The organism is Rhizobium sp. WW22, assembly GCF_047041135.1.
Lineage (GTDB): Bacteria > Pseudomonadota > Alphaproteobacteria > Rhizobiales > Rhizobiaceae > Rhizobium.
This window is the reverse complement of the sequence record NZ_CP178199.1, coordinates 1,436,454-1,664,003: the sequence shown is the minus strand read 5'-3', so window position 1 is coordinate 1,664,003 and position 227,550 is coordinate 1,436,454. Positions and strand designations below refer to the sequence as shown.

212 protein-coding genes, 9 pseudogenes and 1 riboswitch (2 of these 222 running past the window's edge) are annotated in these 227,550 nt (G+C 59.7%); of the genes and pseudogenes, 129 read left to right on the top strand and 92 right to left on the bottom strand.

What is annotated here, in order from left to right:
* The 3 genes from ACK83U_RS26725 to ACK83U_RS26715 form a co-directional block, all read left to right on the top strand.
* Positions 1-72, top strand: partial view of a glycosyltransferase gene (locus ACK83U_RS26725; RefSeq protein ID WP_412474932.1) — the final stretch only. It extends 1,038 nt beyond the left edge of the window; only the last 72 of its 1,110 coding nucleotides appear in the window; its start codon lies beyond the left edge, outside the window; it ends in the stop codon at positions 70-72.
* A gap of 58 nt (positions 73-130) precedes the next feature.
* Positions 131-1,465 carry a polysaccharide biosynthesis/export family protein gene (locus ACK83U_RS26720; protein ID WP_412474931.1) on the top strand — a complete coding sequence of 445 codons (1,335 nt, stop codon included), beginning with the start codon at positions 131-133 and terminating at the stop codon, positions 1,463-1,465.
* A 271-nt stretch (positions 1,466-1,736) separates the two neighbouring features.
* The gene (locus ACK83U_RS26715; protein ID WP_112410785.1) at positions 1,737-2,117 is read left to right on the top strand and encodes a hypothetical protein; all 381 of its coding nucleotides are present in this window, start codon (positions 1,737-1,739) and stop codon (positions 2,115-2,117) included.
* Between the two features lie 56 nt (positions 2,118-2,173).
* On the opposite strand, the gene ACK83U_RS26710 is transcribed toward ACK83U_RS26715, so the two are convergent.
* Complete coding sequence (locus ACK83U_RS26710) at positions 2,174-3,007, bottom strand: FkbM family methyltransferase (RefSeq protein ID WP_112603504.1); 834 nt, start codon at positions 3,005-3,007, stop codon at positions 2,174-2,176.
* Between the two features lie 445 nt (positions 3,008-3,452).
* Positions 3,453-3,929: a ProQ/FINO family protein gene (locus ACK83U_RS26705; RefSeq protein WP_112337051.1), complete on the bottom strand. Its 477-nt coding sequence runs from the start codon at positions 3,927-3,929 to the stop codon at positions 3,453-3,455.
* A 510-nt stretch (positions 3,930-4,439) separates the two neighbouring features.
* Here ACK83U_RS26705 and ACK83U_RS26700 point away from each other — a divergent pair.
* The 3 genes from ACK83U_RS26700 to ACK83U_RS26690 all read left to right on the top strand — a co-directional run bounded on the left by ACK83U_RS26700 (position 4,440) and on the right by ACK83U_RS26690 (position 6,875).
* The gene (locus tag ACK83U_RS26700; RefSeq protein WP_412474930.1) at positions 4,440-4,880 is read left to right on the top strand and encodes a DoxX family protein; all 441 of its coding nucleotides are present in this window, start codon (positions 4,440-4,442) and stop codon (positions 4,878-4,880) included.
* Between the two features lie 205 nt (positions 4,881-5,085).
* Positions 5,086-5,787 carry a GntR family transcriptional regulator gene (locus ACK83U_RS26695; protein ID WP_112603157.1) on the top strand — a complete coding sequence of 234 codons (702 nt, stop codon included), beginning with the start codon at positions 5,086-5,088 and terminating at the stop codon, positions 5,785-5,787.
* 125 nt (positions 5,788-5,912) lie between these two features.
* Positions 5,913-6,875: a dihydrodipicolinate synthase family protein gene (locus ACK83U_RS26690; protein WP_112603159.1), complete on the top strand. Its 963-nt coding sequence runs from the start codon at positions 5,913-5,915 to the stop codon at positions 6,873-6,875.
* A gap of 76 nt (positions 6,876-6,951) precedes the next feature.
* Here the strand turns inward: ACK83U_RS26690 and ACK83U_RS26685 are convergent, their stop codons facing one another.
* A complete protein-coding gene (locus ACK83U_RS26685) occupies positions 6,952-7,989 on the bottom strand; it encodes an Ldh family oxidoreductase (protein ID WP_112603506.1) in 1,038 nt (345 codons plus the stop codon).
* A 252-nt stretch (positions 7,990-8,241) separates the two neighbouring features.
* On the opposite strand from ACK83U_RS26685, the gene ACK83U_RS26680 reads away from it, so the two are divergent.
* Positions 8,242-9,483, top strand: coding sequence for an NAD(P)/FAD-dependent oxidoreductase (locus ACK83U_RS26680; RefSeq protein ID WP_112603161.1), 1,242 nt, complete (start codon positions 8,242-8,244; stop codon positions 9,481-9,483).
* A gap of 107 nt (positions 9,484-9,590) precedes the next feature.
* Here the strand turns inward: ACK83U_RS26680 and ACK83U_RS26675 are convergent, their stop codons facing one another.
* Both ACK83U_RS26675 and ACK83U_RS26670 read right to left on the bottom strand, forming a co-directional pair.
* Complete coding sequence (locus ACK83U_RS26675) at positions 9,591-9,875, bottom strand: hypothetical protein (RefSeq protein ID WP_112603163.1); 285 nt, start codon at positions 9,873-9,875, stop codon at positions 9,591-9,593.
* Positions 9,875-10,672, bottom strand: coding sequence for a DUF899 domain-containing protein (locus ACK83U_RS26670; protein ID WP_112603165.1), 798 nt, complete (start codon positions 10,670-10,672; stop codon positions 9,875-9,877). Before ACK83U_RS26670 ends, ACK83U_RS26675 begins: the two co-directional genes overlap by 1 nt.
* A 120-nt stretch (positions 10,673-10,792) precedes the next feature.
* Between ACK83U_RS26670 and ACK83U_RS26665 the strand changes: the two genes are divergently transcribed.
* On the top strand, positions 10,793-12,013 hold the full coding sequence (locus ACK83U_RS26665) for a helix-turn-helix domain-containing protein (protein ID WP_112603167.1): 1,221 nt from the start codon (positions 10,793-10,795) through the stop codon (positions 12,011-12,013).
* 46 nt (positions 12,014-12,059) lie between these two features.
* Positions 12,060-12,692 (top strand): PQQ-binding-like beta-propeller repeat protein, encoded by a 633-nt coding sequence (locus tag ACK83U_RS26660; protein ID WP_112603169.1) that lies wholly within the window; start codon positions 12,060-12,062, stop codon positions 12,690-12,692.
* 128 nt (positions 12,693-12,820) lie between these two features.
* Here the strand turns inward: ACK83U_RS26660 and ACK83U_RS26655 are convergent, their stop codons facing one another.
* Entirely contained in the window at positions 12,821-13,063 is a 243-nt protein-coding gene (locus ACK83U_RS26655) for a hypothetical protein (protein ID WP_162707988.1), read from the bottom strand.
* Here ACK83U_RS26655 and ACK83U_RS26650 point away from each other — a divergent pair.
* Positions 13,062-13,343 (top strand): hypothetical protein, encoded by a 282-nt coding sequence (locus ACK83U_RS26650; protein WP_112603171.1) that lies wholly within the window; start codon positions 13,062-13,064, stop codon positions 13,341-13,343. The two genes, ACK83U_RS26655 and ACK83U_RS26650, sit on opposite strands and share 2 nt — an antisense overlap.
* Before the next feature lie 122 nt (positions 13,344-13,465).
* On the opposite strand, the gene ACK83U_RS26645 is transcribed toward ACK83U_RS26650, so the two are convergent.
* On the bottom strand, positions 13,466-14,788 hold the full coding sequence (locus ACK83U_RS26645; protein WP_162707989.1) for an MFS transporter: 1,323 nt from the start codon (positions 14,786-14,788) through the stop codon (positions 13,466-13,468).
* A 349-nt stretch (positions 14,789-15,137) separates the two neighbouring features.
* Here ACK83U_RS26645 and ACK83U_RS26640 point away from each other — a divergent pair, with 349 nt between their 5' ends.
* The gene (locus tag ACK83U_RS26640; protein ID WP_412474929.1) at positions 15,138-16,892 is read left to right on the top strand and encodes a sensor histidine kinase; all 1,755 of its coding nucleotides are present in this window, start codon (positions 15,138-15,140) and stop codon (positions 16,890-16,892) included.
* A complete protein-coding gene (locus ACK83U_RS26635; protein ID WP_112603175.1) occupies positions 16,889-18,193 on the top strand; it encodes a sigma-54-dependent transcriptional regulator in 1,305 nt (434 codons plus the stop codon). The genes ACK83U_RS26640 and ACK83U_RS26635 overlap by 4 nt, the downstream gene beginning before the upstream one ends.
* A 42-nt stretch (positions 18,194-18,235) precedes the next feature.
* Here the strand turns inward: ACK83U_RS26635 and copC are convergent, their stop codons facing one another.
* From copC to ACK83U_RS26610, 5 genes are all read right to left on the bottom strand, one after another.
* The gene (gene copC, locus ACK83U_RS26630; RefSeq protein ID WP_112603177.1) at positions 18,236-18,604 is read right to left on the bottom strand and encodes a copper homeostasis periplasmic binding protein CopC; all 369 of its coding nucleotides are present in this window, start codon (positions 18,602-18,604) and stop codon (positions 18,236-18,238) included.
* 133 nt (positions 18,605-18,737) lie between these two features.
* Entirely contained in the window at positions 18,738-19,334 is a 597-nt protein-coding gene (locus ACK83U_RS26625; protein WP_112603179.1) for an SCO family protein, read from the bottom strand.
* On the bottom strand, positions 19,324-19,803 hold the full coding sequence (locus tag ACK83U_RS26620; RefSeq protein ID WP_112603181.1) for a copper chaperone PCu(A)C: 480 nt from the start codon (positions 19,801-19,803) through the stop codon (positions 19,324-19,326). The genes ACK83U_RS26625 and ACK83U_RS26620 overlap by 11 nt, the downstream gene beginning before the upstream one ends.
* A 62-nt stretch (positions 19,804-19,865) precedes the next feature.
* On the bottom strand, positions 19,866-21,236 hold the full coding sequence (locus ACK83U_RS26615; protein ID WP_112603183.1) for a PepSY-associated TM helix domain-containing protein: 1,371 nt from the start codon (positions 21,234-21,236) through the stop codon (positions 19,866-19,868).
* A 227-nt stretch (positions 21,237-21,463) separates the two neighbouring features.
* Positions 21,464-21,868: a hypothetical protein gene (locus ACK83U_RS26610; protein WP_112399816.1), complete on the bottom strand. Its 405-nt coding sequence runs from the start codon at positions 21,866-21,868 to the stop codon at positions 21,464-21,466.
* A 164-nt stretch (positions 21,869-22,032) separates the two neighbouring features.
* On the opposite strand from ACK83U_RS26610, the gene ACK83U_RS26605 reads away from it, so the two are divergent.
* The 4 genes and pseudogenes from ACK83U_RS26605 (at position 22,033) to ACK83U_RS26590 (ending at position 26,498) form a co-directional block, all read left to right on the top strand.
* Positions 22,033-23,178: a GGDEF domain-containing protein gene (locus ACK83U_RS26605; RefSeq protein ID WP_246712112.1), complete on the top strand. Its 1,146-nt coding sequence runs from the start codon at positions 22,033-22,035 to the stop codon at positions 23,176-23,178.
* Between the two features lie 81 nt (positions 23,179-23,259).
* A riboswitch (cobalamin riboswitch) is annotated at positions 23,260-23,516 on the top strand.
* Between the two features lie 164 nt (positions 23,517-23,680).
* Entirely contained in the window at positions 23,681-24,697 is a 1,017-nt protein-coding gene (locus ACK83U_RS26600) for an ABC transporter substrate-binding protein (RefSeq protein ID WP_112603185.1), read from the top strand.
* Positions 24,698-24,700: 3 nt separating this feature from the next.
* Positions 24,701-25,738 carry an iron ABC transporter permease gene (locus ACK83U_RS26595; protein ID WP_112399814.1) on the top strand — a complete coding sequence of 346 codons (1,038 nt, stop codon included), beginning with the start codon at positions 24,701-24,703 and terminating at the stop codon, positions 25,736-25,738.
* A pseudogene (locus ACK83U_RS26590) lies at positions 25,735-26,498 on the top strand (ABC transporter ATP-binding protein). Before ACK83U_RS26595 ends, ACK83U_RS26590 begins: the two are co-directional and overlap by 4 nt.
* A gap of 95 nt (positions 26,499-26,593) precedes the next feature.
* On the opposite strand, the gene ACK83U_RS26585 reads toward ACK83U_RS26590, so the two are convergent.
* Positions 26,594-27,928 (bottom strand): DUF882 domain-containing protein, encoded by a 1,335-nt coding sequence (locus ACK83U_RS26585; protein ID WP_412474928.1) that lies wholly within the window; start codon positions 27,926-27,928, stop codon positions 26,594-26,596.
* A gap of 436 nt (positions 27,929-28,364) precedes the next feature.
* On the opposite strand from ACK83U_RS26585, the gene ACK83U_RS26580 reads away from it, so the two are divergent.
* From ACK83U_RS26580 to ACK83U_RS26535, 10 genes are all read left to right on the top strand, one after another.
* Positions 28,365-30,935 carry a LuxR C-terminal-related transcriptional regulator gene (locus tag ACK83U_RS26580; RefSeq protein WP_412474927.1) on the top strand — a complete coding sequence of 857 codons (2,571 nt, stop codon included), beginning with the start codon at positions 28,365-28,367 and terminating at the stop codon, positions 30,933-30,935.
* Positions 30,936-31,033: 98 nt separating this feature from the next.
* A complete protein-coding gene (locus ACK83U_RS26575; RefSeq protein WP_112603189.1) occupies positions 31,034-32,728 on the top strand; it encodes a hydantoinase B/oxoprolinase family protein in 1,695 nt (564 codons plus the stop codon).
* Positions 32,725-34,788, top strand: a complete 2,064-nt coding sequence (locus ACK83U_RS26570; protein WP_112603192.1) for a hydantoinase/oxoprolinase family protein — start codon at positions 32,725-32,727, stop codon at positions 34,786-34,788. Before ACK83U_RS26575 ends, ACK83U_RS26570 begins: the two co-directional genes overlap by 4 nt.
* Before the next feature lies 1 nt (position 34,789).
* The gene (locus ACK83U_RS26565) at positions 34,790-35,887 is read left to right on the top strand and encodes an ABC transporter ATP-binding protein (protein ID WP_112603194.1); all 1,098 of its coding nucleotides are present in this window, start codon (positions 34,790-34,792) and stop codon (positions 35,885-35,887) included.
* Between the two features lie 48 nt (positions 35,888-35,935).
* Positions 35,936-37,108: a substrate-binding domain-containing protein gene (locus ACK83U_RS26560; RefSeq protein ID WP_112603196.1), complete on the top strand. Its 1,173-nt coding sequence runs from the start codon at positions 35,936-35,938 to the stop codon at positions 37,106-37,108.
* Between the two features lie 92 nt (positions 37,109-37,200).
* On the top strand, positions 37,201-38,055 hold the full coding sequence (locus tag ACK83U_RS26555) for an ABC transporter permease (RefSeq protein WP_112603198.1): 855 nt from the start codon (positions 37,201-37,203) through the stop codon (positions 38,053-38,055).
* Positions 38,052-38,852, top strand: coding sequence for an ABC transporter permease (locus tag ACK83U_RS26550; RefSeq protein WP_112603200.1), 801 nt, complete (start codon positions 38,052-38,054; stop codon positions 38,850-38,852). The genes ACK83U_RS26555 and ACK83U_RS26550 overlap by 4 nt, the downstream gene beginning before the upstream one ends.
* 73 nt (positions 38,853-38,925) lie before the next feature.
* A complete protein-coding gene (locus ACK83U_RS26545; RefSeq protein WP_112603202.1) occupies positions 38,926-39,135 on the top strand; it encodes a hypothetical protein in 210 nt (69 codons plus the stop codon).
* 321 nt (positions 39,136-39,456) lie between these two features.
* Positions 39,457-39,879 carry a TadE/TadG family type IV pilus assembly protein gene (locus ACK83U_RS26540; RefSeq protein ID WP_112603204.1) on the top strand — a complete coding sequence of 141 codons (423 nt, stop codon included), beginning with the start codon at positions 39,457-39,459 and terminating at the stop codon, positions 39,877-39,879.
* A complete protein-coding gene (locus ACK83U_RS26535; RefSeq protein ID WP_112603206.1) occupies positions 39,879-41,615 on the top strand; it encodes a pilus assembly protein TadG-related protein in 1,737 nt (578 codons plus the stop codon). The genes ACK83U_RS26540 and ACK83U_RS26535 overlap by 1 nt, the downstream gene beginning before the upstream one ends.
* A gap of 109 nt (positions 41,616-41,724) precedes the next feature.
* Here ACK83U_RS26535 and ACK83U_RS26530 read toward each other — a convergent pair whose 3' ends face one another.
* From ACK83U_RS26530 to ACK83U_RS26520, 3 genes are read right to left on the bottom strand one after another with little or no spacing between them, the layout of a single operon-like run.
* Complete coding sequence (locus ACK83U_RS26530; protein ID WP_112603208.1) at positions 41,725-42,915, bottom strand: amino acid aminotransferase; 1,191 nt, start codon at positions 42,913-42,915, stop codon at positions 41,725-41,727.
* 16 nt (positions 42,916-42,931) lie between these two features.
* Entirely contained in the window at positions 42,932-44,149 is a 1,218-nt protein-coding gene (locus ACK83U_RS26525; RefSeq protein ID WP_112603210.1) for a 2-oxo acid dehydrogenase subunit E2, read from the bottom strand.
* A gap of 2 nt (positions 44,150-44,151) precedes the next feature.
* Positions 44,152-46,230: a transketolase C-terminal domain-containing protein gene (locus ACK83U_RS26520; RefSeq protein ID WP_112603212.1), complete on the bottom strand. Its 2,079-nt coding sequence runs from the start codon at positions 46,228-46,230 to the stop codon at positions 44,152-44,154.
* A 118-nt stretch (positions 46,231-46,348) separates the two neighbouring features.
* Between ACK83U_RS26520 and ACK83U_RS26515 the strand changes: the two genes are divergently transcribed.
* From ACK83U_RS26515 to ACK83U_RS26465, 11 genes are all read left to right on the top strand, one after another.
* Positions 46,349-46,828 (top strand): Lrp/AsnC family transcriptional regulator, encoded by a 480-nt coding sequence (locus ACK83U_RS26515; protein ID WP_015342504.1) that lies wholly within the window; start codon positions 46,349-46,351, stop codon positions 46,826-46,828.
* Positions 46,829-46,912: 84 nt separating this feature from the next.
* Positions 46,913-47,827, top strand: coding sequence for a phenylacetic acid degradation operon negative regulatory protein PaaX (gene paaX, locus ACK83U_RS26510; RefSeq protein ID WP_112603214.1), 915 nt, complete (start codon positions 46,913-46,915; stop codon positions 47,825-47,827).
* 272 nt (positions 47,828-48,099) lie between these two features.
* A complete protein-coding gene (paaA, locus tag ACK83U_RS26505; RefSeq protein ID WP_112603216.1) occupies positions 48,100-49,104 on the top strand; it encodes a 1,2-phenylacetyl-CoA epoxidase subunit PaaA in 1,005 nt (334 codons plus the stop codon).
* Positions 49,105-49,134: 30 nt separating this feature from the next.
* The gene (gene paaB / locus ACK83U_RS26500; RefSeq protein ID WP_112603218.1) at positions 49,135-49,419 is read left to right on the top strand and encodes a 1,2-phenylacetyl-CoA epoxidase subunit PaaB; all 285 of its coding nucleotides are present in this window, start codon (positions 49,135-49,137) and stop codon (positions 49,417-49,419) included.
* Positions 49,419-50,201, top strand: coding sequence for a 1,2-phenylacetyl-CoA epoxidase subunit PaaC (gene paaC, locus ACK83U_RS26495; protein WP_112603220.1), 783 nt, complete (start codon positions 49,419-49,421; stop codon positions 50,199-50,201). Before paaB ends, paaC begins: the two co-directional genes overlap by 1 nt.
* 9 nt (positions 50,202-50,210) lie before the next feature.
* Complete coding sequence (paaD, locus tag ACK83U_RS26490) at positions 50,211-50,735, top strand: 1,2-phenylacetyl-CoA epoxidase subunit PaaD (protein ID WP_112603222.1); 525 nt, start codon at positions 50,211-50,213, stop codon at positions 50,733-50,735.
* Positions 50,736-50,759: 24 nt separating this feature from the next.
* Positions 50,760-51,836: a 1,2-phenylacetyl-CoA epoxidase subunit PaaE gene (paaE, locus tag ACK83U_RS26485; RefSeq protein WP_112603224.1), complete on the top strand. Its 1,077-nt coding sequence runs from the start codon at positions 50,760-50,762 to the stop codon at positions 51,834-51,836.
* A 26-nt stretch (positions 51,837-51,862) separates the two neighbouring features.
* Complete coding sequence (locus tag ACK83U_RS26480) at positions 51,863-52,618, top strand: Phenylacetic acid catabolic protein (protein ID WP_112603226.1); 756 nt, start codon at positions 51,863-51,865, stop codon at positions 52,616-52,618.
* Positions 52,619-52,684: 66 nt separating this feature from the next.
* Positions 52,685-54,742 carry a phenylacetic acid degradation bifunctional protein PaaZ gene (paaZ, locus tag ACK83U_RS26475; RefSeq protein WP_112603228.1) on the top strand — a complete coding sequence of 686 codons (2,058 nt, stop codon included), beginning with the start codon at positions 52,685-52,687 and terminating at the stop codon, positions 54,740-54,742.
* A gap of 4 nt (positions 54,743-54,746) precedes the next feature.
* Complete coding sequence (locus tag ACK83U_RS26470; RefSeq protein ID WP_162700966.1) at positions 54,747-55,265, top strand: acyl-CoA thioesterase; 519 nt, start codon at positions 54,747-54,749, stop codon at positions 55,263-55,265.
* The gene (locus ACK83U_RS26465; RefSeq protein WP_112603230.1) at positions 55,266-55,880 is read left to right on the top strand and encodes a transferase hexapeptide repeat family protein; all 615 of its coding nucleotides are present in this window, start codon (positions 55,266-55,268) and stop codon (positions 55,878-55,880) included. It begins immediately after the preceding gene.
* 20 nt (positions 55,881-55,900) lie between these two features.
* Here the strand turns inward: ACK83U_RS26465 and ACK83U_RS26460 are convergent, their stop codons facing one another.
* The 4 genes and pseudogenes from ACK83U_RS26460 to paaG all read right to left on the bottom strand — a co-directional run bounded on the left by ACK83U_RS26460 (position 55,901) and on the right by paaG (position 59,181).
* The gene (locus ACK83U_RS26460; protein WP_112603232.1) at positions 55,901-56,497 is read right to left on the bottom strand and encodes a TetR/AcrR family transcriptional regulator; all 597 of its coding nucleotides are present in this window, start codon (positions 56,495-56,497) and stop codon (positions 55,901-55,903) included.
* Between the two features lie 102 nt (positions 56,498-56,599).
* Positions 56,600-57,910 carry a phenylacetate--CoA ligase PaaK gene (gene paaK / locus ACK83U_RS26455; protein WP_112603234.1) on the bottom strand — a complete coding sequence of 437 codons (1,311 nt, stop codon included), beginning with the start codon at positions 57,908-57,910 and terminating at the stop codon, positions 56,600-56,602.
* 43 nt (positions 57,911-57,953) lie between these two features.
* Entirely contained in the window at positions 57,954-58,397 is a 444-nt protein-coding gene (paaI, locus tag ACK83U_RS26450) for a hydroxyphenylacetyl-CoA thioesterase PaaI (RefSeq protein ID WP_112603236.1), read from the bottom strand.
* Positions 58,394-59,181 (bottom strand): annotated as a pseudogene (gene paaG / locus ACK83U_RS26445) (2-(1,2-epoxy-1,2-dihydrophenyl)acetyl-CoA isomerase PaaG). The gene paaI and the pseudogene paaG overlap by 4 nt, the downstream one beginning before the upstream one ends.
* Positions 59,182-59,507: 326 nt before the next feature.
* On the opposite strand from paaG, the gene ACK83U_RS26440 reads away from it, so the two are divergent.
* The 3 genes from ACK83U_RS26440 to ACK83U_RS26430 all read left to right on the top strand — a co-directional run bounded on the left by ACK83U_RS26440 (position 59,508) and on the right by ACK83U_RS26430 (position 61,793).
* Positions 59,508-59,978, top strand: coding sequence for an MEKHLA domain-containing protein (locus tag ACK83U_RS26440; RefSeq protein WP_112603240.1), 471 nt, complete (start codon positions 59,508-59,510; stop codon positions 59,976-59,978).
* A gap of 250 nt (positions 59,979-60,228) precedes the next feature.
* A complete protein-coding gene (locus ACK83U_RS26435; protein WP_112337003.1) occupies positions 60,229-60,375 on the top strand; it encodes a DUF1127 domain-containing protein in 147 nt (48 codons plus the stop codon).
* 953 nt (positions 60,376-61,328) lie between these two features.
* A complete protein-coding gene (locus ACK83U_RS26430) occupies positions 61,329-61,793 on the top strand; it encodes a hypothetical protein (protein ID WP_112603242.1) in 465 nt (154 codons plus the stop codon).
* Here ACK83U_RS26430 and ACK83U_RS26425 read toward each other — a convergent pair.
* Together ACK83U_RS26425 and ACK83U_RS26420 are read right to left on the bottom strand one after the other, a co-directional pair.
* Positions 61,787-62,431 (bottom strand): response regulator transcription factor, encoded by a 645-nt coding sequence (locus ACK83U_RS26425; protein ID WP_112603244.1) that lies wholly within the window; start codon positions 62,429-62,431, stop codon positions 61,787-61,789. The two genes, ACK83U_RS26430 and ACK83U_RS26425, sit on opposite strands and share 7 nt — an antisense overlap.
* Positions 62,428-63,861 carry a sensor histidine kinase gene (locus tag ACK83U_RS26420; RefSeq protein ID WP_112603246.1) on the bottom strand — a complete coding sequence of 478 codons (1,434 nt, stop codon included), beginning with the start codon at positions 63,859-63,861 and terminating at the stop codon, positions 62,428-62,430. Before ACK83U_RS26420 ends, ACK83U_RS26425 begins: the two co-directional genes overlap by 4 nt.
* Positions 63,862-64,142: 281 nt before the next feature.
* On the opposite strand from ACK83U_RS26420, the gene ACK83U_RS26415 reads away from it, so the two are divergent.
* The gene (locus ACK83U_RS26415; protein WP_412474926.1) at positions 64,143-64,802 is read left to right on the top strand and encodes a hypothetical protein; all 660 of its coding nucleotides are present in this window, start codon (positions 64,143-64,145) and stop codon (positions 64,800-64,802) included.
* Positions 64,803-65,188: 386 nt separating this feature from the next.
* Here ACK83U_RS26415 and ACK83U_RS26410 read toward each other — a convergent pair whose 3' ends face one another.
* Together ACK83U_RS26410 and ACK83U_RS26405 are read right to left on the bottom strand one after the other, a co-directional pair.
* Positions 65,189-65,587, bottom strand: a complete 399-nt coding sequence (locus ACK83U_RS26410; RefSeq protein ID WP_112603250.1) for a DUF1236 domain-containing protein — start codon at positions 65,585-65,587, stop codon at positions 65,189-65,191.
* Between the two features lie 821 nt (positions 65,588-66,408).
* Positions 66,409-67,293 (bottom strand): LysR substrate-binding domain-containing protein, encoded by an 885-nt coding sequence (locus ACK83U_RS26405; protein ID WP_112603252.1) that lies wholly within the window; start codon positions 67,291-67,293, stop codon positions 66,409-66,411.
* Between the two features lie 117 nt (positions 67,294-67,410).
* On the opposite strand from ACK83U_RS26405, the gene ACK83U_RS26400 reads away from it, so the two are divergent.
* The 5 genes from ACK83U_RS26400 (at position 67,411) to ACK83U_RS26380 (ending at position 69,168) form a co-directional block, all read left to right on the top strand.
* Entirely contained in the window at positions 67,411-67,869 is a 459-nt protein-coding gene (locus ACK83U_RS26400) for a DUF3237 domain-containing protein (protein ID WP_112603254.1), read from the top strand.
* Between the two features lie 282 nt (positions 67,870-68,151).
* Positions 68,152-68,361 carry a cold-shock protein gene (locus ACK83U_RS26395; protein WP_112336994.1) on the top strand — a complete coding sequence of 70 codons (210 nt, stop codon included), beginning with the start codon at positions 68,152-68,154 and terminating at the stop codon, positions 68,359-68,361.
* Positions 68,362-68,468: 107 nt separating this feature from the next.
* Complete coding sequence (locus ACK83U_RS26390) at positions 68,469-68,756, top strand: cold-shock protein (RefSeq protein WP_112603256.1); 288 nt, start codon at positions 68,469-68,471, stop codon at positions 68,754-68,756.
* A 14-nt stretch (positions 68,757-68,770) separates the two neighbouring features.
* Positions 68,771-68,926, top strand: coding sequence for a hypothetical protein (locus tag ACK83U_RS26385; RefSeq protein WP_412474925.1), 156 nt, complete (start codon positions 68,771-68,773; stop codon positions 68,924-68,926).
* Between the two features lie 32 nt (positions 68,927-68,958).
* Positions 68,959-69,168 (top strand): hypothetical protein, encoded by a 210-nt coding sequence (locus ACK83U_RS26380; protein WP_112336992.1) that lies wholly within the window; start codon positions 68,959-68,961, stop codon positions 69,166-69,168.
* A 75-nt stretch (positions 69,169-69,243) separates the two neighbouring features.
* Here ACK83U_RS26380 and ACK83U_RS26375 read toward each other — a convergent pair whose 3' ends face one another.
* The 8 genes and pseudogenes from ACK83U_RS26375 to ACK83U_RS26340 all read right to left on the bottom strand — a co-directional run.
* Entirely contained in the window at positions 69,244-69,564 is a 321-nt protein-coding gene (locus tag ACK83U_RS26375) for a chemotaxis protein CheW (RefSeq protein WP_412474924.1), read from the bottom strand.
* Between the two features lie 281 nt (positions 69,565-69,845).
* Complete coding sequence (locus ACK83U_RS26370; protein ID WP_112603514.1) at positions 69,846-70,667, bottom strand: sterol desaturase family protein; 822 nt, start codon at positions 70,665-70,667, stop codon at positions 69,846-69,848.
* A 151-nt stretch (positions 70,668-70,818) separates the two neighbouring features.
* A complete protein-coding gene (locus ACK83U_RS26365) occupies positions 70,819-72,021 on the bottom strand; it encodes an FtsX-like permease family protein (RefSeq protein WP_112603260.1) in 1,203 nt (400 codons plus the stop codon).
* Between the two features lie 5 nt (positions 72,022-72,026).
* Positions 72,027-73,169 carry an ABC transporter permease gene (locus tag ACK83U_RS26360; RefSeq protein ID WP_112603262.1) on the bottom strand — a complete coding sequence of 381 codons (1,143 nt, stop codon included), beginning with the start codon at positions 73,167-73,169 and terminating at the stop codon, positions 72,027-72,029.
* On the bottom strand, positions 73,169-73,864 hold the full coding sequence (locus ACK83U_RS26355; protein ID WP_112603264.1) for an ABC transporter ATP-binding protein: 696 nt from the start codon (positions 73,862-73,864) through the stop codon (positions 73,169-73,171). The genes ACK83U_RS26360 and ACK83U_RS26355 overlap by 1 nt, the downstream gene beginning before the upstream one ends.
* Positions 73,861-74,994 (bottom strand): efflux RND transporter periplasmic adaptor subunit, encoded by a 1,134-nt coding sequence (locus ACK83U_RS26350; RefSeq protein ID WP_412474923.1) that lies wholly within the window; start codon positions 74,992-74,994, stop codon positions 73,861-73,863. The genes ACK83U_RS26355 and ACK83U_RS26350 overlap by 4 nt, the downstream gene beginning before the upstream one ends.
* Positions 74,995-75,079: 85 nt before the next feature.
* A complete protein-coding gene (locus ACK83U_RS26345; protein ID WP_112603266.1) occupies positions 75,080-76,099 on the bottom strand; it encodes a helix-turn-helix domain-containing protein in 1,020 nt (339 codons plus the stop codon).
* 126 nt (positions 76,100-76,225) lie between these two features.
* Positions 76,226-76,363 (bottom strand): annotated as a pseudogene (locus tag ACK83U_RS26340) (bacterioferritin-associated ferredoxin); the annotation flags it as partial.
* 219 nt (positions 76,364-76,582) lie between these two features.
* Here ACK83U_RS26340 and ACK83U_RS26335 point away from each other — a divergent pair.
* Entirely contained in the window at positions 76,583-77,038 is a 456-nt protein-coding gene (locus ACK83U_RS26335; protein ID WP_112603268.1) for a hypothetical protein, read from the top strand.
* Between the two features lie 92 nt (positions 77,039-77,130).
* Here ACK83U_RS26335 and ACK83U_RS26330 read toward each other — a convergent pair whose 3' ends face one another.
* Positions 77,131-77,466, bottom strand: coding sequence for a hypothetical protein (locus ACK83U_RS26330; protein WP_412474922.1), 336 nt, complete (start codon positions 77,464-77,466; stop codon positions 77,131-77,133).
* A gap of 160 nt (positions 77,467-77,626) precedes the next feature.
* Between ACK83U_RS26330 and ACK83U_RS26325 the strand changes: the two genes are divergently transcribed.
* From ACK83U_RS26325 to ACK83U_RS26255, 15 genes are all read left to right on the top strand, one after another.
* Complete coding sequence (locus ACK83U_RS26325) at positions 77,627-77,932, top strand: hypothetical protein (protein WP_112603272.1); 306 nt, start codon at positions 77,627-77,629, stop codon at positions 77,930-77,932.
* A gap of 426 nt (positions 77,933-78,358) precedes the next feature.
* Positions 78,359-78,604, top strand: coding sequence for a hypothetical protein (locus ACK83U_RS26320; protein ID WP_112603274.1), 246 nt, complete (start codon positions 78,359-78,361; stop codon positions 78,602-78,604).
* Positions 78,605-78,640: 36 nt separating this feature from the next.
* Positions 78,641-79,213: a cysteine hydrolase gene (locus ACK83U_RS26315; protein ID WP_112603276.1), complete on the top strand. Its 573-nt coding sequence runs from the start codon at positions 78,641-78,643 to the stop codon at positions 79,211-79,213.
* 74 nt (positions 79,214-79,287) lie between these two features.
* Positions 79,288-79,530: a hypothetical protein gene (locus ACK83U_RS26310; RefSeq protein WP_210290344.1), complete on the top strand. Its 243-nt coding sequence runs from the start codon at positions 79,288-79,290 to the stop codon at positions 79,528-79,530.
* A 313-nt stretch (positions 79,531-79,843) separates the two neighbouring features.
* The gene (locus tag ACK83U_RS26305; protein ID WP_112603278.1) at positions 79,844-80,821 is read left to right on the top strand and encodes a sugar kinase; all 978 of its coding nucleotides are present in this window, start codon (positions 79,844-79,846) and stop codon (positions 80,819-80,821) included.
* Positions 80,821-82,098, top strand: coding sequence for a D-tagatose-bisphosphate aldolase, class II, non-catalytic subunit (locus ACK83U_RS26300; protein WP_112603280.1), 1,278 nt, complete (start codon positions 80,821-80,823; stop codon positions 82,096-82,098). Before ACK83U_RS26305 ends, ACK83U_RS26300 begins: the two co-directional genes overlap by 1 nt.
* A gap of 23 nt (positions 82,099-82,121) precedes the next feature.
* Positions 82,122-82,847: an SDR family oxidoreductase gene (locus ACK83U_RS26295; RefSeq protein ID WP_112603282.1), complete on the top strand. Its 726-nt coding sequence runs from the start codon at positions 82,122-82,124 to the stop codon at positions 82,845-82,847.
* 311 nt (positions 82,848-83,158) lie between these two features.
* Positions 83,159-84,499, top strand: a complete 1,341-nt coding sequence (locus ACK83U_RS26290) for an SAM-dependent methyltransferase (RefSeq protein ID WP_112603284.1) — start codon at positions 83,159-83,161, stop codon at positions 84,497-84,499.
* Positions 84,500-84,902: 403 nt separating this feature from the next.
* Positions 84,903-85,625, top strand: a complete 723-nt coding sequence (locus ACK83U_RS26285) for a L,D-transpeptidase (RefSeq protein ID WP_412474921.1) — start codon at positions 84,903-84,905, stop codon at positions 85,623-85,625.
* A gap of 112 nt (positions 85,626-85,737) precedes the next feature.
* Positions 85,738-86,013 carry a type II toxin-antitoxin system ParD family antitoxin gene (locus ACK83U_RS26280; RefSeq protein ID WP_112603288.1) on the top strand — a complete coding sequence of 92 codons (276 nt, stop codon included), beginning with the start codon at positions 85,738-85,740 and terminating at the stop codon, positions 86,011-86,013.
* Positions 86,000-86,344 carry a type II toxin-antitoxin system RelE/ParE family toxin gene (locus ACK83U_RS26275; protein WP_112603290.1) on the top strand — a complete coding sequence of 115 codons (345 nt, stop codon included), beginning with the start codon at positions 86,000-86,002 and terminating at the stop codon, positions 86,342-86,344. The genes ACK83U_RS26280 and ACK83U_RS26275 overlap by 14 nt, the downstream gene beginning before the upstream one ends.
* Before the next feature lie 176 nt (positions 86,345-86,520).
* On the top strand, positions 86,521-87,195 hold the full coding sequence (locus ACK83U_RS26270; protein WP_112603292.1) for a response regulator transcription factor: 675 nt from the start codon (positions 86,521-86,523) through the stop codon (positions 87,193-87,195).
* Positions 87,192-88,655 (top strand): sensor histidine kinase, encoded by a 1,464-nt coding sequence (locus ACK83U_RS26265; RefSeq protein ID WP_112603294.1) that lies wholly within the window; start codon positions 87,192-87,194, stop codon positions 88,653-88,655. The genes ACK83U_RS26270 and ACK83U_RS26265 overlap by 4 nt, the downstream gene beginning before the upstream one ends.
* 181 nt (positions 88,656-88,836) lie before the next feature.
* Positions 88,837-88,962, top strand: a complete 126-nt coding sequence (locus ACK83U_RS26260; RefSeq protein WP_210294679.1) for an ankyrin repeat domain-containing protein — start codon at positions 88,837-88,839, stop codon at positions 88,960-88,962.
* A gap of 89 nt (positions 88,963-89,051) precedes the next feature.
* On the top strand, positions 89,052-89,888 hold the full coding sequence (locus ACK83U_RS26255; RefSeq protein ID WP_015342569.1) for a bifunctional allantoicase/(S)-ureidoglycine aminohydrolase: 837 nt from the start codon (positions 89,052-89,054) through the stop codon (positions 89,886-89,888).
* 82 nt (positions 89,889-89,970) lie between these two features.
* On the opposite strand, the gene ACK83U_RS26250 is transcribed toward ACK83U_RS26255, so the two are convergent.
* Together ACK83U_RS26250 and ACK83U_RS26245 are read right to left on the bottom strand one after the other, a co-directional pair.
* Positions 89,971-91,455 (bottom strand): tetratricopeptide repeat protein, encoded by a 1,485-nt coding sequence (locus ACK83U_RS26250; RefSeq protein WP_412475037.1) that lies wholly within the window; start codon positions 91,453-91,455, stop codon positions 89,971-89,973.
* 24 nt (positions 91,456-91,479) lie between these two features.
* Positions 91,480-91,551: pseudogene (locus ACK83U_RS26245) on the bottom strand (hypothetical protein); the annotation flags it as partial.
* Between the two features lie 520 nt (positions 91,552-92,071).
* On the opposite strand from ACK83U_RS26245, the gene ACK83U_RS26240 reads away from it, so the two are divergent.
* Together ACK83U_RS26240 and ACK83U_RS26235 are read left to right on the top strand one after the other, a co-directional pair.
* Entirely contained in the window at positions 92,072-93,091 is a 1,020-nt protein-coding gene (locus ACK83U_RS26240) for a hypothetical protein (protein ID WP_246698971.1), read from the top strand.
* 183 nt (positions 93,092-93,274) lie between these two features.
* Complete coding sequence (locus ACK83U_RS26235) at positions 93,275-94,741, top strand: hypothetical protein (RefSeq protein ID WP_112603302.1); 1,467 nt, start codon at positions 93,275-93,277, stop codon at positions 94,739-94,741.
* Here ACK83U_RS26235 and ACK83U_RS26230 read toward each other — a convergent pair.
* Together ACK83U_RS26230 and ACK83U_RS26225 are read right to left on the bottom strand one after the other, a co-directional pair.
* Positions 94,694-95,836, bottom strand: a complete 1,143-nt coding sequence (locus ACK83U_RS26230) for a glycosyltransferase family 4 protein (protein ID WP_112603304.1) — start codon at positions 95,834-95,836, stop codon at positions 94,694-94,696. The two genes, ACK83U_RS26235 and ACK83U_RS26230, sit on opposite strands and share 48 nt — an antisense overlap.
* On the bottom strand, positions 95,833-97,245 hold the full coding sequence (locus tag ACK83U_RS26225) for a lipopolysaccharide biosynthesis protein (protein WP_412474920.1): 1,413 nt from the start codon (positions 97,243-97,245) through the stop codon (positions 95,833-95,835). The genes ACK83U_RS26230 and ACK83U_RS26225 overlap by 4 nt, the downstream gene beginning before the upstream one ends.
* 243 nt (positions 97,246-97,488) lie before the next feature.
* Here ACK83U_RS26225 and ACK83U_RS26220 point away from each other — a divergent pair, with 243 nt between their 5' ends.
* From ACK83U_RS26220 to ACK83U_RS26210, 3 genes are read left to right on the top strand one after another with little or no spacing between them, the layout of a single operon-like run.
* Positions 97,489-99,642 (top strand): GumC family protein, encoded by a 2,154-nt coding sequence (locus tag ACK83U_RS26220; RefSeq protein ID WP_112603308.1) that lies wholly within the window; start codon positions 97,489-97,491, stop codon positions 99,640-99,642.
* Positions 99,643-99,644: 2 nt separating this feature from the next.
* Entirely contained in the window at positions 99,645-100,772 is a 1,128-nt protein-coding gene (locus tag ACK83U_RS26215) for a cellulase family glycosylhydrolase (RefSeq protein WP_112603310.1), read from the top strand.
* A 59-nt stretch (positions 100,773-100,831) separates the two neighbouring features.
* A complete protein-coding gene (locus ACK83U_RS26210) occupies positions 100,832-102,385 on the top strand; it encodes a hypothetical protein (RefSeq protein WP_112603312.1) in 1,554 nt (517 codons plus the stop codon).
* A 123-nt stretch (positions 102,386-102,508) separates the two neighbouring features.
* Here ACK83U_RS26210 and ACK83U_RS26205 read toward each other — a convergent pair whose 3' ends face one another.
* The 3 genes from ACK83U_RS26205 to ACK83U_RS26195 all read right to left on the bottom strand — a co-directional run bounded on the left by ACK83U_RS26205 (position 102,509) and on the right by ACK83U_RS26195 (position 105,563).
* Entirely contained in the window at positions 102,509-103,255 is a 747-nt protein-coding gene (locus tag ACK83U_RS26205) for a hypothetical protein (protein ID WP_112603314.1), read from the bottom strand.
* Positions 103,256-103,506: 251 nt separating this feature from the next.
* The gene (locus ACK83U_RS26200) at positions 103,507-104,760 is read right to left on the bottom strand and encodes an FAD-dependent oxidoreductase (RefSeq protein ID WP_112603316.1); all 1,254 of its coding nucleotides are present in this window, start codon (positions 104,758-104,760) and stop codon (positions 103,507-103,509) included.
* Positions 104,757-105,563: a WecB/TagA/CpsF family glycosyltransferase gene (locus ACK83U_RS26195; protein WP_112603518.1), complete on the bottom strand. Its 807-nt coding sequence runs from the start codon at positions 105,561-105,563 to the stop codon at positions 104,757-104,759. The genes ACK83U_RS26200 and ACK83U_RS26195 overlap by 4 nt, the downstream gene beginning before the upstream one ends.
* A gap of 545 nt (positions 105,564-106,108) precedes the next feature.
* On the opposite strand from ACK83U_RS26195, the pseudogene ACK83U_RS26190 reads away from it, so the two are divergent.
* Positions 106,109-106,356: pseudogene (locus ACK83U_RS26190) on the top strand (GNAT family N-acetyltransferase); the annotation flags it as partial.
* Between the two features lie 27 nt (positions 106,357-106,383).
* Here ACK83U_RS26190 and ACK83U_RS26185 read toward each other — a convergent pair.
* The gene (locus ACK83U_RS26185) at positions 106,384-107,010 is read right to left on the bottom strand and encodes a LysE family translocator (RefSeq protein ID WP_112603318.1); all 627 of its coding nucleotides are present in this window, start codon (positions 107,008-107,010) and stop codon (positions 106,384-106,386) included.
* A gap of 235 nt (positions 107,011-107,245) precedes the next feature.
* On the opposite strand from ACK83U_RS26185, the gene greA reads away from it, so the two are divergent.
* Both greA and ACK83U_RS26175 read left to right on the top strand, forming a co-directional pair.
* A complete protein-coding gene (greA, locus tag ACK83U_RS26180) occupies positions 107,246-107,728 on the top strand; it encodes a transcription elongation factor GreA (protein ID WP_112603320.1) in 483 nt (160 codons plus the stop codon).
* A gap of 96 nt (positions 107,729-107,824) precedes the next feature.
* Entirely contained in the window at positions 107,825-108,667 is an 843-nt protein-coding gene (locus tag ACK83U_RS26175) for a class I SAM-dependent methyltransferase (protein ID WP_112603520.1), read from the top strand.
* A gap of 105 nt (positions 108,668-108,772) precedes the next feature.
* Here the strand turns inward: ACK83U_RS26175 and ACK83U_RS26170 are convergent, their stop codons facing one another.
* Positions 108,773-109,420, bottom strand: coding sequence for a DedA family protein (locus tag ACK83U_RS26170; RefSeq protein WP_348648137.1), 648 nt, complete (start codon positions 109,418-109,420; stop codon positions 108,773-108,775).
* Positions 109,417-110,034, bottom strand: a complete 618-nt coding sequence (locus ACK83U_RS26165) for a class I SAM-dependent methyltransferase (RefSeq protein WP_112603322.1) — start codon at positions 110,032-110,034, stop codon at positions 109,417-109,419. Before ACK83U_RS26165 ends, ACK83U_RS26170 begins: the two co-directional genes overlap by 4 nt.
* Positions 110,035-110,286: 252 nt before the next feature.
* On the opposite strand from ACK83U_RS26165, the gene ACK83U_RS26160 reads away from it, so the two are divergent.
* The 3 genes from ACK83U_RS26160 (at position 110,287) to ACK83U_RS26150 (ending at position 113,760) form a co-directional block, all read left to right on the top strand.
* A complete protein-coding gene (locus ACK83U_RS26160) occupies positions 110,287-110,961 on the top strand; it encodes a response regulator transcription factor (RefSeq protein WP_112603324.1) in 675 nt (224 codons plus the stop codon).
* Positions 110,961-112,337, top strand: coding sequence for a sensor histidine kinase (locus ACK83U_RS26155; RefSeq protein ID WP_112603524.1), 1,377 nt, complete (start codon positions 110,961-110,963; stop codon positions 112,335-112,337). Before ACK83U_RS26160 ends, ACK83U_RS26155 begins: the two co-directional genes overlap by 1 nt.
* A gap of 256 nt (positions 112,338-112,593) precedes the next feature.
* On the top strand, positions 112,594-113,760 hold the full coding sequence (locus ACK83U_RS26150; RefSeq protein WP_348648138.1) for an acyltransferase: 1,167 nt from the start codon (positions 112,594-112,596) through the stop codon (positions 113,758-113,760).
* 104 nt (positions 113,761-113,864) lie between these two features.
* On the opposite strand, the gene ACK83U_RS26145 is transcribed toward ACK83U_RS26150, so the two are convergent.
* Together ACK83U_RS26145 and ACK83U_RS26140 are read right to left on the bottom strand one after the other, a co-directional pair.
* Positions 113,865-114,791: a cation transporter gene (locus ACK83U_RS26145; protein WP_112603328.1), complete on the bottom strand. Its 927-nt coding sequence runs from the start codon at positions 114,789-114,791 to the stop codon at positions 113,865-113,867.
* A gap of 156 nt (positions 114,792-114,947) precedes the next feature.
* On the bottom strand, positions 114,948-115,820 hold the full coding sequence (locus ACK83U_RS26140) for a helix-turn-helix domain-containing protein (protein ID WP_412474919.1): 873 nt from the start codon (positions 115,818-115,820) through the stop codon (positions 114,948-114,950).
* A 123-nt stretch (positions 115,821-115,943) separates the two neighbouring features.
* Here ACK83U_RS26140 and ACK83U_RS26135 point away from each other — a divergent pair, with 123 nt between their 5' ends.
* Positions 115,944-117,176: a cytochrome P450 gene (locus tag ACK83U_RS26135; RefSeq protein WP_112603528.1), complete on the top strand. Its 1,233-nt coding sequence runs from the start codon at positions 115,944-115,946 to the stop codon at positions 117,174-117,176.
* Positions 117,177-117,205: 29 nt separating this feature from the next.
* Positions 117,206-117,526, top strand: a complete 321-nt coding sequence (locus tag ACK83U_RS26130; protein WP_112603530.1) for a 2Fe-2S iron-sulfur cluster-binding protein — start codon at positions 117,206-117,208, stop codon at positions 117,524-117,526.
* Positions 117,527-117,588: 62 nt separating this feature from the next.
* Here ACK83U_RS26130 and ACK83U_RS26125 read toward each other — a convergent pair whose 3' ends face one another.
* Both ACK83U_RS26125 and ACK83U_RS26120 read right to left on the bottom strand, forming a co-directional pair.
* Positions 117,589-118,635 carry an isopenicillin N synthase family dioxygenase gene (locus ACK83U_RS26125; RefSeq protein ID WP_112603330.1) on the bottom strand — a complete coding sequence of 349 codons (1,047 nt, stop codon included), beginning with the start codon at positions 118,633-118,635 and terminating at the stop codon, positions 117,589-117,591.
* Between the two features lie 122 nt (positions 118,636-118,757).
* Positions 118,758-119,030, bottom strand: coding sequence for a hypothetical protein (locus ACK83U_RS26120; protein WP_348648139.1), 273 nt, complete (start codon positions 119,028-119,030; stop codon positions 118,758-118,760).
* Between the two features lie 25 nt (positions 119,031-119,055).
* On the opposite strand from ACK83U_RS26120, the gene ACK83U_RS26115 reads away from it, so the two are divergent.
* The 3 genes from ACK83U_RS26115 (at position 119,056) to ACK83U_RS26105 (ending at position 121,399) form a co-directional block, all read left to right on the top strand.
* Positions 119,056-119,442, top strand: a complete 387-nt coding sequence (locus tag ACK83U_RS26115) for a VOC family protein (protein WP_112603332.1) — start codon at positions 119,056-119,058, stop codon at positions 119,440-119,442.
* A 94-nt stretch (positions 119,443-119,536) separates the two neighbouring features.
* Complete coding sequence (locus tag ACK83U_RS26110) at positions 119,537-120,301, top strand: phosphodiesterase (RefSeq protein ID WP_210290346.1); 765 nt, start codon at positions 119,537-119,539, stop codon at positions 120,299-120,301.
* Positions 120,302-120,445: 144 nt separating this feature from the next.
* Positions 120,446-121,399, top strand: coding sequence for an NAD-dependent epimerase/dehydratase family protein (locus tag ACK83U_RS26105; protein ID WP_112603334.1), 954 nt, complete (start codon positions 120,446-120,448; stop codon positions 121,397-121,399).
* Positions 121,400-121,417: 18 nt separating this feature from the next.
* Here ACK83U_RS26105 and ACK83U_RS26100 read toward each other — a convergent pair whose 3' ends face one another.
* A complete protein-coding gene (locus tag ACK83U_RS26100) occupies positions 121,418-122,629 on the bottom strand; it encodes a TIGR03862 family flavoprotein (protein WP_112603336.1) in 1,212 nt (403 codons plus the stop codon).
* Positions 122,630-122,918: 289 nt separating this feature from the next.
* On the opposite strand from ACK83U_RS26100, the gene ACK83U_RS26095 reads away from it, so the two are divergent.
* The 4 genes and pseudogenes from ACK83U_RS26095 (at position 122,919) to ACK83U_RS26080 (ending at position 126,954) form a co-directional block, all read left to right on the top strand.
* Complete coding sequence (locus ACK83U_RS26095) at positions 122,919-123,626, top strand: TetR/AcrR family transcriptional regulator (RefSeq protein WP_112337128.1); 708 nt, start codon at positions 122,919-122,921, stop codon at positions 123,624-123,626.
* Positions 123,627-123,755: 129 nt separating this feature from the next.
* Positions 123,756-124,912: pseudogene (locus ACK83U_RS26090) on the top strand (Gfo/Idh/MocA family protein).
* Positions 124,913-124,924: 12 nt separating this feature from the next.
* Entirely contained in the window at positions 124,925-126,100 is a 1,176-nt protein-coding gene (locus ACK83U_RS26085) for a dihydrodipicolinate synthase family protein (protein WP_112603340.1), read from the top strand.
* A 29-nt stretch (positions 126,101-126,129) separates the two neighbouring features.
* A complete protein-coding gene (locus tag ACK83U_RS26080) occupies positions 126,130-126,954 on the top strand; it encodes a sugar phosphate isomerase/epimerase family protein (protein WP_112603342.1) in 825 nt (274 codons plus the stop codon).
* A gap of 52 nt (positions 126,955-127,006) precedes the next feature.
* On the opposite strand, the gene ACK83U_RS26075 is transcribed toward ACK83U_RS26080, so the two are convergent.
* The gene (locus tag ACK83U_RS26075) at positions 127,007-128,113 is read right to left on the bottom strand and encodes a branched-chain amino acid ABC transporter substrate-binding protein (RefSeq protein WP_112603344.1); all 1,107 of its coding nucleotides are present in this window, start codon (positions 128,111-128,113) and stop codon (positions 127,007-127,009) included.
* A gap of 399 nt (positions 128,114-128,512) precedes the next feature.
* On the opposite strand from ACK83U_RS26075, the gene ACK83U_RS26070 reads away from it, so the two are divergent.
* Positions 128,513-129,337 (top strand): aminoglycoside phosphotransferase family protein, encoded by an 825-nt coding sequence (locus ACK83U_RS26070; RefSeq protein WP_112603348.1) that lies wholly within the window; start codon positions 128,513-128,515, stop codon positions 129,335-129,337.
* On the opposite strand, the gene ACK83U_RS26065 is transcribed toward ACK83U_RS26070, so the two are convergent.
* The 7 genes from ACK83U_RS26065 to ACK83U_RS26035 form a co-directional block, all read right to left on the bottom strand.
* The gene (locus tag ACK83U_RS26065) at positions 129,334-130,719 is read right to left on the bottom strand and encodes an FGGY-family carbohydrate kinase (protein WP_112603350.1); all 1,386 of its coding nucleotides are present in this window, start codon (positions 130,717-130,719) and stop codon (positions 129,334-129,336) included. The genes ACK83U_RS26070 and ACK83U_RS26065 overlap by 4 nt on opposite strands.
* Positions 130,716-131,042 carry an L-rhamnose mutarotase gene (rhaM, locus tag ACK83U_RS26060; protein ID WP_112603352.1) on the bottom strand — a complete coding sequence of 109 codons (327 nt, stop codon included), beginning with the start codon at positions 131,040-131,042 and terminating at the stop codon, positions 130,716-130,718. Before rhaM ends, ACK83U_RS26065 begins: the two co-directional genes overlap by 4 nt.
* A complete protein-coding gene (locus ACK83U_RS26055) occupies positions 131,039-132,055 on the bottom strand; it encodes an ABC transporter permease (protein WP_112603354.1) in 1,017 nt (338 codons plus the stop codon). Before ACK83U_RS26055 ends, rhaM begins: the two co-directional genes overlap by 4 nt.
* Positions 132,052-133,056: an ABC transporter permease gene (locus tag ACK83U_RS26050; RefSeq protein WP_112603356.1), complete on the bottom strand. Its 1,005-nt coding sequence runs from the start codon at positions 133,054-133,056 to the stop codon at positions 132,052-132,054. Before ACK83U_RS26050 ends, ACK83U_RS26055 begins: the two co-directional genes overlap by 4 nt.
* Before the next feature lie 11 nt (positions 133,057-133,067).
* Positions 133,068-134,603 (bottom strand): sugar ABC transporter ATP-binding protein, encoded by a 1,536-nt coding sequence (locus ACK83U_RS26045; RefSeq protein ID WP_112603534.1) that lies wholly within the window; start codon positions 134,601-134,603, stop codon positions 133,068-133,070.
* Positions 134,604-134,676: 73 nt separating this feature from the next.
* On the bottom strand, positions 134,677-135,672 hold the full coding sequence (rhaS, locus tag ACK83U_RS26040; protein WP_112603358.1) for a rhamnose ABC transporter substrate-binding protein: 996 nt from the start codon (positions 135,670-135,672) through the stop codon (positions 134,677-134,679).
* 53 nt (positions 135,673-135,725) lie between these two features.
* On the bottom strand, positions 135,726-136,538 hold the full coding sequence (locus ACK83U_RS26035; RefSeq protein WP_112603360.1) for a DeoR/GlpR family DNA-binding transcription regulator: 813 nt from the start codon (positions 136,536-136,538) through the stop codon (positions 135,726-135,728).
* 206 nt (positions 136,539-136,744) lie between these two features.
* Between ACK83U_RS26035 and ACK83U_RS26030 the strand changes: the two genes are divergently transcribed.
* Both ACK83U_RS26030 and rhaI read left to right on the top strand, forming a co-directional pair.
* Positions 136,745-138,841, top strand: coding sequence for a bifunctional rhamnulose-1-phosphate aldolase/short-chain dehydrogenase (locus ACK83U_RS26030; protein ID WP_112603362.1), 2,097 nt, complete (start codon positions 136,745-136,747; stop codon positions 138,839-138,841).
* A 223-nt stretch (positions 138,842-139,064) separates the two neighbouring features.
* Positions 139,065-140,357 carry an L-rhamnose catabolism isomerase gene (rhaI, locus tag ACK83U_RS26025; protein ID WP_112603364.1) on the top strand — a complete coding sequence of 431 codons (1,293 nt, stop codon included), beginning with the start codon at positions 139,065-139,067 and terminating at the stop codon, positions 140,355-140,357.
* A gap of 41 nt (positions 140,358-140,398) precedes the next feature.
* Here rhaI and ACK83U_RS26020 read toward each other — a convergent pair whose 3' ends face one another.
* Positions 140,399-141,109 (bottom strand): helix-turn-helix transcriptional regulator, encoded by a 711-nt coding sequence (locus ACK83U_RS26020; RefSeq protein ID WP_112603366.1) that lies wholly within the window; start codon positions 141,107-141,109, stop codon positions 140,399-140,401.
* A gap of 101 nt (positions 141,110-141,210) precedes the next feature.
* Here ACK83U_RS26020 and ACK83U_RS26015 point away from each other — a divergent pair, with 101 nt between their 5' ends.
* Positions 141,211-141,609: a VOC family protein gene (locus ACK83U_RS26015; protein WP_112410827.1), complete on the top strand. Its 399-nt coding sequence runs from the start codon at positions 141,211-141,213 to the stop codon at positions 141,607-141,609.
* Between the two features lie 338 nt (positions 141,610-141,947).
* Entirely contained in the window at positions 141,948-142,739 is a 792-nt protein-coding gene (locus tag ACK83U_RS26010) for an HpcH/HpaI aldolase family protein (RefSeq protein WP_112603368.1), read from the top strand.
* Positions 142,740-142,811: 72 nt separating this feature from the next.
* On the opposite strand, the gene ACK83U_RS26005 is transcribed toward ACK83U_RS26010, so the two are convergent.
* A complete protein-coding gene (locus ACK83U_RS26005) occupies positions 142,812-142,961 on the bottom strand; it encodes a hypothetical protein (RefSeq protein ID WP_183712312.1) in 150 nt (49 codons plus the stop codon).
* Positions 142,962-143,216: 255 nt separating this feature from the next.
* Here ACK83U_RS26005 and ACK83U_RS26000 point away from each other — a divergent pair, with 255 nt between their 5' ends.
* Both ACK83U_RS26000 and ACK83U_RS25995 read left to right on the top strand, forming a co-directional pair.
* Positions 143,217-143,411, top strand: coding sequence for a LacI family transcriptional regulator (locus tag ACK83U_RS26000; RefSeq protein ID WP_162707990.1), 195 nt, complete (start codon positions 143,217-143,219; stop codon positions 143,409-143,411).
* A 468-nt stretch (positions 143,412-143,879) separates the two neighbouring features.
* The gene (locus tag ACK83U_RS25995; RefSeq protein WP_112603372.1) at positions 143,880-144,776 is read left to right on the top strand and encodes a fructose bisphosphate aldolase; all 897 of its coding nucleotides are present in this window, start codon (positions 143,880-143,882) and stop codon (positions 144,774-144,776) included.
* Between the two features lie 48 nt (positions 144,777-144,824).
* On the opposite strand, the gene ACK83U_RS25990 is transcribed toward ACK83U_RS25995, so the two are convergent.
* The 10 genes from ACK83U_RS25990 to ACK83U_RS25945 form a co-directional block, all read right to left on the bottom strand.
* A complete protein-coding gene (locus ACK83U_RS25990) occupies positions 144,825-145,886 on the bottom strand; it encodes a class I SAM-dependent methyltransferase (RefSeq protein WP_112410831.1) in 1,062 nt (353 codons plus the stop codon).
* A 177-nt stretch (positions 145,887-146,063) separates the two neighbouring features.
* Positions 146,064-146,615: a glutathione peroxidase gene (locus tag ACK83U_RS25985; RefSeq protein WP_112603374.1), complete on the bottom strand. Its 552-nt coding sequence runs from the start codon at positions 146,613-146,615 to the stop codon at positions 146,064-146,066.
* A gap of 78 nt (positions 146,616-146,693) precedes the next feature.
* Entirely contained in the window at positions 146,694-148,544 is a 1,851-nt protein-coding gene (locus ACK83U_RS25980) for an ABC transporter ATP-binding protein (protein ID WP_112603376.1), read from the bottom strand.
* 50 nt (positions 148,545-148,594) lie between these two features.
* Positions 148,595-149,353 carry a DUF1028 domain-containing protein gene (locus tag ACK83U_RS25975; RefSeq protein WP_112603378.1) on the bottom strand — a complete coding sequence of 253 codons (759 nt, stop codon included), beginning with the start codon at positions 149,351-149,353 and terminating at the stop codon, positions 148,595-148,597.
* Positions 149,354-149,358: 5 nt separating this feature from the next.
* Entirely contained in the window at positions 149,359-151,146 is a 1,788-nt protein-coding gene (locus ACK83U_RS25970; protein WP_112603380.1) for a gamma-glutamyltransferase family protein, read from the bottom strand.
* 22 nt (positions 151,147-151,168) lie between these two features.
* On the bottom strand, positions 151,169-152,047 hold the full coding sequence (locus ACK83U_RS25965; protein WP_112603382.1) for an ABC transporter permease: 879 nt from the start codon (positions 152,045-152,047) through the stop codon (positions 151,169-151,171).
* Positions 152,044-152,991 carry an ABC transporter permease gene (locus tag ACK83U_RS25960; RefSeq protein WP_112603384.1) on the bottom strand — a complete coding sequence of 316 codons (948 nt, stop codon included), beginning with the start codon at positions 152,989-152,991 and terminating at the stop codon, positions 152,044-152,046. Before ACK83U_RS25960 ends, ACK83U_RS25965 begins: the two co-directional genes overlap by 4 nt.
* Before the next feature lie 70 nt (positions 152,992-153,061).
* Positions 153,062-154,570, bottom strand: coding sequence for an ABC transporter substrate-binding protein (locus ACK83U_RS25955; protein ID WP_112603386.1), 1,509 nt, complete (start codon positions 154,568-154,570; stop codon positions 153,062-153,064).
* A gap of 86 nt (positions 154,571-154,656) precedes the next feature.
* Positions 154,657-155,394 carry a FadR/GntR family transcriptional regulator gene (locus ACK83U_RS25950; RefSeq protein ID WP_112603388.1) on the bottom strand — a complete coding sequence of 246 codons (738 nt, stop codon included), beginning with the start codon at positions 155,392-155,394 and terminating at the stop codon, positions 154,657-154,659.
* Between the two features lie 191 nt (positions 155,395-155,585).
* The gene (locus ACK83U_RS25945; protein ID WP_112603390.1) at positions 155,586-157,028 is read right to left on the bottom strand and encodes a M81 family metallopeptidase; all 1,443 of its coding nucleotides are present in this window, start codon (positions 157,026-157,028) and stop codon (positions 155,586-155,588) included.
* A 296-nt stretch (positions 157,029-157,324) separates the two neighbouring features.
* On the opposite strand from ACK83U_RS25945, the pseudogene ACK83U_RS25940 reads away from it, so the two are divergent.
* Positions 157,325-157,431 (top strand): annotated as a pseudogene (locus tag ACK83U_RS25940) (IS6 family transposase); the annotation flags it as partial.
* 110 nt (positions 157,432-157,541) lie between these two features.
* Here the strand turns inward: ACK83U_RS25940 and ACK83U_RS25935 are convergent.
* Positions 157,542-158,315 carry a FadR/GntR family transcriptional regulator gene (locus ACK83U_RS25935; RefSeq protein WP_246712119.1) on the bottom strand — a complete coding sequence of 258 codons (774 nt, stop codon included), beginning with the start codon at positions 158,313-158,315 and terminating at the stop codon, positions 157,542-157,544.
* 439 nt (positions 158,316-158,754) lie between these two features.
* Here ACK83U_RS25935 and ACK83U_RS25930 point away from each other — a divergent pair, with 439 nt between their 5' ends.
* Positions 158,755-160,209: a DHA2 family efflux MFS transporter permease subunit gene (locus ACK83U_RS25930; protein ID WP_112603536.1), complete on the top strand. Its 1,455-nt coding sequence runs from the start codon at positions 158,755-158,757 to the stop codon at positions 160,207-160,209.
* Positions 160,210-160,230: 21 nt separating this feature from the next.
* On the opposite strand, the gene ACK83U_RS25925 is transcribed toward ACK83U_RS25930, so the two are convergent.
* Positions 160,231-160,371: a hypothetical protein gene (locus ACK83U_RS25925; protein WP_162700965.1), complete on the bottom strand. Its 141-nt coding sequence runs from the start codon at positions 160,369-160,371 to the stop codon at positions 160,231-160,233.
* 257 nt (positions 160,372-160,628) lie between these two features.
* Here ACK83U_RS25925 and ACK83U_RS25920 point away from each other — a divergent pair, with 257 nt between their 5' ends.
* Both ACK83U_RS25920 and ACK83U_RS25915 read left to right on the top strand, forming a co-directional pair.
* Positions 160,629-161,675 (top strand): NAD(P)-dependent alcohol dehydrogenase, encoded by a 1,047-nt coding sequence (locus ACK83U_RS25920; protein WP_112603394.1) that lies wholly within the window; start codon positions 160,629-160,631, stop codon positions 161,673-161,675.
* Between the two features lie 172 nt (positions 161,676-161,847).
* Positions 161,848-163,590, top strand: a complete 1,743-nt coding sequence (locus ACK83U_RS25915) for a cation:proton antiporter (RefSeq protein ID WP_112603396.1) — start codon at positions 161,848-161,850, stop codon at positions 163,588-163,590.
* 4 nt (positions 163,591-163,594) lie between these two features.
* On the opposite strand, the gene ACK83U_RS25910 is transcribed toward ACK83U_RS25915, so the two are convergent.
* Both ACK83U_RS25910 and ACK83U_RS25905 read right to left on the bottom strand, forming a co-directional pair.
* Entirely contained in the window at positions 163,595-164,506 is a 912-nt protein-coding gene (locus ACK83U_RS25910; protein ID WP_112603398.1) for an acetamidase/formamidase family protein, read from the bottom strand.
* Positions 164,507-164,648: 142 nt separating this feature from the next.
* Positions 164,649-165,599 (bottom strand): helix-turn-helix domain-containing protein, encoded by a 951-nt coding sequence (locus ACK83U_RS25905; protein WP_112603400.1) that lies wholly within the window; start codon positions 165,597-165,599, stop codon positions 164,649-164,651.
* Between the two features lie 85 nt (positions 165,600-165,684).
* On the opposite strand from ACK83U_RS25905, the gene ACK83U_RS25900 reads away from it, so the two are divergent.
* From ACK83U_RS25900 to ACK83U_RS25890, 3 genes are all read left to right on the top strand, one after another.
* Positions 165,685-166,374, top strand: a complete 690-nt coding sequence (locus ACK83U_RS25900; RefSeq protein WP_112603402.1) for a DJ-1/PfpI family protein — start codon at positions 165,685-165,687, stop codon at positions 166,372-166,374.
* A gap of 254 nt (positions 166,375-166,628) precedes the next feature.
* Positions 166,629-167,633 carry an alpha/beta hydrolase gene (locus tag ACK83U_RS25895; protein WP_412474918.1) on the top strand — a complete coding sequence of 335 codons (1,005 nt, stop codon included), beginning with the start codon at positions 166,629-166,631 and terminating at the stop codon, positions 167,631-167,633.
* Between the two features lie 222 nt (positions 167,634-167,855).
* The gene (locus ACK83U_RS25890) at positions 167,856-168,830 is read left to right on the top strand and encodes an alpha/beta fold hydrolase (protein ID WP_162707991.1); all 975 of its coding nucleotides are present in this window, start codon (positions 167,856-167,858) and stop codon (positions 168,828-168,830) included.
* 76 nt (positions 168,831-168,906) lie between these two features.
* Here ACK83U_RS25890 and ACK83U_RS25885 read toward each other — a convergent pair whose 3' ends face one another.
* On the bottom strand, positions 168,907-169,080 hold the full coding sequence (locus ACK83U_RS25885; protein WP_183712330.1) for a hypothetical protein: 174 nt from the start codon (positions 169,078-169,080) through the stop codon (positions 168,907-168,909).
* Between the two features lie 239 nt (positions 169,081-169,319).
* On the opposite strand from ACK83U_RS25885, the gene htpG reads away from it, so the two are divergent.
* The 4 genes from htpG (at position 169,320) to ACK83U_RS25865 (ending at position 175,642) form a co-directional block, all read left to right on the top strand.
* Positions 169,320-171,212, top strand: coding sequence for a molecular chaperone HtpG (gene htpG, locus ACK83U_RS25880; RefSeq protein WP_112603406.1), 1,893 nt, complete (start codon positions 169,320-169,322; stop codon positions 171,210-171,212).
* Between the two features lie 274 nt (positions 171,213-171,486).
* Entirely contained in the window at positions 171,487-172,260 is a 774-nt protein-coding gene (locus ACK83U_RS25875; protein ID WP_112603408.1) for a siderophore-interacting protein, read from the top strand.
* A gap of 335 nt (positions 172,261-172,595) precedes the next feature.
* Positions 172,596-174,335, top strand: a complete 1,740-nt coding sequence (locus ACK83U_RS25870) for a type I secretion system permease/ATPase (RefSeq protein WP_112603410.1) — start codon at positions 172,596-172,598, stop codon at positions 174,333-174,335.
* Positions 174,332-175,642 carry an HlyD family type I secretion periplasmic adaptor subunit gene (locus ACK83U_RS25865; protein WP_112603412.1) on the top strand — a complete coding sequence of 437 codons (1,311 nt, stop codon included), beginning with the start codon at positions 174,332-174,334 and terminating at the stop codon, positions 175,640-175,642. The genes ACK83U_RS25870 and ACK83U_RS25865 overlap by 4 nt, the downstream gene beginning before the upstream one ends.
* Positions 175,643-175,732: 90 nt before the next feature.
* On the opposite strand, the gene ACK83U_RS25860 is transcribed toward ACK83U_RS25865, so the two are convergent.
* The gene (locus ACK83U_RS25860) at positions 175,733-177,169 is read right to left on the bottom strand and encodes a family 16 glycosylhydrolase (protein ID WP_412474917.1); all 1,437 of its coding nucleotides are present in this window, start codon (positions 177,167-177,169) and stop codon (positions 175,733-175,735) included.
* 566 nt (positions 177,170-177,735) lie between these two features.
* On the opposite strand from ACK83U_RS25860, the gene ACK83U_RS25855 reads away from it, so the two are divergent.
* Positions 177,736-178,260, top strand: coding sequence for an invasion associated locus B family protein (locus ACK83U_RS25855; protein ID WP_112603415.1), 525 nt, complete (start codon positions 177,736-177,738; stop codon positions 178,258-178,260).
* Here the strand turns inward: ACK83U_RS25855 and ACK83U_RS25850 are convergent.
* Positions 178,254-179,177, bottom strand: coding sequence for a GntR family transcriptional regulator (locus ACK83U_RS25850; protein WP_112603417.1), 924 nt, complete (start codon positions 179,175-179,177; stop codon positions 178,254-178,256). The two genes, ACK83U_RS25855 and ACK83U_RS25850, sit on opposite strands and share 7 nt — an antisense overlap.
* Positions 179,178-179,262: 85 nt before the next feature.
* Between ACK83U_RS25850 and ACK83U_RS25845 the strand changes: the two genes are divergently transcribed.
* From ACK83U_RS25845 to ACK83U_RS25820, 6 genes are all read left to right on the top strand, one after another.
* Positions 179,263-179,412 carry a hypothetical protein gene (locus ACK83U_RS25845; RefSeq protein WP_162707992.1) on the top strand — a complete coding sequence of 50 codons (150 nt, stop codon included), beginning with the start codon at positions 179,263-179,265 and terminating at the stop codon, positions 179,410-179,412.
* A 54-nt stretch (positions 179,413-179,466) separates the two neighbouring features.
* Positions 179,467-180,480 (top strand): zinc-binding alcohol dehydrogenase family protein, encoded by a 1,014-nt coding sequence (locus tag ACK83U_RS25840; protein WP_112603419.1) that lies wholly within the window; start codon positions 179,467-179,469, stop codon positions 180,478-180,480.
* Between the two features lie 374 nt (positions 180,481-180,854).
* Positions 180,855-181,415, top strand: coding sequence for an FMN reductase (msuE, locus tag ACK83U_RS25835; RefSeq protein ID WP_112603421.1), 561 nt, complete (start codon positions 180,855-180,857; stop codon positions 181,413-181,415).
* Positions 181,416-181,472: 57 nt separating this feature from the next.
* Positions 181,473-181,643, top strand: a complete 171-nt coding sequence (locus ACK83U_RS25830) for a hypothetical protein (RefSeq protein WP_154660809.1) — start codon at positions 181,473-181,475, stop codon at positions 181,641-181,643.
* Positions 181,644-181,708: 65 nt separating this feature from the next.
* On the top strand, positions 181,709-182,293 hold the full coding sequence (locus ACK83U_RS25825; protein ID WP_112603540.1) for an alpha/beta hydrolase: 585 nt from the start codon (positions 181,709-181,711) through the stop codon (positions 182,291-182,293).
* Positions 182,294-182,399: 106 nt separating this feature from the next.
* The gene (locus ACK83U_RS25820; RefSeq protein WP_069614590.1) at positions 182,400-183,059 is read left to right on the top strand and encodes a peroxiredoxin; all 660 of its coding nucleotides are present in this window, start codon (positions 182,400-182,402) and stop codon (positions 183,057-183,059) included.
* Between the two features lie 59 nt (positions 183,060-183,118).
* On the opposite strand, the gene ACK83U_RS25815 is transcribed toward ACK83U_RS25820, so the two are convergent.
* Positions 183,119-184,021, bottom strand: a complete 903-nt coding sequence (locus tag ACK83U_RS25815) for a LysR substrate-binding domain-containing protein (RefSeq protein ID WP_112603423.1) — start codon at positions 184,019-184,021, stop codon at positions 183,119-183,121.
* Between the two features lie 94 nt (positions 184,022-184,115).
* Between ACK83U_RS25815 and ACK83U_RS25810 the strand changes: the two genes are divergently transcribed.
* Complete coding sequence (locus ACK83U_RS25810) at positions 184,116-185,150, top strand: aldo/keto reductase (RefSeq protein WP_112603425.1); 1,035 nt, start codon at positions 184,116-184,118, stop codon at positions 185,148-185,150.
* A gap of 61 nt (positions 185,151-185,211) precedes the next feature.
* Here ACK83U_RS25810 and ACK83U_RS25805 read toward each other — a convergent pair whose 3' ends face one another.
* On the bottom strand, positions 185,212-186,243 hold the full coding sequence (locus ACK83U_RS25805) for an aldo/keto reductase (RefSeq protein ID WP_112414504.1): 1,032 nt from the start codon (positions 186,241-186,243) through the stop codon (positions 185,212-185,214).
* A gap of 259 nt (positions 186,244-186,502) precedes the next feature.
* On the opposite strand from ACK83U_RS25805, the gene recX reads away from it, so the two are divergent.
* On the top strand, positions 186,503-187,039 hold the full coding sequence (gene recX, locus ACK83U_RS25800; RefSeq protein WP_112603427.1) for a recombination regulator RecX: 537 nt from the start codon (positions 186,503-186,505) through the stop codon (positions 187,037-187,039).
* Positions 187,040-187,142: 103 nt separating this feature from the next.
* On the top strand, positions 187,143-187,718 hold the full coding sequence (locus ACK83U_RS25795; protein ID WP_112603429.1) for a DUF922 domain-containing protein: 576 nt from the start codon (positions 187,143-187,145) through the stop codon (positions 187,716-187,718).
* A gap of 54 nt (positions 187,719-187,772) precedes the next feature.
* On the opposite strand, the gene ACK83U_RS25790 is transcribed toward ACK83U_RS25795, so the two are convergent.
* From ACK83U_RS25790 to ACK83U_RS25770, 5 genes and pseudogenes are all read right to left on the bottom strand, one after another.
* Positions 187,773-188,498, bottom strand: coding sequence for a ribonuclease activity regulator RraA (locus ACK83U_RS25790; protein ID WP_112603431.1), 726 nt, complete (start codon positions 188,496-188,498; stop codon positions 187,773-187,775).
* 18 nt (positions 188,499-188,516) lie between these two features.
* A pseudogene (gene araD, locus ACK83U_RS25785) lies at positions 188,517-190,252 on the bottom strand (L-arabinonate dehydratase).
* 54 nt (positions 190,253-190,306) lie between these two features.
* Positions 190,307-191,170, bottom strand: coding sequence for an ABC transporter permease (locus ACK83U_RS25780; RefSeq protein ID WP_112336902.1), 864 nt, complete (start codon positions 191,168-191,170; stop codon positions 190,307-190,309).
* A 3-nt stretch (positions 191,171-191,173) separates the two neighbouring features.
* Positions 191,174-191,989, bottom strand: a complete 816-nt coding sequence (locus tag ACK83U_RS25775) for an ABC transporter ATP-binding protein (RefSeq protein ID WP_112603435.1) — start codon at positions 191,987-191,989, stop codon at positions 191,174-191,176.
* A 52-nt stretch (positions 191,990-192,041) separates the two neighbouring features.
* Positions 192,042-193,046, bottom strand: a complete 1,005-nt coding sequence (locus ACK83U_RS25770) for an ABC transporter substrate-binding protein (protein WP_112603437.1) — start codon at positions 193,044-193,046, stop codon at positions 192,042-192,044.
* A gap of 130 nt (positions 193,047-193,176) precedes the next feature.
* Here ACK83U_RS25770 and ACK83U_RS25765 point away from each other — a divergent pair, with 130 nt between their 5' ends.
* The 5 genes from ACK83U_RS25765 (at position 193,177) to nadC (ending at position 198,318) form a co-directional block, all read left to right on the top strand.
* Positions 193,177-193,869: a GntR family transcriptional regulator gene (locus ACK83U_RS25765; protein ID WP_112603439.1), complete on the top strand. Its 693-nt coding sequence runs from the start codon at positions 193,177-193,179 to the stop codon at positions 193,867-193,869.
* A gap of 108 nt (positions 193,870-193,977) precedes the next feature.
* A complete protein-coding gene (locus tag ACK83U_RS25760; RefSeq protein ID WP_112603441.1) occupies positions 193,978-194,880 on the top strand; it encodes an NrtR DNA-binding winged helix domain-containing protein in 903 nt (300 codons plus the stop codon).
* 69 nt (positions 194,881-194,949) lie between these two features.
* Entirely contained in the window at positions 194,950-195,921 is a 972-nt protein-coding gene (gene nadA / locus ACK83U_RS25755) for a quinolinate synthase NadA (RefSeq protein WP_112603443.1), read from the top strand.
* The gene (locus ACK83U_RS25750; RefSeq protein ID WP_112603445.1) at positions 195,918-197,459 is read left to right on the top strand and encodes an L-aspartate oxidase; all 1,542 of its coding nucleotides are present in this window, start codon (positions 195,918-195,920) and stop codon (positions 197,457-197,459) included. The genes nadA and ACK83U_RS25750 overlap by 4 nt, the downstream gene beginning before the upstream one ends.
* 1 nt (position 197,460) lies before the next feature.
* Positions 197,461-198,318 (top strand): carboxylating nicotinate-nucleotide diphosphorylase, encoded by an 858-nt coding sequence (gene nadC / locus ACK83U_RS25745; protein WP_112603447.1) that lies wholly within the window; start codon positions 197,461-197,463, stop codon positions 198,316-198,318.
* Positions 198,319-198,334: 16 nt separating this feature from the next.
* On the opposite strand, the gene ACK83U_RS25740 is transcribed toward nadC, so the two are convergent.
* Entirely contained in the window at positions 198,335-199,111 is a 777-nt protein-coding gene (locus ACK83U_RS25740; protein WP_112603449.1) for an SDR family oxidoreductase, read from the bottom strand.
* Positions 199,112-199,212: 101 nt separating this feature from the next.
* Positions 199,213-200,073, bottom strand: a complete 861-nt coding sequence (locus ACK83U_RS25735) for a MurR/RpiR family transcriptional regulator (protein ID WP_112400849.1) — start codon at positions 200,071-200,073, stop codon at positions 199,213-199,215.
* 227 nt (positions 200,074-200,300) lie between these two features.
* On the opposite strand from ACK83U_RS25735, the gene murA reads away from it, so the two are divergent.
* The 11 genes from murA (at position 200,301) to ACK83U_RS25680 (ending at position 214,543) form a co-directional block, all read left to right on the top strand.
* Positions 200,301-201,557 carry a UDP-N-acetylglucosamine 1-carboxyvinyltransferase gene (gene murA, locus ACK83U_RS25730; RefSeq protein ID WP_112336891.1) on the top strand — a complete coding sequence of 419 codons (1,257 nt, stop codon included), beginning with the start codon at positions 200,301-200,303 and terminating at the stop codon, positions 201,555-201,557.
* Positions 201,554-202,444 (top strand): N-acetylglucosamine kinase, encoded by an 891-nt coding sequence (locus tag ACK83U_RS25725; RefSeq protein WP_112603451.1) that lies wholly within the window; start codon positions 201,554-201,556, stop codon positions 202,442-202,444. Before murA ends, ACK83U_RS25725 begins: the two co-directional genes overlap by 4 nt.
* 271 nt (positions 202,445-202,715) lie before the next feature.
* A complete protein-coding gene (murQ, locus tag ACK83U_RS25720; RefSeq protein ID WP_112336889.1) occupies positions 202,716-203,639 on the top strand; it encodes an N-acetylmuramic acid 6-phosphate etherase in 924 nt (307 codons plus the stop codon).
* Between the two features lie 103 nt (positions 203,640-203,742).
* Positions 203,743-205,242, top strand: a complete 1,500-nt coding sequence (locus ACK83U_RS25715; RefSeq protein ID WP_112603542.1) for an ABC transporter substrate-binding protein — start codon at positions 203,743-203,745, stop codon at positions 205,240-205,242.
* A 129-nt stretch (positions 205,243-205,371) separates the two neighbouring features.
* Positions 205,372-206,331, top strand: a complete 960-nt coding sequence (locus ACK83U_RS25710; protein WP_112603453.1) for an ABC transporter permease — start codon at positions 205,372-205,374, stop codon at positions 206,329-206,331.
* Complete coding sequence (locus ACK83U_RS25705) at positions 206,331-207,170, top strand: ABC transporter permease (RefSeq protein WP_112603455.1); 840 nt, start codon at positions 206,331-206,333, stop codon at positions 207,168-207,170. Before ACK83U_RS25710 ends, ACK83U_RS25705 begins: the two co-directional genes overlap by 1 nt.
* The gene (locus ACK83U_RS25700) at positions 207,167-208,906 is read left to right on the top strand and encodes an ABC transporter ATP-binding protein (RefSeq protein WP_112603457.1); all 1,740 of its coding nucleotides are present in this window, start codon (positions 207,167-207,169) and stop codon (positions 208,904-208,906) included. The genes ACK83U_RS25705 and ACK83U_RS25700 overlap by 4 nt, the downstream gene beginning before the upstream one ends.
* A 21-nt stretch (positions 208,907-208,927) precedes the next feature.
* On the top strand, positions 208,928-209,947 hold the full coding sequence (locus ACK83U_RS25695) for a serine hydrolase domain-containing protein (RefSeq protein ID WP_112603458.1): 1,020 nt from the start codon (positions 208,928-208,930) through the stop codon (positions 209,945-209,947).
* A gap of 10 nt (positions 209,948-209,957) precedes the next feature.
* Positions 209,958-211,073: an anhydro-N-acetylmuramic acid kinase gene (locus ACK83U_RS25690; protein WP_112603460.1), complete on the top strand. Its 1,116-nt coding sequence runs from the start codon at positions 209,958-209,960 to the stop codon at positions 211,071-211,073.
* Positions 211,074-211,179: 106 nt separating this feature from the next.
* Complete coding sequence (locus ACK83U_RS25685; protein ID WP_112603462.1) at positions 211,180-212,130, top strand: lytic transglycosylase domain-containing protein; 951 nt, start codon at positions 211,180-211,182, stop codon at positions 212,128-212,130.
* A 142-nt stretch (positions 212,131-212,272) separates the two neighbouring features.
* A complete protein-coding gene (locus ACK83U_RS25680; protein ID WP_112603544.1) occupies positions 212,273-214,543 on the top strand; it encodes an FdhF/YdeP family oxidoreductase in 2,271 nt (756 codons plus the stop codon).
* Between the two features lie 54 nt (positions 214,544-214,597).
* Here ACK83U_RS25680 and ACK83U_RS25675 read toward each other — a convergent pair whose 3' ends face one another.
* From ACK83U_RS25675 to putA, 7 genes and pseudogenes are all read right to left on the bottom strand, one after another.
* Complete coding sequence (locus ACK83U_RS25675) at positions 214,598-215,671, bottom strand: sn-glycerol-3-phosphate ABC transporter ATP-binding protein UgpC (protein ID WP_112603464.1); 1,074 nt, start codon at positions 215,669-215,671, stop codon at positions 214,598-214,600.
* Position 215,672: 1 nt separating this feature from the next.
* Positions 215,673-217,604, bottom strand: coding sequence for a glycoside hydrolase family 127 protein (locus tag ACK83U_RS25670; RefSeq protein ID WP_412474916.1), 1,932 nt, complete (start codon positions 217,602-217,604; stop codon positions 215,673-215,675).
* Between the two features lie 22 nt (positions 217,605-217,626).
* The gene (locus tag ACK83U_RS25665; RefSeq protein ID WP_112603468.1) at positions 217,627-218,490 is read right to left on the bottom strand and encodes a carbohydrate ABC transporter permease; all 864 of its coding nucleotides are present in this window, start codon (positions 218,488-218,490) and stop codon (positions 217,627-217,629) included.
* Positions 218,487-219,404 carry a carbohydrate ABC transporter permease gene (locus tag ACK83U_RS25660; protein WP_112603470.1) on the bottom strand — a complete coding sequence of 306 codons (918 nt, stop codon included), beginning with the start codon at positions 219,402-219,404 and terminating at the stop codon, positions 218,487-218,489. Before ACK83U_RS25660 ends, ACK83U_RS25665 begins: the two co-directional genes overlap by 4 nt.
* A 67-nt stretch (positions 219,405-219,471) precedes the next feature.
* Positions 219,472-220,710 carry an ABC transporter substrate-binding protein gene (locus ACK83U_RS25655; protein ID WP_112603472.1) on the bottom strand — a complete coding sequence of 413 codons (1,239 nt, stop codon included), beginning with the start codon at positions 220,708-220,710 and terminating at the stop codon, positions 219,472-219,474.
* Between the two features lie 45 nt (positions 220,711-220,755).
* Positions 220,756-221,775 (bottom strand): LacI family DNA-binding transcriptional regulator, encoded by a 1,020-nt coding sequence (locus ACK83U_RS25650; protein ID WP_112603546.1) that lies wholly within the window; start codon positions 221,773-221,775, stop codon positions 220,756-220,758.
* A gap of 223 nt (positions 221,776-221,998) precedes the next feature.
* Positions 221,999-225,702 (bottom strand): annotated as a pseudogene (gene putA, locus ACK83U_RS25645) (trifunctional transcriptional regulator/proline dehydrogenase/L-glutamate gamma-semialdehyde dehydrogenase).
* A gap of 185 nt (positions 225,703-225,887) precedes the next feature.
* Between putA and ACK83U_RS25640 the strand changes: the two are divergent.
* Positions 225,888-226,349 carry an Lrp/AsnC family transcriptional regulator gene (locus ACK83U_RS25640; RefSeq protein WP_015342703.1) on the top strand — a complete coding sequence of 154 codons (462 nt, stop codon included), beginning with the start codon at positions 225,888-225,890 and terminating at the stop codon, positions 226,347-226,349.
* 143 nt (positions 226,350-226,492) lie between these two features.
* Positions 226,493-226,759: a hypothetical protein gene (locus tag ACK83U_RS25635; RefSeq protein ID WP_112603476.1), complete on the top strand. Its 267-nt coding sequence runs from the start codon at positions 226,493-226,495 to the stop codon at positions 226,757-226,759.
* 46 nt (positions 226,760-226,805) lie between these two features.
* Here ACK83U_RS25635 and ACK83U_RS25630 read toward each other — a convergent pair whose 3' ends face one another.
* A complete protein-coding gene (locus ACK83U_RS25630) occupies positions 226,806-226,991 on the bottom strand; it encodes a 4-oxalocrotonate tautomerase (RefSeq protein WP_112336872.1) in 186 nt (61 codons plus the stop codon).
* A gap of 116 nt (positions 226,992-227,107) precedes the next feature.
* Here ACK83U_RS25630 and ACK83U_RS25625 point away from each other — a divergent pair, with 116 nt between their 5' ends.
* Positions 227,108-227,550 carry the 5' portion of a LysR family transcriptional regulator gene (locus tag ACK83U_RS25625; RefSeq protein ID WP_112603478.1) on the top strand. The gene runs 442 nt beyond the window's last position, so only the first 443 of its 885 coding nucleotides appear in the window; the start codon lies at positions 227,108-227,110; the stop codon falls past the right edge of the window.

Genomic DNA, 227,550 nt, shown 5'->3' with positions numbered 1-227,550 from the left:
ATCTTCATGAGAAGATTTGCGTCCTTCGTCAACAGATCGACCGGCGGGCAGCCTAAGGTCGTTCATGGCTAAGTATTGTCGGAGGGCGGCACCAATGAGGCGCCTTCACCCTCGAATAGGAGTGGAAGCCATGGAGCTGAATAAGTCGGTGGCCGGGGAAATTAATCGGCGTTTTGTGTATCGGTTGCCTATTCTGGCAGCGGTCGGCATGGCTTTCGTGCTGGGGATGTCGAGCGCTCGTGCGGATGACTATATTCTCGGCCCGCAGGACAAGTTGCGCATACGCGTATATGAATGGCGCCCGATGGCCGGCTCCGCTGTCGAATGGGAGCCGCTGACCGGCGAATTTGTCATATCGGCATCGGGTAACCTGTCGCTGCCTATCATCGGGACCGTACCGGCAGCCGGCATGACTTCCGAGCAGGTCGCAGAGAGCATCGGCGAGCGGTTGAAGACGCAGGTCGGCATGCAAAAGCGTCCCAACGCCTCGGTGGAGGTGGCGCAATACCGGCCATTCTTCCTGACCGGTCTGGTGGCTAAGCCCGGGCGTTATGATTACAGTCCCGGCCTTACGGTCATTCAAGCCCTCAGCATGGCCGGAGGGACATTCGGTGTCACTGACCCGACGCTTGTCGGTCTGCAGCGAGACGCCGTGGTCGCCCGGGGTGATCTGCGCTCTTTGGATGTCGAGCGGCTCAGCCTTCTGGCGCGGCAGGCGCGTCTGGACGCCGTCATCGACAACAAGCCCTCGATCAGCTTTCCGCCGGAGTTGATGCAGCGTGCAGACGATCCGCTTATCGCCCGCATGATGGACGAAGAGCAGGATTTGTTCGATACGCGACAGCGCTCCTTGCGCACCGAGACCGATGCGCTGAACCAGGCAAAGCTTCTCGCCAGCAATCAGATCGAAGCTCTCACCTCGAAGGCCGCTTCGCTTGCAAAGCAGATAGAACTCGCCAACAAGGATGTCGGAACGGTCAACAAGCTGATCTCCCAGGGGTTGACCGTGTCATCGCGCGAGCTTAACGCCAATCAGAACCTGGCCCAGCTCGAAAGCCAGAATCTTGACGTGGCACTTGCCAATCTCAAGGCACGGCAGGACATCGCGAAGGCGGATGGCGATATTGCCGATGTCAGCAATCGCTATCGTACGCAGGCATTGACCGAGGCGGCAGATGTGCGCGATCGCCTCGCAGCCAACAGGGAGAAGTCAGCAACGACCCAAGCTCTTCTCGACAACATTCAAGCGCGTGCCCCCGCGGCTACGGCAAGTCTGGCAAGCGAGGATCCGCGACGCACGCTCAAGACCACGATAGATCGTATCGTCGACGGCAGCTTGCATAGCATGCCTGCGAGCGACAATGACCCGGTCGCGCCCGGCGATGTCATTCGCGTCGAAGATGAAAAGCCGCAGGCGCTGACTCAAACGACAGACAATGGGTTAGGCCCGGCATTGTCTCCGTGATGACAAGACGGTTCCGTAGATTCGGGCAAATCCAAAAGGCCTGCAAGCAGAGGATGCTTTTAGAGCGGCTTTCGCATTTTGCGCGTATCGATCGCAGCCAATAATCATCTCAGAGTAGTAATTTCACCCTCATCGTCAGTCTTTCTCTGAAAATTGGGCGTATAACCGCATAAGCTGGAAATATTCGACTTGTCCCAGAGGCACAGATCACGGATACTATGAACAGGTATTATTTTTGATCGAAGATGAACTACTCGGAGCTGGACGTTTGATGGCTTGGGGTCTCATTGTCTCTTTCGTAGTCGGGGCTTTATGTGCCCTAAGAGTACCAATTCTGCTTTTTACGATCATCGTGCTCATTGTGATGGTCGGCTACGCACTTTCCAATATCGGCTCTGGTAGCTCTGCACTCGACATCTTAGCATGGTCTTTCATTCTGGCCGCCGTGCTCGAGGCTGGGTATATTTTTCCGCGCATGTTGCTTTACGTCATCTATGTAAAAGTGCTCGGACGAGATATCGGCAGGTCGAACTCGAGGAACGGGTCGGACCTCTTCACCAACAATCTCTTTCAAGCCCATTCGGATGCAAGGCTTTCTGCGAAAGCTGAGCGCGGAGGTGTCGACAAAGCTCGCCCCGGGATGCCGGACTGAAAGAAAAGCCGTGCGATGGTCTGTGCCTTTGTTTTGCAAGGAAGGCCGTGCGTCGCTCAGGATTCAGGCGCTATAATTTGGGGCGTTTCTCCGCTTCTGAGTGTCCGCGAAACATACCAGCCGTCCCATTGCGAGAACTGCGGAAATACGCGCCTGTATCCCTTGCCCTCAAGGAGCGTCTGGATCGCCGTTTCGGTCTTGGGATTATTCTCCACGGAAATGAGCTGAAATTCACGGCTGAAACTATAGGCAGAAAGTATGTCCAGCTCACTGCCTTCCGTATCTATCGAAAAGTAGTCGATGACGGTTGGCGCATTGTAGGTATCAAGCAGGTCGTCCAGCGATATGGTCTCTACCTCGATCTGTCTCCCCTGACTGCGAACGCCGGAAAAATGATCTCCCTGAGAAAAATCTGCAATGGAGCTCAATTCCGGGTCAGTTTCATCCGTAACGATGAACTTGACTGTTGCGCCGGAACTCGATGATACGCATCGATGCTCGATGGAGGCGGATCTGTTGGCCGCCAGATCGGAATGCCAGATCGGGTTCGGCTCGGCGAGGATCCCATTCCAGCCGAACTTCTTCTCAAGGAGCCAGCTGTTGCTATTCTTCAAGCCATTGGTCGAGCCGAATTCCACGAAAAATCCGTTTCTTTTCTCTGCCAGCTCGAAACAGACCCAGAGATCCTGCATGATCTGCGCGTGCGACCAGCTTCGCCTGGCCAGGCAATAGCTGAGGAACCTGGCGTTATCGTCCAGTATGACGTCGGCTATTTCCGCTCTGTTCAGGCGAATGGCGTTGAAAATAGCTTTCTGCAGAGTTTTATTCTTATGAAACCTGCCAACAGCAGATGATAAACCAGACAATATGAATTTCTTGGCGTCAAACATCTTGGCAATCCAAATATTCTGCAAGGCTAAGTTAGCGCATTATCCGCTCTTAACCAATCGATATTCCTAGTCTTGGGTCCGGTTGTATCGTTTGCCAGGCGATCCGAAGCGGAAGGCGATCATGCATAGACATCATCGGGAGGCAATGCGCATGCTCATCGAGGCTTCGCGTCGAGCTCCGCGACGGTGCATTTCAGCTTCAGATGGCCGGGATCCGTCACGTCGAGTTTGTCCCATGGCACGATGTGACCGCTCTTCAAACCCAAAGGGGCGCGAATAGCCAGGGGAATCATTCGGCTCTGTCGAGCAGGCGAGATTTGGCAAATGTTATCTCGAATGGCGGCCGTGTAGCGAATACAGCGCACCACCCTCACGGAAGAACGAACGGCGCTTCCGTTGCGGTCTCTCGGCAATAAAATGAGAAAATATAGGAGGCGCGCCCCAGTCAGCGAGCGGCGCGGTCGGATCGTCTGCCCAGCAGGGAGGCTCGAATGAGTTCTGCTTTGTTGACTACCGGCGGCGGAGGCGGCTCTTCGCGCTGAGCTGCCGCCTTGGCGTGTGTTTGACGCAGCGCGATCAGGCGCTGCTGCGCGGCAAGCCTGTCCTCTGCCGAAAGCGGCTCGACGGGATTGCCGGCGAGATCGTGCCGCATGGAGTCCAATTGAGCGCAGGCATGATAGTATCGCTTGGAATGCAGAAACGCGCTGGTGGCGCGACGAAGCGACATGACTGGCACATCGGGCTTCAAAAGCGGACGGAATTCATTCCAGAGACCCAGCGCAAAGGGACGAATTGGATCACCGGCCTTGACGGGCAGAATGCCAATGGGGTGAAGCAGGAGCGTGTTGATCGCAGCCGCCTTCTTGATGTCGAGCTCCGTCGCCACGATCGGCTCGCGATTGGTCGTCCAGGGTTCTTCCATCAAATCGTTCCTCTGCGTGCAATTCCATTACGGTTTGATTGTGAAATGATTTTGACGGGACGGCAACGAAATCCGCCGCCGCTTGTTCGCCCTCACGCCAAGCCGACGTCCATATATGAGGTGCGTTGTTCTGCAGCAAGTTTGGTTAACGAGATTTTCATAGTTGGCTGGCTAGTTTTTGCGGCGCCGCGATAGGTAGCGCGTACGCGGCGCATCCTCTCTCAATCTCGAATTCGTAACAAGCGGTCCCGCGAAAATGTCGCAGACTCTGAGCCTGGGGTGACTCTTGCCGCATAGGCGGCGAAGAGGGTCAATCTTTGCAGGCTCGTCTCTGCAAGGTTCAATCCTGGCTTGCAGCGGAATGCAGGGCGCTAAGCTGACGAAAACGGCTTCGATCAGTTTCTTTATCCGCAGGCGGTTGCACCATCAAAATAATTTTCTTCCGCTTGTCGGAATCGCCTTCCGTCGGTCGTCCTTGGAGCATCAACAGCTTCTATCTGGAGGAATATCGTGGAAAATGCTCAATCAGTTTGGCAGATTGCCGCCATTCTCGCCGCTCGCCTGATCTTCGCTGCCGTCTTTTTGATGGCTGTCTCGTTCAAATTCATGGATATGGGCGCGACCGCCGGCTATATCGCCGCCGCCGGTTTCCCATTTCCATTATTCCTGGCGTGGTGTGCTGCGATCCTTGAAGTGCTGCTCATCATTGCCTTCTTGACCGGTGCCTTGTTTACCCCGGCGGCACTCGTTGCAGCCGTTTATGTCATCTTCCTCGGATTCTCGTTCCACGGTCCGGCACGCTGGGCCGGCAACCAAGCCGAATTCGGCTTCTTCGTGGACCATTTCGTTTTCCTGGCAGGGCTGCTCTTTGCGGCCGTGCACGGACCAGGGAGCGTTCTCACAATAAAGTGGGCACTCTGGCCGGCCAAATATGACGCAGCTTCATCATAATTTGAAGGCTGCAGGACTATTTGCCCTTTTGACCATAGATCGTGATGCGTCGGCGCCGGAAGAGGTGGTCCGTGAAGACCGCAGCTTGCGGTGCCACTGAATGCGTACGAAGCCGAGTCTCGATTTTTGTGAAGGCTCGCAAGCGCCGTTGATTTACCTGGCAGGCCCCTTTACTTCTCTCGCTGAAAGAAGAGGTCAGCCAGCCATGGATCATGAAACAAGCCTCCGAAACGAGCGCAAGCGCGGCTCCGGCGTAAAGGTGGTCTACGATATCTTGCGCGACGAGATTCTGGATCTGGAGCTGCCGCCGGGCAGCCCCATCGACGAGGTGCAGCTTTCCGAACGTTTCGGCATGTCGCGCACGCCGATCCGTGAAGCCTTGGTGCGGCTGGCGGGCGAGGGGCTGATCGATACGCTGCCCAATCGCTCGACCATGGTGTCGCAGATCGACTTCCTCAACATGCACAGCTATTTCGATGCGCTGGTGCTGATGTATCGGGTCACGACGCAGCTCGCGGCGAAATATCACCGTCCGGAGGATCTGGAAGCCGTGAGGGCTCTCCAGATTGAATTCGCCAATGCCGTCGAAGCGCAGGATGCGCTTGCCATGATCTCGACCAATGCCGCGCTGCATCTTGCGATCGCAGAGGCCGGCCGCAATCCCTATTTCACCAGCCTCTTCTTGCGTTTGCTGAACGAGGGTCGGCGCCTCCTGCGCCTCTATTATCAATCCTATAATGATCGGCTGCCGCGCCGTTTCGTCGAGGAGCACGATGAAATCATAGCCGCGATCGAAGCGCGGAATACCGAACTTGCCGAGCGTCTGGCGCGCGAACATGCCGAACAGATCGTCGGCCAGATCCAGAAACTGCTGATGCGCGAGGAGCGTCTGGACGTCAGTCTTTAGTCTGCATATTTCTTGTCGACAAATTAAATACAAGGCTGTATGAATGCTGCACAGACGGTGAGGCGTGGCGGCGAATGCGGCTGGTTGCCGATCCACTCGAGCCCAAGCCACAAGAGGATAGACAGATGACCGCAAGCATTTTCTCCGGCGTAATCCCTGCCTTGATGACCCCGTGCAAGGCCGATCGCAGCCCCGATTTCGATGCGCTCGTGCGCAAGGGTAAGCAGCTCATTGCCGAGGGCATGTCGGCTGTCGTCTATTGCGGCTCCATGGGCGATTGGCCGCTGCTGACCGATGCGCAGCGCATGGAAGGGGTAGAACGGCTGGCCCAGGCAGGCGTGCCCGTCGTCGTCGGCACCGGTGCCGTGAATACCGCTTCAGCCGTTGCCCATGCTGCGCACGCCCAGAAGGTCGGCGCCAAGGGCCTGATGGTGATCCCCCGCGTGCTGTCGCGCGGCTCGGTGATCGCCGCCCAGAAGGCACATTTCAAGGCGATCCTCTCGGCTGCTCCCGATCTTCCCGCCGTGATCTATAACAGCCCCTATTATGGCTTTGCCACGCGTGCCGATCTGTTCTTTGCACTACGTGCCGAGCATCCGAACCTCGTGGGCTTCAAGGAATTCGGCGGCCCGGCCGATATGCGCTATGCCGCCGAGAACATTACCAGCCGCGACGATGACGTATCGCTCATGATCGGCGTCGATACGGCGGTCTTCCATGGCTTCGTCAATTGCGGCGCGGCCGGCGCAATCACCGGCATCGGCAACGTGCTGCCCAAGGAAGTCATCCATCTCTGCAACCTTGCCCAGGCCGCCGCCAAGGGTGACGTCGACGCGCGCCAGCGGGCGCTCGAGCTGGAGCAGGCGCTTGCCGTCCTGTCTTCTTTCGACGAAGGTCCGGACCTGGTTCTCTTTTTCAAGCACATGATGGTGCTGAAGGGCGACAAGGAGTACGAGCTTCATTTCAATGAAAGCGATGTCTTGAATGATAGCCAGCGCGGCTATGTCGAGGCGCAGTTCAAGCTGTTCAACAGCTGGTACGCCGAGTGGAGCAGGCTTCCCGGCGCCGTGGAAAAGTACAAGGCTTAAGTTCTTACGGACATCAGGCTCAATATGTAAGAGGCCCCGCAGGGCCTCTTTTTTCTGCACATACATTCAACGTCGCTCAGGCCACGGCATCGAGGCCAAGCTCCTCCAGGCGATCGAGCTGGCGGATCTCCTCTGATGTCAGCGGGATACCATCCTTTTCCGCACGAGCGCGAGCGGCGAAACGACGCTGCGAGGGCAAGCGTGCGCCTTGGCCGACGATCGCTTCGAAGAGCGTTTCGGCACGGGCGAGCGGATTTCCTGGTCGGCCCGCCGCGAAGGCTTCTGGCGAGAAGGCGACGATGAGTTCGCCGTGACGTGGCGCAAACGCGGTCGAGCCGAGATAGTCGAGCGCCTCGCGGCTGGTGAAATCGCCGATCATGATGCCAGCCAGAAGTTCGATCATGGTGCCGATCGCCGAACCCTTGTGACCGCCAAACGACAGCATGGCGCCGGCGAGCGCCGCTTCCGGATCGGTCGTCGGCTGACCATCGGTATCTATCGCCCAACCCTCAGGCAAAGGCTTGCCGGCGCGCCGATGCAATTCGATCTCGCCACGCGCCGCAACCGAAGTCGCGAAGTCGAAGACGTAAGGCGGATTGTCGAGGCGCGGCCAGCCGAAGGCGAATGGGTTGGTTCCAAGCAGCGGCGCAGTACCGCCGGCGGGCGCGACGGTGGAATAGCTCGGGCACATGGCAAAGGCGGCAAGGCCGCGCTCCGTCAGCGCTTCCACCTCCGGCCAGAGTGCTGCGAAATGCGTGCAGTCGTTGATGGCAAGTGCAGCAATGCCGAAACGGCGAGCCTGTTCGGCAAGCGCAGGTACGCCGAGCTCGAAGGCGGCATTGGAAAAGCCGCTCCTGGCATCGACGCGAACGATGGCCGAGTCGGCCCGGTGCTCCAATTCGGGCACTGCATCCGGGCGAACCTTGCCCGCCTTGACCGTGCGCAGCACGCCTTCGATGCGATAGATGCCATGCGATTTACAGGCGTCCCGTTCGCCCGCGACGATCGTCCGTGCGATCGCAGCTCCCTGTGGTGCATTGAAGCCGGCTTTGGAAAGGATCAATTCGACGCGGCTTTGCAGTGCAGCGGATGTCAGGGTGGTCACATCGGTCAATTTCGGTTCTCCCTTATTATGCTTGCTTGCATCATAAACATGGAAATTATAAATACAAAAAGAATACAAGAAATCGACAGGTGGATTCGCTGCTTCGTCACGCATTTCGGTTTGCCATAAAACTTGACGATAATTGTTTAACCTATCGATATCCGCGCTTGATCCCATACCGGGAGGAGGGATGCCCATGATCAGCCTGAGACCTGGAACAGCGTTTGCCGGCGGAGCGACGCAGATTGCGGAAATACAGAGATGAGCAGACCGGACGTTATCGTCATCGGGGCCGGCGTGATTGGTCTTTCCGCTGCGATCGCGGCTCAGAAGCGCGGCTTGCAGGTTGTGGTCCTCGATCGCGAGGGACCGGCCGCAGGCGCATCGGCGGGGAATGCCGGCGCTTTCGCCTTCACCGATATCCTGCCGCTTGCCTCTCCGGGTATCTTGAAGAAGGCACCGAAATGGCTCCTCGATCCGCTGGGGCCACTCTCGGTGCCCCCCGCCTATGCGCTGCAGATCGCGCCCTGGATGTTCCGGTTCTGGCGCGCCTGCCAGCCATCCCGCGTCGCTCATTCCATCGCGGCCCAGACAAGCCTCATGGATCTGTCCAAGGCGGAACTGGAGCCTTTTCTGGCTGCCACCGATACGCTCTCGATGCTGCGCAAGGAGGGCAATCTCCAGGTCTATGAAAGCGAGGCGGAATTCCGTGCTTCGCTCCCCGGTTGGGATGCGCGCCGCAATCACGGCATTGAATTCCAGCACCTGAAAGCCGACGAGATGGCGGCGATTCAGCCCGGTTTGGCGTCGCGCTTCACGCTCGGCACCTTCACGCCTGGCTGGTATTCCATTGCCGACCCGAAGCTTTATACGCTGGCGCTGGCCGAGCATTTTCGCAGCCACGGCGGTGTCATCGAGGCGGCTGATATCTCCGCGCTCCGTGCGATCCCCGCGGGTGTCGAGGTGGCGGCGGCAGATGGAAAACTGCGCCAGAGCGGCAAGGTCGTTCTGGCTGCCGGTGCCTTCTCGCATCGCATCGCCAAAACGCTGGGCGAGCGCATCCCGCTTGAGACAGAGCGCGGCTATAACACGACGCTTCCATCCGAAGCCTTCGACCTGCGCACCCAGATAACGTTTGGCGGCCATGGCTTCGTCGTCAGCAAGCTTTCCACCGGCATCCGCGTCGGCGGTGCGGTGGAGCTGGGCGGACTGGAGTTGCCCGCGAATTTTCGCCGCTGCGATGCCATGCTGAAGAAGGCCCGCACTTTCCTGACCGGTCTCAAACCGGAGGGCGGCGTGCAGTGGATGGGCTTCCGGCCGTCGCTGCCGGACAGCCTGCCCGCTATCGGCCAGGCCAGGGGTACGCCGGATGTGATCTATGCCTTCGGCCACGGCCACCTCGGCCTGACCCAATCGGCCGGCACCGCACGCCTGGTCGCCGACCTTTTAACGGGGCAGAGGCCGGCGATCGATCTGGCACCCTTCTCGCCGCAACGTTTCTGACAGAGCCGCAGGCACATGCCTGCCGATCTATTGCGGCAGACGGCGATCGATCCCTCGTTTGCCGTCTGCCGTGGATTTTCTTTCAGACTGGTCAATGCCGCCGGGACTTAGCCCGGCGCGCGAGCGCCATGTTCCTGTCTTGCAAGCAGCCTCAGCCAGGGGCCGCAGTGAAAGAGGCTCATGAGCAGATACATCGGTACCATCCCGCCGAGCATCGAACCGCCTTGCGCCGAGCAGATCATATCGCCGCCCGCACCGTAGGCCGACAGCACGGTCATGAGGGCGAAGCTCGGCGCTGCCGTCACCGCCAGCCATCGGCTGGCGGTGACGGGCAGGTTGGGGGCGGCGAGATGCACGCCGGCCCCTTCATTGCTTTCGGATAGGCGCAACATCAGTTTGCTCCGTACCGATCGTGATGTTTCCACCACACGCCGGTCTCGTTGCGGCCGAGCGGAGCGCGGTCTAGCCACTGATACATGCCCCAGAGCCCGTCCAGCCCGCGGGCATAGGAGGAATAGGTATGATAGACATCTCCGTCCTGCATGGCGAAGGCGCTTACACCAGGCCGGTCACGCGTGTAAGTCGCGATATCCGTCCCCGTCATTGACGCCATCAGTTCAACCGGGCCTTCGCTGCCGCGCAGCTCCCATTGCTGTATCGTCTTGCCCGCCTGAGCATCGAGCATTGGCGGCTCGCGGCGATAATTATATTCGATTTTGCCGCCGCTCTGTTCTTCCGGTGTGAACCAGACATTGAAATCATGGTTGAAATCACTGTTTGCCGAAGAGGCCCAGTCGAAAGTCCAGCCCATGCGCCGCTTGAACTCCTGCAGCTTTTCGAGCGGTGCCCGGGAAATGGCCGAGAAGGCGACGTCGTGATTTTCAAGATGCACGGCGATGCCGTTGAAGCCGTCCGCGATCGACGAGCAGGACGGGCAACCGGCCGTATAATCCGGCCCGAACATGAAATGATAGACGAGAAGCTGCGAGCGCCCCTTGAAGAGGCCCGAGAGCGGGACGACACCCTGCTCGGTCTCGAGACGATAGTCCTTTTCCACCTTCACCCAGGGCAATTCCCGGCGGCGGGCGGCGATCTCGTCGCTGCGCCGCGTCAGCTCCTTTTCCTGCTCCAGCAGGGAAAGTCGTGCCGCAAGCCACTCTTTGCGTGTTCCAGTCGCATGCATCGTCATGGTTGATCTCCTCTTGTCAGCGACATATGTCCTCGTCGGCGCCGCGTCTTGCCTGCCGATGTGCGATACCTTACGGCTGGAGTGCGAAGGGGTGGGAGTTACAAGTGTGACGGGATTTCGATGGACTCACTGATCGTCGCGGCCGCCCAGGCGCTCGCTGCCGGAGATGTGCTGGGGGCGTTGAAGCGCGTTGCACTGCGCGACGATGCTCCGGCGCTGGCGCTTCGCGGCATCGCCATGGCCCAGCTCGGCGATCTCGCCCGCGCCAAGGCGCTCCTGAAGAGCGCGGCGCGCGCCTTCGGTCCGCGCGAGGCCATCGCCCGCGCCCGTTGCGTCGTTGCCGAGGCGGAGATCGCCCTTGTCTCACGCGACCTGGGCTGGCCGGAAAAGGCGCTGGAGACGGCGCGGGCCGCTCTCGAAAAACATGGCGACCGCATCAACGCCGCTCATGCCCGCAATCTGCAGATACGCCGCCTTCTGCTCATCGGTCATCTGGACGCGGCGGAGCGCTTGCTGGCGAAGCTCGACCCATCGCCGTTGCCTCCCGCCGCAAGGGCAAGCCACGAACTGGCGGTTGCCGGCATTGCCATCCGCCGCCTGCGTATCGAGCCGGCACGTGCCGCCCTGATACGCGCGGCGGAAGCGGCACAGAGGGCAGGAATCTCAGCACTCATCGTCGAGGTGCAGGATGCGGCGCGCATACTCGACGAGCCAGCCGCGCGCCTGGTGGCTAAAGAAGGCGAAAGACCCTTGTCGCTGGATGAGGTCGAGGCGCTTCTGGCGTCCGATGCCTTGGTCGTGGACGCCTGTCGCAACGTCGTGCGCCGCGCCGGAGACATCATATCGCTTGCGAGTCGGCCCGTGCTTTTTGCCCTTGCGCGCCTGCTCGCTGAAGCGGCTCCTGCTGACGCGCCGCGGGCGCTTTTGCTTTCCCGCGCATTCGGCGCCCGCCATGCCGACGAATCCCACAGGGCGCGGCTGCGTGTCGAGGTCGGCAGGCTACGCGCGGCCCTGGAGCCGCTCGCAGAGATCAGGGCGACGGCGGAAGGTTTCGTGCTGACGCCTCGGCTGCCAGGTGATGTCGTCGTGCTGGCACCACCGGTCGAGGTCGAGCATGCCTCCGTGCTTGCCCTGCTTTCGGATGGCGAGGCTTGGTCGAGTTCGGCACTGTCGATTGCCCTGTCGACAAGTCCGCGTACCGTGCAGCGTGCGCTCGACGCGCTTGCGGCGGCAGGGATGGTGCAAAGCGTTGGCAACGGACGGGCCTGTCGCTGGATGATGCCGCCCGTCGTCGGCTTCCCGACAACATTGTTACTCCCCGGACCGCTGCCGAGCGATTAGGCTTCTTATTATCGACACTCAACCGATCCCGACGGGAGGAGGAAGCATGAAAAAGTCCCAAGCGGAAATCATTCGCGAATACGGCCCCTTCGACAACGCGCCGCGCGTAAACGGCGTCACCTTCGACGGCCAGCACGTCTGGTTCGCCTCCGGCGAGAAGCTGCACGCGCTGAACCCCGAAAGCGGCGAGCAAGTGCGCACGATCGACGTTGCCTCGCACGCCGGCACCGCCTTCGATGGCCGCTACCTCTACCAGATCGCCGAAGACCAGATTCATAAGGTCGACCCGAAAACCGGCAAGATACTCTCCACGATACCGGCGCCCGGCCATGGCGGCGATTCAGGCCTTGCCTGGAGCGAGGGCAGCCTGTGGGTCGGGCAGCATCGCGGCCGCAAGATCTATGAAATCGATCCCGAAACGGGCGCCATCCGGCGCACCATCGAATCCAACCGCATCGTTACGGGCGTGACATGGGTGGATGGCGAGTTATGGCACGGCACCTGGGAGGGCGACGAAAGCGACGTCCGCCGTGTTGATCCGGTGACCGGCGAGGTTTTGGAGCGGCTGGAAATGCCCGAGGGTACCGGCGTTTCCGGCCTGGAATCCGATGGCAAGGGCCGCTTCTACGCCGGTGGTGGCGGCAGCGGCAAACTGCGGGCGATCCGCCGTCCGCGTTGAGCGGTTTGCAGTGGAGATATCTTGTGTCCGGGGCCGGACGATCGGCCCCGGACATGTCGTTTTAGGAAGAGCAGACTTACGCCTCTGGCTCAAACGATTGCATCCGGACCACGCTGGATAGCGCAGCTTTAAAACTCATTGAGCATAGGCAGGGCTTCAGGCTGGGTCCTGCGAGCGCCGATATCCCATCTCATGTATGGTGAACCAACAGCAATGCCATGCGTTTCCAACATGGAAGCCATGCCTTGCTGCTTCGCGCGCTCATCGCCATATTTCTCACTTACCAATCGCATTCCAATCATTTCCACGTTGTGAGCCGCGCCGATACCGACCGATGCCGTGGGCAATCGTGCGCGCCAAGGAGAAGCCATGAATGAGATCGCGAAAAGTCTTGGTGAAATGAACCTGCAGGAGCGGGCCGATCTTATGGCAGCCGTTGCGGATGTACTGCAAGCCACTGCCGAAGAGGCCGAGGAGGACGGCGATACGCTTGCCGTCACCAATTCCCTGTTTCTGGCTTGCAATCTTCGCGGCTGTTCGTCCGATCTCGGCCCGAATGATCTGAAAGCAGCCGAACTGCTGCTGGAGCAGGGGATTACTTTCATTCACCTGCTGAGCGGACGCAAGAAAAGCCGCGGGCTGGTGCACTGACGGTTGCGACCGTCGAAGGTCCGTGGACTGCTAAAAGCCTTAGGCGGAACATCACGGATGTCCCGCCCTTCCTGTCTGGTTGTGCTTGTGTCGGCAGAAATCTTTTCGCCGCGCCTGCTATCTCAATCTTCCTGGATGGCGCTGTCTCGGGCCGTATCCCGCATGAAGAGATAGACGATCAGCGAAATGCCGATCATCGCCGTCACGTACCAGTAGAAACCCTGTTCCCAGCCACTGCTCTTGAATTTCAGCGCCACAAATTCGGCTGTGCCGCCGAAGAGCGTATTGGCGAGGGCATAGGGCAACGCGACGCCGAGAGCTCGGATATGGGCAGGAAACAGCTCCGCCTTCACGACCGCATTGATCGATGTGTAGCCGGTGACGATGACCAATGCGCCCATGACCAGCAGGCCGGCAATGAGAGGATCTTTCGTGGTTTCGAGCGCCGAGAAGATCGGATAGGTAAACAGCACGCCGCAAAGGCCGAAGCCGATCATCAGCGGCTTGCGGCCGATCTTGTCGGAGAGCCCGCCCGCAATCGGCTGCAGCAGCATGAAGATGAACAGCGTGATTGCGTTGATCTCGCTCGACGTTTCCCGGCTGAACCCGGAGGTGTTGACCAGGAATTTCTGCATGTAGATCGAATAGGCGTAGAAGGCGAGCGTGCCGCCGGCCGTCAGCAGCATGACCAGCGCGGTTTCCTTGGGGTGGCGGGTGATGAGCATCCAGAAGCCGGATTTCTGTGTATCGCTCGCGCGCACATTTTTGAAGCTTTCGGTTTCGGCTAGGCCGCGCCGCAGCCAGAAAACCACGACTGCAAGCGCTGCTCCCATGAAGAAGGGAATGCGCCATCCCCAGGCGTTCAACGCTTCGGTCGTCATCACGGCCTGCAACAGGATCAAGAGCGCGATTGCAAGAAGCTGGCCGGATATCAGCGTGACGTACTGAAAGGATGAGAAGAAGCCGCGGCGCTGGCGGCCGGCCATTTCGGAAAGATAGGTTGCCGAAGCGCCGTACTCGCCACCGACGGAGAGGCCCTGCATCAGGCGAGCGAGGACCAGAAGTGCCGGTGCCACAACGCCGATGGTTTCATATCCCGGCGTTAGCGCGATAATCAGCGACCCCGCGCACATCAGCGTCACCGAAAGGGCGAGGCCGGCTTTGCGGCCTTTGCGGTCGGCATACAGCCCCATGATCCAGGCGCCGATCGGCCGCATGACGAAACCCACTGCAAAAACCGCTGCCGAATTCAACAACTGCGCGGTCTGGTCGCCGGCGGGGAAGAAATGCGGTGCGAAATAGAGCGCGAAGGCCGCATAGACATACCAGTCGAACCATTCGACGAGATTGCCGGTGGAGCCGCCGATGATCGATTTCAGACGTTGACGCCGCGCGGCTGCTTCCGTCGCTGCCGTCGTCGTGATGGGATCCAGTGTATTCAGCATTGTTCCTCTCCTCCCGTTCTTGCTTCGGATCGTCGTTACGCAGCGATGGCTCTGCACACGACGGGTTCGCCAGGGAAGGCCTCGCGCATTCGGGTTGCTGGCGGCCGCTATCAAGGCGGTATCCGCAATGCCATTATCTGGCCAACAGCCGACTGTTGTGCGTATTGAAGGTCCACTCTCCCAGTGGCGCTATTGATATGTGAGGAAAGCGCGGCGCACGAGGTTTGAAGCCCACTCAGGATATTCTATTGATATATTTCATTTTTCTCAGAATGAGATCGTCGCTCTTGGAAAACTTCGCGCAAGATTCTGCATGGCTATTTCGCGGTTTGTGCAATATTCTGCACAAATGAACGGAACAGGTCTGAAGCGAATTGTGCTGCTGGTGGTGGCCGGTTTAGCCGCTGCCGCGGGCATTTGGTACGCGGCGCTTTCACTTTCCCGTCAGGACGCTCTCAGGCGGCTGGATGCGGAGGCGAGCGGCCTTACGGTCCAGCATATCCGCCTGCTCGACAGTGAGCTGGCGCGCTTCCGGCTTCTTCCAATCGTGCTCGGCGAATATCGCGATCTTGGTGAGGCGCTCGCGAGCCCCACAACGGATGCCGCCCGCCGACTTGACGACAAGCTTGGCTTTCTGGCGCGGGAAACTGGCGCCTATATCATCTATCTCGTCGATCAGAAGGGGCTTGTCATTTCCGCGTCGAATGCGGGGACCGAAGACAGTTTTGTCGGCAAGAACTTCAGCTTCCGTCCCTATTTTTCCGAGGCGCTGAAAGACGGCACGGCGGAATATTACGGCGCTGGAGCCATCAGCGGCCGGCCGGGCTTGTTTCTTGCCCGCAGGGTCGGCGATGCCGCCGCTCCGGCGGGAGTCGTCGTGGTCAAATTCGAGTTCGACGCGGTGTCGCGGATCTGGGCGAACGATCGCGGAAAAACGTTTGTCGTCGACGAACATCAGATCATCCTTGCCGCATCCGACCCGTCACAGGTGCTGACGACCCTTGCACCTCTGTCGCCTGAAGTCCGGGCCAGCATCGCCGCAAGCGGCCAATATCGCGACGCCGCCCTTGCGCAGGGGAATTATCACGCCGAGGAGGCCGGTCGCATACGCGATCCGCGAGGCCGGATCATGATCGCTGCGGAGCAGCCGGTGGCCGGGACGCATCTGCGTCTCCTGCATCTTCTCGACACCCGCGCGGCGCTACAGGAGGCGCAGGCGCAGGCCTGGCTGCTGGCTTTGCCCGTCATTGTCGGTTTGGCAGTCATCGTCGCCGCGATCTGGTGGCGGATGACCCGAGCGGCCAGGGCAGCGGACGATCGGCGAGCACTTGAGGAGGCCGTCGCCGCACGCACGGTCGAGCTGCACGACGAGATGGCTGAACGTGCGCGCGCCGAGGATCGATATCGCGATGCCCGTGAGGAACTTGCCCAGGCGAACCGGCTTGCTTCCGTCGGTTCGATCACGGCGGGGTTGATGCATGAGATCAACCAACCTGTCGCGACCATCCGCACTCTCGCCGAGAATGCGCGCCACCATCTCGCGGCCAATCGCCTCGATCGCGTCGGCGCCAATCTGGATGCCGCGGTCGAAGTGACGGCGCGCATCGGCACGATCACGCAGGAGATGCGGCGTTTTTCACGCAGGGGGCGGCGTGCAGCCGGAGCGGAACCGCTCGATGCCATCATCGCCGGTGCCTTACTGCTGGTGGGGAATCGGTTTCGCAAAGCCGGCGTGCGGCTGGAGCTGCCGGGGCAGGGCCAGCCCCATGTGCTTGCCGAGCGGGTGCGGCTGGAGCAAGTCATCGTCAATCTGCTGCAGAACGCTATCGATGCGGTTGCCGGTATCGAGGATCCGCATGTTGCTCTGCTCGTCGACGCTGCCGGAAAGGATATGGTGAAACTGACCGTCGCCGATAATGGTCCCGGTATCGATCCGGCACTGGCAAAGGAAATATTCCGTCCGTTCGTTACCGGCAAGCCCGATGGACTTGGTCTCGGGCTCGGGATTGCCCAGGATATTATGAATGATCTCGGCGGATCATTGACCATCGGCCCTTCGCCGCTCGGTGGCGCGGCTTTCGTAATGACGGTGAGGCGAGCATGACCCTGGAAGCGTCGCAGAAAGTTCTTCTGGTCGAGGATGACGGCCCCTTCAATGCCGCACTTACGGATTCCTTCGCCATAGCGGGCTTCGACGTGGAGACGCATGGTGACGGGCAATCGGCGCTGGCAAGCCTTGCAACCGCACTGCCCGGCGTGATCGTCAGCGATATCCGTCTGCCGCGCATCGATGGGCACGATCTGCTGGAAGCCGTGCTGGCGCGCGATCCGGACTTGCCCGTTATCCTGATGACTGGCCACGGTGATATCGCCATGGCTGTCGGGGCGCTGAAACAGGGCGCTTATGATTTCATTGCCAAGCCCTTTGCTACCGATCATCTGATCGCATCGGTGCGCCGGGCGCTGGAAACGCGCCGCCTGGTGCTGGAAAACCGGCGTTTGCGGCAGGCGGCTGCCGAGGCGGAGGATGCATCGCCGCTTCTCGGCCAGACGACGGTTATGGCACGGTTGCGCGAAACGATCCGCCAGGTCGCAAACGCCGATGTGGATGTTCTGATCGAAGGCGAAACCGGGACCGGCAAGGAGCTCGTGGCCCGGCTCATTCACCGCTGGAGCAGGCGGCGTGCCCGCAGTTTCGTCGCGGTGGATTGTGCCGCCTTGCCGGACGCGATCGCCGACGAGGCTCTGTTCGGAAACCGCGTTCGGCGCGGACGCATTGCCGAGGCAGATCGCGGCACGCTGTTTCTCGACGAGATCGACAGCATGTCGCCCATGCTGCAGGGACGGCTTCTGCGTGTCGCCGAGGAACGCGAGCTGCCTTCGGCAAGCGGCGAGCCGACCCCTGTCGATCTCCGCATTGTCGCTGCCACCAAAAGCGATCTGCACGCTGCAGTCGCCGATGGCCTTTTTCGCGCCGATCTGCTCTATCGGCTGGAAACCGTGAGAATCCGCATTCCGCCGCTGCGGGAGCGCCGCGCCGATATCGGCCTATTGTTCAGCGCCTTCCTCGACGAGGCCGCCCGCCTGCACGGCGTGCCGCGTCCGCCCATCGATGCCGCGATGGAGACACGGTTTCTGACACACGATTGGCCGGGCAATGTCCGGGAGCTGCGTAACTATGCGACCCAAGCGGCGCTAGGCCTCTCCTCCGTTCGCAGTCAGCCCGCGCCGGAGCTTGGCCTCTCCGAGCAGATGGATCACTTCGAGGCAAACATTCTACGGGCCACGCTGGAACGCTTCGAAGGGGATATTGCCGAAGTCGCGCAGGCGCTCAGACTGCCGCGCCGCAGTCTCTATGCACGCCTGCAGCGCCACGGCATCAATCCGTCCGCCTATCGCAAGTAAGTTAGCTTGCGCACCGATGGTTGCCGGCAGTTTCCAGGCCGTTCAAGGCGCTATGGTGAAACTATAGTTCCCGTTGGTCTTGTGGCCATCCGTAGAGAGCACATGCCATTCGACCGTGTACTTCCCTGGCGCAAGCTTGTCGGCTACCGGCACCATGAGCGTGGTGCCGCTATTCATCAGCATGGCCTCACCGGTCTTGATGGTTGCCTTGTCAGGCCCGGTTATCTTAATGCCGCTGAATTTCACATTGAGACCTTCCGAGAAGGTCAGGTCGAGCTCCGACGGGGCGCTCTTGACCAAGCCGTCGGCCGCCGGAACGGCGGATTTCAGATGGGCATGGGCCATAGCCTGGCCGGCAAGGGCGATACTGATTGCAGTTGCAGCGAGAAGCAGTTTCTTGATAGGGGGCATTTGATTTCCTTATCATGTTGGTGATCCGGGGAAAGCCCGCGGATCGTGTGATGGCGATCGGTCGATCACCGATATCCGTTGCCGCAAGGGCCGACGGAATTCCCATTCCCGGAGCCGATTACGCACCCCGGAATTAATTCTGTTGCAGCAGATTTCGGATCTTCTGCAGGGCGACATCGGTATTTTCCTGGTAGGCGATCGTACCCCTGAGATTGCCGTCGGCATCGACGAGCAGTACGGACGCCGTGTGGTCCATGGTGTATCCGCCGTCCGGGCTGGGCACCTTTTTGGCATAGATGCGCCAGCCTTTGATCGCCTTCTGCATTTCACCGGGATCGCCCGTGATGCCGATAATCCGGTCGGTGAAATTGCCGGTGTAGCTATGCATGATCTCCGGCGTATCGCGCTCTGGATCGAGGGTGAAGAAATAGGCCTTCAACCCGTCGGCTTGAGGTCCGAGCGTCTTGAACCAGCCCGCCATATCGTAGAGCGTCGTCGGGCAGACGTCGGGGCAATGCGTATAGCCGAAATAGACAAGCGAGGGATGACCCGACAGGGCTTTTTCGGTGATGGGTTCACCGCGATCGTCCGTCAGCGTGAAGGCTGCACCGAAGCTGCCGGCCGCCCGGACCTTGGGCGTCATGAGGAAGGTTGCGTAGCCGATGGCACCAGCGCCGACGATAAGCGCCAGGGCGACGGCCGTTGCCGCAAAGCGTCGTCTATTTGACATGGGATGCCTCCTTGTTTGCCGCGATCGATCCGACGCGAAAATCGATTTCGGCCGTACCGGCTTTTTCGAATTTGAGCGATGTCCTCACCGTCTGGCCCTGAAGGAAGGGCGTGGCGACCTTCATGAACATGAGGTGGTAGCCGCCGGGTTTGAGCTCGATGGTCTTGCCGGCCGGTATTGCTAGGCCGCCGGCAAGCTCGCGCATGATCATCACGTCATTGTCCATCTTCATCTCGTGAATCTGGACCGTTGCGGCGCGCGGTGAACTCGCTGCCATCAGCCGGTCGTCGGTGCCTCCCGTATTCGTGATGGTCATATAACCGCCGCCGACGGGAGCTCCCGGCACCATGGCGCGAACATAGGGTGCGGAAATGGTGAGGTTGCCGATTTTGACATCGTCGGCGGAAGCGAGAGAGGAAGACAGGAATGCCAGCCCGAAAGCAGCGAGGGCAGAGATGGGTTTCTGCATGATCGATATCCTTGATCCGGAGAAGAGCAGGCGGGCGAAGCCTCTGGCTCCGCCTCACCTCGTCAGGAGAAGAAGCGCCGGAGAGGCGGCACGAAGCGAACCAGGAGCTGGTCGAGGAGAAGCATCGCGACGATGGCGGCGCCCGTCAGCGGGAAAGCCATGCCGAAGACGATGGCAATGAACCAGAGGCCGACATAGACGGACTTCTGCGGCGGCATCGGCGGTACGCCAAGACGGCCCGATGGCCGGCGCTTCCACCACATGGTCGCAGCCGTCACGCAGCAAAGAATGATGGCCAGACAAGCGGCCAGCATCAGAAGCTGGTTGAAGAGCCCCCATTCCTGTCCCTGATGGACGTTGATGCCCCATTCGATCGCCTTGCCGAGTGCCGGATACTGATCGTAGGAAATATCGACGAGCGGCTTGCCGGAATATTGGTCGATATGGACGGTGCGTTCTTTGCCAAGGTCGCCGAAATAATGGCTGGCGGTATAGACGCCGGTCCCATCTGATGGGATCGCAAGATCCGAGCCGGCGACCATGCCCAGCCCATGCATGACGTCGACGGCCTTATCGAGACCGATCGGCTCGGCCGATTGCGCCGCGATATCGGAGAGCGGAACGGGCGCGTTTTCGACGACCCAGCCGGCGCGGCTGACGATATCCTGCGTGACCTTTGTCGATTTCGGAACGTCGTCCCAGACTGCCGCCGGTGTTCCGAAATTGTGAGCGGTCAGCCAGGCATTGACGTTGGCGCCCCAGTAGCCGGACCACGGCATGCCGCTGAAGGCGAGAAAGAAGATCAGGATGCCGGCAAGCGCTCCCGTCACGGCATGTAGGTCGCGCCAGAAGACGCGGCGTGATGGGGTGCCGCGAACGGTGAGCACGCCGCCCGTCTGCTGGCGCGGCCACCACAGATAGATGCCCGTCACCACGAGGACGAGAGCAAAGCCCGCGACGATCTCGATGAGGCGATTGGTCCATTTGCCGAAATATTCTAGGCTGTGGATGCGCTTGACGACCCAGCCGAACTCCTGTTTCGACCCTACTGATCCTAGAATGCTGCCATCGTAAGGATTGACGTAGACGATGGTCGATTGTCCATCCTTGGACAGCGTTATCCAGGCCGAGCGGTTCGGCGCCGACGCTTCGTGATAGGAGGTTGCGCGCGCGCCCGGAAAGGCCGAAAGCGCCGCGTCGGCGATCTGCTGCGGCCGCAGCATGGTGCCGGCTTCGGTGACGAGATAGCGATGCGAATAGAAGGTATCGGCAATCTGGTCCTTGAATAGATACAACGAACCGGTGATCGCCAGATTGAGCATAAAAGGGATGACGAGCAGGCCGGCGAAAAAATGCCAGCGCCAGATCGCGCGATAGAGCGAGATATTGTGGGTTGCTGCGGCTGCAGGCTCTGCAGCGGTAAAGGCAGACATGAAATCCTCCGAAGATCGGCAGGCTGCCGCAAGGGGCGATCTGAGGAGGGGGCGGCGAGATGGTTCGCCGTTTGGCGTGAGCCTGCTTTCCCTGAGCAGCCGACCAATCGGCCTGCTTCGTTCGGCAAGATGCAGCTGTGAACACCAATCCTCAGATGTCGCGACGTGATGGTCGCGCAAGCGGCAGCGTTGACGGCGGGCATCGCGACGAAAGCCGCAATGCCGGTTCAGCCAACGATGTCGGGGAGGGGTGGTGCTCTCGGGCCTGTATTCGGCGGATAAAGCTGGCGGTGGAACGCCTCCGATCGTGCGACGACCGTCTCTCCACGCGGGGAGGCAAGGCGCTCACAAATGTCGGTAGGAGGCGCAGGCAGCATCGCGGCGGACGCAATCCGGCATGCCTCGCATCCGGGTGCGTAGGCTTTCCCGTGCACCTTGCCGTCGGCATCCTTGTAGGTGATGCAAAGAACGGGCAGGGAGCCATCCGGAAGCCGGTACTGGGCAAGCTCGATCGGGGATATTTCGTCCGCGGTTGCGACGATCGGTTGATGGGCGAAGCCGACGAGCAACAGCGCAACGGCGCAAAGAATGCGCGCGCTCCACTGAAATGTTCGCGAAATCGTCTTCCGCATGCTTGTCCCCACCACCGCATTCGCGGATAAGGTTTCATTCATAGGGCAGGCGCATCACAAGCGCAATGCGTCAATTCGTGCCGCGATGCCGCCGCACTGCCGATCGATGAGAGGCATATAAACTATTTTTAGAGATCGCATGGTATCTCATAAGGACTTCGACCATGCCGCCGCAGCTCATCTATCGCGGCGCGTTGCGAAGACTGGGAATCGCCATGGAAGTCGAAACACATCTGATCTCGCTAATACGTGTCCTCGGCCAGGTGGCGATTATTGTCTATGCCTATTCCTGGGTCATCCGTATCGTCGAGCGCGGCGCTTTGAAATCCGTGGCCGTCGGGCTGTTGTTCGGGCTGGTCGGCATCCTGTCCATGGGCGATCCCATCCAATGGATGCCAGGTGTGATCCAGGATGGCCGGTCGATCCTCCTTGTCCTTACGCCAATCTATGGCGGCCTTTTGGGAACCATTGTCGCTGCGGCGATGATGGCGCTGTTTCGGTACATGGTGGGCGGCATGGGCGCGGTGGTCGGCGTAGCCGGCATCGTAATCGTTGCAATCGCGGGCTATGTACTCACTCTGCTGCCGCGGCAATGGACCGGCACGGGATGGCGGCGATCGGCTCTGTTCGGTCTGGCGACCTGTTCATCCATTGTGGTTGTTTTCCTTTTTCCGTGGACGGTTGCGCGCGCCCTTCTTATCTCGGCGACACTTCCGGTGACGATCGTCAATATCCTCGGCGTCATGCTGTTGTCGGATCTCTTGCAGCGGGAGCAATATCGCATTGGCATCCAGCGCGCGCTGGAGAACGAAGCGAGCCTCGATCCGCTGACAAGGCTTCCCAACCGCCGGGTGCTGCAGCGCGAAGGCGATCGATGCAGCAAGGAAGCGGGTATGCGGCGTATCCCCTTCTCGATCATCATGCTCGATATCGATCACTTCAAGAAGATCAACGATAGCTGGGGCCATTCCTTCGGTGACACCGTTCTGGCGCGGTTGGCCGATGTCATCAGGCAAACCGTCCGCAAGACTGATATTGCCGCCCGTTATGGCGGCGAGGAGATCGTCGTGCTGCTGCCCAACACCGATACGCGAGCCGCCGCTGCCGTCGCGGAGAAAATTCGCAAGGACATCGAGGACACGACCTTGATGTTCGAGCAGGAGGCCGTCCATGTCACGGTCAGCATCGGCATCGCCTGCTCCCTCGAACCGACGACAGATTTCAAACATGTGCTCGAGGCCGCCGACAAGGCGCTCTATCGGGCGAAGGCGGGCGGGAGAAATCGTGTGGAACTGGCAGAGGCCGCATAGGCCCGCCGCCTTTCCTTCCCATGGGCATGGCGTGCTCTGTCTCATTTCTATCCAAGCGTCCTTGACGGAACGGGGCAGTCCGGAATAACTGGACGTGACGGTTCCCCAAGGAAGACTCCGCGGGGATTAATAGGGAACACGGTGAGGATGACCCAAGCGGGACCTAGACCGTGGCTGCCCCCGCAACTGTAAGCGGATTGCCGATCATCCGGGAATGACCAGCCTGCTGGTTCCTTCCTGAGGCTTTGAGCCGCGCCACTGCAAGCATGCTTGCGGGAAGGCCGATGATAGTCAGATATCCGCAAGCCAGGAGACCTGCCGTCGATCACGATCCAATCAGCCGGGCGGGGATGCTCGGAAAGGACAGAGAATGATTGACCTGCGCCTTCGACATTATCCGACACCTATCGGCCTTGATTGGGATCTCCGCAGCCGGCGGCCGTCTTTCTCAGCGCGATCGCGCTGACGCCGCCCCGTTTCCTTAATCCTATCGAGACCTTTCATGCGCCATTTTTTGACGACCATTGCATTTGCACTTGGGCTGACCGGTTTTGCCGGCTCCGGTTTTGCCGCCACCCAATATCCTCTCACCATCGATAATTGCGGTCAGAAGGTCACTTTTGAAAAGGCTCCGGCCAAGATCGTTTCGATCGGCCAGGGCATGAGTGAAATCCTCTTTTCGCTCGGCCTTGCCGACAAGATTGCCGGAACGGCGGTCTGGGTCGGCCCGGTTCTGCCGCAATATGCCGAAGTCAACGGCAAGATCCCGCGGCTCGCCGATAACGATCCGAGCTTCGAATCCGTCGTTGGCAAGGCTCCGGATCTCGTCGCTGCCGAATTCGAATGGCATGTCGGCGCGCAGGGTTCCGTCGGCACACGCCAGCAATTTTCGGAACTCGGGATCAATACCTATGTTGCTCCGACCGATTGTGTCGCCAAGGTCAATACCGATGGCGGCGATGGTGTGCGCAAGGAGCTTTTCACGATGGATCTGGTCTATCACGAAATCGCCGAGCTCTCGCAGATCTTCGACGTTAGGGATCGCGGCGATGCCCTGATCGCGGATCTGAAAAAGCGCGAGGCGGATGCAGTCGCTTCGATTGCCGCTGCCAAGGCCAAGGATCTTCCGATCGTGTTCTGGTTCTCCAGCAAGGAGGTCAATGGCGATGCCTATATCGCCGGCAAGAACAGCGCGCCGGCCTATATCCTGAAGACGCTCGGCGCCAGAAACGTGGTGACGACGGAAGAAGAATGGCCGATGGTCGGGTGGGAAACCATTTCGCAGGCCAACCCGGCCGTGATCGTCATAGCCACCATGGACCGCCGCCGCTATGCGGCCGACGATCCGAAGGTCAAAGTCGATTTCCTCGAAAAAGATCCAGTCACCAGCCAGCTCGACGCCGTTAAGAACAAGCGTTTCGTCATGATGGATGCGCAGTCGATGAACCCGACCATCCGCACCATCGACGGCATTGAAGTATTGGCCAAGGGCATCAAGTCCTTCGGCCTGGCGCAGTAAGATATGGGTCTCGCCGCAAAACGCAGGGCATGGTGGGCGCTCTTGGCGCTCGCCATGGCTGCCGTCATTCTTCTGGCATTCATGATCAGCCTCGCCGTATCGATCGGCGAGATTTCGATCCCGCTGTCGACCACAGTAAAGGCCGTTTCGAACCGGTTGTTCGGAACGAGCTTCGAACTCAGCCGGATCCATCAGGGGATCGTCTGGGACTATCGCCTGAGCCGCGCGCTCGTTGCTGCAAGCACCGGTGCGTCGCTTGCCTTGAGCGGGGTGGTCTTGCAGGCGTTGCTGCGCAATCCGCTCGCCGAACCCTTTGTGCTGGGCATTTCCGCCGGCGCCTCCACCGGAGCGGTCTGCATCATGATCCTCGGTCTTGGCTACGGCATTCTCGGCCTTTCCGGCGGCGCCTTCCTCGGCGCAGTTGCAGCCTTTCTTTTCGTCGGCCTGCTTGCCGCCGGGGTCGGTGGCACGAGCGAGCGCATCATTCTATGCGGCGTCGCCGGTTCGCAGCTTTTCAACGCGCTCACCTCCTATATCGTCACCACCTCGGCCAATGCGGAGCAGGCGAGGGGCGTCATGTTCTGGCTTCTCGGCTCCATGAGCGGCGTGCGCTGGCCGGACGTTTATCTTTCCGGGCCGGTCGCCATCATCGGCTTCGCCGTCTGCATGGCGCATGTCCGCGTGCTCGATGCCTTCATCTTCGGCACGGATGCTGCCGCATCGCTTGGCATTGCGGTCAAGCGCGCCCAAGTCGTTCTGCTCGGCGTGACGGCTTTCATGACGGCAGCGGTCGTCAGCATCGTCGGCTCCATCGGTTTCGTCGGGCTCGTCATTCCGCATGCGGCCCGCTTCGTTGTCGGGCCGAGCCATGACCGGCTTTTGCCGGCAGCGGCTCTGGCCGGCGCCATCTTCATGGTCGCCGCCGATATCATCTCGCGGGTCATCATTCCCCAGCAGATTCTGCCGATCGGCGTCGTCACGGCCTTGTTCGGGGCTCCGGCCTTCGCCCTCATTCTCTATCGCACCCGGAGGACGGCATGAGCATTGCTGTGGACACGGTAACCTTTGCAGCCGGCAATAGCCTCATCGTCAACGGCGTCAGTCTGACGGTGGAAAAAGGCAAGGTGCTTGGGCTCCTTGGGCCGAACGGCTCGGGTAAATCCAGCCTGCTCAGGCTGATCTGCCGGCTGCGGAAGGTCAAAAGCGGGGTCATCCGGCTCGGCGGTAGCGATATTGCCTCGATCTCGCGGAGCGATATTGCCCGCCGCATCGCGCTGGTCGAGCAGCAGGCGACGACCGATACGCAGGTGACAGTGATGGACGTCGTCCGTCTCGGCCGTACGCCGCATCGCGGTCCCTATCGGCCTGGAGCGCTCACGACGATGCGGCGGTTTCCGATGCGCTTGCCCGTGTCGGTATGCAAGGCCGCGCCGGTCAGCCGTGGCAAACTTTATCGGGCGGTGAACGACAGCGCGTCCATATTGCGAGGGCGCTTGCCCAGACTCCAAGCGAACTTCTGCTTGACGAGCCGACGAACCATCTCGATATCCAACATCAGCTCGATATTCTCGGCCTGGTCTCCAAGCTCGATGTCACCTCCATCGTGGCGCTGCACGATCTCAATCTCGCGGCCATGTTTTGCGACAGCCTTGCTGTTTTGCAAAATGGCGAGGTCGTTGCGGCAGGCCCGCCTGAAGAGGTGCTGACGCAGGAGTTAATCGAGCGCGTTTTCGGGGTGCGCGCGCATGTGCAGAAATCTTCAGTGCACGGCCGCTGCAACATTCAATACATGGCGGGTTGAGTGGCATCTGTCGCGATCGCGAAATAAAATGGATCGCCCCGGTCTGAGCAATTCCGACCGGGGCGCATCGTATTACTAGATGGTGCGAGTTCGCCTCAGCCTTCGAAGCCGAACCGCTCGACGTCGAAATCGTCGCCATCATAGCTGATGGCTCCGGCTTGGGCCTCCGCCATGTCGTCGTGCATCGGAATGGGCGCGCTGACGAGGCCTGGTAGCGTCATGTCGACGGCCATGCCTGGCGGACGCAAAGCCCAGGCGACGATCGCCCCCGTCGACATGTCTCCTACACCGGCTGAGACATCTTGCGCAGCCGCCGAGGGAAGGGCAGCGATCGGCTGCATCTTTGCCATGGCGCTCTCGGCCGTATTCTCCACATTGTCAGACACGACGAGCTTTCCAGCGTTGCTGCGTCCCACGACCAGGCTGGCGAGCACGGCAGTGGGAGCTGGTCTTTCCGGCGCGGTCGTGGGGATGACGACGATGCTGCTGGTCGGCCGCCACGCCGGCAGCGGAACGGCATAGGCCGCGAGGTCGGCAAAGGGTTGGGTCTTGCTTTCCTCAGCCACCCGCTTGCCAAGCTGAGCTTCCAGCCCATCCACGGCCCGGCTTCTGGGGGTTGGCAGCATGCTGGTCAAAAGGCTGCGGTCGGGTTCGACGTTGCGAGACGCTGTGAATGATCCGGCATCGTCGCTATCGTCATCAACGGCCGTGATTTTGCTCGCCATCTGGGAAGGGCGCTTTTTGGATTGTGCGACCGCTACGTCGTAACCCGGCAGTGGCCTGCCATCTGCCGGCACGTGAAGCGTCTGTCCATTGGGGAAAAGCCGCGCAAGCTCCTGGCGCGACATTCTCGGCCATGCGCGCACTCCGCCAACATCCAGATGCACGAAGGGCGAGCCGGAATTGGGATAGAAGCCCACGCCGCCGATCTGCATCTGCATGGCGATTGCGCGCAAGCTCGCGAGCTTTACGCCGGGAATGTAAAAATCCATTGCCTTGCCGAGCGTGTGCTGGCTGTGCTTGGCAACGCCGGAGCTGCGCGAGCGGTTGCGCAGCATGCTGTTGGTCGACGGAGAGCGGTAGGCCGAAACCACGTGAATGGACTCTTTGGCGCCACTGCGGCGGTAGACTTCCCAGACGAGATCGAGCAATTCCGGATCGATCCTGGTCGGCTCGTTCTTTCGCCAGTCGCGCAAGAAGCGGTTGATTTGAGCAAGGCCGCGCGGGTCATATTTGCCGTTACGCTTGAAGACGATGGTCGACCTTTCCCCCGTATGCGTGAAGAAGAGCTTGAGTGCCCTGTCCTCGGCCGCCGCCGAACCGGCAAAGGCGCCGAGCATCAGCATCGCGATCAGCGCCACCCGGAAAGCGATGAACGAGAAAGTCGTGGCGAAAAATGCCGCCGGAATGGAAAAGATCACGTGATGCACGGATACGACTTTCGCCCTTGCTAAGAGAAACAGAAATCAGAGGCGCCGCGCCTGCGGCATCGCTATACCCTCCAATTATGGTCAACAAATCCCTAACGGACCGTTTAAAGGCAGAAACGGAAAAATTTCATTGGTCCGAGCATATTCATGGGCAGTTGGGGTCGTTTTCTCCCTTGGCATGCCTTATTTCTGAAAGCTTCAACTTTTCCGTTGCAATTTTGTCAGAGATCAACCCTTGCCTGTAAGGCGGTTTCTTCCAAAAGATAGGTAAAACCGGCTTTGCAAACGTTTTCGCGTGGGTTGCAAACTGTCTGCCAAGACATCATCATCCCGCCCCATGAGTGGACAGAATCGATTTGCTCCCCCGTCGAGCGGGCAGCAAACAATCAAACGTAGCGACCTATTGCGGCAGCTCCGGCGCGCCGGGCTGCGCCGTTTGACGACCATTGTCGCACCTGCCGGCTACGGCAAGACCTCGCTTGCCGTCCAATGGTACGAGCTGCTGAAGGCGGATGGGGTCAAGCTCTGCTGGGTGTCGCTCGATTCCGAACACACCAATCAGGAAGCCTTTCTGCTTGCATTGATCGATGCCTTGCAGACGCTGCTTCATGAAGATGGTGCCGACGCCGGCAACCTTCCGGCTGCAGCATTGCTTTCGGTGCTGGCGACCCGCCTGCGCAAGATCGAAGGACCGCTCGTCGTCTTTCTCGACGATTATCATTTCGCGCAGACGGATGCGACCGAGGCGCTGATGGCGAAGATCCTCGCCGACCTCTCGCTCGAACATGTCAAGCTGGTGCTGGTCAGCCGCAGCCCACCACGCTTTCCGCTCTCGGCCTTGCGGCTGCGTGGTGAGTTCAAGCAGTTCGGCGTTGCCGAGCTTGGCTTCAGCGATGCCGAAGCAGGAGAGCTTTTTGCCGGGAAGGGCACTCATCTGACGGAGGAGCAGATCGGTTCCTTCAATCGCCGGACCGAAGGCTGGGCGGTCGCACTGCAGATGGTGAGCCTGCTCGTATCGGAATCGGATGAAAGCGACAGCATCCTTGCCTCTTTCGATGGCGGCGATACGGATATGGGCTCTTATCTATCGGAGCAGGTGTTCGAGCATCTACCCGAGGATATACGCCAGTTTCTCATCGACACGGCCGCCCTTCCGGCTTTCAATCATTCTCTGCTCGAAGCGGTGCTGGACAGCAGAGAGCGTGCCGACCTCTGCGAAAGCCTGGCCGAATACGCGCTTCCGGTGACCTTGCTTGCCGGCCCCGGCAACTGGATGCGGTTTCACCCCGTCTTCAACGAGTTCCTCAAGAAAACCGCCAGTCGCAGAGGTGTCGATGCCAATCGCGCTCTTAATCGTGCGGCACACTGGTTCGAGGCACGGGGCGACATAGACCGTGCGGTTCATCATGCGCTTTCCGCAGGCGATGCCAATCTTGCGGCGCGCATTGTCGAAACCGCCGGCGGATGGCGGCGCGTCTATGCCACCACCCGCGGCGGCGCAACATTGTTTCAGGCCTTGAGCGGACATGCCTCGGAAATCGATCTGGCCCGTTTTCCACTTGCGACCCTCGGCCTTTCGATCTTCAACGCGAAGGCGGCGCAGCTTGCGGCGGCCAATCATTATCTCGCCATCGCCGATCGGGTGGCCGTCGGCGATCCGATCCTGGCAAAGGATGTGCGCGTGGTGCGCATCCTCCTGGCGCTTTATACCGACCATTGGGCGAGTGCGGCCGACCTTTCCGCTCTTGAGGACGATCTGCGGCAGCCGGATGGAATGGAGCTCATTCATCGGGCGCTTGCGCTCAACATGCTCTCCTACAATTTTCTGATCCGCAGCGAGCTTGACCGGGCTCTGCATTACGGGCATCTGGCCATTCGCGCCTTTCGCGACGGCGCCGCCGATTTCGGCGCCATGCACCTTTATACCCATATCGGCCAGGCTTTCTTTCTATCCGGCGATTGTGCGAGCGCTCTGTCGGCCTACGAGGAACTGATCTGCGAAGCCCAGACCAATATTGGTCCAGGCAGCGATCTCGATGCCGTCGGCCAGGTATTGAAGGCCGAGGTTCTGTCGATGCGCGGTGAGGCGGAAACCGCGGCGGAGATGCTCGAATGGGCGCTGCCGCATCTCGAGCTGCACGATACCTGGTTCGATCTTCTGGCTGCCGGCTTCATGGCCGAACAGCGGGTCCTGCGCATGCGTGGGGATCTGCTCGCCGCGCATGCAGCCATGGACCGCATCCGCGCTACTGCGAGACGCCGTAGTTTCGAACGGCTCACGCGGCTGATCGATGGGGAGCGCGCCATGCTGCTCATGGCCTCCGGCGATCTCGATCATGCAATCCGCCATGCCGAGGCCAATGGTTTTGGCATGCAGGCAGTCGCTTCGGATCGCGCCAATGCGCTGGCCATTCATTTGCGCGGAGCCACGCCGGCTATCTTCTGGACCCGCACCCATCTGGCCCTTGGCGACAAGGTCAAGGCGCGCGAGATCTTCGATCAATTCATGATGCGCCAGACGCAGCGCCCGCATGTTCCGCGTGCGATCGAGCTTGCCCTCATCGAAATCGAAATTCTCCTGGCGGAGGGTCAAAGCGAACCTGCCGCCGCTCGCCTATCCGATCTCGTATTGACGACGCCGCTTGCCGATTATCGCAACCTGCTTCGTTTTGGCCACCCGGTAGCGCTTTCAGAGCTTCGTGCGCTTGTCAAACATCCGACCGTCGCAGCGATTACCCGCCAGCGCCTTCAATCGCTATTTACGGATGCGGACGTATCGGAAGAGCCGGCCGTCGGCAGTGAAGATGGTTCTGTTTTCACAGGCCGGGAGCGCACGGTGCTGGAATTGCTGAGCTCGGGGCTTTCCAACAAGGAAATCGGCCGGATGCTCGCCTTGTCCGACAATACGATCAAGTTTCACCTGCGCAATATCTTTGCGAAGCTCAACGTCTCGACTCGGACCGCGGCCGTGACGGCGGCACGTCAAAAAGGCGTGCTTGATCGATAACCTACCCGTTCGGGTGGGTTTTGGCATCTCCGCCCACCCATCGGAGAGGCTATCGATAGACGAAAAAACACCTAATCTGCACTCGTGCGAATATAGTGATGAGAGGTAGATTCGTGATCGTCGTCGATCCGGTGACACAGGAGATTATCGAGGGCAAGCTGGCAGCCACCGTCGACGAGATGGGCGTGGTCATGGCCAGAACCTCGATGAGCCCTGTGATCTACGAGGTGCTTGATTTTGCCTGTGGTCTTCTCACCCGTGACGGTGAGCTGGTGGCGCAGATGAACGGCATCACCCTCTTTACCGGCACGTTCGGCACGCAGGTCAAATCGCTGATCGCACTTTACGGCGATGATCTCCAGGATGGCGATATTCTGCTTACGAACGATCCTTATTCCGGCGGCACGCATGCCTGCGATTTTGCCATCGTCAAGCCGATCTTCTTCGATGGCCGGATTCTGGCCTATGCCATCAATGTTGCGCACTATCTCGATGTCGGTGGCTCGGTTCCGGGCTCGCTAGCGCCCAATGCGACCTCCGTCTTCCAAGAGGGGTTGAGGTTGCCGGGCGTGAAAGTCATGCGTAGCGATCGCTTTTCGGGCGAGGTCCTCCGCATCATCCGCGAGAATGTCCGTCTGCCCGAAGTCGCGATAGGCGATCTCACGGCGCAGGTTGCGACCGTCCGCGTTGCCGCCAGACGCATGGCCGAGCTTGCGCGCAAATATGGCACCGATGTCGTCGAAGCCGCGTTCGATCACCTTCTGTCGGTGAGCGAGAAGCAGGCGCGCGCCGCCATTGCGACATTGCCGGACGGGACCTATGAGGCGGAAGATATCATCGACGGCGATGGCGTCACCACCGATCCTATTTCGGTCAAGGTTGCCGTCACGATTTCCGGCGATCGCTTGACGGCGGATTTCACCGGTTGCCCGCCCGCGGTCGCGGGCCCGATCAATTGCGCGGCCGGTGCGCTGCAATCGGCGGTGCGTACCATTTTCAAGGCGCTGGTCGCGCCGCAAGCGCCCTCCAATGAGGGCTGGTTCCGGCCGCTCTCCGTTATTGCGCCGACAGGTTCGGTTTTCACTGCCGAGAAGCCTTCTCCGACGGGCTGGTATTACGAGGGCTCGGTGCATGCTTCAGAACTCGTCTGGAAGGCTCTTGCCAAGCTGATGCCCGAGCGGTTCTCCGCCGGTTCCTATACGAGCCTCTGCGTCGTCTATGTTTCCGGCAAGGACGAGGCGGGGCAGCCGTTCATCCATATCGAGCCGCAGCATGGCGGCTGGGGAGCGAGCAGGGACGGCGACGGCGCCAATGCGCTGATCGCGCTCACCGACGGCGATACCTACAATTACTCCGTCGAGGTCATCGAAGCGCGCTTTCCCTTGCTGGTGCGTCGCTATGGGCTCAACGTCGAAGGTGGATCAGGGGCCGGGCGCCGTCGCGGCGGTTTCGGCGTCATTCGCGATTATGAAATCCTCGGAGACGGCGCTTCCGCCTATTGCAGCTTTGGGCGAACCGACACGCCTCCCTGGGGAATAGAAGGCGGCAAGTCCGGCAGCATCAATCTTCTGCAGGTGGAGGAGAACAGCGGGAAAGTCCACAATTTCGGCCGCGAGCCGCATATCGAGCTGAAGCGCGGCGATCTCGTGCGGATCATCACCGGCGGCGGCGGTGGTTGGGGCGATCCGCGTGCTCGCGAACGGGAGCAGGTCCGCCGCGATGTCGAGGACGGCTATATCACCAGCGAGATGGCGCGCAGCCTGTATGGATATGAAGAGGGCATGGCGTCATGATCAGACTGGCGACGGATGTAGGCGGTACCTTTACCGACCTCGTCGGTTATGATGAACGCACGGGCGAAATCTTCACCGCCAAGAGCCTGACGACCCTTCACGATCAGTCCGAAGGCGTCCTTGAGGCGATTGCACTTGCCGAGAAGAAGGATGGGCTTTCGGCGCGCGATGTGATCTTTTTCGCCCATGGCGGAACGACCGTCATCAATGCGATCACGGAACGCAAGGGCGTGAAGACGGCGCTGGTGACGACCGCGGGATTTCGTGATGTGCTGGAAATCGGCCGCGGCAATCGTCCCGATCTCTACAATCTACAGTTTAAGAGCCCGGAAGCCTTCGTGCCGCGCAGCCTGCGCTTCGAGGTGCGCGAGCGTATAGATGCCAAGGGGCGGGTGCTGACACCCATCGAGCTTGGGGATATCGAGCCGATCGTTCGCGAATGCCGCGCTCGCAATGTGGAGGCAGTTGCCGTCGTTTTCCTCCATAGCTATGCCAATCCCGAACATGAGATCGCCTGCGTCAAGGCGATCGCCGAGGCGCTGCCGGATGTCACGGTTTGCGCCAGCCACGAGGTTTCCCGCCAATGGCGGGAATATGAGCGTTCCAATACGGCCGTGCTTAACGCCTATGTGCAGCCGATCATCAAGCGCTATTTTGCGCGGCTCGAAAGCGCGTTGACTGAGCGCGATCTCACCTGCCCCTACTATGCCATGCAGTCGAACGGCGGCATCTCCACCTTCGATCAGGCGCAGATGAGCCCGCTGACGCTGGTGGAATCCGGCCCGGCCGGCGGTGTGGCGGGTGCTGCGCGCATCGGCACGGTGCTTGGCGAATCCGAAGTCCTGTCGCTCGATGTCGGTGGCACGACGGCAAAATGCTCGCTGATCCATGACAGCCGCCCGACGCTCGACAGCGAATACAAGCTCGAACATACCCGCATCGCGCCCGGTTATCCGGTTCAGGTGCCGGTGGTCGATATCGTCGAAATCGGCGCCGGCGGCGGCTCGATCGCCCGCATCGACGAGCGTGGCGCGCTCTGTGTCGGCCCGCAAAGTGCTGGATCGACACCGGGGCCGGCCTGCTATGGCCGGGGCGGCGAGAAGCCTACGCTTTCCGATGCCCTGCTGACGCTCGGCATTTTCGATCCGGCAAGCTTCGCCGGCGGCCAGATGCAGCTCGACAAGTCCAAGGCAGCCGCGGCAATTGCGACGGTTGCTAAGCCGATGGGGTTATCGGTCGAGGATGCGGCGCTCGCAATCGTCGAAATCGCGCATGCGTCGATGATCAATGCGCTGAAGCTGGTGACGGTCCAGCGTGGGCATGATCCGCGCGATGCCGCTTTCGTCATTTCCGGGGGCGCGGGACCTGCGCTTGCTGCGCGTCTCGGGCGCGATCTTGGCGTGAAGATGACTGTCGTGCCGCCGCATCCCGGCATCTTTTCGGCCTGGGGAATGCTGGCGGCCGAACCGCGCGCCGATTTCCGCAGCACGTGGTTCGCTCCCCTTAGTCCGGAAGCCGTCAGCAATCTCAAGCGCCGGTTTGACGAATTGAAGCGTGAGGCGGTCAAATATTTCTCCAAAGGTGATGCGGCGGAAGTACGTTATGTCTGCCGCGTCGAAGCCCGCTATCGCGGGCAAGAGCACGGCGTCTTCGCTTTCTTCGTAATGGAGGATGATGCCGAAAGCTTTGCGGAACGCTTTCATGCCGCGCATGAGCGTGCATACACCTTCTGTCTGCCCGCTTCGCCGGTCGAGATAACGATGATCCATCTCGAAGCGGTGCTCCACGGCCCGGTCATCGCCATCCCGAAACTCGATCGTGTCGGCCGATCGCTGGATGCAGCCTTCAAGGGGCACCGCGAAGTCTATTTCGGCGGCACGACCGGTTGGCTGTCCTGCCCCGTCTACGAGCGCACACGACTGCCGTCTTCCGAGAGGATTGCCGGCCCTCTCATCATCGAAGAGGCAACCGCGACGTCGCTGGTTGTTGTCGGACAGGAACTGGAAGTGAGCGAGGAGGGCTTGCTGCTCATCCGCGAAAGCGATGGGGGAAGCGTCTGATATGGCGATAGCGATCGGTCTCGACCATATCGTCAGAAATTACGGGCCGACGCGTGCCGTCGACGACGTGACGCTCGACATCCGAGCCGGGGAGTTCTTTACATTGCTCGGCTCGTCCGGTTGCGGCAAAAGCTCTTTGCTGAAGTTGATCGGCGGCTTCGACAGGCCGACCTCGGGACGTGTGCTTTTCGACGGAAAGGACATGGCTGATGTTCCTGCCAATCTCCGGCCGGTCAATACCGTTTTCCAGTCGCTCGGGCTCTTCCCGCATATGAATGTCGCTCAGAACGTCGGCTACGGCCTGAAGTTGCGCGGGTTGTCCGGTGCTGCCTTGAAAACGAAGGTCGATGGCGCGTTGGACCTGATCGAACTTTCGGGTTTTGCAGATCGCGACGTCAATCTTCTCTCAGGTGGCCAGCGCCAGCGCGTCGCGCTGGCGCGCGCTCTCGTCATGGAACCGGGTATCTTGCTGCTTGACGAACCTCTGACCGGGCTGGACGAACGGCTGCGCCAGCAAATGCGTGATGAGTTCGGACGGCTTCATAAACGGACCGGCGCGACCTTCATTCTCGTCACCCACAATCAGGACGAGGCACTCAGTCTTTCGGATCGCATGGCGGTCATGCACAAGGGGCGGATCGAGCAGACCGACGTGCCGTCGCGCTTCTTCGAGGCGCCGGCCAATGCCTTCGTTGCCCGTTTCGTCGGTATCGATACGCTCCTCAAGCCCGAAAGCATCTCGATTTCAGGCAGCACGGCTCTCGTTACGATTGCCGGACAGCGCATCAGTGCCAGCTTCTCCGGAGCGGTGCCCCCAGCCGATGCGCTCGTCGCAATCCGCCCGGACCGGGTTGAACTTATCTCAGCTGGCGAGGAAGTGGCCGAAATAATTGAACTTAAGGTTGTCGAAAGCATCTATCGCGGACTCAGCCATGACGTTACGCTCGCTTTCGCCGACGGCCAGCGTGTGGTTTTAACGACCAGCGCGGACGCAATTCCGCCCTCTCCGGGGGAAAGCGTGCGCGTTTGTTTGAAGCCGGGTGCTGCGCTCCTGATCGATCATTCCGGAAGAACGGCCTTGGCTGGAGGCGATGAGTAGAACCCGAATAGCTGAACTAAGCAAAAAATGAGGGAAGGGAATGACACGATGAATAAAAGCAATGATTTCGCCTCCTCCGCCTTGAGGAGCAATATGCAGCGCCGTGACATGCTCAAACTGATGGGGGCCGGCGCGGCTGCGCTCTCCTTTGGTGGATTGGCCACAACACCGGCCATGGCCGATGACGCAACGGTAGCATTCTGGGGCACCGCCACGCTTGATATCGGCGACAAGTGGCAGGAATTTACCCGGCAGAGCGGCGTTTCGCCGGAGTTTACCGACAACGGCAATGATGTCGGCCCGGTGGTCGCACGCCTTGCCGCCGGCAATGCCAACGATCTCTTTGATGTCGGCGGCTTCCAGGGTGGCGCCGAACGGGAACTTGCCAAGCAGGGCCTGATTGCTCCTTGGGACGTCTCCAAGATCCCGAATTTCGTGGGCATCTGGCAATGGGCCAAGGATATTCCGACCCTGACCTATGAGGGCAAACAGTACGGCATCCCGACGGTCGTCAACGCCGACTCCATCATCTATCGCCCCGACAAGCTCGGCAAGGTCGATAGCTATGGCGTCATCTTCGATCCGAAGCTCAAGGGCCGGGTCGCGATGGAAGACGCGTGGATCAACAGCGCCATCTTTACGGCCATCTACCTCAAGGAAGCCGAAAACAAGCCGATCAAGGAGCCGGGCAACCTGACGGAATCCGAGCTTGGCCTCGTCATGGAGTTCCTGATCAAGCACAAGAAGGATGGCCAGTTCCGTACCTTCTGGAACGGCTGGGAACAGGGCGTGCAGTTGGTGGCGAACGAGGAAGTCGACGCCATGACCGGCTGGGAGCCGATCGTCTATGAAGGCCGTAAGCGCGGACTTCAGGTGGAGTATGCAGCTCCCGTCGAAGGCTATGAAGGCTGGGGCAACAATACGGTGCTGCTCAAGGGTGCCACGGAACGCGGCAAGGCCGACGTCGCCCACAAGTTCGTTGATGCGCTGCTTGCCGGCCTCTATGGTTGCGAGCTCGGCAAGGCGCGTGGCTACCTCGTGCCGACCGACAACAACCTCGCCTACGCCAAGGCCCATCCGGATGAATACAAGGCCGATGACGTCGCCAAGCTGGCCGAGCATGTGAAGGCCAAGTTCTCCGGAAAGGTCTACTGGCAGAATTGCCGGCCGGACAATTTCCAACTTTACGAAGAGTGGTGGCAGAAGCTGCGCAACGCCTGATTTAACACGATGGATCGGGGCTGGCACATCTGTCGAGGGACAGGCCGGCCCCGAGCCGATGGGATCAACGCCGAGAGAAGGAGGATTAGACCATGAAGACATCCGTTCTATTGCTGACCGCTCCGCTCGCGGCGATTATCGCGCTTGGCCTCGCGCCACTCGTTCTTGTCGTGGTCTGGAGCTTCTGTGCCTGGGATTCCGCCACCTACTGGATCAAGCCGGAGTTCAGCCTCGCCGCCTATGGCGCTATTCTGGAAGCCGGGCGCTGGAGCGTGTTCCTGTCCACGCTCGGCAAGGCGTTCCTGACGTCAGCTATTTGCCTCGTCATTGCCTATCCCACCGCCTACGCGATGTATTTTTTGGCCGGGCGCACCCTGTCTGTCGTGCTTGCGGCCCTGCTTACGATCCCGTTTTTCACGTCCTATCTCATTCGTTCCTTCTCCTGGCGGCTGCTGCTCGGTCGCACCGGTGTCATCAACACGCTTCTGCAGCAGGTCGGCATCACTGACGCGCCGATTGACTGGCTGCTGTTCAGCGATTTTGCGGTCATCGTCGGGCTTGTCGCCTCCTACCTGCCGTTCGCAACCTTCCCCATCCTGCTCTCGATGCGCCGTGTCGATCCGATCGCGCTGGCGGCATCGCGCGATCTCGGAGCGGGTTTTTGGACGATGGTCCGCACCGTCTTGCTGCCGCTGACCTATTCCGGCGTCTTCGCCGGTTTCCTGTTCGTCTTCGTCATGGTTGCCGGCTCTTCAACGGAAGTGCAGATGCTCGGCGGTGCCGGCGCATCGATCGTCTCGGTGATGATCAACGACGTCATGCGCGTCGCCAATTTTCCGCTCGCCTTTGCGATTTCGACGCTGATGCTCGTCATCGTCTTTGGACTGGTGCTGATCGGGGATGCCTTGTTCGGCCTCTCCTCGCTATTCGAGGAGCGAGGCCAATGATCGTCAGGGAAGGAATGGCCCCGCGCATTGTCATCTGGGCGCTGACCATCTTCGGCCTCATCGTGATCTATGCGCCGCCGCTTTATTTGCTCGGTGTCTCGTTTAACCCGGCGCTGCAGCCGGGACTGCCGCATTTCTCCGACATCACCCTGAAATGGTACCTCGCACTCGGCTCGGAAAGCGCGCTCGTCGCCGCGCTCGGCCAGTCGATCGTCATTGCGTTTGCGACGGCTGCCATTGCGACGCTGCTGTCGCTCGGCGCGGTGCTGGCGCATCGTGAGCTTCATCGCGGGCGCAGCCTGTGGTTTTTGACTGTGCTGCTGCCGATGTTCGTCCCAGGCGTCATCCAGGGGCTGGCGCTTTCGACCGTGATCAGCCGCGCCGGCGTGAAGGCATCGGCTTTGACTGTCATTGCCGGCCATCTGCTATGGGCGATGCCTTTCGCCTTCATCGTCATCCTGACGAGCTTTGCCGCGGTCAGGAGGTCCTATTTGATGGCGGCTGATGATCTCGGCGCCGGTCGCTTCCGGCAATTCTGGGATATTATTCTGCCACTGATCCGGCCCGGTCTTGTCAGTGCCTTCATCTTTTCGTTCCTGCTGTCGCTCAACGAGTTCACGCGCGCGTTCTATCTGGCCGGCCGTCAGAACACGTTGCCGGTCGTGCTCTTCGGCAAGATGAATTCCGGCGCTTCTCCGACGATCTATGCGATGTCGGGCGCAATCTTTCTTGTTTCCAGCGTTTGCGTGGTGGCTGTGGCACTGCGTTCGCTGCTTATGCAACGCCGAATGGGGTGATCAATATGCAAATAGGACTGACCAATCGCAAATTCCGCCCGCCCTTAGACCTCCACCAATGGGAGTACAGAGGATGAAACACGAGTCAAAGCTGATGGCACTGATCCGCGCGGGAAAGAGGCAGGAGGCGCTCGATATGGTCGAGCGGCTAAAGGCGGGAGCACAATCGCTGCCGACCTCCATCAAGGTGGATCGGACGGGCGCCGTCACTTATTACAAGGGAAACTGCCGTTTCGTGAGAAACGTCCAGGGCGGCTGGGATCTGGTGCCGAAGAAAAAGTAGATGTCTGCTGTTGATCCGGGCATCGAAGAGGCTGGTGCCGTCGAACGTGCGGTGCGGGCAGGAAGCAACGTTGGGAAGGGAGCATCGCGCTTCACCCCCATCGTGGGACGCCGTGGAAATTCGATTTGGCGGATGGGCAATACTTGACGTTTGTCGTCGCGAACATTTGCCCATGCACGGTAATTAGGTCGAATATTCAATATCGTTTAAGATGTAATAATATTAGAAGATATCTTATTTAGAAATATAAAATTAACGTCCGAAGCCTAAGCTCTCCTCGACCGTCATCGCAAGACGATGGTCATCAAAGGAGACAGGACCATGTATCGTGTTTCTCATTTCAACAGGGAGAAAGAGGGAGCCGCAGCGGTCGAATTCGCACTCATCGCACCGCTTTTTTTCCTTCTGCTTCTGACGCTGATTGCCTTTGCCATCTATCTCACTGCCGCTCATTCGCTGCAGCAATTGACCGCCGACGCCGCCCGCACGGCAATCGCCGGGCTATCGGCAAACGAGCGAAGCCAGCTGGTTCAGAGCTTCGTCACCAATTCGACCATCAACGATGCTTTCATCGACAAGACCAAGTTGACGGTGACCGTCGCCACAGATCCGACCAATGCCAACCAGTTTACGGTCAGCGCCAGCTATGACGCGTCGGATCTTCCGATCTGGAACCTCTATACCTTCGCGATGCCGGATTCCACCATCCGCCGCTATTCGACCATTCGCTTGGGAGGTCTGTAATGAAACAGCTTCTCGGCCGGTTCGCGTCGCTTAAAGACAAGCGAGGAAACGTCGCGATCACGACCGCGCTCGTCTCGCCTTTGATCCTCTATTGCCTTGGTCTCGGCGTCGACTATGGCATGATGACGCTGCAGCAGCGACGCCTGCAGCAGTTGAGCGACATTGGTGCGATATCGGCCGCTTCCAATATTACAAATGCGCAGACTGCACTTTTGAACAATCTCCAAAGCAACGGCACCACCGCGGCTGTTGCCGCCGGCGCCAACTATATGACAAGCAACGGGCTCGTCAGTGCGGCCGCGGCTACCTCCGGCCAATATGAGACAGTCGCCAATTTCGTGCTCGGCACCTATACGGCGGACACATCGGTCCCGCTGGCAAACCGCTTCTCGTCGACGGGAGCCGCGCCATATGATTCCGTCAAGGTGACACTGACCCAGAAGGCGGTGATGCCTTTCGCTTCCGCCTTTGCTACACCGCCGACCTTGAGCGCGACGGGCACCGCGTCCAGCGAGCGTCTGGCCGCCTTTTCAGTTGGATCGCGGCTTGCGAGCCTCAATGGCGGTATTCTGAACCAGCTGCTTGGCGCTCTGCTCGGAACTCAGGTCTCCCTGAAGGTTGTCGACTATCAGTCGCTCATCAGTGCAAATGTCAATCTTCTGAGCTTTCTCAATCTGCTGGCAACCGACCTCAAGCTTACCGGCGTAAGCTATAACGAGCTTCTGGCAACCGACGTCACCTACGACAAGATTCTCGGCGCTCTCGGCAAATCGACGAATCTTTCGGCCGGAGTCGTCACCCTCATCAATAATCTGGGCAAAACGCTCGGTACCACGAAACTGACCGTAAAACTGCAGGATATCGTCAATCTCGGTCCGCTGGGGCGCAATATTGTCGGCACATCCCCCAATATGACTGCCAATATCAACGTGCTGGATCTCATTTCCACCACGGCAATGGCTGCCAACCAGCAAAGGCAGATCGCACTTGATCTCGGGGTGGCGCTCCCCGGGGTCGCCACGGCAAAGTTGACGCTGGCGATCGGTGAAATGTCCCAGCAGACGCCGGCCCTGGCCGTGGGTGCACCGGGCACGATCGTTCGAACGCCGCAGGTCCGTGCGGCGCTTGAAGTCGCCGTTACCGGCCTTTCGCTGATCGCCGGGCTGAAGCTCAGGGTTCCCCTTTATATCGAGCTTGCCCCTGCTGAAGCGAAGCTTGCTTCGATCACCTGTGTCGGCGGCTCCATGCCAAACGCCGTCGTCGGCATAGATGCCGTACCCGGTATTGCCGAAGTGGATCTGGGCGACGTCAACACATCTGCCTTCGTAAATTTCGGCTCCGAACCGCGGGTCACGCCGGCTGCGATCATCGATTCCCTTCTTCTGAAAGTGATCGCGAGCGCGCAGGTCGATATCGCCAACATGAGCCCGACGCGACTGACCTTTCAGCCTCCGGAGATTTCGGCCAGCACGATCAAGACGGTTTCTACCAACAGCGTCCTGACATCCACGGTCTCCTCGCTCCTGAAAAACGCCACCATCACCATCCAATTGCTCTTCCTGACGCTCGGGACGCCGAAGGACGTGCTCTCGGCCATTGCTGACACGCTGTCGGTCGTGACCGCGCCGCTCGATCAGGTTCTATACGGCACGCTCGGTCTCCTCGGCATCGGTATCGGCCAGGCTGATGTAAGCGTCACCGACGCGAGATGTACGCAGCCCGTGCTGGTGCAGTAATAGTGTCTTGAACCGCATTATGGAGCGGCTTGCTTCTCGCGAGGCCGGCGTGCAGGTCGGCCTCCTGCTGTCCGTCAAAGCCCATGGCGGCTGCTCGTTGTCGCAGCCTTCAAGTCAGATAGGGACCGATGCGCTCCGCTACGGATGCAATATCCTTGACCCGCATCCCGGCCACGTTGATCCGACCGGAATCCGGCATGTAGATGCCATGCTCGGAGCGAAGCTGCCGAACATTTTCCGGAGAGATCGGCAGCAGGGAGAACATGCCTTCCTGCGAACTGATATTGGCGAGCTCCGCGCGGAATTGGCCAAAAGCCTCGGCAGCAGCCTGGCGGATCTCGACGATGCGCGTGCGCATTTCGCTGAGTTCATCGACCCAGGTCCGGTGCAGTGAGGGGTCCTCAAGGGTTGCGGCGACGATGGCTGCTCCGTGCGCGGGCGGCATGGAATAGCTCGTGCGGGCATAGCTTGCGAGATTGCCTATAGCTTTGCTCAAGGATGCCTGCCGATCCCCGAAGAGATAGGCCGCGCCGGTGCGCTCCCTATAGAGCGAGAAGGATTTGGAGCAGGAGACGGCAACTATGGCCTCAGCGACTGTTTCGATGACATCAATCATGCTGGCCGCATCTTCAACGCGTCCACGTCCAAGACCTTGATAGGCATTGTCGAAGAGCGGGATCAATCCATTGGCAGCGATGATGTCGGCAATATCTCGCCAGTTTTGCGGCGATAACGCGGCGCCTGCCGGATTATGGCAGCTCGTTTGCAGCAGCACGGCATCGCCGGGAGCAGCGTTCCGCAGGGTTGTCAGCATCTCGTCAACGAGAACGGCCTGCTTTTCAATGTCGAAGAAGCGATAGGTTGCGATCTGAAGGCCGACGCTGGCAAAGATTGCCTGGTGATTGACCCAAGTGGGCGTGCCGATCCAGATTTTCCGTCGCTTGTCGAGAGCAAGCAGTTCCGCAGCCAGGCGCAGAGCGCCGGTGCCGCCCGGTGTCTGAATTCCCGCGACCGGCTTGCCACCATGGCGCTCGCCGAAGACTTCGGACGCTAATGCTCTAAGGAAAACAGGATCGCCTTCCGGACCGATATAGGATTTGGATTGCTGCGTTTCCCAGAGAAGATGCTCGGCTGCCTTGACAGCTTTCATGACCGGCGTTCGGCCGGTTTCATCGCGATAGACGCCAACGCCGAGGTCGATCTTTCCGGGCCTCGGGTCGGCCGCGAACTTGGCAATCAGTCCAAGCAGGGGATCGGGCTTCTGTTCCGTAAGGGTGTCGAAAAACGCTGTCTTATTCATTGACCCATCTCTTTCCCTATTGCGGCCAATCCTGCAGAACCCGCACGAATTCCGACAACCACGCGTTCGTTTGGTGGCCGTCCAGGGAGCGATGGTCGATCGTCAGGGACACATAGGCCATCGGGCGGATCTGGATCGTATCGGCCCCATCGACCTCGCGAACGACGACACGCTTCTCCAGCTTGCCGATGCCGAGGATGGCGGATTGCGGTTGGTTGATGATGATGGGAGATGCGACCAGCGAGCCGGAAACGCCATGATTGGAGATCGTGAAGGTTCCGCCTTTCATATCGTCGGCCTTGAGCACATTGGATCGCGCCCGGTCCGTCAGATCCTGGAGCCTTGCGGCGATCGCCTCAAGCTGGAGATTCTGCGCCTGCCGAATGATCGGCGCGACCAGGCCCTTATCGCCCAATGCGATACCGATCCCGATATTGATATCTTCGAAGATCTCGAGATTGTTATCATGCCATTGGCTGTTGACTTCGGGGACGAGTTTCATGGCCGCAACGGATGCCGCCACGAAATAGGCAGTATAGGATAGGTTCACGCCTTCGGCCTTCAGTCGGTTCTTGTGGCTTTCGCGATGACGCATGATCGCCGTGAAATCGGCCTCGAAGATTGCGGTGACCTGCGGCGCTGTCGACAGGGATTGGGCCATATGCCTTGCGATCGAAAGCCGCATGGCGGAATGGGGAACGATGCGAGATTTGCCGCCAGCCGCGACTGCCGGCGGGGTCTGTCCAGCCTCAGCCTGCTGCGGCACCGGCGCGGATGGATGCGGCTTGGCGGCTTTCAGCGCATGATCCATATCGGCGCGTGTGACTCGCCCATCCCTGCCGCTGCCTTTCAGACTGGCCGGGTCGATCCCGTATTCCTCGGCGGCCTTGCGAACGGCGGGTGAATGATAAGCGGCGGCGGAGGCCGTGGCAAGTGAGGCCGGCTGTATCTGCAACGGAACATCGGCCGCTTGCGCTGCAGCACCGCTCGCGTTTTCGATGCTCATGCGCCCGAGGATCGCCCCCGGCGTGGCGTCATCGCCATCCTCCATCGCAATTTCGCTCAGGATACCGTCGCATGGCGCCGCTATCTCCTGGGTGACCTTGTCGGTTTCCAGTTCGACAAGCGCATCGCCTTCTTTCACGTGGTCGCCGATCCGCTTCAGCCAGTTTCGCACAACCGCTTTCGTGCCCTCCTGTTCGATCGGAGCCGTGATCTCGATGATACCAGTCATTCCTAAAACTCCAGGACTTCGGCAATGCGCTTGGCGATCCGCTCGGTGGACGGCACAGCCCAGTCGAGAAGCACCGGGTTATGTGGGCTCGGAATATCCGGCATGGCGAGCCGAGAGACCGGCGCATCGAGATCCGTGAAGGCCTTGTCTGCAACGACGGCGGCAATTTCCGCGCCGAAGCCTGCGGCTTCGAGATCTTCGTGAACGATGAGGCAGCGATGGGTTTTGGCGACCGATGCAAGCACGGCCTCGTGATCCCAGGGCATCAGGGTGCGAAGATCAATAATATCCGCGGACAGGCCTTCCGCCGCCTCCTCACAGCGCTGCACCATTGCGCCCCAGGTGACGATGGTGATGGCGCTGCCGGTCCGCGTCAGCTTCGCCTTGCCGAAGGGCAGCGCGAAATCGTCGCCGGGGTAGGGGCGACGCGCCCAAGCGTGATCGAGCATGGCTCTATGCTCGAAGAAGATGACCGGGTCGTTGCCGCGGATCGAGGTGCGCAGCAGGCCGACGGCATCCTCTGCATTCGATGGAACTGCAACCTTCCAGCCTGGCTGATGGACGAAGGCCACTTCGTTGGTTTGGCTGTGCCAGGGATCGCCGCATTTGAAGAAGCCGCCGGGCATGCGGACCACGATGGGGGCTGCGAAGCGATTGTTGGTACGCCAGCGGATGGTGCCGCAATCGTTCAGCTGTTCGGTCGCCGGTTCGGCATATTTCCGAAACTGGATTTCCGGAATGGGGACGAGCCCGGCGAGCGCCATACCGACAGCACGGCCGATGATGCCCTCTTCGGATAGCGAAGTATCGAAAACCCGCTCGCTGCCGAATTTTTCCTGCATGCCGAGGGTGACGGCATGAACCCCGCCCTTGGGGCCGATATCCTCGCCGAACACGACAACGCGCTCGTTGATCGTCATCTCGTGTTCGAGTGTTCTGCGAATGGCCGTGACCATGTTGATGCGTGGGCCGGAGGTTTCCGGTACATCCGTTGTCGCTGGAGGCTCATATCCGGATGGATGCTGCCCGCCCATCGTCTGCATATCGCCGTCGAAGAATACATGGCGGGTTACGGAGGAGGGGGCGGCGACCGGCCTGTTTTCAGCTTGCGCGCGGGCGTTTTCGGCTATATCGCGCGCTTCGCTTTCGCAAGCATCCCATTCCCGCATCGTCATCACGGCGGGAACGAGGAAATCCTTCAGGCGCGGCAGGGGATCCCGCTCCCATTCGCGCTTTACGGTTTCCTCACTCTTGTAGGTCTGCGTGTCTTGAAAACTGTGGCCCTCGAGGCGCGGAACCGTGAGCCTGAGAAGCGCCGGCTTGCGTTCGTCACGAACAAACGAGACGGCATCTTGCACCAGATGAGCGGCTTCGGCCGGGTTGCATCCGTCGCCGTCGAAGATTGCGAGATTTTTCCAGCTCGCGAGATTGGCTGCGATATTTCCGCCTGGGGTCTGTGCGGTCGAGGGAACCGAGATGCCAAAGCCATTGTCCTCGATATAGAACAGCATCGGCAGCGCCTGCGTCGTGGCAGCGGTCAATGCAGCCCAGAAGCCATTCGAGGCAACGGAGCCATCGCCGCCAAGCACAACACCGATATCCCGCGCATACTCCTCGCGGCCCAATGTGGTGGCATAATATTTCATCGCCTGCGCCCAGCCGGCCGTCGGCGTGTATTGTGCTCCGACGCCACCGCACATGGGCAAGGCCGAGGCGCCGGCATGGTTCGGATAGTTGAAGACGACACCGATGTCGCGGCCGTCGGAATAGCCGCCGGCGCGGCCCATGGCCGAGCCGAGCGCATCGGCCGGATCGACGCCAAGCGAGAGTAACAGCGGTCGTGAGCGATAATAGCCACAGGTCGCATCGTGCAGGCCTGTCAGCTGCATTCCAAGGAGGATCTGCGCCATGTCGTGGCCGCGTGCGGAAAACTGATAGAGAACCTTCTTTTCCGGAACGAGACGCTTCTCCTCCATCTCGTCGAGAGCCCGGGAGAGGTGAACGAGATAGGCAACCCGGCGCCAGTCGACGCGATCGTCGGGCGAGTTCCGCTCGTGGCTTTTGAAGGCTAGCTGGGCCATGTGATCCTCCTACAGATGGCCCAACTATTTTAATTCAAGCGTTAGCTCTATTCCTTTCAATTTGGCAGGTTTTGCAGTAGATTTTGAAAGAGATGTTTCATCCATGGCGGATTTCTGAATGGAAGATTTCGATCTTGATCACGTCGACAGAGCGATTCTGCGCGTACTGCAGGAGGAAGGCGATATCAGCCAGGCGGCACTCTCAGAAAAGGTCGGCGCGTCGCCCGCGTCCTGCTGGCGAAGGATCAAGGCGCTGGAAAGCGCCGGCGTGCTGGGCCGGACGGTTCGCCTTGTCGATCCCGACAAGATTGGTAAGGGACTGAACGTCTTCTGCCAGGTCAAGATGAAGACCCATGATCCTGCGACCCGCCGCGATTTCGAACAGTTCATCGCCAGCTATCGCGAGGTGCTGGAATGCTACTCCATGTCGGGGGAGTGGGATTACCTGATCCGTGCCGTCGTCGCCGATGTCAGGGAATATGAAGGGCTTCTGATGCGGGGTATCCTGACCCATGAAGCGGTGCTGAGCTCATCGTCGCACTTCTCGCTGAAATGCGTCAAATACACCACGGCGTTGCCGACGAACGTGTCGCGATAAGGCCTCTGTCCGTACTCGCCTTGAATAGTGCGAGTGTCTCACGCTAATAAACCCTAACAATTTCAGATGTGGAGCAAGGTTGGAGTGTCGGCTGATAACGTCAAACTCGGCCATGAACTGAGCGAAGCGGTTGCGGCGCTCCTTATCAACTTGCCGATAAAAGCGGCGAGTTTCATCGTCACGATCTACGGCGATGTCATCGAGCCGCGTGGGGGCGTCGTCTGGATCGGCAATCTCATCGAAACGTGCAAGAGCGTCGGGATTACCGAGACGCTGGTGCGGACTGCGGTGTCGCGACTAGTGGCAGCTGGTCGGCTTGCGGGCGAGCGCGAAGGGCGCCGCAGCTTCTATCGGCTGACCGATGCCGCTCAAGCCGAATTTGTCGAGGCCGCTAGCCTGTTCTACGGACCGCAACCCGCAGTGCGTTGGCAATTTGTCCTGATCAACGGACCTGCGCCGGAAGAGATCATGCAGGGCCTTGAGCGGGAGGGTTTTGCCAGGCTGAACCCGCGTCTCGCGGTGGGAACGCATCCCGCACCGCCCCTGCCGGGCCGCGTCGTTGTCTTCGATGCGCAGTTGGCGACCGAAAACGGCGCGTTGCGGGAATTTGCCGAAGAGGCTTGGAACCTGCCGCGCTTCGCGGAGGCCTATGGCGAATTCATTGCCCGGTTCGGTTTATTTTTCGAACGCGTCGGAAATTGTGCCGCGCTATCGCCGTTCGATTGCCTGATTGCCCGGCTGCTGCTTGTGCATCAGTATCGCCTGATCATGTTGCGCGAGCCGCATCTTCCCAAGTCCGCCCTGCCGGATAATTGGCCGGGCGAGGAGGCGCGGCGGTTGTTCGCCGAGCTTTATTTGCGTCTGTCAAAAAAAGCTGACGGCTATGTCGCTCGCCGTTTCGTGAATGAATCGGGCAAGCTTCCAGAGATGACGCCGGCAAGCCGGGCTCGGCTCGATCACCTCAAGCCCGCTGAAGGATCAATCCGCTCAGGTACATAGTAAGGGAGTTCGGCTCGCCACGTGCTTTCACGGCATTGGATGTCACAGAAAACTCTAAAAATTCATTTGTATTGTGACATATAGCATGCTAATAAATGACCGATCGGTCGGTTAATGCGTTTGCCCCGGATCGCTGTTTCGTGGAGGAGAACGAGAAACAGGCTTATACTGGCGGTGCCGTGAAGTTTCAGCTTGCCTGAAGTCTTCAAGGCGGCTGTAGGCTTGCGATCATTCTCGATCGCGCGGGAGGCGCGAAGACGGAGGAAAGATCAATGTATGCACAGATGGTGAAAACCGATGGCGCCCGCATCCGTTCCCTCGACGAGATGGACCCGCAGGAGCGCGCCTTTCAGGAGCGCGTCGATGCCGGCCAGAAGATCGAGCCGAAGGAATGGATGCCGGAAGGCTACCGCAAGACGTTGATCCGCCAGATCAGCCAGCACGCTCATTCCGAAATCGTCGGTCAGCTGCCGGAGGGCAACTGGATCACCCGCGCGCCGACGCTGGAACGCAAGGCGATCCTGCTTGCCAAGGTGCAGGACGAAGCCGGTCACGGCCTCTATCTCTACTGTGCCGCCGAGACGCTCGACATCAGCCGCGACGAGATGTATGAGCAGCTGCATTCCGGCAAGGCCAAATATTCCTCGATCTTCAACTATCCGACGCTGACCTGGGCCGATATCGGCGCGATCGGCTGGCTCGTCGATGGCGCTGCTATCATGAACCAGGTTCCGCTGCAGCGCTGTTCCTACGGCCCCTATGCGCGGGCGATGGTGCGCATCTGCAAGGAAGAAAGCTTCCATCAGCGCCAGGGCTTCGACATCCTGATGAAAATGGTGAAGGGCACGCCTGCGCAGAAGGCCATGGTGCAGGATGCGCTAAACCGCTGGTGGTGGCCGTCGCTGATGATGTTCGGCCCTTCGGACGATGCCTCCGTGCATTCGGCCCAGTCGATGGCCTGGAAGATCAAGCAGAATTCCAATGACGAGCTGCGGCAAAAATTCGTCGACCAGACCGTGCCGCAGGCCGAATATCTCGGTCTAACCGTCCCGGATCCAGATCTGAAGTGGAACGAGGAAAAGGGCGGCTACGAATTCGGTGAGCCGGACTGGGAAGAGTTCTTCAACGTGATCGCCGGCAACGGCCCGTGCAATGCGGAGCGGCTCAATGCCCGTAAGCAGGCGTGGGATGATGGCGCATGGTTCCGGGATGGCCTTTCTGCCCATGCAGAAAAGGCAGCGGCTCGCCGCGCTGCCGCAAAGGTCGCCGCCGAATAAGGTGGGCGGAATAGTCAGGGAGTGAGAAACATGTCCAGTGAATGGCCGCTTTGGGAAGTCTTCATACGTGGTCAGCACGGCCTCAACCATCGCCATGTCGGCAGCTTGCATGCGCCCGATGCCGAGATGGCGATCAACAATGCACGCGATGTCTATACGCGCCGCAACGAGGGCGTCAGCATTTGGGTGGTGCGCTCGTCCGAAATCGCTGCAAGCGCCCCTTCGGAGAAGGGACCGCTGTTCGATCCCTCCAATTCGAAGGTCTATCGTCACCCGACCTTTTTCGACATTCCCGATGAAGTGGGGCACATGTGATGGCGATCGCTGCCCTTGAACCGGCGGTCGATCAGGCCGCTCTTGTCGAATTCCTCCTACGCATCGGCGATAATACGCTGATCCTCGGCCACCGCGTTTCCGAATGGTGCGGCCGCGGGCCTGCCCTGGAGGAGGATATCGCGCTTGCCAATACGGCGCTCGATCTCATCGGCCAGACGCAGCTCTGGCTCGCTCTGGCGGGCGAGGTGGAAGGCAAGGGCCGCTCGGCTGATGATCTCGCCTATCTGCGCGATGGTTTCGAGTTCCGCAACATCCTGCTTGTCGAGCGTCCGAACGGCGATTTCGGCAAGACGCTGATGCGGCAATTCCTCTTTGACGCCTGGCACTATCTATTGCTGAAAGCTTTGAAAGGTTCGGCCGATCCGCGCATTGCTGAGATCGCTGAAAAGGCTTTCAAGGAAGTCTCCTATCACCTCGATCGCAGCCGAGATCTGATCATTCGCCTTGGCGACGGCACGGCCGAAAGTCATCGTCGTATGCAGGAGGCTCTCGACGATCTCTGGGCCTTTACGGGCGAAATGTTCGTGGGCGATGCCGCCGATGCGGCACTGGCACAGGCCGGCGTGATCCCGGAACCGCAAAGCCTGAAGGCCGGCTGGGACGAGATCGTTTCCGATGCGCTTACCGAAGCGACGCTCGACCGCCCGATGGATGGCTATATGCACAAGGGCGGCCGGCGCGGCATTCACACCGAGCATCTCGGCTATCTCCTGGCCGAGATGCAGTTCCTACAGCGCGCCTATCCGGGCGCGACCTGGTAGGAGGCGGAGATGGCGACCGCGCTGCATCCTTCGGTCGAAGAGGTCTGGCACTGGCTGTCGGAGGTGCCGGACCCCGAGATACCGGTGATTTCGTTGACCGATCTCGGCATCATCCGCGACGTCGGCTGGCAGGAGGATACGCTTGTTGTCACGGTGACGCCGACCTATTCGGGCTGTCCCGCCACCACCGCAATCAATCTCGATATCGAGCGGGCATTGGCCGAAAAGGGCCTCGACCGGGTACGCCTCGAGCGGCAGCTGTCGCCCGCCTGGACAACGGATTGGATCAGCGCCGGGGGACGCGAGAAGCTGCGTGCCTATGGCATCGCCCCACCGATCGATGGCACCGCTGCCGATGGCGTGCTGATGAAGCGCATCGATCGGCTTGCGGGCCGCTCCAATCTCACGATTGCCTGTCCGCGCTGCGGATCGGCGAACACGGAAAAGATCAGCCAGTTCGGCTCGACGCCGTGCAAGGCGAGCTATCGCTGCACCGAGTGTCTGGAACCCTTCGATTACTTCAAATGTATTTGACCCCAAAGGACGAGATCCGCATCCATGGCACGTTTCCATCCGCTGACTGTCACCGATGTGCGCCGCGAGACGCGCGATGCTGTTGTCGTCACGCTTGCGCCAGCCGAGGAGGATCGGGCCGTCTTTGATTTCACGCAGGGCCAGTATCTGACGTTTCGCCGCAAGTTCGACGACGAGGAATTGCGCCGCTCCTATTCGATCTGCGCGGGGAAGGACGAAGGCGTGTTGAAGGTCGGCGTCAAGCGCGTGGATGGCGGCTGTTTCTCGACCTGGATCAACGAAAACCTGAAAGCGGGCGATACGCTGGAAGCCATGCCGCCGATGGGGGCATTCTTCACCGCGATCGAGCCGGACGTGGCAAGGCACTATCTAGGCTTTGCCGGCGGCAGCGGCATCACACCGGTTCTGTCGATCATCAAGACGGTGCTGGCCCGCGAGCCGCGCTCGGTCTTTACGCTGGTCTATGCCAACAGGCAGATCAGCTCGATCATGTTCCGCGAAGAGCTGGAGGATCTGAAGAACCTCTATCTCGGCCGCCTCTCGGTGCTGCACATTCTGGAGAGCGAGGCGCAGGAGATCGATCTTTTTACGGGACGGATCGATGCGGAGAAGTGCAAGGCGCTCTTCAAGAGCTGGATCGACATCAAGTCGGTTGCGACAGCCTTTATCTGCGGTCCCGAGCCGATGATGCTGGCGATCGCTGCGGCTTTGCGTGAACACGGCATGCGCGACGAGCAGATCAAGTTCGAGCTCTTCGCCTCCGCGCAGCCGGGCCGCGCGCGGCGCAAGGTGGAGAGTAGTGCCGCCGCCGATCATGAAACCAGCTGCGAGGCAACGGTCACGCTCGATGGCGCGACGCGCATCTTCAAGTTCCCGAAGCACGGCCAGTGCCTGCTCGATGCAGCGCTCGAAAACGCGATGGATGTTCCCTATGCCTGCAAGGCCGGCGTTTGCTCCACCTGCCGGGCCAAGGTTCTCGAAGGCGAGGTCGAGATGGAGGTCAACCACGCGCTCGAGGATTACGAGGTGCGCCAGGGCTATGTGCTGACCTGTCAGTGTTACCCGCTCACCGACCGCATCGTTGTCAGCTACGACCAGTAGGCGCGCGCATCGAAGGGAGGAACAAGATGTCCGAGACGATGCCGATCGAGCAATATCTGCAGGAGGGCGGCATGCTCTCCTCGCCCGACAACGCGCCTCCGCGCTATCGCGGCGAACTCTTGCGTCTGATGGCGAGCTTCGTCGATAGCGAACTGGCGGGTTCCGCCGGCTTTGCTGACATCATCAACGATGCGCCAGGAATTCAGGAGCGCATTTCCGCGGCGCGCATCGTGCTGGAAAAGACCGATCATGCGGGCCAGGTCCTGAAGGTCATGGAGACCTTCGGCGTCGATGGCGGGCGTTATGCCATCCACCATCCCTGGGCGGCACGGCTTTCCCGCGATGCCGATATCGGCGCGGTCAGGCAGGGCAGCGATATGCGGCTTTCCGTGTTCCACTACCCGCTTGAAGGCTGGGTGGATGCAGTCGTCATGAACGTTCTGATGGGGACCGCGAGCGTCGTGCAGTTGAAGGAGCTGGCGCGCGTTTCCTATCAGCCGCTGGCCGAGACCTTCCGCGCCATCCTGCCGCGCGAAAGACGGCATGCCGAACTCGGCGCCGCCGGGCTTGTCCGCATCGTCACCGATGACGAGGGCCGGGCGAAGGCACGGGCTTCGGCCGCTTATTGGTATCCTCGCGTTGCAGCGAGCTTTGGCCATGCCGGTTCAGCCCGCTTCGAAACATTGTCACGCTTCGGCCTGCGACATACGCCCAACGAAACTTTGCTGGCCGAATGGCAGACCGAGGTTGATGCGCAGCTCTCTGCGCTCGATTTGAATTGATCAGTTCGGGAGATGCCTGGCGGTTTTCCGCTCGGATTACCGGAAAGATGAAGAAAGGAAATTCGGATGAACATCATGGCAAACCAGCCGCGCCGGCTTGAAAGCTATGTCGGGGGCACTTGGGTCGCTGGCGCCAGGGAAGGCGTGCCGCTGCTCGATGCATCGACCGGCGTGCCCGTCGCGTTCATCGATTCCTCCGGTATCGATTTTAAGCAGATCCTGGCCTATGGCCGCGACAAGGGCGGCTCGGCGCTGCGGCGTCTATCCTTCCATGAGCGCGCCGCAATGCTGAAGGCGCTCGGGCAGGCACTGCTTGAGCGGAAGGAAGATTTCTACGCGCTCTCGACGGCGACGGGTGCCACGCGTGCGGACAGCTGGGTCGATATCGAAGGTGGCATCGGAACCCTGCTGTCCTATGCCTCCAAGGGACGTCGCGAGCTGCCGAATGCACGCGTGCTGCTCGATGGCGACGTGGAGCAGCTCTCCAAGGACAAGAGCTTCTCCGCCCAGCATATATTGAGCCCGCTGCAGGGTGTCGCCGTTCACATCAATGCCTTCAATTTCCCCTGCTGGGGCATGCTGGAAAAGGTTGCGCCGACGTTGCTTGCCGGCGTTCCCGCCATCGTGAAGCCGGCGAGCCAGACGGCCTATCTTACCGAGCTGATGGTTCGCCGCATCATCGAAACAGGCCTGCTGCCGGAAGGTGCACTGCAGCTCGTTTGCGGCTCGGTCGGCGATCTCCTTGACCATGTCGAGGGCCAGGATGTGGTGACCTTCACCGGCTCTGCCGCAACCGGCCAGCGCCTCAAGACGCACAGGGCGATTATCGAAAACTCCGTACGTTTCACCATGGAGGCTGACAGCCTCAACGCGGCCGTCCTCGGGCTCGATGCCGCGCCCGGCACGGAGGAGTTCGATCTCTTCGTCAAGGAGGTCGCCCGTGAGATGACGGTCAAGGCCGGGCAGAAGTGCACGGCCATCCGCCGTGTCATCGCGCCCCGTTCCTATAGCGAAGCGCTTATTGCGGCCTTGAACGACCGCCTCGGCAAGACGGCAATCGGCAATCCGGCCGATGAGACGGTTCGCATGGGGCCGCTTGCAAGCCTCGCTCAGCGCGAGGAGGTGCGGGCGCGCATCCGAGATATTGCTGCCGATGCCGAGATCGTCGGCGGCGATCCCGATAATCCGCATGTCATGTCCGGGGATGCGAGCGCCGGCGCCTTCCTCAATCCGGTCCTGCTCTATTGCGACAAGCCGGGCTCCGCGCGTGCCATTCACGATGTCGAGGCCTTCGGCCCCGTCAGCACCGTCATGCCCTATGACACGGCGGAAGAGGCCGTCGATCTGACGCGGCGCGGCAAGGGCAGTCTCGTTGCCTCCGTCTTCACCAACGATCCGCATTTCGCCGAGGACGTCGTTCTTGGTCTCGCACCATTCCATGGTCGCGTGATGATCGGCAACCGCTCGAGCGCCAAGAGCTCCACCGGTCACGGCTCACCCTTGCCGGGCCTCGTTCACGGCGGTCCGGGTCGTGCCGGCGGCGGGGAGGAACTGGGCGGCATGCGTGGCGTGAAGCATTATATGCAGCGTACCGCGATTCAAGGTGCACCGACCATGCTGACCGCCGTGACGGGACGATGGATGGATGGTGCGGATGTCCGCGCCGACAGCGAGCACCCCTTCCGCAAGTCGCTCGCTGAGCTCAAGATCGGAGATCAACTCATCACCGCCACGCGCACGGTCACGCTCGACGATATCGAGCACTTCGCCCATTTTACCGGCGACACATTCTATGCCCATATGGATGAGGAGGCGGCGAAGGCCAATCCGTTCTTCGAGGGACGCGTGGCGCATGGCTATCTCATCGCCTCTTTCGCGGCCGGCCTCTTCGTCGATCCGGCTCCAGGCCCGGTTCTTGCAAATTATGGCGTCGACAATCTGCGCTTCCTGACACCGGTCAATCCGGGTGATACGCTCCAGGTGCAGTTGACCTGCAAAGAGATCAATCCCCGCATCAATGCCGAGCATGGCGAGGTGCGCTGGGATTGCAAGGTAACCAACCAGCTGGATGCCGTCGTCGCGCAATATGACGTTCTGACGATGGTGGCGAAAAGGAGAGAGTGAGCGCATGACGACGACCGAGCAAGACCCGCATCGCCTGGAAATGACCGTGCTGATGACGCCTGACATGGCGAATTTCAGCGGCAAGGTTCATGGCGGCGCACTTTTGAACCTGCTCGACCGCGTCGCCTTCTCTTGTGCGTCGCGCTATTCCAAGCAATATGCGGTAACGCTGTCGGTCGATCAGGTGCTGTTCAAGGAGCCGATCAATGTCGGCGAGCTCGTCACCTTCCGCGCCTCGATCAATGATACGGGCCGTACCTCCATGGAAGTCGGCATCCGGGTGGAGGCGGAGAATATTCGCTCCGGCCAGCGCCGCCACACGAACTCCTGTTATTTCACCATGGTCGCCGTCGATGAAGTCGGCCGCCCGGTCCGCGTGCCGGAACTGGTGCCAGTCACGCCGGTTGATATCCGACGGCACAAGGCCGCCCAGCTTCGCCGCACCTTGCGTCGCGAGTTCGCGCAACGCATGGAAGCGGTGGCCGAAACCGGTCGCGATGTGGAAGGTTTGGGAGCCGACTGAATGGCGCAGATCTATTCCTATGACGGCGTGATCCCGGTCATCGATCCCTCTGCCTTCGTGCATCCGGCCGCGACCGTCATCGGAGACGTTATCATTGGCCCCGCCTGCTATGTCGGGCCGGGCGCGGTGTTGCGCGGCGATTTCGGGCGTGTCGTGCTGGAGCGTGGCTCGAATGTGCAGGAGACTTGCGTCGTCCACAGTTTCCCGAATCTGGAAGTGACGATCGGCGAGGCGGGGCACATCGGCCATGGGGCTGTGCTGCATGGTTGCCGCATCGGCGCCAATGCCATGGTCGGCATGAATGCCGTCGTCATGGACGAAGCCGTCATCGGCGAAAACGCCATCGTTGCGGCCATGGCCTTCGTCAAGGCCGGAGCCGAAATCCCGGCAAACAGTCTTGCCATGGGAGCACCGGCTCGCGTGGTTCGTGAGTTGACGCCGGAAGAGATCGCCTGGAAGCGCGAGGGCACCGCCATCTATCAACGGTTGGCGCTGGAGGCGAAGGAGAAGCTGGTGGCCGTCGAGCCGCTGACGGCACCTGAGCCGGATCGCCGCCGCATCCGCGCGCCGGAATATGATCCGCTTGTCCTCGAACGGATGAAGCTCGGCGATTGAACGACCGCGTCAGCGGCGTCTCAACGGACGGCCTTGACCCCTTCGAGGATGAGGGTGGTGGCAATGTCGGCATATTCGTCGCGTGTGATTGGCCCGTTGGGCCTGAACCACATATAGACCCAGTTCATCATACCGAAGAGCGACATGGTGACCGGCATCAGCAACGGCCTGTTCTTGTTGAGATCCGGGTTGAGATCCTCGATGACGATGGAGAAACGCCGGACGATGCGCCGCTCGATCGTCCTCAATTCCGCCAGTTGCTCCTGCGACAGGGCATGCGTGCCGTTGAGCTGCACCTTGTGCTCGTTGTCGGCACCTTCATAGTTCTTCAGCACGGCCTTCACCAGCAGACGCAGCCGCTCTTGCGGCGTAACATCGTTGCGATCTGCCGTTTCGATCGCGCTTTCCAGCTCCATCAGATGCGTTTGCACGATGTCGAAGATCAGCGCGTCCTTGCCGGGATAGTAGTGGTAGAGCAGGGCTTTCGAGACGTTGCCATGTGAGGCGATCATCGACATGGACGCCTTTTCCATGCCCACCTCGGCGAAAACGGCCGCGGCACTCGCCAGGATGCCACGCTGCTTTTCCTCGAAATCAACTGCGCGCGTGCGTGCCATATGATCCTGCTTTGCTCATTCCCGATTGATCTGATCGTGCCTGGTGGCCGATCCCTCCCATATACAATCAAATGCTTGCCAGGCTATCCCACCAGATGCCGATCATTCCCTCGGACGGTTGTCCACGATGCGTTTGGCCTTGCCTTCCGATCGCGCAACGCCGCCTGGAGAGTGCACCATGACCTTCGTGGTGACACCGACGATGTTCTTGATGTGGTGGGTAAGTTCCCTTGCCGAAACATTTCGCGCCGTTTCGTCCGCCGCCTCCAGCGTGCACTCCACATGAACGGTCATGTCGTCCATGCGGCCGGAGCGTGTCAGTTCGATCTGGAAGTGCGGCGCGAGCCCGCGGCATTTCAGGATCTGCTCCTCGATCTGCGTCGGAAAGACGTTAACGCCACGCAGGATCATCATGTCATCGGAGCGGCCCGTTATCTTTTCCATGCGGCGCATGGAGCGGGCGGTGCCGGGCAGCAGCCGTGTCAGGTCGCGCGTGCGGTAACGGATGATCGGCAGGCCTTCCTTGGTCAACGTCGTGAGGACCAGCTCGCCGATCTCGCCATCTGGCAATGCCGCGCCGGTGACCGGATCGATGATCTCCGGATAGAAATGATCTTCCCAGATGTGCAGCCCATCCTTGCTCTCGACGCATTCGCTGGCGACGCCCGGACCCATGACCTCCGAGAGGCCGTAAATGTCGACGGCGTGCATATCGAAGGCGTGCTCGATTTCCTCGCGCATGGCATTGGTCCATGGTTCGGCGCCGAAGATGCCGACGGCGAGCGAACTTTCTCTGGGGTTGAGGCCCTGGCGGCGGAATTCGTCGAGGATCGAGAGCATATAGGAAGGCGTCACCATGATGATGCGCGGCTTGAAATCCTGTATCAGCGCCACCTGCCGTTCTGTCATGCCGCCGGAGACCGGTACGACGGTGCAACCGAGTTTCTCCGCGCCGTAATGCGCGCCGAGGCCGCCGGTGAACAGGCCATAGCCGTAGGCGATATGCACCAGATCACCCGCCCGGCCGCCGGAGGCTCGGATCGAGCGGGCAACGAGGCTCGCCCAGGTTTCGACGTCCCTGGCGGTATAGCCGACGACGGTCGGCTTGCCCGTCGTACCGGAAGACGCGTGGATACGGGCAAGCCTTTCGCGCGGCACGGCGAACATGCCGAAAGGATAGGTGTCGCGAAGATCTTTCTTGGTTGTGAAAGGAAATTTGGCGATATCAGACAAAGTCTTGAGATCGGAGGGATGCACGCCCAACTCGTCGAAACTCTTGTGATAGAAGGGTGAGTTCTCATAGGCATGGGTGAGCGTCCATTTCATGCGCTCGAGCTGCAGCACGGAAATCTCCTCGCGGGAGGCGATTTCGATTGCTTCAAGCTCACCCGCACGCGGCGAAAGGTTTTCCATCAATGTCTCCTCCAGGAAAGCCGGTACTTCCGGCGCGCGAATTCTATTCCGGTAAAAGTGCGCCCTTGACGGTTCGCGAGTGGCCACGGAATTCCGCAATCTGCTCGCCATGCTGATTGGTAATCGCGACATCGTAGATGCCGCCTCGTCCTCGGCGCGACACCTCCCGCGCCGTCGCCGTTAGCCGGTCACCATTAAAAGCCGGCGCAATAAAGCTCACCGAACAGTGCTGGGCGACGGTGCGCTGGTTGTAGCTATTGCAGGCGAACGCGAAGGCGGAGTCGGCGAGCGTGAAGATGTAGCCGCCATGACAGGTGCCGTGACCGTTGGTCATGGTCGCTGCAACGGTCATGGCGATGGTCGCTTCGCCGGGCGCGACGGACACAAGCTCCATGCCGAGATGGCGCGTGGCGTTGTCTTCGTCCCACATGGCTCTCGCGCAGGCTTCCGCGAGCGCCTGCGGCGAAAGGCTCTCCGAGGCGCTCATTTGCCCTTGAACTCCGGCTTGCGTTTTTCCAGGAAGGCAGTCACGCCCTCGGCATAGTCGGCGCTGCGGCCGGCCTCGCGCTGCAGGTCGCGCTCAAGATCGAGCTGCTGGTCGAGCGAATTCGTCGCCGCCGCCTGAATGGCGCGCTTCGTCAGGCCGAGGCCTTTCGTCGGGCCGGCAGCGAGCCTGGTGGCAAGCGCCGTCGCCTCATCCATCAGCTTATCGTCGTCCACCGCGCGCCAGATCAGGCCCCAGCTGGCGGCTGTTTCCGCATCGAGCGGTTCGGCCGTCAGCGCCAGTGCCTTGGCGCGGGCTTCGCCGATAAGCCGAGGCAGGTTCCAGGTGCCGCCGGAATCCGGCACGAGGCCGATCTTCGCGAAAGCCTGGATGAAGCGGGCCGAACGGGCGGCAAGCGGATATCGCAGGCAAAGGCGATATTGGCGCCGGCGCCCGCTGCCACACCATTGACAGCGCAGATCACCGGCTTTTCCAGGCTGCGGATGAGGCGGAGCAGCGGATTGTAGAAGATCTCGATCGTATGACCGAGATCGGGGGTGCCCCTGCGCGGGTCGCGATCGCCAAGGTCCTGGCCGGCCGAGAAGCCGCGGCCGGCGCCCGACAACAGAACTGCGCGGACATCTACATCCCGATGCGCGCGCTCGAAGCCGGCGCGCAGCGCAAGATGCATGTCTTCGTTGAAGGAATTGAGTTTGTCGGGTCGATTGAGCTTAAGCGTCAAGACGCCGTCGGCAAACGCCGACAGAACGGTGCCGGATTCAGACATGTTTCCTCCCCGTCGCCCTTCCCATGACGACCGTGCAACTCTTGCATAAACCGACCGGTCAATCAATTATAAAAAGCAAACGATAAGATACTGGCCGGCAGATTGCGACGGAGTGGCTTTACGTCATGCAACGGACGATGCAGCCGGCGAGCGGTCCCAACGTGGTTGGTGGCACGCACTTCCATCAGTTACCTCCTCCGAAACTATAGTTTCGCGGAAAGGTTGATAACGGATGCTCGTGTCTTCCCGCTTGCCCTGCTTTTGATATTTATCGCGATTTGATAGGTATCGCTTCGGTCGACGCCATGATTGCGGGAAGAAAACGGATGACTGACGGGCCTGAAAGCAATGTCGTCGATTTATCGGTTGACGAAGCATTTTTCGAACTTCTGACCGGCAGTTTTCAACGCATTGTCGGCCGTCCACTCGTCAATCCGCAAGCAGGGCCTCCCTGGCTCTATAATGAGGCACCTTTCGTGGTCCTTGCCCACAACACGGATGCCGATCCGCGTTTCGTCTACGCCAACAAGGCTGCTCAGAATTGCTTCGAATATCCCTGGGATGAGTTCGTGACGCTTCCCTCGCGACTTTCAGCGGAGCTTCCCAACCGTGCGGAGCGTCAGCAACTGCTGGATGCGGTGACGCGCAACGGTTTCATCTCCGACTATCGCGGCCTGAGGATTGCAAAATCAGGACGGCGGTTCCGGATTGAGGAGGGTATCGTCTGGCAGCTCGTGGATCGCGAAGGCAATTTGCGCGGTCAGGCTGCGACATTTTCCAAATGGAAAGACGCATAAGCCCGCGACAAGGCCGTACGGGCGTCGGGGCATAAGGCCGCATATCGGCGACAGGCGGCGATGTCGTAGCAGCGCGCCATCAATTGCTCCCCAATGTGAGACAGGTTCCTTAATTCGTGGCGTACGGGCACGTTGGCCGCTGCCGCCGTGATGAGCCTTGCAAAAGCAGCATGGCTATCCTGCAGGCATGTGCATTTTATTTAGGCGGGTAAATGCCTATCTCTTGCGCGAAAACAAGGAGATGGCAAAAATGAAAGTATTAGAGAAGATTAAGCGCTTTAGCGAACAGCGCAGAGCAATGCGCGAGCTTTCCGCCCTGGACGATCATGTTCTTCGTGATCTCGGTATTTCCCGCTCGCATATTCCGTTCGCCGTCAAGGGAGCTCGCGGCAACTAAACCTTCCTTTCGCGCGCATACCCTTGAGGTATGCGCCGCCGCAGGAGCTATTGGCCAGTGCCGTCGCTAGCTTTCTGCGACAAAGTCATAGCCGATAGATGCCGCGCGTAGCGTCATTGGTCGCCTCCAACCTCACGATCGGCACAATTTTCCTGTTGTTATTCTGCCGGATAACATGACGAAGATTTAGGCTGCTTGATCGCAGCTGTCCCTCGTGCCCCGTTTCGCGCAATATTCAAGTTCAATCTCGAGCAGTCTCGTTGCATTGGCAAGTGCTTCCTCTGCTTCTGCGAACGACTGTGGGCTATGGCCCATTCTGGCCTCGCCGTAATTTCTGGCACGCAGCAACACGAGTTCGGCCAATTCGGTGCACTCGGACGTCGGCCGGACGAGATTCAGGCAATACCGCAAATTGATCGCAACCTGGAGCGCGAATTCGGCTGCCGAGAAATCCAATATTGCCCCCGGCGGTATGGCCCGAGCCAGATAGATCCTCCAGTGTTGGGTCATCGCATTACCCTCTCTTGTCGGATGATTGCACGGACGACGTCGTGTGGCGTGCCGCTCTTACAGAGACGCTATTGGCTCTCGACCGGCTTATCTTGTGCCGGCGAGGCTTCGGCGTGCCCGCAGTCATATTGACAAGCTGAAGTCGGTTTCAATAACGCGATCATGCAATTGGGCTTCGGTCCGGCGCTTTCTCCGACCTTGGTCTGACACTGCCACGGCGAAAGGTCATGACGTGGATTGCTGAAGTCCAAATGCTGTACTTATCCGTGGGATAGGACTTGACCCTTCGCGATGTAGAGGCGATTTGATATGGATCGGACCCTTGCCAATCGGCGATAGCCGAGGCGCTTCGAGCCCATGGAACGTTGGGCGCTCGTCGTTGGAGCCTCAGGAGGCTTTAGGTGTTATTACGTCGAAAGCTTATTGCTGCTTTACCATGCCTGATGCTGACCTTGGTCAACACGGCACTTCCCTACACTGTCAAAATTCACGGTGCTTCCGCGATATTCGCCCAGCAAATGGCCGAGGCCAAAGGTGGCAATGGTAATGGTGGCGGCAACGGCGGCGGAAACGGCAATGGGGGAGGCAACGGTAACGGGGGAGGCAATGGCAACAGCGGCAATGGAGGCGGAAACGGCAGCGGTAACAATGGAAACGGGAATGGCAACAACGGAAACGGCAATGCTAATGGCCGATCGTCCGCAACCAAGAGCGCTACCCAAAGCCAGGTCGATTCCGACCAGTCCACCGATGATGGCGGCGGCTCGATTAGCGTTCAACACAAGGATGGTATGAGCGAAAATATACAGAGCGGACGTTATGTGATGAAGGATTCAAAGGGCCGCACCATCGTCAATCGCAATGCGACAACTGCCGACGAGCAGCGGCTCAAATCACTCCTTCACTGACGCCGCCTTTCGAGTTCATCCCGGAACGCCATCGCAGCTTCCGTTCTATTGCTCACCTCCAGTTTGGCGAAGATTTGGGTCATGTGATGCTTGATGGTCTTTTCATGCAGATCGAGCTTCAGCCCGATATGTTTATTGCTCAATCCAGCAGAAGCCAGTTCCAATACTTCCCGCTCGCGATCCGTCAATGCGCTGAAAGGATTGGCCCGGGAATCGGTTCCGTTTTCGGAAATCAGACGCGCCGATAGCGTCGGTGCGACATAGCTGTCACCGGCAGCGATACCGCGAAGGATATCGGCGAGCGTCCGTGATCCGACGCCTTTCAGAACATAGCCCTTCGCGCCGCTCTTGAGCGCCGTCATCACATCGTCGCTTGCCTCGGAGACTGTCAGCATAACGATCTTCTGATCGGGTATCTGGCCGAGGATAAGAGAAAGGGCATCCAGTCCTCCTCCCGGCATGGAAATGTCGAGCAACAGGATGTCCGGGCGCTGCTGCATCGCTATGCGCAGCGCGTCCTCCTTGCTGCTGCCTTCGCCGACGATGCTAAACCCATCCATTTCGGTCAGGCTGCGGATAACGCCCTCCCTGAAGAGGGGGTGGTCGTCTACGACTGCCAAAGTGATTGCTGCTGTCATGTCTGCTCCATTTCCTCGATGTTCAGGGACATGCGGACGATGGTGCCCCGGTTTGACGACAAAAGCTGGAACATGCCGCCGAGGCTTTCGACCCGATCTCTAAGGCCGGCAAGACCAAGCTTCTGCGTGCCGACCCCTTTCGGATCAAATCCCGGTCCCTCATCGGCAACCTCGATCACGACCTGGCCGTCTTTGAAGGATTGCACGACCCTTTGCCCGATTCCGCCGGCGTGACGATAGCCATTGTTCAAGGCTTCCTGCACAAAGCGATAGACGCATATTTTTGCGGAGGTCGAAAGATCTGTCGGCGCTGCCCCGACGAGAAGAGCGACGGTGACGCCGGTACGCTGTTCGTGGGCACGGATTGCCCGTTTTAAGAGATCGGTCAAATTGTCCGTCTCGATGTGCGGCAGCATCAGGCCGCTACAGACGCTCCGGATTTCGGCCATGGCGTCATCAAGGCTGGATTTGATTGTCTCCAGCGACGCTTCGCGTTCCTCTGGCGAGACGGTGGAGCTGATGAGGGTCTGGCTGTCCAGCCGCAAGGAGGCATAAGCGACCAATTGGGCGGGACCGTCATGTAGGTCGGCACCGATACGGCGCAAATAGCTCTCATTCAGCGCGGCGGCGCGCTGGGTCGCGCGTTGAACGCGCGCGCGCAACGCCTCATTCTGTTGAAGAAGCGCCGACAATTCGCCGATGCGGCCGTTGAGCGCCATGCGCTGACTGTCGATGGTGTGGCTGCCGCGCAGGACGATGATCGATAGAAGAGCAAAGAATGTCAGCGTGAACACGGCAACGACAAGCCAGCTCAGCAGGCGGGCCTGCGTAAGGCTCCATTGGAAATCGTTGGCAACCTCGTAGAATTCGGAGACGGCCACGACCTTGCCCGACCACGGTTGAAGCACCGGATTGTAGATTTCCAGAAGGGGCTTGCCGCTATTGCGTTCAGCCACGCTCTCCACGTCGTCGATCCGGTTGAATTTGGCGACCATTTGGCCCGAAAAGGCCGTCTTGAGACTGTCCGAGAGCGGAAATCGCTTGCCGGAAAGATCCTTGTTATTGGAATAGAGGATTGTCCCGTCGTCGCGCCAAAGCCGGAAGGAAAACAGCCGTGTGCCGAGCGCACCTTGGCCCAGGGTCTCATCAAGGGCGTGCGTCACCGTATCGTCAAGAGCCTGAGTGGTTTGCATATCGGGCAGGAGCGGGGCGATGACGCTGTCGACATAGAGGGCCGTCGTCGCCGCGGAATTACGCGTCACTGCATTCTCGATCAGATTGGCAACGAAGGACCCGACAACGAGCATCGCACAAAGAGCGACGAAGCCACCGGCGAGCAGGAACTGTCTGGCCAAGGATTGGGAGTTCCAGCGTTCGATAAGACTTGCTGGAGAGAGCTTGTATTTATGATTTGCTCGCGGCACTGGCATAATCGGCACTGATCTCCCAACCCTCTATAGCTATCCCAGCAGGATGGAGTGTCAACCGTTGGGTCCGTCGACACCGGCCGCGTTGTCCCGAGCGGGTACTGCCGTCTGGCGCCTGCAATTTAAGCGACCAAAGGGTTGGATCAATCAGACTATGGTCCTAACCCTCAAGGCATAGGTCGGAGCGGGATAGAAAGCTGGGATTTCGGCAATATTCTAGTGCGCATGATTTGCTGGATATGGCCGCTGCCATAGGCGACGGGCATGTTACGAAGGAAGTGCACATGAAAATCCATTCCATCATTGGTGCGACAAGCCTCGGCCTGGTGCTTGTCCTTGCGCCAATCGGAGGAGCTATGGTCGGTTTCGTACAGCCGGCATTCGCCAAGGGCGGAAACGGCGGCGGTCATGGCAATGGTAACGGCGGCGGCCATGGTGAAGGAAACTCCGGCCATGAAAAGTCCGGGGGCGACGATACAAGCAGCCCTTCGACGAATGCGGCGGCTGCACAGGGCACTTCATCGTCGGTGTTGGGGCATCATGCGGATAAACACTCCAAAGCCCATAGTGCAAGTTCGAAGAGCCATGTCTCAAAGCCCGGTGCAGGTAGCCTGAGCTCGCTCAAGCGGGACTATCGCGCCTACCTGAACTCGAAAGATCCGAAGATGGCGGCGCTTTCCGCTTATGTGAAGGCATATGCGGAATTTGAAATCCAATATGGAACGACGGCAGTGCCGACGGACCCGGCCCTCAGCGACAGCGCCTTGCGTTCGGCGCTGGCGCAGTTGTCTAACAAGCCGGTGACGAACCAGACGCTCGCGGAAGCAAAGAGCATCCTCGGCGTTGGAACAAATACAGGAAAAATCGCGGAAGTTCGTGATGCGCTGGAAAGGAAATCCGAAACCGCAACACAATCTGAGAGCACGCAGCCAACCGACGATTGAGGCGCTGCCTTAGCATTGCTTTGTGAACTTGGGGATCGATAGGCGCGCATTGCGGCGGCCTTTCTGCTTCGATTTATGAGTTTGGCGCCAGCGGGCGCCATTCGCTAGCCGGTCCGCCCACCGGCTCTATCGCCGGGTCGGGTCTTCCGCCCCAGACGCTGCCCGATCCGGCGATAGGCAATTTGCCGTACGATCTGTATGACCAGGTACAGAATATGGTGCGCGACAGGGGTAGGCCGCGGAATGACCGCGTGCGGAAGCCAGTGCCAGGAAGTTCGGGATTTCGGGAAAATCGGAGGCCGGCCACTCTCTCCTTGCGATCATTATGATATGGCTCAGCCAGGCGGAATGAGGGGTGGAGAGCGGCTTCCCGCTCTCCACGATCGTTAGTTCAGAATCTTGATAACCTTGCGCGAGGTAGGCTCGACAATCACGCGTTCGTGGTTGACGATCGCATAGGCATATTTCGGATTTTGCGGAACGGTTCGCACGACGATCGTTTCCGGCAAGGGTCGGCCGACGACTACACGCTCGCGGACAACAGTTTCTTCTTCGGGCAGGGGCTGTTCGCGTACGTAGGTGACCACCTTCTGCGGCGGCGGATCGATGGCCGTGCCGACAATGGCGCCAGCGACACCGCCCACGGCGGCTCCAACCGGGCCACCAACTACGGCTCCGGTAACCGCGCCACCTGCGGCGCCGGTGACGGTCGAAGATTGGGCAAAAGCACATCCGGCGGTGAGGCCAAGCGCGAGTGCCGCAACACTAAGTACCTTCGTTTTCATCAGAATCTCCTTTCACCTTCTATTCCTCCGTCGTTGACGGAGCTGTCGGTAAAACAGAGCTTCGCCGCAGTCTGTTCCTTTCCTTGGGCTTCAGTCATGTGGATTTGGGACATGGGTCGCAGTGAACATCAGACCAAAGCCCTACGCGCGTGGCTTCGATAAGGGAATATGGGGGATTCGTCGCATTCAGGGCTGGGTGCGGTGATGCAAGGCAGGGATTGAGCCAATACAGCTCTCACCTTCGCAACTGCCAGAAGCCACTACGCGATGCGGCAGGTCGATCCGATAAACGTTTTCGATCGCTTCGCGTGAGCAGTGGAGCGATCTCAATCTGTCAATGTCGAGCCTGGTTCGAAGAGGCCACCGATGTGTTTCGCTCTGCGGTCCAACTGCTAGGCAGGTTGGCACATATGATCCCGACTAGGAGAATGACGGATATCAGACCGATTAAAGTCTCCCATGATTGCCGACGAAATGGGAGCGGCCAGCGCGATCGGGATATGTTGGGATCATATCGCATTTATCAGTTCCACACCCATGGGAAAGCCGTCAACGTTCCGGTGGAGATCAATCCTGTGATCGCCGTTATTTTTCCGCTGTGTGTTCATCCAGTAAATCTATGTCCGTCGAAATCAGATTGTCTAGTAGCTTGATCGACAATATCTGGTAACGGAGACCCTGGCGATTGTTAGGGCTGCCAAATTAATCGGATTATGGAGAAAATATTTCCGACAATACCGGATGATGCAGTGGTATAGCGACAGGTATGCCCGAACTTAGTCGCACTCCGAACCAGACCGGTCGGAAGTTTTTGATTGCGTTCAAGCATCCGCCCAGGCGTCGGGTGTATCAAGTGCCGCCGATATCGTGCGACTCTGCTCGTAAAGCCAGTCGCAGAATTCTTTAGGCCCTGATCTCCCGTCATCATCACGGATGAGTGCGAAGTGCCAGTCGGGACCGTCAAGCGTCTCGTCGAAGGGCGCGATCAGCACGCCTGATTTGACAATGGCCTCGAAGAAGCCGGGTGGCACGAGCGCAACGCCTTCACCCGCGCAGGCGGCATTCACATTTAGCTCATGGTTCGGATATTCCACGCGAGTGAACCTCAATCCCGGCGGGACGCGACCGATTGCGCTCACAAACCATCTTTCCCAGTCTGGATGCGGCAACAGTGGCAGAGTTGCAAGCATCTCCGGTGTGAGAGGTTCCAGCGCTGCGGCAAGCGATGGAGCCAGAAGCGGCGTTAGTTGTACGGGAAATAGTCGAAAGGCCCGCAGACCCGGCCAGTCGCCGGCGCCAGTGCGGATGGCAACGTCGAAATCTGACGGATCACGAATTTCGGTCGAAACATCGAGTTCGATCTCGCAGCGCTGATAGCCGGAAAGGCGCGGCGCAAGCCAGCGGCTTGCGAGGGTGGGAGGCGCGGTCACCCGCAAGGGAGGAGATGCCGCTCCGAAAGCCGCCAATGCGGCGTCGATTTCGTCCAAGCCGCGCCGCACACCCTTCGCAAGCAGCATGGCCTTCGGAGTAGGCACTACACGCGGTCCTCGCCGAATGAAAAGGGGCTCACCTAGTTCCTCCTCAAGGGTGCGAATGCGCAGGCTCACTGCCGTAGGGGTGAGAAACAAACGCTCGGCTGCACGGGCGAAGCTTCCGGAAGCGACGCAGATCTCAAGGACTTTCAGGGCGTCGAGTGAAGGGTGCATATGTAGTTTCACTTATGATAATAGTAAGGAATGCCCGTTTTGCGTACCGATATTATAGCAGTTTAATGCGCCCCAGAAGTGGAGGCGATCACGCTCTCCATACATGGAGAGCCTCTCATGGAGCTGCAATCGCGCCCTCTGTTTACGCTGTATCTCGAACTTCATCCAACGATCGATATAGGACCATGTCCCGCGGGCGTTCGCCGAATCTTTCCGGTCTCTGGCGGCCATTTTGAAGGAGAGCGTCTCAAGGGCAAGGTCTCACCACTAATCGGATCGGACCTGCTGGTCACTCGGCAGGACGGAACATTCCAGCAGGATGTCCGGGTTCTGCTCGAGGTTGAGGATGGCGCCTACATTCTGATGACCTATCGTGGCGTTCGCCACGCATCGGTCGAAGTTTCCGAGCGCTTGGGACGCGGCGAAGCTGTCGACCCTTCGGAATATTATCTTCGAACAACTCCCTATTTCGAAACCGCTTCGCCTGCACATGCTTGGATCAATGCGATCGTTTGTGTTGGAAAGGGTAGTCGTTTTCCGGGTGGCGTAAAATACGACCTGTTCGAAATCCTCTGATAACAGAGAAATGGACGGGATTGGCTTGATTCCACTCGGTTCTCTGTCCCACCGAGCAATCTTGCGGTCGTTCGTTTGACTTGCAGTCCGAAATGCCGCTGAGGTAATATTTCTAAAGTTTTCATTGCAAAATCTGAAATAGAGCCTAGTTTAGACTTATCGACCATTGCTTGTGACGTCGCTCAAGGGCCTGTGCCCTTCCTCGGATTCCCTCTCAAAAAATCGATCTAACCCCGCAAGGTATCGCGGGAGCAACAACGATTGCTATGAAAGGAAATCGTTATGAACACTGGTACAGTTAAGTGGTTTAACTCCACCAAGGGCTTCGGCTTCATTCAACCCGATAATGGCAGCACGGACGTTTTCGTGCATGCTTCGGCCGTCGAGCGAGCCGGGATGCGTTCGCTAACTGATGGACAGAAAATTCGCTATGACATCGTGCAGGACAGCAGGTCCGGCAAGAGCTCAGCCGATAATCTTCAGGCGGCGTAAATTTGTCATTCACGCGCGCTGACCACGGATGTACTGGCAGTGCGCATGGATGATGTTGAGAGGTCGGGGTAACGCCCGGCCTTTTATTTTGGCCACGGGAGAACGGTATGCAGAATCCGCGCTACCAGATTGGTGACACGATCGTTTTAAAGCGTGGCACTTTTGGAAATTTCGGTCCTTCTGGAGCAGGAAGAATTGTGTCGCGCATGCCTGAAGCCGATGGCGCCACGCAATATCGCGTCCAGTTCGAAGGCGAAAATTTTGAACGCCGCGTAGTCCAGCCGGATATCGACGTTGAAGCGTCCACATCAAAAGCCCGGAATATTGGCTTCGCAGCTGAATCAAGGTCTTCCAGCTGGATCAATTTGACGATGATCACCCTGAGAAAGCGGTAATTGAAGGAGCTACCTTGCAAGTAGACATCAGGGACAACCACGTCGATCAGGCGCTGCGGGTTCGCAAAAAAGCCGATGCGATCCGCCGCAGTCGTAAACTTGCCCGCAAAGATGCACAGCGCGAAGGGCTTCTTCCCGCGTCCAAAAAGAAGGTTGCGCGGTCGGGCTGACCGCACCCTCTTATCATTCGTCAGGAGACATCATGGCCGCCACAAAAGAGAAGTTTTTCAAACAGAGTAGGCAAACTCTTCAAGACAAGGCATCGACGACGGATACGGCGGCGAGGCAGATCACCGCCGCCGAAAATGCCGATCGCGAGAAAAAGACCGAGAAGCTCCGCGCGCTTCGATTGGCGCGGCCGGAAGCAGAGCCGATCAAGCCATCGGCGAAACGCGGGCATAAGACGAAATAACAGAAGCACGACCGCCCAAACATAGCACAGCGAGTGAAGCTGCGTTCTTTGGCGCGGTAAAACGTTACTGTACAGCTACGCGGTTTGGCCGAAAATCTCGAGCTGCGAAAGGTTAATGGCTTCGCTCGCTGCCGAGGTGTTGCCGATGAATTCGTCGATCAGGAATGCCACGTAGCCTCCAGCCATCTTGACGATGGCGAGTTCGCAGCTCCGTGAGGGCCTGTTGCCCATTTGGGCGGCCAAATCGTAAACCGGCACCAATTCGCCGCGATATGAGGTATGACCGAGGGCGTGGCGTGCATCGTCGCTATCGCGAAGCGGGCGCCAATTATCTGCCCGGGCGACGATCGTTCCGTCAATGAACGTGCATAAGGTGTCGTGCACGCGCACCGCCATTGCTGCGCGGCGGCGAAGAAATACTGGTAGAGGCATTGAGCACTTTGTCCCTTCAGGGACTCCCCGTTCAAAAGTGCAAACGTCTGAGGCGAAACCCGGCTGGGGAGGATGCCTTGGCACTGTCATGGTGCCGCCGAACGCGATTCGGCCGGACAAACCCAAGGTAGAGTGATTGTCTTGATGACTGCTTTTCGGTTTGCCTAAAATTCTAACGATGCCCCACTTTCAGACTGGCCATAAGGCCCAAATCCGAATGAGATTGAGGCCAAAACGATCGCGTTTTAGCTGTGTCTGCCACGTCGAAAGGGCCGAATGAGAAACTCGGTCAAGTTCTGTGGCTCGCGGATATTGGGTAGGCCGACATCAGGCCATTCCTGGGCTTTCGGATAGTACGCCGTCCCGAACAGAATGTCCCAGATGGCGGAGCCACTGCCGAAATTCCGGTTGAAATGCCGTCGTTCGATCGAATGATGAATGCGGTGAAACCGGTTGTCGGGAAAGATGTAGCGGACCCAACCCAGGTTCAGACGCGTCGAGCTATGCTCGAAATAACCTTGCCAGCGAACGAAGAACACCCAGATCCAGGGAACATAGTCCTGCTTGAAATCGAAAAGCAGTGAGACGGGAATGATCAGGAACGGGATCCTGAAGATCTCCTCGCTGAAATGATGGTTGCTGTTGAAGGCACTCATTTCCTCTAGCGAATGATGCTCGGCGTGGAAACGCCAGAAGAACCTGTTGCTATGCTGGAGCCGGTGGAACCAATAGTAGAAGAACTCGCTGACCTGCAGAACGAGAAAGGAAGCAGCTAGGGCACCCAACAGATGCAGCGGCCACGCGTTCGAAAATCTCGAGAGGAATGTCAGGTCGATGGTAAACAACGGCTTTATGCCGATGCCAGCCCAAAACCAGTAGAAGAGGGTCAGGCTTGCCTTGGTTATGAGGATGTTTGTCACGCAGAAGATCATGCCGCGAAGTTTCGATACATAGCTATAGCGAGACTTCGGAAAGATGACCTCGGCGGCGAGCAACAGCAACGCGACCGGAAGAACGCGATCGGTATACTCCTCCATGAATTCAAGCAAACGAAGCAAATTTTCCATTGTCAATTTGCTATCCATGGAACGATAGGGGCGATGCTCCTCCTTATCCGAGGATAGGTGTCGCTTCAACTTGATGATTAAAAACTGGTTAAGGGCATGATGGCCGCAGCGAGGTTGATGGTCTGAGAACCCACGCTCCAGGGCAATTAGCCTACCCACGGGCTCTCAAGGCAGCGATCAGCGGCAGCCGGCTGGCGGCCAGTGCCGGAAGCGCGCCACCAAGAAGTCCGATTGAAAGACCAAGCATACCGCCGGTCAGCATGACTTGCGGGGTGACGGTAAGCTGAAAAGCCATGCTGACATCATTGGCCCCTATGGTGCTGGCGCGCCACCCTTCGAAGACAAGCCGCGATGCCAAGACGCCGACGGCTGCACCGGCCGCAGCCAAGAGGGCGGCCTCCAACCAGGTTGCGAGAAAAGCGGATAGGCGACTGAAGCCGAGTGCCCGCATGGTCGCGATCTCGACCGTTCTGTCGGAGATGGAGCTCATCATCGTGTTGAGTGCCCCGGCGGTTGCCCCGATCGCCATCAGCAAGGCGATGGGCCAGCCGAACAGGCGTATGAGATCGGCCATGCGCCCAGCCTGGGATGCATAAAGTCCAGCCTCGGAAACTGCCGTCAGCGGCGTCTCCGTAATCGTCGCCAGCCTGATGTTCAACTTGGCAAGGGAGGATGGATCGACAAGCCGCAATCGCAGGCTTTGCACTTCGCCCTGCCGGTCGAAGGCGGCACGCACCGCATCGATATCGCCCCAGATTTCCGATTCGAATGCGCTGCCGTTGGCAGTGAAGTGTCCGACCACGGTCCAGTCCACGGTGCCGAGCCGCACCTTTGCGCCGAGGCCAAAGCCGGAATAATCGCGGGCGATGCCTGCTCCGACGACAATCTCTCTGGCGCCGGGCGCGAACAACCTCCCCTGCGAAAGGGCGATACCATTCCGGATCGGAAGACCGCTGCCATCCATGCCACGCAGGGCAAGGGTCCCCGAGCTTCTATCTCCTTTGCTGGTTACATCGACGGGGATCACGAGTTCGCGAGATGCAACAAGATTTCCGGCCGAATCTCGTAGGACACCGATATCACCGGCGCTGGCCTTGAGCTTGCGGATCGCATCGGCTGATATATCGGAGCCGGTCTCCTGGTTCGTGCCGCCGCCGAGCACGACGGCGACCAGCGGTGAGCCTGCGCCGCTCAAGGCCTTCTCGAAGCCGCTCGCCATTGCTAGGAAGCCTATGAGCACGATAACGACGAGCGATACAGACAATGCCATGGAGAGCGAAATCGCCAGGCGCCGCTTCATGCTGCCGAGCGCGGTTCTTGCCGCAACGATGATCTGTCTGATTTGGATGGACATATCGGTCACCTCGTTCGGAAGGCTTTCATGATGGGGGTTCGCATGGCGTTGACGGCCGGCACGAGGCCGGTTGCAAGTCCAAGAACAAGCACGATCGCCGTTGCATGCAGCAGCACGACCGCAGAGAAGGCAAGACCGAGCGATGGGCCGGCAAATATCGCTCCGGCTCTCGCCAAGGCCAGCCCGATGGCTCCGCCGATGATGAACATGAACAGTGTTTCGCCGAGGACGAGGGTGAGGATCGTCATGTGTGAGATGCCCAGCGTTTTCAGGACGGCGATTTCGAATGACCGCTCGCGCACGGCGAAGACCATGGTGTTGATGACGATCATCAGCAGCGTGACGAAGGCAGCCCCTGTGACCAGATCGACGATGAGGCCGATATCGGCATACTGGCGCAGGAAGGCTTCGAGAAACTGCTTTTCGGACTGAGTGCGCGTGGGCGCCGAGGAGTTGACGAAGAGCGCGTCGATATGGGCAGCCATAACGCCCGGCGAAATGCCGTCGCGCGGCTTGATGATGAAAGCATCCACGGTGTCCTTGTCTTTTGCGCGGGCGGCATTGACGTAATCGTAACGGGCGATGGTGAAGTAGGTGTCGGTGCTGGCGCTTTCGCCCTCGAAGATCCCCGCGATCACGAAGCGCCAGTCGCGGCCGCCGTCCTGCTTCGCCACCTGAAAGGCGGTGACGGTGATGTTTTGGCCAACAGACCAGCCTTCGGCTTCGGCGAGCGCCCGTCCGACCAGGACCCGGTCGCGGCCTTGTCCGATCGCCTCGAGCAGATCGGGCGTAAGGCCGAGTTCCCGACCGTTGGTTTCTATCAGCAACGCCGGATCGACGGCGCTGATTGGCACGATATTCTTTTCGACATCGACGAAGCCGCGCAGGCGTGTCATGTAACCGACCGCTGCGACATCGGGATCGGCCGCAATGCGGGCGCGGTGGGCCATCGGCAATGGCTGCCCGCGCCCGCTGGCACTCATGACGCCGAGAATATTGTCGCTCGCGGCCGACACGCCCTGCGAGCCGGCAAGGAAGCTGGCGGTTAGCCCGTGGATGAGAAAGGCGACGGCGATGCAGACAATGAGCAGAGTAGTGCGCAGCGGCTTTCGCGAAGCATTCTTTCGGGCGAGGTCGAGGAAGGTCATCAGGCTGCCTTTCCCGCTTCGATGAATTGTCCCTTGTCGAGATGCAGCGTCCGTCTGGCCGAGCCTGCGGCTCGCGGGTCGTGGGTCACCATGATAATGGTCTTTCCCAGTTCACGATTGAGGAAGTTGAGCATCTGCAGCACATCGTCGGCGGAGGCCCGATCGAGATCGCCGGTCGGCTCGTCGCAGAGCAGCAGGCCGGGATCGGAAACAATGGCGCGCGCAATGCCGACGCGCTGCTGTTGCCCACCCGACATGGAGGAGGGATACTGCTTTTCCCTGCCGGCAAGGCCGACGAGATCGAGGACCTTGCCGACCCGGTCACGCCGCTCCTTTGCGCTCAGGGATTTCAGGAGGAGCGGCAGCTCGACATTCTCTGCCGCGGTCAGCATCGGCAGCAGATTGTAGAACTGAAAGACGATGCCAATGTTGTGCGCTCGCCAGGACGACAGTGCTCGTTCGCCCATCCAGTCGAGCCGATAGTCGCCGATGCTTACACTTCCGGCATCCGGCCGGTCGATGCCGGCCAGCATGTTGAGCAGCGTCGATTTCCCTGATCCCGATGGTCCCATGATCGCGACGAAATCGCTCTGCGGAATGGCAAGGTCGAGACCCGAGAAGATGGAGATATCTTCCTTGCCGATACGATAGGCCTTTCGCACCTCTTTAAGCTCGATATAGGCGGCAGGGGTCATGACTTGTTGTCTCCATTCTTGGCGATCGTGTCTGCAAGGGGGATACGGATGCGGGCGGCCATGTTCGGCCGAATGCCTTCCGGCGGATCGATGAGGGAAAGGCGAACCGTGATCGTGCCCTTTTCGATCGAGGCAATGGGCGCGAGCCGCAGCACCTCGACTGCAAAGGCTCGATCGGGAAACCCGTCGAGCACGGCTTCGCCCCGCAGGCCCGGTCTGAGGGACGCGATATTGGTTTCTGCCACGTCGGCGTCGAGCGTCATGCTGGCGGTATCGGTGATGGCAAGCAGGCTCTGGTTTTCGCGCACGCTGTCGGCACGGGCAAGCACGGTGTCGCCGACATGGGCGTTGAGCCGTGTCACCGTGCCGGCAAAGGGCGCGCGGACCATCAGTTCCGTCAGGGGCTCTTCGGCGGAACGAAGGCCGAGTTCGGCCGTGGCTAAATCCTGCCGGGCTTGCGCCACGGCGTTGGATGCACGGGCAAAGGCCGTTCTCGATTCTTCCAGTTGCTGCCGCGAAGCCGCATCGCGGCTGGCAAGGCTCTCGAGGCGGTCCAGCGATGCACGCGCCTGCACGAGATCGATGTCACGCGCCTTGATCGTCAGATCGGCAGCGGCGCGCGCGGCTTCAGCCTTTTCCAGCGCGATGTGGGCGGCCGCATCATCGAGTGTGATAAGAACCTGCCCGGCTTCGACCCGGTCGCCGAGCTCGACGGCGACATCGGTAATTCTGGCCTCATACTTGGAGAAAACAGTCGTGCTGCGCGGAGCAACGACAATCCCGGCACCGGTTATTTCGCCGACTGCGTTGGTCCTTGTATTCAAAGCGTACTGCTTGTGGTCCCGGTCATTTGTTTCTTCAACGCGGGAGGTTTCCGTCGCGCGTGGCTCGCTCCGCAAGGCCGGTATGGAAGAGAGAGGCGTTCCCGACGGATGGAATATGCTGGGACGATAGATGACGATGATCAGGCTGATGGCCGCAACCAATGCCAGGCTCAGGAGAGGAATGGTCCGCCGCCTTGGGGCGTGGGGCGGATCCTGTGTTATGTGCCGCCGCTTCAGGGAGAGGGAGGTCAGCGTGGCGGCAAGTCTCTGGTCGTGATCGGTGACGGTGCTCATGAGGAAGAGCATGGCTATCCGACGAGGAAACGGAGACCTCTAACACGTTCCGGGCCGTGCTCGATCGCGATTCAGTCAGCCTCGCATGTGGCCGAAATCAGCTGGAAGGGCTGCGCGACCGGTCGCGCCATTCGAGCGGCGTCGTATCGGTAACGCGCCGGAACTCGCGATTGAAGTTCGATTTGGTCTGAAAACCGACGTCGAACATGATTTCCGTCACCGGCTTTTCCGTTTCGGCGAGCAGCAGGCAGGCCTCGGCGATCCGGTGCTCGTTGACATATTGCGAGACATTCTTGCCGGTCGCCCGGTTGATGGCTGCGGAAATTTGCCGGGCGGGAATCGCAAGCTTGCGCGCCAGCCGATCGAGATTGAGATCGACATCGCGATAGGCGTGCCTGTCTTTCATCAAGACCTGCACCGCCCCAAGCGTCTGTGCGTCTTCAAGGAATTCGGGCGGGCGAACGTTCTCCATCTTTTCGGCGGGCGCATGGCTGCGGCTGGCGGCTGCAGCAGCCATGGCCAGGATAGCCAGTCCGATGAGATTTCCGAAGCTAATGACCTTTAGCGCATAGGTGCCGTCGGCCCAGACAAAATCCAGCCAGATGAATATATCCACCACCGCCGATAGCAGAAGCGCGCCTGCGGCAAAGAGGATGGCCCGGTAGGTCGGGCCGGCATTTTCGAAAGGTGCAAGACGAAGGGCGTCCGTGCCCGAGCGCATGAGAAGCAGGATTGCTGCGGCATAGCCGATATCGATAAGGATTATCCCGATATCGATTGCGTCGCGCCATATCGCGACCAGCACGACAATAAGCCCCGCCGGAAGACCATGCAGGCAGATCTGCTGAATTGGCGATAGAGGGCTTTTGCGCGCCAGCCTGGAGATCCCGAGATAAGCAAGTGGCGGCACCATCGCAGCTGCGATCGGCATGGCGTACATGACAGGCAAAACGGCATAACCCCAGCGCAATCCGGACAGTACGGACTGAAAGGCGCTCAGAAGAATGAGCGCCTGGAAAGGAAGATTGGGCGAGGGGCTATCGTCGCGGCTCCGGACGACGCCGAAGAGAATGACGAGCAAAATGGCGACGACGAATGGAAGCGGAATGAAAATCATTGATCGTTCGGAGCAGGACCTGTCTATATCTCCAGCCGATCATGCCGAAAGACGGGCCGCACCGCGACCTCAATCATGTTTCAGGTCGTCAAATTTCTGGGGAGGGAGGCCGGCTGTCGTGGCATGTCACTCCGCTGCGGCGGCAAGACATCCATCGATGATCTCTCTAATTTCCGCGCGGCAGGAGCCGCAATTCGTTCCGGCATTCGTTGTCACACCGACAGCCTCGAAGCTGTGACATCCGTTGCGAATGGCGCCGAATATGAAGCTAAAGTTTGAGCACTCGCCCAATACATTTGCGCTCTGGCAGCTATCTCCGGCGCACAGGCCAAGTCTGCAAGCGTCGTGGCTTGGCGCGGATCTTTACTCCCTCATTGATCTCTCGCGGCCTCCTTCATCATGGCCATAAACCTGGAGATTCAGGAACCAATTCGATTGCGAGGCAGTTAGAAAACAGAGGCGGGAAAGAAAAAGGAGAACACCATGTCGAATGTTTCGCGAACGGGAACTGACGATGTCAACAATGCAACCAGCCGAACCACCTTCGGGCGATCCGTCGAGAGCAAGGCTCAGTTGCGGGATGCGGCGGCGCTCTCCTCAGCAGCCGACGGTGCGGAGACACTGAATATCTATCGCCTGGAACCCATCGCTGCCCCGGACGATCCACGCTGGGACAATGCTCCCAATCAGGGTACGATCATCGTGGCGGCCAGAAGTTCGGGCGACGCGCGCATCGTGGCGACGGGCAGGGAGCTCGACTTTATGGAGGTCGATGCCGCCCCTGCCGAAGATGTGACCACCAGTAACGCGAGTGCGTTTCGCGATGACAAGCTTTACACCGTGATCGAGATCGCTCGCGGCCGAACCGATTTGAAACGGCGCGTGCTGGAGGGCGAGGTGTCCGTCGACACAATCCTTCCCACGCAAGTCGGCCGCTGATTATCCGCGCTGAAGCCGGAAGGCGGAGCGTTGCGAAAAGGGCACTGCGCTGAGCCCGGCGTGTCTTCCGTCAGCTTCGAGCCACCTTCCAATCAGCGTGCGCGGTATAAAAGATTGAGAGCTTGGCGTTCTTCCTCCGGCATGTCCCGGCTGAAAGAAGCAATGGCCGTTAAAGCGCCGAGCTGATGAAGATTGGTGAAATCGACCACGCCACTACGATAAAGCTTGATAAGCTCCAGGGCAAAGGCCTCGCGGTTGAAATCATTCAAATCGAACCATGGTTGAGCGATCACGACGTCGAAAATCCGTTGCAGCCGATCGATCTCCTCCGGCTGGAGAATGCCTTCGACAAGATGATGGTAGCGGCGCATGCCCTTACTCCCGCCATGAGGAACGGTGTGTTGTCGCGCTACATCGGATCTCAGCAAACGGACTTGCCATTCGCCGTATATAGGGAGATCCGGTGGCGCGATCGAGCTGTTGGAACAAATCTTCCGAATCGCCGTTGCGTCAGGTGGGAGCCTTTTAACCGGCGGCCTGCATTCACTGAGCATATTCCGATTTGATCTGTTGTTAACGGAGCGAAAAATGCCCGAGCAAAATCAGTCACCAGCGGTTCAATCCTTGCGAAAGGAGCAGAAGCAGCAAAGAAGCAGGCCGGCAAACGAACTGGACAAAGCGCTTGAGGATACGTTTCCAGCCTCGGATCCTGCTTCCCTGACGCATACCGCCGTCGCTGGCGGCATCGGCCCTGAGGCGGACCGGTTCGGCCCTCAAGAACAATCGAACAACAAACTTGCAGCCTTTGCAGTCGAGCGGCGAATTCGCGAAAGGCCGATCGCTTCGCTCTTGGCGGCCGCGGCCATCGGATTTGTTTTTGGAGTCACGCGTTGACGACAAGCCAGCCGATCAATAGACGGCCTCGGGTTCTAGACGCGGAGTTGCCTTGAACGAAGACTCGGCTTTCATTGAGTTTGATCGAGAGCATGCGGGGACGTCTGGCCTGGCCTTTGAGGTTCGCCGTCATAAAAGGCTATGCCGCCGATTACCAGCGCACACGCCACCACCACGATCAGGATAATGTACACGGTCAATGCATTGTATTTACCGTTGTCAGACGCTGGCATTGTCGTTCTTCCTCTGCGATCTACGTGTCCGCATCCCAACATCGGCGGCGCCCCAAGGTTCCCGCCTGCGTGAGCGGTCGCGCGATCCACATCATTTCCTGATGTGATCGACAAATTCCGGTGTTCTGGGAACATTGCCGCATGTCGGCTGTTCGGCGCAGGATCCGATATCGGAGAAAATGGGAACAGCGCCATGCCTAAATCGAACAATCCCGGTGAAAGGAGCAGGGGCGATCCTGCTCAAGACGCAAAGGGCCAAACCCGACGGCTGGTGAAAAGCAGCCGCAATAACGGTGTGGCAAGCGCCAAGCCGAAGGTCATTACGGGATCGGACGATGCAACCATGAACAAAAAGCCGCCCGGAAAGACCGAGCCAGAGAAGGATTGGGATCTCAATTACGATACGCGAGACATGAACGAGGGCAAGTATCGCGGCTGAAGCACGTTCGCCGCGGATCGATAAAACGGTATCCGGATGAGGACCTGGCTGCATCTTTGCATCGATATGCAACGCATGTTCTTCGAACAAACGCCCTGGCATGTGCCCTGGATGGCGCGCACCCTGGAGCAGGTGGTCGAGGTCGCCGGGCGATTTCCCGAACGTACGCTCTTTACCCGCTTCATTCCACCGACCCGGGCGGACGCCATGCCGGGGAAATGGCAAGATTACTACGAGAAATGGGAGATGATGACCGCCAGTCGGCTTCCCCACGAGTTGATGCTGCTTATCGATCCGCTGCAGCGTTTCGTTCCGCCGGCCCGCATCTTCGACAAGCTCACTTATTCGCCCTGGACCGATGGCCGCCTTCACCGAAATCTGGCTCAGGAAGGTATCGATACCCTGGTGATCAGCGGCGGTGAAACGGATGTCTGCGTGTTGGCCGCAGCCCTGGGTGCAATCGAGCTTGGATATGGAATCATCGTTTTAAGAGACGCCGTCTGCAGTGGCGATGACGATGCGCATGATGCAGCGCTCACGCTGCTGGAGCGCCGGTTTTCCGTTCAATCCGAGATCATGACGGTCGAGGAATTTCTGTCCGCGCGATGACGGAGGCTCCCCGCTTCTTGATTTGATAGGATGGTCCGCTACATCCTGCTCCATAGGACTCGGAGGAGACTGCCATGCCTCATCGCGCTCCCAAAGGAAGTGAATGCCGAATACTCGCTGAAGCTGTATTGCAATGGTATAGCTTCTATGAGGTGGCGCCAGATGACGAGGCTTCGAGTACTCTCGTCGCAGCGGCTCTCGAATTCTTTCATGACGGTTATCACACGGCAGATGACCTGGCCGTGAGGTTGATCGGAACCTATGTCGGTATCTGGTCGACAAAGATTAATGCGCCTACTTCGGCTGCCATTCACTGATCGTTCTCTCCGACCGCAAGCCAGCCGCCGAAGGCGGCTGATGCCGGTATTTTGCCGTGACATGAGCCTGGCTACAGGCAACGAAGCGGGCTATTCCCGGCGCGTGCGAAAGTGCGGGGAATCGTGCTTGAATTATAGCAAATTCTAAAGCTGGCTCTGGAGGAAGGAAGATCCTCGTCAGGCCGCACAAGGCAAACATATATGTTGCTTCAGCACTTCTTTTTCTGGAAAACGATGAGCCTTGCGGTGAGGATAGCGCCGGACGACTCGCTGCGGCGGTTTGAGAGCAACAGGTGGCGAAAGCAGGATTGCAATGAGTTCAGCACTGGCTCCCGATCAGCTTGGCCCGACGGTCTGCGTCGGGGAAATCCTCGTGGAAATCGTTGCCACGACGGTCGGTGATGGTTTCAGGGAGGCACAGCCGCTCATCGGTCCTTTCGCCAGCGGTGCTCCGGCAATCTTCATCTCCCAATGTGGGCGGCTTGGCGGCAGCGCGGCGATGATCGGCGCCGTCGGTACCGATGATTTCGGCCGCGTGAATCTCGAAAGGCTGAAGGGCGACGGGGTCGATATCTCGGCTATTTCGGTCGATCCCGATTATCCGACGGGCAGCGCCTTCGTCCGCTACCGCAAGGACGGGTCTCGCGACTTCGTCTACAATATCGCGACCTCGGCAGCCGCGCGCTTCGGCTGGAGCGATGATGTCAGCAATCTCATCGGTCGTGCCGGGCATCTGCATGTCATGGGCTCGGCATTGTCGGTTCCGAGTGCGCGCGAGGTGATCGACAAGGCCGTCGACATCGTCAAGGCTCGCGGCGGCACGCTGTCCGTCGATCCCAACATCCGCAAGGAATTGAAACTCGACGACGATACCGAACGCCGGTTTTCTAGGCTTGTTGCCGCGGCCGATCTATTGTTGCCCTCCGGAGAGGAATTGGAGCGTGCGACCGGCGTCGAGGGCGAAGCCAATGCGGTCCGCCGTCTGTTCGAGATCGGCGTCAAGGAGATCGTGCTGAAGCGGGGAGCGAATGGCGCGACCTATTATGGCTGCGACGGCGAGCGCATCGATGCACCGGCCTTTGTCGTCACGGAGGTCGATCCGACCGGTGCCGGCGATTGCTTTGGCGGAGCCTATCTTACCTGCCGCCGCCTGGGCATGCCCGTGAAAGACGCCTTGACCTATGCCGCTGCTGCCGGCGCGCGCAATGTCACCGTCATCGGCCCGATGGAGGGTGCCGGTACCAAGGAACAGCTCGACGCGTTCATCGCAGCCACTGAAAGGCATTCCTGATGCAGATCCATCTCGGCGAACTGGCGAGGCTGAGGGCCGAAGGCCGCCAGGCGGGAATCACCTCCGTGTGCTCGGCCCATCCGCTCGTACTCAGGGCTGCGCTCCGGCATGGCCGGCTGCATTCAAGCACAGTGCTGATCGAGGCAACCTGCAATCAGGTCAATCATCTGGGCGGTTATACCGGCATGACACCGGCCGATTTCGCAGCGCTGGTGCAACATATCGCCGAGGAAGAGGATTGCCCGTCGGAGCTGGTAGTTTTGGGCGGCGACCATCTGGGACCAAATCCCTGGCGGGATCGCCCCTCGGAAGAAGCCATGGCCGAGGCGGAAAAAATGGTAGCCGCCTACATCGAGGCCGGCTTCCGAAAGATACATCTGGATGCCTCGATGGGCTGCAAGGACGAACCGATCGCGCTCGACGACGAGACGACAGCCCGTCGCGCCGCACGCCTTGCCGCTGTGGCGGAGGCTTCGGCTAGAAGAAGTGGTGGGGCCATGCCGGTGTATGTGATCGGCACCGAGGTTCCGCCACCGGGCGGCGCAGATCACGCCCTGACTACAATTGAACCGACCGCGGCTGCCGCCGCCCGCAAGACGATAGACATTCATCGCCGCGTGTTCGAGCAGGCGGGATTGAGGGAGGCGTTTACGCGCGCCATCGGATTGGTCGTCCAGCCCGGCGTCGAGTTCGGCAATCACAATGTCATCTTTTACGATCGCAGCAAGATCGCCGAACTGAAGTCGCTCCTGGCCGACGAACCGCAGTTCGTCTTCGAGGCCCATTCGACCGACTATCAAGGTACTACACCCTTGACCGCTCTCGTCGAGGACGGCTTCCCCATTCTGAAGGTTGGTCCCGAGCTGACATTCGTGTTGCGCGAAGCCCTTTACGGCCTGGATCTCATTGCTTCCGATCTCGTGCCCGACTATGGCGAACGGCCGCTCTACGCGGCCGTGGAAGCGCTGATGCTCGCGCAGCCGAAAAACTGGAGCCAGCATTATTACGGAACGGAGGCGGAGAAGCGCTGGCTGCGGCATTATTCGCTGTCCGATCGCATTCGCTATTACTGGGCGTCATCCGACGCGCAATCCGCTGTCGAGAGATTATGCGACGCGTTGCGCGGTAAGACCGTGCCGCTTCCGTTGTTCTGGCAGCACATGCCGGCTGCACGGCACTTCGCGGATGCGCCATTGGAGCCGGAGCAGGTTTTGATATGGCGTATCACCCGCAGCCTCGCGGATTATCACGCAGCCTGCGGAGCCATCAAACGATAGCTAGCTGATCGAAGGAGGAGATCATGGAGGAACTGAAAGGGAAGATCGCCGCGGTAACCGGCGCGGCATCGGGGATCGGGCTCGCCTCGACTGAGGCCATGATTGCGGCGGGAGCGAAGGTTGTCCTCGTCGATCGAGATGAGAGAGCATTGGCATCGGTGTGCGAGCGCCTGGGCGATCTTGCGATTCCGCTTGTTGTCGATCTGCTTGATTCGGAGCAGTGCGCCGCGCTACTGGAGGGCATCCTTGCCAAGGTCGAGCATCTCGACATTTTTCATGCCAATGCCGGCACCTATATTGGCGGCGATCTGGTGGAGGCCAATCTCGACGCCATCGACAGGATGCTCAACCTGAACGTCAATGTCGTCATCAAGAATGTCCGCACGGTCGCGCCGCATATGATCGGGCGCGGGACGGGCGATATCATCGTCACGAGTTCGGTCGCTGGGCATTCGGCGATCCCGTGGGAACCTGTCTATTCGCCCTCGAAATGGGCAATGACCAGCTTCGTTCAGGCCATGCGGCGCCAGCTTCTGAAGAGCGGTATTCGCGTCGGCTCCGTTTCTCCAGGCCCGGTCATCAGCGCCCTGCTTGCCGACTGGCCGGAGGAAAACCTGCGCAAGGCCAAGGAAGCCGGCGCCCTGATCGAGCCCAAGGAGGTCGCCGACGCCATCATGTTCATGCTGACGCGCCCGCGTAACGTGACGATTCGCGACGTCGTGGTTCTGCCGAGTGCCTTCGACATCTGAGGAGCGAAGCATACGGCATCAGGAAAATTCCGGCGATAGCGAGCGCGCTTGGCATGTGGATGCCCGGGAGGCTCTTATTTGTCGCCGGAAGATGTCTCACAATCACGGAGCCGGCCTACTATATCTGGTCGAGCCTTGATCCCGCGGATGGCGACACCTTTGTAATCGTGATTGAATTCACTCAACCTTGATGTCGCAAATGATCTGGATATTTTACCAGATTAAGTAGTACGCTTTCGACACCGATAGGGATTCTTCGCGACTTCAGGCCAAGAATTCACCGTCGAGGAAACGATAAACAGGTAGTTGTCATGTTTCTAGAAGCAGCTCTTTCCCGTTTGATCAAAATCGGAACGCTTACGGTCACTTTTCCGGACGGTTCCACGCGCAGTTTCGGTACGGGAGCGGAACCGCGTGCAGCGATGAAAATCAATACCACCCGCGCAAAGCGCCGTCTGCTCCTCAATCCTGCCCTGGCGCTGGGTGAGGCCTACATGGACGGCGAAATCGAGCCAGGATCCGGCGATCTCTATGAAATGGTGGACCTGCTTGCCCTCAATTTGATGGAAGGGGGGACCCATCCTTTCGAGAAACTGATGGAAAAGATCCGTTGGCTGCGGCGAAATCTCGATCAATTGAATTTTGCGGATCGTTCCAAGCGCAATGTGGCGCATCACTACGATCTCGATGCGCGGCTCTACTCCTTGATGCTGGACGAGGACAGGCAATATTCCTGTGCCTATTTCCCCATCGGTGACGAGACGCTCGAGGAAGCGCAGCTCAAGAAGAAGCGGCATATCGCCTCGAAACTCATGCTCGATCGTCCGGGCCTGGAGGTTCTGGACATCGGCTGCGGATGGGGCGGCATGGCGCTCTATCTTGCTAAGGAGTTCGGCGCGCGCGTCACGGGCCTGACCCTTTCGGAGGAACAATTGGTGGCCGCAAAAGCCCGCGCGAAGGACGCCGGGCTCGAGCATATGGTCACGTTCGAACTGCTGGATTATCGCTCCTGGACGCGCCCGGTCGATCGCGTCGTCTCGGTCGGCATGTTCGAGCATGTGGGCATCAACCATTATAAGATCTTCTTCGACAAGATCCGCTCCATGCTCAAGGAGGACGGCGTCGCGCTGATCCATGCAATCGGCCGGGCCGATGGTCCCGGCAGCACCAACCCGTGGATCGCGAAATATATCTTCCCCGGCGGCTATTCGCCGGCGGTATCCGAAGTCCTGTCCGTGGTCGAGAAATCCGGTCTCTGGACGACCGACATCGAAATCCTGCGGCTCCATTATGCCAAAACGCTCGAGCAATGGCGTGACCGCTTCATGAAGAACAGGAGCGCCCTCGCAAAACTCTACGACGAGCGGTTCTGTCGCATGTTCGAGTTCTATCTTGTCGGGTCCGAACTTGCCTTCCGTCGCATGGGGCACATGAACTGGCAATTGCAGCTGACGAAGAATGTTTCCGCCCTGCCGCTGGCCCGAGACTACATGGTCGATATCGAGCGGGCCCGGGCGGCCATTGCCGAGCAGGGAAAGATGGGACCGATCGAGGCCGCGAGCGCGCGGGCGAAACGGGATCTGACCTTGCACGACGAGCGCAAATCCCGTCAGCAAAATCAATCCGGCGGGGAGTCCTCGCGGAACCTCTAAAGCCTGCTTGCAGGCAGTTATGAGGGCCTTGGCTGGGCACGATATCTTGCCCGGCCTTTTCTTCCGTAACTATGCGGTACATGCTGCATCTTGGAGGCGATTGTGTTCTGCGTATGCAATCATAAAGTTTAAGTGTCGATGCCTCTGCGGACGCTCGACATGCCCGCGGAAGCGCAAGGCCCTGTGGCTTCTGGCACACACTCGCCGATTGAGTTTGTATGATCATGGTATTGGTAAACTTGTCATCATCGGTCCCGAGTGGCTATGAGGTCATCATCACTTAATGATGAGACATGTCGCCTCTTCGGCCTCATCAATCGAAGAAGCGATATTAATGTGCGGGGCTTGTTAGGATAGGATGCGATCAACCAAGACTGAAAAGACTCTTTCCCGGCGAGCTTTCATGCTGGGGTCGATCTCTGCGACTGCGGCGCTTGCGGGCTGTGCCACCACAGCCTCTGTTCCGACTCCGATTGCAGCCCCGGTTCGCACGCCGCCGGTCGTTCCTGTGGCGTCAGAACCTCAGAGCATCATTACATCGGATCCCGAGTTCGAAGCGCGCTATGCGTCCGTGGTTGATGGCGGCCATGTCATTCCGGCCGTTCCCTATCGAAAGCTGGACCCGAAGTTTTATCGTCAGCGCGTTCCCGATCCGACAGGCGAGGCACCCGGCACAGTCGTCGTCGATACGGCATCGAGATTTCTCTATGTCGTTGAGCGCGGCGGCACGGCGATGCGCTATGGTGTCGGCATCGGCCGCGATGGCTTCGCGTGGCAGGGCGAAGGTATCATTCATTGGCGGCAGCATTGGCCGCGCTGGAAGCCGCCGGGCGACATGATTGCCCGCAAACCGGAACTCGCGAAATATTCCGTCGCCAATGGCGGCATGGACCCGGGCATCAAGAACCCGCTGGGTGCCCGTGCGCTCTATATCTTCCAAAATGGCAAGGATACGCTCTACCGTCTGCATGGCTCGCCGGAATGGCGCTCCATCGGCAAGGCAGCCTCGTCAGGCTGTGTTCGCCTGATCAACCAGGATGTCATCGACCTCTATGAGCGCATCCCCTATCACGCGCGAATCGTCGTTCACCAGTCGCCGCTTCAAAGCAAGGCGATTTCCGCCTGAGCGAAATCGGCTTCCTCGGGGGGCGCCGATGTTTCGGGGCGGTGTAGCGCCGCACGAAATCTTGACATGTGTGCGACTGAGTAGCACTTTAGCGTCTAAAGGAGATTGTCTCGTGAGCGTCAAGTCGTCGATATCGTTGACCGATCAGCAGGATGCGTTCGCCCGTTCGCTTGTCGAGACCGGCCGCTATTCCAGCCTGAGCTCCGTTCTCCACCAAGGTCTGGAACTGCTGCGACAGAAAACGGAAGCCGAAGCGGCCGAGACGGAAGGGCTGCGCAGGCTCATCCAGCGTCGCGTTGATGGACCGAAGATCCCTGCTCAGGAGATGGAAGAGCGGATCGAGAGCATGATCGAGCGCAAACAGCGAGCTCCTCGTGTGGAGCCTTGAATATTCCAAGGATGCCGATCTCGATTTCGAACTGACCTTCGATCATCTGTTTGCATCCTATCTCGATCTTGGAGACTCGGCTGACGAAGCTCTGGAGCGCGCTGCTAACCGTATTCGCGAACTCCATCTGGAAATCAATCGGTTGGTCGAAACCCCATATATCGCAACATTGCAGCCGGATATCTATCCTGGCATCCGCTTCCTGCGGCGTGACAAGGCGGCCGTCTGGTTTCTGCCGATCGAGGAACGCAAAGCGATCATCGTTGCAACGATTTTCTTTGGCGGTCAGTATTATATCAGGCGGATGCTGGCGCGCATGCTGCAGCGATAAGGATCAATTGTCTGTTCGAATGGGGTTTCCGGCTTCGAGCCGACCCATCGTCTTATTGGTCGCGACCCATTGGCATCCTCCTGGTGCCACTTGTGCAATCTGCATGTAATGTAGCCGCAATCTTTGGCTGTCAGTGGGGCGAGGGATGGCGACGGCCGTCCTTTGGGGGAAGGTCATTGCGAATTCTGCTTCTTGAAGATGAGCCAGAAATGGCGCGCGCGCTGCTCGAAGCGCTGCGCCGCCGCGACGTGCTCGCCGATCATGTCCGCACCATTGCGGATGCCGACGTCATGGCGCGTGTCGGGAGCTATGATGTCCTTGTGCTCGACCGCCGGCTGCCTGACGGCGAGGGGCTGGACCTCGTGGCGGCATTGCGCCAACGCAAGCATCCCGTGCCGATCCTGGTGCTGACTGCGCTCGGCAGCGTCGACCATCGCGTCGACGGGCTCGATAGCGGCGCCGACGACTATCTTGCCAAGCCTTTCGCGATCGAGGAGCTGCTTGCCCGGCTGAGAGCACTCCAGAGGAGGAGCCCGACGGTATCCGATCGTTATCTGAATTTCGGTAATCTGAGCGTCGATCCGGCAACCAATGACATTTTCGTCGGCGGCTCGCTGGTCGAATTCCCGCGCCGTGAATATCTGGTGCTGGAGACGCTGATGCGCCGCCCGAACCGCATCGTCACGCGGCCGAGCCTGATCGAAGCGGTTTATGCCCTCGAGGACGAAATCGGATCGAACGCTCTGGACGCGCACATCTCGCGCATTCGAAAGAAGCTGCTACTGGCCGAAGCAACGGTCGAGATAAGGGCCGTGCGTAACATCGGCTATCTGATCCGGGCGAAGGCATGAACCCGGAGCGCAGTCGATCGTTGCGCTGGGGGCTTATAAGGCGCCTGATTGCCTTGCAGGCCTTCCTTCTCGTTCTCTTCTTCGTTCTTCTCGTCGGCTGGATCTGGATCATCAATCCCGAGCTGGAAGACGCCAATGAGGAGGCCGTCCGGGTCGTCGCTCAGCAGGTGACCAGAGACGATGACGGCCAATTGCAGGTGGCGGAGACGCAGGAGGTAGCAGAGCTGAAGCGGCGCTATCCTGAACTCTGGTTCATGATCCGGGATCACAAGGGAATACTCTTTCAATATGGAGAGATACCGACGACCGCTCTCAACGAGAACTTCCCGTGGACGATAGATCGGGCAAGGGTGGAGGCTGGCAATGGAGCCCATGCCACGGTCGAGAACAGGGAGACCTCGGTTGGCAAGCTGCAGATTGTCGCGGCCACCGAGCGCGGCTTTGATAATGACGGCTTGAACGTATGGATCAATATGCGGGTCGACGTTGCCAAAGGTCCCAATGGCGAAATTCATTGGCTCAACGTCCTGCCGGCTCTGGCATTCGTGATCTTCATCGGCGTCTTTCCGATACTGGCGGTGACTGGCGTGGCGACGCTGCTCGTCACGCCACGTGCCGTCGGCCGGTCGCTGAGCGGGCTTGTGGAAACGGCAACGCAGGCGCAAGCGATCGATTTCGACACACGCTCGGCCCGTCTCGATCGATCCAAGGTGCCGACCGAGATTATCCCCCTCGTGGATGCCTTCAACCATGCCCTCTCGAAGCTGGACGAGGGGTATAACAGGCATAATCGCTTTCTTGCCGATGCCGCGCATGAGCTGCGGACGCCGATTGCGATCGCGCGGACGCGAGCGGACCTTCTCCCCGAGGCCGAAGTCAGCCAGCAGGTGCGCGATGATATCGACCGCCTGTCTCGCGTCGCCCATCAGCTTCTGGAAATGCAGGCAATCGGGGTGGTCGAACTGCGGGCGGAGAAGAAGGACCTGAATGTGCTGGTCGAAAACATCGCTGCCGACCTTGCGCCGATTGCCATGGATGCGGGCTATGATTTCGATTTCGAGCCAAACCCGGAGGAGGCGGTCTTCGTGATCCAGACCTCGACGATCGAAATGGCGGTTGTCAACCTGATCCGAAATGCGATCGATCACGCCGGAGGTAAGGGCTCGATCATCGTTCGTGTCGGCGCTGGCGGTACGATCGACGTCTGCGACGAAGGCCCAGGCATTCCGCCGGAGGAGCGCGATCGTGTCTTCGAGCCGTTTCGCCGCATCAACACCAGTTCGTCCGGTGCTGGCCTGGGGTTGAACCTGGTCAAGAAGGCGGCTGAGCTCCACGGCGGACGGGTTTCGTTCCCGGACACCGGTAGCGGTTTTTGCGTGCGCCTGCAGATCGGTTCTATCCCGCCCACTGTCCCAGTTACAGACATGGGCTGGCGGCAGAAGCCGCAAGTGCCGGGCTAAAACGGCGTGTGCTAGCTATTGCCGCGCAGAATCCTGAAACTGTTTTCATTTTCACAAGCGGTCGGGGCTCGGATATTCGATTTTCCGAAGCCGAGTTCCCTGATAGGGTTTTGGGGAGAGACTCCAACGGGATAAGGTCATCCTCGGTGACAGCGGTCCGCGCCATATTGAGATCGTCAGCTTGTTGATCGATGCGGGCGCAGACGTCAATCTAGGGAACAATGATGGCGCAACGCCGCTGCAGCATGCGCGCAGTCGTGGTTACGCTGAGATCGTGAAATTGTTGGAAACGGCGGGGGCGACGTAACGCAGCATTCCGGCTTCCAATGCTATGCAATACGACAGGGAGGTACATGTCTCAGCTTCCCGAAACGATGAGAATAAAGGGCTTCGATAATGGAAAGAAAATACTACTCCTCTCTGGGTGGCCATCCGCCGCAAAGCGATCTGCTGACGGGGCGTGCCGTATTCACGGAGGCCTATGCGGTCATTCCGAAGGGCGTGATGCAGGACATCGTCACCAGCTATCTGCCCTTCTGGAACGAGACGCGCTGCTGGGTGATCGCCCGGCCGCTTTCGGGTTTTGCCGAGACCTTTTCGCAATATGTCATGGAGGTGGCGCCAGGCGGCGGCAGTGACCGTCCGGAGCAGGATGCCGAGGCCGAGGGCGTGCTGTTCGTCGTCGATGGCGAGATCGAGTTGACGCTGCCATCCGGCAAGCATGTTCTTCAGCCGGGCGGCTATGCCTTCCTGCCGCCGGGGTTGAAATGGTCGCTGCACAATCGCTCCGGCGCCCATGCCCGCTTCCATTGGGTTCGCAAGGCCTATGAGGCCGTCGAGGGGCTGGCCCATCCTGAGCCGCTTATCTTGAACGAGAAGGACATTACGCCATCAGCCATGCCGGGTACGGAGGGCCGCTGGGCAACGACCCGCTTCGTCGATCCGTCCGACCTGCGGCACGACATGCACGTGACGATCGTCACCCTGCAGCCGGGTGCCGTTATTCCTTTCGCGGAAACCCATGTCATGGAACATGGCCTCTATGTGCTGGAAGGGAAGGCCGTCTATCGCTTGAACCAGGATTGGGTCGAAGTCGAGGCCGGCGACTTCATGTGGTTGCGCGCCTTCTGCCCGCAGGCTTGTTATGCGGGAGGTCCAGGCCCGTTCCGCTATCTGCTCTACAAGGATGTCAATCGTCATATGGCGCTGCGTCCATTCGGTTCGCGCCGTTGAGCCGATCGCCTCCCCGGAGCGCCTGAGTGCCCTTGGTACTGGGCGTTTCGCGAACGAGCGCTGTAACGTCGGAGATATGCTTTCACTGACCTCTGCCGTCCGGCTTTTGAACATCGTCGCCGGCCGGCAATCCGATCTCGATCAGCGTATGGCTGATTTTCTCGCGCGCTTCGAGATAGGCCGAACCGGTGTTACGAGACGGCAAGCCAACATTGGCGGCCGTCGAACCAGGCCTCAATTGCAGTGCCGTCGCCAAAGCCTGTTTCGCTTCATCGGTCCGACCCAGTCGTTGATAGGCGGTTGCCAGAAGCATATGAGCGCGTCCTGTTCCCGGCGTAATTGCAATAGAACGCTGCAGCCATCTGACGGCGTCTTCATTGCGGTCCAAAAGCAGATCTGCAAAACCTGCTCCCAACAACCATGTCCAGCGCGAGACATCCGGCGTATCGAAGCGATCGGCCTGTTCGAATGTTGCAAGTGCATCCTCGAACCGGCCCAGCTGAACTTGCGTCAAACCGAGGTGAAACAGCGCTGTCCCATCCCACGGATTGAGGCTCAACGCCCTTGCACAAGCCACAAGGCTTTCTGCAAATTGGTTGGTTACGGTCAAAAAGCGGCAATAGGTTCCAAGTACCGGAAGGAAGTTTGGCCGGGCTTTCAAAGCACGTTCCAACAGAGATCTCGCGTTATTTTCCGCAGCCCTGCTTTCGGCGGGATTGTACCAGGCAAGCTGAATTCCGCGCAGGTGCAGCGCCGCCAAAGCAATTTGCAGATCGACATTATCCGGTTGTTCGGCGAGATATTTCTCCAGTATCGACCGAGCCGTCGCAAACCGTTCATGTGTCGTCTGATTGATCGAGGCGGAGGCCTGCTTTATCGCGACACTGGCGGCGTCAGCCTGAGGGGCACTGTCGGTTTGACCGAATTTGTTCAAGCGAACGGCAAGATCATAGCCAGCCCCGGCAGCAAGCCGAGATGCGAGGCGCTGTTGGTCGGGCTCGCTGGCATCCAGCTTGACTTCGGCGACCGATACGACCTCCCGGCTGCTCGCATTGATAAAGCGCGTTTGAAAGATCCATGCTTGCGGACTTCTTTGCAGTTCCCCCTGTAGAAGGAAATCCGCTCCATCGGAGCGATTGAAGGTGGGCTTGCCTGATTTCGCCGGCTCGGGTTCCTTGGGGATCACGAGGCGGATACCATCGATCCTGGCAAGGCCATTGATCATTTCCGCAGCAACGCTTTGTGCTAGAGCGGCGCTTTGGGCATCGCCAACAGTATCGACGATCGGCAGGACTTCGATGACAGGTCGGCCGTTTCCTGAAATGCCGCCAAATCCCGAAGAAAAGACAGCGACACCGAAAATCATGGCAAGCATGCAAAGAAGTGTGGCTCCGCCGAGAACCAAGGCTTTAGGCAAGCCTAGCCAATGGCGAGGTGCGATGGGGTAAGTTGCCGGAGCGTCGGCAATCGGCGTATCGCTCAACGCCGGTCGCGGGTCCGGACCTTCCTGTCTCGTGGATACCTCAGCGGTAAACAGATAACCGCGGCCCGACACAAGCTTGATCATGTGCCGTTCCGTATCACCCAATGCCGTGCGTATTTCGCGAATACATTGAAAAAGGCTGTCTTCCCCGACATGAATCCCGGGCCAGACAGTATCCATCAGTTCCTGCTTGCTGACGGACGCCTATTGTTTGCAACGAGGAATTTCAGCAATTCAAAGGCTTTAGGGCGCAGCTTGATGATCGAGCCGTCAGGTCCGTGAAGCGCGGCGCGATCTGGATCGAGGACGAACCCAGCAAAACAAAACACCTACTCTCACCGATCCTCATCTGAAGTATCGAAAATACCATGAGTATAAAGAGGGCTTAACTCCCCAGTCAACGTGCCGATACCCGCCGAGGCGGAAACAGATTTTCACTTGCATTCATGGGTGATGATCTCGGTCACGAGCAATCAAGTGCCTGGTGAAGTCGATAATTCAGAAAAATTTCAGAAAATATCAGAAGCTCGCCGAGCCTCATCAGGACATCCAATCTCGTTCCAACTACCATCGGGCGATATTTTTTTATATATTTCATCAACCGCTGATAAGCTGAGGCTCAAGATGTGGACAAGAAGGGAACGAAGCAATCTTTCGATTGTTAACCGTTTCTCTCCACCGATATCCGCGGCGGCCCCGATTGAGCACCGATGTGCTGGACCTCGCTCAGCCGACACAATGGAAAGAACCGTTTATGGGAAGAGTGCTTGATTTCCCCCCTCATCGACCAGCGCATCCTGCCCGGGCAATGGAGGCACCGTCTCCCGGCAAGCCGAGCGAACTGATCGAAACGGCGCAATTTTCTTCCGCCGTTTTCTTACTGGCACGTAGCTTCGCCGCTGTTTACGAATCCTTGCCTTGGACTGCGGCGCTTTTTGCCACCCAACAACGCCGGCTCTTATGTCACGCCGCATTGAGCGACTACTTTCTGGCCGTTCGCAGGGCCGGGGCGGGATTGACCAGAAACGGTTTTGGAAGTCTCGCCCGGCAGTACGGGATTGCCAGCCGCAATACCGCCTACGCATTTTTCGACGAAGCGCTGCGATACAATATCATTCGTCCGGTCGCAGGTTCCAGAGGTGGTCCTTCGGATGAGGTCGGGCCTACGCACTCAACACTGTCGATGCTGATCCGCTGGTACAGCCTGCATTTCCAGGCGCTCGACCTTATAGACGGAGGAGGCAGGGCGGCTCGGTTCCTTATGGAGCCGCAACGCATGCTGATACTCATCGAACCGCTTGCGGCACATGCCTTGTTGACAAGCCGGGAGGTACGCAGCCCTGGGCCGCTTCATGCCATCTTTGCCAGCGGCGATACGGGGGGATTTCTGATGGATCGCCTCATCGCCGGAATAGATCCGGAAACTGTGGTGGGACAGGGACGGCTCCTGACGAATGTCAGCTCGATTTCCTCTCTAGCCTCATCGTTCGGCCTTTCGCGCGCCCATATCAGCGGCAAGCTCGCAGCAGCTGAATCGATCGGTGCCGTCGGTTGGAGCGGCCGGCGAGGGCGTTCATACATCTGGATCTCGTCCGGCTTCTACCAGGAATATGCGCGTGCGCACGCCCGCAAACTACGCATTCTGGATGACGCCTTCACCGAAACTTGCACTATTTTGGCGTCGTTCCCGATAAAATCGGCGGCTACCTCCGATAGCTGAGATCCTTTGTGCAATGATCAGTTTGCAAATGAAGAACTCGGCTGATCAAAAGGCGGTTGAACGGTAGCAGCAAAGCTCCGTTCTGCAATACAACTTCAGAATAACCTGAAAGTAAGCTTTCCCGAATAAATATAGTTTCCAGGTCTCCGAGGCTCGCCGAGGCTGCTGCTGATTGGAAACGCCATGCCATCGATCGATATCATCGTTCCGAAGTATGCGCCGCGCCGATGGCAGGAAATCGTGGTCGCGCGTCTGCAGGCAGAAGGGCACGATATCGCTGTCGTACATGAAGCCGGGTCGAATGCGTGGCCGGCCGCCATCAATACAGCCTTGGCTATCGAGCGAAAAATCTTCCGCCGGCGCGATCTGGCGCTTGCCGCTCCTCTGTCGGAGATCCCCGCCCGCAGTCGCGATAGGTCTGCAGTCCTTCGGCTGGATCTTACCGGCCACGCTGCGCCATTGGACATTCCGACCATCACATTGCGGTTCGACGGGGCGCGGTCGGACCTGTCGGTCGCGAGGTCGGTTGCCGCTGGCGCTTTGCCTGTTATCGATGCCGTCCTGGACGGAAAAACGGTGGTAGGTCGAGCCTGGCCGATGATCGATCGGCGGGAAACCGTGTCGCTTGGCGCGGAGGATGTGCTCGCCCGTGCCGTCACGCTTGCTGTTTCCACGGTTCGTGCCTTTGCCGAAAACCGGCTCGTTATGAACGAACCGGTGTCCACAGTATCTGAGAATCTCGTCAGTGGAGCGCTGGGCTTTGCATCCGCTTGTCTGACCGGCGCCTTGCCACGCCTGGGCCGAGAAGCGATGCGACGCGCGCGCTTTCGCCACGCGCATTGGCGTGTCGGTTATCGTTTTATAGATGGGCCGGGTGTTGCGAGCAGCTGTGAGCTTGGCGATGGCTGGTCCGTGCTGCCGGATGCGGGAGATCGCTTCTATGCCGATCCCTTTCCGTTTCAATGGCAGGATCGTTTCTTCCTGTTCGTGGAAGATTATCCGCATACAACCGGCAAGGCAGTCATCTCGGTCGTGGCGTTCGATGCCACAGGGAAGCCTGGAGAGCCGCGATGCGTGCTGGAAGAGCCTTACCATCTGTCTTACCCGCAGGTCTTCGAGCACGGCGGCGCGATCTGGATGCTTCCTGAGGCAAGTTCAGGCGGAAAACTCATCCTCTATCGCTCGATAGAGTTTCCGGATCGCTGGGCTCCCGAGGCCGTGCTCATCGAAGGCGAGATTTCCGATGCGACACTGCTCGAACATGGCGGGCAACTCTGGTTGTTCGCAACCAATCGCGATGGTCACGGCAGTACGTCCGATACGCTTGTAGTCTTTCACGCACCACGGCTTGCCGGCCCCTGGACGCCTCATGTGTTGAACCCGGTTCTCATCGATCGTCGCATGGCCCGCCCGGGAGGCGCCTTCGTCCGCAAGGGGAGTAGTATCTATCTACCGGTCCAGGACGGAACGCTCGGCTATGGCGGCGGGCTCGGCATCTCGCAGTTGCTGGAACTGGATGAGAAGACGGTTCGCCTGTCGCCGCCCCGACCGATTGCGGCGCGTGGCGACTGGCCCTATCCGAAAATCCATACGCTCAATCGTTCAGGCCGACTGGAGGTGATCGACGGGATTGCAGCCGTGCGGAAGTGAGCGGGACAGAAGCAGGGCTTCGTAGCCAGCGCACATGCGCGCCGGCGAATATTGCTCCTTCAGTTGCCGTCCGGCGGCGGCCAGTCGGGCGGCTAGCTCGGGCCTGGCGATGAGTTCGGTAAGTCCTTCGGCCATTCCCTTCGCATCGGCATCGACGAAGAGTGCGGCTGCTTCGCCCTCATCTGTGGTCAGGACTTCCCGCAGGACATCGAGCTTGCTTGCAACCACCGGCAGCCCGGAAATGGCCGCTTCGACTGCGGCAAGACCAAAGGTTTCCGTCAACGAGGAAAAAGCATAGGCGTCTCCCGCTGCGAGGAACTCGAAAATGCGTGAGGGAGGTACTTCGCCGACGAGATGCAGCCTGTCGGTGACGCCATTGGCTTCGGCAAAAGCGACAATCGCATCCTGCTCGGGGCCGGTGCCGGCGATGGCGATATGAATGTCGGACAGATGGACGAGGGCGCCGACGAGCGCGATCTGGTTTTTCGACGGCGCCATGCGGCCCGAAGAGACGGCGAGCCAGGCGTCTTGAGGAAGACCGAAGGCCGCGCGCGCCGCCGCCTTGTCGACGGCGACCGAGGGCGCAGGAACGCCGTGGTCGATGCGGGACATCCGGCGCCGGTAGGCTTTCGGAAAGCTGTCGAACTGCGCTTCCGTCCAACTCGAATTGACGATGTTGGCATGATAGGCGCCGAAAGTGCCCATCAGCTTGTCTATCTGCGTCAGAATCCCCCTGACGCCTCTGGTCTGTGGCGCACCGCTCTGGTTTGCGATGATCAAGTCCACGCCGGCGAGCCGCGCGCCGATGGTGCCAAAAATATTGCCATAGTGCTGGAAGGTGACGACCGCATCCGGCCGAGCGTTGCGCAGGTAACCCGCAAGTCCGATGGCAGCCCTTATCTGGCCTAGCAAGCCGCGCGGCGGCTTGGTGAGGATGAAATCGGCGTGCGGATCGCGGTCGTAGACCTCGGTCTTCCGATACATGAAGACGGTGCGAACCTCATGGCCGCGCGCGCGCAATCCCTCGCCGACCATATCCGAAATTCGCTGTGCTCCGCCCGCTTCCGCCTGGGTTTGGACCTGAATGATTTTCATGAACGGCCTTTTAGGAAAGAGCGGGCGGCAAGTGCGTCTTCGCCGGCGAGGAAGCCGAGGATTGACGGGTTGATGCCGATGGTGCGGCGTGCGATGAACACGGCGGTCACGCACCAAACGATGATCGTGCCGGCGATGGCGAGCGCCGCACCGATCGGGCCGAGCCAATAGGTTAGCACGGCCGTCGCGCAGAGCCCGAAGGTGTTGACGATAACCAGCAGCTTGAAAAGCGCGTGCTGAAGGCCCGTCAGCTGCATCAGGATTTCGGTCGGCCCGCAAGCAGTGCCGATTGTCGCGCCGATACCGAAGATGATCAGCGTTACCTGCATCGTCGGCGTGGCATAGGCATGATTGAAGATCGACAGAATCAGGTCGCCGAAGATCAGGAACGATACCAGCACGCACAAGGCGATGATGAAGCCGCCCAGAGCGGCAAGACTGGTGATACGCTGCACATGTGCCTTGTCCCCGGTGTAGAAGGCAGCCGAGATCTGCGGCGCAAGCGCCTGGTTGATGCCGTTGAGTGCCAATACGACCAGCCGCATCGTTCGATCCGCGACGAAAATCGCGCCGGCGGCCTCGGGGCCGAGAATGGCCGCGACCAGCAAGGTGCTTGCCTGGCTAAGCGCCGGCGGTAGCGCGGTAACGCCCCATAGCCCGAGCGTCACCGTCTTGAATTCGGTCTTCTGTTCTGTCGTCAGCGGGCCACGCTGGGCGCGGATCGTATCGCGAAAGAGGACAAATGTCTGGGGTGCGATCATCAGGAGCAGCAACCCGGCTGTGAGATAGGTTGCGGCAACTGCGCTCATCTTCAGCTGCATGAAATGTGCGAGCACGAAAACCGGGATTGCCACTGCTCGCCAAACGACATCGCGCGGCAGCAGTGCGAAGATCAACGCATTCTTGGCGCGAAGAGCACAGGCGACGAATTCCGACCAGCCGAGCGCGAAAGCCAACACCATGGTCGCCACGCAGATCGGGAGCCATTCGGGCATCTGAGCGCCAGCGAATGGCAAGAAGCCGATGATGAGAATGAGCAGGCTGAAGCTTGCAAGCCCCATGAGAGCGACAAGAATGGAGCGGGCCATCACACCGTTTGCGGAGTTCAGGTCGTTGTTGCCGGCATATTGCGGCCAGAACCTGAGCACGGCGCTTTGCTGGCCGACTATGGCGAAGAAGGAGACTAGGCTCGCTCCGGCATAGGCGGCGCTATAAAGGCCGAACTGCCGTTCATTGGTCGTCATGGCGACGGCGACGAACATCAGGAACGAGAGGCCGGCGCTGGCAAGCTTGATCACACCGGCAACGGCGCCGCTCCTGGCTAGAGCGCCGATCGACAAGCGCAGGTTGCTCGCTGGCGGCGGCGTTTCGGCCGATAAAGTATCGCTGCTGCCAGCTTTCTCACTCAACGACCTGTTCCCGTGTTGATTGTTGTCGACCGAATGGCCCATAGCACCTGAAATAGAATGTATCTCTAATATCGTAAGTACTCATGCTTGCGCCAGAACGAAGTCGCAACATGGTTACTTGCGATATCTGAAGTTGATCACACGCTCTGGTGTAAATTCAACGGATGATTAACATTATTCACTAATACTGAATTTAGTGATGTGTGATGAGCCGGAGACCCGCGGCCCGCGGAGAGGAACTGGATGAAGCCGTTTAACATTGACGAGCGCTCGCTTCCGCCGCTGTTCGATGTCGGTGCCGTGTGGACCATCCTGTGGCAACGCTGGCTGACCGTGCTGGCAAGCACTTTGGCCGTGCTCCTGCTGGCGCTGGCTTACCTTGTGGTGGCAAAGCCGAGCTATACCGCGACAGCTTCCGTCATGATCGATCCACGCGATCCGCGCGCGACGAATCTCAACAATGTTCTGCCCGGCATCGGCAGTGACAGCGCGGCCATCGCGAGCCAGGTATTCGTGATTGAATCGCGCGACCTGCTGATGAAGGTCTTTGAGAGCGAAAACATCGAAAACGATCCCGAATTTGCAAGCGGCGGTCTGCTGTCGCGTATCGGTCTGGCTTCGCATCCCACGAAGGATTCGATCTTCAGGAGCTTTCAGCGTGCCGTCACCGTGGAGCGTGCCGGGCTTACCTATGTCATTGATGTCAGTTTCGCATCCCGCTATTCCGACAAAGCGGCCCGGATCGCCAATGCGATTGTCAATCGCTACAGGGCCGGTCTGTCGGGGGAGCGAGAAACTGCAAACAGCGACGTAAACTCCCTGCTCGCGAGCCGGATCGGCAATCTCCAGAAGAACGTCAGCGATGCCGAGCAGGAGGTCGGAGATTTCAAGGTCTCGCATCAGATTCTGGATGCTTCCGCCGGAGGCACGCTGCAGTCCCAGATCGACAAGCTTACGGATCAGTTGATCAGCGCGCGAAGCGAGGCGGACCAGGCCAAGGATAAATATGCCCAGGCGGTTGCCGCAGGCACCTCACCGGCGGGTCTTGCCAAGCTTTCGGAAATCCTGTCTTCCGAGGCGACGGTCAAACTCCGCGAAAACTACAATCAGCGGGCGGCCGACCTCGCCAATTACGAGGCCATGTATCAGCCGCGCCATCCGATCATCAAAAGGCTGCGATCCGAACTGGACAGGATGCAGGGCCTCATGACCATCGAGGCGCAGCGGATCACGCGGGAATTGAAGGCAAAGTCCGATCTCGCCGCGCAAAACGTCACAGCACTTCAGGCAAAGCTCGATGATCTCCGCCAGAAGCTGGAAAGCTCAAATGCCGCGCAGGTGCAGTTGCGGCAGCTGGAGGCGAAGACGAAGGCGGCGCGCACTGTCCTTGACGATTTCCTGAAGCGCGCCGAGGAAACATCGCAGATGCAGGGCCTGCAGCTACAGGAGGCGCGGGTAATCAGCGCTGCCGCTCCGCCGGTGCAGCCGACCTGGCCCAAGCCGCTGCTGCTCTTGCCGGTCAGTGCAGCGCTTGGCCTTATTATCGGCTGTGGTCTTGCCCTGGTGCGCGGCCCCAAACATCAGCCGGAGCAAGATCCGACCAGCCCCATAAGAGGCAGCCTCCTCGGCGTCGAGCCTTCTCGGCATGCCGTAAAGGAGACCGTAAAACCGGAGCCGGTCAATCTTGGAGAGTATCGGCTGCCTGGTCTTGCCGGCTCCGGCGCCTATCTCAGCATCCGCGCGATGCGAAGACGCTTTTTCCAGGCCGGAAACGAAGCCTTTTCACGGGATGTGTTGCAGCTCATGCGACGCATCATTCTGCATCTGACCGAGCATCCGAAGCCTTACGTGCTGCTGGTCTCATCGCTTCATACGCCGGTTGCGGCGAGACTGGCGGGGGCAATGGTCGGCATTGGCCTGCAACAGGCCGAACAGAACGTACTTGTGGTCGAGTTTGGCGATCAGCCGGGTCCGGGAGCATCGGCGCATAGTGGTAACGGTGTCTTCGTGAGCGGTGCGAGCGGTCTGCGAACGGTCGTATACAACAGGCCAGTTGCCGAGAATGGGAAGCCACCGGGAGGTCTCGGCCTTGACGACATTTTGGCCACTGCCGGCTCCTTCGATTTCGTGCTTCTGATGGGACCTTCCATCGTTGGCAGCTGGGATCCCGCGCTTTTTGCCGAAGCGGATCTCATGCTTTTTGCGCTCAGCCCGGCCGAGGAAGCGGGGGAAATCACCAGCTTGCTTCGTCAGCGCTTCGATGCCGATCAGATCGGGCGCAGCGCCACGTTGACAATTGCACCGGAGCAGACAGAGACGCAAGGTGGCGAGGTGGTGCGAGCGATCCGATCGGCTGACGACGGAGAGCAGGGCAGCCGAATCTCTGCGAGGGGGTGACCGTGGGGCGCAGCTTGCGATCGACGTTGCTATCACGCCGAAGCGCTCTCAAGCTGGCAGGCGGCTCCATTCTGGCTGCTCTTCCGGCTGCCGGCGCGGCCCGTGCGGCGGCCAAGCCCATCGTGCCTTCATGCGGCATCAATCTGCCGGGATGGTTCGATCGCGGCGATGGCGTGGCGCCAAGCGAGCCTGTGCTCGAAAAGCTTCGTCAATTGGGCTTTCAAACGATCCGTTTGCCGATCAATGGCGATCTACTGTCGGCAGGCGATACGACCACCCTCCGTCGCATCGAGGCTGGCGTGGCCGACCTCAATCGGCTGGGCTTCTCGGTCCTTGCCGACATGCATCCTTCCGAAAGTCTACATACGGCTCTCCGTCAGGATTTCGAGGCCGGTTCGCAAAGGGTGGCCGAGGCATGGATGGCGCTAGGCAGCGTCCTTGCGAACCTTTCGGATGAGACGGTCTATGCAGAATTGTTAAACGAGCCGCCTCTGCGAAATGACGCGTGGCTTCAACTAAGGCAACGGCTTGCCGAGGTCGTGCGATCGAAATGTCCTAACCATACGCTGATCTGGGGGCCATCACCCTCTCAGGGCATCTGGGAAATAGGCGAGACGCCGCCCCTTGCCGACGATAATCAGATTGCTGCCATTCATTTCTATTCACCCACGGCCTTCACTCATCAATGCGAGACCTGGGATGCGTCGCCGTTGGCGCGGATTTCGAATTTGCCCTTTCCCGCGACCATCGAGACGTCGCGGGTACAGCAGAGCATCGGAAAGCTGCGAGCGGCCGGGGACGAGCAGGCGGCAAGCCTTATCGAGGAACAATTGGCGACACCCTGGACGGAGGCTGCGATCGCCGCCGAATTTATGAAGTTGAGGCGCTGGTCCGAGACATATGACTGCCCTGTCATGATGAACGAATTTGGCGTCCTCAACTTCTGCGTCGATGCCGAAAGCCGTCGGTTCTGGGTTCGGGCCGTGCGGCAGGCGGCCGAGAGCAACAAGATCGGCTGGGCCTATTGGGAGCTTGATCAAGGTTTTGGCATCATCAGGAGCAGAGGCAGCATTGAGGGCTTTGATGATGCCATGATCGCGGCACTTCTGGATAGCAGCAACGGCGGCTGAAAAGCGGCGGAATATGGCCATGTGGAACGGCAACTGATGCGGATAAATGGAGATTGGCGATGAGTATTACCGGAGGTCGCGCCGGCTTCGGGGCGGGAGGCCTGAGCGGACTTCGTTCGGACGCCCTTTTCCATCTTTTCATCGCCATCCTCGCGGTCGTCGCTTCCGTCTCTGCCTTCGCTGTCTGGACCCCGTTCGGGGTTGCCGCGACATTCGCGTTGACGCTGGTTTTGTCGATTGCTCAACCTGGCTGCATCCCGCTCGTCATTGCCTGCTCTTTTCTCTATCAAAATCTCGTGGTCGCCTGGTTCACGCCTTTCGTGCCCGATCACAATACGTTCGATGCGCTGCGCGGTGCCAATTTCGTCATTCTCATGACTGCATTCGGCGCCTTCGCGATGGCTTCTTTCCAGTATCGGGTGAGGGCTCTGACCGAATTGCGGCCATGGCTGACATTTAGCTTCATGCTCTGCGGTATAGTGAGCTTTTATCTTGCGCTCGGCGCTGTTCATGGTGGGCCGAAGGATGCCGTCATCTATTTCCGCAATACGATCACGCCGCTTGCGTGCTTCCACATCGCAATTCTCGCAGCCAGCCTCTATCCCGTTGATCTGCGCAAGGGCATCTTTTGGCTCTGCGCCGTTGCCATCATCTACGGTTATCTGGAACAGATTTTTCGGATGGATTTCCTGAGCCTGTTTCATGGCGATCTCTACATTCACCGTGGCCTGAAAGCGCAGATCGAGGCCGGTGTCTGGGAAAAGAAGCTGAGGGAGACCGGTTTCGTGCTTCGCGGTATCGAAGACACGATGATGACGACCTTTTTCAACATCAAGCTGTTCAGCGACCTGTTTCCGCCGATCTTCCGCAATGGCGGCCCGAATTTTCACCCGATCAGCTATGCCTACGGCTTGAGCATCATGTCTGCCTGGCTCCTCTTCAAGGGGCGCTGGCTGCTGCCGATTGCGGCCTTGCCGCTATTGCTCGTCATCGGCTCCAAAGGCGCGACATTCATGCTGCTTGTCGCGATCGGCGCCCGGCTGATCTATCGCCCATCGCGCGCGGAACTGACGCTGCTTGCCGTCGTCGCGCTTGCGGTCGTCTGGACGGTCGCTGCCATCCTCTTCGGCGCCACCCATGGCGACTACCATGTTCTCGGCCTGATCGCAGGCGTTCGCGAATTCCTGCACAATCCGTTCGGGCAGGGCCTCGGGATCGGCGGCAATCTTTCGAGTACGAGCCTCAATCTGGATTGGGACCGGGCGCAGGATGAGGGGGTTGCCTCCGTCCCGGTTGAAAGCGCTGTCGGCGTCATGCTCTACCAGATGGGCGTGGGCAGTTTCGTCTTCTTCGGATTTCTTGCCGCATTGGCGCTGTCGGCCCGCAGGCAGCTGCTCGCCACCGGTGAGCCGGATTTCCTCTTTGCCTTCGTCGCGATCATCACGATTGCATCCAATGCGGTATTGCAGGAAGAGGCATTTTTCTCACCGCTCGCGCTTGGCTTCTGTCTTCTGCTTGTCGGTGTTTCCTTTGGAACGCGATGGCGCTTGCTTGGTATTTCACGAGGCATGTCCAGCCAGCCGGGCGAGCATATGCCGTCGCCCTCGCTTTGAGCCTGTTGATCTTCTGTCTTGCTTGCATGGCGACGTTCATTCGGTAGAACGAATAGCCCGATTGGACTGTGCACAGTCCTTTGCGGAAGCTGCAAAAAACCGACTTCGGCTCTTTATCAAGAATCAGGAGCCGAAGATGACGAGCTCCGTGAATGTCAGGTCTCCAAGCGAGGGCGGTTTCGGACCTTTGAAATATTTTGTCCCGCTTCCGGCAAAGTAACGTCCTACGAGACCGGGCACCGGCCCGTTCGCGTCGACGACGCAGAGAAATATGCCTTTTCGCAGGAGATGGCGACCAAGTGCGCCGGCACACCGGCTGAGCTCCTCGGGCGTGCGGCTGTAAATTACCTGGGCGCTCGGGACAATGCCATGGAAGATGCGGCGTGTCTTGAAAACGAAGGGAAAGGCTTCGTCGCCATCGACACAAATCAACGACAGGCATCCGAGTGCCGCATGCTGGAGAAGAATCTCCCTATCGCCCTCCGAGAGCATCGACATTTCGGCAAGGCCGGGACTTGCTTCGAGCACCCGATAAGGCTGCCTAACAGCACTCAGCATCGGCAGAAACGCCAGTTGCCCGTCCGCATAGCGGCGAAAGCCGAGCGCTTCATTGACCTTTATCGTTCCCGGCGCCGGCGAAACGTTGATGTAGGTGACATTCTTTCGTCTGAGCGCCGCGATAACCATCTTGCCGGCGAAAGCGCGGTATTCCGGATCGACGGACCAGCTCGACAGATTGCAGCGGAGCTCTTCTCCTTCCAGTCCTTCATGCCGGAAATAAAGCGCCAGCAGGACACCGACGATGCGTCCGGACATGTCCAGAACGAAGCCGTATTTCGGCAGATCGGGCACGAAAGGCCGTTTTTCCATCCGTATGACGGCGCGCTCCCAATAGCTTCGATCGCGCGTCGGAAAATTTCTGCGGAGACAATCGATGATACCATCCCAATCGCTCTCCTCGATTGATCGGCAAGTAAGTCCGGGAGGAAATGCGCCTAAAACTGCCATGATAAACTCCGTAATATTATCAATGTAGCGTCGCGTTTTTCACATTTCGGAAACATACACTATTTCTATTAGTGAATATTTCTCGAAGCAGTGTTTCTTGCTTGTCGCCCCAGCTATGCCGCGGGTTTAGAGTCCAGCACGGCGGATCGCAGCGTAGATCTGGTGCGTATCGTCTTGAGCTGATGAAGCTTTGCGGCGAGAGCAGGACTTATGCTTTCGATGCCGTATAGGATGCGTCGCCGCGTGATATGGAACTGGCGGCGCAGACGCCACCCGACATCGGTTTTCGCGGTCAGATTGAAGTGGCGATCGGCCATTTGCACCGAACCGATATCCATATCAGCCTTTTTCGGGTCGTCGTAATAGGCGGCGATCCTGGTATGATCGATAGCGGTTTCTGTCATCCATTGCGGGACATATGTGCGGCATAGGCGCTCAACATCGGTCAGAAGCCGGCTGACGCCGAGGCCCGTCGCCGGGCAGGAGGTCAAATAGGCGTCTCCGATGAGCACGACACCGTCCTGTCGGCAATTCTCGGCCAGCGTAATCTCGGTGAGCCAGCTGTCGATCCTGCTGGCAATCTCGAAGTCACCAAAATGATCGACGAGCGATGGGAAGGCGGCGATGAGCGCCTGCTTTGGATCGTCATGCAGTGACCTGACCCAGGAATCTCGTGGATCGCGAAACAGGAAAAGATTGGCACGTGTTGCATCGGCGACCGGAAATAGATCGAGACGATCGATGCCGTCACCGTCTCCATGATAGCGCAGGGCTGTATGGCGAAATCTATTGGATTGCAGCGGACGAATGTTGAAGCCGAATGCAAGAGGGCGCCTCTCGCCGATCGATTTGTGCGAAATGCCAAGATCCCGGTGGAGCATATCCCCCATACCGGTTGCGAGCACCAATAGGCGAGCAGTCAGTTCATCCTTGCCGAGAATTGAAATCCGCTGCTGCTTGGCGCTCGTCCGCAAGCCGGTGACTTGACCGACGACGAAATTCACCGTCTCCGGTAATGCCGCGCGCATCGCGCCAACGAGTCTGTTGTAGAAAAAGCCGTAATGCTGGCCGTGTGTCCGATCCAATATGCGCCCCCTGTGCAGATTGACGATGTCGTCGAAGGGCGCAGCAACCTTGAACAAGGGGGCGAGCAATTGAAGCTGCTCGAGTTTTTCGATCTCTCCACGACCGATTTTCTCAACGCGGAACTCCTGCGGAAAGACGCGATGACGGTCAATGAGCGTCACCCGATATCCCGCTCGGCCGAGCAGGCAGGCGGTAAGCGTGCCGGAAAGCCCGCCACCGACGATGGCTATGTCGGTGTCCGTTTCGGTGGCCGACGGTTCGGGATATCGCCTGTTCATCATTTCGAATACCTCAGGATCGCGTAGATGGCGTAAGGATTGGTCGTCAGGTAGCGCCAGAAGAGGCGGCGGGGCTCCATCAGCATGCGCCAGAACCACTCGAAGCCGGCCCGTTGGATCCACATGGGCGCTCTCTTCGTTTTCTCCGCCAGATGATCGAAGAGCCCGCCTGAGGTCTTGATGACGCCGACATTGGCAAGCCGTGCGGCAAAATCGTGCACGAATATCTGCTCGCGCGGAACACCAAGGCCGATCCATAATATGTCGGGAGCAAGTGCGTTGATTTCATCAAGTTTCTGCTCCAGAGCTTCCCCCGCAAGATAGCCGTGGCAATGACCCACGATGCGCAGGCCGGGATAACGGGTTTGCACGGCGGCAACGGCCCGATGGTTTGCGGTCTCGCTCGCTCCCAGGAGATAGAAGCTCACGCCCTTCTTTTCGGCCAGTTCGGCAACATCATGGAACAGGTCGGTCGTTGCCACCCGCTCGGGGAGCTGTACTCGGCAGAGCAGGCGAGAGGCCATGACGAGGGGTTGGCCGTCAGCCAGGATCTGATCGGCTTCCTTGAAGAGCTTGGCGATATTGGCATCGGCATGAACGCGCGCGACGACCTCGCCATTGGCTGATGTAAAGTAATAGGGCCGGCTGTCGCGGCGGCGGCGCGCCACATCGATCATGAAGGAGGCGGCATTGCGCCGATTGACGACGGTGATGGGCAATCCGCCGATCAGCACGCTTGGAAGCACAAGCGGATAATCTTGAGCGGGAATGGCGGCTGCGTGTTCGGGCGCGTCGGCCAGCTGCATTTGGCTCTCCTGATTTGAAATCTGCTTTTCGGAAACAAGATGTGCACGGGTGGCCTCTGCCTCGCTGAGGTCTGATTTCTCGGCGCTATTGTTGATTGAGTAAGCTCTTTCTGAATAATTTTGAGAGTCTGTACCAATATCTTGCACATCCATTACCTCCGATTGCGTAATGGTTAGCTAATATTGGCCGGAAAGTTAAGGCGTTTATTAGTATTCAGTTAATATGTAAATTTCTAAATAAATAATATTCGTATAAACTGAACTTCTTTTCCAAGCCGAACTGCCTAGGAAGGAACGGATATTTCTGAAATAATTTCAGAGGCTTGATCGCCCGCAAGTAATTCCGTTCGCGCAAGGTAATAGGAGTGATGATAGCGTTTCGCGGCTGCGAAGGAGCAGGTCGGCAGAGCTTCCTGTCAAAGTGATGCTGTCGCCGCGTGGCGGATCCAAACGGAATACGACCATGGCGTTAGCGCGTTTTTGGACAGCGATACGACGCAGCTGCTGGAGCTGTCCGGTGAGTGCAATCATTGAGATTGCAGGGTGCATCCTCCAGCATGCGGCAGACGGGATTTGCCGAGCTTAGTGGCCTCTGCAGCCACCTCGATTTTCAGGGGCGCGGCCTCGGCGCCTTGCTCTTCCATTTCATGGCTGGCGAGATTTCGGCGCGCGGTGAGACTGCCTATCTGCATGCCTATATTACGAATGCGCAGGCCATCGCTCTCTATGAAGCGATGGGCTTCGCAGCCGCTCGGAGATGAACTTGTCAGTCGTCAAGCGGCAGCCGGTTTGATTTGTCGGTAGTCGCCGCAAAGGCGGGTTACTGCTGCTGCAGCGCGAGCCTGAAACCCAAAGCCATATAGATCGTGCCGATGACCTTTCCCTGCCATCGGCCGATCGTGCGGTTGCGGCGCAGCCAGCCACCGATCGAGCCGGCGCCGACCGCCAGAAGCGAGGTGACGCTGATGCTGAGGATGACGAAAATCGCTCCCAGCAGCGCAAATTGCCCGATGACGGACCCACTTTCCGGATGAATGAACTGCGGCAGGAAGGCCAGGAAGAAAAGCGCTGTTTTCGGGTTGAGAATCTCGGTGAAGAAACCCTGGCGAAGCGCACGCATAGGAGTGATGGCCTGCGCAGTCGGCAGATCGATGCTGCCGCTTTTCTCGACAAAAGCCTTGAACCCCAGATAGATCAGATAGATGACGCCGGCATATTTGACGATCTCGAAGGCCAGTGCGGACGTGGCGAGCAAGGCCGACAACCCGAAGGTCGCCATCATCGTATGGAAAAGATCGCCGGCAGCGATGCCGATGCCGGTTGCCAATCCCACGCGCTTGCCGCCGCTGACCGCTCTGGCGAGCGTGAGCAATGTAGCAGGCCCGGGAATGACCATCAGGCCCAGCACCACCACCACATAAGTCGTCAAAACACCGAGGCTGACCATCGATCTCTCTGAAATTGCGCGCCGCGGCAAAACCCTTCGGCAACATGAACACTTGATATCAGCTATTGTTAGCTGGTTTGAAGATTAATCGATCTGAAGACCCTAGCAACAGCCATGTCGGGTTCGGGTCTCTTTCTGCGCGATGGCTTTCCAGCGGTCGTTCTATTCCTCCGGCATAGCCATCTGGTCTATAGTACGAGGCTGATTTGGTTGTAGCTCGCAATGGAGTTTGAAGTTGAGCACTGCGTTCATGAAGGAAGAAAGCGCTGAGACGGCCGCTGAAACCGTGCTGCCCGACCGGCCCATTTCTCCACATCCGAACCTCGTCACGGAAGCGGGGTTGAAGGCTCTGGAATTTCAGCTTCAGGAGGCACGCAAAGCCTATGAAACGGCAAGCGCCATCGAGGATATCAACGAGCGCCGCCGGCAGACGGCCATTCCCTTGCGCGATGCCCGTTATTTCGCGGAAAGGCTGCGGACAGCCGAAGTCATTGCGACGCCCACCTCAACCGAGATCGTTGCCTTTGGAAGCAAGGTTACCTTCAGCCGTGACGATGGCCGCGTGCAGACGTACCGCATCGTCGGCGAAGATGAAGCCGATCCTAAGGCAGGATCGATTTCCTATGTGTCGCCCGTTGCACGGTTGTTGATGGGAAAGAGGGTGGGAGACGTCATGAGCCTTGGCAATGACGAGCTGGAAATCACCGCGATCGAATAGCCTCTCCGGTATTTGGGGGCTCTTCAGAGCCTGAATGACGCGTCTGTCGCGATATGCTAATATTGCGGTCTATCAGGTGCGCAGCGGGTGATGGCGATGTTGGAGGCAGACAAGATATTCGCCGGCTCGATTCCGGAAAATTACGACCGCTATATGGTGCCGTTGATTTTCGAGCCTTATGCGGCAGACATTGCACGACGCGCCGGATATCTTAGGCCGCGCGCCGTGTTGGAAATTGCCGCAGGCACCGGAGTTGTCACCCGCGCCTTGGCGCCGAAACTATCCTCTCGTGCAAGCTACGTCGTCACCGACCTCAACCAGCCGATGCTAGATTATGCCGCTTCGCGACATCAGCCGGACGGGCGCATCACTTGGCGGCAGGCGGATGCCATGGCGCTGCCGTTCGAAAATGCGGCCTTCGATCTCGTCGTCTGCCAGTTCGGCGCGATGTTCTTCCCCGATCGCATCTCGGCGTATCGCGAGGCAAAGCGCGTTCTGAAATCAGGCGGACATTTCCTGTTCAACGTATGGGATCGCATCGAGGACAATGTTTTCGCCGACGACGTGACGAAGGCGCTGGCACGGATTTTCCCGAACGATCCGCCACGTTTTCTGGCGCGCACGCCGCATGGCTATCACGATGTGGACCGGATCCGCAGCGATCTCGAGGATGCCGGTTTCTCTGAAATCGTGATCGAAACGAGGGCAGAGCAGAGCCGCGCGTCCTCACCGCGCATTCCGGCCATCGCCTATTGTCAGGGAACCCTGCTTCGCAACGAGATCGAGGCCAGGGAAGCGGGGAAGCTGCAGGCCGCGACCGACTATGCAGCCGCCGCGATCGAAGCAAGACATGGTAGTGGCGAAGTTGCGGCCAAAATTCAAGCGCATGTAATTTTAGCCACTGCCCAAAGTGCCTGGAGCATGAGGCCGAAAGTGTAGACGCTTCCAGAGGATATCATGCTCCATCTGTTCGATTCCCATAGCGGATTCAGATTTTGGATCGTTCGACCGAAAATCATCTAGCGCTAAGGGAATATCAGTCGGTCAGGGCGGCAAGCCCGTCCGCGTTCGGCCTTTCACAGTCCTGCTCCTGACGCTCACGACGAACAAGGCTACTCCCTCAGCCGCAATGATCGCCATGGCGGCCCACAAGCCGATCTGTGTTACGTCTCTTCCGCTGCTGCGCAGGGCATAGCCGAGACACAGGAAGGGCCCATTCCACATCAAGCATCCCAGCGAGGTCGCCGCCAGGAAGGTTCTAGGGTCAAGCCGCAAAGCGCCCGCCGGCAGCGCCAGATAGATCCTGACCGCGGGAATGATCTGACCAGACAGCGTTACCCAGAAATGGTTGCGGCGGTAGGTACCGGCCAGCCGATCGTAGAAGGATAGCTTTAGCAACAGGTATCCGCCATAGCGAGCCACAACCCGACGCACTCTTCGCGGCCCGAATACCCAACCAATACCATACCAGCCAAGCCCGCCGATGACGGAACCAGCCGTCACCGCGCCAATGGACAAGGCAAGCGCAAGAAGGTCCGGCATCGTCAAGCCGAGAAGCATGAGAAGGATATAGGATGGAAAAAGTGGGACAAATTTCTCCATGACGGCGAGACAGAAAATGCCAGCCAGGCCAAAGCTCGTGAATAGCGTGACGGTGCCGGGAGCTAGCGTCACCAGTTCCTGAGCCGTCACGCGGGTTGCAACCCAGTCGGCTCGGGATGTTTCGGGACTTTGCAATCCGCCGCCCTGGAGATCCGGTAGACGGAAGCCGGCGGCAGGTTCCAGATCGTTCCGCCGATGCGTGCTTCCCTGAGTTTCAAGTGACCCAGAACCTGATCCGGAACTGGACAGTGTCGGCCGTAGGTAATTTGATGAAATGCGCCACCGGGTCTGAGATTTTTGAAGGCCTCGCCCAGAATAGCGCGGATTTCGCGCGACCGCATGGCACGAAAACCCAATCCGCTGACGACCGCACCGAATGAGGTGCCTTTAAACAGATCCGTCATGCCGATCCGCGTTGCGTCCAAACGAAGCACGCGCGCCTTGGGGAAGCGCTTTTGCAAAAGTTCGGCAAAATCGGCGTTAAGCTCAACTAACGTGAGATCGCTCTCACGCACGCCGCGCTCTAGGAGCGAATAAGTGAAAGAGCCGGTGCCAGGCCCCAGTTCCATAACCGGGCCGGTGGTTGTCCCAATACCTTGGGTTATTAAAGCCGAGATGCGCCGGCCTGATGGGGTAATCGCCGAAATGGCGCGCGGGTCACGAAGCCAGGCAAGAAGGAACGAGGTGGCATTAGTGATATACATGACGAACGTCCTCGATTGGGGAATGACGACCGGCCGCTAGGCGGTTAGGGATAACGAGGATTGGTTCGTCCTCTGGAGATGAGCAAGCGAGGTCTTACACACCCAGATTGAGAGAACCTGTCATGTTGATGGACTTCAAAAAAACCGCACGTGCTTTTCAACGCCGGAAACGAGGGCGATCTTTGCAAGGTTATCTCAACGCAACGATGCTAGCATTTGCCCTATCGATGCGGCGAGGATGGAGTTTATTGAATGCGTGTGCTTTTGGTCGAAGACGAGCGCCCAATGGCTCTTGTTCTGCGCAACGGGTTGGTTCGCCATGGCATGGTTGTGGACGACGTAGCGAGCCTGTCGGAGGCAGAAGCCGCCCTTCACGGCGATATCTATGACGTCGTTGTGCTGGACCGTCGGCTGCCGGATGGAGATGGCCTTTCGCTGGTCAAGTTGCTGCGCGTCAGGGGCAACGTCGTGCCTGTACTGGTGCTGACCGCGAAGAGTGACCTGGCTGACCGGATCGCCGGACTGGACAGCGGCGCGGACGACTATCTCGGCAAACCCTTTGCCTTCGACGAGCTTCTGGCCCGTTTGCGGGCAATCTTGCGCCGTCCAGTTCATCTGCAACCCGACATCATCAGTCTCGGTCGCATGTCATTCGATTTCGTCCATCGTGAAGCAAATGTACAAGGCGCCCACCTGCGCATGCCGCGCCGGGAATTGCTGGTGCTTGAAGCGCTGATGCGGCGTATGGGTCGCATGGTACTGCGGGAAACTTTGATGGAAGCCGTCTTCGGCATGAACGACGAAATCGAGTCAAATGCACTTGATACCCATATTTCACGCGTTCGTCGCAAACTCGCCGATGCACAGGCCGGCATCACCATCGACGGCATCCGCGGCGTCGGCTATCTCATTCGCGAGACGGCATGATGCGACAGCCTTCGCTGAAATGGTTGCTCGTCAGCAGGCTGGTGACACTGCAGGCGGGCATGATTGCGGTTGTCCTTCTCATGGTTATTGCAACGGTCTGGAGTACCGGCTACCTGATTAACGACTATGAAGGCGGCAGCCTCGATGTGTTGGCCGAAGCGACAGAGCGCGACGCAGCTGGTGGATTGGTGCTGCGAGAAACGCCGGATCTCGTTCATCTTCGCGCCAACGCACCGGATCTGTGGTTCACGATCCGCGACCCGGAGGGGCACCGGCTGCAAGCAGGCAACATTCCTATCGCCTATTTACCGCTGGTCGCAGTGCTCGGCCAACTCAGCGACGCCCGGCTGAGCGACCGGCCGGAATTGGCCGGAAAACCTGATGCGGTGATCAAATGGGTCGAAAGCCCTGCCGGGAGGGTCCAGATTCTGACGGGTACGAAAGGGAGGATGTCCGCGCGGCGGCTTGCAAAGGGTATTTCAGGCGGGTTCATCTTGGTGATACTGCCAATCATCGTGTTGATGGCGCTAGCGACGTCGCTGGCCACTCCACTGGTGGTCCGCCGGGCGCTCACCGGTCTAGCTCGGACTGCAGCGCAAGCCATCCACATCGAATTCGACAAGCGTGGCGTCCGGCTGCAGGAGAGCGATGTGCCCATCGAAATCAGCGGACTTGTCTGTGCGGTCAACGATGCGCTACGCCGCCTTGATGCGGGCTACGAGCGTCATCAGCATTTTCTAGCCCAGGCAGCCCATGAACTGCGAACGCCAATTGCCATCCTGAACGCGCGTGTTTCCGCACTCCCCGCCGGCACTGACAAACGCGACCTACTGGAAGACGCGGCCCGGCTGACGACACTCGCCGGTCAACTTCTCGACCTCCAGCGCCTCGACCAGAAGCGGAACCATTTCCTGCCGGTGAATCTGGTCGCGATGGCCAAGCAAGTGCTGTTCGACCTTGGCCCGCTGGCACTTGGTGCCGGTTATGAGGTCGCCTTCGAGCGGGAATGCGATGAGATAGTAGTGACGGGCGATCAGACATCATTGGAACGAGCACTGACGAATCTAGTTCAAAACGCCATAGACCATGGTGGACGCCAAGGAACGATTACCGTGCGTGTCGCCAAAGGCGGCTCCATCGAAGTCTGTGACGAGGGCAACGGCATTGCGAGGGACGAACATGAGCATATTTTTGAACCGTTCAATCGCCTCTCACCTGATGGCCGTGGCGCCGGACTGGGACTCAATCTGGTTCAGGAGATTATGCAGATCCATGGCGGCAGCATCGCGGTAATTAATGCCGGCTCCAAAGGTGCCTGCTTGAGAATGTCGTTTCCCTCGGATCGGGTTGCCGATCGCGTTGCGCGACCGGCCTGAGGGTTGGTCAGCAAATGATTTACGATCAAGCCTCTCTAAAGGCACAACCAATAGCATCGACGCCCCCTTCTTCCGGGAGGATCGGGTAAGGTCAGGAAACATGGCTGGTTCGGCACCGGCGCCAGCGTCTGCAAGCTTAACTGAAGAATAACTATAATTTAAAGCAGCGCTGCGCAATTATGCAGGCGGCGACGAGTTGTTATATCGTTTTGGATAGAAAATGCGGGATCCAAGACGATATTTGCCGAGATTTCCGGTGAGGTTTTATAGAAAAATACTTGAGAGTGAGGATGCGGGCCGAGCTGCCAGCAAATCCACCCACACGCTCGTGAATCTCCAGGTATTGCGTGCGCTCGCCGCCTCTTCCGTGGTTGTTGCCCATGGCTTGCACGAGACGGGCATGCTGGCGGCAGCAACAGGACGTGCAGTGGTCGATGGCTCCGCATGGAATCTCGGTTTCGGCGTCGATATATTCTTCGTCCTCTCCGGCTTCATCATGACCCACACGACCGCGTCGGAATTCGGCAAGAGCGGCGCTTCGCTCCGCTTCTTCCTGCGGCGCTGCGCACGTGTGATCCCGCTTTATTGGCTGCTGACGAGCGTCATGTTGCTTGGCGCGCTTGCAGCCCCCTCGCTTCTTGCCGTTCCTATCGGTTCCCTATCCCATGTCCTGGCATCCTATTTCTTCATTCCATCCGGGCGCGGCGTCGATGAGATCAGGCCGGTGCTCGCCCTCGGCTGGACGCTGAACTACGAGATGCTGTTTTACGTCTTTTTCGCCGCCGCACTTCTGCTGCCGATACGATTGGGCGTCTTATGGCTGTCGGTTCTCATGTTCGGAATGGCGCTCGTCGGAAGGCTCATCGATCCCCAGCATGTGCAGATAGTGTTCTGGACGAACCCGATCATTCTGGAGTTCCTCTTCGGAGTCTATGTCGCGCTGATTTTCCGCAGTGGAGCAAGGATCGGCGGCGGCTGGGCACTTGGGCTGGCAGCCATCGGGCTCCTTGGCTTCGTGCATGTCTCGACTCTTTGGAACGATGCGGACCTGCCGCAATTCCTGCGAAGCGGTGTGCCTGCGGCTTTGTTCGTTCTGGCGGCCGCGATCGGCCCCGTCCTGCCTCAAAGGCGGCCCGTCCTTTGGGGTGTCGCGCTCGGGGACGCCTCCTATAGTCTCTACCTTGTCCATCCCTTCATCCTACGGCCGCTGCGCGCGATATGGGAGAAAGTGATCGGGGCAGGGCTTCCTCTCGGACTGTTCGTCGTTTTTGCGACGCTTGTCGCCGCCATGTTTGCCAAGGCGCTTTTCAGATATGTCGAGAGGCCGCTTACGAGCCGCGTTCAGGGCCTCGCGCTTCGCTCTCCACGGAGCAAGCAGACAGCGGCCGCTCCTCTTTCGCGAGCTGATACTGAGAGCGCCTGATCTTTTTAGCGGGTGCTATTGCCAAATTGCCTCGGCATTTTGTGCATCGCGGCTAGGTCGATCTTCGCTCTGTAGTATCGGTCGACTGGCGGGTGCGGCGGCGCTTAATCGGCCCATTCCGGATCGGTCGTAAATGCAATCGTCAGCCAGCGGTCCGGGCCTTCGCCACCGATCGCTTCGCCGATCTCGTCACGGATATGGTCCCATTCCTCCAGCTTCTTCGCTGGTCCATCCGGCGGCACGATGAAGTAAAGCTCGATCTGCCTGCCGCGGCCGACGCGCGCGACATAGGAGCGGTAGGACAGGAAATTGTAGCGTTGAACGATCTCAGCCGCTACGCGGTCGACATGGTCCCGCAGATCCGCGGGCGTCACGAGCAGGATATCGGCAAATGCCTGCTTGATCGTTCCGACCGGCATGGGAATGACGATAAGGCAGACGAGAGCCAGGGCGACCGGATCGACATAGGGCGACATCCACTGCAGCTTCGTTCCTTGGATGAAGAAGCCGAAGATGAAGGCGAGGAGCAATGCGGCGCTGAGGCTGCCGGTCATCACCCAGGCCTTGGCATCCAGTGCAATGAAGTTGGATCCGATGGTCTTGTTCGCTCGCGTGGCATAGGCGGCCATCAGGAAGGCGATGATCATGGTCAGGACGGCATAGATGATGGCCTGATCGAAAGAAAGATGCCGTCCGCCGCTCATGATGCTGCCGACGGCGTTGATCAAGGCATAGACTGCTGCTCCCGTCAGCAGCACGCCATTGAGGCCGAGTACCATGGGCTCGAGATGCCAGAAACCCATGGTGAAATGCTTGGCGAATTTGCCGGCGGCGGTTGTGTTTGCCGCCGAAGATATGATCAGATTGGAAACGACCAGCGCAACGATCGTCATGCTCGCATCCGTCAGTGCGTAGATGCCATCGAAGACGATTGCGTAGGAGCCGGAGAGAAGGCCGAAGACAATACCGGCGACGGCGAGAACGAACGTCACGATAATGGAAATGCGCAGAACGCTTTGTTCGGTCGTCATTTTTCAATCCCTGGTTAGGGCGCGGCGTTCGTTTCGGAAAGACGCGGGTGTGAGCTGTCGCAACTCTTAGCCCGTCATATGCGCCGCGCCAATCGGGTTAGCTATGTCGAGGAGCCCTTGGCTCAGAAACCGAGCGGTATTTGATCTCTCATGCCTCTATGGCCTCGCGCTTTGCCCTTGCCGCCTAAACTCGCTGGGAGTGACGCCGACCAGCTTCTTGAAGTCGCGGGCAAAGTGAAAGGGGTCGGGGTAGCCGCATCGGGCGGCTATCCGGCTGATCTGCTCGTCCGTTACGACCAGCAACGGCTTTGCGGCATTCACACGCTCATGGCGCAGCCAATCCAGAGGCGTTGTTCCCATTCTCTGGCGAAAGCGGCGGAACAATTGCGCCTGGCTCAGATTCGCGGCGGTCGCGAGATCTTCTATCGCCCAGGGGCGTGTCAGGTCGGCGCGGACCAATTCCATAACCCGTTGCAATCGTTGTACGGAGGCGCTGAGTTCGCTGCTTTCGGCGCGCTCGGATACAAGGAATGAAATCAACTGTGCCAGCAGGGCAAAGCATCTGTTGTCAGCAAGAAAGCCACCCGTCTCTACTTCTTGCAGAATGCCTTCGAACAGCGCCTTTGGATCGCGGGTGTTGACCGTGTCGAAGATCGGATTGCCGATCACGCCGAGACTGTCGAACAGGGTATCGAGCCCATATCCGACGAAACCCAGCCATAGGTAGGACCAGTGCGAATGGCGCGGCTCGCAGCGATGCGAATAAAGCATCGAGGAATCGAGCCAAGCGATCGTCCTCTCATGCAGCAAGCTCGAAACCTCATTGACCTGCAGCAGGCCTTTTCCACTGAGAGTAAGGATCAGGGTGTGATGGTTGAAGCGATGGGCGATCGGCATTTCAGCAGGCGTGCAAACCCGGCGCCCGGCGGCGAGAAGCGTGTAAGGGAACGCCCGAGACAACTTGCCCGGAGTCTGAAAGAAGACGTCGTCGAGAGGGAGGGTCTCTGGTAAAATTGCTTCATGGGTCATAGCGACTTAATTCTATTTCGGAATGAGAGTTTTATCCATATGGCTGCGGCTCGCATCCATGTCCTTTCGTCGTTTGACGCTGTATTCTATGGCCGATGAACCAGATTGGATGAGGTCCTCATCATGCCGATGGCAACTCCAGCATTCGATCCGCTCTCGCAGGCGTTTACGGACGATCCTTATGCGTCTTACCGCGTGCTGCGCGCCAGCCCGGGTCCGGTCTACTATGAGCAGTTCGACATATGGCTGCTGTCGCGCTATCAGGATGTGGCTGCCGCTGCCGCCGACAAGACGCTCGTGCGATCTCTCGAATTCTTTCTCTCACCGGAGGAAATACGGGAGCAGAAGGTTCGGCAGAACTGGCATGACATGCCGAACCATTCCCGTTTCGTGCAATTCAGCCTGCTGGATTCCGATGGCGAAACCCACGACCGTCTGCGCCGCAAGGTCTTTCGTGAATTTACGCCTGCGCTCGTCGCGCGCCAGCGCGGCATGATACAGGATTTCGTCGACCGTCTGCTCGACCGTCTCCTGCAGGCAGGTACGATCGATTTCGTCGAGGATCTTGCTTCGCAGGTTCCGGGCCACATTATCGGTTCGGTGCTGGGCGTGCCGGAGGAATATGCCGGCCAACTGCGCAAGTGGTCGGAAGACGTCGTGCAATATTTCGACGTCGATCGCAGCGCGGAGCGCAAGGCGATCGCCGAACGTGCGACGACGGAGTTTTACGAACTTCTCAAGGAACTCATTACCGAGCGCTTAAGCACGCCGCGCGACGATCTTCTCTGTCGGCTGACCGAGGCGCATGCCGCCGGAGAGCTTACCGAAGACGAACTCGTTTCCACTTGCATGCTAATCCTCATGGCCGGGCATGGCTCGACGATCGATGTGCTGGGCAGCGGCATGCATGCTTTGCTACAATATCCCGAGGCTTTGAAAAAGCTGCGCGAAACCCCGACGGTGATGTCGACCGCCATTCAGGAAATGTTTCGTTTCGAGTCGCCGCTGCCATTCTTCCATCGCTATCTGACCGAGGAAAGGACGATTGCCGGCAAGCTGTTGCCAAAGGGTACGAAGATCGGTCTGCTCTATGGCGCGGCCAATCGCGATCCCGAACAATTCGAGTCGCCCGACGAGTTCGACGTCGGGCGCACGCCCAATCGCCATCTGGCGTTTGGCGGCGGCGCGCATTTCTGTCTGGGCAATCATCTGGCCCGGCTGGATATGGAGATCATTTTCTCGACGCTTCTGCAGCGCACTCGCTCGATCGAACTGCTGGACGACAATCCCGCCTACAAGCGCGGGCTGTCGGTGCGCGGACCGAAACGCCTGGACATTCGCCTCATCGCCGCATGAGCGGATTTGCCGAAAATATGGAGAATGCAATGTGTGAAATCGTGTTCATCGATTCCGCCGGCCGCGAGACGCGCGTCCAGGCACAGGAGGGCGAGACGCTGATGGCCGTCGCCGTCAGGAGCGGCATCGACGGCATCGTGGCGCAATGCGGCGGCGCCTTGGCCTGCGGCACTTGTCACTGCTACATCGAGCAGCCTCATCTCGATCGTCTGCCATCGCCTTCCGAGGAGGAGGCGATGATGATCGAATTCGTGATGGAGCCGATGCCGAACAGCCGCTTGAGCTGTCAAATCCTCGCAAGCAGTGTCGTCGACGGCATGCGGGTCATCGTGCCCGATAGCCAGCACTAGGAACTAGCTTCGAGAGGAGGTGGCCGATATAGCGACCTCACCTCGATCTTGATGGATCCGGCCTAAACCGACTGTTCCGATGCCAAGATATCGGCATAGTGAGCGCGGGCCACATCCGGATGGGAGCGTAGTCGGCTCTTCAGCTGGTTCTGGCCGACTTCGCGGAAGATCGGGTTCAGGGGATCAAGCGAGATGCCGCGCTCCGATCGCTTCAACTCTTCCGGCAGTTCGATGACGGGGATCGTCGCATCAGGCCGGGAGCCAAGAAAGAAGGCGACGGAGAAGCGCTCGACACCGGCAGGCGGTGCGACGACGTCATGCACATCGGCGCGCACGAAGCCGTTTGTCGCAAGCTCGAGCAATTCGCCGGTATTGATGACGAAGGTGCCCGGAACCGGTGGCGCATCGATCCAGACGCCGTCTTCCGTGCGCACCCGCAGACCGGGCACGGTGTCCTGCAACAGCACGGTGACGAAGCCGCCATCCTTGTGAGCGCCGACGCCCTGATCCGTTTCGGCGACATCGCGGCCGGGATAGCGGATGATCTTCAGAAGCTGCGAGGCCTGCGGCTCATAGATATCGGCGAAAACGTTTTCCGCTTGGCCGATAGCCGCTGCGATCGCCTTCAGAATATCGATGCCGATGCGCGTCACCTCTGCCTGATAGGCAAGCAGCAGCGGCTTGAGTTCCGGCAAAGCTTCCGGCCACTGGTTCGGCCCCTGCAGCCGCCGCCATGCTGGCGTATCAGGGCCGATTTCGAAGGGTGCGCTTTCGGTGTTGATGTCGAGCTGCTCGCGCCAATCCTGTTCGCCGCGGGTACGCTCTTGTCCGGCGCGGTTGTAGCCACGGAAGTGGGGCGATTTCACCATCTCGATCTTGAGCTTTTCTTCAAGCGGCAATGCAAAGAAACGCTTCGCCGTCGCAACGACATCGGCAATGAGCTTGGGGTCGACGCCGTGGCCGGTTAGATAGAAGAAACCATGGTCGTAGAGCACTTTGCGAAGCTCCGCGACGAATGCCCGGCGTTCCGAGGACGAGGCGTAGAAGCGCTGGAGATCGAGCGTGGGCAGTGATGTATCGGAGCCGGTCGGCGCGGTATGGGAGGTCAATGAGGTTTCCTCTTTCAAGCTCGTCTTTGTTCTCGGGTCGTGATGCCATCGCCTGCCGTGTCCGAGCCGTGATGACGCAAATCGCCCTTATGGGTTGAGACGAGGCTAGAAGCCCTTCGTTACTAAGGCAAAGAAGATAATCTCAAAGATCGCTGATCTTTTGGAATGGTTTTTACAGCCGTCGTTCTCGCGAGGATATGGTCGTTGGAGCGGATCAATACGCCGGCACGCAATTGAAAGCGGGATATTCCTGAATCCATAACGATCATGGTTCGTGCGGCTTCTGCCATGGATGGCCTCCGATTATGCGGCGAATGGAAAATCATGTGCCGGATATCGGCATCCGGTTCCGGGATATAGCAAAGCAGTTTAAAGGTTGTTTCTTCCTGCCCCATTTTCTAATCCAATCGGGTCCTGGCGATGCGTTTCGTAAATCCAATCCCCTTTGTCAGTGATATCGGGCGCTCGAAGGCGTTCTATGGCGATCTGCTGGGCCTCAGGATCCTGCACGACTTCGGCAACTTCGTGCTGTTCGAGACCGGCTTTGCGATCCATGACGGAAAGTCGCTGGAGAAAACGGTCTGGGGCGCGAACGGCGAAGCATCCGGGCCCTATGGGCGGCGAAATATCCTTCTCTATTTCGAACATGAGGACGTCGATGCGGCATTCGAAGCGATAGCGCCGCATGTCGATCTCATTCATCCGATCGAGAGGCAGGAATGGGGGCAGCGCGTATTCCGTTTCTACGATCCGGACGGCCATGCAGTGGAGATCGGCGAGCCGCAGTTGGACATGATGGGCGGTTGATCTTTGCTACCGTTAGCTGATGCAAGAGGGGAACGCGATCGCAGCATGTTCTGCCATTGAGCCGTTTTAGCTGCGCGTGAAACCAAGACAATGTATGGTCTATGCACATCATAATGAAACGGATCTTATGCTTATCGCCCAAATCAGCGACATTCATGCTAGCCCCACGAATGATAGCATAGCGCGACTCGACCGTGTTATGTCATGGTTAGCGGTCCTTCAACCGGATTTGCTGGTGGTATCGGGTGATCTGATCGACGGGAATTGGCCCGAGGGCTATGGCCTCATATCGGCTTCGCTACATCGTCTTGCCTGTCGATCATTGATCCTGCCAGGCAACTCGGATGATCGAGCCGTCATGCGGGCGATCATGCCGCAGGCAGAACATTGGCATGACCGATCGGCAATGCATTTTATCGAACCCTACGGCGGGGCTCTCATAATCGGGCTCGACACCTGCGTGGATGGCGAAGCCTATGGTGACGTCACACAACATCTTTCCTGGTTGCGGCAGGCGCTGGCGGGTAGCTCGGACAGCACGTCGTTGCTTTTCACTCATCATCATGTGTTCCCTTGTGGTATTTCCGTGTTGGATGCGGTCATGTGCAAGGGCACCCGCGCCTTGGCGGATCTGCTGGCAAGCGGCATCAAACCGCCGGCCGCGATTTGCAGTGGTCATGTTCATCGCAGCATGTCGAGCCTGTTTGCTGGCATTCCGGCTCATATATGCGGTTCCGTGTGCCCCGCCAATCCTCTCATGCTCGATGCATCCCGCACGCCGCCAGCAATGGACCCACCCGCCTTGATGATACACGATTTGAGGCATGGTCGTCTTGTCAGTAGCCATGTTTCCGTCTGAAATGGCCGCAAAGACAGTGATGAATGTCCTTTTGCATCATCGAAGGGGATGACAAAACCGCTTGCTCTCCTATTCTCATTGGCCAGATCACGTCTTGAGCGTCGGTGGCCGCCGGCGTTCGATCTCGGCCATTGGGAGGATATCATGACGCGCACGGTGATTATCGGTGCAACGGGCCATGTCGGCACTTATCTGGTGCCGCGGCTGGTCGAAGCCGGGCATGAGGTGGTGGCGATCAGCCGCGGCCAGGCCAAGCCCTATTCGCCGAACAGGGCATGGAGCGAAGTGGAAATGCTGGCGATGGATCGCGCTGCCATGGAGAAGGATGGCAGCTTCGGCCCGGCCATTCGTGCCTTGAAGCCGGATATCGTCATCGACATGATCTGCTTCACGCTCGACAGCGCAAGGCATCTGACCGAGGCGCTCACCGATCATGTCGGCCATTTCCTGCATACGGGCACGATCTGGACGCATGGATTTTCGACCGTGGTTCCGACCCCGGAAGAGGCGCCGAAGCGGCCCTTCGGCGATTATGGCATCCAGAAAGCTGCGATCGAAGCGCATCTGCTTGAGGAAGCGCGGCGCAGGGGATTCCCCGCAACCCTGATCCATCCCGGTCATATCGTCGGTCCCGGGTGGGAACCTCTCAATCCCGCCGGGCATTTCAACCTGTCGGCGTTTTCGACATTGGCGCGCGGTGAAACCCTCGTCCTGCCGAATTTCGGCTTGGAGACGGTTCATCATGTCCATGCCGATGATGTCGCGCAGATGTTCATGGGTGCTATCGCCAATTGGCGCGTTTCGACGGGAGAGGCTTTCCACGCGGTTTCAAGCGGTGCGCTGACGCTCAAAGGCTATGCAGAGGCCATGTCGCGCTGGTTCGGACATGAGCCGAAGCTGGAATTTCTGCCTTACGAAAAATGGGCGGAAAGCCAATCGGCGGAGGATGCGCAGGCGACCTGGGAACATGTGGCCCGAAGCCCGAATTGCTCGATCGCCAAGGCCGAACGGCTACTCGGATACCGGCCGCGCTATACGTCGCTACAGGCCGTTCAGGAAGCGGTCGCCTGGCTCATGGAGAACGGCCGGCTCGGCTGAAAGGCCGGGCTTTAAGCCTCAGCGGTTCTTGAGCCAGGCATCCATGCCTTTTGCCGCTGCATGCCCGGTCGCAAAGCAGGCCGTCAGAAGATAGCCGCCGGTCGGCGCTTCCCAATCGATCATTTCTCCGGCGGCGAACATGCCGGGGAGCTTCTTCAACATATAGCGCTCATCGAGCTCATCCCATCGGATGCCGCCGGCGGACGAGATGGCCTCGGCGATGGGTCTCGGCCTCAGCAACGGAATCGGCAAAGCCTTGATCAGGCGGGCAAGGGGTTCCGCATGCGAGAGAACTGCGGGTTCGGCAAGCTCGCGCAGAAGGCCCGCCTTGACGCCCTCGATGCCGGCGCCCTTGCGCAGGCGATTGGAGAAACTGGCCTTGGGATCCTGCCGCGCCAGATCGCGCGCCAAACGCTCCTCGGCGCGTCCGGGCGCCAGATCGACAATGAGGGAGGCCTCGCCCGTTTTTGCCGACCGATCGCGCAGCGAAGCGGCATGCGCGTAGACCAGACTGCCCTCGATCCCCGTTTTCGAGATGACGAATTCGCCGGGAAAAGTCCCTGCCTGCGATGTCGCCGTCACCGCCTTCAGGGGTTCCCCGGCAAAGCGTTCGCTGAACGTCGCACTCCAGGTGACGTCGAAACCGCAATTGGCCGGTTGAAACGCGGCGATGTCGATGCCTTTGCCCCGAAGCCAGCTGACCCATGCCGCATCCGAGCCCAGCTGGGCATAGCTTGCCCCACCGAGCGCGAGCAGAACGGCGTCATGACGCACAAGTTCGCGCCCCTCTGGCGTCTCGAAGACCAGACTGCCGTTCTCGAAGCCGCACCAGCGATGCCGCCTCATGATGCTGACATCGAGTGCTTCCAGCCTTGCCAGCCACGCCCGCAGCAGCGGCGATGCCTTCATGACTTTCGGGAAGACGCGGCCGGACGAGCCGACGAAGGTTTCCGTTCCCAGGCCTTCCGCCCAGGCTCTGACGTCATCCGGCTGGAAATCGTCCAGTGCTGCACGCAATCGGGACGAGGCAGCGCCGAAGCGGGTGGCAAAGATCCCGTAGTCTTCCGAATGCGTGATGTTGAGACCGGATTTTCCGGCCAGCAGAAACTTGCGCGCAACCGTCGGCATGCTGTCGTAGATCACAATGCGATGGCCCAGCCGCGATAAGGTCTCTGCAGCCATCAATCCCGCAGGGCCGCCGCCAATGATTGCGATTTGGTTTCTGGTCATGCTCGCCCGATGCCACTTTCCTGTTGCTCTCTAAGGCCTGATCGGGCCTGAAAGCAAGATCGTCACCATATACTGCCCAAATCAGCGCCTTCGTTCGGATGGCTCGACACCGGTGGCAATTTCCTGTTTCCGGGTCATAATCACAGCCGCAACCGCGTTTAAATCGATATAACCATATGGTTACTATCGCCTCTGATTCACCGGGGGCTGTCAACTTATGCGATGATCGGTTACTTATCGGCGTGAGGATGGGCCGCATAAGCCTTATGAAATGCCGCCGGGAGCCATGATGTCGGAAGCCAAGACCGTGAAGCGCAGCGCAAAGAGTGCAGACCTTGCGAATGCAGAGCAAACCCCCTCGCGCACAGCTTCGGAACGGCCCCGTCTCAGGGATGCGGAACGCACCAGCAAGGCTATTCTGGCGGCCGCAACCAAGGAGTTTGCCGAGCGGGGCTATGGCGGAGCCCGCGTCGATGCCATCGCCGAACGGGCGAAAATCAACAAGCGAATGCTCTATCACTATTTCGGCGGTAAGGATGCGCTCTACGTCGCCGTTTTGGAAGGCAGCTATATCGCTATTCGCTCGGCAGAGGCGCGGCTCGATCTCTCGCATCGCTCGCCCGCCGACGGCATGCGGGAGCTGGTCGTCTTCACCTGGCAATATTTTCTGGATCATCCGGAGTTTCTGGGGATTCTCAGCACGGAAAACATGCATAAGGCCCGCTTCCTGAAGCGTTCGGCACGCATTTTCGAGCTGCACTCGCCGCTGGTTTCCGAGATCTCCGGCCTGCTCGATCGCGGCGCGGCGACAGGCGTATTCCGCAGCGATTGCGATCCGGTGAAAATCTATATGAGCATTGCGGCACTCGGCTCATTTTTCCTGACGAACCGCTGGACGCTTTCCACGATCTTCCGCCGCAACCTCTCGGACAAGAGCGAAATTGATGCCTGGGGCGAGCATATCGTCGACGTGATTTTCGCCTATCTGCGTCCCTAAAATCCTTAAGGTAACAAGCTCGGCAACGATGGATGATTGCCGCTGCGGCCATTGACGATGGCCGTTGACAGCATGGCTTCGCCGTGTCAGTTATGTAACTATATAGTTATTTACGGGAGGAAGAAACTCATGGCAACGAAGCCGATCGGCATCATCATGCACGGCATTACCGGCCGCATGGGCTATAACCAGCATCTCGTGCGCTCCATTCTGGCGATCCGTGAACAGGGCGGGGTTCTTCTGTCGAACGGCGACCGGCTGATGCCTGAGCCGCTGCTTGTTGGCCGCAATGCCGAAAAGATCGAGGCGATCGCCCGCAAGCATGGTCTTTCGAAGACGACGACGGATCTCAATGCTGCCCTTGCCGATCCCAGCAATACGATCTTCTTCGATGCCGGTTCGACACAGATGCGCGTCGAGCTTCTGGAGAAGGCGATTGCCGCCGGAAAGCATGTCTATTGCGAAAAGCCGATTTCCGAGACGCTGGAGGAGGCGCTCTCGGTTGCAGCCTCTGCCGAGCGGCGCGGCGTCAAGAACGGTGTTGTTCAGGACAAGCTGTTCCTGCCTGGGCTGCGCAAGATCGCCATGCTGCGCGACAGCGGCTTCTTCGGCAAGATTCTCTCCGTGCGCGGCGAGTTCGGCTATTGGGTTTTCGAAGGTGACTGGGGTGTAAAGGCGCAGCGTCCGTCCTGGAACTACCGCAAAGGGATGGCGGCGGCATGATCCTCGATATGCTGCCGCATTGGCGATATGTGCTCGACAACCTGTTCGGCGAAGTAAAATCCGTCAGCTGCCTCGGCGCGACGCATATTCCGAGCCGCGTCGACGAGAACGGCAACATCTATGTCGCCGATGCCGATGATGCGGCCTACGCCACTTTCGAGCTCGAGGGTGGCATTATCGCGCATATCAATTCCTCGTGGGCGGTCAGGGTCCGTCGCGACGATCTCGTCACTTTCCAGGTCGACGGCACCCATGGATCGGCCGTCTGTGGGCTGATGCGCTGCTGGACGCAGCATCGCGTCAACACGCCGAAGCCGGTCTGGAACCCCGATCAGCCGCAGCCGATCAACTTTTTCGACACATGGGAAGAAGTGCCGGACACACAGGCCTTCGACAATGGCTTCAAGGCGCAGTGGGAACAGTTCCTGTGCCATGTGGCCGAGGACGCGCCGTGGAAGTTCACGCTGCGCGAGGGCGCCAAGGGCGTGCAGCTGGCGGAGCTGGCACAGAAGAGCTGGGCGGAGCGTCGCTGGGTCGACGTGCCTTCTCTTTCTGCTCGCTAGGAGGCAGGCCTAATGGAGAGAAGTCTTCACTTGCCCAGGGCAGATGGTGCGATTGCCGCCTTCACGCCCGTCAATGAGCCGTTGATCGCGCCGGTGAAGCCGGCGGGCGGTCATCACTTCAATCGCGTGGCCTATGCTGCCGCGCACGTCGTGGTCGATGCGCTTGCGGATAACGATCCCTGGCTTGACCGTAATATCGACTGGGAGCGCACGATTGCCTTTCGCGAATATCTCTGGGGTCTCGGCCTCGGCGTGGCGGAGGCGATGGATACCGCCCAGCGCGGCATGGGGCTCGATTGGACCGGTGCGAAAGAACTGATTGCGCATGCGCAGTCGGCCGCCCGCGGCCGGTCGGATGCGGTGATCGCCTATGGCGCCGGCACCGATCATCTGCAGCCCGGCGCCGATGTCACGATCGATGACGTCATTCGCGCCTATGAGGAACAGATCGCCTATGTGGAAGGGCAGGGCGGCCGTGTCATCCTGATGGCGAGCCGGGCACTTGCCGCCGCCGCCAAGAGCCCGGATGATTATATCCGTGTCTACGACCGCATCCTTGGTCAGGTCAAAGAGCCTGTCATCATTCACTGGCTCGGCTCGATGTTCGATCCGGCGCTGGCAGGCTACTGGGGATCGTCCGATGACATGAGGGCCATGGAAACCGCGACTGCGATCATCAACCAGAATGCGGCCAAGGTGGATGGCGTGAAGATTTCGCTACTGTCGGCAGAGAAGGAAATCGTCATGCGCCGGCGGCTGGATCCGTCGGTCAAGATGTATACCGGCGACGATTTCAACTACGCCGAACTGATCGCGGGCGACGACCAGGGCTATTCGCATGCCTTGCTCGGTATCTTCGATGCAGTCGCGCCGGCCGCAAGTGCGGCGCTCGCAAAGCTCGCTCAGAACGACCTCGACGCCTTCCACGAGATCCTGGCGCCGACCGTCCCGCTATCGCGCCATATCTTCAAGGCGCCGACGCGCTTCTACAAGACGGGCGTCGTCTTTCTTGCTTACCTCAATGGTTTCCAGGACCATTTTCAGATGCTCGGCGGCCAGCAAAGCGCCCGATCGATCCAGCATCTTTCGGAGCTTTTCCGTTTGGCGGATGCGGCGCGCGTGCTGCGCGACCCGGATTTGGCGACCCATCGCATGAAGACGATCCTTGCCACCGTCGGCATCGAATAGCGGAAAAGGGACCGGAGGAGGAAATCGCCATGGCCATTGAGGGTCTGTCCATCAATTTGGCGACGGTGCGCCAGCAATATGATATGCGCCAGGCGGTCGAGGCCTGCCTGAAGCAGGATATCGTCGCGATCGCGCCCTGGCGCGATCAGGTGCATAAGATCGGTCTTTCCGAAGCTGCCCGCATCGTCGCCGATAACAGGTTGAAAGTCACCGGGCTTTGCCGCGGCGGCATGTTTCCTGCCGCAAGCGCCGAGAGCAGAGCGGCGGCAATCGACGACAACAAGCGGGCGATCGACGAAGCGGCGGCGCTGAATGCCGATTGCCTGGTTCTCGTCGTCGGAGGCGTACCAGAGGGATCGAAGGATATCGTTCACGCCCGCGAGATGGTGGCCGATGGTATCGCCGCGATCCTGCCGTATGCGCGCAGCTCCGGCATTCCGCTCGCGATCGAGCCGCTGCATCCAATGTATGCGGCCGACCGCGCCTGCGTGAACACGCTGGAGCAGGCGCTCGACATCTGCGATCTTCTGGGCGAAGGCATCGGTGTCGCGATCGATGTCTACCATGTCTGGTGGGACCCGAAGCTTTATGAACAGATCGCGCGCGCCGGCGCTCGCGGCCGCATCCTGGCGCATCACATCTGTGATTGGCTGGTGCCGACCACGGACCTGCTGCTTGATCGCGGCATGATGGGTGACGGCGTCATCGACTTGAAGCGCATCCGCGCCGAGATCGAGAAGGCCGGCTTTTTCGGCCTGCAGGAGGTGGAAATATTCTCTCAGAATAATTGGTGGAAGCGGCCGGGTGAGGAGGTTCTCTCCACCTGCATCGAGCGCTTCCGCACCGTTTGTTGAGCCGCAGTCCCCCAGGCGGCCCGGTTCCATTCCAAAGCGATGACGTGACGGCTTACTCGGCCGAAACGATCTTGCCGCCTTCCCACTTGTAGAGCGAGAAGCTCTGCGATGTCAGGTCGCCGGTTTCGCCGTAGGTGACCTTGCCGATGGCGGTATCGATCGGTTCGCCCTTCTTCAGCGCAGCGCCGACAGCTTCGGCATCATCCGCCTTGCCGGCCTTCTCGATGCCGGCCTTCAGCACCTGCACGGCGGCATAGGCGTTCAGCGTGAAGGCTTCGGCCGGGATATTGCGGGCCTTGAGGGCAGCGACGGCGCTCTGCGAATCCGGGTTCTTCAGTGCATCAGACGCATTCGTGAAGAGCGTGCCGGCCGCGGAATCATTGGCGATTGCCCAATATTCGGTGTTCGAAAGGCCGTCGCCGCCGATAATCTGCGCCTTGACGGAGATGTCGTGCAACTGGCGGGCCAGAAGGCCTGCTTCCGGATGATAACCGCCGAAATAGATGACTTCGACGCCAGCCTGTTTCAGCTTCGCCGTCAGGGAGCTGTAGTCCTTTTCGCCCGGGGTCAAGGAATCGTTCAGGACCTCGGTGATACCGCCCTTGTTGATCGCTGCCTTGAAGGCATCCGCGAGGCCCTTGCCGTAAGCGCCCTTGTCGTTGAGGATCGCGATCTTCTTATCCTTGAAGTTCTTCACGACATACTCGCCGGCAACGACGGCCTGCTGGTCGTCACGGCCGCAGGTACGCAGGACGTTGGTCAGGCCGCGATTGGTCAGGCCTGGGGCGGTCGCAGTCGGCGTGACCATCAGGATGCCGTTTTCGGCAAGCGCGTCGGAAACCGGAATGGCGACGCCCGAAGTGACCGGGCCGACGACGAAGCGGATGCTGTCGCCGACAAAGCCGTTGGCGACCGATACGCCCTGCTTCGGATCGCCGGCATCATCGCCGAGCTTCAGAACGAGCTTCTGGCCGAGAACGCCGCCGTTCTTGTTGATTTCTTCGATAGCGGTCTGCGCGCCGTTCTTGACCTGGTCACCGTAAGCTGCGACCGGGCCGGTCAGCGGCGCAATGAGGCCGATGGTGATGTCCGCATGTGCGAGAGGTGCGAAGGCCAGCGAAGCGACGAAGGTCGCGGCCGTCAATGTCTTCAGACTCATGTTAGCTCTCCTTGGATAGGCGCGGCAGCGCCCTTTGAACCCGCCCGCAATCGCCTGTCTCGACGCGCAAACTGCCGTAAGGCGTTCTTTTGGAAAAGACAGAGCTGATATCGAGGCCGATGGGCCCTTTCGGACATTTTTTGATCTCGAAAGCGCTCATAAGGGTATTTTCTGTAGGAATATTGGGCCGATTCCGCAAGAAAATAACCGTCGCCAAGACAATTTTAGCGTTTTCCCGAAAATTTTGACGAGGGATAGTTGTTGCCTGCCTGCCGCAAGGGCCTACGTAATAGGGCGGCAAGGCGAGGCGGATCTGAAGGTGGAAATCTTCATGCCGCGGATCCACATAAGCCGCGGCGCCTATCATGGCGCGGCCCGCGCCAAGGAGATCGGTATAGCGTGAACGAGAATGACGATTCGAAGGTCTATTTTGACATCTGGCGGCTGATCCCCGACGGCGCTCCGATCGTGACGCATTCCAGCCGGCTTTTTCCCGTGCGTCGTGACGGCGAGCCAGCGATGCTGAAGATCGCGGACGCGCCGGAGGAGAAATCGGGTGCCGAACTGATGGTCTGGTGGAATGGCATTGGTGCTGCGCGCGTTCTCGAACATCAGGACGACGCTATCCTGCTCGAACGGGCGACAGGCAGCCGCTCACTTGCCGAGATGGCAAGGAATGGCGAGGACGACGATGCAACCCGGATCATCTGCAAAGCCGTCGCTGGGCTTCATGCCTCTCGCGGAGGCGCCCTGCCGCAATTGATTCCGCTTGTCCACCGGTTTCGTTCGCTCGAAGCGATGGCTCATTGTGAAGGCGGTATTTTCGTCCAGTCCGCAGTTGTCGCCCGCGCGCTGTTGTCGGAGCCTCGCGATATCGTAGCCCTGCATGGAGACATTCATCACGGCAATATTCTGGACTTTGCCGAGCGCGGCTGGCTCGCGATCGACCCGAAGGGGCTCGTGGGCGAACGCGGCTTCGATTACGCCAATCTGTTCTGCAATCCGGATAATGCCGTCGCCACATCTCCCGGCCGTCTTGCCCGGCAAGTGACTGTCGTTGCCGAGGCGGCGGGAATGGAGCGCGGACGCCTGTTGCGGTGGGTCATTGCCTGGGCCGGCCTCTCGGCTGCCTGGCTGATCGAAGATGGCGAGGACGAGCACGTCCAGCCAACGCTGCATGTTGCCGAAATCGCGGCTGCCGAACTATCCGGGACCGGGGCTTAAGCGATCAAAGCGTCGCGCCAGAACTGCCGATAGCGCGCCAACCCAGCCAGTTCGGCGCGAACCGGCGAGTTTTCCGTTGTTGTCGCAGGGCGGATGCCCGTCAGTAACGCTGCCCCCTGGCTGGTGCCTGTCGAGCCCGCTAGCGCGATAACGTCGCTATTCGTCAAAGCAGACAGGGCTTTGAGATAGGCATGGTTGATAGCAAAAGGACCCTCGACGAAGATCGGTCCTTTAGCGCCGATCAGACCGAGACAGGCTTCCGTCATCAGCGCGAGATAGAGGCTGACGGCGGCAAGGCGTTCGGCATTGCTCGCGGCATGATCCGCAATCCAGCGCCGCCTGCGGCCGGGAAAGGGACCCGATCCTTCAACGACGTTGGGCAGCAGCATGAGGCCCCTCTCGATTACCGCCTCGATAGCGGCTTCGACCGCATCGGGTGATGCCGTGCCGATTTCGGCAGCCAGAATCTCGAATTCGCGGCCACCCATGAAGCGGGCTGATGGCACGGTGCGGCCAAAGGCATCGACATTCGCAAGAGTATCGCGGGCGGGATCGAGATGGTCGAGATCGCCGCCGACGCCAAAACTGATCACCCATGTCCCCGTCGAGACAACGGCAAAGGGGGCTTCGTTCTCGACCAGATGGGGCAGAAGCGAAGCGTTGGAATCGTGAATGCCGCAATAGACCGGCACCGGTTTGGTGAGACCCATATCCGCAGCGAGTGCCGGCAAGACCGGTCCAAGCGCGTCGAAAGCCGAACGGATCGGCGCCATCAGCCCGCGAATGCCAAGCGCGTCGACGAGAGACGAATAGCTTTGCGTCGTCGGGTTCCAGAGATCGGTGTGGCAGCCGAGCGACGTCACTTCGTTGGAGGCAACGCCGCTCAGGCGAAACGCCCAATATTGCGGATAGGTCAGGATCGTCGCGACATGGGCGAAATCAGCCGGAAAGGTGCTTTTCATATAGTGGATTTGGGCGCCAACATTGAGGCCAACCGACAATCCGGGTGAAAACGTCTCGGCAAACTTGGGGCGCAACTGGCTGTAGGCGTTCTGAATGGCTTGCGGATAGCCATGCTCATAGTCGAGAACCGGCATAGCGAGGCTGCCATTGGCTGAAAGCATTACAGCGGATGCGCCATGGGTGGTGATCGATATGGCGTCGAAGCCTGGCGCGCGGACAAAGCCCTTCAGTGCCGAGATGATGAAGTCCCATAACCCTTCAGTATCGTAATGCGGATAAGGACCCGACTTCAGAACGCTGTTTGCGGTCCTGACGGTGGCGATCTCGGCACCTGTCCCGGCATCCAGCACAACGACCTTGGCGTTGGTCTTGCCGATGTCGATGACGGCGATGTGGCGGTAGGCTGTCTCGGTGTTCATGGCAGATGGAAGACCGTGATGAGATCGCTCTGAATGGGCGAATTATCGGGATTGGTCGCCATGATATCGGCCATGTGCGCCCACCATTTCTTCATGACCGGATGTTCGGGCAGGCTGGCCATGGAATGATCCTTCGGCCGCGTCAACACGCCGAAAAGCGTGTTCGTGTTGCGATCGAGATGGATAGAATAATCGCTGACGCCGGCCTGATGCAGCAGATCCACCAGCTGGGGCCAGATTTCATCATGGCGCTTCCGGTATTCTGCTTCCATGCCTGGATTGAGCGTCATCTTGAAGGCGTGGCGTTCGAGAGCAGCGGTCATTTGGAACTCATGGTCCTGATGCGGCGGGCGACGATCGGCAGCGCGATGGTGATGATGAGGAGGAGGCCGATGAAAATCGACATGACGATGCCCGGCACGTTGAGCAGGCCGAGGCCGAAGGTGACCAGGCCCATGACGAAAGCGGCGATGACGACACCGCCGATCGTGCCGGAGCCGCCGAGGATCGATACGCCGCCGAGCACAACCATGGTGACCACTTCCAACTCCCAGCCGAGCGCGATCGACGGACGCGTGGAGCCAAGGCGCGAGGTGAGGCAGACGGCTGCGATGCCGCTCATGATGCCGGTGAGCAGAAATAGGATGAACTTGACCCGCTCGACCGGAATGCCGGAGAAGCGCGCGGCAAAATCATTGTTGCCGATCGTATAGACCTGCCGGCCGAAATTCGTCGCATGTAGCAGAATTGCAAAAGCGATCGCGAGCACGATGAAGAGCACGAATTCGAAGGAGAAGACCCAGACGACATAGCCCTGGCCAAAATAGGCGAAACTATCCGGATAGTTGCCATAGGCCTGGTCCCCGAGAACGATATAGGAAATGCCGCGAAACAGGCTCATCGTGCCAATGGTAACGACGATCGACGGCAGCTTCAGCACAGAAACCAAAAAGCCGTTGAAGATCCCGCAGACTAGGCCCACGCCGATACCGATCGCGACGAGGCCGGGCGTATCGACGCCCAGTTGCGCGGCGGCCCCCATGGCCGTCGAGGCGAGCGCGATGATGGCTGCGACCGAAAGGTCGATTTCGCCAGCGATGACGAGCAGCGCCATGGCAAAGGCGATCATCGCCTTTTCGGTGAAATTGAAGGTCGCGTCCGAGAGGTTGAAGGGATCCAGGAAATAGGGCGAGGCCAGTGAATTGAAGATGAAGATCGCGACAGCGACGCCAAAAAGCAGCGTTTCCCAGCTCGCCAAGATGCGCTTGAAGGGCGTGCCGAGGCGATCCGGAATGGCGCGCTTTTCCGCGGTTGCCGCTTGCGAACCGTTGCTCATGCGTGTGCTCCCTGGCTGGCGGCGTCCTTTGCGGCCTGATCGCGCAGGATGATGCGGCCGCGGTTGCGTTCTCGCCGGGCGTTGAAGACGACGGCAAGTATGATGACGGTGCCTGATATCGCCATCTGCGTGAATGGCGAGATGCCGATGACCGGAAGGGCGTTCTTGATGACGCCGAGGAAGAGGGCGCCGAGCACCGCGCCGGCGACCGAGCCAACGCCGCCGGCAATCGAAATGCCACCGATGACGCAGGCGGCGACGCTATCGAGTTCGAAACCGTTGGCGATATCGACATAGGCGACCGCGTAGCGCGATACCCAAAGGTAGCCGCTGAGCCCGGCGAGCGCGCCGGAGAGAACGAAGGCGAGGAACCGGGTCCAGCCGACATCAATGCCGGCATAGACGGCGGCGACCGGATTGCCGCCGCTCGCATAGGCCGAGCGGCCGAACTGCGTGTAGCGCAGCACCAGATACATCATCAGCACGATTGCGATGCCGATCCAGGCTAGCACCGGCAGGCCGAGAAGCGGCGTGCGCGGGACGTTCAAAAAGATCGGCGTGAATTGGTGGGCATTGACCCAGGCACCGCCCGACAGCACGAAGGCCATGCCGCGATAGATCGTGAGGGTGCCGAGCGTGACGACGATCGGCGGGATTTCCAAAGCCCAGACGAGATAGCCGTTGATGGCGCCGAGAGCCGCGCCCATCAGGATTGCCATCACGATGAGTGCGACCAGCGGAATATCGGGATAGGCGGCGTTCAGCATCGCAACCGCCATACCGGTCAGTGCCAGGTTGGCCGCGACGGATAGATCGATCGATTTCGTCAGGATCACAGTCATCTGGGCAAGGGCCAGGATGATGAGGATCGACGTATCGTTGAAGATATTGGCGAGATTGGCGGGCTCGGCAAAGCCGGCCGCACGGGTTGCAAAACCGGCGATCATCACAATGATGATGATGGCGAGCAGTGTTTCGCGCTTTTTAAGGATGCGTGGCATCCTGTCCCTCCTTAAGCATTTCCCGTGGCGGCGCGCACCAGGGTCTCCGGCGTTAGCCCTTCGCGCTCGAACAGGCCTGCGGACAGGCCTTCCTTCATGACCAGGACGCGATCTGACATGCCGAGGATCTCGGGAAGTTCGGAAGAGATCATGATGATGCTGAGGCCTTCGGCCGCCAGCTCGCTGATGAAGCCATGGACGGCCGCCTTCGAGCCGATATCGATGCCCTTGGTAGGCTCGTCCAGAATGATGATCTTCGGCTGCGTCGCCAGCCACTTGCCGATGACCACCTTCTGCTGGTTTCCGCCGGAGAGCGTTCCCACAGGCACGGATAGGGCGGCGGCGCGCAGATCGAGCCTTTCGGCATATTTACGGGCGAGAGCGAACTCATTGGCCGCCTTCAGAAACCCTTTGCGGGAGGTGCGTCCGAGCGACGGGAGCGACATGTTCTGATAGATCGGCATCGGCAGCGCCAGGCCATGGCGGCCGCGCTCTTCCGGCACATAGACGATGCCGGCAGCAATGGCGTCCTGCGGCGAGTGCACCTTGATTTCCTGCCCGTCGAGCGTCAGACGCCCGGACAGCGGTTTGGTGATGCCGAAGAGTGATTGGCAAAGCTCGGAGCGTCCGGCGCCGATCAGGCCGTAGACGCCGAGGATCTCGCCGCGCCGAAGCTTGAAGGAAATGTCGCGGAATTCGGTGCGGTGACAGTAGTTGTCGACTTCGAGAACGGTGACCCCGATTGTGACAGGCACTTTCGGAAAGGCGTCCTTGACGTCGCGGCCGACCATCATGCGGACGATCTCGTCCTGCGGAGTCGTCTTCAGCTCGCCATGGCCAACGGCGCGGCCGTCTCGAAAGACGACGAAATTATCGGCGATTTCATAAAGTTCATCGAACTTGTGGCTGATGAAGAGGATCGCCTTACCCTTCGCCTTCAATCCCTCGACGATGCGAAAGAGATCGTCGATCTCCTTGCGGGAAAGGGCCGCTGTGGGCTCGTCCATGATGACGATGCGGGCCTCGATCGACAGAGCGCGCGCGATTGCTACGAGATGGCGCTGAGCAATGGAGAGGTCTTTCAATCGGGTCGTGGGGTCGATGGCGCTTTCCAGCGATTGGAGAAGCTCTTTCGATCGGCTGTTCATCGTCTTCCAATCGATGGTGCGCCAGGATGTGCGCGGCGCATGACCGAGAAAGATGTTTTCGGCAACAGTCAGCTCGTCGAAGAGCACCGTTTCCTGATGAATGGCCGTGACGCCGGCATCGATGGCCGCCTGCGCACTGGCGAAAGCCGTTGGTTTGCCGTCGACAAGGATCTCGCCTTCGTTCGGACGATAGATACCTGTTAGGATTTTAACGAGTGTCGATTTGCCGGCGCCGTTCTCACCGATGAGGGCGGTGACCTTACCGGGGTAAAGCGAAATGCTGACGCCATCCAGCGCTTTCACGCCGGGGAAGATCTGGGAAATGCCGCGCATCTCCAAAATGGCCTGATTGTCCGCGGTTGGTGCGTCCGCGATGGAGCGTTGAAGGACTGTGGTCATCAGCAATGTACCGGATCAGTGAAACCAGGTCCGGCGGCTGATGCCGCCGGAGAGCTGCGAGTTCGATTTTCGATCAGAAAACCTTGGAGAACTGATCGATGTTCGAAGCGTTGTAGACGAACGGATCGGCCATGGCGGCTTCGCCGTTTTCGCCGACCTTGATCTTGCCCATGCGGCCGGCATCGATCTCGCTGCCCGGCTTGCCGTCGGTCTCGCCCTTGACGAGGCGGTAGGCGATCTGCGTTGCGGAATAGCCGAGATCGATCGGGTTCCAGATCGCGAATTCCTTGGTCGCGCCGGACTTGATGGCACCGGCCATTTCGGATGGCAGGCCGAGACCGGTCACATAGACCTTACCGATCTTGCCGGCGTCCTTGACGGCCTGCGAAGCGGCAAGCACGCCGACGGTCGTCGGGGCGACGATGACCTTGACTTCCGGATGCGAGGTCAGGAGGCCCTGGGCTTCACGATAGCTCTTGTCCGAGAGGTCGTCGCCATAGACTGTTGTCACCAGATTGAGGCCCGGGAAATCCTTCAGCTGCTTCTTCATCTCGCCGATCCAGATATTCTGGTTGGTCGAGGTGGTCGTTGCCGACAGGATGGCGAAGTCGCCCTTGCCGCCGTCGAGGTGATCCTTGGCGAGTGTCAGGCACATCTTGCCGATCAGCTCGTTGGACGAGGGGTTCAGCTGCAGGATGCGACCGGCCTTGGCGACACCGGAATCCCAGGAGATGACCTTAATGCCGCGCTGTGCCGCCTTCTTCAGTGCCGGGACGACTGCGTCGGGATCGTTTGCGGAAATTGCGATGGCATCGACGCCCTGCGCGATCAGCGAGTTGATCACTTCGATCTGGCCCTCGGCCGTGGTCGAGGTCGGGCCGGTGTAGATCACCTGCACGCCTCCGAGATCTTTGGCTGCTTCCTGCGCGCCCTTGTTGGCGGCCTCGAAGAAGCCGTTGCCCAGCGACTTCACGACGAGACCGATCTTGACGTCCTTTGCACTTGCCGCGCCGGCCATCAGTGTCGCGGCGAGCGCGACGCCGATCGCCAGTTTCTTTGCTATATTCATGTCACTTCCTCCCAAAGTTAATAGGCATGCTCACCCCATTTCGGCCGCGCGTCTCACGCGACCGACGGGGAATCCTCCTCCTCGGCCTGAGCCGAAACATTTGCAATAATGAGCGAAATACCCGCATCCTCGATCATGCGCACGGTTTCGGCGGTTACGCCGTCATCGGTAATGATGGTTGAGACCTGTTCGAGCGGACAAAGGATCAGGCTAGAGCGCTGGCGGAACTTGCTCGAATCCACCATGACGACGAGCTCGTCGGCCTGGCGCATCAGCTTCTGCTCGCTCTGGATGACCAGCGCGTCGGCTTCCATGACGCCGAGCGGGCCTACGCCCTGTGCACCAACGAACATGCGCCGCGCATAGAAATTTCGGATCGTGTCGTTGTCGAAGGGCGAGAGGATCAGGCTCTGCTCGCGATAGATCGCGCCGCCCGGCACCGTCACGTTGTTCTTCGAATGTTTGACCAGATGTTCGGCGATGGCGAAGGAATTCGTCATCACTTGCAGCCGGAAGGCCGAGATATAGTGCACCAGCTGGAACGTAGTCGTGCCGCCGTTGATGATGATGGCATCGCCGGGATTGCAGAGTTCGGCGGCCTTGCGCGCAATTGCACGTTTCCTATCGATGTTGACGGCTTCGGATACACGGAACGGTCGCGCTGCCAGATTGCCGAGCTGTGGGGGATGGATCGATTCCGCGCCGCCGCGCACGCGCCGGATCTTTCCCTGCACGTGCAGGGCAGCGATATCACGGCGTATCGTCGCTTCCGAAGCCTCGGTCAGCTCGGAAATATCCTGAATCGTCACGACAGACTTTTCCTGTACGGCGCTCAGGATAATGCGATGGCGTTCGCGTTCGTGCATTGGCTCCTCCTTGTCGGCGGTTATTTCGCAAATATGACAATGTGTCAATCATAAACGATCATAAACTTTCATATTGCATCGCAGCATTATCGAATTTGATCGTTTTCGATTGACAAGGTGACTATACGTGAGCGATACCCTGCTCACAAAGGGCGGCTCCATATGATCTGGTCCGCCTGAAAGACTTGATTTCAAGGGAGGATGACATGGCGGCTGGCGTTCAGCTTCTGAAGAACCGTTGGGATGATGCGTATGCGGTAGGCTTGGATGAGCCGGGCAAGCTGCTTTATCGGTCGAATCTGCTCGGTGCCGACAAGCGTATCACCAACTACGGCGGCGGCAACACGTCGGCCAAGGTCATGGAAACCGATCCGCTCTCCGGCGAGAAGGTCAAGGTGCTCTGGGTCAAGGGCTCTGGCGGCGATGTCGGCACCATCAAGCTCGATGGTTTCGCGACGCTCTATCAGGACAAGCTCGACAGCCTGAAGAATATCTATCAGGGCGTTGCCGACGAGGATCGCATGGTCGGCTTCCTGCCGCATTGCACCTTCAATCTCAATGCCCGCGCCGCTTCGATCGATACGCCGCTGCATGGTTTCGTGCCGTTCACCCATGTCGATCACATGCATCCCGACGCCATCATCGCCATTGCCGCCTCCAAGAACTCACGCGAACTGACGCGTGAAATCTTCGGCGACGAGATCGGCTGGCTCCCTTGGCGTCGCCCCGGTTTCCAGCTCGGTCTTGATCTCGAAGCCTTCGTCAAGGCACATCCGAATGCCAAGGGCGTCGTACTCGAAAGTCATGGCCTCTTCACCTGGGCCAATGATGCCAAGGAGTGCTACGAGCTGACGCTCGCCATCATCAACAAGGCAATCGAATGGTTCGCCGCCAAGACGGAAGGCAAGACCATTTTCGGCGGCACTGCTGTCGAGAGCCTGCCGCAAGCGCAGCGTCGTGCCATCGCTGCCCGGCTGATGCCGGAAATCCGCGGCCGCATCGGCAAGGCCGAGCGCAAGCTCGGCGATTTCGACGATCAGGATGCGGTGCTCGAATTCGTCAATTCGAAGAATCTTCGCCCGCTCGGCGCGCTCGGCACCAGCTGCCCGGACCATTTCCTGCGCACCAAGATCCGCCCGTTGATCGTCGATTTCGATCCGGCCAAGCCCGATGTCGATGCAGTGATCGCCGGTCTCGACAAGGCGCTGGAAGATTACCGCGCCGACTACGCGCGCTACTATAACGATTGCAAACATGACAACTCGCCGGCCATGCGCGACCCGAACCCGGTGATCTTCCTCGTTCCCGGCGTCGGCATGCTGTCCTTTGCCCGCGACAAGGCGACCGCCCGTATTGCCGGCGAGTTCTATGTCAACGCCATCAACGTCATGCGCGGCGCCTCGACCGTCTCCGAATATCAGGGCCTGCCGGAGCAGGAAGCCTTCGATATCGAATATTGGCTGCTGGAGGAGGCGAAACTGCAGCGCATGCCGAAGCCGAAGAGCCTCGCCGGCCGTGTTGCCTTCGTCACCGGCGGCGCCGGCGGCATCGGCCGCGCCACGGCGGCGCGGCTGGTGGACGAGGGCGCCTGTGTTGTTCTGGCTGACATCGACCAGGCGGCACTTGAGGGTACCCAGGCGGATTTTGCCAAGAGATACGGCGCTGATGCGGTGCGCAGCGTCAAGCTTGACGTGACGAAGGAAGATGCCGTCATTGCCGCCTTTGCCGAGGCTTGCGTCGAATTCGGCGGGGTCGACATTCTGGTATCGAATGCTGGCATCGCATCGTCAGCACCGATCGAAAGCACCGAGCTTTCGATGTGGAACCGCAATATCGATATCCTCGCGACCGGCTATTTCCTCGTCTCGCGCGAAGCCTTCCGGCTGTTCCGCCGCCAGAATCTCGGTGGTAACGTCGTCTTCGTCGCATCGAAGAACGGTTTGGCCTCCTCGCCGAATGCGGCCGCCTATTGCACGGCCAAAGCCGCCGAAATCCATCTGGCCCGCTGCCTGGCGCTCGAGGGTGCTGAAGCCGGCATCCGCGTGAATACGGTCAATCCCGACGCCGTCCTGCGCGGCTCGAAGATCTGGAACGGCGAATGGCGCGAGCAGCGTGCCGCCTCCTCGAAGATCGAGGTGGACGAGCTGGAGGAACATTACCGCAAGCGCTCGATGCTGAAGCTCAATGTTTTCCCCGAGGACATTGCCGAGGCGATCTACTTCCTGGCTTCGGATCTTTCCGCCAAGTCGACGGGTAATATCATCAACGTTGATGCCGGCAACGCGCAGAGCTTCACGCGCTAGTTGGCTACATTTTTCCTTCTCCCCAGCGGGAGAAGGTGGCCCGAAGGGTCGGATGAGGGGGCTGCAAATGTGGTTCTATCTTTCGCTTACGCTCAAGATGTGAGTCGCTATGCTCCTCACTCCCCCTCATCTGCCCCTTGGGCATCCTCTCCCCGGTGGGGAGAAGATGGAACAGCCAGTCGAGAGGCTGTAATGTTTCGAATGACGCATTTGGGAGGAAAGAATGGCCGAGTTTAGAATTGCGCCCGATCTGGTTGCTGCAGAAAACGACAAGCGCGCCGCTGCGCTGAAATCCGACTATGAGGCGCTTGGCGCCACGCTCGCCCGCCGCAGCGTCGATATCGAAGCCGTGACCCGGAAGGTCTCCGAATTCTTCGTTGCGGTCCCGTCCTGGGGCGTCGGCACCGGCGGCACGCGCTTTGCCCGCTTCCCAGGCACCGGCGAGCCGCGCGGCATCTTCGACAAGCTCGACGATTGCGCCGTCATCCAGCAGCTGACGCGGGCAACGCCGAAGGTTTCGCTGCATATCCCCTGGGATAAGGCCGATCCGCGCGAACTGAAGGCGAAAGGCGATGCGCTCGGCCTCAGCTTTGACGCCATGAACTCCAATACGTTCTCCGACGCGCCCGGCCAGGCGCATTCATACAAGTTCGGTTCGCTGAGCCATGTCAATGCGGCAACCCGCGCCCAGGCCGTCGAGCACAACATCGAATGCATCGAGATCGGCAAGGCCATTGGCTCTAAGGCGCTGACGGTGTGGATCGGCGACGGCTCGAATTTCCCCGGCCAGACCAATTTCACCATGGCCTTCGAGCGCTATCTTTCCGCCATGGCCGATATCTACAAGGCGCTTCCAGATGATTGGCGGCTGTTTTCCGAGCATAAGATGTATGAGCCGGCCTTCTATTCCACGGTCGTTCAGGATTGGGGCACCAACTATCTGATCGCGCAGACACTCGGCCCCAAGGCGCAGTGCCTGGTCGATCTCGGTCACCACGCGCCGAATACCAATATCGAGATGATCGTGGCGCGCCTTATCCAGTTCGGCAAGCTCGGCGGTTTCCACTTCAACGATTCCAAGTATGGCGACGACGATCTCGATGCCGGCGCCATCGAGCCCTACCGCCTCTTCCTCGTCTTCAACGAGTTGGTCGATGCCGAACGGCGCGGGGTCAATGACTTCAATCCAGCGCATATGATCGACCAGTCGCACAATGTCACGGACCCGATCGAAAGCCTGATCTCCAGCGCCAACGAAATCCGTCGTGCCTATGCGCAGGCGCTGATTGTCGATCGAAATGCACTTGGCGAGTATCAGGATGCGAACGACGCGCTGATGGCATCGGAAACGCTGAAGCGCGCCTATCGCGCCGATGTCGAGCCGATCCTCGCTGAAGCTCGCCGCCGTGCGGGCGGCGCGATCGATCCGGTCGCGACTTACAGGGCGAGCGGCTATCGCCGCAAGGTTGCCGCCGAACGGCCAGCCTCTGTAGCCGGTGGCGGCGGAATCATCTGAGATTAGCGGGTGCCGGCACAAATGACGCCAGCACCCGATGCCTATCGCGCCCGCCCTAATTGCTGGAGTTCGGCCTCTCGCCAGGCGGCCCAGCGACGCCGCAATTCGCCTGGCCTCAGGCCATAGTTTTCGTCGAGCATGTCGGCCGCGAGAATCCGTTCCGTGCGGAAATGCCGGAAGCCCTGGCGCAGCTCGCACCATGCCACCAGAATGCGGCTCGTGTCGGAATAGCCGAGGATAACGGGCCAGACGATCCTTGTGCTTTCCGCACCCGCATCGGACCGATAGCGCAACCGAAGTTTTCGTCCTTCGCGGATTGTCGTCCGCAACAACGGTAGATCGATGTTTTCCTCTTGGCCTCCCTGAAGAAGCGGTTTGGCGCCGACGCTCGGCTCAAGGATGAAGGGACGCAGGTGCCCGGGCACGATCGCGGTGATCTTGGCAACCACGTCGCGTGCGGCATTGGCAAGGGCCTTCTCGGCACGACCCGCAACCCATTGCGCCCCGAGGACGACGGCCTCGATCTCCTCGGGCGTCAGCATCAGCGGCGGCATTTCGTAGTCGGGCGACAGGAGATATCCGAGGCCTGCCTCGCCCTCGATCGGAACCCGCTGTCCCATCAGATCGGCGACGTCGCGATAGACCGTGCGCTTGGAGACTTCGAGCTCATCCGCCAGCGCGGCGGCGGTGACCGGCCGGCTCGACCGGCGCAATATCTGTATGATCTGAAACAAACGATCGGCGCGACGCATGCCTGCTGACTCCTGCTGCCATTATGGTGGCAACAGCCTTATGCAACAAGAGCCTTCGAGCCGCCAACAACAGAGTTGGCGCCATTTTGAAGGAGTACGCAATGAAACTGGCATCGACACGTCTGATCGTTGCCGACATCAAGAAGATGGTCGGGTTTTATGAGATGGTCACCGGTCAGGCTGCGGAGTGGCTAGCGCCGGTCTTTGCCGAGATCGTCACCCCCGCGGCAACACTTGCGATTGGAAGTGCCGAGACTGTCGCCCTGTTTCGCGAGGGCAGTGCCGAACCCGGCGTCAACCGATCGCTTGTTATCGAATTCCAGGTCGACGATGTCGATGCCGAATTCGCAAGGTTGAAGGACAAGGTGGAGGTCGTGCACGAACCGAAGCTGATGCCGTGGGGAAACCGGGCAGGGCAAATCCGCGATCCCGAGGGAACGCTCATCAGCCTTTACACGCCTGTCACGGATTTTGCGAAGCAGCGCTTTGCCGGGCGTTGAGCGGTAACGAGCCGCCGAGATCCTATGATCGGGCGATGCCTTCCGCCTGGCGGCATCGCTCGTCTTAAGTCACGCCTTGGTCGCCTTGTGGGCACGGCTAACCGATCCAGATAGCTGCAAATTTGTCATGGTCGTCTGGCAGATTTGAAATCATCTTCCTGCACGGCGGCCGACCACGGTCGGAGCCGTGGTTTGTCGATTTGTGTCCGTCGCCTACGCACTTTCGAGTGGCTCGGCAATGGGAATTGAGTATTGTCGCTTGCAACGGCTCGCCGTGATTTGGCGGTCGATGCTGGCAAAAAAGACAGAGCCCTGCTGTTGATAGGTGAGGAAAAACGATGACGATTGACATGAACGGTTTTGCCGGACGCCTGAAACGCCGCGAGAATGGCGGCATGATCTCCGGCTGGGTCGGCATACCCGATCCGATGCTCGTCAATCATCTGGCGCAGGAAGACTTCGATACCATCGTGCTCGATATGCAGCATGGCATGTGGAACATGGAGTCCGCCGCCAACGGCATCGCCCATGTGCGCTTGGCGGGCAAGCCGGCGATTGCCCGTATTCCCGTCGGCGATTTCGCCTCCGCCTCGCGGCTTCTCGATGCCGGTGCCTCTGCCATCATCGCACCGATGATCAATTCCGCCGATGATGCGCGCGCCTTGGTGCAGGCGACGAAGTATCCGCCGCTCGGCGAGCGCAGCTGGGGGCCGTCGCTGGCCCTCAATCATTTCGGCCTGCCGGCTGAGGATTATCTGCAGAGCGCCAACAGCCTGACCGTCACCATTGCCATGGTCGAAACTCGCATGGCGCTCGACGCCATCGACGAGATCCTGGCTGTTGACGGCATCGACGGCATCTTTGTCGGGCCGTCCGATCTTTCGATCGCGCTTTCAAACGGCGCACGCCTTGCGCCCGATAGCGCCGCGATCGATCAGGCGCTTGCAACCGCACTCGCGCGGTGCCGCGCCCATGGCAAGGTGATTTGTGCCTTTGGCGGCGATGGTGCCCGTGCCGGAGAATATCTGAAGCTCGGCCTGGATCTGGTCATCGCCGGCACGGAAACGGCTCAACTGCGCAACGGTGCCCGCACAGCCATCCAGGCTGCGCGCAAGATCGCTGAATCATAATCAGTTCGTTTGAGATTGGGGTATGTCCGGAAGAAGTTCCGGGCATACCGATGTGCCGTGTGTTGAACTCCGTCAGTTTACGAGCTTCACAAAGCAGGGATTATACATATTCCAGCCGCAGCCGCCACCGACGGCTTGCGCCGGCGTAATCGTGTTTTGGATGGCGAGTGCCGCGAGCGCGACGGCGATGATTGTCAAAACAGTTTTGGTATATTTGTCCATGAGTTTCCCCTAATAATAGAATGGCTGACGATATGCATCTTAAGATTGCCTTTCTGAATGCCGGCTGAATATCCATGCTTAAGGTTGTGTCCTGATGTCATACGACCACATCGGATCGACAGCCCAAACACGCACCCCTCGTCGACTTTGATCGTAGCCCGCGCTTCATCGTTACCCGCCTGCGGGCATTCTAGCGTCGACATGGCGGAGCGGAATGATTTGTCGAAGGTGCAGGGATTGGCGGTAGGACGCGGCTTGCGTCGCGAAGTAGGTCAGCGCGTCACTGGCGAGCTCGGTTATCGCCCCGATCTTGGCGGCATCAACCTTCGCACCGGCAAGACCTACGCCATTGGCATCGTGTTATCCTTCGGAGGCGAGGGCGAGATGAATATCGTCGTCGCCTCGCTGATCGACGGCGCCTCGCGCTACATGAAGGCGCAAGGAGAGTGAGCGGAATCGCGAATGCCGTGCAGTTCGATCTTTCCCCATTATTCGCGCCAGAAAACGGCTGCAAAACCCCAACCAAAAGCCAACCAGCTCAAAACGGCTCAATCACACGGATGGTGAAAAGCTGAAGTTAAAATATTGCTCGACCGGTTCCCGGCGCGCGATCTTCCAGTAATAACCGCCTTAATCGGTTTATTCGGCGAGTTGGCGCGGAAAGAACCGTTTTGGTGAGCTGTCACACCCAAAACTCCGCAGTTAGAGGTCATTGATTTCTCGAAAATGCTGTGCATTTCGACTGGATAACAATCGGAATTCCGTTAGGTTTCTCAGATATCGGTCGATTGCATGGCCGGACCAGGGGTGAAATCGTTCGCCAAGGTCGATATTTGCAACCGGTCGGAAATGCCTAAGGCTTGTCCGGCCCAGAAAGTCCGTATGCGCCGCGCGGCGTTACGCAATAGGGAGAATAGTATGGCTGACGAAAAGATGATGTCGCGGATGTCGGGCAAGGGTGGCTTCATCGCTGCCCTCGATCAAAGCGGAGGCTCGACCCCGGGCGCTCTGCGTCTCTATGGGATCGCCGATTCCGACTATAATGGCGATGAGGAAATGTTCCGCCTGATGCATGAAATGCGCGTGCGCATCATGACGGCTCCCTCATTTTCCGGAGATAAGGTGATTGGCGCCATTCTTTTCGAGAAGACCATGGATGGTGAGGCGAAGGGCAAGCCGGTTCCTACCTATCTCTGGGCCGATCGCGGTGTCGTCCCTTTCCTCAAGGTCGATAAGGGTCTGGCGGCCGAGGAGAACGGTGCACAGGTGATGAAGCCGATGCCGGATCTCGACGTTCTGCTTGCCCGTGCGGCGAAGAAGGGGATCTTCGGGACCAAGATGCGTTCGGTCATTGCCAACGCCGACAAGACCGGCATTGCCGCGGTGGTCAAGCAACAGTTTGAGATAGGACATCAGATCCTCGGCCATGGTCTCGTGCCGATCATCGAACCGGAAGTCTCCATCAAGAGCCCGACCAAGCAGGAGGCCGAGGCTATTCTGCGGGACGAGATCGCTCAGAGGCTCGATGCAGTGCCGGCCGGCCAGAAGGTCATGCTCAAGCTGACGATCCCGACTGTTCCGGATTTCTACAAGCCTCTCGTCGATCACAAGGCGGTGGCGCGCGTCGTGGCGCTTTCGGGCGGCTACAGCCGTGCGGATGCCTGCGAAAAGCTCAGCCACAATCATGGAATGATCGCCAGCTTCTCCCGAGCTTTGACCGAGGATCTGCGCGTGACGATGAGCGATGCTGAATTCGACGCCAGCCTCGCAAAAACCATCGACGAGATCTATCAGGCGAGCGTCGTGAAGGCCTAATCACCCGAAAGGCGCCGGGCCTAACGCGGCCCGGCCTCCTCTAGCCGGTCATGCCCTGACTTCGAAGACCATGTTGAACGGCGTTTCAGTTGCCTTGCGGAAATGCGAATAGCCCGCATCCATGGCCACCTTGCGCAGCTTCAGCTCGCCGGCTTGGGCGCCGAGGCCCAGCCCTACTTCCTGCGACAGCGAAGCCGGTGTGCAGATCATCGTCGAAGCGCCGTAGAAGACCCTACCGACGGGATTGAGATTGTCCTTCAGGCAGTCATGCGCAAAGGGTTCGACGATCATCCAGGTGCCGTCGTCGGCAAGGCTTTCCTTGACGTGTTTACCGGCGCCGACCGGATCGCCCATGTCGTGCAGGCAATCGAACATGGCGACAAGATCGTAACCGACAGCTGGGAAATCCTTGGCGCTTGCCTGCTCGAACGTGATGCGGGTATCGACGCCCGCCTGCTTGGCGGCAGCGCGCGCCCGCTCGATCGATGGCAGGTGGTAGTCGAAGCCGAAGAAGGTCGAGTTCGGATAGGCCTGCGCCATCAGGATGGTCGAGGCACCGTGGCCGCAGCCGACATCGGCGACAGCCGCGCCGGCTTGAAGCTTTTCATGCATGCCGTTCAGCGCCGGTATCCATTCCGTAATGAGATGGCTGTTGTAACCTGGACGGAAAAACCGCTCCGTGCCGCGGAACAGGCAGGCGCTGTGCTCATGCCAGCCGAAACCGCTGCCGGTTTTGAAGGCATTGGCGATCTTCGGCTCGTCGAGCCACATGGATTGGACGACATCGAAGGCGCCGGTGAAGAAGGCGGGGCTGTTTTCCTCCGCAAACACCATGGCCTGTTCCGGCGTCAGATAGAAGCGCTCGGTCTCGTCGTCATAGCTGACATAGTCGGCGGCAGCTTGAGCCGACAGCCACTCGCGCACATAACGCTCTTTCACGCCAATCTTGTCGGCCAGTTCGGCCGACGTCATCGGCGTTCCATCCGCCATGGCCCTGAAGAGGCCTAGATGGTCTCCAAGCGTGACCAGCACACCGGAGACCGCTGCACCGAGATCGCCGACCAGCCGACCGACCAGGGCATCAAGTTTCTGCATATCAGGTTCACGCATGACATCTTCCTCCCAGATTGATGTGGCGTTTCTTCGGATATATTCGAAGACTTGAAAATACTCCTGAGCGTAGTCGTAAGCAACGACATAGCAGGGCGAAGTAATACTCGCCCTGCTTGCAAAAATAGACCTTATTATTCTGAATTAATTCGGCTTTTATCCGATTTGCCGCGGACTTCAGCCAGCGCGAGCCAGTTCTTTTTCCAGAACGGAGAGCAGGCGCGGATCGTCCGCAGTTACATCAGGTGCAAAGCGGGCAACAACGTCGCCGTCGCGACCGATCAGGAACTTTTCGAAATTCCAGACGATGCCACCGTTCTGCCCGGTCTCGAGGCCATGTTTGGCGAGCCGTTCGCGCATCGGCCCGTCTCCCACCGTCTCGACGCCGGAGGCGATCAGGCTGTCATAAAGCGGATGGCGGTTTTCACCCGTGACGGCGATCTTGGAAAACATGGGAAACTGCACATCATAGGTCAGCGTGCAGAACTCCAGAATCTCTTTATCACTGCCCGGTTCCTGGCCCTTGAAATCGTTGGCCGGAAAGCCGGCGATGACAAGACCTTCGTCCCGCTTTTCCTCATAGAGCTTTTCCAGCCCTTCATACTGCACCGTCAGTCCGCATTTGGACGCGACATTGACGACCATGATGACCTTGCCGCGATAGTCGGCAAGCGTCGTATCGCTGCCGTCGATCTTCTTTACCGAAATATCGAGCACGTTATCGGTCATATCATTCACTCCAGATGAGATGGAAACAGGATGGCGATATTTGCCCGGAATTCGGCGGCGTCAAGGTCAGAATGCGCCTCAGGCGGCCTCTTCCATTCGAACCAGATGGCCTTGCGAGACTTCGCGATACGCGCGGGCTGGCGGCTGATATCCGACGGGGCGCACCGGGCTCTTCAACTCGTCGACTGCGAGGTTGCGCCGGATGCCGCGTCGGGACGGATCCGGCACCGGGACGGCCGCCATCAGCTTCCTCGTGTAGGGATGCTGCGGATTTTCGAACACCGACGCGCGCGGTCCGATTTCGACGATCTCGCCGAGATACATGACGGCGACGCGATGGCTGACGCGCTCGACCACGGCCATGTCGTGCGAGATGAAGAGATAGGACAGGTTGAGGCTCTGCTGCAGATCCATCAGCAGATTGCAGACCTGCGCCTTGATCGATACGTCCAGCGCCGACACGCTTTCGTCCGCGACGATCACTTTCGGATCAAGGGCGAGCGCGCGGGCGATGCAGATGCGCTGGCGCTGGCCGCCTGAGAATTCATGCGGATAGCGGCTCATCATGTCGGCTTTCAGCCCGACACGTTCCAGAAGATCGGCGGCCTTCTCCCGGGCTTCGGCGCGCGAACCAAGGCGATGCTCGATAATGGGTTCCGCGACCGCGGCACCGATCGTCATGCGCGGATTGAGACTTGCGAAAGGGTCCTGGAAGATCATCTGGATGCTGCGGCGCATCCGGCGCAGTTCGAGCGCGTCCAGCTTCATCACATCATAGCCGTCGAGCCGAACTTCGCCGGACTTCGGCGTGATGAGGCGCATGATGGAGCGCCCCGTCGTCGACTTGCCGCAGCCGGATTCTCCGACCAGCGACAGGGTTTCCCCCTGAGCGAGATCGAAGGAAACATTTTCGACGGCGTGGATAGCGCCTGTCGGACGGGCAAGCAGGCCACCGCGAAGATCGAAGCGGGTGACGAGGTTCTTAACCTCGAGAACCGGCGTCTTGCGGTGATCGACGGTGTCTGTGAGCGCCTTTGGCTCGCTGCGCTCGCCAGTGCTTGCGTCAACGATCGGGAAGCGCAGCGGCTGCGGCTGGTCCTTCATCGAACCCAAACGCGGCACGGCTGACAGCAGGGCTCGAGTATAGGGATGCTGGCCGCGATGGAAGATATCGTCGGTCTTGCCGGTCTCGACTGCCTCGCCACGATACATGACGATGGTGCGGTCGGAAATCTCGGCCACGACGCCCATGTCGTGGGTAATGAAGAGGACGGACATGCCTTCCTCTTCCTGCAGCACCTTGATGAGATCGAGGATCTGGCCCTGGATGGTGACGTCGAGCGCGGTCGTCGGCTCATCGGCGATCAGCAGTTTCGGGCGGCTGGCAAGCGCCATGGCGATCATCACGCGCTGGCGCATACCACCGGAAAACTGGTGCGGATATTCATCGAAGCGCGAGGACGCGTTGGGGATGCGCACCTTTTCCAGAAGGCGGATCGTTTCCGCCTTCGCTTCAGCCTTGGAAATATTGCCATGGCAGGTCAGCGCCTCGGAAATCTGCCGGCCGATGGTGAAGATCGGATTGAGAGAAGTCATCGGCTCCTGAAAGATCATCGCGACATCCTTGCCGCGCACCTTGCGCATCTCGGCCTCCGGCAAAGTCAGAAGATCGTGGCCGTTGAGCCTGACTTCACCCTCGATGCGGCTGCTGGCTCTGGCGAGCAGCCGCATGATCGAGAGCGAGGTCACGCTCTTGCCGGAACCGCTTTCGCCGACGATCGCGACCGTTTCACCTGGCATGACGTCGAAGGAAATGCCCTTCACGACCAGGCGCCACTCGCCATCGACGAGAAATGAGGTGGAGAGACTGGAGACGGAGAGAACAGGCTGGGTGCCTGGGTTGGTCGTTCGAGCTGCAATGGTCGGCATGGAGTTCCCTTTTATGATTTTACCATTGGTCAGGCTTCAATTGAGGTTGCTCACGACGGAGCTGCCATCGTTGCACGGGAAGCCGAGGGTCGGCCTTCGGCCACCCTTTTGGCCTCAAGCGCGGCAATCCTCTCGTCGATCTCGCGTCGGTCGATCACGCCGCTGGGATTCTGGCGCGTCGGCATGGTCTCGGCGACATGAAGATAACGCTCTTGAGCGACGGCATAGAGCCGCTCCAGTTCGGCAAGCGGATCGGCACTGTCGTCGACACGGATGTTCAGCCAGGCGTAATCCTGGTCGCGGTGGATGACGAGTGCTGCCGATTGCTTGCCACGCTTATCGCCGCCTGCATCTTCGCCCGCCCGCATGGCTTCGAGCAGTCGCTCGGCGAGCGGCTTGCCGACAGTGTTCTTGAAGGTCGCAAGCGTTTCAGAAATCACCTGCGGCCCGGCCAGCATGTTGCCGGCGACCGAGACATTGTCATCGACCAGATGTCCCGCCCAATCGATGCATTTGGCGCCGGTAAAGGCGGCATTGTTGCCCTTGCTGTCGATCAGGTGAAACTGCCGCTGCTCGCGGCCTTCGTCGCGAGCGCTCAGCGTTTCTAGGATCTCGCTCGGCGCATGACCGGATGCCAGCATCGCAAGTCCGTCGATGCCGTAGAGCGGGCTGGCAAAGGCCTGCGTCGCAACCGCGCCGATGCCGCCGCGAATATGCGGCACGATGCTGCCGACGGCAAAGAAGCGCGTGGCGACGGCGATGGCAAAGTTTCCGGTTTCCGGCTCGCGGGCGACAATGGACCAGGTCATCCGTTCTATCTCCCAATCGCGTAGGCTTGCATCAAACGCGGTGTTGCCGCAGCGCGCAAGAGGCCGTCGGCGTCACGCCGAGCTGCGGTGAGGCGGCCCACGGTCCACTCCGGCGCGACGGTCAGCTGATGGCCTTTCTTGCGGAGCGTATCCAGTACGTCGGCACTGAAATTCGCCTCTGCCGTCAGGCCGCCGGGTTCGCGCGTGCGCGGATAGAAGGAACTGGGGAAATGCGTGCTGTGGAATAGCGGCTTGTCGATCGCTTCCTGTAGGTTCAGCCCGTGATGGACATAGCGCAGGAAGAAGGAGAGCTGCCACTGTTCCTGCTGATCGCCGCCGGGTGTGCCGAAGGCGAGCGTCGGGCGTCCTTCATGCAGCGCCATCGTCGGGGTCAACGTCGTGCGCGGCCGCTTGCCCGGCGCAAGTGAAGAGGGCAGGCCGGGTTGCAGCCAGAACATCTGGGCGCGGGAATTGAGGCAGAAGCCGAGACCGGGAATGATCGGCGAGGATTGTAGCCACCCGCCGGATGGCGTCACCGACACCATATTGCCTTCGCGGTCGATGACATCGATATGCACGGTATCGCCGCGCTTTTCGGTGAGATGCGACATTGTCGGCTCATAGACCGCACCGCCCTTGGCTTCCGGCGCATCGAGCATCTGCATGGTGAGATCGTATTGGCCTTCAAAGCCGGCAAGCTTGCCGGGGCGCAAGGCGAGCGAGGCATCCGCCGAAATCAGTCGGCGGCGCTCATCGGCATAGGCGTCCGAAAGCAGGGTCTCGAGCGGTACATTCGTGAAATTGGGGTCGCCGTAATAGACCTCGCGATCGGCAAAGGCGAGTTTCATCGCTTCCGTGACCGTATGGACGAAGTCGGCGCCTGCCGGGTCCATTCCGGCCAGATCGAAACCCTTGAGCAGCGCCAGCGTCTGCAGGAAGACGGGGCCTTGACCCCAGGGGCCGATCTTGGCGACCGTCCAGCCGTGATAATCGTAGGTCAGCGGCGCCTCGATCGTCGCCCGCCAGTTCGCCATATCGTCGGCGGTCAAGACGCCCTTGTGGCGTTCGCCGCTCGCATCCATAACCTCCGTTTTGCTGACATAGGTGTCGATCGCCTCTGCGACGAAGCCGCGGTAATAGGCATCGCGTGCGGCTTCGATCTGCGCTTCGCGATCGCTCTTGCTTTCCGTCTCGGCAACGACACGCTTCCAGGTTTCGGCAAGAACCGGGTTCTTGAAGTTGGACCAGGGTTCGGGAGCGGCACCGCCGGGAAGCCAGGTGTCATAGGAGGTCGGCCATTCCTTGCGATAGAAATCGGCAAGTCCTGCAATGGTCGCGGAAACGCGTGGCAGGACGGGGTGACCCTTTTCGGCATAATGGATCGCCGGCTCCAGCACGTCGCGGACCGTCAGCCGGCCGTAGTCACGCAGCATCAGCATCCAGCCGTCGAAGGCGCCGGGAATGACGGTCGCGAGCAGGCCATCGCCAGGAATGAGCTTCAGCCCCTCGCGCGTGTAATGTTCGATCGTTGCGCCGGCTGGCGCTGGCGCCTGGGCACAGATGACCTCGACCTTATTGTTCTTCTTCGAATAGAGGATGGCCGGCATGTCGCCGCCCGGCCCGCAGAGATGCGGCTCGACGATCTGCAGCACGAAGCCGGTGGCAACCGCGGCGTCGAAGGCATTGCCGCCCTTTTCGAGAATACTCATGCCGACGGCGGAGGCGATCCAGTGCGTAGACGTGACGACGCCGAAGGTGCCGAGGATTTCGGGGCGGGTGGTGAATGCGGTCATTGGGGCATCCTTTTGAGTTTATTCATGCTTCGCGCGGGTCGAGCGCATCGCGCAGGCCGTCGCCGAGGAGATTGAAGCCGATCACGACGAGAAAAATGGCGGCACCCGGCCACATGGCCATCCAGGGCGCCTGTTCGAGATAATTCTTGGCGACATTGAGCATCGAACCCCAGCTCGGGGCAGGGGGCTGCTGGCCGAGGCCGAGGAAGGAGAGGCTGGCCTCGGCGATGATCGCCGTCGCGATGGTGAGCGTTGCCTGCACGAGGATCGGAGCAAAGACGTTCGGCAGGATGTAACGGGTGATGATGCTGGTATGGCGCAGACCGATCGAGCGGGCGCCCTCGACATAATCCTCCGTCTTGACCGCCAGCACCTGGCCGCGTGTCAACCGTACGAAAACGGGCGTTGCCGAAAGCCCGATCGCGATCATCGCATTGGTGAGGCTCGGGCCGAGGAAGGCGGCAAGCGCAATGGCGGTGATGAGGAAAGGCATCGCCAGGAAGGCTTCGGTGACGCGCGAGATGATTTGATCGATCCAGCCGCCATAGTAGCCCGAGATCAGGCCCAAAGGCACGCCGATCGCAACGGCGATGGCAACCGAGAAGACGCCGGCCATCAAGGACGCTCGCGCGCCCCAGATCATGCGGGAGAGAATGTCCCGGCCGAGATCGTCGGTGCCGAGCCAGTGCGCGGCCGATGGCGCCTTGCGGATTGCTGACCAGCTGGTAGCGACCGGGTCCGGGATCGGCAGCAATGGTGCAAGTGCAGCGAGCACGGTAAAGAACAGGATGATCGCAAGCCCGACCAGTGCCCCCTTGTTGGCTCGCAGCTTGCGCCAGGCCCGGTTGGGAGCTCGCTTGACCGAGGCGCTTGCGGCGGTCACCTGAACGATTGTGCTCATAGGGCCGCCCTCATGCGTGGATTGAGGACGACATAGAGAATATCGGCAATGAGGTTCATGGCGATGAAGCCGACGGCGGTGCAGAGCACCACGCCCTGGACGACGGCGTAATCCCGGTTGAAGACGGCGTCGACGATCAGTTTGCCGAAGCCGGGGATGGTGAAGATCTGTTCGGTCAGCACTGCCCCGGCCAGCAGTTCTCCGAACAGCAGGGCGCTGACGGTGACGACAGGCAGGATGGCGTTGCGGAAGCTGTGCTGCAGCACGACGGCCGCCTCCGGCAAGCCCTTGGCGCGGGCTGTGCGGATATAGTCGGCACTGAGCACGCTGAGCATCGAAGACCGCGTGTGGCGCATCAAGGTGGCTGCCAGTGCATTGCCGAGCACGAAGGACGGCATCAGCATCGTCTGGATCGAACGCCAGGGGTCCTCGAAGAACGGCTGGTATCCCGAGGCCGGCAGCCAATGCAGCTTCACCGAAACCAGCAGGATCAGCATGATACCAAGCCAGAAATTTGGCACCGACAGGCCGCACAAGGCGACGATATTGGCGAGAAAATCGATGAAGGTATTCTTCTTCACCGCCGCCAAAATGCCCATGGGGATGCCGATGGCGAAGGCAAAGATCATCGACATCACAGCGAGCTGAACGGTGACTGGCAGCTTTTCGGCAACGAGTGTCAGCACCGGCTGATTGGTGCGCAGCGAAACGCCGAGATCGCCCTTCGCGACGCCTTGCAGCCAGTAGCCATATTGATAGATGACCGGGTCGTTCAGCCGGTATTTCTCGCGAAGTAGCTCCAGGACCTGCGGATCGCGCTCCTCGCCGGCCATGGCAAGCACCGGATCACCCGGCAGCAGCTTCTGCAGCGAGAAGACGAAGATCGAAATGATCAGCAGCGTCGGTATGGCGACCAGCAGCCTCTTTCCGATATAGCTATACATGGGCAGATCCTTGCCGCGATGTCGAATGAGAAAGCGCCATGCGGGAAGGAGCCCGCATGGCTTTGGTTGCTCAACTGCCCTTCTTGACGCCCACGAGACGGATCATGCCGTCCGGGGAGGGCACGAAGCCGGATACCTTCTTGTTGTAGGCCCAGATCCAGGCCTGATGTCCGAGGAAGATGATCGGCAGATCCTGGCTGAGGATCGCCTCGGCCGCATCGTACTTCTGCTTGCGCACGGCATTGTCCTGCGACTGGCGTGCCTCCAGCAGCAGCTTGTCGACTTCCGGATTGCTGTATTTGGAATCGTTGAGGCCGGCACCGGTCGTCACGAACTGCTGGATGTTGCCGTCCGGATCGGAGCGGCCGGACCAGTCGGAGCGGCTCAGCTGGTAGTTGCCGCTCGACTGCGCGTCGAGCAGGGTCGCGAACTCCGTCGTCTTCAGCGTTACGTCGAAGCCTGCTTCGGCAACCATCGACTGGACGATTTGCATCATCTGCATCGAGACGGGATTGTTGGCGACGGCGAGCTCGACCGGGATGCGGTCGAAGCCGGCTTCTTTTACCAGCGCTTTGGCCTTGTCGACGTCGCGGGCAGGCACCGGAATATCCTTATCGTACCACGGGCTGTTAGGTGCAAACGGCTGATTGCCGGCAAGTCCGGTGCCGTCGAAAACGATCTGCATGGCGGCTTCGCGGTCGATCGCCAGCGAGAAAGCCTGGCGCAGGCGCTTGTCTTTGCCCATCGGATTGTCGGCGCGCGCACCATTGCCGACATTGGCGTAGACGCCAAGCCAGCCGGTGCCGATCGCATCGGCATAGACGAGATTGGGGTCGCCTTTGACCGTACCGACATCGGATGCCGCCACGCGCTCGATCATATCGAGATCGCCGGAGCGCAGGTTAGCGAGGCGCACCGTCGTGTCGGGGATCGGCAGGTAGGTCACCTTGTCGATGAAGATCTTATCCTTGTTCCAGTAATCCTGGAATTTTTCGAGCACGATGCGGTCCTGCTGCACGCGCTCGACGAATTTGAACGGACCGGAGCAAACGGGATGATCGCCGAACTTCGCGCCGGCAGCCTTTGCCGCGGTCGGCGAGACCATCATGCCGGAGCGGTCGGAAAGCTGGGCGAGCAGCGTGACGTCAGGCGCCTTCAGGGTGAAGGTGGCTTCGTATTCGCCGGTCGCGTCGACCTTGGCCACGGAGGAAAGCTCGCTCTTGCGGCGCGACTCCGGCAATGTCTGATAGCGCTGGATGTTGTCGACAACGGCTTGCGCATTGAACGGCGTCCCGTCCTGGAATTTCACGCCCTGGCGCAGCTCCATGACGAGCTGCTTGCCGTCGGCGGACCATTTCCAGGATGTGGCAAGCTGCGGCACGAACTGCAGGTCCGGTGTTACGTCGACGAGCTTGTCGCAAAGTGCGGTATAGACGATGCGGCCGACGAAGGTGCGCGATTGCGCAGGGTCCAGCGCGTCGGCATCGTCCTGCAGGCCGATCTTGAGTTCGACGGCTAGGGACGGCAGCGCGATCAGGGCGCCGGCGGCAAGCGATACCATGAATTTGGCGATCTTCATTCTGTTCTCCTGTTTATCGTTTTCGTTATGTGCAGATCCCGACCGGTTTCCTCTCCGGTCGTGGTTGAGCGTGGCGGGACTTTTGGTCAGTCCACCTCCTCAGTCAGCGGTTCCTCGGCTAGGCGTGCATCCAGCGAGGTGATGCGGATCAGGCTTTCCTGCAGCATCAGCAAATGTTCGCGCATGGCTTCGGCCGCCTTCATCGGATTGCGTGCAGCAATCGCATCGATGATCGTCCTATGCTGTGCATAGGAGACAGGGCGGGTCTTGTTGATGCTGCGGGCCAATTCGCGAATGGTTTGCCAGGCTTCATCCTGACGGACATGATTGATGACGTCGAAAATGGTGAGGAAGAACTGGTTGCCGGCGCTTTGTGCAATCAGCCGGTGCAATGCGCCATCCCAAAGCTCTCGGCTGTCGGCATCGTCGCTGGCGGTGATCTTCTTCGCTAGTTCGTACATGCGGTCGATGTCGTCGGGTTTGGCGCGCATGGCGGCGAGCTGAGCCAATTGCGGCTCGATGCGCAGCCGAACTTCCATGACCTCCATGAGATCCGTGCCGGCCACCAGCGTGCTGACATGCTGGCTCCAATCGGCCGGGCGCTGCCCGACATAGGTTCCCGAGCCCTGCCGGCGCCAGACGCGGCCTTCCGCTTCCAGCACTTCGAGTGCTCGCCGGATCGCACGCCGGCTGACGCCGAGGTTTTCCGAAAGAGCCCGCTCCGTCGGCAGCTTTCCGTCAGCCGGGAGATCTGCCGAATTCAAAAGCCCACGGAGCCTTTCCAGGGCATGGACCGAATTTTCCGGAAGGCTGTCGATTGCCATATTGAGAGGTGAACCAATTTGAAATTGGTTCGATAGAAGTTGAACTCGTTCGCCTCGTCAAGCGCTTTTTTGTGCAATTTCGGCAATGCACAATCTTTGTGCGTGATGCGGAAGGGCAACTCGCAAAAAGAGTCGCTTTCTTGAGGCGACGGATCAACGATGTCCACTCTTGCGGTTCTGGGACCAGAGCTTCAGCGGCCTATGGCGCGCGCGGAAATCGCTGTCTCAGGCGTAAAGTCGAAATCCTTGTCGAAGGGATAGGTTAGCTTCGTCTTGCGCAGCCGCGGCAGGCGTTCGACGAACTGATCGACGACACCGGGGGACAGAGCCATCAGGTTCGGGTTGGCGATCGGCGCCAGCTCAGGCGAAAGGTAGCCGGATTTGACGACAATGATCTTCGCTTTGTGCGGAGCGAGGCCGAGGCGGGTGAAATCGGCGATATTATGATAGGGGCGGCGCGTGGCCGACAACACAAGGTCGATGCCGTCGATGGAAACCACGGCCTGCCTGTCGGTCGCTTCTTTAGTCTCCAGCAGATACTTGACGATGAAGCTGCCCGTCACCGGCTTACTGCCCTTGGTGTCGAGCGATGCGCCGACGGAAAGACTGAGAGTGGCGCCGAGGCCTGCGGCATAGCAGGCTTCCGTCGCGGCCCTGTCAGCGATGCCGGCAAAGATGACGCCTTGTGCTCCCTTGGCAATCAGTTCCGCCAGCACGTCGGCGCGATCACCGACGCCGCCACCCGTTGGATTATCGCCGGATTCCGCCAGAACCACGGGCGCAGTCGTGCTGGCGATTGCCTTGGCGACACATTCTTCGAGCGAGCCGGTCTCCGAGCCGAAAACGAAATCCTTTCGCACATCCCAATAGGCCTGCGCCAGTCGTTTCGCTTCGCGTTCGAGCACGGCGCGATCCGTGCCGGTCATGATGGCGGCGGCCGTTGCGCGCGGTTCGTCCGCCCAGACGTAACCGACCATGAGCGATGCATCCCAGACGCCGTCGATGGCATCGATTCCGGGCAGCATATCGTAAAGGCTCTTGGCCGGTTCATCGACGGTGCTGGTGCGTTCGCCCGGCAGTACCACGGGGATCGGCGCCCAGAGCAGGATGGGTTTTACACCGGTCTTCAGGCTTTCCGTCAGCATCTTGACGGCGCGGCGCATGGTTTCCCCGACATCAATATGCGGCGCGGTGCGATAGGTGGAGTACATATCGAGCGCATCGATGATGCGCTGGGTGACATTGCCGTGCAGGTCGTAGCTTGCCGAGACCATGCAATCGTCGCCGACGATGGCGCGAGCCGCACTGATCCAGTCGCCTTCGGCGTCTTCCATGCCTTCGACATACATCGCGCCATGCATGGCGAGATAAAGCCCATCGAGCGGCAGTAATGATTTCAATCCTTCCAGAAACTCTGTCTTGAAGGCTTCGTATGTATGACGGGCGACCGGACCGCCGGCGATCGCTCTGGCATGAATGGTCGGCAGGAATTCGCCGTCATAATCCCTAAGGAAAGCGAAGTAGGGCGAGGCAGTCAGCTCTGGGCCGCGTAAAACGCGAAAATCCTTCTCTTCGTTCAGGACGGGATTGTAGGTGCTGCATTCGATGTGAATGCCTCCGACGGCGATGCGCATGGGAACCTCAATAGGGGTTGGGACCAATCAGGAAATTATGAACGGCAATGCTGGCGGCGTCCGTGCCCAGACATCGGCATCATCTTTCTGCGGGTACATTGTTGACCGGGAAGTTGCGTTCGTAAACTCTTACAATGTCAAAGCTCCCGTCAAGTAGCTTTCGGTTGGCGAGATAGTTGCAGGAATTAGCGCCTCTTGCGCCAGCTACAAGAACCACCGCTTTCCACCGCAGATCATTGCCGTGCGGTCTGGCTGTATTTGGGTCCCCTTTGAGCCTGCGGCTGGTCGAGGAAATGCCGAAGCGTGTTATCACCGACAAACTGCGCTCATACGGCGCTGCAAACGAGATGTCATGCCCGCCGTCGAACATCGGTCCCACAAGGGCCTGAAGAAACGTGCGGAGATCCCGATTACGCGAGATGCCGGTCGCGGGCCGTCGGCGCCCAAGGCGGATGCACCGGAAGCCATGGCCCATTAGCGCGAGGCCAGGGCACCGGGGCAGGGCGTGATCTGTCAGAAGCCGTAGTCGCGCGCGAGCCAGGCTTCCAGCAGGTTTCGCGATGCCTTGATTGCGGCGTTCGTGTCCTGTGCGAGAATGGCGTCGAGGATCGCCTTGTGGAGGGGCAGGGCGCGCTTTTGTCCTTCGGCTATGTCCTCATGGCCCGAAAGCGTGCGGTTGGCGTAGATCCCGACCGCGATCAGATCAATCAGCTGCGAATAGATCATATTGTGCGTAGCGGCGAAGATCGCCGTATGGAAGCGCAGGTCGGCATCGGCATTGCTGTTGACGTCGCCGATGGTGGACGCCATCTCTTCGTAAGCGGATTTGATGGCCGTAATGTCGCTTTCGGTGCGGCGGAGTGCTGCGCGCGCCGTCGCCTCCGGTTCGAGCGCCAACCGCAAGTCCTTGATCGATCGCATGATTTCGACCGATGGGCCGGTCTCGTAATACCAGACCATGACATCCGTATCGAGATGATGCCAGTTAGAGCGTTCCTTGACGCGCGTGCCGACGCGGGTCTTGATCTCGACCAATCCCTTGCCGGCCAGGCATTTCATCGCTTCGCGGATGACCGTGCGGCTGATACCGAATTGTTCGACGAGATCTGGCTCATTCGGCAGTGTCGTGCCGACCGGATAGTCTCCGCCGACGATGCGGCGACCGAGTTCGTGGACGAAATAGCCGAAGACGCCGCGCCGCGGGATCGTACCGTATTTTCGCACAAAGGCATCGAAGGGCGACTGCGTTACGATCAGTTTCGATTCCGGGGTAGCCCTGGAGGTCATTGCGTCCTGGCCATGTTTCATTATGCGGGGCTCTCGTTCCTTATTGATGCGCCGTTCGTGAGAACAATCGTCAGCCTACGTCGATGCGGAGGCTCCTTGCCAGCATCTCGGCCGGCTTGGGGCTGCTCCATAGTGTTGTGGCATCGATCCCATTGTACTTCCCGCGGCATTTTTCGATGAAAACCCTAGCATGTCTTCCATATACATGCCTACTGGCAACGAATTGACCGATCTGTTCACCGATTTGAACAGGTTAGCCTCGGGCCTGTTTGGGTCGGCAACGGTATCGGCGTGGAAATCAAATTGCGCACCAACCGCTAAGCGAAACGTGATCGCTCAATCGATTGATGGGACGATTTCGGCTATCGTAAACGTTCCCGAACCGGTTAAATGCAGGCGGGATGCGAGGCGGATTCGGAGTTGCTGATCCATGAATGATATGTCCACACCTGGGCACGGGGAGGAGGTACGGGAGGTGGGCTCGCGTTCGCTGTTGATTGCACTGCTCGTGGCTGGCGCCTTCTTCATGGAGAATCTCGACGGTACTGTCATCGCGACCGCATTGCCGCAGATGGCCATTTCCTTCGGCGCCCGCCCGGTCGATCTCAATATCGGCATGAGCGCCTATCTGCTGACGCTTGGCGTCTTCATTCCGATCAGCGGCTGGATCAGTGATCGCTTCGGCGCGCGTCTGGTCTTCACGACCGCCGTCGTCATTTTCACGCTCGCCTCCGTCCTCTGCGGTTTTGCCAATGGCGTCGGCTCCTTTGTTGCCATGCGTATCCTGCAGGGCATCGGCGGCGCGATGATGGTGCCGGTGGGCCGGCTTGTCGTCTTGAACAATACGCCGAAGGACAAGCTGATCTCGGCCATTGCGACGATCACCTGGCCGGCGTTGGTGGCGCCGATCCTCGGGCCGCCGCTCGGCGGCTTCATCACCGACCATGCAAGCTGGCGTTGGATCTTCTTCCTCAATCTGCCGCTCGGCATATTGGCTTTCATTTTTGCGCTCATGCTCATTCCGGAAACGAAAAGCACGGCGCGCCCACCGTTTGATTGGATCGGCTTTATCGTCAGCGGCATCGGGCTTGCGAGCCTGATGTATGGGCTGGAACTGATCGGTCGCCCAGATCCGGTCTGGCTGGAAGCCTGGACCTACGTGATCGTCGGCTGTGTCCTGCTGGCCATCGCCGTTTTCCATTTTCTCCGCACGGAGCATCCGCTCATCGATCTCTCCGGGCTGAAGCTGCCGACGTTCGCCATCACCATCTCAGGCGGATCGTTGTTCCGCACCGCTATCGGTGCCGTGCCATTCCTCCTGCCGCTGATGTTTCAGGTCGGCTTCGGGCTCAGCGCCTTTCATGCGGGCATGCTGACGCTCGCCGTTTTCGCCGGCAATCTGGCGATGAAGCCGGCAACGACGCCTATTCTGCGCCGCTTCGGCTTCAAGCCGGTACTGATCGTCAATGGTCTTCTGAACGCCATCTTCATTGCCGCCTGTGCGCTGTTTTCGCCCGATACGCCGCTCTGGTTCGTCGTGCCGGTGCTGTTCATCGGCGGCATGTGCCGGTCGATGCACTTTACGGCACTCAACACGATCGCTTTTGCCGATATCCCACCGGGGCAGATGACGGGTGCCAACACGCTGTTCAGCACCGTCTTTCAGCTGACGATGGGCATGGGCATCGCGGTTGGCGCTATCGGCATACGTATCGGCCAGGCAATCAGTGCGCCATTGGGGGTCGATGGTGTCGTCGCCATCGAGTTCCGTCTGGCCTTCGTGCTGCTCGGCATCATCGCGCTTCTGGCCGTGCTGGATTGTTTGCCGCTTGACCGCAAGGCAGGTGACAACGTTTCGCGCAAGCCAAAACAGAACGCAAGGAAGGCGGCGTAGCGATGTCAATATTCGAAGTGGTTAGTATGGGAATTGGATGAGATTATAATGCAGCAATATTGCCGGAATCGCCATCAGGATGATCAGAAGCATTGCGACGCTTGCCGCGCGCATCATCTTCCTCCGGCGGGCGCGCTGACCGGTCCAATCATATACTGCCATAATGAGCCCTCCTTCTCATTAGTGATTAGAAAGACAAGAAATGGAACGCCAGTCAATGTCGGCAATAGCGAGCTAAATAATAAGTATTCTCTAATATTTTGAGGATGAGGCATATTTTGATGGCCGAAGGGAGCCGTCGAACTTCATCTGCAAGAGCCTAAAGAGCGTTTTATGATGCTGGCTCAGACGATATAACGAACAAGGATTTCGTGCCCGTATCAGCGGGACGGTGGCTGATTTTGAAAGAGGAAACGGCAATGAGCAAGATGCGTGCCCTGGTTTTGGAGCGTCAGCATGAACTGGCGATCCGCGATATCGATCTGCCGCAGGAGGTCGGGCCTGGCCAGGTGAAAATCAAGATCCACACTGTCGGCGTCTGCGGATCGGATGTGCACTATTACACCCACGGAAAAATCGGCCCCTTCATCGTCAACGAGCCGATGGTGCTTGGGCACGAAGCGGCGGGAACGGTGGTGGAAGTCGGCGCAGGCGTGACGCATCTGAAGATCGGCGACCGTGTCTGCATGGAGCCCGGCATTCCCGATGCCAATTCCAAGGCCAGCCGTCTCGGCATGTACAATGTCGATCCCGCCGTCACCTTCTGGGCGACACCGCCGATCCATGGCGTGCTGACCCCCTTCGTCGTGCACCCGGCCAACTACACCTTCAAACTACCCGATAATGTCAGCTTTGCGGAAGGGGCGATGGTCGAGCCCTTCGCCGTCGGCATGCAGGCAGCCACCAAGGCGCGCATCACGCCTGGCGACACCGCCGTCGTACTCGGCGCCGGCCCGATCGGTATCATGGTTGCGGTTGCAGCCCTTGCCGGCGGCTGCGCGCGGGCGATCGTTGCCGATCTCGCCCAGCCGAAACTCGATATCGCCGCGCAGTATCAGGGCGTCATTCCGGTCAATATTCGCGAGAAGAATCTCGTCGAAGAGGTCGATCGCTTGACCGATGGCTGGGGTGCGGATGTCATCTTCGAATGCTCGGGCTCGCCGAAGGCGTGGGAAACGGTGATGGCGCTGCCGCGCCCCGGCGGTGTCATCGTTGCCGTCGGCCTGCCGGTCAATCCGGTCGGCTTCGACGTCTCGACGGCGTCGACCAAGGAGATCCGCATCGAAACGGTTTTCCGCTACGCGCATCAGTATGAGCGTTCGATCGCGCTGATCGCCTCCGGTCGAGTCGATCTGAAGCCCTTGATATCCGAGACATTTGACTTCGAGGACTCGATCAAGGCTTTCGATCGCGCTGTTGAGGCCCGTCCGACCGACGTCAAATTACAGATCGTCCTCGACCAATAGGGTTTCGCTGTCACATCGCCTTGCCTCAAGTCCTTTGCGGGCTTCACGCATCGGCAAGGCGATGTTTTCCCTTAGGTTTCATATCTCCCGTAGACGGCCCTGCAAAAGCGATGCTAGGTAGCCTCTCAAAGAGGGAAACAGGCTTTAACGCCGTGAAACGGGAAGGACAGCCGTGCCGCACGACGTTGCATTGATCGCATTGATTGCCGCGGGCTTCGTATTCGCGGCCATTTTCGGCTATCTGGCCGACAGGCTGCATCTGCCGCCGCTGGTCGGTTATCTGGTGGCTGGCGTCATCATAGGTTCGTCAACCCCTGGTTTTGTCGCCGATGTTTCCCTCGCATCGCAATTGGCCGAGATTGGTGTCATCCTGCTGATGTTCGGCGTCGGCCTGCATTTCTCGGCCGCTGATTTGCTGGCGGTACGCGGCGTCGCCATTCCCGGAGCCATCGGCCAGATTGCGATTGCGACGCTGCTCGGTGTGGGTTTGACGTCGCTATGGGGCTGGAGCGTCGGCGCAGGCGTGGTCTTTGGCCTCAGTCTTGCCGTTGCCAGTACGGTCGTGCTGCTGAAGGCGCTGGAAGAGCGCAATCTCGTGAGTTCGACCAATGGCCGTGTCGCCGTCGGCTGGCTGATTGTCGAAGATCTGGCCATGGTGCTTGCGCTCGTGCTCTTGCCGGCCTTTGCCGGTGTTCTGGGCGGTCATGCGGATGCCGGTGGTCATGCCGCTTCCGGTTCGATCTGGCTGACGATCGGCATGACGCTGCTCAAGGTCGCAGCCTTCGCGGCTGTCGCGATCTTCATCGGCCCGCGTGTGGTGCCATGGCTCCTGACCTCGGTTGCGCGCACGGGTTCGCGCGAACTTTTCACGCTGTCGGTGTTGGCAATTGCGCTCGGCATTGCCTTCGGTGCAGCAGAAATCTTCGGCGTATCCTTTGCGCTCGGCGCCTTCTTTGCCGGCCTTGTGATGAGTGAATCGCATCTCAGCCACAGGGCGGCGGCCGACTCCCTGCCATTGCAGAATGCCTTTTCGGTGCTATTCTTCGTGTCCGTCGGCATGCTCTTCGATCCGTCGGTTTTGATCCGCGAACCGCTGATGATTATCGGCGTGCTTGCTTTGATCATGCTCGGCAAGGCGTTGATCGCTTTCTGTGTCGTGCTGCTGCTGCGCTATCCCGCCAGCATCGGCTTTGCAGTTGCCGCCGGACTTGCGCAGATCGGTGAGTTCTCCTTCATTCTGGCCGGGCTCGGCGTCTCGCTCGGGCTGCTGACGCGGGAAGGACAGGATCTCATCCTTGCCGGTGCGATCCTGTCGATCACGCTCAATCCGCTGGCTTTCTACGCCACGGAAAAGCTGGAAAACTGGGCCTTTGCGCGCTGGCCCTTCCTGGCGAACAAATATGGCATGGCCAAGCAGGAGGCTCTTCGCCGCCAGTTGGCCGTCATCAACAAGCAGCGCGAGGAGCGTGATCGCCAGCATCATCTCGAGATCGAGCAGCTCATCGAAACTTTCCCGATGTTTGCCGAACTTGATGATAACGAGCATGAGGAGCTGCTGCTGCTCTTCCGCCCGAGATCGGCGTCGCCCGGCGACCGGGTGATCAGAACCGGCGATCGTGGCGACAGCATGTTCTTCATCGCTTCGGGCGCTGTTGAGGTACAGCTGGAGGATGACGAGATCCGGCTCGGCGCCGGGGCCTTTTTCGGCGAAATGGCGCTGCTGACGGGCGCGCGCCGCACGGCCGATGTCGTCGCCGTCGATTTCTGTCAGCTCTTCGTGCTGGACCGCCGCGACTTCAATCTGTTCATGTCGCGGCATCCACAGCTGCGTGCCGCCGTCAGCCGCATGGCGCGGGAGCGGCAGGAAAGCAACGTGTCGCGCCAGCGGCGCGACCTTTCCCAGGATGCGAGCTGATATTTTATCGGCGTTTCAGCCAGGATTTCGAGACCCGGCAGGCCATGGTGTAGGCAGGGTCGAAGACGTTGCCGACATCGTAGCGCACGACCTGACCGAGCAGGTGGCTAGCCGCAGTCTTGTCGAGACCGTAATCTGAGCCGAGCCAGCGCAGCATTTCGCTGGTGGCGTGTTGCAGGGCCTGATCGAGCGGCCGGGCATTGCCTATGGTGAAAATATCCTCTGCCGTCTCTCCGCGCGGCCAGACGATCGTCTTCTTCTTTTCCACGCTCAGGCGCACCGTCACCTCGAATGTGGTCTCAATGCCGGTGCCAACGATCTCGCCGTCCCCTTGCACCGCATGGCAATCGCCGAGGAAGAAAAGCGCGCCCGGCGCCGCGACCGGAAACCAGACGGTCGTGCCAGGCCCAAGCAGGCGATAATCCATGTTGCCGCCGAATTCGCCGCTGGTGGCGGTCGATATGGCCTGACCGAGAGACGGCGCGACCCCGAAGCAGCCGATCATCGGAGCGAGCGGCAGGGTAAGTGTCTCGAGACCCGCGACCGGTTCGGCCAGTCGTGTCGTAAGATTCTGGCGGTCGATCTGCCAGATCGCCCTCTCGCCTGCCGGCAAGTCGCGTACGTTATGCGGATCGACGACATTGGCGGCGACCACGCTACGGGTAAAGCCTGTATCGCGCGTCGGTACCATTGCGAGAATCTCGACCTTGAGAGAATCTCCCAGCTCGGCGCCCTCGATGAAGATCGGCCCGTTCATCGGATTGGGGCCGGATATCTGGCGAATATCGTTTTTGTCGTAGCCGGCGGCATCGAGCGTTTCGGTAACGACCGTATCGCCATCGGCAACATGCAAGGCCGGTGGTAGCGAGCCGATGACATTGTGATAGGTGTTGGGAACGAAACGGTGCATTGCCATCTTGCTTAAGCCTTGTGTGGATTCCGGTCGCGGCAGCCTATGACGACTCTGAACGTCTGGGAAAGGGCGCAGCGACCATATTTATGCAGAAAGGCCCACTTTGCTGAAGTGCGGGACAAATGGTTGCCGACGCAGTCAGGCCTCATCCAAAATGATCGCGAAATGCCTGCGGCGTCGTGCCGAATTTCCGCATGAAATTGCGCCGCATGGTTTCTTCCGAACTGAAGCCGCAGCGCATGCGTGCCTGATGCACGCTCAGGCCTTCTTCCAGAAGGCGGCGGGCCGCTTCGATGCGGATTTCCTCCACCGCGCGTGCAGGTGTCCGCCCGGTCGCTTTCAGATAGTGGCGCGAGAAGCTGCGTGCGCTCATATTTGCCTGCTCGGCGAGCGCCGGCAGGGAAAGATCGGCGCGCAGATTGTCCATGATCCAGCCATGCAGACGATCGAAGCGTTGGCCGCTTTCCTGAAGCCTCAGCGCCGCGCTGAACTGCGCCTGGCCCCCCGGACGCTTGAGGAAGACGACGAGTTCGCGAGCCACGGAAAGTGCCAACGAGCGACCAAGATCGGCCTCGACCAAAGCAAGCGAAAGATCGATCCCGGCAGTCACGCCGGCGGAACTCCAGATCTGCCCGTCCTGGACGAAGATCGGATCGGGCTCGAGCTTCACTTGCGGAAAGCGCTTGGCAAATTCTTCGCAACGATTCCAATGGGTCGCTGCCCGCCGCCCATCCAGAAGACCGGCTTCCGCAAGCAGAAAGGCGCCGCTGCAGACGGAGGCTATCCGACGAGCATTCGCGGCTCGCCGGCGCACCCATTCGATCAGGCCGAGGTTCTCACAGGCTTTATTGACGCCCCAGCCGCCGGCGATGATCAAGGTGTCGAGCGGAATATCGCTGCTGCCGAGTGGGGCGGTCATCAGCGCGAGACCAGAGCTGGTTCGGGTCTGTGGGTTTTCCGCGACAACGATGGCTTCGTAGGGTTTCGGCTGATCGAGCTCACGCGCCGCCTCGTTGGCGCTGGTGAAAACCTGCAGCGGACCCGTGATGTCAAGCAGTTGGGCGTTGTCGAAGGCAAGAATTTCGATAAGGCGCATGATTGGCAAAAAATGACGGTGGTTTGGCAAACATGCCAGAGCATTGTCGCATAGGCTCGGAAAAGTCAATCGTCGGAGACATGTCATGACCATTCGCTTCGGCCTGCTTGCGTTTCCAGGCGTCCAGCAACTCGACCTGACCGCACCCTACGAGGTATTCGCCTCGATGGATGATGCGGAGGTGCATCTCTTGTGGAAGGACACGTCGCCCATCGTGTCGGCAACGAAGCTGGTGTTGCAGCCAACAACGACGTTTGCCGAATGCCCGCCGCTTGACGTCATCTGCGTGCCCGGCGGTGTCGGCGTCAATGCATTGCTGGAGGATGCGGACGTTCTGAGCTTCGTCCGGAAACAGGCGGCCCAAGCCCGCTTCGTGACATCGGTATGCACCGGTTCTCTCGTCCTTGGAGCGGCCGGCCTGCTCAAGGGCAAGAAGGCCACGACCCATTGGAATGCGCTTGACTTCCTCGAGAATTTCGGAGCCGTTGCCTCGCCGGGGCGCGTCGTGCGGGATGGCAATCTCTTCACCGCGGGCGGTGTTACGGCCGGTATCGATTTCGGACTGACGATCGTTGCCGCCTTGCGCGGTCGAGAGGAAGCCGAAGCGATCCAGTTGTCGCTGGAATACGCGCCCGAGCCGCCGTTTCATTCCGGATTGCCCGAGAAGGCCAGCGTTGAGGTGCTGGCTAAAACCAGGCAACGCCTTGCGGGCTCGAGAATGGCACGGCAGGCGATCATCGCTCGCCTCGCGGCGGCCAGACATGGCGCTGAATGAAAAGGACTTGTCCACCGGCACTGTCACCTCAATGAAACGGAGCACCGATAGGGAAGCGATCATCGGTTGATCATGTCGAGGCGATGAATGACGGGCAGGCGGATGAATGGAATTCGTGTCCCATCTTGCCCACCATACTTGACACAAATAGCTTTTCTGCGACCGTGGCATCACGATGGCGTCCACGGCCTTGCGGGGAAAAGGCTTATTTGATGAACGAGTTCCGATCATTACGCTGGATATGTTGCTTCGTCATGGCAATGGCCGTTCTGATAGGCGCAGGCCCAGGGTTGATATCGCAAGCTGCAGCCGCCGAAACCTCCGAGATCGCCCCGCAGACAAAGACTTCAAGCGAGCAGATCGAGAAGCTGATCGGCACTTTGCGCGATAGCGGTGCGGTGTCCGGAGCCGATCTGTCGCAGCGCCGCTCCGCTTTCGAGAAGCTCATGGCATCGACGCCAGGCCCGGCGCGTGTCCAGATACGGCGTGTCGACGCGAACGGTGTGGATGGTGATCTCATCTGGCCGGCTCGGTTGCATCATCCAATCGGCCGGCGTGCCATTCTTTATCTGCATGGCGGCGGTTTCTATAGCGGCTCGCTTCGGACGCACGCCAACATAGCCGGTTCGCTCGCCAAGGCGGCCTCGGCCGATGTGCTGTTGGTCGACTATCGCCTCGCGCCCGAAAATCGCTTCCCCGCGCAAAGAGATGATGCCATTGCGGCTTATCGCTGGCTTCTGACATCGGGATACAAGGCCGGCAACATCGTTATCGCCGGCGAGTCGGTTGGTGCAACTCTGGCCATCGAAGTCGTTTTGAACCAGCTTAGGCTGAGTGGTCCGCTTCCCGCTGCTGTGGTCGCGATGAGCCCGATCACCGACTTCGCCGCAACGGGGGCGTCCCTGGCCGCCAACGCTGCCAGTGACCCTTTCATGAACAAGGCCGAGCTCACCCTCATCCACGATGCGTTTGCGCGTGATCGTCCAGCAGTCGATCCCGACATGTCGCCGTTCTATGGCAATGTCTCGGGGTTTCCCCCACTGTTGATCCAGGTCGGCGCGCGTGAGGCACTGCTCGATGACACCTGGCGGTTCGCAGATAAGGTACGCCAGGCAGGCGGCAATGTGAGCTTAGAAGTCTGGCCAGGGATGATCCATCAATGGCAGATTTTCCCGTTCTGGCTCGATGATGCGAGGAAGTCGAATGAACGCGTCGCGCAATTCGCGATTGCGCATTTTGTCGATAAGCCCATGCAATAATTATCGCGCAATTATCAACAGTTAAGCAGCGCCTGATTTCGAAACTTTCGTTCAAGAGACCGATGTGACTTCGCAAGTCCACGAAATTAAATAATTGCCTTTCAATTGATTATCGCAATAAATAATCGCTAGATAATTTTGTGTGGACATGAAAATCGAAATACGCTAATCATATAGATGACGCGATAATAAGTCGCGCGATAAATTTAAGTGGAGATTGAAATGAGCCAGTCGATCCCTCAAGCTACCCGTCGGGGCGTTATGACAGCCGGGCTCGGCCTTGCCGCCGCTGCAGCCGTCGCCCCCTTCGCTCAACCTGCACAAGCCTCTACAAAGCAGCCAACTTCGAAAGGTAAGGACACAATGAGCAGCAGCACGATCACCACCAAGGACGGCACGCAGATCTTTTATAAGGACTGGGGAACAGGCCAGCCGATCGTCTTCCATCACGGATGGCCCCTGAGCTCAGACGATTGGGACGCCCAGATGCTATTCTTCCTTCACCAGGGCTACCGCGTCATCGCCCACGACCGTCGCGGCCACGGCCGCTCCAGCCAGACGGCGACCGGAAATGAAATGGATACCTATGCCGCCGATGTGGCGGCTCTGGCCGAGCATCTTGATCTCAAGGGCGCCATCCATGTCGGCCATTCGACAGGCGGCGGCGAAGTTGCGCGCTATGTCGCCCAGTACGGCGGCCATGGTCGCGTCTCGAAGGCCGTGCTGATCGGCGCCGTACCGCCGATCATGGTCAAGTCCGACAAGAACCCCGGCGGCCTGCCGCTCGAAGTCTTTGATGGCTTCCGTGCAGCACTTGCGGCCAACCGCGCTCAATTCTTCCGCGATGTTCCGGCGGGGCCGTTCTATGGCTTCAATCGTCCCGGCGCCGCTGTTTCGCAGGGCGTCATCGACAATTGGTGGCGTCAGGGCATGATGGGCGGCACAAAGGCCCATTATGATTGTATCAAGGCTTTCTCTGAAACGGACTTCACCGAAGACTTGAAGAAGATCGAAGTGCCGACGCTCGTCATGCATGGCGACGACGACCAGATCGTGCCGATCGCGGACTCGGCCCTTCTGTCCTCGAAGCTGCTGAAGAACGGCACGCTCAAGGTCTACAAGGGCCTCCCGCACGGCATGGCCACGACGCATGCGGACGTGATCAACGCGGACCTGCTCGCCTTCTTCAAGGCATAAGCAATCCGAAGATCATGCGCCCGCCGAAAGGCGGGCGCTTCACAGCCTGCCGGGTGCTGTTACCACCCTCACCACTTCAGCTGTCGAGTTTCAACGAAAGCTGAACGGCGCGCGGCAAGGGCGGTAGCGGCCGGCTGATTTCGACACGGCGCGTCCATGTGGCGCGCCGTTCCTGTTCGCGCTCCCGAAGGGCCTTCGAGACAGCGACAAAGGTCATTGCACGTTCGATGACTTGCTGGGCTTTGGTCATGGATATCTCCATATGTTCACTTTATGTTCTCATATTGATCGCATAAAGTCAAGCTTCGGGCTTTGTGCCGGTAGGTCTCCGATATTCTACCCGCGCGTTTCATGATGGCTGGAAAGCCGGAGCGGCACCTTCTGTCGCGGCCGAAGGCCAACCTTATTGGCCGCCCAAGCTTGAAATTTCCCTCGTCTTCCGCCACCTGTTCGGCGCGACTTTCAACATTCCCAGGAGACTAGACGCATATGACAACCACCACCGCAGAGATGACCGCCGAGAGCCACGTCTTCGAGGCCGACGTTGCCCGCCTTCTGCATATGATGGTTCACTCGGTTTATTCGGATAAGGATGTCTTCCTGCGCGAGCTGATCTCGAACGCGGCCGATGCCTGCGAAAAGCTGCGTTACGAGGCGATTGCGCAACCCGGCCTGCTTGCGAACGATCCCGACAGCCGTATCCTGCTGACGCTCGACGCCGATAGCGGCAGGCTCATCGTGGAAGACAACGGCATCGGCATGAGCCGCGACGAGATGATCGAGGCGCTCGGCACGATCGCCCGCTCCGGCACGCGCGCCTTCATGGAGCGCATCGAGGCCAACAAGCAGGGCGAGGGCGCGCAACTCATCGGCCAGTTCGGCGTCGGCTTCTATTCCTGTTTCATGGTGGCCGATCGCGTCGACGTCATCTCCCGCCGGGCCGGCGCCGAGGATGCCTGGCTCTGGTCTTCCGACGGCAAGGGTGGCTACAGCATTGCGCCCGTCGAGGTGAGCGAGGCTCCCGCGCGCGGCACCCGCATCACGCTGCATCTGATGGAGGATGCCAAGAGCTATGCATCGCGCTGGACCGTCGAGCGCATCGTCAAGGAGCAATCCGGTCATGTGCCGGTGCCGATCAAGATAGCCGAGAAGCCCGGCGAGGAGGCAACGCAGCTCACCGACGGTACAGCGCTGTGGACCAAGTCGAAGAACGACATCACGACCGAGGAGTATACCGATTTCTATCGCGGCGTTTCCGGCCAGTATGACGAGCCGGCACTGACCGTGCATTTCCGCGCCGAGGGTCGCCATGAATATTCGGCGCTCGCCTTCGTACCGGGCTCGCAGCCCTTCGATCTCTTCGATCCGGATCGCAAGGGGCGCATGAAACTTTATGTGAAACGCGTCTTCATCACCGACGAGGCGGAATTGCTGCCGCGCTATCTACGCTTCGTGCGCGGTCTCGTCGACACGTCGGACCTGCCGCTCAACGTCTCGCGTGAGATGATTCAGGAAAGCCCGATCCTGACGGCGATCCGCAAGGGCGTCACCAACCGCATCATTACGGCGATCGAGAAGCAGGCGGAGAGCGATCATGACGCCTTCCTGAAGATCTGGGAGAATTTCGGCAGCCTCATCAAGGAAGGCATTTACGAGGACTTCGAACGTCGTTCTCAGCTTCTGGCGCTTTCGCGCTTCCGCACCACGACTTCGGGCGACGGCTATCGCTCGCTTGCCGATTACGTCAGGGATGCCAAGGAGGGCCAGCAGTCGATCTACTATCTCGTCGGCGGCAGCCTGGAGCAGCTGAAAGCTTCGCCGCAGCTCGAAGGCTTCCGTGCCCGCGGCATCGAAGTTCTGTTGCTCACCGATTCAGTCGACAGCTTCTGGGTGACCAATGCCCCGGAATTCGAGGGCAAGAGCTTCAAGTCGATCACGCAAGGCTCTGCCGATCTCGCCCAGTTCAAGAAACAGGATGATGAGGATAAGCCGGAAAGCGAAAGCGCGCCTGCCGAAGTCCAGGCCTTCCTCGACTATGCCAAGCAGAAGCTTGCCGATGAAGTCTCCGATGTTCGCGCATCCGATCGCCTGATCGAAAGCGCCGTCTGCCTCGTCGCGTCCGAGCAGGGTTATGACCGCCAGCTGGAAAAAATCTTGCAGGGGGCTGGCCGCCTGCAGTCCGGCGCCAAGCCGATCCTTGAAATCAACATGGATCATCCGGTCGTCAAGGCGATTGCCGCCAAGGCGGATGCGCCGTCCCTGCGCGACGATGCGGCCTTCCTGCTGCTCGATCAGGCCCGCGTTCTCGATGGCGACAAGCCGGCCGATCCGCGCGCTTTTGCCGAGCGCCTGGCGCGACTGATGGAGAAGGCGCTGCAGTAATCAATCAGGTCGGCACGGCTTTGAAAAGTCGTGCCGACCTGCTCGGCAGAGCTGGCGTCCGCCTGGGCGGTTGATGCAAAAAACTTGTCTCTAATTGTCATCTTTTCGTTGCGCAAGGGGACGTCGTCTTTTATAGAGGACGTGCACACTGGCCGGATCGCTTGGCCACGTAAGCGTTAACGTCACTCAACGCGTATGATCGAACGGCTCTGCGGCTTCGGTCTGCGTGGCTATGTCCTGCGGATCGAGATCGAAGCGCCTCGAAAGGACACCCATGGATACCCCCCATAATTCCAACACGGCCATCTCCGCCCCGAAGATCGAGCGCGTGCGCCATGAACTGAAGCGGCGCTTCCTGACAGTAACAGGCGTTGACAGGATCACTCCCGGCATGCTGCGCATTCGGCTGGCCGGCGAAGATCTCGCCGATTTCGTCAGCCTTGCGCCCGACGACCACATCAAGGTGATGGTGCCGGGTGCCGGCGCGGAAATGGAGCGGCGTGACTATACACCTCGCCAATACGACACCGAGGCGCGAACGCTCGTCCTCGATTTTGCCGTCCACGAGGCAGGCCCCGCTACGCAATGGGCGCTCGACGCTCGCGTCGGCGACAGGCTGGAGATCGGCGGCCCCCGCGGCTCGGCCGTTGTGTCCGCGGATATCGAGAATTGGCTGCTGATCGGCGATGAGACGGCGCTGCCGGCCATCGGTCGCCGGATTGAAGAGGCGCGAGCGGATGCGCGTATAACGGCGATCGTCGCGGTTGCCGATGCGCACGAACATCAGGAATTTCAGACCGATGCGCAGCTGGATATGCGCTGGGCATATCGGCCTCTCTCGGAGGCAGCGGATCCGTCCTCGCTTCTGAAGATACTTCAGTCGATCGATGTGGCCCCGGGTACTTTCGTCTGGATCGCCGCCGAAGCCTCCGTCACGCGTGCCTTGCGCTCCTACCTAGTCGAAGAACGCGGCTATCCACTGAGCTGGATCAAGGCGTCCGGCTATTGGGTCAAGGGCAAGGCCGATACGACGGAGAAATTCGACTGAATGCGGCACGCGGGCGGCGGGATGTCGCCCGCTTCGACCGATGTGAGCTCAAGGCATCTTGCCGGAACCGGTGACTGCCCCATTTCATGGCGCAATTGTCCCGCAAATGGACAGGGTGTCCTATGATAAGATTGGGTTCACCGAAACTGCATTTCGAGCAGATTTCGACTTCCTAAATTATATGGGATCACCGAAGGTTAGGTACGAAGCGAGAGTGGCGGCTGTTGCCGTTGGCGATCGCCTCATAGGCCTATGGTGCCGAACGGGAGGCGGCGTCATGAACTTGACTAGAAGCCCTGCCGTACGCGACGGCCAATGTTGAGGATCGACGCAAGGTGCTTGCCGTCCCGAAAGACCCGCCGCAAACATTCGCTGTGCTGATGTTGTCGGCGCTTCGCAAGGCCTTCATCGGCATCGCTCTGGCAAGCGCTGCCATCAATGTGCTGGCGCTAACCGGCTCCTTTTTCATGCTGCAGGTTTACGATCGGGTCATTCCGAGCCATAGCTTACCGACATTGTCCGGTCTCGTCATCATCGTCGTGACCCTCTACCTGTTTCAGGGCGTAATCGAATTCCTGCGCTCCATGCTGCTTGTGCGCATCGGCATGTCGCTCGACGAACGCTTGAACAGGAAGGTTTTCGGCGCGCTTCTGTTCCTGCCGAGCAAAAAGCAGACGTCGGACGACGGCCTGCAATCGGTGCGCGACCTCGAGCAGATCCGCTCCTTCCTTTCCGGCAGCGGTTCGACGGCGCTGTTCGACCTGCCCTGGGTGCCGTTCTATCTGCTCCTTTGTTTTCTGTTCCACTTCTGGATCGGTTTCACCGCTCTTTGCGGTGCCTTGTTGCTCGTCGGCATTACCGTGGCTGCCGAAATGCTGTCGCGCCGACCGGCCCTGGAGGCAGCCAGGTCTTCCGCGGCGCGTCTCGGCTTCGCCCAGGCCGCGCGTCGAAATTGGGAGGCTGCCATTGCCATGGGATTTTCCGGCCGCCTCACCGATAAATGGGTCGCCATGAATGAGGATTACCTCACGCACCAGGCGATAGCGAGCACCCGCGTCGGCGCGCTGACCATCACCGCAAAGATCGCGCGAATGATGCTGCAATCCGGTGTCCTTGCCGTCGGCGCGATCCTCGTCATTCGCCAGGAAGCAACGGGAGGTATCATCATTGCGAGTTCGATCCTGGTGACGCGGGCGCTGGCGCCTGTCGAGCTTGCGATCGGCCAATGGAAGGGTTTTGTGGCTGCACGCCAGGGCTGGACGCGGCTTGCCGCACTCCTCGACGCCGCGCTGCCCGCGCCGCAGGCCTTCGCCTTGCCCACGCCGTCACGGGAACTCAGCGTCGAGAATATCACCGTGACGTCGCCCGGCAGCCGCGATCTTATCCTGCGCAATGTCTCGTTCAAGATATCTGCGGGAACCATACTGGGCGTCATCGGCCCGAGCGCATCGGGCAAGTCTTCGCTGGCACGTGCGATTGCTGGCTTGTGGCCGGTTGCAATCGGCTCCGTGCGGCTCGATCGTGCCGCACTTTCGCAATGGGATACCGACGAGCTTGGGCAGCATATCGGCTATCTGCCGCAGGATGTAGACCTCTTCGATGGCACGATCGCCGAGAATATTTCGCGTTTTGCCGAGGACATGCCGACTGAGCCGATCATCGCGGCGGCGAAGGCGGCCGGTGTCTACGACATGATCGTCAAGCTCCCGGACGGCTTCGATACGAAGATCGGCGAAGGCGGATCGCGCCTTTCGGCTGGGCAAAGGCAGCGTATCGCCTTGGCGAGAGCGCTTTACGGCGATCCATTTCTAGTGGTTCTCGACGAGCCGAATTCCAATCTGGATGCGGAAGGCGAGGCTGCACTGACGGCGGCGCTTGCAGTTGTGAAGGAAAGGGGCGGCATTGCAATCGTCATTGCCCACAGGCCAAGCGCTCTCGCCGCTGCCGATACGGTGTTGATCATTGCAGGCGGTCAGGTTCAGGCATTCGGACCAAAGAAGGATATCCTTGGTCCATCGCCCAAGCAGCTCGGAACAACGCATCTGGCCATAGCTGGTGGGGAGACGCACGGATGATCGGCAAGGCCTCGTCATCGAACGAACGCATGATCCGCCGCCTGTCACTGCTGGTGGTAGCGGTCATCCTTCTATTGTTTGGTGTCATGGGCGGCCTTGCCGCCGCCACCAAGATCGCCGGCGCGGTGATTGCGTCCGGCACGCTTGTCGTCGACAGCTATGTAAAGCCGATAAAGCACCTGAAGGGCGGCATTGTCCGCGCAATCCTCGTGAAGAACGGCGAGCATGTCGCCGCGGGCCAGGTGCTCGTCCGGCTGGACGACACCCAGACCCGAGCCAATCTTTCCATCATCCGCAAGCGGCTCAACGAGCTTTCAGCCCGCACGGCGCGCCTTATAGCTGAGCGCGACGGCAAACAGGAGATCACCTTTCCAGCAGATCTCCTTTCATCTGCCGGAAACGCGGATGTTGCGGCCATTCTAGCCGGCGAGCGGCGGCTCTTTTTCGATCGGCGGGCATCGCGCGAAGGGCAGAAATCGCAGCTGCATGAGCGCATTCAACAGCTTAACCGGGAGATCGAAGGGCTCATAGCACAGGAAGAGGGCAAGCGGCGGGAAATCGCGCTCATTGCGAAGGAGCTCGGAAGTCTCGAAGGCCTGCTCAACCAGGGCATCATCTCGGCGACAAAGGTCTACTCCCTGCAGCGGGAAAGCGCTTCGCTGAACGGCGATCTCGGAAACCTCGTCTCGTCCATCGCCCAGACCCGGGGCAAGATTGCGGAAACCGAACTACAGATCCTGCAGATCGATGCAGACCGCAGTTCGGAAGTGTCCGAGCAATTGCGTCAGGCCGAGAGCGATAGCGGCCAGTTTTCCGAGCGTCTGATTGCTGCTGAAGATGACTTGAAGCGGATCGACATCAAGGCACCTCAGGCCGGCATCATCGACCAGCTAAGCATCCATGCTGCAGGGGCCGTCATCTCGCCTGCAGAAGCGATCCTGCAGATAGTCCCCGATAAGGATGCGCTGGTGGCGGAGCTTAAACTTGCGCCGCAGGATATCGACCAGATTACCGTAGGCCAGGCGGTATCCCTGCGCTTTCCCGCCTTTAATCAGCGGATCACCCCGGAGCTGAACGGGCATGTGGATACGATCTCGGCGGATCTGACGACGGATCAGCGTTCGGGACAAAGCTACTATGTCGTACGGGTCAAGGTGGCAAAGCCTGAATGGGAAAGGCTCGGAGCCCTGACGCCATTGCCAGGCATGCCGGTGGAAGCCTTTCTGCAGACGGGCGAGAGAAGCGTTCTTGCCTATCTGACAAAGCCGATGACCGACCAGATCCGGCGGGCGTTCAGGGAGGATTAGGGTGGCCTCGACTGAGCTGCGGCATTTACCCAGCGGCCGCCCGATTTGCGTCGAACGGCTGCTGCGGAATGGATCAAGTTCCGAGATCGGTCAGATATGCCAGTCCGTCGTATGGGCGGATTGCGCCGAGGTGGCAAGCTGGGTGGTGTGATCGTCCAGCGAATAGGCCTTGATATAGTCGATCTTCATCTCGGATCCGTTCGGGAGTACATCCGTCGGAGTGCCCGCTACGCCGCCCACTGCGAGGTCGACCAGCATGTACATCGGGCCATGCATATCGGCGGGCGTGTCGGCATGGGCGACGGCGACGTCGTCGAAATACCAGACGATCTGATCCTTATCCCAGAGCACGCCATAATTATGGAAGCCGTTCGTACTCGGCACTTCCACCGGAATGGACGTCTTCGTGTGCTCGCCGGTGGCATTCGAATGGACTGTGACATTCACCGTGGTGGGGTTCTGCCCGCGCATCTCCACCACATCGAGTTCCGGCGGCCAGGAGCCATCCTCCGGCAGCAGCCAGAAAGCAGGCCAGACGCCCTGATTGTGCGGCATCTCCGCCCGCATTTCGAAATATCCATAGGTCTGCGAGAAGGTGGAGTGGGTGGTCAGAAGCCCGGATGTGTAATCATGGTTCTCGACGATCGATTTCAACGCATCCGGCGTCTGCTTTGCCGTGATCGTCAGAACGCCGTTGGAGACGGAAAACGGGTTTACCGAGGCGGTCGGCGTGTAAGAGGGGTTGATGTACCATTGCAGCTCATCGTTCAGGCTGCTGCCCTTGTCCGGCGCCCAGGAATATTTAGCATCCCAGGTGCCCTGCGTTCCCTCGTGCAGCGAGAGCGTGTTGAAATCATCCGAAAAGGTCTGCGTCAGCGACGATCTGTCAAGCCCGAGCTGAAACTGGTCTTCATGCAGGTCGGAGATGGTCTTGTTGGCGAAGACTAGGCTTTCGCCATTGCCGAGATCGAGCCGGACATTGGCGCCTTCCTGCGTGGAATGGCTGACAACCTGATCGAAGGACGACAGGCCATACTGATTGAGCCTGACCTTGTCGTCATCGCTGAAATCGGTGATGAGATCGCTGCCGTTGCCCTTGCTGATGATGAAGGTATCGGCCCCGCCGCCGCCAATGAGCACATCGTTGCCGCCGCGTCCATCGATGGTCTGGCTGCCGCTGCCGCCGGTGATGATGTTGTCGGCGTCGTTGCCATAGGCATGGCGATTGTCGCCCGTAACGGTAAGATTTTCGACATTGGCGGGCAGCGTGTAATCCATCCAGGTGTTGATGGTATCGACGCCGGCATTGGGGCCTTCAGAGACCCGATTGTTGCTCGAGTAGATATAATAGATGTCGTCGCCTGTGCCGCCCATCAGCGTCACGTTGACGGTGTTGTCGCCCCATATGGAATCATTGCCCGCGGTGCCGTAAAGCACCGGGCCGGAGCCGGTGGCGGAAAAGAAGGCTGTCGACGTGTCGCTATAGTAAAGCGGCTGTCCCAGGGCATTCAAAACTGAATTGGGCATCAGAATCCTCTTCCTTTGTGCCGGACGACCTCCTCCACAGAGCTAATATTTCTCCCCGCTCATATGCATCACATAGCGTGCATTGTTTTTCTGCCCACCCCCGCAGCCAAGTTTTTTTGCCGAGCGTGGCTGCGCCTCATTCCTTCGTAGGTGAAGGGCTTTTGACGCGCCGTGCAATCTGCATGCAGTGGTATTTCTCTCAATAGAATTCAAGTTGAAGTAAATTTTATTGTAGGAATATATAGATATATATTACATGAGGCTTATTAATGTATTTCGTATAATGCGTGAGTTCTTTCCACAGTAAATACGCGACATAATCGTTGAATATGGCCAAAAAGATTCTTAGAGTTACACCAAATGGAGGATGCGTTGGCGTAAAATTGCCAATATGAGATCGCAAGAACTCAGTCGCTGAGGGACGGAAGTTGAGATGCGACATGCGATATTGCGGCGATACGCCAGGTAAGGGGATCGGAGATGGACGAGATAACGCCATTCAAGGTGATAGTGGGCGTCGAGGGGGACTGGTCAACATCGATATATCGGCCGGATAGTGGATTGTGATGGCTGGCAAGGCGACCATCGGCGCTTCAAGTTCAGGCGCGTTGCAGGAGCGTTACGGCGACTGGATCCTTACCATCGTCAATCAGGGTACTGCCGATCTTGCCCGGCTATCTTACGCTATTTCATACACGCTGTATGATCTGCAGACGAACACGCCGGTACTGTCGATTGAACTTACTCCAGGGGGCGGGAGTCTCCGGGGCATGTTGGCTCTACCGCAGGGACTCTATCTGCGGAGCGTCGGGCTACCACCAGGCGGCAAAGCCGCTCCCGGTCTGGCCTCGCCATTCGCCACCGCTTTCCCACGTGGCTGTCTTGTCGAGCTGAACCTAAATAGAGCCATGCTTGCCAGTCTGCGGCGCCGGCGCAATCTCGCTGTGACGTTGGCTGCAGCCGATACCGACCGCGAGGTGAGTTATGTCATCTCGCTTCACGGGTTTACCGAGGCTCTAAACCGGGCGCTCTCCATCGTCGATCCTTACGCAGCAAGAGCAGACACCGGGCCAGGCATGACCCTTCAGTAGGCCGGGTCTGACAGCACGCTCGAATTCTCAAGTCTGGCTTCTCGGGTGATGCTTGCAAGCAATGTCCGGCGCGCCTCGCTAAGATGTGCCGTACACGTCTGGCTGATTTTCTTCTGATCCCTTGAGAGGATCGCGTCGATATAATCCAAATGCTGATATACCGCCGCTTCGTTACGGCTGCGCTCGTCTTTCTTGTTCCATTGATAATGATAGAAGAAAATCAGCGAGATGACGTGATAAAATTCGGTGACGAAGCGGTTGCTGGAAGCGCTGTTGATCAAACGATGCAACTGCTCGTCCAGAAGCGAGAAGCGGTGATAGTCGGTATCGATCGTTTCCAGCAATTTGAGATGCTCGCCCCGCAGTCTGCGCAGTTCGTTCCAGCTCGGATCGCCGTCATCGAGTTCCGCAAAGCGCATGACGGACCGCAGTTCGAAAATTTCGCGGATATCGGAAAGCTCGTTGGCGAATTCCAGCGTCATGCCGCGGAAGACCCATTTGCCGCCGGCCTCGCGCTCCATCAGGCCAAAATGCCGGAAACTCTGCAGAAATTCGCGGATCGTTGTCGACGATACGCCGAATTGCCGTGCGAGCTGAAGCGCGTTGATAGTCTGACCCGGCCCGCTATCGGATTGGAGAATCCATGTCAGGAAGGCGCGTTCGACCATCAATGTCGGCGGGATGGTTTCGGCTTCGCAATAGAGCTCTGATGGTTCTACCTGCCGCAGGACTGCTCCGTCCCTGGAAATCAGGCCGCTCTCCCTAGCCGCAGCAAGGCACTTGCGGACAGTCGTTCGGCTGGTGCCAAGCGTTCGACCGATCTCGCGCTCCGAGCCAAGCGGGTGTCCATGGCCGACCGATTGCACGTGGCGCAGGAATTCGTTGAACTGCCGTTTGAAAAGATTTTCAGAACGCATGCCGCCCAATCTTGCTGGTTTTTTTTACATAAAATACCACTTTAAATCGCTTATCTCAACCGTGTAAATTCAGCGCAAGCAGGCGGTGAACGAGCGCAATCCAGTGCCGAAGTTCGAGGTGAAGATGGTGCTCAAGTTATTCCTGTACGCCATCGGCGTGCGCAAGGGCGAAGCTGCCCTGAAGCCGGTTCGATCTACCGGTCGACATCGCCGCCCTGAACTGATCTATGTCTAGTAAACCGGGCGCAAGCGTCCGGTTTACTCCCCAATCCAGGAAAGGTTTCGTCACGTGAAAGCCCTGTTGATCGAAAGTGAAGGCATCAGCCGCTTCACCGATGTCGCTCGCCCGCAACTCGGGGACGGCGATGTCCGTATTTCCATCCGCCATGTCGGCATCTGCGGGAGTGATCTCAACACGTTTCGAGGCCTCAATCCCCTGGTGCAATTGCCGCGCATTCCTGGGCACGAGATCGGCGGCGAGATTGTCGAGACCGGGGCGGGTGTTCCGCCTACCTATCGACCCGGGCAGCGCGTTATCGTACTTCCCTATACCAGTTGCGGCACGTGCTCCTCCTGCCGCAAGGGGCGCGTGAATGCCTGCCGCTACAATCGTACGCTCGGTGTCCAGCAGGATGGCGGGCTTGCCGAAGAGATTGTTCTTCCGGCGGAGAAGCTGATCCCCAATGATACCCTTGAGCCGCGCTTTCTCGCCTTGGTCGAGCCGCTGTCGGTAGGCTTCCACGCAGTGGCGCGCGGCCGCGTGTCGGCGAGCGATCGCATCGTCGTATTGGGCTGCGGGATGATCGGCATGGGCGTCATGATCGGAGCCGTTGCTCGCGGAGCCGAGGTGATTGCCGTCGACCTGAGCCCGGAAAAGACCGCGCTGGCAAAACAGTTCGGAGCCCGTCACACAATCGATGCCGGCACGGAAGATGTCGTTGCGCGCATTGTCGAGCTGACGGATGATCAGGGCGTCGATGTGGCCTTCGAGGCAGTCGGTCTTCCGGAAACTTTTCGTCAGGCCGTCGACTTGGCCGGCTTTTGCGGCCGCGTCGTCTATGTCGGCTACGCCAAGGCGCCCGTTAGCTATCAGACGCAGATGTTCAATCTCAAGGAGCTCGATATCATGGGATCGCGCAACGCGACCAAGTCTGATTTCGATGCGGTCATCGCCTATCTGGAGACGATCGGCGATCGTGCCGCTTCCCTTATTTCCAAGGTCATACCCTTTACCGATGCCGAGAGCGCGTTACCCTTTTGGGACAAGAACAGAGACGTTTTGAAGGTCATCGTCGAAAGATGAATATCTAGGCCGCATGCAATTTCCGACTGCGCTTCCCGGCTTGTTGGGGAGCGTGCCGGCAGCCGGCGAGGCAGCGGAGTGGGCCTCGCGATCGCGCATTGCCTTGTAGTCTCCGGGACTGAGCTGATGCGTTGGCGGGCCGCACGTCGGATCTCATTGAGAAAGCCACGGCATCAATCGATCCCCTCCTAGAGAAAGCCGGGACCGCTGCCCTTTCCTTTGGGGCATTTGTGCACTTCACCCAGCTGGCTGCAGCATAGAAAGAGATTTTCCCATTTCCATACCTTCAGAGATCGCTGTTCCTTTTAATCTACAATTTTTATGGACAATATTTGCATTATCGAAAATGCATGCGGTCGTCGGAAGGGATAAGAATGAGTGCGCATAAACTTGTCGGCATCTCCGGCAGCTTCAACAGGCCGTCGAAGACCTATTCACTGGTCCAGACTGTCGCGAATCTGGCAAGCGGGCGATATGGCTTCTCAAGCAGGATCTACGATTTGCATGATGTTGGCTCGTCTCTCGGCGCGGCCCAGCGGCGCGAGGATCTCGACGATCAGGCGAAAGGCGTGATCGATGAAATCGTCTCGGCAGATGCATTGGTTATCGGCTCGCCGACGTTCAAGGGCTCCTATCCCGGGCTGTTCAAGCATCTGATCGACCTTATCGATCCACACGAGCTGCGCGCCAAACCGATCATCATCACGGGGACCGGCGGAGGCGACCGGCATGCGCTGATGGTGGAGCATCAGCTGCGGCCGCTCTTCGGCTTCTTCATGGCACATACCCTGCCAACCGCCGTCTATGCGTCGGATCGTGATTTTACCGATTACAGGGTTTCCTCGGAGCCGCTCGCTAGCCGCATCCATGAAGTCGTCGGTGAGCTCTCCGCTTTCTTCCCGCATCCGGTAACGGTGCTTGCCGCGGCCGAATGATGGGCTGAGGACGATTTGCAGCAGCGCCTGGGATTTATCAATCAAATGGAGGGTTACATGAAATGGAATGTCATTAGCCGCCTGAAGACGATTTTCGCTGGGCGCGCGTTGCGGGATGAGGATGGACGCATCCGGTCCGTCGATCGGCCCGAGCCCGGCGAGCGAGAGCTCTCCGCGCGCGATTACGAGATCTACTATTGGTGTACATCCCCCGCGCCTTGGCATTGAAGGAATGCATTCCTGGTTTCCTGTCGCAAGCTTTGCATTCGATCGCTTTTCCTCGTGAGGCTTCCATGACCAGAGTACTGATCGTGCCCGGCCTTTTCGGCTCCGCCGAGGGCCATTGGCAGCGCTATTGGCTGCAGGATCATTCCGACGTTCGGCTCGTCGAGCAGGATGACTGGGACTTTCCCAATCTCGACCGCTGGATGGAGAAATTGGAAGCCGCACTGGAAGAGGCCGGAGAAGCCTATGTCGTCGCCCATAGCCTTGGCTGCGTATTGACAGCGAGATTGGCTGGCCGCCAGGCCGCACGAAGGGTCAAAGGTGCGCTGCTCGTAGCGCCCTGCGATATTCCGGTGACGGAAACCCTGCATGCGGGACATCTATCCTTCGGCACCATGCCGACGGACGCGCTGCCTTTCCCAAGCATGACGATCGGGAGCTTGAATGACATCTATATGAGCCTCGACCGGCTCGGCATGTTCGGACGGCTCTGGAATTCGGATGTTCGCAATATCGGCCTTGCCGGGCATATCAACATAGCAAGCGGTTACGGGCGCTGGGCGAGCGGCTATCGCTTTCTGGACATGTTGAAGGCGCGTAGCAGGCATCGCAGGCCGCTAGGGATTTCAGCGGCAATCGCGGCGTCCATTTAAAAGAAGGGCTTTTCATATCCGACATTCGACGCCATTGTGCGACGAATTTTTTTCTCGTTCCCTGGCTGTCATAAATGCGCGCCGGGGTAGGTTTGGAGGCAAGACAATGAGTTTGCGCATCAACGATATCGCGCCGGATTTTACTGCCGAGACGACACAGGGCGAGATTAAGTTCCATGACTGGATCGGTAACGGCTGGGCCGTGCTCTTCTCGCATCCGAAGAACTTCACGCCGGTCTGCACGACGGAACTCGGCGCAATGGCCGGCCTGGAAGGCGAATTCCGCAAGCGGGGCGTCAAGATCATCGGCATCTCGGTCGATCCGGTCGAGAGCCATGGTCGTTGGAAGAACGATATCAAGACGGCTACCGGTTTCGATGTCGACTATCCGCTGATCGGCGACAAGGACCTCAAGGTCGCCAAGCTCTATGACATGCTGCCGGCAGGCGCCGGCGAAAGCTCGGAAGGCCGCACGCCTGCCGACAATGCCACCGTCCGTTCCGTTTTCGTCATTGGCCCCGATAAGAAGATCAAGCTGATCCTCACCTATCCGATGACGACAGGCCGCAACTTCGGCGAAATCCTGCGTGCGATCGACTCGATCCAGCTGACATCAAAGCATCAGGTCGCAACGCCGGCAAACTGGCAGCAGGGTGAGGACGTCATCATCACCGCCGCTGTCTCCAATGAAGATGCCATTACCCGCTTCGGCTCGTTCGATACGGTCTTGCCCTATCTGCGTAAGACCCGCCAGCCATCAGCCTGATCGGCGTGGTGATTAAGAGTTTTAGCTGACACGATGCGGCCCAGACGGCCGCGTCGCCTTTACAGGCGAACGTTTTCGCGCAAGAAATCCAGCAAGGCGCGCACGCGCGCTGGTAGAGGACCGCCCTGGCCGATATAGACAGCGTGGAATTCCTCGATATCTCCGGGATTGAATTCTTCCAGCACAGGCTGTAGCCGCCTAGCCGCGATATCCGCTCTGACGGTGAAAGCGGCAAGCCGCGCCAGGCCGGCACCGGCAAGCGCCAGATGCCGCATGGCTTCGCCGTCGCCCATCTGCAGGCTGCGCGCAGCGGGGATCGTTGCAACCTCGCCATTATCTAGCAAAGGCCAGCCTTCGATCGCCCGGGAATAGCTAAAGCTGATGCGGCAATGTTTTGTCAGTTCGACCGCGGAGCGCGGTGTCCCATGCCTGCGCAGATAGTCCGGCGAGGCGACGATTATGTTTCGCGTCGCTCCGAGCTTGCGGGCCGTTAGGCTGGAGCTCTTCAGCGGTCCGGCGCGGATTGCAACATCGGCGCGCTCCTCCATCAGGTCGATGACCCGGTCCGTATGGAAGATCTCGAGCGAGACATTCGGGTGCAACGCCATGAAGCGTGGAACGAGCGGAGCCAGCACATGATTGCCGAAGGAGCCGCTAGTGTTGACGCGGATATGGCCGGCCACCTGCTCTCCTGCCGATGCATGGCGTTCGGCTTCGGCAATATCGGCAAGAATGGCGACGCTGCGCTCGAAGAAGGCGCAGCCCTCGGGTGTGAGCTGCAATCGCCGCGTCGAGCGGTGGATGAGCCGCGCGCCGAGGCGCTTTTCAAGTCTCGTGACGAGTTTGCTGACGGCTGAAGGCGTCATCCGGCAGGCTATGGCTGCAGCGGTGAAGCCGCCGAGTTCCACGGCGCGCACGAAGACTTCCATTTCACCGGAACGGTTGATCTCTTGGCGGCTCATGATGAATTGAAGTCATAAATGAGTTTCTTTTCGGCAATCTATATCATCTCTCTCGCCGCGTCTATCTATCTGAAGAACCAACAGGAGATAGACAATGGAATACAGAAATCTCGGTGCTTCGGGCTTGCGCGTTCCTGTGCTCAGTTTCGGCGCCGGCACCTTTGCCGGCAACGGACCGCTCTTCAGCGCCTGGGGCTCGACGGATGCGACAGAAGCGCGCCGTCTGGTCGACATCTGCCTGGAGGCGGGCGTCAATCTCTTCGACACGGCCGATGTCTATTCGGCAGGCGCATCGGAGGAGGTGCTTGGCCAGGCGATCCGGGGCAGGCGGGATGCCGTGCTGATCTCGACCAAGACAGCACTGCCGATGGGCGATGGACCGGCCGATTGGGGCAGCTCGCGCTCGCGCTTGATCAAATCCGTCGATGCCGCCTTGCAGCGTCTCGGCACCGATTACATCGACCTCTTGCAACTGCACGCTTTCGACGCCTCGACGCCGATCGAAGAAGTGCTCTCCACTCTCGATAACCTCGTGAAGGCAGGAAAGATCCGCTACATCGGCGCTTCCAACTTCGCCGGCTGGGAGTTGATGAAATCGCTCGCGATCTCCGACAAGCACGGCTACGCACGCCATGTCGCCCATCAAGTCTATTATTCGCTCGCCGGCCGCGATTACGAATGGGAGCTAATGCCGTTGGGCCACGATCAGAATGTCGGTGCCCTCGTCTGGAGCCCGCTGGCATGGGGCAGGCTGACAGGCAAGATCCGCCGCGGCCAGCCATTACCGGAAAAGAGCCGCTTGCATGAGACAGCGTCATTCGGGCCGCCCGTCGATGACGAGAAGCTATTCGATATCGTCGATGTGCTGGATGAAATTGCTGTCGAGACCGGGAAGAGTGTCCCGCAAATCGCCCTCAACTGGCTCCTGAGCCGGCCGACGGTCGCAAGCGTCATCATCGGCGCGCGCAACGAAGAGCAGCTGCGGCAGAATCTCGGCGCGGTCGGCTGGATGCTTTCGAAAGAGCAGATCGAAAGGCTGGATAAGGTCAGTGAGATGACGGTTCCCTATCCCTATTTTCCCTATCGGCGTCAGGAAGGCTTCGCCAGGTTGAATCCGCCGCTCGTTTGACGCGGCAGACGATCCCAATGACGGCGGCGAAGCAGGCAACTGCTTCGCCGCCGGATGAAACTTAACGGCCACCCTCGATCTTGCGATGGCGCTGGTTCCGGCCGCTTTCGCCATAAGGATAGGCGGCGGGTTGCGGCGCGCTGATCTCGTTAAGCCGATCCATCTCCGCCTCCGTAAGTTTCAGCTTGGCGGCGCCGAGATTGTCGGCAAGCTGCTCACGCGTACGGGCGCCGAGGATGACTGAAGTTACCGCCGGTCGTGCTGCCGTCCAGGCAAGCGCCACCTGCGCCATGGTCACATCTCGTGCCTTGGCAATTTCCTCGACGGTGGCAATGATTGCCCAGGTCCGCTCCTGCGCATTGCGTGGCGCAAAGGATTCACTGCCGCGATTGGGGTTTTCGCCAAGCCTTGTGGCGCCGGTCGGCATCTCGTCGCGCTTATATTTGCCGGTCAGCCAGCCACCGCCGAGCGGCGACCATGGCAGCAGGCCCATGCCGGCATCAATGCAGGCATCGACGATTTCAAGCTCGATGTCTCGGACAAGCAGATTGTATTGCGGCTGCAGCGTCACCGGCCGCGTATAGCCCTGCGCCTTGGCAATCTCGGCGGCCTTGGCGATGTGCCAGCCGACATAGTTGGAGAAGCCGTAATAGCCGATCTTGCCGGCACGCACGGCGTCATCCAGAAATCGCAGTGTCTCCTCGATTGGCGTTAAAGCGTCCCAGGCATGCATCTGATAGAGATCGATATGGTCGACGCCGAGACGGCGCAGCGAATCGTTCAGCGCCTGGCCGAGATGGCGGCGCGACAGACCGATATCGTTCGGTCCGTTGCCCATCGGAAAGCGGCCCTTGGTGGCGATAACGGCCTGGCGCGCTTCTGTCGGACGCGCCTTCAGCCAACGGCCAATGATCTCCTCTGACTTGCCAGCACTGTAGACATCGGCGGTGTCGATGAAGTTGCCGCCCCATGCGAAATAATCGTCGAGAAGCCTGTGCGACGCGGCTTCGTCTGCTTCCGCGCCGAACGTCATGGTGCCAAGGCAATAGGCCGTGACAACGGCCCCGCTTGGGCCGAGCTTGCGATAATCCATTCCTGCCTCCTCTGAACGAAGCTCTGGTGCCCGATCGGCAAGGCGATCGGGAAAGCCGCAGGCTCCGTGATCCATAGCAATGTGGTGCTTGAGACGGCCTCCACCGTCGATGGGGTTCGACGCTCGGCGTTTTACCGCCTTGGCCGCGAAGGGAGCATAACCAATCATCCCATGATTACCAAGCGCATTCATTGCCTGAGGGGCCTGCCTTGCGTAGAATTCCGCGTGATGATTCTTCTCCCGCCGAATGCCTCCCGTCATGGATGAAACACCGACAAGCCGCATGCTTTCCTGGGCACGCAACTCCACCATCTATCGTCTCGAGCGCCGGATGATGACCGAGAAGCAGCTGTTCGATGCGATTTCCAAGAAAGCCAAGCAGAAGTTCGAGGATATCAGCGGCGCGCAGATCAAGGCGCTCGCCGACTTCGCCGTCAAATTCGCCTATGAACTGAAGGTGCTCGATGACGTCGCTTTTGCTGAGATCAGCACGCGCTCTGCGGTCCGTTCCGGCAAATCGAAGAAAGCCATTGCCTTCAAGCTCGCATCCAAAGGCATCAGCGGCGAGACGGTCGTCGCAGCGGTTGAAGAGGTCGATGATCTCCGTTCGGCCGTCATTTTTGCCAGGAAGCGCGGTTTCGGACCTTTCCGGCGCGGTGAACTGGATGAGAAGCGCAAGGCAAAGGAATTGGCTGCCTTCGCGCGCAACGGTTTCAGCTTCTCCATCGGAAGAAGGGTCTTCGAGATGGAAAGAGAGGATGCCGAGGAAGTGCTTGAAACAAACCCTGCATTTTGAAGAGCGATGCTCGTTGAAATAGCCCGGACCAACGGGTAGCTTCGCGGCGCTTGAGGCCGTGGATGTGGGGACGTTGGTGATAGTAAATTTTCGATTGCTCGCTATGGCCATGTCCATCGCTTTGTTGCCGATAGCGGCCCATGCCGATTGGCAAGCGGTCGAGACGACCAAGACCTATGCGATTACGGGAACATCGGGGCGCGAGCTCTACGATTCCATCGGCGAGCGCGGCCCGCTGCTTGGACCCAAGGTGAGGGCGATTGCGCATACGGACTTCAAGCTGACCTGGACCCGGAAATACGAGCCGCAGCCGGACGGCGCCTGCACGATCACCGTCAACATACCGAAGCTGATTATCACTTACACATTGCCGAAGCCTTCGGCGCAACTGCCGGCATCAACCCGCAAAAGCTGGCAGAAATTCATCGCCGGCGTCGAGGCACATGAGCGGGTGCATGGCGGCTTTATCAAGGACATGGTCAAGGAGATCGAAGCAATGAGCGTCGGCTTCTCCGTGCCTGACGATCCGAAATGCAGCAAGATCCGCGTGGAACTGACGAAGCGGCTTGGCGAGATTTCCAATAAGGAGCGGCAGAAAAACAGCGAGTTCGATAAAGTCGAATTCAGCGATGGCGGCAATCTCCAGCAACTCGTTTTGAAGCTGGTCAGGGAAGAGTAACGGCAAGCAGCACAGCCGGTCGAATGCTTCCGGCTGCGCCCGCTCGAAAATGGATCAGCGGCCCTTCTGTTTCCGCCATTCTGCGAATTTGAGTTTTGGCGCATCGCTGGTTGCCGGATAGAGGCCGATGATGGTCGCCCCGTTCATGACCTCTTCGGTGACGAAATCCTCGTAGGCCGTCATCTCCACGGTCTCAGTGGCGATCTCATCGGCAAGGTGCGCGGGAATGACGATGACGCCCTCATTGTCGCCGACGAGAACGTCGCCGGGGAAAACCGCGACATCGCCGCATCCGATCGGGCCATTGATTTCGATGGCCTGATGCAGCGTCAGGTTCGTCGGGGCGGACGGGCGGTGATGATAGGAGGGGATGTTGAGGGCGGCGATTTCCGGGCTGTCGCGAAAGCCGCCATCGGTAACGACGCCGGCCACGCCACGCACCTGCAGACGCGAGACGAGAATGGAGCCGGCCGAGGCGGCGCGCGCATCCTTGCGGCTATCCATGACCAGCACGAAGCCGGGTGGGCACTGCTCGACGGCGGCGCGCTGCGGATGTTCCGGGTTGCGGAAGACTTCCAGCGTGTTCAGGTCCTCGCGCGCCGGAATATAGCGCAGCGTGAAAGCCTGGCCGACCATGTTCGCCTTCTTCGGCGAGAGCGGCCGCACATCCTGAATGAACTGGTTGCGCAGGCCGCGCCGGAAAAGCGCGGTGGCGATCGTCGGTGTTGCGACGCCCATCAGCTTGTCGCGCGTCTCTTTGCTCAGCACATAATTGCTCATGCGATATATTCCTCGTGATTAGTAAATGTCGGGTTCGCCCGGCGTCGGGCCGAAGCTGTTTTCCAGGAAATCGAAGTCGCAGCCGGTATCGGCCTGGGCCACATGGCGCGAGAACATCCAGCCATAGCCGCGGCCGAATTTTTCCGTAGGCTTGACCCATGCGTCGCGGCGGCGCTGCAGCTCGTCCTCGTCGACCAGCATGTCGATGCGCCGCGCCTCCAGATCGAGGCTGACGATATCGCCATTGCGCAGCAGCGCCAGCGGCCCCCCGACATGGGACTCGGGTGAGACGTGCAGAATGCAGGCGCCGTAGCTGGTGCCGCTCATGCGGGCGTCAGAAAGGCGCAGCATATCCCTGTGGCCCTTCTTCAGGAGCGCCTTCGGGATCGGCAGCATACCCCATTCCGGCATGCCGGGGCCGCCCTGCGGACCAGCACCGCGTAGCACCATGACGTGATCAGGCGTGATGTCGAGATTTTCATCGTCAACCGCCGCCTTCATCTCCGGATAGCTGTCGAAGACGAGGGCCGGACCCTGGTGCTTGTGAAAGCGCGGATCGCAGGCGGCGGGCTTGATGACGGCGCCTGTCGGCGCAAGATTGCCCTTCAGCACCGCAAGCGACCCCTCATGATAGACCGGATTGTCGAGCGAGCGGATGACATCGTCATTGTAGCATTTCGCGCCTTCGAGCGTTTCGCCGAGGGTAACGCCGGAGACGGTGAGCGCCGAGAGGTCGAGCTTCGAGGAGAGCTTCGCCATCAGGGCGCGCAGGCCGCCGGCATAATAGAAATCCTCCATCAGATAGGTCTTGCCGGTCGGCCTGATATTGGCGAGCACCGGTGTCGTGCGTCCGGCCTTGTCGAGATCTTCGAGCGAGAGATTGATGCCGGCGCGCCGCGCCATCGCGATCAGATGCACGACGGCATTGGTGGAGCAGCCCGTCGCCATCGCGACAGCGACGGCATTGTTGACCGCGGCCTGCGTGACGATTTTCGAGGGAACGAGATCTTCCCACACCATCTCGACGATCCGCCGGCCGACAGCCGATGACATGCGGATATGATTGGCATCTGGGGCGGGTATCGAGCTTGCACCCGGCAGCGTCAGGCCCAGTGCCTCGGCGATTGCCGTCATCGTGCTTGCCGTGCCCATCGTCATGCAGTGACCATAGGAGCGGGCGATGCCGGCCTCGACATCGACCCATTCCTTCTCCGAAATGGTGCCGGCGCGGCGCTCGTCCCAGAACTTCCAGGCATCGGAACCAGAGCCCAGATATTCGCCGCGGTAATTGCCGCGCAGCATCGGGCCGGCCGGCAGGTAGATCATCGGCAGGCCCATGGAGAGCGCGCCATGACGAGGCCAGGTGTGGTCTTGTCGCAGCCGCCCATCAACACGGCGCCATCGACCGGATGCGAACGCAAAAGCTCTTCGGCCTCCATCGCCAGCATGTTGCGATAGAGCATGGTCGTTGGCTTGACGTAGCTTTCCGACAGTGACAGCGCCGGCAGCTCCAGCGGAAAGCCGCCAGCCTGCAAGATGCCGCGCTTCACGTCCTCGACGCGATGCTTGAAATGCGCATGGCAGGGATTGGCGTCGGACCAGGTGTTGAGGATGGCGATGACAGGCTTGTCCACCCATTCTTCGGGTGCATAGCCCATCTGCATGGTCCGTGAGCGATGTCCCGAGCTTCTGAGGTCATCAGGCGCGAACCATCTGGCGCTGCGTAAGTCCTGGGGATTCTTCCTGCTATTCATCGTATTTGCGCCTTATATTCGAATGTTGGTGAAAGAGATAATCCGTGCGCCGCCTCATTCTTTCATGCCCCATTTCAGCAAGGTGCGCCGCTCGATGGTCTGGAAGACCAGGTTTTCGACAATAAGCCCGATGACGATCACAGTCAGCAGGCCGGCAAAGACCGAGGGAATGTCGAGAAGATTGCGGTTTTCGAAGATGAACCAGCCAAGCCCGCCCTGGCCGGAGGAGACGCCGAAGACGAGTTCGGCGGCGATCAGGGTGCGCCAGGAAAAGGCCCAGCCGATTTTCAGGCCCGTGAGGATCGACGGGAACGCGGCGGGGATCAGGATGCGGAAGACATAGGAAAGCCCCGTCAGCCCGTAATTGGCGCCCACCATGCGCAAGGTGCGCGAGACGCCGAGAAAGCCGGCATGCGTATTGAGCGCAACCGCCCAGAGCACGGAATGGATAAGCACGAAGACGAGGCTTGCTGGACCGAGTCCGAACCAGATGAGGGCGAGTGGCAAAAGCGAGATGGCCGGCAGCGGATTGAACATCGCCGTCATGGTTTCGAGGAAATCGGTGCCGATGCGGGTGTTGATCGCAACGACCGTCAGGACGGCGGCAAGCACCGTTCCCGAGATGTAACCGGTGACCAGTATCTTCAGCGTAGTCCAGATGCGGGCCGGCAGGACGCCATCGGCGAACCGGTCATAAAGCGCGGTCAGTGTGTCGCTCAGCGTCGGGAAAAGCAGCGGATTGTCGAGATGCCGGGCATAGGCCTCCCATATGACGGCGAGGATGACGATCAGCAATGATTTGCGGAACAGGCCGGACTGCCAGAGGAGTTCCATTGTGCCGAGCTTCTGTTCGACGGCGGCTATATGGCCGGCGGCTTCCGTTGTCTGAGGAGCAAGGATGATCTGTGGCGCGCTCATGGTTTACTCCCTGTGTCCCTGCTCGGCAAACAGCATGTGGTGGATCTCATGCTCCAGCTTGGCGGCAGCAGCGGGATCGTCACGGACGGCTTCCACATCGCGCACCTCGGCCTTAACGCGGCCGGGATGCGGCGACAACAGCAGGATGCGGTTGGAGATCTTGATCGCCTCGGCGATCGAGTGGGTGACGAAGATGACGGTGAAGCGCGTATCTTCCCAGAGCTGTAGGAGTTCGTCCTGCATCTGCCGGCGGGTGAGGGCATCGAGTGCGGCGAAAGGCTCGTCCATCAAGAGGATATCGGGCTGCATCGCCATGCCGCGGGCAATTGCGACACGCTGTTTCATGCCGCCTGACAGCATGTGCGGATAGGTGTCGACCGCGCGTGTGAGCTTGACCTTGTCGATATAGTCGCGGGCAATCGCCTCGGCCTCGCCGCGCGGCAGGCGACGGGCCGCCGTCAGCGGGAACATGACGTTTTCCAGCACCGTCTTCCAGGGCAGCAGCTGATCGAATTCCTGGAAGACCATCATGCGGTCGGCGCCCGGCTTCTTGACCGGTTGCCCCTTGATCTCAATCCGGCCCGCGGTCGGTGTCATGTAGCCGCCGATGGCCTTCAGCAGCGTCGATTTTCCGCAACCCGAGGGACCAAGGAGGACGAAGCGGTCAGACTGGGCAACCGAGAAGCTGACGTTTTCCGTCGCGGTGATCAGCAGGTTCGGCGTCTTGTAGCGAAGCGTTACCCTGTCGACATTCAGAAGCGGTTTTACGGTCATTGTTTCCGTTACCGGTATGTCGGCGTGCGTTTTTGCCTGAAGCATGAGCCTTCTCCGAGGGATGGCTTGAAGGCGGCATTCGCGCCGCCAACAGGCGTCAGTTGCCATTGAGATCGGCTGCTTCCGGCAGGTAATAGTCGGTCCAGGCCTTGGGCATCGTCTTCAGAGTGCCGATCTTGTAGAGGTGGGTCGCAAACTTCATGGTTCCCTGGGGATCCATGCGGAACTCCATCATGTGCGGCTCGTTCAGGATCGCCACGAGATCTTCGACGCTGGTTTTGTCGCCGCTGACGGTCTTGTAGGCTTCCACGGCCGATTTCGGATCCTGCTTGATGAAATCGATGGCCTCAGCCGTCGCCTCGCGCACGGCCTTGATGATGGTTGGATTGGCGGTTGCGAACTGCGTCGTAGTGAAGAAGGTGCCCTGGGTCAGTTCGCCGCCGATGATATCGCGGGAATCGATGACCTTGTGAACGCCCGGCTGCTTCAGCTCGAGATATTGGAAGGGCGGGGCGGAAAAGTGGTTCTTGACCTCATGGGTCTGGTTGGCGAGCGCCGCCATCGCATCAGGATGGCCAAGCTGCACCGTGTTGGTGTCGAACTTGTGCACCTGATCGTCGCCATACATTTGCGCGGCTGCTATCTGCAGCAGGATTGCCTGCGTCGAGACGCCGACTGTCGGCACGGCGATCTTGTCGCCGGGCTGAATATCCTTCAGCGACTGGACGCGCGGATCGCGCGAAACCATGATGACGGGTTGGGCCGAATTGGTGACGATACCCTTCACCTTGCCTCGGGTGCGGTCCCAAAGCAGCAGCAGATTGCCGGTGCCGGTATTGACGATATCGACGTTGCCGGAGAGCAGCGCGTCAGTCTGCGCGCCACCGCCACTGAAGGTGCGCCATTCAACCTTGACGCCCTGAAGGCCATCGGCGGCGGCATGCTTCTCAATCAGCTTCTGCGTCTCCATTACATGGCTGGCGAGATAAAGAATGCCCGGCTGACGCGTGATCGAAATATCGGTCTTTTCGGCCGCACCGGCTGAAAAGGTGCCGGCAATCACCACGCCGATCGCGGTCAGACAGCGAAGAAATCCTCTCATTTGCTCCTCCCAATTGATCCAACCCTTTGAGAAAGAGGTTGGCGTCGGTTCACTAAAGCACTAATGTATCAGTGCATCAAGCCCCGAACTGTGTTTAATGAGCAGATGCTCTTGATCAGAAAGGCCGCCAGTGAAGCTCAATCCGAAGGAATTCGCACTTGATCGCTCCCGTCAGGTGGGACCTCAGATCCTGGAGATCCTGCGATCGCGCATTCTTTCGATGAGCCTGCCGCCAACGACGGTCCTGTCGCGCATCTCGCTGCAAAGCGAATTCAATGTCAGCCAGACCCCCGTGCGTGATGCTCTGATCCGGCTCGAGGAGGAGGGGTTGGTGGAGGTCTATCCGCAATATGCGACCGTCGTTTCGAGGATCGATATCCGCAACGCTATCGAGGCGCATTTCCTCCGACTGTCGATCGAACTCGAAGCCGTTCGACGGCTGACGCTGGATTCACCCGATGAAACGGCAGCGTCTCTGGAGGCCGTTCTGGTGCGTCAGAAACATGTCATGTCGCCTGAGACCTACGATCTTTTCGATTCTCTCGATAAGGATTTTCATCGGGTGCTTTACGAGAGAGCAGATATCCTCGGTCTCTGGTCGACCGTCCGGCGCCAGGGGGTGCACATCGACCGACTGCGCATGCTGAACCTGCCGATGCCTGGCAAGCTGGAGCAGATCATCGTCGATCATCGGTCGGTTGTCGACGCTGTCCGTTCCGGCGATGCGGAGACCGCCGTCGTCGCCCTGCGCAAGCATCTCTCCGGCACCCTGTCGATCATCGATCTCATCTGCGAACAATATCCGGACTATGTAAGCCGCTAGCCTATTGGCTTCCGCACCTACGTGAGATGTGGAGCGTGCCAGCACCCGCATTGGCTTGCGCGTTGCTTCATGCGACAAAGTTACAGGGAAACAAATCATGGAGTTCGCTTGACCATCGGGCTTGCGCATGCGGAGCTGATCGCGGTTCTGACGGCCGTTACGGGCGGTGATCCCAGGGTGATGACGGTGCGGTCGGGCGATGCCTTGCCGTCCGGTCCGTTTGAGCTCGGACATCGCACCTTGCAGAGCGGATTGCGCGAATGGGTTCAGGATCAGACCGCCCATCCCGTCGGCTATCTGGAGCAGCTTTATACGTTTGCCGATCGCGATCGAAACAATGACATTCTCGGCGGTCGCACGATTTCGATCAGCTATCTCGGGCTCGTGCGCGAACAGGCTGCCCCCGGCGGCGGGATGCCGGGCTGGCATGGCTGGTACGAATATTTCCCCTGGGAGGATCATCGAAGCGGACGGCCGCGGATGCTCGACGATATCGCCGCCTGCCTTACGCCCTGGATCGAGGAGGATGCGATGCGCAGCGGGCAGCGCCGCCGCCGCGCCGATTTCGACTTCGGGCTGAATGGTGCGGCATGGAACGAGGATCTCGTCCTGCAGCGCTATGAATTGCTCTATGAGGCGCGTCTCGTCGCCGAGGCGGGCTGCGATCTCAAGCACAATTTTGGCCGATCGATGTTTGCCGATCATCGCCGCATCCTTGCGACCGGCATGGCGCGGCTTAGGGCCAAGATCAAATATCGGCCCGTCGTCTTCGAACTCATGCCGGAAAACTTCACGCTGCTGCAATTGCAGAAAACCGTCGAGGCGCTGGCCGGCCTTACGCTCCATAAGCAGAATTTCCGCAGGCTAATCGAGCAGCAGGAGCTGGTGGAGGAAACCGGCGGCACCGAAAGCGAGACCGGCGGCCGTCCAGCCAAGCTCTTCCGCTTCCGCCGCGCAGTCCTCGAAGAACGTGAATTCGCCGGAACGAAATTACCGCTCTCCCGCAATTGACATATGCTCATATTGAGAATATCTATTTGCCCATGATATGCTCAAAATGAGTATAATAAGGAGCCGGCCATGAATCTTCCCATATCCGCATCCTCCCTTTACGATCGTGTCAGCCGCGTCATCCCGAAAGCCGAATGGCTGTCGTTCCAGGATGATGTCGAGGCGATCCTCGAATTGAAGCGACGGCACAATGCCGTCATTCTCGCCCACAACTATCAGATGCCGGAGATATTCCACGGCGTTGCCGATATCGTCGGCGACAGTCTCGCGCTCGCGCGCAAGGCCGTGGAAGTCGATGCCGATATCATCGTCCTTGCCGGCGTGCATTTCATGGCCGAGACCGCCAAGCTGCTGAACCCGGAAAAGACGGTTCTGATCCCGGACATGGAAGCGGGATGCTCGCTAGCGGAATCGATCACACCCGAAGATATCGCGCTGCTGCGCCAGGCCCATCCCGGAGTTCCGGTTGTCACCTACGTCAACACGTCGGCAGCCGTGAAGGCGGCGTCTGATATCTGCTGCACTTCGGGCAATGCCCGGCAGGTGGTGGAATCGCTCGGCGTGCCGAAGGTGCTGATGCTGCCGGACGAATATCTGGCTCGCAACGTCGCGCGCGAAACCAATGTCGAGCTCATCGCCTGGCATGGGCATTGCGAGGTTCATGAACTCTTCACCGCGGACGATATTCGCCAGCTTCGCGAGAACTATCCCGGCGTAACGGTGCTTGCGCATCCGGAATGCCCGCCCGATGTCGTCGAGGCAGCGGACTTTACCGGCTCGACTGCCGTCATGTCCGATTATGTCGGCAAGAAGCGCCCGTCGCGCGTCGTTCTCCTGACCGAATGTTCGATGAGCGATAATGTCGCCGTGCATCATCCGGATGTCGAATTCATCCGGCCCTGCAATCTCTGCCCGCATATGAAACGCATCACGCTCGGCAATATCCGCAAGGCCTTGGAAGAGGGACGGCATGAGGTGACGGTCGATCCGGCAATCGCTGCCGACGCGCGTCGCGCTGTGGAAAGGATGCTGGCGATATGAGCGAGATTCGTGAAGACTTGAGCGGCCGCATCGTCATCGTTGGCAGCGGCCTTGCCGGATTAATGACGGCGCTGACGCTGGCGCCTGAGCCGACCGTGATCGTCACCCGTGCCCTGATCGGCGCGGAAACGTCAAGCGCCTGGGCGCAGGGCGGCATCGCCGCCAGCATCGGCAAGGGCGATAGTGCGGCCCTGCATCTCGCGGATACGCTTGCCGCCGGCGACGGGCTCTGCGACGCGAAAGTGGCGGCGAGGATTGTCGCCGAAGCACCTGCCGCGATCGCCGCCTTAGAACGGGCGGGTGTTGAATTCGACCGCGATATGGCAGGCGAATTGTCCCTTGGCCTTGAAGCTGCACACTCGCTTCGGCGTATCGTGCATGCCAAGGGCGACGGTTCGGGGGCTGCTATCGTCCGCGCGCTTGCCGAGGCGGTTGCCCGTACGCCGTCGATCACGGTGCTCGAGGGCTGTCAGGCGCAACGCCTGTTGCTGGATGGGGATCGCGTCGCCGGCCTTCTGTGCGTGACCGACAAGGGCAGCGTCGTCTTGCCGTCCTCCCGTATCGTCCTTGCCACGGGCGGCATTGGTGGCCTGTTCGATGCCACGACCAATCCGGTCGGCAATTTCGGGCAGGGGATTGCGCTTGCGGCACGGGCCGGGGCGCGGCTTGCCGATATGGAGTTCGTACAATTTCATCCCACCGCACTCGACAGCCGCAGGCGCCCGCTGGCGCTTGTCAGCGAAGCCGTCCGCGGCGAGGGCGCGCTTCTCGTTAATGAAAGCGGTGAGCGTTTCATGGCTGACGTCGAAGGTGCCGAGCTTGCGCCGCGTGATGTCGTCGCGCGCGCCATTAGCGCGCAAATCGCCCGCGGCGGCCGGGTTTTTCTCGATGCGCGAGCTGCGCTCGGCAACCGTTTCGCCAGCCGTTTTCCGGTGATCGAAGCCCTTTGCAACGAGGCAGGCGTCGATCCGGCGAGTGACCTCATTCCAGTACGTCCTGCCGTTCACTATCACATGGGTGGCGTTGCCACCGACGAGAACGGCCGCAGTTCGGTTCCTGGCCTTTGGGTCGTGGGCGAGGCGGCTTCCACCGGCCTGCACGGCGCCAACCGTCTTGCCAGCAATTCGTTGCTGGAGGCGGCTGTTATGGGCATGCGGGCGGCGCACGATATTGCAAGTAGCGATGTGAGCCCTGCAAGCTTGCCGAAACATTTCCCCGAGACATTCGTGCCAGACCCGGCACTCGTTCGGCCGATTGCCTCGCGGCATCTCGGCGTGCTGCGCAATGGCGGCGCCATCCATGGCGCCATTGCGGCTCTCCTGCCGTTTTGTGAGAACGAAAGCACGGCAACCGACCCTGCGCTGGTGGCCTTGCTGATCGCCGTCTTCGCAAGTCTCCGGATGGAATCGCGCGGCGCCCATGCCCGCACGGATTTTCCGCTGAAACTGCAGCATGCGCAACGCCGTATGATGCATCTTACCGACGCGCTGGATATCGCCCGGTCTGTTACCCCCTATTCCATGGCAAGGAGTGCCTGATATGACACTTGCTCCCCTCCCGCGCCTGATCGTCGAGCCGCTGGTGCGCAATGCGCTGGTCGAGGATCTCGGCCTTGCCGGCGACGTCACATCCACGGCCGTCATCCCGGCGGAACATCGGTCCCGCGTTGCTATGGTAACCCGCCAGCCCGGTGTCGTCGCGGGTCTCGATGCCTCCGAGTTGGCTTTCCAGCTCGTGGATCCCGCTATCGCCATGACCCGTCACGTGCCCGATGGTGCGAAGGTTGGTGTCGGCGATGTCATTGCGACAATTGAGGGACCGTCCCGCGGGCTGCTGACGGCGGAGCGCACCGCGCTTAACTTCCTCGGCCATCTCTCCGGTATTGCCTCCGTGACCGGCAGCATCGTCGAGGCGATCGCCGGCACGAAGGCCTCGATCGTCTGCACTCGCAAGACGACGCCGGGCCTCAGGGCTCTGGAAAAATATGCGGTGCGCGCCGGCGGCGGTATGAACCATCGCTTCGCGCTTTATGACGCGGTGTTGATCAAGGACAATCACGTCGCAATTGTCGGGGGCATCGCCGAAGCCATCCGCCGAGCCAAGGCGGGCGTCGGTCATATGGTCAAGATCGAAGTCGAAGTGGATACGCTGGTGCAGCTTCGCGAAGCGATGCAGGAAGGCGTCGACGCCGTGCTGCTTGACAATATGACACCGGATCAACTGCGCGAGGCGGTCGATATCGTCGGCGGCGGGGCCATTACTGAAGCGTCGGGCCGCATCACGCCGGCAATGGCTGCCGCAATCGCCGCCTCCGGGGTCGATCTCATCTCCGTCGGCTGGCTGACGCATAGCGCGCCGACGCTCGATATCGGGCTGGACTGGAAGGCGGCGGCTTAGAGCCGCCGATCCCGGGTCAAACGACCACCGGCACCTGTGCGCCGTCCATGCTGATCACGACGCCGGTGACGTAGCTTGCTTTGGCCGAACTCAGGAAAGCGACGACATTGGCGATGTCGGCTGGATCGGCCATGCGGCCGATCGGGATGCGCTTAAGGGCATCGGCTAGCGCTTCCTCTTCGGTCAAGCCTGAGATCTTCGCCGCCGCCTTCAGGCCTTCAGCAACGCGATCCGTCTCGGTGAGGCCCGGATTGAGGCCGACGACGCGCACGCCCTTGCCGGCATAGGCGTTGGCAAGCCCGACGCTTGCGAGCATCAGGGCAGCATTAGCCGATCCGCCGGCGAGATGGACGGGCGAGGCGACCTTGCCGCCGTTGCCGATGATATTGATGACGGCACCCGTGCCGCGCGCGCCCATGCGCTTGATGACGGGATCGATCACGTTGATGTAGGAAAAGTATTTCGCGTCCATCGCAGCCCGCCAGATGGCAGGGGTCAACTCATCCGCCGGCGTGCGGGCCGCGGCACCTGCGCTGTTGACGAGGACATCGATCGGGCCGACGTCGGACTCGACCTTGTTCACCACGGCAAGTGCCTGCTCGTCGGAGATCAGGTCGACGGCGTAGCCGCGTGTGCCGGGAAGCCTGGAGAGGGCGGCATCTATATTGGACTGTGAGCGCGAACAGATCGCGACCCGGGCGCCTTCCTCCAAGAAGAGTTCGGCACAGGCATAGCCGATGCCCTTCGAGCCGCCGGTGATCAGAACGACTTTATCCTTGAGGCCGAGGTCCATGGAATGTCTCCGGAATGATTTGCTTGGATCGCCAAGCTACGTCCCGAAATCACCACCGTACAGGGTCGCGGTCGTCACAGCTTGGTTACCGGAGCGCGATCTTACGAAAGACGCTTGGCCTTCAGCACCGAAACGGCCGTCTCGCTATTATGGACATAGTCGTTGGCGTCAGGCTGACGCTGCACCAGGAGAATGAACAGCAGGTCGGTCAGCATCAGCTGTGCATCGCGGGCGGTGATTGCCGAGGAGCGGACGCGATCTTCATCGCCGACGGTATGAAGGCAGATATCGGCGACGCGGGCGAGTGGATTGTCCTGCAGCCCGGTGACGGCGATGACGGTTGCTCGGCGCTGGCTGGCCAATTCCGCAATCCGTAGCGTCTCGATGCTGGCGCCGGAATAGGAAAGCGCAAAGAGCAGGTCATCCGGCCCCAAGGTCGATGCATTCGCCATCTGCACATGGCTATCGCTGTCATGCAGCACGTTGCGGCCGAGCTTCATCAGCTTGTAGGAAAAGTCGCGTGCGACCAGCGACGAGGCGCCGACACCTGCCAGATGGATGCGCCGCGCGTCATGAAGTGCCTCGAGAGCCTTTTCGATATCGGCTTCGTTGTTGACCGAGATCGTTTGCTGCATCGCCTGCATCTTGCTGCCGAGCAGCTTCTGCAGGATCGTGAGATAGCCGTCGCCCACCTCGATCGTGCCGTGGATCATACCGGCCGGCGCCTGCCATTCCTGCGCTTTCGCCTCGCTGACGGCAAGTTTCAATTCCTGATAGCCGGCATAGCCTAGCTTCTGGCTGAACTTGACGACGCTCGACTGGCTGCGGCCGGTTTCGACCGCGAGCGCTGCTGAGGACAGGCGCAGCATCTGGTCGGGATTATCGATGATGAACTGTCCGATCTGGCGATCGGCGGGCGCCATGGTTTCGAGCTGCGCGCTGATTTTCTTTAAGATCGACATTTGTCCCTTCGAGCCATCAAGGCCGCTTCACCCGCCGACGCGAGCGCACCGAAAATAGCATCCGGTTCTAGCTCGGCAATCTCGCTTCGTGCGATCGGACAGTATCACAGCAAATTGGAATAAAAAATTCCAAATCTGATTGACACTCTGGAATGGCCGATTAGTCTTTGGAAGAAATGCGTGAAGGACTCGCGGTGTCCTCACCTTTTCCTCGACGGATACTCATCATGGACAGACTTCGCATCTCCGGCGGCAGACGGTTGCAGGGCGCGGTGACCATCGCCGGCGCCAAGAATGCCGCCTTGCCGGAAATCGCAGCGGCGCTCTTGAGCCCGCATCCGCTGGAACTGACGAACCTGCCCGCAGTCAGCGATGTCGAGAACATGCTCGATGTCATTGCCCTGCACGGTGCCAGAGTTGAGCGCGGGCCGCATGGCACCACGATCGATGCGAATAACATCGTCTCGAAGGAGACGTCCTACGATACGGTCAGGCGTATGCGGGCGACTGTGTTGGTGCTGGCGCCGCTGCTTGCCCGCTTCGGCCATGCGCGTGTTTCCCTTCCTGGCGGCTGCGCCATCGGCGCGCGGCCCGTCGATATGCACATCAAAGCCCTGGCGACGTTGGGCGCCGATATTGCGATCGAAAGTGGCCTGATCGTCGCTTCGGCTTCAAATGGGCTGAAGGGCGCGCGGATCGTGCTGAGTTCGCCATCCGTAGGTGCGACGGAAACGGCCATGATGGCCGCCTGCGCCGCCAAGGGAGAAACCGAGATATTGAACGCAGCCCGCGAGCCGGAGGTGGCGGATCTCGCGGCCTGCCTCAGCGCCATGGGTGCGCGGATCGAAGGGGCGGGGACCCATCGCATCCTCATCGATGGTGACACCGACTGGCGTCCGGCCAAGCATCACGGCATCCCTGACCGCATAGAGGCAGGCACCTATGCGGTGGCAGCGGCGATCACCGGCGGTCAGCTCGAGCTTATTCATGCCCGGTTGGAAAATCTGGCCTCAGTCGTCCAGGCGCTTGAGGCCATGGGCGTCAGCGTCTGGCCGAGTGATCGCGGTCTGGTGGTCTCCCGGGACGGCCCGCTCAAGGGAGCCGATATCACAACCGAACCCTATCCGGGCTTCCCGACGGACCTGCAGGCGCAGTTCATGGCGCTCGCCTGCTGCGCTGAAGGCGCGACGCTGATCCGCGAGACCGTATTCGAAAATCGCTTCATGCATGTGCCGGAGTTGACGCGGCTCGGCGCCAATATCACCCTGCAGGGCACGACGGCACTGGTGCGTGGCGGAGCGCCACTCAAGGGCGCGCAGGTGATGGCGACAGACCTCAGGGCATCCGTGTCGCTGGTTCTCGCCGCCCTCGTGTCCAAGGGCGAAACCATCGTCAACCGCGTCTATCATCTTGATCGCGGCTATGAGCAGCTGGACCGCAAGCTGCGTCTCTGCGGCGCCGATATCGAACGGCTGACGTCATGACCGCCGTATCGGAAAACGCTCCTTATTTCCTCGGCATCGATGGCGGCGGTACTGGCTGCCGGGCGCGCATCGAGGATGCTGAAGGCATGATTTTGGGGCAGGGATTGTCCGGCCCGGCAACGACCAGGCTCGGGATCGCCGAAGCATGGGCGTCGATTTCGCGTGCCTTTGACGCAGCAATAGAAGAAGCCGGGTTGAGTGCCGACGATATCGGGCGCATCCACGTCGGCGTCGGGTTGGCGGGCATCGGCCGCAAGGGCGCGCTTGATGCGTTGAAGGCGATAGAGCATCCATTTGCCAGCATCAAGTTCATTAGCGACGGGGAGGGCGCCTGCCTCGGCGCGCATTCCGGTCGCGATGGTGCCATCGTCATTGCCGGGACGGGCTCGATCGGGCTCGGTCTCGTCGAAGGACGGCAATTGCGGGTCGGCGGCTATGGTTTTCCGATTTCGGATGAGGGCAGCGGCGCCTATCTCGGGCTGAAGGCGGTGCAGCTTGCGCTGCGTGCCCATGATGGCCGCGAACAGAAGACGGCGCTGTTGGCCGAAATCATGCAACGCTTCCAGAATGATCCGATGGAGGCGGTCGCCTGGATGGACAGGGCTTCGGCCACGGATTATGCGGCCCTTGCACCGATGGTCCTCCGCCATGCCGATCAGGGCGATGCCGCCGCGCGGCGTATCGTGCAAAGTGCAGCCGCCCATATCGATACGCTGGTTCGCACCCTGTTCGAAAAAGGTGCGCCGCGCGTCTGCCTGCTTGGTGGTCTCGCAAGCCCGCTCGAGCCTTGGCTCTCGCCCGATGTACGCCGTCGCTTGAAACCCATCGACGGCGATGCCGTCTCAGGGGCTATCATCCTCGCCAGAAGGGCGATTTGCCAACATTGAACGATGCGACTGAGGGCAGAGCTTTTGCGCGATCGATATGGAATATTTTATTCCTTTCTGGATTGACGAAAGGAATAAATGGACATAGTGTTAACCAAGGTAAACAGGGAATGGACGGGGAACGAAGCCAGAAAGGCCATCCTCAGTCCCGGCTGACTTTGGTCTTCCGTTTAACTGAAAGCCAATCTTTGCTGCGGCGAGCCCGATCTTAATGGATCGAGCTCGCCATCCTGACCTATTGATACTCAAGCGTTATTTCGCGAGCAGGCCCATGACAGAGCAGACGTTGATATCCGAACTGGAGCAGTTGGTTTCCGAAGGGCGCAATCCGAATACGATGCATATCGATCTGCTGCCGACCTTCGATATCCTACGTGAAATGAACTATGAGGATCAGACGGTGCCGCTCGCCGTCGAGAAGGTCATTCCGGCGATCGCCGCCGCCGTCAATCAAATCGTCGCCGCCTTCCAGAAGGGGGGACGGCTGATCTATATGGGTGCCGGCACGAGCGGCCGTCTCGGCGTTCTCGACGCTTCCGAATGCCCACCGACTTTCAGCGTGGCGCCGGACATGGTCGTCGGCCTTATTGCCGGCGGTCCGGATGCGCTGCGGCGCTCGATCGAGGGCGCGGAGGACGATCCGGCGCAGGGGCGCCAGGCGCTGGAGGAGATCGAGCTGAGCAAGGATGATGTCGTCGTCGGCATCGCCGTCAGCGGTCGCACGCCCTATGTGATCGGTGGCCTGAATTACGCCAAGAGCATCGGCGCCTTCACTGTGGCACTTTCCTGCAATCCGAACTCCATCATCGCCGGTATTGCGGATCTGGCGATCTCGCCGGTCGTTGGTCCGGAAATCCTGACCGGCTCGACAAGGCTAAAGTCGGGCACCGCGCAGAAACTCATTCTCAACATGCTGACGACGGCAAGCATGATCCGCATTGGCAAGAGCTATCAGAACCTGATGGTCGATGTCAGCGCCAGCAACAAGAAGCTCGTGGCGCGCGCCTCGCGCATCGTCATGCAGGCGACCGGCTGTACCCAGCAGGAAGCGCGCCGCGTGCTTGATCTCACCGGCAACGACGTCAAGCTTGCCATTCTCATGGAAATTACCGGGATGGGCATTGAAGAAGCCCGCGCGGCATTGCAAAACGCTGATGGATTCCTGCGTAAGGCCATCAACGCCAGGACTGCTTGAGACAACCATCGCGGCACGCCGCGACGGCAATCAATAGGCTAAAATCGGCCGGGGACATTTAAAAAAATTTGGAGGACTGAAAGTGAAAGGGAATTTTGCAAAGATGCTGATTTCGGGAGTAGCGCTGGCCGTGGGGGTTGGTCTGGCGACCGTCGCGATTCCGGCGCAGGCAGCGACGCTGCGTATGGCATGGTCGCAGGACGCGACCGGGCTTGATCCGCATAAGCAGACGGCCTTCTCCTCCATCCGCCTGCTGGAGCTGATCTATGAGCCGCTCGTTCGCCTCGGCAGCAATCTGCAGATCGTGCCCGGCGTTGCCGAGAGCTGGCAGTTCTCCCCCGACGGCAAGCAGCTGACCTTCAAGCTCAATGCCAAGGCCAAATTCCAGAACGGCGCGCCGGTGACTTCGGCTGACGTCAAGGCCTCCTTCCAGCGCATTCTCGATCAGGCGACCGGCGCCGTTGCCCGCGCCAATTTCCTGTCGATCGCTAGCATCGATACGCCCGATGCCAATACCGTTGTCTTCAATCTGTCGCAGCCCGACGTTCCCCTTTTGACGGCGATGACCAGCCTCAATGCTGCCGTCGTGCCGGCCAGCGAAATCACCGCCGGCACCATCGGCACCAAAGCGATCGGTTCCGGCCCCTTCAAGCTCGACAGCTGGGTTCCGAATTCCAAGGAAGTCTTGAGCGCGAATAAGGATTGGGCCGGCGGCGCCACGGGCGTCGATGGCATCAATATCAGCGTGCTGCCGGATGAAACCGCGATCCTTGCGTCGCTCCGCACCGGTCAGATCGATTTCGCGCTGCTCAACGATCCGCTTGTCGCAACGCTGGTGCCGAAGGAGCCGAAACTGCAGCTCACCCGAACGCCGGTGCTCTCCTACAACGTCCTGCAGCTCAATCCCTCTCGGAAGCCGATGGATCAGCCGGCCGTGCGCCAGGCAATTTCCTGCGCCATCGATCGCAAGGATGTGATGGATACGGCCGCCCTCGGCGAAGGCAAGGTGACGGGGCCGCTGACGATGCCGCTCTATGCGACCGATCCCAGCAAGCTCTTCTGTTACACGCGCGATGTCGCCAAGGCGAAGAAGCTGATGGCCGATGCCGGCTTTGCCAATGGTTTCTCGGCGACGGTGATCGCCGCAACCGGCGAGCCGCCGACCGCCACGGCCGAGGCGCAGGTCATCCAGTCGCAGCTTGCCGAAATCGGCATCAAGCTCGATATCAAGGTGATGGAACTCAACGTCTATGTCGACACCTGGCTGAAGGGCAATTTCGACATGGCCGTTGCGCTGAACGGCGGCAGTGCCGACCCCTATTCCATGTACAACCGTTATTGGACCAAGACGGGCAATCTGCAGAAGGTCGCCAACTATATCGACGACACGCTCGACAGCCTGATGCAGAAGGGCCGCGCTGAAACCGATCCTGCCAAGCGCAAGGAGATCTTCGCCGAGTTCGAAAAGCATCTTGCCGAAGTGTCGCCCTGGATCTGGCTCTATACGGCCTATGGCTACACGGCCGAGCAAAAGAACGTGGCGGGCTTCATACCGACGCCGACCGGCTCGCTGTTCGGTCTGAGCAAGGTCTCGATCAAGTAACGATGATCGGGACCTAGAGCATTTCCCTTTCGAGCGATCTCATGGAAATGCTCTATCTCTTTGTTTTTACGCAATTTCATCTGTCAGTTCACGTCTTGGTTCAGCTGAAATTGTTTTAGAGGAATTGCAATGTCATATCTGACGCGCCGGCTGATGACATTCCCGCTGATCATGCTGGGCGTGTCCATCTTCGTCTTCGTCGCCATCCGGCTGGTGCCTGGCGATGCGATCACAGCGATGCTCGGAACCAACGCGGGCCTGCTGACGCCGGAGCAGCGGCAGGCCCTTGCCGCCTATTTCGGCATCGATCAGTCCTGGCCCGTCCAATACTGGCATTGGTTGCTCGGCGTATTCCAGGGCAATCTCGGCATATCCGTTACCTATGGCAAGCCGGTTCTCGATATCATTCTGGAGCGTTTTCCGCTGACGCTCGAGCTTGCCTTGCTTTCAATGGTGATCGCGCTTACGATCGGCCTGCCGGCGGGCGTCTTTGCCGCCACCAGAAACGAAAAGTTCTCCGATCTTTTCGTGCGCATCGTCGCCATGATCGGGCAGTCCACGCCGAATTTCGTTCTCGGCCTTCTGCTGATCTATGCCTTGTCTGCCGGTTTCGGTGTGCTGCCGACCATGGGTGCCTTCACGCCCCTTTGGGAGAACCCGCTTGAAAATCTCGGCCAAATGATCCTGCCGGCGCTGACGCTGGGGTTCGCCTTCGCCGCCTCGGTGACGCGTGTCGTGCGTTCGGCCATGCTCGACGTCTTGAGCGATGATTATGTCCGCACCGCCCGCAGCCGCGGCGTGCCGGCGCGCGGTGTCATCTGGCGGCATGCTCTGCCGAATGCGCTGATCCCGGTGGTGACGCTGAGCGGCGTCGAATTCGGCTATCTGCTGGGCGGCGCTGTGCTGGTCGAGCAGATCTATGCCCTGCCGGGGCTTGGCCGCATGGTGCTCGATGCCATCCTGCAGCGCGACTATGCACTGGTGCAGGGCAGCGTGCTGTTCATTGCCTTCAACTTCATGATCGTCAATCTGCTCGTCGATCTCGCTTATGTCGCGCTTGATCCGCGCGTCCGTCTGGGAGAAGGCTAATGAGCATCGTCAAAGCCATCTTTGGACATATGAGCGGCCGGATCGGCGGAATCATCGTCCTCATTTATGTTCTACTTGCCATTCTCGGCACGTCGGGTGTGACCCCGCATGATCCCTTGACGCAGAACCGCATCGACCGCTTGCACGCCCCGAACCTCACCTATTGGATGGGCACCGATCTTTTCGGCCGCGATGTTGCGAGCCGCCTGATGCATGGCATCGGCGAATCCTTCACCGTCGCCTTCTTCTCCGTTGCCTTTGCGACCTTGCTCGGTACGCTGCTTGGCTTGACGGCGGCATGGTCTGGCAAGGGCTGGGATGGCATCATCATGCGCGCGATGGATGTGCTTTTAGCTTTCCCGGCGATCCTGCTGGCACTCCTGATCATCGCCATTGTCGGGCCTGGCACCTGGACCAGCGTTGCGGCGATTGCGATTGTCTATACGCCGATTTTTACCCGCGTGGTGCGAGGCCCGGCCCTTTCGCTGAAGGCACGCGATTTCGTCAATGCCGCCCGCACCTTCGGCAGCAGCCGTTCCTACATTCTGACGCGGCATCTCTTGCTCAATCTCGTCGCACCCTTGACCGTGCAGGTGACGCTGGCGCTTGCCTGGTCGCTGCTGACGGAAGCGGGCCTCAGCTTCCTCGGTCTGGGAACGCAGCCGCCGGCCTCCTCGCTAGGCCTGATGCTGAGCGACAGCCGCAATCTCATGGAAACGGCACCCTGGCTGCTGATCTTCCCGGGCGTGACCATCATGATCTCCATCCTCGGCTTCAACCTTCTTGGCGATGCCCTGCGCGATATCCTTGATCCGAAGATGCGGAGGGCGACGGTATGACACCGCTTCTTTCCGTCTCTGATCTCAGCGTCGGCTTCGGGCGCAATCCCGAGGCCAATCCCATCGTGCGTGGTGTCAGCTTCGATCTCGAAGCCGGCGAGACGCTGGCGATCGTCGGCGAGAGCGGCTCGGGCAAGTCGGTAACAGCACTGTCACTCAATCGCCTCGTCGATTTCGGCGGGGGCCGGATCACCGGCGGCTCGATCCGCCTCAAGCGTGCCGACAACAGCATCCTCGATCTCACCAAGGCGAGCGAAGCGGAACTGACGAAGACCCGTGGTGCCGAGATCGGCATGATCTTCCAGGAGCCGATGACCTCGCTAAACCCGGTCCTGACCATCGGCACGCAGATCGAGGAATCCTTCCGGCTGCACCGCGGCCTGACCGGCAGCCAAGCAAAGGCGGCGGCCAAGGATGCGCTGGATCGCGTGCGTATTCCCGATGCCGCGCGGCGGATGACCTATTGCCCGAACCAGCTTTCCGGCGGCATGTTGCAGCGAGTGATGATCGCAACCGCGCTTGCCTGCAATCCGCGTCTATTGATTGCCGATGAGCCGACGACGGCGCTCGATGTCACCGTGCAGGCGCAGATCATGGCACTTCTTGCCGAATTGAAGCGCGAGACCGGCATGTCGATGATCTTCATCACGCACGATATCGGCCTCGTCGCCGGCATTGCCGACAAGGTGATGGTGATGCAGGCAGGTCAGGCGGTTGAGCAGGGCGAGCTTAATCAGATCCTCGATCATCCAACCCATCCCTATACCCGGCATCTATTGCATTCCGTTCCACATTTCGCCTCGGGACAGGCTGCACGCACCGATTTTCAAAGGGATGAGGCGTCGTCCAAGCCGGCATTGAAGGTTGATGGCTTGACCGTCCGTTTTCCGGTTAAGGGCAGCTTCTTGCATCGACCGACAGGCGCCGTTCACGCCGTCGAAGGCGTCGGTTTCGACCTGATGCCGGGCGAGACGCTGGCGATCGTCGGCGAGAGTGGATCGGGTAAATCCACCACGGCCCGCGCAATCCTCGGATTGGTGAAATCGACCCGCGGCACTTTTGCGACGAATAGCGGCAAGGCGGCGGATCGCACCAGCGCGGTGCAAATGGTTTTCCAGAATCCTTATGCCTCGCTTAATCCGCGCCTTCGTGTCGACAACATCCTCGCCGAGCCGGTGATAGCATCGGGTGCGCGCGTCTCAGTCGAGACGCGCGAACGCATGCTGATGCTGCTGAAGCGGGTGGGCCTGCCGGAAAACGCCCTTGAACGCTATCCGCACGAATTTTCCGGCGGCCAGCGGCAAAGACTGTGCATCGCGCGCGCTCTGATGCTGAACCCGTCCGTACTTGTGCTTGACGAGGCGGTTTCCGCGCTCGACGTGTCCGTCCAGGCACAGGTATTGGAATTGCTGATCGAACTGCAGCGCGAATATGGGCTTGCCTATCTCTTCATCTCTCATGACATGGCTGTCGTGGAGCGGATCGCCCATCGCATCGCGGTGATCTATGCAGGGCAGATCGTCGAGATCGGCGATGCCGCCTCAGTCTTGTCGGAGCCCAAGCATTCCTATACCAGGCGGTTGATCGCGGCGGTTCCGACGGTGGCGCGGCGCAAGGAAAACTTCACGCTCGACACCCGCCAGGTTCCGTCCCTGGTGCGTCCTTTAGGCTTCGAGCCCACCGTTCCCGAGTGGCGCCGCTTTGCGCCGGATCACATCGCGCTGGCGGAAGCTTGAACGAGGCCGAGGAGAGGCGAGATGGCAAGCAGGGGGAGCATGCAGTTTCAGGAGCGTTTTGATCGAGCCTTCGCGCCGATCGAGCAATCGGTTTCGGCGGCGCGCATCCCCGGCGGCGTGCTTGGCATGGTCGATCTCGACGGTATCAGGCAGGTCCGCGCCGTTGGTTCGGCACAGAAGGTACCGGATGTCAGGCCGATGCTGGTCGACACCTGGTTCGACCTTGCGTCGCTCACCAAGGTCATTTTCACCACGCCGCGCATCCTGGCCCTGGCCGAGGCCGGCACGATCGACCTCGATGCTCCCTTGGTCGAACTCCTGCCCGATCTGCGTCAATATAGTGCCGAGGCCTGGGAGCGGAAAGTGACGTTCCGGCAATGCCTCGGCCACCAGACACCGTTTCCGGCAGTCGAGCCAATCTACACCTATGGCCGTGACCCAGAGCTTCTGCGCGCCTTCATCCTGCAGCGCGAATGGCGCGCCGGGCCGCCCGTCTATTCCGATATCAACTTCATCCTGCTAGGCTTCGCTCTGGAGCGGCTGAATAGAAAGACGATCCGCGCTATGGATCCGGGGTCTGGATTTGCCTTTTCCGCGCCGCCGGAATTGGCCGCTGCAACGGAAGACTGCACCTGGCGCCACCGCGTTCTGTCGGGCGAGGTTCATGACGACAATTGTTCGGCATTGCAGGGTGCCGGCCATGCCGGTCTCTTCGGAACGGCGGACGCGATTCTCGATTTCGCCAAGGGGTTGCTTGACGGTAGCGGCGCGTCGGCGCAGTCAATCGCGCTGATGCGGACACCGCTTTCCGCCACTCGCACCCATGGCTGGGAACGGCCCCATGACGGTTGGCATGGCGGCACTCTTTGCTCGCCCGGCACGATCGGCCATACGGGGTTTACAGGCGTGGCCCTCTGGGTCGATTTTGACCAAGGCAAGGCCTGGACCCTCCTTACCAACCGCATCCATCCGACGCGCCACTTCTACAGCGGCATACTGGCGCTTCGTCAGTCCGTCAGCGATCTCGTCAACGCAGCATAGGAGCCTGACCATGGAACCAATCTGGGCAGTCGGTCTGATGACCGGGACCGTCCTCGACGGCAATATCGATGTCGCCATGCTGAAGACCGATGGCGAGCGCGTCGCGGAATTCGGCCCTTACGTGCTGGCCCCCTATCCCGATTGGATCCGCAGGCTCCTGGAAGAGACGCTGGCACAGGCGCGCGTTTGGAATTTTGAAGGGCCGGAGCCGGCGATCTTCAAGCAAGCCGAGGAGGCCTTGACGCGGGCGCAATCGGAGGCGGTCAGGGAATTGGTCGAAGGGAATGGCATGACGATGGCAGACATCGGTGTCGTTGGTTTCCATGGCCAGACTGTCCTGCATCGCGCGCCACAGAAGGATCGGTTGGGGCAGACGCGCCAGCTTGGCGATGGCGAGCTGATGCGGTCCATTCTCGGCACGAAGGTCGCCTATGATTTCCGCTCGGCCGACATGCGCGCCGGCGGGCAGGGAGCGCCGCTTGCTGCCGCCTACCATACCGCGCTGTTGCGCGGTGCAGGTGCTGCGGGCGAGGCGGCTATTCTCAATCTCGGCGGCGTTGCCAATGTCACCTGGTCGGATGGAGAAGGCAATTTCGTTGCTTTCGATACCGGCCCGGCCAATGCGCCGCTCAACGACTTCATCAAGTCGCACGGGCTTGGCGAGATGGACCGCGACGGTGCGCTTGGGGCTGCCGGCAAGGTCGATGAGGCACGGCTCGAGCGGCTGCTGCAGCATCCCTATCTCACGGCGCCCTATCCGAAGTCGCTGGATCGTTTCGATTTCGGCGCCTCCATGGCGGATGGCCTCAGCCCGGAGGATGGTGCAGCCACACTTTCGGCCTTCACGGCAAGCGCTGTGGGCAAGGCGCTGGATCTCCTTCCTCGCAGGCCCACCAAGGTCGTCGTCAGCGGCGGCGGCCGGCATAATCCGACGATCATGTCGATGCTGAAGAGCCGGGCCGGGGTGGAGCCGATCTTCGCCGAAGATCTCGGCTGGCGCGGCGACGCGGTGGAGGCGGAGTGCTTTGCGTTTCTCGCGGTGCGCGTGCTGCGGGGCCTGCCGATCAGCTTTCCCGGCACGACGGGCGTGCCGGCGCCGATGCGCGGCGGCCGCCTCGCGCAATAGCCGCCCGCGAACCAGCTATCGCGTGAGAGGTTTTCGCTTCCGTCCATCGATGATATGAAGAGGCCACGAATTTGCGATCGCTTGGTCTCGGACGGATATCGCTTATATGGCAGGCAGGCATTACCGGGCAGGCTTCGTCGGCATCATCGTTGCTTTTGCGATCGCATTTGCCATCGATGCTTTTGTTTTTAGCCCAGCAGCTGCGCAACCGGAATGGCGCGTTGCGCCTCCCGTCTGCGTTTCCGGCCCAATGACGACGGAGACGGGCGAGACGCTTTGCCTGCGCAAGGACAGCTACAATCGCGATCTCTGCACGGCCATCGAGTATTTCGCTCACAGCAATCGTCTGCCGCCGGAATATCTGGCGCGGCTGGTCTGGCGTGAAAGCCTGTTTCGCTCCGATGCAGTCAGCCCTAAGGGCGCTCGCGGCATCGCGCAGTTCATGCCGGGAACGGCGAAGCTGCGTGGCGTGCGCGACAGCTACGATGCGCTGGAAGCACTTAGCAAGGCGGCGACCTATCTCGATGAATTGCGTGACCGTTTTGGCAATCTGGGTCTTGCCGCCGCTGCCTATAATGCCGGCGAGGGCGGTCTTGCCAATTTCCTGAATTCCGGCGGGCTTCCCTATGAGACGCGCAACTATGTGAGCGCGATCACCGCCCACAGCGTCGAGGAATGGCGCGACGATCCGCCCGATATCGCAGCTCCGGTGCTGGATAAGAGCAAGCCGTTCGTCGATTCCTGTGTCGCGCTTGCGCAAAGCCGGCGGCTAAAGCCCATTCCCTTGGAGCAGGAGCGGCCCTGGGCGCCCTGGGGCGCGCAACTCGCCGAACATTTTCAGGTGGATGCCGCTCGCCGTCTGTTTACCGCAAATATCCGGAAGCTGCCGGCTCCGCTGAACGCGGAAAAGCCGTTGATCGTGCGGCAGCGCAATGCCGACTTTGGCCGCCGTGTCCGTTATGCGGCGCGCATTCCGCGGCAAACGCGGGAGGAAGCGGATGCCGTTTGCACGCAAGTCCGGCAGCAGGGCGGCTCCTGCCTGGTCTTCAGGAACTAATGTAAGCGCATAGCTCCGGCATGCTTGGTGATTGTTTGATTCTCTGTCGCTTGATTGTGCTTTACTCCCTGATGTCGCAAGCTTATTTCTTGCAAGCCCGACCTTTGGGAGGAAGCCGTTTGGGTTGCTAAAGGAGCGTATGATGGCGCAGAAGCGTGAAGTCCCCGGTATTCGTCCCTACAACAGCCCCGCTGGCGGTTGGGGAGCCCTGAAGGCGACCGCCAATGCAGTGCGCGAGCAGATGGACATCACCGAAGCGCCCGGCCTGCTGCTGCGCACCAACAAGCCCACGGGTTTCGATTGCCCTGGCTGTGCCTGGCCCGACAAGGAACACACCTCCACCTTCCAGTTCTGCGAAAACGGTGCCAAGGCCGTCACCTGGGAAGCGACGAACAAGCGCGTAACGCCCGAATTCTTCGCCGAGCACACGGTCAGCGAACTTCTGACCTGGAGCGACTACGAGCTGGAAAATTCCGGACGGTTGACGCATCCGATGGTCTATGACCGCGCATCCGATACCTACCGGCCGATTGCCTGGGAGGACGCCTTTGCCCGCATCGGCGAGGTCATGCGCAGCCAGCCCGATCCGGATATGGTCGAATTCTATACGTCGGGCCGCGCCTCCAACGAAGCGGCTTTCCTCTTCCAGATTTTCGCCCGCGAATACGGCACCAACAACTTCCCCGACTGCTCGAACATGTGCCACGAAGCGACCAGCGTCGGCCTGCCGCAATCGATCGGCATCGGCAAGGGCACCGTCTCGCTCGACGACTTCGACGAATGCGATCTGATCATCTCCATGGGGCACAATCCCGGCACAAATCATCCGCGCATGATGGGTACGCTGCATGAATGCTCGCGCCGCGGCGTGCCGATCATCGTCTTTAATCCGCTGAAGGAGCGGGCGCTGGAGCGTTTTGCCGACCCGCAGGATCCGATCGAGATGGGAACCTTCAGCTCGACCCGGATCGCATCGTCCTATTATCAGGTCAAGATTGGCGGCGATGCCGCCGCGCTCAAGGGCATCATGAAGGCGGTTCTCGCACTGGCCGAGACCTCGTCAGATGTTCTTGATCATGCCTTCATTGCCGAACACACCACCGGCTTCGACGCGCTTGTTGCCGATATCAATCAGACGGAGTGGGCCGATATCGAGCGTGTCTCTGGTCTTGCCCGGGCTGATCTGGAGCGGGTTGCCGACGCCTACGTCAAGTCAAAGGCGACGATCGTCGCCTATGGCATGGGCATCACTCAGCATGCCAAGGGAACGGCCAATGTCCAGCAGATCGCCAATCTCTTGCTGCTGCGGGGCAATTTCGGCAAGCCGGGAGCCGGCATCTGCCCTCTGCGTGGCCATTCCAACGTGCAAGGCAATCGCACCGTCGGAATTACCGAGAAGCCGACGCCGGCCTTGATCGAGGGTATCGAACGGGCGTTCGGCTTCACGTCGCCGGCTCATCATGGTCACGATGCCGTTGCCGCCATGCAGGCGATGGCGGAGGGGCGCTCCAAGGTGCTGCTTTGCCTCGGCGGTAATTTCTCGATTGCGCTTCCCGATCCGGAACTTTGCGCGCAGGCGATGCGTAAGCTCGATCTCGCCGTCCATATGAACACCAAGCTCAATCGCTCCAATCTACTTATTGGCAAGGAATCCTTCCTGTTCCCCGTGCTTGGCCGTACCGAGCAGGACGTTCAGGCAACCGGCGCGCAGTCAGTCACGATCGAGGATTCGATGTCGATGGTGCATGCGTCGCGCGGGCGGCTGAAGCCGGCCTCCGACCAGCTGCGTTCCGAGCCTGCCATCGTTGCGGGAATAGCGCAGGCGGCCCTGCCGAACAGCAAGGTTGCGTGGATGGAGCTCATCACGGACTACGATCTGATCCGCGACAAGATCGAAATCGTCTATCCGGATTTTGCCGATTACAATGAGCGCATCCGGGTGCCGGGCGGCTTTCGCCTGCCGATCGGGCCGACGGAACGCGTCTGGAAGACGCCCTCCGGCAAGGCGGAGTTCAAGCTGTTTTCCGGCCTCAACGAGGACATCTCGCTTTCAGATGGGACTATCCTCAAGCTCGCTACGATCCGCAGCCATGATCAGTACAACACGACGATCTACGGTCTCGACGATCGTTATCGCGGCGTCTTCGGCCGCCGTGACGTGCTGTTCATGAACGATAGGGATTTGAAGGCAAAGGGGTTGGAGCACGGCGATCTCGTCGAGATCGAGACCGCGCTGCCCTCAGGCGGCAAACGGCTCTTGAAGCTGACCGCCATTTCCTACGATATTTCCGAGGGCTCTGTTGCTGCCTATTACCCGGAGGCAAATTGCCTGATCCCGATCGACTACCAGGACAAGGAAAGCGGCACTCCTTCGTATAAGTCCGTTCCGGTGCGGGTCAGCAAGGCGGCTTGATCTTCACACGATCATCCAGCCGACGTTTGTTACCTTGTTGGCTGGGTAAACGACCTACCGCAGCCGTCCTCCCTGCTTGTCGAAATAGCGTCGACGTTCGGGCGGGCAGTAAAGATGGAGCGTGTCGCCGCGCTCGATCTCCGGCCCGTCGCGATATTCGGCGATGATCGCCTGGCCATCCTCTGTCTGGCAATAGAGATAGCGTGTGCCGCCCAGATATTCGGTGACATCGACCGTGACCCGCACGGCATCGGCTGCATTTGAAACGACGACGAAATGTTCGGGGCGCATACCGAGCAGGATCTTTTCGCCGGATGATGGTTTGTGCTGGCTAAGATCGACTTCGATGCTGCCATTGCCGACCTTTGCCGATCCGTCGCCTGACCATGTCGCTTCGATCATGTTCATCCTCGGCGAGCCGATGAAGCCGGCGACGAAACTGTTGGCCGGATCTTCATAGACCTCGCGCGGGCTGCCGACCTGCTCGATCCGGCCGTCCCTCAGCACGACGATCCTGTCGGCGAGCGTCATGGCCTCGGTTTGATCATGGGTGACATAGATCATCGTATTGCCGAGCTCGCGGTGAAGCCGGGCAATTTCGATGCGCATGGAGACGCGCAGCTCCGCATCGAGGTTGGAAAGCGGTTCGTCGAAGAGAAAGACATCCGGCTCGCGAACGATGGCGCGGCCGATGGCGACACGCTGGCGCTGGCCGCCGGAAAGCTGGCCCGGCCGACGCTCGAGCAGATGATCGATCTTGAGGATCGCCGCAGCGGAACGCACGCGTCTTTCGATTTCGGAAGCATCGGTTCGGGCCATTTTCAACCCAAAACCAAGATTGTCGCGCACGCTCATGTGAGGATAGAGCGCATAGGACTGGAAGACCATGGCTATACCGCGCTCGGACGGATCGAGATCGGTGACGTCTCGGCCCTTGATGGCGATCTCGCCGTCGGTGACTTCTTCCAGCCCGGCAATCATCCGCAGCAACGTGGACTTGCCGCAGCCGGACGGGCCGACGAAGACGACGAAAGCCCCTTCCGGTATGTCAAGATCGATGCCGTGGATGACCTCCAGTCCGCCAAAACTCTTGCGGACGCCGGTCAGGCGCATGCCGTTCTTCGTCATGTCAGGCTCCGCGCTGCATCTGATCGGCGCGGATCCACACCAGCATCTCGCCCGGATCGCGATTGTCCCAGAGATGGTAGGGCACAAAACGCGCGGTGGAGGCAACGCTTTTCGGCGGTGTCGTCCGATAGAGATCTGAGCCCCAGTCCGCCTCATCGCGCATGACCGAAACATCGAGCGCCACTGCGCCCTCCAATGCGGCAATTTCCGTCGTCTCGGCGGAGGCCGGATCGCTGGAAAGCGAAATGCCGTTGAGGTCGTGACCATTGTCGGTAGTTTCAACGCAATAGACGAGCGGCCCGCGCATCAGGGCCGCACGCCCGGCGTCTTGGCGAACTTTAGGATTGGCAAACAGCGTGCGCGGGATGAGCGGAAGCGTGAGGTCGACGCTGTCGCCGGCCTGCCATTCCCGCTCGATGCGGGCATAGCCGTCGACGGTGATCGTTGCCAGATCGACCGGTGCGCCATTGACTGCGAGCGTCGCGCCCTCGGCCCATTCGGGAATGCGCAGCGATAGAGCGAATTTGGCCGCGCGATCCAGATTGACCTCGAAGCGAATTGCACCGTCCCAAGGGTAGCGCGTTTCCTGGGAAAGCTGCACGGTCACGCCACCGGCTAGAGGGACGCGGGCTTTGCTTTCGCCGTAGAGATGGACGGCGATCTCGTTGTCGGCGGCGGCATACATATAGGAGCCGACGGAGGCGAGCAGGCGTGCGATATTGGGCGGGCAGCAGGGGCAATGGTGCCAGGTCCAGCGGTGATGCTTGCCGGCGCTCTCCAGAGGATTTTCGTAGAAGAAGGTCTTGCCGTCTTGCGACAGGCCCGCCATTGCACCGTTGTAGAGCGCTACTTCCATGATGTCGGCATAGCGGCGGTTCGGTCCGCGACCGAGCATGCGGTTGGCCCAGAAGACCAGACCGACGGAGGCGCAGGTCTCGGCATAGGCGCTCTCGTTCGGCAGGTCATAATAGTCGGTAAAGCCCTCGTTGGAGGCAGCCGGTCCGATACCGCCGGTTACATACATCTGCTTCGTCGTCAGGTCGTCCCAGAGCGTCTCAAGGGCCGAGGTCAGCGTATCGTCGTTATATTCCGTCGCGATATCGGCCATGCCGGAATAGAGGTACATGGCGCGCACCGCATGGCCCACCACCTTGGTCTGCTCGCGCACCGGCAGGTGCGACTGGCTGTATTCATAGGTCTTCTGCACGAAATTTTTGGGATCACGGCCATCACGAAGTGCTTCCTCGGTGAAGAAATGCGGTTCCTGGCCGCGCTGGTCGATGAAGTATTTGGCAAGATCGAGATATTTCTTCTCACCGGTGACGCGGCCCAGCTTGACGAGTGCAAGCTCCACCTCTTCATGGCCGCAATAGCCGCGCAGCTGGCCTTCGCCATGCCCGAAGACGGTGATCATGTAATCGGCAAAGCGGCTCATGATGTCGAGCAGCTTGCGCTTGCCCGTTGCCTGATAATAGGCGACGGCCGCCTCGATCAGATGGCCGGCGCAATAAAGTTCGTGATGATCGCGCAGGTTGGTCCAGCGACGGCCGGGCTGGACACGCTGGAACCAGGCATTCAGATAGCCGTCCTCCTGCTGCAGCTTTTCGTACATGTCGATGATGGCGTCCGCGCGCGCCTCCAGTTCGGCATTGGGGCGGCGATAGAGCGAATAGGCGATGGTTTCGATCGACTTGCCGAGATCGCTGTCCCAGAACATCTGCGTCGAGCCCGACCATGTCTGCAAGGGGATGACGATGCCGGGGCTTGGCTGACTGACGTCGATCGCCTGGATCATGCCCGCTTCGACGCACCGGTCGAGAAGGGTCGCAGCGGTGGAATTGCAGATGGCATCCTGGCGGGCGCCGAAAAGCCCTCCGAGCTCGACATTCGGAACGGGCAGGGGGCGAAACTGGCGGCTTTCTCTGTCAGACATGGCTTGATCCTTACTTAAAGGGTTATTTCACCGCGCCGGCCATCAGCCCGCGCATGTAATAGCGTTGCAGAAGCAGGAAGACGATGACGCAGGGGATGGTCATGACGGCGATACCGGCCTGGACCGCTCCCCAGTTGACGGCGCCGAGGCGCCCGGTCCTGACGGCGATCATCAGCACCGGCAGGGTGAATTTCTCGTTGCTCGACAGGAGCACCAGGGCCGCCAGGAACTCGTTCCAGGCGTTGAGGAAGGCAAAGATCGCGACGGTCGCAACCCCTGGCAACACCAATGGGAAGAGAACGCGGAACAGCAGTTTCAGATCGCGTGCGCCGTCGATGCGTGCCGCTTCCTCGATTTCCTTGGGCACGGCGTCGAAGGCGTTGCGCATCATGAAGACCGAAAAGGGAAGCTGCAGCGTCACATAGACGAGGGTCAGCCCGATCAGCGAATTATTGAGGCCGAGCCTTGCCAGGATGATGAAGAGCGGCGTCAGGATCGACTGGAAGGGGATCATCAGCGTCGCGATGATCAGGATGAAGAGCGCACCCTTGAAGGGGAAATGATAGCGCGAGAAGCCATAGCCGGCGAGCAGGCTGACGATGACGGTCAAGAGCACGGTGGCGACCGAGACGAATAGTGAGTTCAGCGTATGCTGGACGACGCCGGCGCCAAAGCCATCGAGCGAGCGATAGGCGTCGAAGCTGAAGCCGGTCGTCGGCCATGGCGGCAGCGGTGGCAGGCTAGCCTCGGTTCCATGCCGGAACGATGATAGCAGTGCGATGGCGAACGGCGCGAAGAAAAAGATGACGATAACGACGCCGATGCCGTGATAGCCGAAGCCGCCCCAGAGCTTGCGCCGCACGCGACGCTCCTTAGCCGTGCTCATGGCTTGTCCTCCCCGACGCGCAGCAGCCAAAGCTGGACGATGCTGATCAGCACCAGGATGACGAGGAGCGCGATCGAGAGCGCTGCGCCATAACCGAGATTGAAGGATACGAAGGACTGGTTGAAGATGTAATAGACCACCGAAATCATACGGTTCTGCGGGCCGCCTGATGTCATGATGTAGAACTGGTCGAAGGCAAGCACCGAGCCGGTGATGGAAATGATGAGCGCAAGCGCAATCGTGCGACGCATCAGCGGCAGGGTGAGATGTCGGAAGCGCTGCCAGCGCTTGGCGCCGTCGATTCGCGCGGCCTCGGTCAGTTCGGAGGGGATTGCCTGCAGGCCTGTCAGCAGGATGATCATGGTAAAGCCGGCGATCTTCCAGACCACCATGACGATGATGGTCGCGAATGCCATGTCGAAATCGGCAAGCAGGTTTGGCCTCTTGTCGACGAGACCGAGCGCCAGAGCGACCGGTGCGAAGAAGCCGGCGTCGACATTGGCGAGCCAGACCCAGAGCAGCGACGCCGTTGCAAGTCCGACGACGACGGGAAGGAAGATGATCGTGCGGTAGAAGCCGACGAATGGCCGGTGTTTTTCGACGAAGAAGGCGAGCGGGAAGGCTATGGCGAAGATCGCAATGGTCACGATCACCGTGTAATAGGCGGTGAAGCGCAGCGCTGCCATGAAGCGCATATCGGAGACCATGCGGATATAGTTACCGAAGCCGATCCAGCGGGGATTGCCGAGCAATGGCCAGTTGTGGAAGCTCATCCAGAAGGTAAAGACCACGGGTAGCACGAAGAAGACGATCACGAGCGCCATGGCCGGGGCGATGTAGACAAACCCGTGCCAGCTGGCACGCCTTCGCCGCGTTCGACGGCGTGCGGTTGCGATAGCTCCAGGGCCAGCCATGGAATGCTCCCGATGTTGCGATGGTTGGACCGGGAAGCCTTCAGGCTCCCCGGCGTTCATGGACTGATTATTGTTGGGCGTTGTCGATGATCGACTGCATCTCCGATTGGGCATTGGAGAATGCGCCATCGACATCACCCCCGAAGATGGCTGCGTTGGTGAAGCCCGCCCACGGTCCGTTGGCGCTGTTGATCAGGTCGTTGAACTGTAGCGTGTAAGGCGTTTTGGCAACCGAGATTGCCTTCAGCCCGACCTGCATGCGCGGATCCAGGCCCTGAAGCACCTGGTCGGCGATATCGCCGCGCGTCGGCAGGCTGCCGTACTTCGCCATGATCTTCTGTCCGTCGAGCGAATAGGTGTATTCGAGGAACTTCTTCACGGCATCGAGCTTCTTCGTGCCCTTGGAGATGACGAAATTGTCGCCGCCGGCAAAAGAGGACGGCTTGCCGTCGACGCCGGGGATCAGCGTCACGCCGAAATGGATATCGGGATACTGCGTGATCAGTGTGCCGATCGAAAAGGCGCCGATGCTCTGCTGGCCGATCTTGCCGTTGCTGATGCTGAGGAAATTGGCGCCGGTATCACTTGCGGCACCCGCCGGCACCAGATCCTTCTTGACCATGTTGCGGTAGATATCGACTGCCTTGCGCATTTGCGGCGTGTCGAGCGTAGCCTTCTTGCCGTCCTCCGAGAGAATATCGGCGCCGGCACCCCAGACGAGTGGCGTGAAGGTGAAGATCATGCAGCCGCCGCAGCCGCCGCCGGAGAAGTAGAAGCCGTAGGTATCGCCACCGAGCGCGCGAATCTTCTCGGCATTGCTTGTGATCTCCTCCCATGTGGTCGGAGCCTTTTCAGGGTCGAGGCCGGCCTTTTTGTAAAGATCCTTGTTCCAGGCGAAAACCGAGGTTTCGACGGATAGGGGCAGGCCATAGATGTGACCGTCATAGGTGCCGAGCTTCACATGCGAGGGCGACAGCGAATTGAAATAGGGCAGGCTCTTTGCCCAGTCCGTCAGATCCTCGAGCTGACCGGCGGCGGCGAAAGCCGGCGTATAGATGAGGTCCATCGACAGAGCGTCCGGCGCCTGGCCGCCGGCAATCGCCGTCGCATATTTCTGCACGAGTTCGGCAAAGGGTACTTCGGTCAGCGTGACCTTGTCCTCATGGCCGGCATTATAGGCCTCGACGACCTTCTTGAAGGAATCGCCAATGCCGCTTCGAACCCACATGGAGATGTTTTCGGCAGATGCACCGGATGCAAGCATTAAGGATATGAGGCCTGTTGCGGCCAGAAATCGCTTCATCATGTTCTCCTCCCATGGGGCTACTCCCGTCAGCCCCTTTCCCTTTAATCAACGACCGGGGCTTCCCCCGCATGATTGCCGCACGATAAGCTCGCAGGGCAAAGTTCTGATGCCAGGTTCGACGTCGCGCCCCTCGGCAAGCGCGAGAACTGTCAAGCCCGCCTCGCGGCCGAGGGCTTTAAGATTCATGTCGACCGTCGTCAGCGGTGGCCGTGTCTGGGCGGCGACAATCTCCCAATTGTCGAAACCGACCACCGAGACATCCTCCGGCACCCGCACACCGCGTTCGCGAAGCGCATCGACGACCGCGCGGGCAATCTGGTCGTTGCCGCAGAAGATCGCGTCCGGCTTTGCTCCAGCCACGCTCCAAAGCTGTGCGACGGCGTGGTGTCCCCAGGCCTCGGACCATGTACCGTACATGACCGGCAGCCCGTCTCCGGCGAGGTCGCGATAGGCCTTGGCGCGCTCACGCACCGAAACGAAGCTTTCAGGGCCGGTCACATGGGCGATCCGGCGTCGGCCGAGTCCCTGCAACCATTCGACCGCAAGGGCCGCCCCCTGATAGTCGTCGGCGCAGAAGGTGACGCTTCCCGGAGCCCCCTCGGTAAATGCATAGATGACCGGGATCGGCAGATTGGACAGATCGACGGGCAGGCGGCGGTCGATCCGCTTTCCAGAGGCGATGATGCCATCCACATGCTTGTCCAGCATCGCGTCCACATGAACCTTTCCAAGCGCCGGATCGTCCTCAATCGTGCAGAGGAAGACCGATACCCCGTGATCGACGAGCGCTTCCGTGATGCCGGCCATGACTGGCAGCGTGAAGCGGCCATATGTATCGTTGGTCAGAAGACCGATCGTGAACGTGCGATTGCTGAGCAATCCCTTGGCCAAGGCATTCGGACGGAAGCCGATGTCGGCGGCGGCACGCTTGACCCTTTCGCGTGTGTCGTCGCCCATGCGGCCGGTATTGTTCAAGGCCTTGGATGCCGTTGAAATGCTTACGCCCGCAGCCGCCGCAACGTCGTGAATCGTTGCGCGTCCGCTTTTCGCACGCTGATTTTCCAGATGTCTTCTCCCAGTCGAGTTTTCATGAGAAAAGCTTTTCTCAGCGCACGAGTCAACTAGAGAAAAGCTTTTCTCAAAAATTTCTGCACGGAAAAGAAGGAGGCCGAGAAGCTGGGTGAGGGCCGTAGCGAATTGGCAGGTCACTGCAGAATGTACGCCATGAAACGAAGCGGCGGCCGAGACCTGCCGGTCCCGGCCGCCGCGTTCTAGATCGCCGTTAGTTTCAGCCGATCGTCATCAGGCTGGCATTGCCGCCGGCGGCCGCGGTGTTGATTGATGTCGTCACCTCTTCGAGCAGCCAGTTGAGGCAATAGGCGTCTGCGTTCTTGGCAATTTCCTCGCTCGACGCAGCCTGTGTAAGAACCAGCGGGCCGGGGATAGCCGAGATCGTCTTGATCGCCTGCTGGATGCGTGCAGCGTCACCTTCGATGAGAGCGCCAGCGAAAGGTCCATCGGCCGCCCAGTCTTTCGTCCAGGAGATGCGGTTTGCGACCTGCGCCGGCAGGCCATGAAGCTCTTCCTGCAAGCCGGATGCCGCATCGATGACGATCGAATTGCCTGTCGCAAGGCCTGCGGCGATCTGGACATGCAGGCCAGGAGCCGTCTGCGGAACAAGCAGGATTCTGCCGCGCGGATGCAGCGCGTAGAGGTTCAGCTCGCCGACCGGGCCTTGCAGCTCGGTATTGAAGCCGAGCGACGATTGGGCGGCGACGGCACGGGCCTGTTTGGCTGTGTCCGCGGCACCCTTGCTTTCGAGCCAGGCGACGAACCGCTGGGCGGTGGGGTCGGCTTGTACGGAGGCATCGCGCAACGGTTCGGTCGGGGAGGCGACAGACGGCGCAGATACATCGGGCCGCCGGCCTTCGGACCGGTACCGGAAAGCCCGCGGCCGCCGAAGGGTTGGACGCCGACGACAGCGCCGATGATGTTGCGGTTGACATAGAGATTGCCGGCGCGCACGCGCTCGGTCACATGGGCGATCGTATCGTCAAGCCGGGTGTGCAGGCCAAAGGTCAAGCCGTAGCCGGAGGCATTGATATCGGCGATCAGCTTGTCGAGCCCCTTGCGCTGATAGCGCATGATGTGAAGGACCGGGCCGAACACCTCGCGCTTCAGATCGCTGAGCTTCTTGAGCTCGATGATGGTGGGAGCGACGAAGGTGCCCTTGGCAGCGCTTTCGGGAAGGTCGAGCTGTTCGACATTGCAGCCGAGCTTGCGCATGCGTTCGATATGCTCGTCGATGCCGCGCTTGGCGTTGTCGTCGATGACCGGGCCGATGTCGACTGCAAGTTGATCGGTCCTGCCGACCGAGAGCTCGCGAAGGGCGCCGCGCAGCATGGTCAGCGTACGATCGGCCACTTCCTCCTGCAGGCAAAGGACGCGCAGGGCCGAGCAACGCTGGCCGGCACTGTCGAAGGCCGAGGCGATGACGTCGCCGACGACCTGTTCGGCAAGGGCAGAGGAGTCGACGATCATGCCGTTCTGCCCGCCGGTTTCGGCGATGAGGGGGATCGGCTTGCCGAATTTGGAGAGGCGCTCGGCAAGCTGAGCCTGGATCAGGCGAGCAACTTCCGTCGAGCCTGTGAACATGACGCCGGCGGTTTCGGGAGCACCGACGAGGGCTGCGCCCGTTCTGCCGCTACCGGGGACAAACTGCAGGACATCGCGCGGGATGCCGGCCTCGTGCAGGATGCGGACGCCCTGCGCGGCAATCAGCGGCGTATTGCCGGCCGGCTTGGCGACGACCGGATTGCCGGCGACAAGCGCGGCCGCAACCTGTCCGGTGAAGATCGCCAGCGGGAAGTTCCACGGGCTGATGCAGACGACAGGGCCGAGCGGCTCGCTCTCCGGCTTCAGCACCTGGCGTGCCTGCGCGGCGTAATAGCGAAGGAAGTCGATCGCTTCCCGGATTTCGCCGACGGCGTTTGCGGCCGATTTGCCGGCTTCGCGGATGCTCAGGCCGACGAGAGCAGGCATCTCGCTCTGCATGAGATCGGCGGCGCGTTCAAGGATGGTGGCCCGGTCTGCGGGGCTCACCGCGGCCCAACGCTCGGCTGTCGCGGCGGCAAGCCGCATGACGTCGGGCGCATCTTCCGGCTCCAGTTCGACGACATGGCCAACGAGGTCCGCATGGTCGGCAGGATTGAGAACTGCACGGGCCACGCCGCGCTCGGAGCCGTCGGCGAGAAGTGGCTTGGCGGTCCAGTCTTTAGCTGCCGAAGCTTGCAGCTGCGCAGAGAGATCGTTGAGCGCCGTTTCATTTGAGAGATCGACACCAGCGGAATTCCGTCGCGCGCCGCCGAACAAATCGGCCGGGAGAGCGATCTTGTCGTGCTGCGCGCCGACAACCGTCATGCTGCGCACGATCTCGACGGGATCGGCGATCAGCTCCGATACCGGGACGGCAGGGTCGGCGATCTTGTTGACGAACGAGGAATTGGCGCCGTTTTCGAGCAGGCGGCGGACAAGATAGGCGAGCAGCGTTTCGTGGGTGCCGACTGGCGCGTAGATCCGGCAGGGGCGATTAAGATTTTCGGCGCCCACGACCTCTTCATAGAGCGGCTCGCCCATGCCGTGCAGGCACTGGAATTCATATTTGCCGACCGCAAAGTCGTCGCCAGCCATGTGGTAGATGGTGGCCAGGCTCTGGGCGTTGTGGGTGGCAAATTGCGGGAAGACCACGTCGGTCGCGGCCAGCAGCTTCTTGGCGCAGGCGATGTAGGAGACGTCTGTATAGATCTTGCGGGTATAGACGGGGAAACCTTCCAAGCCGTCCAACTGCGCGCGCTTGATCTCGGCGTCCCAATAAGCGCCCTTGACGAGACGGACCATGAGGCGATGCCCGGAGCGGCGGGCAAGATCGATGATGAAATCGAGGACGAAGGGGCAGCGCTTGCCGTAGGCCTGCACCACGAAGCCGATGCCATCCCAGCCGGACAGATCCGGATCGAGGCACAGTTCTTCCAGAAGGTCGAGCGACAGCTCCAGCCTGTCGGCTTCCTCGGCGTCGATGTTCAGGCCGATATCATAACGCTTGGAGAGCAGCGCCAACGCCTTCACCTTCGGCAGAAGTTCGCCCATCACCCTGTCGGCCTGCGAACGCGAATAGCGTGGGTGCAGCGCGGAGAGCTTGATGGAGATGCCGGGGCCTTCATAGATGCCGCGGCCAGCCGAGGCCTTGCCGATCGCATGGATGGCGTTTTCATAGTCGCGATAGTAGCGTTCTGCATCGGCGTGGGTCGTGGCCGCCTCGCCGAGCATGTCGTAGGAATAGCGGAAGCCCTTCGCTTCGAGCGCACGTGCTCGCTTCAATGCTTCATCGATGGTCTCGCCGGTGACGAATTGCTCGCCCATCATGCGCATGGCCATGTCGACGCCACGGCGGATGACGGGCTCGCCGGCGCGGGCAATCAGCTTTGTCAGTGCGGCGGAGAGGCCGCCTTCGTTGACCGTCGAGGTCAGCTTGCCGGTCACGACGAGGCCCCAGGTCGCGGCATTGACGAACATCGAGCGGCCACCGCCGATATGCGATTTCCAGTCGCCGCCGGCGATCTTGTCACGGATCAGCGCATCGCGCGTCGCGGTGTCTGGGATGCGCAGCAGTGCCTCGGCAAGGCACATCAGCGCCACACCTTCCTGGCTCGACAGCGAATATTCGTGCACCAACCCCTCGACGCCGTCGCCCTTGTGCTTGGCGCGCAGCGCTTCGATCAGTTTCTTGGCGGTCTTCCTTGCCGCCTCGCGTGTCGCATCCGGCAAGGTCGCCGCTTCAACGAGGAAGGGCAGGCATTCGGTCTCGGGGCGTCTGTAGGCGGCAGTGATTGCCTGACGAAGCGGGCTCTGCTCACGAATGGGCGGCGCGAAATGCGAAAATGGGGCAGCATCTGCAGTTGGTTTTTCAGTGGCGAGCTTGGCAGAGACAGTCATGATAACCTCAAGGTGCAAGGGGCCCAATGGTTTGAGCTGAGGTTAGCGATATCGCCACCCGTAGCCCTCCCGTTGCTTCGACGAGAACATACTTCATTCCAAAAAAGCGTTCCGCCTTGAAACTGCGGCTTTCCAGTCATATTGAACTTCAATAGCGCTTATTTCAAATAGGAATGCCTGCAAAAATGACCAAATCCAGTGAAATTGACCAGTTCGACCAAAAGATCCTCGACGCCCTCGTCGAAGACGGCCGCATGTCGATCACGGAGCTTTCCGAGCGGGTCGGCCTTTCCAAGACTCCCTGCCAGGCACGCCTTAAGAAACTGATCGATTCCGGCTATATCGACGGCTTCAAGGCCATCCTCAATCCGATCAAGCTTGGTCTCGATCACGTCGCCTTTGCCGAAGTAAAACTCACGGATACCCGTGAGGAGGCCTTGCTCAGCTTCAACAATGCCATCAAGAAAATCAAGGAAATCGAAGAGTGCCACATGATCGCCGGCCGCTTCGATTATCTCCTCAAGGTGCGGACCTCGGACATCCGCCGCTACCGCATCGTTCTTGGCGAGAAAATTTCCAGCCTGCCTTTCGTCGCAAGCACCTCGACCAATGTGGTGATGCAGTCGGTCAAGGAAAACTGGTCGTAATTCCGCTTCCTACTTCATCCGCTTTCCCATCCACCGCGTAAGGCTTCGCCGCCCGATCCATCTTGCCGGCTAAACAATGACCTAGATTTCGCCATTCGAATCGGATCATTGCGAGACGCTAAAATAAGTAGGATGGAGTATGCATGGAGACCAGTGCAGGCGACCGCGACCTTGTTGAGGTCATGAAGCGGTACTTTGCGGTGAAGGCCGAAGTCGAGGAAATGAAGCTTCGCCTGGAGGCGGCAAGGCGGGAGAGCGGCGTAGAGATCGATGCATTCTACAATCCGCGCAGCAATCTGAGCCACGCCGCCGATATTATCCGTTCGCATGCTCTCAAGCAGGAGATGGCGCGTCTGATGGATTGGGCCGAGGCCTGGGGGCGGCAGAGCCTGGCGCCAAACGAGGCCTGACGGTCGAATAAAAACCGCCAGGCCGCGATCATGAAATCGGGTCGTTTCAGCTATCCGATTTCAGCTTTCCTGCTGTCGCCCAGGACTCTTTCGAAATCTCGGTAATGATGATTTCCACCGATTCCGGCGGGCAGACGAGTGTTTCCACAGCGGCTTTGGTCGCTTCGCGAACGAAAGCGCGCTTCTGGTCTTGCGTGCGGCCGGGATGCATTTCCAAGCGCAGGATGGGCATGGCAACTCCTTGAGCAACTATCGCCGGATGTTCGGCGCCCACGGACTATCTTGCAAAACCAGTCGGCGATAAATACGCTTCCATTTGCTTCATTCCGAACCTGTGGGTATGCAATTATGGACAAGTTGGCTGGAATGGCGATGTTCATCAGAGTGGTCGAACAGGGCAGTTTTGCTGCCGCTGCCGACATAAGCCGGGTATCGCCGGCCATGGTTGCTAAACATGTGAGGACGATCGAACAGCGGCTCGGTGCGCGCCTGCTTCATCGCACCACACGCCGCCATCAGCTGACCGAGGTCGGCAAGCTTTATTACGAGCGTTGCAAGACGGTGCTGGCGGAGGTGGAGCTCGCCGAGCAATCGGCCTCCGAACTACAATCGGCACCGCGCGGGCGCCTACGGCTCGTCGCCCCCGTCAGTTTCGGGACGCAAAGCCTCGTGCCGGCGCTTGTCGACTATCTGCATGAAAATCTCGAGGTCAGCGTCGATCTGGCGCTCGACAATAATCCGCATGATCTGATCGGCGAAGGCTACGAACTCGGCATTCATATCGGCGATCT

Excerpts from the sequence above, each read along its gene's own strand:
- ACK83U_RS26720 (WP_412474931.1), top strand. The coding sequence starts at position 131 with ATGGAGCTGAATAAGTCGGTGGCCGGGGAAATTAATCGGCGTTTTGTG.
- ACK83U_RS26715 (WP_112410785.1), top strand. The coding sequence starts at position 1,737 with ATGGCTTGGGGTCTCATTGTCTCTTTCGTAGTCGGGGCTTTATGTGCC.
- ACK83U_RS26710 (WP_112603504.1), bottom strand. The coding sequence starts at position 3,007 with ATGTTTGACGCCAAGAAATTCATATTGTCTGGTTTATCATCTGCTGTT.
- ACK83U_RS26705 (WP_112337051.1), bottom strand. The coding sequence starts at position 3,929 with ATGGAAGAACCCTGGACGACCAATCGCGAGCCGATCGTGGCGACGGAG.
- ACK83U_RS26695 (WP_112603157.1), top strand. The coding sequence starts at position 5,086 with ATGGATCATGAAACAAGCCTCCGAAACGAGCGCAAGCGCGGCTCCGGC.
- ACK83U_RS26690 (WP_112603159.1), top strand. The coding sequence starts at position 5,913 with ATGACCGCAAGCATTTTCTCCGGCGTAATCCCTGCCTTGATGACCCCG.
- ACK83U_RS26680 (WP_112603161.1), top strand. The coding sequence starts at position 8,242 with ATGAGCAGACCGGACGTTATCGTCATCGGGGCCGGCGTGATTGGTCTT.
- ACK83U_RS26675 (WP_112603163.1), bottom strand. The coding sequence starts at position 9,875 with ATGTTGCGCCTATCCGAAAGCAATGAAGGGGCCGGCGTGCATCTCGCC.
- ACK83U_RS26670 (WP_112603165.1), bottom strand. The coding sequence starts at position 10,672 with ATGACGATGCATGCGACTGGAACACGCAAAGAGTGGCTTGCGGCACGA.
- ACK83U_RS26665 (WP_112603167.1), top strand. The coding sequence starts at position 10,793 with ATGGACTCACTGATCGTCGCGGCCGCCCAGGCGCTCGCTGCCGGAGAT.
- ACK83U_RS26660 (WP_112603169.1), top strand. The coding sequence starts at position 12,060 with ATGAAAAAGTCCCAAGCGGAAATCATTCGCGAATACGGCCCCTTCGAC.
- ACK83U_RS26650 (WP_112603171.1), top strand. The coding sequence starts at position 13,062 with ATGAATGAGATCGCGAAAAGTCTTGGTGAAATGAACCTGCAGGAGCGG.
- ACK83U_RS26655 (WP_162707988.1), bottom strand. The coding sequence starts at position 13,063 with ATGGCTTCTCCTTGGCGCGCACGATTGCCCACGGCATCGGTCGGTATC.
- ACK83U_RS26645 (WP_162707989.1), bottom strand. The coding sequence starts at position 14,788 with ATGCTGAATACACTGGATCCCATCACGACGACGGCAGCGACGGAAGCA.
- ACK83U_RS26640 (WP_412474929.1), top strand. The coding sequence starts at position 15,138 with ATGAACGGAACAGGTCTGAAGCGAATTGTGCTGCTGGTGGTGGCCGGT.
- ACK83U_RS26635 (WP_112603175.1), top strand. The coding sequence starts at position 16,889 with ATGACCCTGGAAGCGTCGCAGAAAGTTCTTCTGGTCGAGGATGACGGC.
- copC (WP_112603177.1), bottom strand. The coding sequence starts at position 18,604 with ATGCCCCCTATCAAGAAACTGCTTCTCGCTGCAACTGCAATCAGTATC.
- ACK83U_RS26625 (WP_112603179.1), bottom strand. The coding sequence starts at position 19,334 with ATGTCAAATAGACGACGCTTTGCGGCAACGGCCGTCGCCCTGGCGCTT.
- ACK83U_RS26620 (WP_112603181.1), bottom strand. The coding sequence starts at position 19,803 with ATGCAGAAACCCATCTCTGCCCTCGCTGCTTTCGGGCTGGCATTCCTG.
- ACK83U_RS26615 (WP_112603183.1), bottom strand. The coding sequence starts at position 21,236 with ATGTCTGCCTTTACCGCTGCAGAGCCTGCAGCCGCAGCAACCCACAAT.
- ACK83U_RS26610 (WP_112399816.1), bottom strand. The coding sequence starts at position 21,868 with ATGCGGAAGACGATTTCGCGAACATTTCAGTGGAGCGCGCGCATTCTT.
- ACK83U_RS26605 (WP_246712112.1), top strand. The coding sequence starts at position 22,033 with ATGCCGCCGCAGCTCATCTATCGCGGCGCGTTGCGAAGACTGGGAATC.
- ACK83U_RS26600 (WP_112603185.1), top strand. The coding sequence starts at position 23,681 with ATGCGCCATTTTTTGACGACCATTGCATTTGCACTTGGGCTGACCGGT.
- ACK83U_RS26595 (WP_112399814.1), top strand. The coding sequence starts at position 24,701 with ATGGGTCTCGCCGCAAAACGCAGGGCATGGTGGGCGCTCTTGGCGCTC.
- ACK83U_RS26575 (WP_112603189.1), top strand. The coding sequence starts at position 31,034 with ATGAGAGGTAGATTCGTGATCGTCGTCGATCCGGTGACACAGGAGATT.
- ACK83U_RS26570 (WP_112603192.1), top strand. The coding sequence starts at position 32,725 with ATGATCAGACTGGCGACGGATGTAGGCGGTACCTTTACCGACCTCGTC.
- ACK83U_RS26565 (WP_112603194.1), top strand. The coding sequence starts at position 34,790 with ATGGCGATAGCGATCGGTCTCGACCATATCGTCAGAAATTACGGGCCG.
- ACK83U_RS26560 (WP_112603196.1), top strand. The coding sequence starts at position 35,936 with ATGAATAAAAGCAATGATTTCGCCTCCTCCGCCTTGAGGAGCAATATG.
- ACK83U_RS26555 (WP_112603198.1), top strand. The coding sequence starts at position 37,201 with ATGAAGACATCCGTTCTATTGCTGACCGCTCCGCTCGCGGCGATTATC.
- ACK83U_RS26550 (WP_112603200.1), top strand. The coding sequence starts at position 38,052 with ATGATCGTCAGGGAAGGAATGGCCCCGCGCATTGTCATCTGGGCGCTG.
- ACK83U_RS26545 (WP_112603202.1), top strand. The coding sequence starts at position 38,926 with ATGAAACACGAGTCAAAGCTGATGGCACTGATCCGCGCGGGAAAGAGG.
- ACK83U_RS26540 (WP_112603204.1), top strand. The coding sequence starts at position 39,457 with ATGTATCGTGTTTCTCATTTCAACAGGGAGAAAGAGGGAGCCGCAGCG.
- ACK83U_RS26535 (WP_112603206.1), top strand. The coding sequence starts at position 39,879 with ATGAAACAGCTTCTCGGCCGGTTCGCGTCGCTTAAAGACAAGCGAGGA.
- ACK83U_RS26530 (WP_112603208.1), bottom strand. The coding sequence starts at position 42,915 with ATGAATAAGACAGCGTTTTTCGACACCCTTACGGAACAGAAGCCCGAT.
- ACK83U_RS26525 (WP_112603210.1), bottom strand. The coding sequence starts at position 44,149 with ATGACTGGTATCATCGAGATCACGGCTCCGATCGAACAGGAGGGCACG.
- ACK83U_RS26520 (WP_112603212.1), bottom strand. The coding sequence starts at position 46,230 with ATGGCCCAGCTAGCCTTCAAAAGCCACGAGCGGAACTCGCCCGACGAT.
- ACK83U_RS26515 (WP_015342504.1), top strand. The coding sequence starts at position 46,349 with ATGGAAGATTTCGATCTTGATCACGTCGACAGAGCGATTCTGCGCGTA.
- paaA (WP_112603216.1), top strand. The coding sequence starts at position 48,100 with ATGTATGCACAGATGGTGAAAACCGATGGCGCCCGCATCCGTTCCCTC.
- paaB (WP_112603218.1), top strand. The coding sequence starts at position 49,135 with ATGTCCAGTGAATGGCCGCTTTGGGAAGTCTTCATACGTGGTCAGCAC.
- paaC (WP_112603220.1), top strand. The coding sequence starts at position 49,419 with ATGGCGATCGCTGCCCTTGAACCGGCGGTCGATCAGGCCGCTCTTGTC.
- paaD (WP_112603222.1), top strand. The coding sequence starts at position 50,211 with ATGGCGACCGCGCTGCATCCTTCGGTCGAAGAGGTCTGGCACTGGCTG.
- paaE (WP_112603224.1), top strand. The coding sequence starts at position 50,760 with ATGGCACGTTTCCATCCGCTGACTGTCACCGATGTGCGCCGCGAGACG.
- ACK83U_RS26480 (WP_112603226.1), top strand. The coding sequence starts at position 51,863 with ATGTCCGAGACGATGCCGATCGAGCAATATCTGCAGGAGGGCGGCATG.
- paaZ (WP_112603228.1), top strand. The coding sequence starts at position 52,685 with ATGAACATCATGGCAAACCAGCCGCGCCGGCTTGAAAGCTATGTCGGG.
- ACK83U_RS26470 (WP_162700966.1), top strand. The coding sequence starts at position 54,747 with ATGACGACGACCGAGCAAGACCCGCATCGCCTGGAAATGACCGTGCTG.
- ACK83U_RS26465 (WP_112603230.1), top strand. The coding sequence starts at position 55,266 with ATGGCGCAGATCTATTCCTATGACGGCGTGATCCCGGTCATCGATCCC.
- ACK83U_RS26460 (WP_112603232.1), bottom strand. The coding sequence starts at position 56,497 with ATGGCACGCACGCGCGCAGTTGATTTCGAGGAAAAGCAGCGTGGCATC.
- paaK (WP_112603234.1), bottom strand. The coding sequence starts at position 57,910 with ATGGAAAACCTTTCGCCGCGTGCGGGTGAGCTTGAAGCAATCGAAATC.
- paaI (WP_112603236.1), bottom strand. The coding sequence starts at position 58,397 with ATGAGCGCCTCGGAGAGCCTTTCGCCGCAGGCGCTCGCGGAAGCCTGC.
- ACK83U_RS26440 (WP_112603240.1), top strand. The coding sequence starts at position 59,508 with ATGACTGACGGGCCTGAAAGCAATGTCGTCGATTTATCGGTTGACGAA.
- ACK83U_RS26435 (WP_112337003.1), top strand. The coding sequence starts at position 60,229 with ATGAAAGTATTAGAGAAGATTAAGCGCTTTAGCGAACAGCGCAGAGCA.
- ACK83U_RS26430 (WP_112603242.1), top strand. The coding sequence starts at position 61,329 with ATGCTGACCTTGGTCAACACGGCACTTCCCTACACTGTCAAAATTCAC.
- ACK83U_RS26425 (WP_112603244.1), bottom strand. The coding sequence starts at position 62,431 with ATGACAGCAGCAATCACTTTGGCAGTCGTAGACGACCACCCCCTCTTC.
- ACK83U_RS26420 (WP_112603246.1), bottom strand. The coding sequence starts at position 63,861 with ATGCCAGTGCCGCGAGCAAATCATAAATACAAGCTCTCTCCAGCAAGT.
- ACK83U_RS26415 (WP_412474926.1), top strand. The coding sequence starts at position 64,143 with ATGAAAATCCATTCCATCATTGGTGCGACAAGCCTCGGCCTGGTGCTT.
- ACK83U_RS26410 (WP_112603250.1), bottom strand. The coding sequence starts at position 65,587 with ATGAAAACGAAGGTACTTAGTGTTGCGGCACTCGCGCTTGGCCTCACC.
- ACK83U_RS26405 (WP_112603252.1), bottom strand. The coding sequence starts at position 67,293 with ATGCACCCTTCACTCGACGCCCTGAAAGTCCTTGAGATCTGCGTCGCT.
- ACK83U_RS26400 (WP_112603254.1), top strand. The coding sequence starts at position 67,411 with ATGGAGCTGCAATCGCGCCCTCTGTTTACGCTGTATCTCGAACTTCAT.
- ACK83U_RS26395 (WP_112336994.1), top strand. The coding sequence starts at position 68,152 with ATGAACACTGGTACAGTTAAGTGGTTTAACTCCACCAAGGGCTTCGGC.
- ACK83U_RS26390 (WP_112603256.1), top strand. The coding sequence starts at position 68,469 with ATGCAGAATCCGCGCTACCAGATTGGTGACACGATCGTTTTAAAGCGT.
- ACK83U_RS26380 (WP_112336992.1), top strand. The coding sequence starts at position 68,959 with ATGGCCGCCACAAAAGAGAAGTTTTTCAAACAGAGTAGGCAAACTCTT.
- ACK83U_RS26375 (WP_412474924.1), bottom strand. The coding sequence starts at position 69,564 with ATGGCGGTGCGCGTGCACGACACCTTATGCACGTTCATTGACGGAACG.
- ACK83U_RS26370 (WP_112603514.1), bottom strand. The coding sequence starts at position 70,667 with ATGGAAAATTTGCTTCGTTTGCTTGAATTCATGGAGGAGTATACCGAT.
- ACK83U_RS26365 (WP_112603260.1), bottom strand. The coding sequence starts at position 72,021 with ATGTCCATCCAAATCAGACAGATCATCGTTGCGGCAAGAACCGCGCTC.
- ACK83U_RS26360 (WP_112603262.1), bottom strand. The coding sequence starts at position 73,169 with ATGACCTTCCTCGACCTCGCCCGAAAGAATGCTTCGCGAAAGCCGCTG.
- ACK83U_RS26355 (WP_112603264.1), bottom strand. The coding sequence starts at position 73,864 with ATGACCCCTGCCGCCTATATCGAGCTTAAAGAGGTGCGAAAGGCCTAT.
- ACK83U_RS26350 (WP_412474923.1), bottom strand. The coding sequence starts at position 74,994 with ATGCTCTTCCTCATGAGCACCGTCACCGATCACGACCAGAGACTTGCC.
- ACK83U_RS26345 (WP_112603266.1), bottom strand. The coding sequence starts at position 76,099 with ATGATTTTCATTCCGCTTCCATTCGTCGTCGCCATTTTGCTCGTCATT.
- ACK83U_RS26335 (WP_112603268.1), top strand. The coding sequence starts at position 76,583 with ATGTCGAATGTTTCGCGAACGGGAACTGACGATGTCAACAATGCAACC.
- ACK83U_RS26325 (WP_112603272.1), top strand. The coding sequence starts at position 77,627 with ATGCCCGAGCAAAATCAGTCACCAGCGGTTCAATCCTTGCGAAAGGAG.
- ACK83U_RS26320 (WP_112603274.1), top strand. The coding sequence starts at position 78,359 with ATGCCTAAATCGAACAATCCCGGTGAAAGGAGCAGGGGCGATCCTGCT.
- ACK83U_RS26315 (WP_112603276.1), top strand. The coding sequence starts at position 78,641 with ATGAGGACCTGGCTGCATCTTTGCATCGATATGCAACGCATGTTCTTC.
- ACK83U_RS26310 (WP_210290344.1), top strand. The coding sequence starts at position 79,288 with ATGCCTCATCGCGCTCCCAAAGGAAGTGAATGCCGAATACTCGCTGAA.
- ACK83U_RS26305 (WP_112603278.1), top strand. The coding sequence starts at position 79,844 with ATGAGTTCAGCACTGGCTCCCGATCAGCTTGGCCCGACGGTCTGCGTC.
- ACK83U_RS26300 (WP_112603280.1), top strand. The coding sequence starts at position 80,821 with ATGCAGATCCATCTCGGCGAACTGGCGAGGCTGAGGGCCGAAGGCCGC.
- ACK83U_RS26295 (WP_112603282.1), top strand. The coding sequence starts at position 82,122 with ATGGAGGAACTGAAAGGGAAGATCGCCGCGGTAACCGGCGCGGCATCG.
- ACK83U_RS26290 (WP_112603284.1), top strand. The coding sequence starts at position 83,159 with ATGTTTCTAGAAGCAGCTCTTTCCCGTTTGATCAAAATCGGAACGCTT.
- ACK83U_RS26285 (WP_412474921.1), top strand. The coding sequence starts at position 84,903 with ATGCTGGGGTCGATCTCTGCGACTGCGGCGCTTGCGGGCTGTGCCACC.
- ACK83U_RS26265 (WP_112603294.1), top strand. The coding sequence starts at position 87,192 with ATGAACCCGGAGCGCAGTCGATCGTTGCGCTGGGGGCTTATAAGGCGC.
- ACK83U_RS26255 (WP_015342569.1), top strand. The coding sequence starts at position 89,052 with ATGGAAAGAAAATACTACTCCTCTCTGGGTGGCCATCCGCCGCAAAGC.
- ACK83U_RS26250 (WP_412475037.1), bottom strand. The coding sequence starts at position 91,455 with ATGATCAAGCTTGTGTCGGGCCGCGGTTATCTGTTTACCGCTGAGGTA.
- ACK83U_RS26235 (WP_112603302.1), top strand. The coding sequence starts at position 93,275 with ATGCCATCGATCGATATCATCGTTCCGAAGTATGCGCCGCGCCGATGG.
- ACK83U_RS26230 (WP_112603304.1), bottom strand. The coding sequence starts at position 95,836 with ATGAAAATCATTCAGGTCCAAACCCAGGCGGAAGCGGGCGGAGCACAG.
- ACK83U_RS26220 (WP_112603308.1), top strand. The coding sequence starts at position 97,489 with ATGAAGCCGTTTAACATTGACGAGCGCTCGCTTCCGCCGCTGTTCGAT.
- ACK83U_RS26210 (WP_112603312.1), top strand. The coding sequence starts at position 100,832 with ATGAGTATTACCGGAGGTCGCGCCGGCTTCGGGGCGGGAGGCCTGAGC.
- ACK83U_RS26205 (WP_112603314.1), bottom strand. The coding sequence starts at position 103,255 with ATGGAAAAACGGCCTTTCGTGCCCGATCTGCCGAAATACGGCTTCGTT.
- ACK83U_RS26200 (WP_112603316.1), bottom strand. The coding sequence starts at position 104,760 with ATGATGAACAGGCGATATCCCGAACCGTCGGCCACCGAAACGGACACC.
- ACK83U_RS26195 (WP_112603518.1), bottom strand. The coding sequence starts at position 105,563 with ATGCAGCTGGCCGACGCGCCCGAACACGCAGCCGCCATTCCCGCTCAA.
- ACK83U_RS26185 (WP_112603318.1), bottom strand. The coding sequence starts at position 107,010 with ATGGTCAGCCTCGGTGTTTTGACGACTTATGTGGTGGTGGTGCTGGGC.
- ACK83U_RS26175 (WP_112603520.1), top strand. The coding sequence starts at position 107,825 with ATGTTGGAGGCAGACAAGATATTCGCCGGCTCGATTCCGGAAAATTAC.
- ACK83U_RS26165 (WP_112603322.1), bottom strand. The coding sequence starts at position 110,034 with ATGTATATCACTAATGCCACCTCGTTCCTTCTTGCCTGGCTTCGTGAC.
- ACK83U_RS26160 (WP_112603324.1), top strand. The coding sequence starts at position 110,287 with ATGCGTGTGCTTTTGGTCGAAGACGAGCGCCCAATGGCTCTTGTTCTG.
- ACK83U_RS26155 (WP_112603524.1), top strand. The coding sequence starts at position 110,961 with ATGCGACAGCCTTCGCTGAAATGGTTGCTCGTCAGCAGGCTGGTGACA.
- ACK83U_RS26145 (WP_112603328.1), bottom strand. The coding sequence starts at position 114,791 with ATGACGACCGAACAAAGCGTTCTGCGCATTTCCATTATCGTGACGTTC.
- ACK83U_RS26140 (WP_412474919.1), bottom strand. The coding sequence starts at position 115,820 with ATGACCCATGAAGCAATTTTACCAGAGACCCTCCCTCTCGACGACGTC.
- ACK83U_RS26135 (WP_112603528.1), top strand. The coding sequence starts at position 115,944 with ATGCCGATGGCAACTCCAGCATTCGATCCGCTCTCGCAGGCGTTTACG.
- ACK83U_RS26130 (WP_112603530.1), top strand. The coding sequence starts at position 117,206 with ATGTGTGAAATCGTGTTCATCGATTCCGCCGGCCGCGAGACGCGCGTC.
- ACK83U_RS26120 (WP_348648139.1), bottom strand. The coding sequence starts at position 119,030 with ATGGGGCAGGAAGAAACAACCTTTAAACTGCTTTGCTATATCCCGGAA.
- ACK83U_RS26115 (WP_112603332.1), top strand. The coding sequence starts at position 119,056 with ATGCGTTTCGTAAATCCAATCCCCTTTGTCAGTGATATCGGGCGCTCG.
- ACK83U_RS26110 (WP_210290346.1), top strand. The coding sequence starts at position 119,537 with ATGGTCTATGCACATCATAATGAAACGGATCTTATGCTTATCGCCCAA.
- ACK83U_RS26105 (WP_112603334.1), top strand. The coding sequence starts at position 120,446 with ATGACGCGCACGGTGATTATCGGTGCAACGGGCCATGTCGGCACTTAT.
- ACK83U_RS26100 (WP_112603336.1), bottom strand. The coding sequence starts at position 122,629 with ATGACCAGAAACCAAATCGCAATCATTGGCGGCGGCCCTGCGGGATTG.
- ACK83U_RS26095 (WP_112337128.1), top strand. The coding sequence starts at position 122,919 with ATGTCGGAAGCCAAGACCGTGAAGCGCAGCGCAAAGAGTGCAGACCTT.
- ACK83U_RS26085 (WP_112603340.1), top strand. The coding sequence starts at position 124,925 with ATGGAGAGAAGTCTTCACTTGCCCAGGGCAGATGGTGCGATTGCCGCC.
- ACK83U_RS26080 (WP_112603342.1), top strand. The coding sequence starts at position 126,130 with ATGGCCATTGAGGGTCTGTCCATCAATTTGGCGACGGTGCGCCAGCAA.
- ACK83U_RS26075 (WP_112603344.1), bottom strand. The coding sequence starts at position 128,113 with ATGAGTCTGAAGACATTGACGGCCGCGACCTTCGTCGCTTCGCTGGCC.
- ACK83U_RS26065 (WP_112603350.1), bottom strand. The coding sequence starts at position 130,719 with ATGAACACCGAGACAGCCTACCGCCACATCGCCGTCATCGACATCGGC.
- rhaM (WP_112603352.1), bottom strand. The coding sequence starts at position 131,042 with ATGACCGCTGCTCTCGAACGCCACGCCTTCAAGATGACGCTCAATCCA.
- ACK83U_RS26055 (WP_112603354.1), bottom strand. The coding sequence starts at position 132,055 with ATGAGCAACGGTTCGCAAGCGGCAACCGCGGAAAAGCGCGCCATTCCG.
- ACK83U_RS26050 (WP_112603356.1), bottom strand. The coding sequence starts at position 133,056 with ATGCCACGCATCCTTAAAAAGCGCGAAACACTGCTCGCCATCATCATC.
- ACK83U_RS26045 (WP_112603534.1), bottom strand. The coding sequence starts at position 134,603 with ATGACCACAGTCCTTCAACGCTCCATCGCGGACGCACCAACCGCGGAC.
- rhaS (WP_112603358.1), bottom strand. The coding sequence starts at position 135,672 with ATGAATATAGCAAAGAAACTGGCGATCGGCGTCGCGCTCGCCGCGACA.
- ACK83U_RS26035 (WP_112603360.1), bottom strand. The coding sequence starts at position 136,538 with ATGCACGAACGCGAACGCCATCGCATTATCCTGAGCGCCGTACAGGAA.
- ACK83U_RS26030 (WP_112603362.1), top strand. The coding sequence starts at position 136,745 with ATGGCGGCTGGCGTTCAGCTTCTGAAGAACCGTTGGGATGATGCGTAT.
- rhaI (WP_112603364.1), top strand. The coding sequence starts at position 139,065 with ATGGCCGAGTTTAGAATTGCGCCCGATCTGGTTGCTGCAGAAAACGAC.
- ACK83U_RS26020 (WP_112603366.1), bottom strand. The coding sequence starts at position 141,109 with ATGCGTCGCGCCGATCGTTTGTTTCAGATCATACAGATATTGCGCCGG.
- ACK83U_RS26015 (WP_112410827.1), top strand. The coding sequence starts at position 141,211 with ATGAAACTGGCATCGACACGTCTGATCGTTGCCGACATCAAGAAGATG.
- ACK83U_RS26010 (WP_112603368.1), top strand. The coding sequence starts at position 141,948 with ATGACGATTGACATGAACGGTTTTGCCGGACGCCTGAAACGCCGCGAG.
- ACK83U_RS26005 (WP_183712312.1), bottom strand. The coding sequence starts at position 142,961 with ATGGACAAATATACCAAAACTGTTTTGACAATCATCGCCGTCGCGCTC.
- ACK83U_RS25995 (WP_112603372.1), top strand. The coding sequence starts at position 143,880 with ATGGCTGACGAAAAGATGATGTCGCGGATGTCGGGCAAGGGTGGCTTC.
- ACK83U_RS25990 (WP_112410831.1), bottom strand. The coding sequence starts at position 145,886 with ATGCGTGAACCTGATATGCAGAAACTTGATGCCCTGGTCGGTCGGCTG.
- ACK83U_RS25985 (WP_112603374.1), bottom strand. The coding sequence starts at position 146,615 with ATGACCGATAACGTGCTCGATATTTCGGTAAAGAAGATCGACGGCAGC.
- ACK83U_RS25980 (WP_112603376.1), bottom strand. The coding sequence starts at position 148,544 with ATGCCGACCATTGCAGCTCGAACGACCAACCCAGGCACCCAGCCTGTT.
- ACK83U_RS25975 (WP_112603378.1), bottom strand. The coding sequence starts at position 149,353 with ATGACCTGGTCCATTGTCGCCCGCGAGCCGGAAACCGGAAACTTTGCC.
- ACK83U_RS25970 (WP_112603380.1), bottom strand. The coding sequence starts at position 151,146 with ATGACCGCATTCACCACCCGCCCCGAAATCCTCGGCACCTTCGGCGTC.
- ACK83U_RS25965 (WP_112603382.1), bottom strand. The coding sequence starts at position 152,047 with ATGAGCACAATCGTTCAGGTGACCGCCGCAAGCGCCTCGGTCAAGCGA.
- ACK83U_RS25960 (WP_112603384.1), bottom strand. The coding sequence starts at position 152,991 with ATGTATAGCTATATCGGAAAGAGGCTGCTGGTCGCCATACCGACGCTG.
- ACK83U_RS25955 (WP_112603386.1), bottom strand. The coding sequence starts at position 154,570 with ATGAAGATCGCCAAATTCATGGTATCGCTTGCCGCCGGCGCCCTGATC.
- ACK83U_RS25950 (WP_112603388.1), bottom strand. The coding sequence starts at position 155,394 with ATGGCAATCGACAGCCTTCCGGAAAATTCGGTCCATGCCCTGGAAAGG.
- ACK83U_RS25945 (WP_112603390.1), bottom strand. The coding sequence starts at position 157,028 with ATGCGCATCGCCGTCGGAGGCATTCACATCGAATGCAGCACCTACAAT.
- ACK83U_RS25935 (WP_246712119.1), bottom strand. The coding sequence starts at position 158,315 with ATGACCTCCAGGGCTACCCCGGAATCGAAACTGATCGTAACGCAGTCG.
- ACK83U_RS25930 (WP_112603536.1), top strand. The coding sequence starts at position 158,755 with ATGTCCACACCTGGGCACGGGGAGGAGGTACGGGAGGTGGGCTCGCGT.
- ACK83U_RS25925 (WP_162700965.1), bottom strand. The coding sequence starts at position 160,371 with ATGGCAGTATATGATTGGACCGGTCAGCGCGCCCGCCGGAGGAAGATG.
- ACK83U_RS25920 (WP_112603394.1), top strand. The coding sequence starts at position 160,629 with ATGAGCAAGATGCGTGCCCTGGTTTTGGAGCGTCAGCATGAACTGGCG.
- ACK83U_RS25910 (WP_112603398.1), bottom strand. The coding sequence starts at position 164,506 with ATGGCAATGCACCGTTTCGTTCCCAACACCTATCACAATGTCATCGGC.
- ACK83U_RS25905 (WP_112603400.1), bottom strand. The coding sequence starts at position 165,599 with ATGCGCCTTATCGAAATTCTTGCCTTCGACAACGCCCAACTGCTTGAC.
- ACK83U_RS25900 (WP_112603402.1), top strand. The coding sequence starts at position 165,685 with ATGACCATTCGCTTCGGCCTGCTTGCGTTTCCAGGCGTCCAGCAACTC.
- ACK83U_RS25895 (WP_412474918.1), top strand. The coding sequence starts at position 166,629 with ATGGCAATGGCCGTTCTGATAGGCGCAGGCCCAGGGTTGATATCGCAA.
- ACK83U_RS25890 (WP_162707991.1), top strand. The coding sequence starts at position 167,856 with ATGAGCCAGTCGATCCCTCAAGCTACCCGTCGGGGCGTTATGACAGCC.
- ACK83U_RS25885 (WP_183712330.1), bottom strand. The coding sequence starts at position 169,080 with ATGACCAAAGCCCAGCAAGTCATCGAACGTGCAATGACCTTTGTCGCT.
- htpG (WP_112603406.1), top strand. The coding sequence starts at position 169,320 with ATGACAACCACCACCGCAGAGATGACCGCCGAGAGCCACGTCTTCGAG.
- ACK83U_RS25875 (WP_112603408.1), top strand. The coding sequence starts at position 171,487 with ATGGATACCCCCCATAATTCCAACACGGCCATCTCCGCCCCGAAGATC.
- ACK83U_RS25865 (WP_112603412.1), top strand. The coding sequence starts at position 174,332 with ATGATCGGCAAGGCCTCGTCATCGAACGAACGCATGATCCGCCGCCTG.
- ACK83U_RS25860 (WP_412474917.1), bottom strand. The coding sequence starts at position 177,169 with ATGCCCAATTCAGTTTTGAATGCCCTGGGACAGCCGCTTTACTATAGC.
- ACK83U_RS25855 (WP_112603415.1), top strand. The coding sequence starts at position 177,736 with ATGGCTGGCAAGGCGACCATCGGCGCTTCAAGTTCAGGCGCGTTGCAG.
- ACK83U_RS25850 (WP_112603417.1), bottom strand. The coding sequence starts at position 179,177 with ATGCGTTCTGAAAATCTTTTCAAACGGCAGTTCAACGAATTCCTGCGC.
- msuE (WP_112603421.1), top strand. The coding sequence starts at position 180,855 with ATGAGTGCGCATAAACTTGTCGGCATCTCCGGCAGCTTCAACAGGCCG.
- ACK83U_RS25830 (WP_154660809.1), top strand. The coding sequence starts at position 181,473 with ATGAAATGGAATGTCATTAGCCGCCTGAAGACGATTTTCGCTGGGCGC.
- ACK83U_RS25825 (WP_112603540.1), top strand. The coding sequence starts at position 181,709 with ATGACCAGAGTACTGATCGTGCCCGGCCTTTTCGGCTCCGCCGAGGGC.
- ACK83U_RS25820 (WP_069614590.1), top strand. The coding sequence starts at position 182,400 with ATGAGTTTGCGCATCAACGATATCGCGCCGGATTTTACTGCCGAGACG.
- ACK83U_RS25815 (WP_112603423.1), bottom strand. The coding sequence starts at position 184,021 with ATGAGCCGCCAAGAGATCAACCGTTCCGGTGAAATGGAAGTCTTCGTG.
- ACK83U_RS25810 (WP_112603425.1), top strand. The coding sequence starts at position 184,116 with ATGGAATACAGAAATCTCGGTGCTTCGGGCTTGCGCGTTCCTGTGCTC.
- ACK83U_RS25805 (WP_112414504.1), bottom strand. The coding sequence starts at position 186,243 with ATGGATTATCGCAAGCTCGGCCCAAGCGGGGCCGTTGTCACGGCCTAT.
- recX (WP_112603427.1), top strand. The coding sequence starts at position 186,503 with ATGGATGAAACACCGACAAGCCGCATGCTTTCCTGGGCACGCAACTCC.
- ACK83U_RS25795 (WP_112603429.1), top strand. The coding sequence starts at position 187,143 with ATGGCCATGTCCATCGCTTTGTTGCCGATAGCGGCCCATGCCGATTGG.
- ACK83U_RS25790 (WP_112603431.1), bottom strand. The coding sequence starts at position 188,498 with ATGAGCAATTATGTGCTGAGCAAAGAGACGCGCGACAAGCTGATGGGC.
- ACK83U_RS25780 (WP_112336902.1), bottom strand. The coding sequence starts at position 191,170 with ATGAGCGCGCCACAGATCATCCTTGCTCCTCAGACAACGGAAGCCGCC.
- ACK83U_RS25775 (WP_112603435.1), bottom strand. The coding sequence starts at position 191,989 with ATGCTTCAGGCAAAAACGCACGCCGACATACCGGTAACGGAAACAATG.
- ACK83U_RS25770 (WP_112603437.1), bottom strand. The coding sequence starts at position 193,046 with ATGAGAGGATTTCTTCGCTGTCTGACCGCGATCGGCGTGGTGATTGCC.
- nadA (WP_112603443.1), top strand. The coding sequence starts at position 194,950 with ATGAATCTTCCCATATCCGCATCCTCCCTTTACGATCGTGTCAGCCGC.
- ACK83U_RS25750 (WP_112603445.1), top strand. The coding sequence starts at position 195,918 with ATGAGCGAGATTCGTGAAGACTTGAGCGGCCGCATCGTCATCGTTGGC.
- nadC (WP_112603447.1), top strand. The coding sequence starts at position 197,461 with ATGACACTTGCTCCCCTCCCGCGCCTGATCGTCGAGCCGCTGGTGCGC.
- ACK83U_RS25740 (WP_112603449.1), bottom strand. The coding sequence starts at position 199,111 with ATGGACCTCGGCCTCAAGGATAAAGTCGTTCTGATCACCGGCGGCTCG.
- ACK83U_RS25735 (WP_112400849.1), bottom strand. The coding sequence starts at position 200,073 with ATGTCGATCTTAAAGAAAATCAGCGCGCAGCTCGAAACCATGGCGCCC.
- murA (WP_112336891.1), top strand. The coding sequence starts at position 200,301 with ATGGACAGACTTCGCATCTCCGGCGGCAGACGGTTGCAGGGCGCGGTG.
- ACK83U_RS25725 (WP_112603451.1), top strand. The coding sequence starts at position 201,554 with ATGACCGCCGTATCGGAAAACGCTCCTTATTTCCTCGGCATCGATGGC.
- murQ (WP_112336889.1), top strand. The coding sequence starts at position 202,716 with ATGACAGAGCAGACGTTGATATCCGAACTGGAGCAGTTGGTTTCCGAA.
- ACK83U_RS25715 (WP_112603542.1), top strand. The coding sequence starts at position 203,743 with ATGCTGATTTCGGGAGTAGCGCTGGCCGTGGGGGTTGGTCTGGCGACC.
- ACK83U_RS25710 (WP_112603453.1), top strand. The coding sequence starts at position 205,372 with ATGTCATATCTGACGCGCCGGCTGATGACATTCCCGCTGATCATGCTG.
- ACK83U_RS25705 (WP_112603455.1), top strand. The coding sequence starts at position 206,331 with ATGAGCATCGTCAAAGCCATCTTTGGACATATGAGCGGCCGGATCGGC.
- ACK83U_RS25700 (WP_112603457.1), top strand. The coding sequence starts at position 207,167 with ATGACACCGCTTCTTTCCGTCTCTGATCTCAGCGTCGGCTTCGGGCGC.
- ACK83U_RS25695 (WP_112603458.1), top strand. The coding sequence starts at position 208,928 with ATGGCAAGCAGGGGGAGCATGCAGTTTCAGGAGCGTTTTGATCGAGCC.
- ACK83U_RS25690 (WP_112603460.1), top strand. The coding sequence starts at position 209,958 with ATGGAACCAATCTGGGCAGTCGGTCTGATGACCGGGACCGTCCTCGAC.
- ACK83U_RS25685 (WP_112603462.1), top strand. The coding sequence starts at position 211,180 with ATGGCAGGCAGGCATTACCGGGCAGGCTTCGTCGGCATCATCGTTGCT.
- ACK83U_RS25680 (WP_112603544.1), top strand. The coding sequence starts at position 212,273 with ATGGCGCAGAAGCGTGAAGTCCCCGGTATTCGTCCCTACAACAGCCCC.
- ACK83U_RS25675 (WP_112603464.1), bottom strand. The coding sequence starts at position 215,671 with ATGACGAAGAACGGCATGCGCCTGACCGGCGTCCGCAAGAGTTTTGGC.
- ACK83U_RS25670 (WP_412474916.1), bottom strand. The coding sequence starts at position 217,604 with ATGTCTGACAGAGAAAGCCGCCAGTTTCGCCCCCTGCCCGTTCCGAAT.
- ACK83U_RS25665 (WP_112603468.1), bottom strand. The coding sequence starts at position 218,490 with ATGAGCACGGCTAAGGAGCGTCGCGTGCGGCGCAAGCTCTGGGGCGGC.
- ACK83U_RS25660 (WP_112603470.1), bottom strand. The coding sequence starts at position 219,404 with ATGGCTGGCCCTGGAGCTATCGCAACCGCACGCCGTCGAACGCGGCGA.
- ACK83U_RS25655 (WP_112603472.1), bottom strand. The coding sequence starts at position 220,710 with ATGATGAAGCGATTTCTGGCCGCAACAGGCCTCATATCCTTAATGCTT.
- ACK83U_RS25640 (WP_015342703.1), top strand. The coding sequence starts at position 225,888 with ATGACCAAATCCAGTGAAATTGACCAGTTCGACCAAAAGATCCTCGAC.
- ACK83U_RS25635 (WP_112603476.1), top strand. The coding sequence starts at position 226,493 with ATGGAGACCAGTGCAGGCGACCGCGACCTTGTTGAGGTCATGAAGCGG.
- ACK83U_RS25630 (WP_112336872.1), bottom strand. The coding sequence starts at position 226,991 with ATGCCCATCCTGCGCTTGGAAATGCATCCCGGCCGCACGCAAGACCAG.